202 protein-coding genes, 1 tRNA gene, 1 other RNA gene and 4 pseudogenes (2 of these 208 running past the window's edge) are annotated in these 230,686 nt (G+C 51.1%); 122 read left to right on the top strand and 86 right to left on the bottom strand.

The genetic code is table 11. The annotated features are described in order from the left end of the window. The 14 genes from JC793_RS16825 to JC793_RS19660 form a co-directional block, all read left to right on the top strand. Positions 1-218, top strand: partial view of a ShlB/FhaC/HecB family hemolysin secretion/activation protein gene (locus JC793_RS16825; RefSeq protein ID WP_247717272.1) — the 3' end only. The gene continues 1,480 nt to the left of window position 1, outside the view; 218 of the gene's 1,698 nt are visible here — the last part of the coding sequence; its start codon lies beyond the left edge, outside the window; it ends in the stop codon at positions 216-218. A 45-nt stretch (positions 219-263) separates the two neighbouring features. Next, positions 264-8,297 carry a two-partner secretion domain-containing protein gene (locus JC793_RS16820; RefSeq protein ID WP_218426758.1) on the top strand — a complete coding sequence of 2,678 codons (8,034 nt, stop codon included), beginning with the start codon at positions 264-266 and terminating at the stop codon, positions 8,295-8,297. After that, the gene (cdiI, locus tag JC793_RS16815) at positions 8,294-8,674 is read left to right on the top strand and encodes a ribonuclease toxin immunity protein CdiI (RefSeq protein WP_108655258.1); all 381 of its coding nucleotides are present in this window, start codon (positions 8,294-8,296) and stop codon (positions 8,672-8,674) included. Before JC793_RS16820 ends, cdiI begins: the two co-directional genes overlap by 4 nt. 343 nt (positions 8,675-9,017) lie before the next feature. Then, positions 9,018-9,368, top strand: coding sequence for a VENN motif pre-toxin domain-containing protein (locus JC793_RS16810; RefSeq protein WP_218428480.1), 351 nt, complete (start codon positions 9,018-9,020; stop codon positions 9,366-9,368). A gap of 8 nt (positions 9,369-9,376) precedes the next feature. Then, a complete protein-coding gene (locus tag JC793_RS19850) occupies positions 9,377-9,532 on the top strand; it encodes a CdiA C-terminal domain-containing protein (protein WP_431739766.1) in 156 nt (51 codons plus the stop codon). Positions 9,533-9,596: 64 nt separating this feature from the next. Next, the gene (locus JC793_RS19905; RefSeq protein WP_489886177.1) at positions 9,597-9,845 is read left to right on the top strand and encodes a hypothetical protein; all 249 of its coding nucleotides are present in this window, start codon (positions 9,597-9,599) and stop codon (positions 9,843-9,845) included. A 217-nt stretch (positions 9,846-10,062) separates the two neighbouring features. Continuing rightward, the gene (locus JC793_RS16800) at positions 10,063-10,365 is read left to right on the top strand and encodes a hypothetical protein (RefSeq protein WP_166708602.1); all 303 of its coding nucleotides are present in this window, start codon (positions 10,063-10,065) and stop codon (positions 10,363-10,365) included. Continuing rightward, positions 10,355-11,683 carry a VENN motif pre-toxin domain-containing protein gene (locus tag JC793_RS16795; protein WP_218426756.1) on the top strand — a complete coding sequence of 443 codons (1,329 nt, stop codon included), beginning with the start codon at positions 10,355-10,357 and terminating at the stop codon, positions 11,681-11,683. The genes JC793_RS16800 and JC793_RS16795 overlap by 11 nt, the downstream gene beginning before the upstream one ends. Beyond that, positions 11,683-12,132 carry a hypothetical protein gene (locus JC793_RS16790; RefSeq protein WP_218426754.1) on the top strand — a complete coding sequence of 150 codons (450 nt, stop codon included), beginning with the start codon at positions 11,683-11,685 and terminating at the stop codon, positions 12,130-12,132. Before JC793_RS16795 ends, JC793_RS16790 begins: the two co-directional genes overlap by 1 nt. A gap of 91 nt (positions 12,133-12,223) precedes the next feature. Next, positions 12,224-12,865, top strand: coding sequence for a hypothetical protein (locus tag JC793_RS16785; protein WP_218426752.1), 642 nt, complete (start codon positions 12,224-12,226; stop codon positions 12,863-12,865). Between the two features lie 108 nt (positions 12,866-12,973). Continuing rightward, entirely contained in the window at positions 12,974-13,666 is a 693-nt protein-coding gene (locus tag JC793_RS16780) for a hypothetical protein (RefSeq protein ID WP_247717271.1), read from the top strand. A 294-nt stretch (positions 13,667-13,960) separates the two neighbouring features. Further along, positions 13,961-14,083 (top strand): hypothetical protein, encoded by a 123-nt coding sequence (locus JC793_RS19785; RefSeq protein ID WP_282102744.1) that lies wholly within the window; start codon positions 13,961-13,963, stop codon positions 14,081-14,083. Next, on the top strand, positions 14,052-14,228 hold the full coding sequence (locus JC793_RS19665) for a hypothetical protein (RefSeq protein WP_247717270.1): 177 nt from the start codon (positions 14,052-14,054) through the stop codon (positions 14,226-14,228). The genes JC793_RS19785 and JC793_RS19665 overlap by 32 nt, the downstream gene beginning before the upstream one ends. Before the next feature lie 137 nt (positions 14,229-14,365). Further along, entirely contained in the window at positions 14,366-14,788 is a 423-nt protein-coding gene (locus JC793_RS19660; protein WP_348772304.1) for a hemagglutinin repeat-containing protein, read from the top strand. Here the strand turns inward: JC793_RS19660 and JC793_RS16770 are convergent. Continuing rightward, complete coding sequence (locus tag JC793_RS16770; RefSeq protein ID WP_218428512.1) at positions 14,686-14,958, bottom strand: hypothetical protein; 273 nt, start codon at positions 14,956-14,958, stop codon at positions 14,686-14,688. The two genes, JC793_RS19660 and JC793_RS16770, sit on opposite strands and share 103 nt — an antisense overlap. A 385-nt stretch (positions 14,959-15,343) precedes the next feature. Between JC793_RS16770 and JC793_RS16765 the strand changes: the two genes are divergently transcribed. Then, entirely contained in the window at positions 15,344-17,359 is a 2,016-nt protein-coding gene (locus JC793_RS16765; protein ID WP_218426750.1) for an ATP-binding protein, read from the top strand. A 22-nt stretch (positions 17,360-17,381) separates the two neighbouring features. Next, positions 17,382-17,813 carry a hypothetical protein gene (locus tag JC793_RS16760; protein WP_218426748.1) on the top strand — a complete coding sequence of 144 codons (432 nt, stop codon included), beginning with the start codon at positions 17,382-17,384 and terminating at the stop codon, positions 17,811-17,813. A gap of 85 nt (positions 17,814-17,898) precedes the next feature. Here the strand turns inward: JC793_RS16760 and JC793_RS16755 are convergent, their stop codons facing one another. From JC793_RS16755 to aspA, 7 genes are all read right to left on the bottom strand, one after another. Next, on the bottom strand, positions 17,899-18,240 hold the full coding sequence (locus JC793_RS16755) for a hypothetical protein (RefSeq protein ID WP_218426746.1): 342 nt from the start codon (positions 18,238-18,240) through the stop codon (positions 17,899-17,901). A 58-nt stretch (positions 18,241-18,298) separates the two neighbouring features. Next, positions 18,299-19,012, bottom strand: a complete 714-nt coding sequence (locus tag JC793_RS16750; protein WP_218426744.1) for a helix-turn-helix transcriptional regulator — start codon at positions 19,010-19,012, stop codon at positions 18,299-18,301. A gap of 102 nt (positions 19,013-19,114) precedes the next feature. Further along, positions 19,115-19,486 (bottom strand): ubiquinol-cytochrome C chaperone family protein, encoded by a 372-nt coding sequence (locus tag JC793_RS16745; RefSeq protein WP_247717269.1) that lies wholly within the window; start codon positions 19,484-19,486, stop codon positions 19,115-19,117. Between the two features lie 392 nt (positions 19,487-19,878). Continuing rightward, a tRNA-Phe gene (locus JC793_RS16740) sits at positions 19,879-19,954 on the bottom strand. 127 nt (positions 19,955-20,081) lie between these two features. After that, positions 20,082-20,654 carry a division control transcriptional repressor DicD gene (dicD, locus tag JC793_RS16735; RefSeq protein WP_046893099.1) on the bottom strand — a complete coding sequence of 191 codons (573 nt, stop codon included), beginning with the start codon at positions 20,652-20,654 and terminating at the stop codon, positions 20,082-20,084. 237 nt (positions 20,655-20,891) lie between these two features. Next, a complete protein-coding gene (locus tag JC793_RS16730) occupies positions 20,892-22,193 on the bottom strand; it encodes an anaerobic C4-dicarboxylate transporter (protein WP_046893098.1) in 1,302 nt (433 codons plus the stop codon). Between the two features lie 115 nt (positions 22,194-22,308). Continuing rightward, the gene (aspA, locus tag JC793_RS16725) at positions 22,309-23,733 is read right to left on the bottom strand and encodes an aspartate ammonia-lyase (RefSeq protein ID WP_004234963.1); all 1,425 of its coding nucleotides are present in this window, start codon (positions 23,731-23,733) and stop codon (positions 22,309-22,311) included. A gap of 378 nt (positions 23,734-24,111) precedes the next feature. On the opposite strand from aspA, the gene JC793_RS16720 reads away from it, so the two are divergent. The 8 genes from JC793_RS16720 (at position 24,112) to JC793_RS16685 (ending at position 31,880) form a co-directional block, all read left to right on the top strand. Beyond that, positions 24,112-24,618, top strand: coding sequence for an FxsA family protein (locus tag JC793_RS16720; RefSeq protein WP_046893097.1), 507 nt, complete (start codon positions 24,112-24,114; stop codon positions 24,616-24,618). 171 nt (positions 24,619-24,789) lie between these two features. Continuing rightward, positions 24,790-25,083 carry a co-chaperone GroES gene (locus JC793_RS16715; protein ID WP_004240601.1) on the top strand — a complete coding sequence of 98 codons (294 nt, stop codon included), beginning with the start codon at positions 24,790-24,792 and terminating at the stop codon, positions 25,081-25,083. 64 nt (positions 25,084-25,147) lie between these two features. After that, positions 25,148-26,794 carry a chaperonin GroEL gene (gene groL, locus JC793_RS16710; RefSeq protein WP_166708596.1) on the top strand — a complete coding sequence of 549 codons (1,647 nt, stop codon included), beginning with the start codon at positions 25,148-25,150 and terminating at the stop codon, positions 26,792-26,794. A gap of 165 nt (positions 26,795-26,959) precedes the next feature. Next, positions 26,960-27,700, top strand: coding sequence for a MurR/RpiR family transcriptional regulator (locus JC793_RS16705; RefSeq protein ID WP_046893122.1), 741 nt, complete (start codon positions 26,960-26,962; stop codon positions 27,698-27,700). A gap of 274 nt (positions 27,701-27,974) precedes the next feature. Further along, the gene (locus JC793_RS16700) at positions 27,975-29,531 is read left to right on the top strand and encodes a PTS transporter subunit EIIC (protein WP_046893095.1); all 1,557 of its coding nucleotides are present in this window, start codon (positions 27,975-27,977) and stop codon (positions 29,529-29,531) included. An 11-nt stretch (positions 29,532-29,542) separates the two neighbouring features. After that, complete coding sequence (locus JC793_RS16695; RefSeq protein WP_112550297.1) at positions 29,543-30,913, top strand: class-II fumarase/aspartase family protein; 1,371 nt, start codon at positions 29,543-29,545, stop codon at positions 30,911-30,913. A gap of 291 nt (positions 30,914-31,204) precedes the next feature. Beyond that, on the top strand, positions 31,205-31,360 hold the full coding sequence (locus JC793_RS16690) for a YegP family protein (RefSeq protein ID WP_071243222.1): 156 nt from the start codon (positions 31,205-31,207) through the stop codon (positions 31,358-31,360). Between the two features lie 172 nt (positions 31,361-31,532). Further along, the gene (locus JC793_RS16685) at positions 31,533-31,880 is read left to right on the top strand and encodes a DUF4156 domain-containing protein (RefSeq protein WP_004234982.1); all 348 of its coding nucleotides are present in this window, start codon (positions 31,533-31,535) and stop codon (positions 31,878-31,880) included. Positions 31,881-32,209: 329 nt separating this feature from the next. On the opposite strand, the gene JC793_RS16680 is transcribed toward JC793_RS16685, so the two are convergent. Then, the gene (locus JC793_RS16680; protein ID WP_218426741.1) at positions 32,210-32,992 is read right to left on the bottom strand and encodes a class I SAM-dependent methyltransferase; all 783 of its coding nucleotides are present in this window, start codon (positions 32,990-32,992) and stop codon (positions 32,210-32,212) included. 99 nt (positions 32,993-33,091) lie between these two features. Further along, entirely contained in the window at positions 33,092-34,120 is a 1,029-nt protein-coding gene (epmB, locus tag JC793_RS16675; protein WP_218426739.1) for an EF-P beta-lysylation protein EpmB, read from the bottom strand. Between the two features lie 40 nt (positions 34,121-34,160). Between epmB and efp the strand changes: the two genes are divergently transcribed. Next, entirely contained in the window at positions 34,161-34,727 is a 567-nt protein-coding gene (gene efp / locus JC793_RS16670) for an elongation factor P (RefSeq protein WP_004234989.1), read from the top strand. 69 nt (positions 34,728-34,796) lie between these two features. Here the strand turns inward: efp and JC793_RS19845 are convergent, their stop codons facing one another. The 4 genes and pseudogenes from JC793_RS19845 to eptB all read right to left on the bottom strand — a co-directional run bounded on the left by JC793_RS19845 (position 34,797) and on the right by eptB (position 38,723). After that, positions 34,797-34,886: an IS3 family transposase gene (locus JC793_RS19845; protein WP_431739830.1), complete on the bottom strand. Its 90-nt coding sequence runs from the start codon at positions 34,884-34,886 to the stop codon at positions 34,797-34,799. 336 nt (positions 34,887-35,222) lie between these two features. Continuing rightward, on the bottom strand, positions 35,223-35,864 hold the full coding sequence (locus JC793_RS16660; RefSeq protein ID WP_218426734.1) for a hypothetical protein: 642 nt from the start codon (positions 35,862-35,864) through the stop codon (positions 35,223-35,225). Beyond that, positions 35,861-36,640 carry a hypothetical protein gene (locus tag JC793_RS16655; RefSeq protein WP_218426732.1) on the bottom strand — a complete coding sequence of 260 codons (780 nt, stop codon included), beginning with the start codon at positions 36,638-36,640 and terminating at the stop codon, positions 35,861-35,863. The genes JC793_RS16660 and JC793_RS16655 overlap by 4 nt, the downstream gene beginning before the upstream one ends. A gap of 408 nt (positions 36,641-37,048) precedes the next feature. After that, positions 37,049-38,723 (bottom strand): annotated as a pseudogene (gene eptB / locus JC793_RS16650) (kdo(2)-lipid A phosphoethanolamine 7''-transferase). Positions 38,724-38,972: 249 nt separating this feature from the next. Between eptB and JC793_RS16645 the strand changes: the two are divergent. The 11 genes from JC793_RS16645 to hycI are packed head-to-tail and all read left to right on the top strand — an operon-like array spanning position 38,973 to position 50,266. Then, entirely contained in the window at positions 38,973-39,593 is a 621-nt protein-coding gene (locus JC793_RS16645) for a 4Fe-4S dicluster domain-containing protein (protein WP_112550294.1), read from the top strand. Next, entirely contained in the window at positions 39,590-41,605 is a 2,016-nt protein-coding gene (gene hyfB / locus JC793_RS16640; RefSeq protein ID WP_218426730.1) for a hydrogenase 4 subunit B, read from the top strand. The genes JC793_RS16645 and hyfB overlap by 4 nt, the downstream gene beginning before the upstream one ends. An 11-nt stretch (positions 41,606-41,616) precedes the next feature. Further along, complete coding sequence (locus tag JC793_RS16635) at positions 41,617-42,567, top strand: respiratory chain complex I subunit 1 family protein (RefSeq protein WP_046893087.1); 951 nt, start codon at positions 41,617-41,619, stop codon at positions 42,565-42,567. A 13-nt stretch (positions 42,568-42,580) separates the two neighbouring features. Continuing rightward, on the top strand, positions 42,581-44,023 hold the full coding sequence (locus JC793_RS16630; protein WP_052926659.1) for a hydrogenase 4 subunit D: 1,443 nt from the start codon (positions 42,581-42,583) through the stop codon (positions 44,021-44,023). Positions 44,024-44,035: 12 nt separating this feature from the next. After that, complete coding sequence (gene hyfE, locus JC793_RS16625; protein ID WP_004235001.1) at positions 44,036-44,686, top strand: hydrogenase 4 membrane subunit; 651 nt, start codon at positions 44,036-44,038, stop codon at positions 44,684-44,686. Positions 44,687-44,690: 4 nt separating this feature from the next. Then, positions 44,691-46,271, top strand: a complete 1,581-nt coding sequence (locus JC793_RS16620) for a hydrogenase 4 subunit F (RefSeq protein ID WP_046893085.1) — start codon at positions 44,691-44,693, stop codon at positions 46,269-46,271. 3 nt (positions 46,272-46,274) lie between these two features. After that, entirely contained in the window at positions 46,275-48,008 is a 1,734-nt protein-coding gene (locus JC793_RS16615) for a hydrogenase large subunit (protein WP_166708591.1), read from the top strand. A gap of 15 nt (positions 48,009-48,023) precedes the next feature. After that, a complete protein-coding gene (gene hyfH, locus JC793_RS16610; protein ID WP_046893083.1) occupies positions 48,024-48,575 on the top strand; it encodes a hydrogenase 4 subunit H in 552 nt (183 codons plus the stop codon). Continuing rightward, entirely contained in the window at positions 48,572-49,354 is a 783-nt protein-coding gene (locus JC793_RS16605; RefSeq protein ID WP_046893082.1) for an NADH-quinone oxidoreductase subunit B family protein, read from the top strand. The genes hyfH and JC793_RS16605 overlap by 4 nt, the downstream gene beginning before the upstream one ends. Beyond that, positions 49,347-49,781 carry a formate hydrogenlyase maturation HycH family protein gene (locus JC793_RS16600; RefSeq protein WP_166708590.1) on the top strand — a complete coding sequence of 145 codons (435 nt, stop codon included), beginning with the start codon at positions 49,347-49,349 and terminating at the stop codon, positions 49,779-49,781. Before JC793_RS16605 ends, JC793_RS16600 begins: the two co-directional genes overlap by 8 nt. Then, on the top strand, positions 49,778-50,266 hold the full coding sequence (hycI, locus tag JC793_RS16595; RefSeq protein ID WP_054425411.1) for a hydrogenase maturation peptidase HycI: 489 nt from the start codon (positions 49,778-49,780) through the stop codon (positions 50,264-50,266). Before JC793_RS16600 ends, hycI begins: the two co-directional genes overlap by 4 nt. A gap of 503 nt (positions 50,267-50,769) precedes the next feature. Here the strand turns inward: hycI and JC793_RS16590 are convergent. Together JC793_RS16590 and JC793_RS16585 are read right to left on the bottom strand one after the other, a co-directional pair. Then, a complete protein-coding gene (locus JC793_RS16590) occupies positions 50,770-51,348 on the bottom strand; it encodes a hypothetical protein (RefSeq protein WP_208323191.1) in 579 nt (192 codons plus the stop codon). 9 nt (positions 51,349-51,357) lie between these two features. After that, positions 51,358-51,837 carry an Hcp family type VI secretion system effector gene (locus tag JC793_RS16585; RefSeq protein ID WP_107680440.1) on the bottom strand — a complete coding sequence of 160 codons (480 nt, stop codon included), beginning with the start codon at positions 51,835-51,837 and terminating at the stop codon, positions 51,358-51,360. 373 nt (positions 51,838-52,210) lie between these two features. On the opposite strand from JC793_RS16585, the gene JC793_RS16580 reads away from it, so the two are divergent. Next, entirely contained in the window at positions 52,211-52,525 is a 315-nt protein-coding gene (locus JC793_RS16580; protein ID WP_166708588.1) for a hypothetical protein, read from the top strand. A gap of 59 nt (positions 52,526-52,584) precedes the next feature. Here JC793_RS16580 and JC793_RS16575 read toward each other — a convergent pair whose 3' ends face one another. From JC793_RS16575 to JC793_RS16565, 3 genes are all read right to left on the bottom strand, one after another. After that, a complete protein-coding gene (locus JC793_RS16575) occupies positions 52,585-52,782 on the bottom strand; it encodes a YbdD/YjiX family protein (RefSeq protein ID WP_004235011.1) in 198 nt (65 codons plus the stop codon). 75 nt (positions 52,783-52,857) lie between these two features. Continuing rightward, positions 52,858-54,960, bottom strand: coding sequence for a pyruvate/proton symporter CstA (gene cstA, locus JC793_RS16570; RefSeq protein ID WP_107680441.1), 2,103 nt, complete (start codon positions 54,958-54,960; stop codon positions 52,858-52,860). A gap of 289 nt (positions 54,961-55,249) precedes the next feature. Continuing rightward, positions 55,250-56,452 (bottom strand): hypothetical protein, encoded by a 1,203-nt coding sequence (locus JC793_RS16565; protein ID WP_218426728.1) that lies wholly within the window; start codon positions 56,450-56,452, stop codon positions 55,250-55,252. A gap of 203 nt (positions 56,453-56,655) precedes the next feature. Between JC793_RS16565 and JC793_RS16560 the strand changes: the two genes are divergently transcribed. The 4 genes from JC793_RS16560 (at position 56,656) to JC793_RS16545 (ending at position 59,610) form a co-directional block, all read left to right on the top strand. Further along, complete coding sequence (locus JC793_RS16560; protein WP_218426726.1) at positions 56,656-57,051, top strand: type III secretion system chaperone; 396 nt, start codon at positions 56,656-56,658, stop codon at positions 57,049-57,051. Positions 57,052-57,179: 128 nt separating this feature from the next. After that, entirely contained in the window at positions 57,180-58,262 is a 1,083-nt protein-coding gene (locus JC793_RS16555) for a protein-tyrosine phosphatase family protein (RefSeq protein ID WP_218426725.1), read from the top strand. 68 nt (positions 58,263-58,330) lie between these two features. Continuing rightward, entirely contained in the window at positions 58,331-58,897 is a 567-nt protein-coding gene (locus JC793_RS16550) for a hypothetical protein (RefSeq protein ID WP_218426722.1), read from the top strand. 41 nt (positions 58,898-58,938) lie between these two features. Then, a complete protein-coding gene (locus JC793_RS16545) occupies positions 58,939-59,610 on the top strand; it encodes a hypothetical protein (protein WP_218426720.1) in 672 nt (223 codons plus the stop codon). Positions 59,611-59,659: 49 nt separating this feature from the next. On the opposite strand, the gene JC793_RS16540 is transcribed toward JC793_RS16545, so the two are convergent. Continuing rightward, complete coding sequence (locus JC793_RS16540) at positions 59,660-60,571, bottom strand: EamA family transporter (protein ID WP_218426718.1); 912 nt, start codon at positions 60,569-60,571, stop codon at positions 59,660-59,662. Positions 60,572-61,067: 496 nt separating this feature from the next. Here JC793_RS16540 and fdhF point away from each other — a divergent pair, with 496 nt between their 5' ends. Then, entirely contained in the window at positions 61,068-63,218 is a 2,151-nt protein-coding gene (gene fdhF, locus JC793_RS16535; protein ID WP_218426716.1) for a formate dehydrogenase subunit alpha, read from the top strand. 242 nt (positions 63,219-63,460) lie between these two features. On the opposite strand, the gene JC793_RS16530 is transcribed toward fdhF, so the two are convergent. Then, positions 63,461-65,098: a sigma 54-interacting transcriptional regulator gene (locus tag JC793_RS16530; protein ID WP_282098091.1), complete on the bottom strand. Its 1,638-nt coding sequence runs from the start codon at positions 65,096-65,098 to the stop codon at positions 63,461-63,463. A gap of 410 nt (positions 65,099-65,508) precedes the next feature. Between JC793_RS16530 and hydN the strand changes: the two genes are divergently transcribed. From hydN to JC793_RS16510, 4 genes are all read left to right on the top strand, one after another. Beyond that, positions 65,509-66,057: an electron transport protein HydN gene (gene hydN, locus JC793_RS16525; RefSeq protein WP_046893118.1), complete on the top strand. Its 549-nt coding sequence runs from the start codon at positions 65,509-65,511 to the stop codon at positions 66,055-66,057. A 10-nt stretch (positions 66,058-66,067) separates the two neighbouring features. Continuing rightward, a complete protein-coding gene (gene hypA / locus JC793_RS16520; RefSeq protein ID WP_046893072.1) occupies positions 66,068-66,409 on the top strand; it encodes a hydrogenase maturation nickel metallochaperone HypA in 342 nt (113 codons plus the stop codon). Positions 66,410-66,445: 36 nt separating this feature from the next. Continuing rightward, entirely contained in the window at positions 66,446-66,718 is a 273-nt protein-coding gene (gene hybG / locus JC793_RS16515; RefSeq protein ID WP_046893071.1) for a hydrogenase maturation factor HybG, read from the top strand. 295 nt (positions 66,719-67,013) lie between these two features. After that, positions 67,014-68,426, top strand: coding sequence for a sucrose-6-phosphate hydrolase (locus JC793_RS16510; RefSeq protein ID WP_166708581.1), 1,413 nt, complete (start codon positions 67,014-67,016; stop codon positions 68,424-68,426). Positions 68,427-68,485: 59 nt separating this feature from the next. Here the strand turns inward: JC793_RS16510 and frdD are convergent, their stop codons facing one another. From frdD to frdA, 4 genes are read right to left on the bottom strand one after another with little or no spacing between them, the layout of a single operon-like run. Further along, a complete protein-coding gene (frdD, locus tag JC793_RS16505) occupies positions 68,486-68,842 on the bottom strand; it encodes a fumarate reductase subunit FrdD (RefSeq protein ID WP_107680447.1) in 357 nt (118 codons plus the stop codon). A gap of 14 nt (positions 68,843-68,856) precedes the next feature. After that, complete coding sequence (gene frdC, locus JC793_RS16500; protein WP_046893068.1) at positions 68,857-69,252, bottom strand: fumarate reductase subunit FrdC; 396 nt, start codon at positions 69,250-69,252, stop codon at positions 68,857-68,859. Positions 69,253-69,263: 11 nt separating this feature from the next. After that, entirely contained in the window at positions 69,264-69,998 is a 735-nt protein-coding gene (locus tag JC793_RS16495; RefSeq protein WP_046893067.1) for a succinate dehydrogenase/fumarate reductase iron-sulfur subunit, read from the bottom strand. After that, positions 69,991-71,793: a fumarate reductase (quinol) flavoprotein subunit gene (gene frdA / locus JC793_RS16490; protein ID WP_107680448.1), complete on the bottom strand. Its 1,803-nt coding sequence runs from the start codon at positions 71,791-71,793 to the stop codon at positions 69,991-69,993. Before frdA ends, JC793_RS16495 begins: the two co-directional genes overlap by 8 nt. Positions 71,794-72,398: 605 nt before the next feature. Between frdA and glpA the strand changes: the two genes are divergently transcribed. The 4 genes from glpA (at position 72,399) to JC793_RS16470 (ending at position 77,329) form a co-directional block, all read left to right on the top strand. Further along, on the top strand, positions 72,399-74,045 hold the full coding sequence (gene glpA, locus JC793_RS16485; RefSeq protein ID WP_218426714.1) for an anaerobic glycerol-3-phosphate dehydrogenase subunit A: 1,647 nt from the start codon (positions 72,399-72,401) through the stop codon (positions 74,043-74,045). Then, positions 74,035-75,321 carry a glycerol-3-phosphate dehydrogenase subunit GlpB gene (gene glpB / locus JC793_RS16480; RefSeq protein WP_218426712.1) on the top strand — a complete coding sequence of 429 codons (1,287 nt, stop codon included), beginning with the start codon at positions 74,035-74,037 and terminating at the stop codon, positions 75,319-75,321. Before glpA ends, glpB begins: the two co-directional genes overlap by 11 nt. Next, entirely contained in the window at positions 75,318-76,514 is a 1,197-nt protein-coding gene (gene glpC / locus JC793_RS16475) for an anaerobic glycerol-3-phosphate dehydrogenase subunit GlpC (RefSeq protein WP_166708578.1), read from the top strand. Before glpB ends, glpC begins: the two co-directional genes overlap by 4 nt. A gap of 146 nt (positions 76,515-76,660) precedes the next feature. Then, positions 76,661-77,329, top strand: coding sequence for a DUF3313 domain-containing protein (locus JC793_RS16470; RefSeq protein ID WP_218426710.1), 669 nt, complete (start codon positions 76,661-76,663; stop codon positions 77,327-77,329). A gap of 17 nt (positions 77,330-77,346) precedes the next feature. Here the strand turns inward: JC793_RS16470 and JC793_RS16465 are convergent, their stop codons facing one another. From JC793_RS16465 to JC793_RS16440, 6 genes are all read right to left on the bottom strand, one after another. Then, entirely contained in the window at positions 77,347-78,054 is a 708-nt protein-coding gene (locus tag JC793_RS16465) for a DUF2799 domain-containing protein (protein ID WP_166708576.1), read from the bottom strand. Positions 78,055-78,057: 3 nt separating this feature from the next. Continuing rightward, positions 78,058-78,699, bottom strand: coding sequence for a DUF2799 domain-containing protein (locus JC793_RS16460; protein ID WP_166708575.1), 642 nt, complete (start codon positions 78,697-78,699; stop codon positions 78,058-78,060). 12 nt (positions 78,700-78,711) lie between these two features. After that, positions 78,712-79,452 (bottom strand): hypothetical protein, encoded by a 741-nt coding sequence (locus tag JC793_RS16455; protein ID WP_166708574.1) that lies wholly within the window; start codon positions 79,450-79,452, stop codon positions 78,712-78,714. Between the two features lie 164 nt (positions 79,453-79,616). After that, positions 79,617-80,720: a glycerol dehydrogenase gene (locus JC793_RS16450; protein ID WP_107680453.1), complete on the bottom strand. Its 1,104-nt coding sequence runs from the start codon at positions 80,718-80,720 to the stop codon at positions 79,617-79,619. A 201-nt stretch (positions 80,721-80,921) separates the two neighbouring features. Further along, entirely contained in the window at positions 80,922-81,590 is a 669-nt protein-coding gene (locus JC793_RS16445; RefSeq protein ID WP_166708573.1) for a 7-cyano-7-deazaguanine/7-aminomethyl-7-deazaguanine transporter, read from the bottom strand. A 117-nt stretch (positions 81,591-81,707) separates the two neighbouring features. Next, positions 81,708-82,820: a linear amide C-N hydrolase gene (locus JC793_RS16440; RefSeq protein ID WP_166708572.1), complete on the bottom strand. Its 1,113-nt coding sequence runs from the start codon at positions 82,818-82,820 to the stop codon at positions 81,708-81,710. A 157-nt stretch (positions 82,821-82,977) separates the two neighbouring features. Here JC793_RS16440 and tusA point away from each other — a divergent pair, with 157 nt between their 5' ends. Then, positions 82,978-83,232, top strand: a complete 255-nt coding sequence (tusA, locus tag JC793_RS16435) for a sulfurtransferase TusA (protein ID WP_143972206.1) — start codon at positions 82,978-82,980, stop codon at positions 83,230-83,232. 22 nt (positions 83,233-83,254) lie between these two features. After that, on the top strand, positions 83,255-84,094 hold the full coding sequence (locus tag JC793_RS16430) for a DUF817 domain-containing protein (protein ID WP_218426708.1): 840 nt from the start codon (positions 83,255-83,257) through the stop codon (positions 84,092-84,094). A 55-nt stretch (positions 84,095-84,149) separates the two neighbouring features. Here JC793_RS16430 and JC793_RS16425 read toward each other — a convergent pair whose 3' ends face one another. After that, entirely contained in the window at positions 84,150-86,555 is a 2,406-nt protein-coding gene (locus JC793_RS16425) for a zinc/cadmium/mercury/lead-transporting ATPase (protein WP_218426706.1), read from the bottom strand. A gap of 141 nt (positions 86,556-86,696) precedes the next feature. Then, positions 86,697-87,329, bottom strand: a complete 633-nt coding sequence (locus JC793_RS16420; RefSeq protein WP_046893057.1) for a lysoplasmalogenase — start codon at positions 87,327-87,329, stop codon at positions 86,697-86,699. Between the two features lie 105 nt (positions 87,330-87,434). Between JC793_RS16420 and JC793_RS16415 the strand changes: the two genes are divergently transcribed. Further along, positions 87,435-87,788: a DUF2500 domain-containing protein gene (locus JC793_RS16415; protein ID WP_166708569.1), complete on the top strand. Its 354-nt coding sequence runs from the start codon at positions 87,435-87,437 to the stop codon at positions 87,786-87,788. Here JC793_RS16415 and JC793_RS16410 read toward each other — a convergent pair whose 3' ends face one another. Beyond that, a complete protein-coding gene (locus JC793_RS16410) occupies positions 87,789-88,094 on the bottom strand; it encodes a DUF1145 family protein (protein ID WP_046893055.1) in 306 nt (101 codons plus the stop codon). It abuts the gene before it with no gap. Further along, a complete protein-coding gene (gene rsmD / locus JC793_RS16405) occupies positions 88,085-88,693 on the bottom strand; it encodes a 16S rRNA (guanine(966)-N(2))-methyltransferase (RefSeq protein ID WP_166708568.1) in 609 nt (202 codons plus the stop codon). The genes JC793_RS16410 and rsmD overlap by 10 nt, the downstream gene beginning before the upstream one ends. 269 nt (positions 88,694-88,962) lie before the next feature. Between rsmD and ftsY the strand changes: the two genes are divergently transcribed. The 8 genes from ftsY (at position 88,963) to JC793_RS16365 (ending at position 97,823) form a co-directional block, all read left to right on the top strand. Beyond that, positions 88,963-91,167: a signal recognition particle-docking protein FtsY gene (gene ftsY, locus JC793_RS16400; protein ID WP_218426704.1), complete on the top strand. Its 2,205-nt coding sequence runs from the start codon at positions 88,963-88,965 to the stop codon at positions 91,165-91,167. A gap of 6 nt (positions 91,168-91,173) precedes the next feature. Further along, the gene (gene ftsE, locus JC793_RS16395) at positions 91,174-91,839 is read left to right on the top strand and encodes a cell division ATP-binding protein FtsE (RefSeq protein WP_046893053.1); all 666 of its coding nucleotides are present in this window, start codon (positions 91,174-91,176) and stop codon (positions 91,837-91,839) included. Then, the gene (gene ftsX, locus JC793_RS16390; protein WP_052926641.1) at positions 91,832-92,803 is read left to right on the top strand and encodes a permease-like cell division protein FtsX; all 972 of its coding nucleotides are present in this window, start codon (positions 91,832-91,834) and stop codon (positions 92,801-92,803) included. Before ftsE ends, ftsX begins: the two co-directional genes overlap by 8 nt. 170 nt (positions 92,804-92,973) lie before the next feature. Next, on the top strand, positions 92,974-93,828 hold the full coding sequence (gene rpoH / locus JC793_RS16385; RefSeq protein ID WP_046893051.1) for an RNA polymerase sigma factor RpoH: 855 nt from the start codon (positions 92,974-92,976) through the stop codon (positions 93,826-93,828). Between the two features lie 75 nt (positions 93,829-93,903). Next, complete coding sequence (locus JC793_RS16380) at positions 93,904-94,149, top strand: Pathogenicity locus (RefSeq protein ID WP_046893050.1); 246 nt, start codon at positions 93,904-93,906, stop codon at positions 94,147-94,149. A 1-nt stretch (position 94,150) separates the two neighbouring features. Next, positions 94,151-95,272 (top strand): sugar diacid recognition domain-containing protein, encoded by a 1,122-nt coding sequence (locus JC793_RS16375; RefSeq protein ID WP_218426702.1) that lies wholly within the window; start codon positions 94,151-94,153, stop codon positions 95,270-95,272. Between the two features lie 134 nt (positions 95,273-95,406). Then, positions 95,407-96,675, top strand: coding sequence for a GntP family permease (locus tag JC793_RS16370; protein WP_218426701.1), 1,269 nt, complete (start codon positions 95,407-95,409; stop codon positions 96,673-96,675). A gap of 11 nt (positions 96,676-96,686) precedes the next feature. Further along, a complete protein-coding gene (locus tag JC793_RS16365; RefSeq protein WP_166708566.1) occupies positions 96,687-97,823 on the top strand; it encodes a glycerate kinase in 1,137 nt (378 codons plus the stop codon). Between the two features lie 173 nt (positions 97,824-97,996). On the opposite strand, the gene JC793_RS16360 is transcribed toward JC793_RS16365, so the two are convergent. Beyond that, entirely contained in the window at positions 97,997-98,827 is an 831-nt protein-coding gene (locus JC793_RS16360; protein ID WP_166708565.1) for a hypothetical protein, read from the bottom strand. Positions 98,828-99,263: 436 nt separating this feature from the next. On the opposite strand from JC793_RS16360, the gene JC793_RS16355 reads away from it, so the two are divergent. The 14 genes from JC793_RS16355 to JC793_RS16290 all read left to right on the top strand — a co-directional run bounded on the left by JC793_RS16355 (position 99,264) and on the right by JC793_RS16290 (position 118,719). Beyond that, positions 99,264-100,376, top strand: a complete 1,113-nt coding sequence (locus tag JC793_RS16355) for a branched-chain amino acid ABC transporter substrate-binding protein (protein ID WP_218426698.1) — start codon at positions 99,264-99,266, stop codon at positions 100,374-100,376. 47 nt (positions 100,377-100,423) lie between these two features. After that, positions 100,424-101,350, top strand: a complete 927-nt coding sequence (gene livH, locus JC793_RS16350; RefSeq protein WP_052926638.1) for a high-affinity branched-chain amino acid ABC transporter permease LivH — start codon at positions 100,424-100,426, stop codon at positions 101,348-101,350. Continuing rightward, positions 101,347-102,630: a high-affinity branched-chain amino acid ABC transporter permease LivM gene (locus JC793_RS16345; RefSeq protein WP_218426696.1), complete on the top strand. Its 1,284-nt coding sequence runs from the start codon at positions 101,347-101,349 to the stop codon at positions 102,628-102,630. Before livH ends, JC793_RS16345 begins: the two co-directional genes overlap by 4 nt. Then, entirely contained in the window at positions 102,627-103,397 is a 771-nt protein-coding gene (livG, locus tag JC793_RS16340) for a high-affinity branched-chain amino acid ABC transporter ATP-binding protein LivG (RefSeq protein ID WP_052926636.1), read from the top strand. The genes JC793_RS16345 and livG overlap by 4 nt, the downstream gene beginning before the upstream one ends. After that, positions 103,397-104,098 (top strand): high-affinity branched-chain amino acid ABC transporter ATP-binding protein LivF, encoded by a 702-nt coding sequence (livF, locus tag JC793_RS16335; protein ID WP_046893042.1) that lies wholly within the window; start codon positions 103,397-103,399, stop codon positions 104,096-104,098. Before livG ends, livF begins: the two co-directional genes overlap by 1 nt. 28 nt (positions 104,099-104,126) lie before the next feature. After that, entirely contained in the window at positions 104,127-104,597 is a 471-nt protein-coding gene (locus JC793_RS16330) for a GNAT family N-acetyltransferase (RefSeq protein WP_046893041.1), read from the top strand. A gap of 157 nt (positions 104,598-104,754) precedes the next feature. Continuing rightward, complete coding sequence (locus tag JC793_RS16325) at positions 104,755-104,844, top strand: potassium-transporting ATPase subunit F (protein WP_071997682.1); 90 nt, start codon at positions 104,755-104,757, stop codon at positions 104,842-104,844. Next, entirely contained in the window at positions 104,844-106,526 is a 1,683-nt protein-coding gene (kdpA, locus tag JC793_RS16320; RefSeq protein WP_218426694.1) for a potassium-transporting ATPase subunit KdpA, read from the top strand. The genes JC793_RS16325 and kdpA overlap by 1 nt, the downstream gene beginning before the upstream one ends. Positions 106,527-106,542: 16 nt before the next feature. Continuing rightward, positions 106,543-108,591 carry a potassium-transporting ATPase subunit KdpB gene (gene kdpB, locus JC793_RS16315; protein WP_218426692.1) on the top strand — a complete coding sequence of 683 codons (2,049 nt, stop codon included), beginning with the start codon at positions 106,543-106,545 and terminating at the stop codon, positions 108,589-108,591. A gap of 9 nt (positions 108,592-108,600) precedes the next feature. Then, entirely contained in the window at positions 108,601-109,191 is a 591-nt protein-coding gene (gene kdpC / locus JC793_RS16310) for a potassium-transporting ATPase subunit KdpC (protein WP_218426690.1), read from the top strand. Positions 109,192-109,206: 15 nt separating this feature from the next. Then, positions 109,207-111,894 carry a two-component system sensor histidine kinase KdpD gene (gene kdpD / locus JC793_RS16305; RefSeq protein WP_218426688.1) on the top strand — a complete coding sequence of 896 codons (2,688 nt, stop codon included), beginning with the start codon at positions 109,207-109,209 and terminating at the stop codon, positions 111,892-111,894. Continuing rightward, positions 111,891-112,568: a two-component system response regulator KdpE gene (gene kdpE / locus JC793_RS16300; RefSeq protein WP_107678591.1), complete on the top strand. Its 678-nt coding sequence runs from the start codon at positions 111,891-111,893 to the stop codon at positions 112,566-112,568. Before kdpD ends, kdpE begins: the two co-directional genes overlap by 4 nt. Positions 112,569-113,513: 945 nt before the next feature. Then, on the top strand, positions 113,514-117,179 hold the full coding sequence (locus tag JC793_RS16295; RefSeq protein WP_218426686.1) for a beta strand repeat-containing protein: 3,666 nt from the start codon (positions 113,514-113,516) through the stop codon (positions 117,177-117,179). 199 nt (positions 117,180-117,378) lie between these two features. Further along, positions 117,379-118,719: an anaerobic C4-dicarboxylate transporter gene (locus JC793_RS16290; protein WP_052926632.1), complete on the top strand. Its 1,341-nt coding sequence runs from the start codon at positions 117,379-117,381 to the stop codon at positions 118,717-118,719. 64 nt (positions 118,720-118,783) lie between these two features. Here the strand turns inward: JC793_RS16290 and JC793_RS16285 are convergent, their stop codons facing one another. Further along, positions 118,784-120,343: a methyl-accepting chemotaxis protein gene (locus tag JC793_RS16285; protein WP_218426684.1), complete on the bottom strand. Its 1,560-nt coding sequence runs from the start codon at positions 120,341-120,343 to the stop codon at positions 118,784-118,786. A 459-nt stretch (positions 120,344-120,802) separates the two neighbouring features. Here JC793_RS16285 and JC793_RS16280 point away from each other — a divergent pair, with 459 nt between their 5' ends. Then, on the top strand, positions 120,803-122,275 hold the full coding sequence (locus JC793_RS16280; RefSeq protein WP_046893032.1) for an amidohydrolase family protein: 1,473 nt from the start codon (positions 120,803-120,805) through the stop codon (positions 122,273-122,275). Between the two features lie 93 nt (positions 122,276-122,368). Here the strand turns inward: JC793_RS16280 and JC793_RS16275 are convergent, their stop codons facing one another. After that, positions 122,369-124,546 carry a TonB-dependent siderophore receptor gene (locus tag JC793_RS16275; protein WP_166708556.1) on the bottom strand — a complete coding sequence of 726 codons (2,178 nt, stop codon included), beginning with the start codon at positions 124,544-124,546 and terminating at the stop codon, positions 122,369-122,371. A 139-nt stretch (positions 124,547-124,685) separates the two neighbouring features. Next, positions 124,686-126,101: a DHA2 family efflux MFS transporter permease subunit gene (locus tag JC793_RS16270; RefSeq protein WP_247717268.1), complete on the bottom strand. Its 1,416-nt coding sequence runs from the start codon at positions 126,099-126,101 to the stop codon at positions 124,686-124,688. A gap of 123 nt (positions 126,102-126,224) precedes the next feature. Here JC793_RS16270 and JC793_RS16265 point away from each other — a divergent pair, with 123 nt between their 5' ends. Both JC793_RS16265 and JC793_RS16260 read left to right on the top strand, forming a co-directional pair. After that, the gene (locus JC793_RS16265; RefSeq protein ID WP_107678584.1) at positions 126,225-126,662 is read left to right on the top strand and encodes a MarR family winged helix-turn-helix transcriptional regulator; all 438 of its coding nucleotides are present in this window, start codon (positions 126,225-126,227) and stop codon (positions 126,660-126,662) included. Between the two features lie 126 nt (positions 126,663-126,788). After that, positions 126,789-127,379, top strand: a complete 591-nt coding sequence (locus JC793_RS16260; RefSeq protein ID WP_166708555.1) for a class I SAM-dependent methyltransferase — start codon at positions 126,789-126,791, stop codon at positions 127,377-127,379. 68 nt (positions 127,380-127,447) lie between these two features. On the opposite strand, the gene JC793_RS16255 is transcribed toward JC793_RS16260, so the two are convergent. The 8 genes from JC793_RS16255 to aroQ all read right to left on the bottom strand — a co-directional run bounded on the left by JC793_RS16255 (position 127,448) and on the right by aroQ (position 134,278). Next, the gene (locus tag JC793_RS16255; RefSeq protein ID WP_166708554.1) at positions 127,448-127,798 is read right to left on the bottom strand and encodes a hypothetical protein; all 351 of its coding nucleotides are present in this window, start codon (positions 127,796-127,798) and stop codon (positions 127,448-127,450) included. Between the two features lie 170 nt (positions 127,799-127,968). Beyond that, positions 127,969-129,027, bottom strand: coding sequence for a glycosyltransferase (locus tag JC793_RS16250; protein WP_218426682.1), 1,059 nt, complete (start codon positions 129,025-129,027; stop codon positions 127,969-127,971). A gap of 395 nt (positions 129,028-129,422) precedes the next feature. After that, entirely contained in the window at positions 129,423-129,719 is a 297-nt protein-coding gene (fis, locus tag JC793_RS16245) for a DNA-binding transcriptional regulator Fis (protein WP_004240545.1), read from the bottom strand. Positions 129,720-129,739: 20 nt separating this feature from the next. Beyond that, positions 129,740-130,711, bottom strand: coding sequence for a tRNA dihydrouridine synthase DusB (gene dusB, locus JC793_RS16240; RefSeq protein WP_046893026.1), 972 nt, complete (start codon positions 130,709-130,711; stop codon positions 129,740-129,742). Positions 130,712-131,001: 290 nt separating this feature from the next. Then, positions 131,002-131,886 (bottom strand): 50S ribosomal protein L11 methyltransferase, encoded by an 885-nt coding sequence (gene prmA / locus JC793_RS16235; RefSeq protein WP_218426681.1) that lies wholly within the window; start codon positions 131,884-131,886, stop codon positions 131,002-131,004. Between the two features lie 77 nt (positions 131,887-131,963). Next, positions 131,964-133,313, bottom strand: a complete 1,350-nt coding sequence (gene accC / locus JC793_RS16230; RefSeq protein ID WP_107678579.1) for an acetyl-CoA carboxylase biotin carboxylase subunit — start codon at positions 133,311-133,313, stop codon at positions 131,964-131,966. 11 nt (positions 133,314-133,324) lie between these two features. Then, positions 133,325-133,786 carry an acetyl-CoA carboxylase biotin carboxyl carrier protein gene (accB, locus tag JC793_RS16225; protein WP_107678578.1) on the bottom strand — a complete coding sequence of 154 codons (462 nt, stop codon included), beginning with the start codon at positions 133,784-133,786 and terminating at the stop codon, positions 133,325-133,327. A gap of 33 nt (positions 133,787-133,819) precedes the next feature. After that, positions 133,820-134,278 (bottom strand): type II 3-dehydroquinate dehydratase, encoded by a 459-nt coding sequence (aroQ, locus tag JC793_RS16220; protein WP_054424141.1) that lies wholly within the window; start codon positions 134,276-134,278, stop codon positions 133,820-133,822. A 1,003-nt stretch (positions 134,279-135,281) separates the two neighbouring features. Here aroQ and mreB point away from each other — a divergent pair. The 10 genes from mreB to JC793_RS16170 all read left to right on the top strand — a co-directional run bounded on the left by mreB (position 135,282) and on the right by JC793_RS16170 (position 147,106). Next, positions 135,282-136,325: a rod shape-determining protein MreB gene (gene mreB, locus JC793_RS16215; protein WP_004236290.1), complete on the top strand. Its 1,044-nt coding sequence runs from the start codon at positions 135,282-135,284 to the stop codon at positions 136,323-136,325. Positions 136,326-136,438: 113 nt separating this feature from the next. Continuing rightward, a complete protein-coding gene (gene mreC, locus JC793_RS16210; protein ID WP_218426679.1) occupies positions 136,439-137,569 on the top strand; it encodes a rod shape-determining protein MreC in 1,131 nt (376 codons plus the stop codon). After that, on the top strand, positions 137,566-138,054 hold the full coding sequence (mreD, locus tag JC793_RS16205) for a rod shape-determining protein MreD (RefSeq protein ID WP_046893019.1): 489 nt from the start codon (positions 137,566-137,568) through the stop codon (positions 138,052-138,054). The genes mreC and mreD overlap by 4 nt, the downstream gene beginning before the upstream one ends. 47 nt (positions 138,055-138,101) lie before the next feature. Beyond that, positions 138,102-138,713, top strand: coding sequence for a Maf family protein (locus JC793_RS16200; RefSeq protein WP_046893018.1), 612 nt, complete (start codon positions 138,102-138,104; stop codon positions 138,711-138,713). Further along, positions 138,710-140,179, top strand: a complete 1,470-nt coding sequence (rng, locus tag JC793_RS16195; protein ID WP_046893017.1) for a ribonuclease G — start codon at positions 138,710-138,712, stop codon at positions 140,177-140,179. Before JC793_RS16200 ends, rng begins: the two co-directional genes overlap by 4 nt. Before the next feature lie 78 nt (positions 140,180-140,257). Beyond that, a complete protein-coding gene (gene yhdP / locus JC793_RS16190; RefSeq protein ID WP_218426677.1) occupies positions 140,258-144,037 on the top strand; it encodes an AsmA2 domain-containing protein YhdP in 3,780 nt (1,259 codons plus the stop codon). Further along, positions 144,034-144,891, top strand: a complete 858-nt coding sequence (gene nit1 / locus JC793_RS16185; protein WP_166708549.1) for a deaminated glutathione amidase — start codon at positions 144,034-144,036, stop codon at positions 144,889-144,891. Before yhdP ends, nit1 begins: the two co-directional genes overlap by 4 nt. Positions 144,892-144,893: 2 nt before the next feature. After that, positions 144,894-146,339: a metalloprotease TldD gene (gene tldD, locus JC793_RS16180; RefSeq protein WP_054424131.1), complete on the top strand. Its 1,446-nt coding sequence runs from the start codon at positions 144,894-144,896 to the stop codon at positions 146,337-146,339. Then, complete coding sequence (locus tag JC793_RS16175; RefSeq protein ID WP_046893013.1) at positions 146,339-146,806, top strand: ribonuclease domain-containing protein; 468 nt, start codon at positions 146,339-146,341, stop codon at positions 146,804-146,806. Before tldD ends, JC793_RS16175 begins: the two co-directional genes overlap by 1 nt. A 3-nt stretch (positions 146,807-146,809) precedes the next feature. Next, complete coding sequence (locus JC793_RS16170) at positions 146,810-147,106, top strand: barstar family protein (RefSeq protein ID WP_046893012.1); 297 nt, start codon at positions 146,810-146,812, stop codon at positions 147,104-147,106. On the opposite strand, the gene yjgA is transcribed toward JC793_RS16170, so the two are convergent. Then, complete coding sequence (yjgA, locus tag JC793_RS16165; protein ID WP_107678571.1) at positions 147,103-147,651, bottom strand: ribosome biogenesis factor YjgA; 549 nt, start codon at positions 147,649-147,651, stop codon at positions 147,103-147,105. The two genes, JC793_RS16170 and yjgA, sit on opposite strands and share 4 nt — an antisense overlap. A gap of 172 nt (positions 147,652-147,823) precedes the next feature. Between yjgA and pmbA the strand changes: the two genes are divergently transcribed. Then, a complete protein-coding gene (gene pmbA, locus JC793_RS16160) occupies positions 147,824-149,164 on the top strand; it encodes a metalloprotease PmbA (RefSeq protein WP_218426675.1) in 1,341 nt (446 codons plus the stop codon). Positions 149,165-149,232: 68 nt separating this feature from the next. Here pmbA and JC793_RS19780 read toward each other — a convergent pair whose 3' ends face one another. The 13 genes and pseudogenes from JC793_RS19780 to JC793_RS16100 all read right to left on the bottom strand — a co-directional run bounded on the left by JC793_RS19780 (position 149,233) and on the right by JC793_RS16100 (position 158,075). Further along, a complete protein-coding gene (locus tag JC793_RS19780; RefSeq protein ID WP_260248409.1) occupies positions 149,233-149,361 on the bottom strand; it encodes a hypothetical protein in 129 nt (42 codons plus the stop codon). A gap of 108 nt (positions 149,362-149,469) precedes the next feature. Further along, positions 149,470-149,880 (bottom strand): nucleoside diphosphate kinase regulator, encoded by a 411-nt coding sequence (gene rnk, locus JC793_RS16155; protein ID WP_045138839.1) that lies wholly within the window; start codon positions 149,878-149,880, stop codon positions 149,470-149,472. A 193-nt stretch (positions 149,881-150,073) separates the two neighbouring features. Further along, a pseudogene (npr, locus tag JC793_RS16150) lies at positions 150,074-150,345 on the bottom strand (PTS phosphocarrier protein NPr). A gap of 3 nt (positions 150,346-150,348) precedes the next feature. Further along, positions 150,349-151,200, bottom strand: a complete 852-nt coding sequence (gene rapZ / locus JC793_RS16145; protein ID WP_107678570.1) for an RNase adapter RapZ — start codon at positions 151,198-151,200, stop codon at positions 150,349-150,351. A gap of 72 nt (positions 151,201-151,272) precedes the next feature. After that, positions 151,273-151,740, bottom strand: coding sequence for a PTS IIA-like nitrogen regulatory protein PtsN (gene ptsN / locus JC793_RS16140; RefSeq protein ID WP_046893006.1), 468 nt, complete (start codon positions 151,738-151,740; stop codon positions 151,273-151,275). A 119-nt stretch (positions 151,741-151,859) separates the two neighbouring features. Beyond that, positions 151,860-152,147 (bottom strand): ribosome hibernation promoting factor, encoded by a 288-nt coding sequence (gene hpf / locus JC793_RS16135; RefSeq protein ID WP_025151846.1) that lies wholly within the window; start codon positions 152,145-152,147, stop codon positions 151,860-151,862. A 23-nt stretch (positions 152,148-152,170) separates the two neighbouring features. Further along, positions 152,171-153,607, bottom strand: coding sequence for an RNA polymerase factor sigma-54 (rpoN, locus tag JC793_RS16130; protein WP_166708546.1), 1,437 nt, complete (start codon positions 153,605-153,607; stop codon positions 152,171-152,173). Between the two features lie 24 nt (positions 153,608-153,631). Next, entirely contained in the window at positions 153,632-154,357 is a 726-nt protein-coding gene (gene lptB / locus JC793_RS16125) for an LPS export ABC transporter ATP-binding protein (protein WP_166708545.1), read from the bottom strand. 6 nt (positions 154,358-154,363) lie between these two features. After that, a complete protein-coding gene (gene lptA, locus JC793_RS16120) occupies positions 154,364-154,900 on the bottom strand; it encodes a lipopolysaccharide ABC transporter substrate-binding protein LptA (protein WP_107678566.1) in 537 nt (178 codons plus the stop codon). After that, complete coding sequence (gene lptC / locus JC793_RS16115; RefSeq protein WP_046893003.1) at positions 154,881-155,462, bottom strand: LPS export ABC transporter periplasmic protein LptC; 582 nt, start codon at positions 155,460-155,462, stop codon at positions 154,881-154,883. Before lptC ends, lptA begins: the two co-directional genes overlap by 20 nt. A 40-nt stretch (positions 155,463-155,502) precedes the next feature. Further along, the gene (kdsC, locus tag JC793_RS16110) at positions 155,503-156,066 is read right to left on the bottom strand and encodes a 3-deoxy-manno-octulosonate-8-phosphatase KdsC (protein WP_046893002.1); all 564 of its coding nucleotides are present in this window, start codon (positions 156,064-156,066) and stop codon (positions 155,503-155,505) included. Between the two features lie 9 nt (positions 156,067-156,075). Continuing rightward, positions 156,076-157,044 (bottom strand): arabinose-5-phosphate isomerase KdsD, encoded by a 969-nt coding sequence (gene kdsD / locus JC793_RS16105; RefSeq protein ID WP_046893114.1) that lies wholly within the window; start codon positions 157,042-157,044, stop codon positions 156,076-156,078. Positions 157,045-157,115: 71 nt separating this feature from the next. Further along, positions 157,116-158,075: a calcium/sodium antiporter gene (locus tag JC793_RS16100; protein ID WP_218426673.1), complete on the bottom strand. Its 960-nt coding sequence runs from the start codon at positions 158,073-158,075 to the stop codon at positions 157,116-157,118. Between the two features lie 378 nt (positions 158,076-158,453). Between JC793_RS16100 and mlaF the strand changes: the two genes are divergently transcribed. From mlaF to murA, 7 genes are all read left to right on the top strand, one after another. Continuing rightward, positions 158,454-159,257, top strand: a complete 804-nt coding sequence (gene mlaF / locus JC793_RS16095) for a phospholipid ABC transporter ATP-binding protein MlaF (RefSeq protein WP_046893000.1) — start codon at positions 158,454-158,456, stop codon at positions 159,255-159,257. A 7-nt stretch (positions 159,258-159,264) separates the two neighbouring features. Beyond that, the gene (gene mlaE, locus JC793_RS16090; protein ID WP_046892999.1) at positions 159,265-160,047 is read left to right on the top strand and encodes a lipid asymmetry maintenance ABC transporter permease subunit MlaE; all 783 of its coding nucleotides are present in this window, start codon (positions 159,265-159,267) and stop codon (positions 160,045-160,047) included. Between the two features lie 3 nt (positions 160,048-160,050). Beyond that, complete coding sequence (mlaD, locus tag JC793_RS16085; protein ID WP_166708543.1) at positions 160,051-160,575, top strand: outer membrane lipid asymmetry maintenance protein MlaD; 525 nt, start codon at positions 160,051-160,053, stop codon at positions 160,573-160,575. A 119-nt stretch (positions 160,576-160,694) separates the two neighbouring features. Further along, complete coding sequence (gene mlaC / locus JC793_RS16080; protein WP_046893113.1) at positions 160,695-161,324, top strand: phospholipid-binding protein MlaC; 630 nt, start codon at positions 160,695-160,697, stop codon at positions 161,322-161,324. Next, positions 161,324-161,614: a lipid asymmetry maintenance protein MlaB gene (gene mlaB / locus JC793_RS16075; protein WP_166708542.1), complete on the top strand. Its 291-nt coding sequence runs from the start codon at positions 161,324-161,326 to the stop codon at positions 161,612-161,614. The genes mlaC and mlaB overlap by 1 nt, the downstream gene beginning before the upstream one ends. A gap of 187 nt (positions 161,615-161,801) precedes the next feature. Then, the gene (gene ibaG / locus JC793_RS16070) at positions 161,802-162,056 is read left to right on the top strand and encodes a BolA family iron metabolism protein IbaG (protein WP_004236327.1); all 255 of its coding nucleotides are present in this window, start codon (positions 161,802-161,804) and stop codon (positions 162,054-162,056) included. Positions 162,057-162,123: 67 nt separating this feature from the next. Beyond that, entirely contained in the window at positions 162,124-163,389 is a 1,266-nt protein-coding gene (gene murA / locus JC793_RS16065; RefSeq protein ID WP_046892996.1) for a UDP-N-acetylglucosamine 1-carboxyvinyltransferase, read from the top strand. Between the two features lie 82 nt (positions 163,390-163,471). Here murA and degS read toward each other — a convergent pair whose 3' ends face one another. The 5 genes from degS to JC793_RS16040 all read right to left on the bottom strand — a co-directional run bounded on the left by degS (position 163,472) and on the right by JC793_RS16040 (position 168,230). Next, positions 163,472-164,560 (bottom strand): outer membrane-stress sensor serine endopeptidase DegS, encoded by a 1,089-nt coding sequence (degS, locus tag JC793_RS16060; RefSeq protein ID WP_046892995.1) that lies wholly within the window; start codon positions 164,558-164,560, stop codon positions 163,472-163,474. Positions 164,561-164,752: 192 nt separating this feature from the next. Continuing rightward, positions 164,753-165,580 (bottom strand): taurine dioxygenase, encoded by an 828-nt coding sequence (gene tauD, locus JC793_RS16055; RefSeq protein ID WP_218426671.1) that lies wholly within the window; start codon positions 165,578-165,580, stop codon positions 164,753-164,755. A 20-nt stretch (positions 165,581-165,600) separates the two neighbouring features. Continuing rightward, positions 165,601-166,392: a taurine ABC transporter permease TauC gene (gene tauC / locus JC793_RS16050; RefSeq protein WP_218426670.1), complete on the bottom strand. Its 792-nt coding sequence runs from the start codon at positions 166,390-166,392 to the stop codon at positions 165,601-165,603. Between the two features lie 24 nt (positions 166,393-166,416). Continuing rightward, a complete protein-coding gene (locus tag JC793_RS16045) occupies positions 166,417-167,190 on the bottom strand; it encodes a taurine ABC transporter ATP-binding protein (RefSeq protein WP_218426668.1) in 774 nt (257 codons plus the stop codon). A 2-nt stretch (positions 167,191-167,192) separates the two neighbouring features. After that, on the bottom strand, positions 167,193-168,230 hold the full coding sequence (locus tag JC793_RS16040; protein WP_218426666.1) for a taurine ABC transporter substrate-binding protein: 1,038 nt from the start codon (positions 168,228-168,230) through the stop codon (positions 167,193-167,195). A gap of 358 nt (positions 168,231-168,588) precedes the next feature. On the opposite strand from JC793_RS16040, the gene cysJ reads away from it, so the two are divergent. Continuing rightward, the gene (gene cysJ / locus JC793_RS16035) at positions 168,589-170,385 is read left to right on the top strand and encodes an NADPH-dependent assimilatory sulfite reductase flavoprotein subunit (RefSeq protein WP_218426664.1); all 1,797 of its coding nucleotides are present in this window, start codon (positions 168,589-168,591) and stop codon (positions 170,383-170,385) included. Beyond that, positions 170,385-172,113 (top strand): annotated as a pseudogene (gene cysI / locus JC793_RS16030) (assimilatory sulfite reductase (NADPH) hemoprotein subunit). The gene cysJ and the pseudogene cysI overlap by 1 nt, the downstream one beginning before the upstream one ends. A 57-nt stretch (positions 172,114-172,170) precedes the next feature. On the opposite strand, the gene degQ reads toward cysI, so the two are convergent. Together degQ and zapG are read right to left on the bottom strand one after the other, a co-directional pair. Continuing rightward, positions 172,171-173,565 carry a serine endoprotease DegQ gene (gene degQ / locus JC793_RS16025; protein ID WP_080947975.1) on the bottom strand — a complete coding sequence of 465 codons (1,395 nt, stop codon included), beginning with the start codon at positions 173,563-173,565 and terminating at the stop codon, positions 172,171-172,173. Between the two features lie 234 nt (positions 173,566-173,799). Further along, positions 173,800-174,204 (bottom strand): Z-ring associated protein ZapG, encoded by a 405-nt coding sequence (gene zapG, locus JC793_RS16020; protein WP_046892988.1) that lies wholly within the window; start codon positions 174,202-174,204, stop codon positions 173,800-173,802. A gap of 184 nt (positions 174,205-174,388) precedes the next feature. Between zapG and zapE the strand changes: the two genes are divergently transcribed. The 5 genes from zapE (at position 174,389) to sspB (ending at position 178,086) form a co-directional block, all read left to right on the top strand. Further along, positions 174,389-175,516 (top strand): cell division protein ZapE, encoded by a 1,128-nt coding sequence (gene zapE, locus JC793_RS16015; RefSeq protein ID WP_218426662.1) that lies wholly within the window; start codon positions 174,389-174,391, stop codon positions 175,514-175,516. A gap of 241 nt (positions 175,517-175,757) precedes the next feature. Next, the gene (gene rplM / locus JC793_RS16010; protein WP_004236344.1) at positions 175,758-176,186 is read left to right on the top strand and encodes a 50S ribosomal protein L13; all 429 of its coding nucleotides are present in this window, start codon (positions 175,758-175,760) and stop codon (positions 176,184-176,186) included. Positions 176,187-176,201: 15 nt separating this feature from the next. Next, positions 176,202-176,594, top strand: a complete 393-nt coding sequence (rpsI, locus tag JC793_RS16005) for a 30S ribosomal protein S9 (RefSeq protein WP_015422974.1) — start codon at positions 176,202-176,204, stop codon at positions 176,592-176,594. Positions 176,595-176,940: 346 nt separating this feature from the next. Then, on the top strand, positions 176,941-177,591 hold the full coding sequence (gene sspA / locus JC793_RS16000) for a stringent starvation protein SspA (RefSeq protein ID WP_004236347.1): 651 nt from the start codon (positions 176,941-176,943) through the stop codon (positions 177,589-177,591). A 6-nt stretch (positions 177,592-177,597) separates the two neighbouring features. Next, positions 177,598-178,086, top strand: a complete 489-nt coding sequence (sspB, locus tag JC793_RS15995; RefSeq protein WP_046892986.1) for a ClpXP protease specificity-enhancing factor — start codon at positions 177,598-177,600, stop codon at positions 178,084-178,086. A 57-nt stretch (positions 178,087-178,143) separates the two neighbouring features. Here sspB and JC793_RS15990 read toward each other — a convergent pair whose 3' ends face one another. The 4 genes from JC793_RS15990 to gltB all read right to left on the bottom strand — a co-directional run bounded on the left by JC793_RS15990 (position 178,144) and on the right by gltB (position 185,322). Next, positions 178,144-178,671 carry a hypothetical protein gene (locus tag JC793_RS15990; RefSeq protein WP_218426660.1) on the bottom strand — a complete coding sequence of 176 codons (528 nt, stop codon included), beginning with the start codon at positions 178,669-178,671 and terminating at the stop codon, positions 178,144-178,146. Further along, entirely contained in the window at positions 178,634-179,215 is a 582-nt protein-coding gene (locus JC793_RS15985; RefSeq protein ID WP_166708532.1) for a hypothetical protein, read from the bottom strand. Before JC793_RS15985 ends, JC793_RS15990 begins: the two co-directional genes overlap by 38 nt. 219 nt (positions 179,216-179,434) lie before the next feature. Beyond that, positions 179,435-180,853, bottom strand: coding sequence for an FAD-dependent oxidoreductase (locus JC793_RS15980; RefSeq protein ID WP_218426658.1), 1,419 nt, complete (start codon positions 180,851-180,853; stop codon positions 179,435-179,437). An 11-nt stretch (positions 180,854-180,864) separates the two neighbouring features. Next, positions 180,865-185,322, bottom strand: a complete 4,458-nt coding sequence (gene gltB / locus JC793_RS15975; RefSeq protein WP_218426657.1) for a glutamate synthase large subunit — start codon at positions 185,320-185,322, stop codon at positions 180,865-180,867. Between the two features lie 529 nt (positions 185,323-185,851). On the opposite strand from gltB, the gene arcB reads away from it, so the two are divergent. The 3 genes and pseudogenes from arcB to mtgA all read left to right on the top strand — a co-directional run bounded on the left by arcB (position 185,852) and on the right by mtgA (position 189,900). Continuing rightward, the gene (gene arcB / locus JC793_RS15970) at positions 185,852-188,278 is read left to right on the top strand and encodes an aerobic respiration two-component sensor histidine kinase ArcB (RefSeq protein ID WP_431739820.1); all 2,427 of its coding nucleotides are present in this window, start codon (positions 185,852-185,854) and stop codon (positions 188,276-188,278) included. A gap of 241 nt (positions 188,279-188,519) precedes the next feature. After that, positions 188,520-189,171: pseudogene (gene elbB, locus JC793_RS15965) on the top strand (isoprenoid biosynthesis glyoxalase ElbB). Positions 189,172-189,234: 63 nt separating this feature from the next. Continuing rightward, a complete protein-coding gene (gene mtgA, locus JC793_RS15960) occupies positions 189,235-189,900 on the top strand; it encodes a monofunctional biosynthetic peptidoglycan transglycosylase (protein WP_405469248.1) in 666 nt (221 codons plus the stop codon). 235 nt (positions 189,901-190,135) lie between these two features. On the opposite strand, the gene dolP is transcribed toward mtgA, so the two are convergent. The 4 genes from dolP to JC793_RS15940 all read right to left on the bottom strand — a co-directional run bounded on the left by dolP (position 190,136) and on the right by JC793_RS15940 (position 193,564). After that, positions 190,136-190,708 carry a division/outer membrane stress-associated lipid-binding lipoprotein gene (dolP, locus tag JC793_RS15955; protein ID WP_046892981.1) on the bottom strand — a complete coding sequence of 191 codons (573 nt, stop codon included), beginning with the start codon at positions 190,706-190,708 and terminating at the stop codon, positions 190,136-190,138. 9 nt (positions 190,709-190,717) lie between these two features. After that, on the bottom strand, positions 190,718-191,308 hold the full coding sequence (gene diaA, locus JC793_RS15950) for a DnaA initiator-associating protein DiaA (protein WP_025151814.1): 591 nt from the start codon (positions 191,306-191,308) through the stop codon (positions 190,718-190,720). A 33-nt stretch (positions 191,309-191,341) separates the two neighbouring features. After that, complete coding sequence (locus JC793_RS15945; protein WP_218426653.1) at positions 191,342-191,704, bottom strand: YraN family protein; 363 nt, start codon at positions 191,702-191,704, stop codon at positions 191,342-191,344. A 78-nt stretch (positions 191,705-191,782) separates the two neighbouring features. Continuing rightward, complete coding sequence (locus JC793_RS15940) at positions 191,783-193,564, bottom strand: penicillin-binding protein activator (RefSeq protein WP_218426651.1); 1,782 nt, start codon at positions 193,562-193,564, stop codon at positions 191,783-191,785. A 60-nt stretch (positions 193,565-193,624) separates the two neighbouring features. Between JC793_RS15940 and rsmI the strand changes: the two genes are divergently transcribed. After that, the gene (gene rsmI / locus JC793_RS15935; RefSeq protein WP_046892977.1) at positions 193,625-194,497 is read left to right on the top strand and encodes a 16S rRNA (cytidine(1402)-2'-O)-methyltransferase; all 873 of its coding nucleotides are present in this window, start codon (positions 193,625-193,627) and stop codon (positions 194,495-194,497) included. Positions 194,498-194,573: 76 nt separating this feature from the next. Continuing rightward, positions 194,574-194,945: RNase P RNA component class A (rnpB, locus tag JC793_RS15930), an RNA gene on the top strand. Between the two features lie 50 nt (positions 194,946-194,995). On the opposite strand, the gene JC793_RS15925 is transcribed toward rnpB, so the two are convergent. Continuing rightward, positions 194,996-195,694, bottom strand: a complete 699-nt coding sequence (locus JC793_RS15925) for a pirin family protein (RefSeq protein WP_218426649.1) — start codon at positions 195,692-195,694, stop codon at positions 194,996-194,998. A 106-nt stretch (positions 195,695-195,800) separates the two neighbouring features. Here JC793_RS15925 and JC793_RS15920 point away from each other — a divergent pair, with 106 nt between their 5' ends. Both JC793_RS15920 and JC793_RS15915 read left to right on the top strand, forming a co-directional pair. Continuing rightward, a complete protein-coding gene (locus tag JC793_RS15920) occupies positions 195,801-196,697 on the top strand; it encodes a LysR family transcriptional regulator (RefSeq protein WP_046892975.1) in 897 nt (298 codons plus the stop codon). Positions 196,698-196,899: 202 nt separating this feature from the next. Continuing rightward, complete coding sequence (locus tag JC793_RS15915; RefSeq protein ID WP_218426647.1) at positions 196,900-197,676, top strand: glycosyltransferase family 25 protein; 777 nt, start codon at positions 196,900-196,902, stop codon at positions 197,674-197,676. Between the two features lie 43 nt (positions 197,677-197,719). Here the strand turns inward: JC793_RS15915 and JC793_RS15910 are convergent, their stop codons facing one another. The 6 genes from JC793_RS15910 to JC793_RS15885 all read right to left on the bottom strand — a co-directional run bounded on the left by JC793_RS15910 (position 197,720) and on the right by JC793_RS15885 (position 201,422). Next, the gene (locus JC793_RS15910) at positions 197,720-198,106 is read right to left on the bottom strand and encodes a DoxX family protein (protein ID WP_166708524.1); all 387 of its coding nucleotides are present in this window, start codon (positions 198,104-198,106) and stop codon (positions 197,720-197,722) included. Between the two features lie 190 nt (positions 198,107-198,296). Next, a complete protein-coding gene (locus JC793_RS15905) occupies positions 198,297-198,599 on the bottom strand; it encodes a YqjK-like family protein (protein WP_166708523.1) in 303 nt (100 codons plus the stop codon). Next, the gene (locus tag JC793_RS15900; RefSeq protein WP_166708522.1) at positions 198,592-199,005 is read right to left on the bottom strand and encodes a phage holin family protein; all 414 of its coding nucleotides are present in this window, start codon (positions 199,003-199,005) and stop codon (positions 198,592-198,594) included. The genes JC793_RS15905 and JC793_RS15900 overlap by 8 nt, the downstream gene beginning before the upstream one ends. Positions 199,006-199,008: 3 nt before the next feature. Next, the gene (locus JC793_RS15895; protein ID WP_046892971.1) at positions 199,009-199,311 is read right to left on the bottom strand and encodes an ElaB/YgaM/YqjD family protein; all 303 of its coding nucleotides are present in this window, start codon (positions 199,309-199,311) and stop codon (positions 199,009-199,011) included. 216 nt (positions 199,312-199,527) lie between these two features. Continuing rightward, positions 199,528-200,208, bottom strand: coding sequence for a DedA family protein (locus JC793_RS15890; RefSeq protein ID WP_046892970.1), 681 nt, complete (start codon positions 200,206-200,208; stop codon positions 199,528-199,530). 263 nt (positions 200,209-200,471) lie between these two features. After that, complete coding sequence (locus JC793_RS15885) at positions 200,472-201,422, bottom strand: VirK/YbjX family protein (protein WP_218426645.1); 951 nt, start codon at positions 201,420-201,422, stop codon at positions 200,472-200,474. 751 nt (positions 201,423-202,173) lie between these two features. On the opposite strand from JC793_RS15885, the gene JC793_RS15880 reads away from it, so the two are divergent. Then, positions 202,174-203,883, top strand: coding sequence for a pyridoxal phosphate-dependent decarboxylase family protein (locus JC793_RS15880; protein ID WP_218426643.1), 1,710 nt, complete (start codon positions 202,174-202,176; stop codon positions 203,881-203,883). A 378-nt stretch (positions 203,884-204,261) separates the two neighbouring features. After that, positions 204,262-205,578: a sodium-dependent transporter gene (locus JC793_RS15875; protein WP_166708519.1), complete on the top strand. Its 1,317-nt coding sequence runs from the start codon at positions 204,262-204,264 to the stop codon at positions 205,576-205,578. A 51-nt stretch (positions 205,579-205,629) separates the two neighbouring features. On the opposite strand, the gene JC793_RS15870 is transcribed toward JC793_RS15875, so the two are convergent. Further along, a complete protein-coding gene (locus JC793_RS15870) occupies positions 205,630-208,425 on the bottom strand; it encodes an autotransporter outer membrane beta-barrel domain-containing protein (RefSeq protein WP_218426641.1) in 2,796 nt (931 codons plus the stop codon). 931 nt (positions 208,426-209,356) lie between these two features. Here JC793_RS15870 and hybO point away from each other — a divergent pair. From hybO to hypA (JC793_RS15835), 7 genes are read left to right on the top strand one after another with little or no spacing between them, the layout of a single operon-like run. Continuing rightward, positions 209,357-210,490: a hydrogenase 2 small subunit gene (gene hybO / locus JC793_RS15865; protein ID WP_182105284.1), complete on the top strand. Its 1,134-nt coding sequence runs from the start codon at positions 209,357-209,359 to the stop codon at positions 210,488-210,490. Positions 210,491-210,492: 2 nt separating this feature from the next. Further along, complete coding sequence (gene hybA, locus JC793_RS15860) at positions 210,493-211,476, top strand: hydrogenase 2 operon protein HybA (protein WP_218426639.1); 984 nt, start codon at positions 210,493-210,495, stop codon at positions 211,474-211,476. Further along, the gene (gene hybB / locus JC793_RS15855; RefSeq protein ID WP_166708515.1) at positions 211,466-212,647 is read left to right on the top strand and encodes a Ni/Fe-hydrogenase cytochrome b subunit; all 1,182 of its coding nucleotides are present in this window, start codon (positions 211,466-211,468) and stop codon (positions 212,645-212,647) included. Before hybA ends, hybB begins: the two co-directional genes overlap by 11 nt. Further along, positions 212,644-214,347 (top strand): hydrogenase 2 large subunit, encoded by a 1,704-nt coding sequence (hybC, locus tag JC793_RS15850; protein ID WP_218426636.1) that lies wholly within the window; start codon positions 212,644-212,646, stop codon positions 214,345-214,347. The genes hybB and hybC overlap by 4 nt, the downstream gene beginning before the upstream one ends. Continuing rightward, positions 214,347-214,841, top strand: a complete 495-nt coding sequence (locus JC793_RS15845) for a HyaD/HybD family hydrogenase maturation endopeptidase (protein ID WP_218426634.1) — start codon at positions 214,347-214,349, stop codon at positions 214,839-214,841. Before hybC ends, JC793_RS15845 begins: the two co-directional genes overlap by 1 nt. Then, positions 214,834-215,325, top strand: a complete 492-nt coding sequence (gene hybE / locus JC793_RS15840) for a hydrogenase-2 assembly chaperone (RefSeq protein ID WP_218426632.1) — start codon at positions 214,834-214,836, stop codon at positions 215,323-215,325. The genes JC793_RS15845 and hybE overlap by 8 nt, the downstream gene beginning before the upstream one ends. Next, positions 215,318-215,659, top strand: a complete 342-nt coding sequence (gene hypA, locus JC793_RS15835; protein WP_052926597.1) for a hydrogenase maturation nickel metallochaperone HypA — start codon at positions 215,318-215,320, stop codon at positions 215,657-215,659. The genes hybE and hypA (JC793_RS15835) overlap by 8 nt, the downstream gene beginning before the upstream one ends. Before the next feature lie 3 nt (positions 215,660-215,662). Here the strand turns inward: hypA (JC793_RS15835) and ampR are convergent, their stop codons facing one another. Then, on the bottom strand, positions 215,663-216,538 hold the full coding sequence (gene ampR / locus JC793_RS15830) for a LysR family transcriptional regulator AmpR (RefSeq protein ID WP_166708510.1): 876 nt from the start codon (positions 216,536-216,538) through the stop codon (positions 215,663-215,665). A 110-nt stretch (positions 216,539-216,648) separates the two neighbouring features. On the opposite strand from ampR, the gene blaDHA reads away from it, so the two are divergent. From blaDHA to pbpC, 3 genes are all read left to right on the top strand, one after another. Beyond that, positions 216,649-217,788, top strand: a complete 1,140-nt coding sequence (gene blaDHA, locus JC793_RS15825; protein WP_046892959.1) for a DHA family class C beta-lactamase — start codon at positions 216,649-216,651, stop codon at positions 217,786-217,788. A gap of 194 nt (positions 217,789-217,982) precedes the next feature. Then, positions 217,983-223,898 carry an alpha-2-macroglobulin gene (locus tag JC793_RS15820; protein WP_218426630.1) on the top strand — a complete coding sequence of 1,972 codons (5,916 nt, stop codon included), beginning with the start codon at positions 217,983-217,985 and terminating at the stop codon, positions 223,896-223,898. Positions 223,899-223,921: 23 nt separating this feature from the next. Next, positions 223,922-226,282: a penicillin-binding protein 1C gene (gene pbpC, locus JC793_RS15815; protein WP_218426628.1), complete on the top strand. Its 2,361-nt coding sequence runs from the start codon at positions 223,922-223,924 to the stop codon at positions 226,280-226,282. A 59-nt stretch (positions 226,283-226,341) separates the two neighbouring features. On the opposite strand, the gene JC793_RS15810 is transcribed toward pbpC, so the two are convergent. Beyond that, positions 226,342-230,686, bottom strand: the 3' portion of a protein-coding gene (locus JC793_RS15810; protein WP_218426626.1) for a tetratricopeptide repeat protein. The gene runs 338 nt beyond the window's last position; the window shows 4,345 of its 4,683 coding nt (coding positions 339-4,683); the start codon falls outside the window, past its right edge; its stop codon occupies positions 226,342-226,344.

Raw genomic sequence — 230,686 nt, 5'->3', positions numbered from 1 at the left:
AGCAACTGTATATCGGTGCGGACTACGGCCGTGTCGACGGGCATAACCGCGACTGGCTGATCGGCCGGACACTCGCGGGGGGCGTGCTCGGCCTGCGCGGGGCGCTGAGCCCGGCGGGGCTGTCGTATGATTTTTCTGTCGGCACACCGTTCTCGAAACCGGACGGCTTCAAAACTGACAATGCTGTCTTCAATTTTAATGTGAGCTGGCAGTACTGATGCCCGCTGTACGGATGATTACCCGATTTTCAGGGAACTGAGATTATGAACAAACACTGTTACCGGATTATTTTTAACAAAGCCCGCCAGATGATGATGGTGGTATCCGAACTGGCAAAAAATCACAGCAGCGACAAATCCCGCACACAGAACAGCGCGGACATTACCTCACTGACTGCGGTAATTTCCCCGCTGCGGCTCAGTATGATGCTGCTGCTCGGCTGGATTGCCCTGCCGGTGACGGCGGGCGGTATTGTGGCGGACGGCTCCGCTCCCGGTAATCAGCAGCCGACCGTGATCTCCTCCGCCAACGGTACGCCGCAGGTCAATATTCAGGCGCCGAACAGTGATGGTGTATCCCGTAACCAGTACAGTCAGTTTGATGTTGACCAGAAAGGCGCGATCCTCAATAACAGCGCAGTCAACACGCAGACACAACTGGGCGGGCTGGTCACTGCCAACCCGTGGGTGGCCAAAGGCGAGGCAAACATTATCCTCAATGAGGTCAACAGCGCTAATCCGAGTCAGCTTAACGGTTTTGTCGAAGTGGCCGGGAAACGGGCGGATGTGATCATCGCCAACCCGGCGGGGATCACCTGTAACGGCTGTGGTTTTATCAATGCCGGACAGACCACCATGGCTGCTGCACAAGCTTTACTGGAACAGGGCCGGGTCAAAGGCTTTGATGTCGATAAAGGGCAGATAGCCATTACCGGCAAAGGAATGAATGATGCGCAGAGCAACTATACCCGGCTGATAGGACGTGCGGTGGAAGTCAATGCCAAACTGCATGCACAGGATCTGACCATCACCACCGGGCGCAACATCACGGATGCGCAGGGTAATGTGGTGACACAAAAAGCGGCTGACGGCACTACACCTGCGTTTGCGCTGGATGTCGCGGCGGTCGGCGGTATGTATGGCAATAAAATTAAACTGGTCGGCACCGAACACGGCGTCGGTGTGCGCAATGCGGGCACTATCGGGGCGCAGGTTGGTGAACTGAGCCTGTCCGCTGACGGCAAATTACAGAACAGCGGTATTATTACTGCAGCAACGGACGTGAAAGCGACACTGACTGATAATATCACCAATACCGGTACAGTCAGTGCCGGGCGGGATATTCAGCTCAGCACCGCCGGGGATACGGATAACCAAAAACAGATCCTGGCGGGACGCAATATCACCTCAGACAGTCAGGCACTGAATAATGCCGCAGGTGCCGTGATGGCGGCCGGAGCGGATAAAGACGGGCGGCTGACACAGACCGGCAATATGACACTGACCGCCGCGAAAGGTGCCACCCTTAACGGACAGCAACTGGCACATGACCGTATGGCGGTCACCGCAGCAGACATCTCGCTGGAAAACAGCCGCACGGCAGCAAAAGACATGGCGCTGACCTCCGCCTCCGGACTGAACCTGAAAAATGCGGACGTTTCCGCTTCCGGTACGCTGACCGCAGTTGCGCCGGACGGTATTGATAACCGCAGCGGCAAACTGACCGCCGGTGCGCTGCAACTGACCGCCCGCAAACTGGATAACACACAGGGGCAGATAATTCAGATCAGTACAGATGATCTGAAACTGAACCACAAAGACGGGATCATTAATAAAGACGGCACGATCGCCGCCAACAGCAATAATATCACGCTGAATGCAGACAGAATTGATAACCAAAAAGGCCGCATTCAGCATGCCGGAACCGGTACGGTCAGTATCACCACGCCGGACTTCACCGGACAAAACGGTGTGATTGTTTCTAACGGTCATCTGATGATGAAAGGCGGAAATTATCAGATGGATAACAGTGAAACCTCAGCCCGCACTATCACCGGTGAGATGAATTCCCTGTCTCACCGTGACGGAAAAATGGTGCAGCGCGACAGCGGTGCACTGACACTGGCGGTACAGCATACCCTTGATAACACACAGGGAGTGATCGCCGGACAACATCTGACCCTCAGCGCAGAAACACTGAGCAACCAGCGCGGAAAACTTCAGGGCAGTGCTGAGGCACAACTGACCGTCACCGGAAAAACGGATAACCGCGACGGGGAACTGCGCGGCGGCAAACAGCTTACTTTCTCCGCCCGTGAACTGGATAACACGCGGGGCACGGTTGCCGGACATAAAAGCGCGGCGCTGACCACCAATACCCTCACCAACACCGGCGGCACACTGATTGCCGGTCAGAATCTGACGGTCAGCAGTGGCAGCCTCAGCGGTGACGGCGATGTGTTATCGTCAGGGGATATGTCACTGTCCCTGAATGATGCGTTCACCAACCGGAAAAAGGTACAGGCCAACGGCAGCCTGACCATGATTGTGAAAAACGGTGTGCAGAATGAGGCCCTGATTCAGGGCGGCAATGCGGTCACGATTAAAACCTCAGATCTGACCAATAACCGCGATGCGGAAATCAGTGCGGACAACACCACGCTGACGGTTAAAAACACCCTCACCAACACCGGATTGATTGACGGCGTCAATACCCGTATCAGCACCAACACGCTGGACAATACCGCCACCGGACGGATCTACGGTGATAATATCGCGCTTCAGGCTGATACCCTCAATAACTCCGCCGCCGCAGACAAATCCCGCTCGGCGGTGATTGCCGCCCGCAACAGCCTGAATATCGGTACCGGTACGCTGAACAATACCGGACAGAGCCTGATTTACAGTCAGGGACTGCTCAGTATCGGTCATACACTGGATGCGGATTACCACGCCACCGGCAGTGCTGACCTGTTTAATAACCTCGGCTCCACCCTGGAATCGCAGGGGGATATGACGCTGAATATCCGGGAAATCAATAATATCAATACCAACCTGGTCACCCGGGTTGAGGTCACCGGCAGACAGAAAATTCATGAGGGCGTACTGAAAGGTCAGACACAGCGCTTCAACTGGAAAGATATCGATACCAGCCGTAAAAATAAATACGGCGTTCATACCGCGGTGATGCCGGACGGAACCCGTAATGACGAGTTTTATGAATATAACTACACCCGGACAATTGAGGATACGCAGGTTGTAACCACAGAGCCGGGTGTTATTCAGTCCGGTGCGGATCTGACGATTAACAGCGACAAACTGCTGAACAAAGACAGTCGTGTCCTGGCGGGCGGACTGCTGACAACCACGATTGGTGATTTGCAGAATATTGCCACCAAAGGGGTGCATATCGTCACGGATATCGGGAAACAGACCCGCTGGTACGCGAAAAAGAAAAAACGGAAAATCGGCGGCACCAAAACCTCGCAGGGCAGAGATAACAGCCGTTACCGTCCCGCACCGGTGATCACCGACACTGACCTTGGCGTGCATAAATGGGAAATGAATGCACAGACCGACATTCAGGCGGTGGATACCTCCGGGCGCACAGCTCCGGCGATCATTGATGTTCCGGTGATCGGAGAAACCGGCGGCACCACAGCAGACACTGTGATCCGTACCGGTAATAACACGATAACGCTGCCAGACAACAGCCTGTTTAATGTGAAACCCGGCAGTGACAGTCAGTATCTGGTGGAAACTGACCCGCGTTTTACCAACCGCAAAAAATGGCTGGGCACTGATTATATGCAGCAGTCGCTGCTCAGTGATCACAGCCAGATGCACAAACGCCTCGGTGACGGCTATTACGAGCAGAAGCTTATTACTGACCAGATCGTGACACTCTCCGGGCAGCGTTATCTCGGCAATTACCGTAACGACGAAGAACAATTCAAAGCGCTGATGGATAACGGCATCATCTTCGGTAAAAAATATAATCTGACCCCGGGCGTGGCACTGACCGCAGAGCAGATGGCACTGCTGACCGGCGACATGGTGTGGCTGGTTGAGAAAACCATCACCCTGGCGGACGGCAGCACCGAAAAAGTCCTGGTACCGCAGGTCTATGCCCGTGTGAAACCGGGGGATTTAACCGGTGACGGCGCACTGCTGGCCGGTAAGAGCACCCAATTTACGGTAAACGGACAACTGGTTAACAGCGGCTCTATCCTCAGTAAAGACTCACTGACCATCAATGCAGGGGACATTCTCAATCAGGGGACGGTCAGCGGTAATGATGTGCTGATTAATGCACAGCGTGACCTGAATAATCTCGGAGGTACACTCATCGGAGGAGATTCCCTGACGGCGAATGCAGAGAACATCCGCAGTGAAACCACCCTGGCAGGGGATGTGGATAACCGTCACCTCAACCGCATCGCGGGCATTTATGTGCAGGGGGATAACGGCAAGCTGACCCTGAACGCGAAAGACTCGGTCACACTGACGGCAACTGATATTGCTGCTACCGGCAAAGACAGCAAAACCACTATTACTGCCGGGAATGACATCACGCTGGGTACCGTCACCACCACCCGGACTGAAAACGGCGACTGGGGTAACGATAATTATCGTCACCTCACCACGCAGACAGATACCGGATCACAACTGCACGGCGGGGATATCTCCCTGAACGCGGGGCGGGATATGAACGCCACCGCCGCAACGGTTGATGCCAAAAATGCCCTGACGGTCACTGCCGGGCGCGATATTACCATTCAGTCCGGCAAAGACGTTTCTGACCTGACTGAGCACAGTAAACAGACCAGCAAAGGTCTGCTCTCCGCCTCATCACTGGAAACCCACGACGAAGTACACCGCACCGATGCGGTCAGTAGCCAGTTCGGCGGCGATACCGTCACCCTGAAAGCCGGCAATAATCTTACCGTTGAGGGCAGTCAGGTAATTGCGGATAACGACCTGACCGCCACGGCCGGGAAAAATATCACGGTCACCACCACGGATGAAGCCCGTGAGGAAACGCATCTGCGCGAGGAGAAAAAATCCGGCCTGATGAGTTCCGGCGGTATCGGTTTTACCGTCGGCAAACAGGAAATGAAACAGACCACCGACAGCGACAGCCGTTTCGGCAAAGGCAGCACGCTGGGCAGCACCGAAGGAAATGTCAGCCTGACCGCCGGGGAAAACCTTGCCATTCACGGCAGTGATGTGGTAGCGGAAAAAGATATCCGTCTCTCCGGACAATCCGTTGCGGTCACCGCCGCTGAAAACACGCACACCGAACTGACAAAAACCGAACAGAAGCAGAGCGGATTTACGCTGGCGCTGAGTGGTGCCGCAGGCGGAGCACTTAATACCGCTGTACAGACAGCGGATGACGCAAAAGAAACGGAAAACGGCCGCGTGAAAGCCCTGCAGAATATCAAGGCGGGGCTATCCGGCGCCCAGGCGCTGGAAGCCGGTCGTCTGGCCGATGTTCAGGGAGATGCTGGCTCTGCGTTCGGCGTGAATCTGTCTTACGGCAGCAGCTCCTCATCATCCGAAACGGCCACCCGGCAGACCACCGCACAGGGCAGCAGTGTCAGTGCGGGGAATAATCTGACCATTAACGCCACCGGTAAAACCCCGGACAGCGGGAATATTGCGGTCACCGGCAGTGAGTTGCAGGCGGGCGGCAATCTCGCCCTCAATGCAGAGAATGACATCGCACTGACTTCTGCGCAGAACACACAGAGGGTGGACGGTAAAAACAGCAGCAAAGGCAGCTCGGTGGGGGTAGGTATCACCTTTGGTTCAAACGGCGCGGGTTTTAATGTCAACGCCAGCGTGAACAAAGGCAAAGGGTTCGAAAAAGGTAACAGCCAGTTTGCCACCGATACCACGGTGAACGCGGGCAAAACCCTGACGATTAACAGCGGCAACGACACCACACTGAAAGGCGCACAGGCACAGGGTGAAAAAGTTATCGTCAATACCGGCGGCAACCTGACACTGCAGAGTGAGCAGGCGGTTGATAACTACGACGCGAAACAAACCAGTCTCAGTGCCGGGGGAAGCATCGGTCTGAGCAGCGGTTCACTGAATATCTCGGCAAACCGCGATAAGATGCACAGTGAATACGAATCAGTACAGAACCAGACGGGTATTTATGCCGGGAAAGAGGGCTTTGAGGTTACTGTCGGCAAACACACGCAGCTTGACGGTGCGGTGATTGCCTCGACGGCAGATAAAGACAAAAATACCCTCGATACCGGTACGCTGGGCTTTAACAATCTGGAAAACAAAGCGGAATATCAGGTGGAGCACCAGGGCGGCAGCCTGAGCTCCGGCGGCGCAGTCGGCGGTAACCTGGTATCCAACCTCGGCAGTGCGCTGGCTGTGGCGGATAATAAAAAAGAGAGCAGCAGCAACACCACCCATGCGGCGGTCTCGGACGGCAAATGGATTATCCGCGACACTGAAAACCAGAAACAGGACGTGGCAGACCTGAGCCGTGATACGGACAACGCCCACTCCGCCCTTAATCAGATATTTGATAAAGAGAAAGAGCAGAACCGGGTGAAAGAGCAGCAACTGCTTGGTGAGATAGGTGTTCAGGTGATTGATATTGCCCGGACTGAGGCAAAAATCAAAGCCACAGAAAAAGCGAAGGAAAGCTTTGATATCAGAAAGTACAGTAAGGATGATATCGATAACGCCAGAGCGGCACTGACGGCAGACGGTCAAGAAACTGACGATGAAGCGATCAGTGCACTGTTATTTAACAAAGAGGTTGAGAAAAACTTAGCGGAATCAGGCTTCGGCACCGGCGGCAAGTACACCCGCGCCATGCAGGCAGCCACCGCAGCGGTACAGGGTCTGATGAACGGTGACCTGAATGCGGCACTGGCTAACGGCGCTGCACCGTTTATCGCCAATGAAATCAAAAACCTGATCCCGGATGATGACGCCGACGCCAATCTGAAACGCACCATCGCCCACGGCATCGCCAACGCGGCGCTGGCACTGGCCAAAGGCGAAAACGCCGCCGCACAGGCCACCGGTGCCATGACCGGCGAAGCTATCGGTATACTGGCTGAATCTGTCTACAAAAAACAGCCGGGCGAACTGACGGAACAGGAAAAAGAGAATGTCAGCGCATGGGCTACGCTGGCATCGGGTCTTGCCGGTGGGCTGGTGGGCGGAGATACGCAGAGTGCGGCCAATTCGGCGCAGGCCGGGAAGACGACGGTTGAAAATAACTCCTTGGTTATGCTGGTTCCTGATATTGATAGCTACTCAGAGGATTTTAAAAACTCAAATGACCCGTTATATAAATTAACCGATGCATATGTTCATGAGCTTGAAATAAGGGCAGAATCAGGTGACCAAGGGGCAATAATAGAGCTGCAACAACGAGAAATTGCCGAAGAGAATGCAAAAACAGCGGTTGTTTTGTATGCAACTGTTGTCGGTGGCTACTATACGGCAACTGCTGCGCCTGAAATCATCGCTGCTGCAAAAGCAGGTGCAATTACCTGTGCGGAAAATCCGGTCTTATGTGCAAACCAGGTGGGAGTCTGGATTATTGAAATGCTGGGAGCTGATGCGGCACCTGCAGGAATAGCGATAACCGGAAGTACAGCTACAGCGAAACTTACTGTTAATCAATTATCCGAATTGTCCGCGTTAAAGAGTATGCAGCAGCAGGGCGGTAAAGTTTCGCCGGAAATGGTCAGCAAATCACTATCATCAAAATCACCTTCTAACCCAGCCTCGCAGTCATCCAGCGGTGCATCATTTCCTTATGATAAGACTAATGAAATAAATAAACTAATTCCAGAAAATCTTACCAATAAAATTGCAGAGCATAACACTCAATTAGGTGTCTTAAATCGCAGACAAGGAACTATTTCAGGAGCCCATAAACAAGATGCATTCCTAGAGTCTGTTGAAATGACTGGGGCTAAAATAAATCTAACTATAACGGATAAAAAGTATCCTGGTTTAGTGGAGTATCAATATCAAATTCCAGCTGTTAATGGTAGAGGTCAGCAAATTGGATTTAAGGCAGAGCAAACAAAAACAACATATGATCCTACAGTATTGTCTGACTCAAAAATTAACGATATGTCCTATAAGGCTTCTCAAAAAGCGGAGAGTTTTTTCAAAAACAATCCAGATTATAGGCAATATTCAGCTCAAGTTGATGGTTACTGGTTTCAAGTAACTCGAGATGCAAAAACTGGAGAAATTAACAACGCATTTATAACAATGCCACCGAGAGATAAAAAATGATTATTGACAAATTAGATTGGTTAATAAATGTAAAGAAAGAGCTGTATGATAACAATGGCAGGGATTTATATGATATTATTTTTGAAACGTTAGAAAAAAATAAAATGACATACCCCACATTTTTAAGTACGGCTAGTGAAGGGCATGGTTTTTCTCCTTCAGAAGGTAATGGTTATGCATTAGACCAAGATTGGGATATACCTGATGAATTTGATGAGGTTAGTTTTATGTTTGGAGACTATGAAAGTTCGACGCTTTCACCTCAGAAATTTGTTGAGTTAATGCAGGTTATAACAGATAGTTATATAACTGAGCATCCAGAGAATAAAGAAACAATAGAGCGCTCTATGATGAGGCTTAAAGAGCGCTATACATGATATCGAAATAGTCTCACTCCCCCTCAGCCAGCCGGATAATCAACTGTCCGGCTTGGCGAGTGAGGGTATAGTGGCTTCCTACCTCAACCCCATCTCTGTTAGCCACTTACCGCTTAATACCGCTTAATGTCAGTTGCGTGGGGTTACCGCGGTTAGGGGTGGTTATCCACTGTATAGTGTCTGGTTTTGACCACTTCTTCTTTAGTCGTCGGTGTTTTTACGTTACTACGAAACATGTTCAAGAAAAGCCTCATAAAACCCAAAAGGCACGTCGGGACTTTTGAGTTAAAATGTAAAAAAGCATTGGGAAAATCGCTCTTTAACCACTGAAAATAATAGAAAAATTGGTTTTATCCGGGATGCTTACAAACTGACCGAACAGGAAAAAGAGAATGTCAGCGCATGGGCTACGCTGGCATCGGGTCTTGCCGGTGGTTTGGTCGGCGGTGATACGCAGAGTGCGGCGAATTCGGCGCAGGCGGGGAAAACGACGGTTGAGAATAATTTCTTAAGCCCGGATGATCGGGATGTAAGAGACAAAGCACTTGAAGATCAAAAGGCTGGAAGAAACCTAAAGGAAGCATCCCAAAATATTATTTATTTATCAGATAAAGATGCTTATACCGACAAATTAGTTACTCTCTATACTATGCACCTAAGTCAGGTAATGTTCGGAATATATATAGTGAAATAAAGCGTAAAGTGACAAGCGGACAAACAACCAATGTAGTGATTAACATGTCGGATACAAAAGTCTCTGTTCCTGAACTACAGCAGCAATTGACTAAATGGCCGGTAATGGGACTGGATAAAGTTATCATCGTTGATAAATCTGGTAATGTTATGAGGATGAAATGAAAAATTATGTCGATAGGAATCACTTGTTTTACAAGCTATAATACTAAGGATTTACAAAAAAAAATTGGATTTTTTCACCGTAAAATACCCTGATATTTTCCCGGGGAAGTATTATTTATCTAAGGCTGCTCTTCCGGACTCTATAGACATAGAGATATCTAATGAGTTTGGTTTAATACCAAAATCTTATTTATATATATCGGCAAATGATAAGTCGTTTTCTATATCTATAGACGATATAGCTAGTTTGCTAAAGAATGAATTAGGTAAAAATAATGTAATAGTCCTTCTCAATGGTGAAGATTTGATCTAAATAGCGAACCCTGTAAATAATTCTGTGTAATTGCTACCGCATTAAAGGTGATCGTTCAGGCAGTCACCGAATTCAATAATAAACGGTGTCATGGTCAATCGCCAACCCGGGCAATGCCTTTGCTGTGGCGGGTAACAAAAAAGAGAGCAGCAACGCGGCGGTCTCAGACGGCAAATAGATTATCCGCGACACGGAAAACCAGAACCAGAAACAGGACGTGGCAGACCTGAGCCGCGATACGGACAACGCCCACTCAGCACTTAATCAGATATTTGATAAAGAGAAAGAGCAGAACCGGGTGAAAGAGCAGCAACTGCTCGGTGAGATAGGTGTTCAGGTGATAGATATTGCCCGGACACATGCCAAAGCGAATGCAACAGAAAAAGCCAAAGCAGATTTTCAGGGTAAAAAGCCTACAGAGGCTGAATTTAATCTGCGGGTAGAGGAATATCTGACAGAGTCAGGCTTCGCGCGCCATGCAGGCAGCCACCGCAGCGGTACAGGGTCTGATGAACGGTGACCTGAATGCGGCACAGGCCAACGGCGCGGCACCGTTTATTGCCAATGAAATCAAAAACCTGATTCCGGGAGAGGGCACAGATTCACAACTGGCCCGGGTAGTGGCGCACGGCATCGCCAACGCAGCACTGGCGCTGGCCAAAGGCGAAAACGCCGCCGCACAGGCCACCGGCGCCATGACCGGCGAAGCTATCGGTATCCTGGCCGAATCTGTCTACAAAAAACAGCCGGGCGAACTGACCGAACAGGAAAAAGAGAATGTCAGCGCATGGGCTACGCTGGCATCGGGTCTTGCCGGTGGTCTGGTGGGCGGTGATACGCAGAGTGCGGCGAATTCGGCGCAGGCCGGGAAAACGACCGTTGAAAATAACTCCTTGGTTATGCTGGTTCCTGATATTGATAGCTACTCAGAGGATTTTAAAAACTCAAATGACCCGTTATATAAATTAACCGATGCATATGTTCATGAGCTTGAAATAAGGGCAGAATCAGGTGACCAAGGAGCGATAATAGAACTGCAGCAACGCGAAATTGCCGAAGAAAATACAAAAACTGCGATTAAGTTATATGCAATTGCTACAGGGGGATACTATGCGGCGACCGTTGCGCCGGAATTAGCAACAGCTGCAAAAACAGGCGCAATAGCATGCGCTGAAAACCCTGTTTTATGCGCGAACCAGATAGGCGTCTGGATTATTGAAATGCTGGGAGCTGATGCAACTCCAGCAGGGATAGCAATAACTGGTAGTACTGCAACCGGAGGTAAGCTAACATTTGATAAAATGACTGAGCTGGCAGCACTGAAGAGTATGCAGCAAAAAGGTGGAGATATTTCACCTGATATGGTCAATAAAATAATAGTTAGCAATTCGGAGATTGTTAAATTACCGGCGGGAACAAAAGGTACTGTATTGCAGAATGCATTAGAACCGCATGAATACCAACAAGCTTTAGATATTGTTAAATATAAAGGTGGCAGTTTTAAAGGTGCTGAAAAAGCAAATTTCCAGGGAATTGATGGATGGTTAGATGGCGTTCCGGTCCAACTGAAGTTGGTTGAAGGAAAAAGCATCAATGCAATTAGACGTAATATTGTTAGTGGCGCTAAAGATATGCAAAAAGCAGGCTATCAGGGAGACTTATACATAGATGCATCTAAAACTGGTGTGAGTATGAAAGAAATGATAGACCATTTTAAGCCTGGTTCGCCTGTTAGTAATGTAACAAAAGAAGGTACAGTAAATAATATATATATTAAAACCCAGGATGGTTGGCTTAATGTTACAAGTGGTTCAATTACTAAAGGTGGAGAAAGATAATGTCTAATAGTATTTTATTTCCTATTAAATTTCTTCCTCAGTTTGAAGATGTATTTAATAGCATTGCTGAAGGTTTTGTTAATCTGTCCTTACCAAATCAGCAATTGACAATTGGACTGACGGCCAAAAAAGGATTAAGTTTGGATGATAAGTTTATATATATACATGACCATATTTCTGGTTACTTTTGCTGGTTAAGTTTCAATTTTATTGAAGAGGGATTACGAGATGAAGAAGACATTGAATATTCCTATATGGGAAGTGTTTCAGCCAGGGGTGAGTTAAATTTAAAATTTTCAGTTTTAATTTTATATGTAATATCACTCACATTGAATCCGAGAGTTATTTATGATGATAGCTATTTAGTTCAATCTAAAGAACCTTATTCGTTTCATGAATTAAAGCCGTTTGTTGAAGCATATATAAAAGAAATATATCCGGTTATATAACCGAAAATGATACATTTTTTTCTAAAAAGCCAGGTCAAAATGATTTACCCTGCAATGGATTATCCGCGACACGGAAAATCAGAAACAAGACGTGGCAGACCTGAGCCGCGATACGGACAACGCCCACTCCGCCCTTAATCAGATATTTGATAAAGAGAAAGAGCAGAACCGGGTGAAAGAGCAGCAACTGTTCGGTGAGATAGGTGTTCAGGTGATAGATATTGCCCGGACTGAGGCAAAAATCAAAGCCACAGAAAAAGCGAAGGAAAGCTTTGATATCAGAAAGTATAGTAAGGATGATATCGATAACGCCAGAGCGGCACTGACGGCAGACGGTAAAGAAACGGACGATGAAGCGATCAGTGCACTGTTATTTAACAAAGAGGTTGAGAAAAACTTAGCGGAATCGGGCTTCGGTACCGGCGGCAAGTACACCCGCGCCATGCAGGCAGCCACCGCAGCGGTACAGGGTCTGATGAACGGTGACCTGAATGCGGCACTGGCCAACGGTGCGGCACCGTTTATTGCCAATGAAATCAAAAACCTGATTCCGGGAGAGGGCACAGATTCACAACTGGCCCGGGTAGTGGCGCACGGCATCGCCAACGCAGCACTGGCGCTGGCCAAAGGCGAAAACGCCGCCGCACAGGCTACCGGCGCCATGACCGGTGAAGCTATCGGTATCCTGGCCGAATCTGTCTACAAAAAACAGCCGGGCGAACTGACCGAGTAGGAAAAAGAGAATGTCAGCGCATGGGCCACGCTGGCATCCGGTCTTGCCGGTGGTCTGGTCGGCGGAGATACGCAGGGTGCGGCGAACTCGGCGCAGGCAGGGAAGATTGTGGTTGAGAATAATGCAATGAATCCCCGTGTGATGGCTGCGGCAGAAGCGCGGAAAAAAAACACAATTGAGAATTGGGAAGCAAGTAAAAAAGCGGAAATAGAAAAAGCCTGTAATGGTTCTACTCCGATATCATGCCAAACAATGACAGCAATGGAATTCAGTGTAATTGCCTGGCCTTTATTACCTGAAACGGCGGCAACAACGAGTATTATTGGCGCAACGGCGAATACGGGTATTCAATATGCATTTACACAATCTGTTGATTTAAATGATGTTATATTTGCGTATTGGACTGGTGCATTGACCGGAAACACTGGTTTTTGGGGAACTGTTAGTATCAATGCCTCGATGGGGGCAGGTTCCGCTTATGTTAAAGGGGAAGATCCATTAATGGGGGCTGGGACTGCCGGACTTGGTTCCGGATTAGGATATGGATTCGGTAGTGGTATAAAATATGGTTTAAATAAATGGGGTTACTGGAAATCTAACGGTTTTGATCCTAAATATAACCCCCGGATACAAGGTGGTGCTATTCAGGGGCAATTGGGGTTGTCGAAAGATATGGGATCTGCTCAATTGCCGGGTACTTTTGGAAACGCGGGAGGTGCGGTTGCCACTGAATATTCGAACTCCAAGATACATGATTTGATACAAAAATCAGGAAATAAAGAAAATGAATCAAAAAAATGAAAATATTAAGATGCTCTTTATTTTTGTAGGGGTGTGTTTTTTTTCTATGTTTATAATGACATGTATTATAATTTTATTTATTAATATCACAATTTGGTTTTTTTTAAGAGAGGGAGGAGTGTTCTGTTTTTCAGATTTAGAGAGTGCATTCAGAGTTGCAATAATAACTGCTCCAATTATTGGAGGCGGTACGTGGTATCTTAGTTATAAGAAAAATAAAAGGCGGCTTTAGGGGATCTGTCGGATTAAGGATCTCCGACTATTCTCAATCATGGCACGGTAAGCGGTAATTATGTGCTGCTTAATGCACAGCGTGACCTGAATAATATCGGTGGTACGCTGACTGGTGGCAATTCCCTGACGGTGAATGCAGAGGCTATCCACAGTGAAAGTACGCTGGCGGGGGGATGCGGATAACCGTCACCTCAACCGCATCGCGGGCATTTATGTGCAGGGGGATAACGGTAAGCTGACCCTGAACGCGAAAGATTCGGTCACACCGACGGCAAAGACAGCAAAACCACCATTACCGCCGGGAATGACATCACGCTGGGAACGGTGACCACCACCCGGACTGAAAACGGCGACTAGGGTAACGATAACGACCTGACCGCCACGGCCGGGAAAAATATCACGGTCACCACCACGGATGAAGCCCGTGAGGAAACGCATCTGCGCGAGGAGAAAAAATCCGGCCTGATGAGTTCCGGCGGTATCGGTTTTACCGTCGGTAAACAGGAAATGAAACAGACCACCGACAGCGACAGCCGTTATGGCAAAGGCAGCACGCTGGGCAGCACCGAAGGAAATGTCAGCCTGACCGCCGGGGAGAATCTCTCTGTTCACGGCAGTGATGTGGTGGCGGAAAAAGATATCCGTCTCTCCGGACAATCCGTTGCGGTCACCGCCGCTGAAAACACGCACACCGAGCTGACAAAAACCGAACAGAAGCAGAGCGGATTTACGCTGGCGCTGAGCGGTGCCGCTGTAAGTATCCCGGAAAAAAGTCCCATTCACTTTCAGAGATCTTCATCCATGATCTCTTCCCTTTCTTCAGCACCGGCGGAAATGAATTTTATGAATATAACTACACCCGGACGATTGAGGTCACGCAGGTTGTAACCACAGAGCCGGGTGTTATTCAGTCCGGTGCAGACCTGACGATTATCAGTGACAAGCTGCTGAACAAAGATAGCCGTATCCTGGCGGGCAGACTGCTGACAACCACGATTGGTGATTTGCAGAATATTGCCGGCAAAGAGATACTTACAGACAACATCAGTATTCAACACGCCCGGAAATCACCCGGAATGCCAAAAAGCAAAAACCCGCCTTGTGGGCGGGTTCTTTAGAATAGTGGTGCTCGGACTCGGAATCGAACCAAGGACACGGGGATTTTCAATCCCTTTAAAACTGCTGTGAAAAGCAGCAAGACAAAGTGCCAAAGTGGCTAGTTTTTATCTAAGTCCCTTGCTTCTGGGTCAAAAACGGCCACATGCTAGTATGTTTCTAAACGATTGCCCATGCTTATGTCTGAACTTCTACTGTGATGGTTCTACCAAGATGCTACCTTTTCAATGTATGAAGTGAAGGGTACTTTTTGATCGTAAGAATTATGATAAACTTTCGGGCATTAGAATTGTATGTTCTCTAAACCTTCAAGGACGGACACTACCCATGAGCAAAAGAGAGTTTGTCGGTACAACAAACATTACTCATGCTGGTATCAAGAAGCTTTTTACTCGCTGGAAGGATGAACCTTCGCAGGCGGTTGTCGAACTAGTAGCAAATGGATTCGATGCAGGAGCCAGTAAGGTTGATGTCCAAATCAAACGGAATGACCTTGGAGGGCTGGAATCTGTATCGGTGTTAGATAATGGTTCCGGCATTAATATTGATAAATGTGAAGAACATTTTTCAAGATTTAATGAGTCCCTTAAACAAGGAAATGATGATTTACAAGGTGCTCATGGTAAGGGACGCTTATCTTTTCATTTGTTTAGCCAGGAAGCAATTTGGTTTACCCGTTATCAAGGGCACGACTTTAAGATTACGATAAATAGCGAAAGCCTTCGAGATTTTAAGGTTGTAGAGCTTCTTGAATCAGAACAACATGCATCCTTAAGAAATTTGCAAAATGGAACATGTGTTGTCTTACGGCATTTTACCAAAAATTTGCCTGGTAATGATTCTATCATCAAGAAACTGCAAAATAATTTCGGCTGGCGACTGTCATTAAATAAAAATAGAAAACTTTTTCTAAATGATGTTGAAATCAGTGTTCCGCTGAATGTATCTATTGAAAAAAATATCGAATTTGACAATTTCACCTTTAATGTCTTGTTTATTCGCTGGGTAAGTAAGCCTGGTGTTGAAAAATCATATAATTATCTTGTTAATAATCAAGGTAGAATTGTTTTTCGAGAGTTAAGCAGTTTTAACCATAAGCCAAATTTTTATCTTAGTACCTATACTCGTTCTGATTGGGTGGAGCTTTTTGATATTCATGATTCTAGTTTGAACTTTAGTGACGAGAAAAAAGTCAGTATTAGTTCTGATGAATATAGAAAATTGAAATCAGAAATTCAAAAGATAGGAAAGGAAATTTATGATAATTTCTTAAAAGAGTTTGTGGATGAAAAAATATTTGAGTATGAAGAAAAAGGATATTTTCCATCTTATTCTAATCTTTTAGAAGTGGATGCTCAATGGAGAATGCAGACCATAAAAAACACAATAAGTAGTATTTATTATGCTGATCCATCGATCTTCTCAAATTTAAAATCCAAACAAGCTAAGATTCTTATACATCTTATCGATAAATTAATAGTATCTAATGAAAATAGCGAGCTTTTTGATGTATTAGAAAGCATCCTTGAATTAGATCATAAAAGCCTGTGTGAATTACAATCTCAAATAGAGAAAACATCACTTCAGAATATAGTTTCTACTATTGAAGTTTTGCAGCGTAGAGAGTCTGCTGTTCAGAAATTAAAGGAAGTTATAGTAAGTCATTATGATAAGGTAAGAGAAACACCTGACCTACAACTTGTCATCGAGAATAATACATGGTTATTCGGCAATAAATATACCATGTTAGGTGCTGAGGAAGATGATTTTCAGAGAATAGCCTATAATTTGAGAAATCACGTTAAGGGCATAGATACACTTACATCAGATGATTTTGATCAAAATGATCTTGCTGATGGACTGGATATTGAAGGAGTTCGCAGACAGGTAGATCTCTTTCTTGCAAGACGACGAGTTGAGTTTAATGGCCGTGGTGAAAGCTACTTCCAATGTACGATTATAGAAATAAAAAAACCGAGTGTTTCTTTAAATGAAAAACATCTTAAGCAATTGAAAGATTACGCAAAAATAATCCTTCAGCACCCTGGTTTTTCGATGGAAAATATGGGGTTTGAGTTGATTCTTGTTGGCAGAAAAATATCCAGCTCTGATTTTGAAATTGGTGCTGCGTTAGAAACTGCGGAAGCACGAAATGAACCTGGCTTAGTGTTTGATGTGAAAAATGGCCGTATAAAAGGATATGTTAAAACTTGGGGTACTATATTCTCAGAGTTCGAGTTGTCTAATAATTATTTGCTTAATAAACTAAAGCTTAGAAGAGAGTATTTAGATGGTTTTGATGCTGAGGAGCTAATAAAAGATCTGCATGAACCGACTGAATAATTTTAATTGGTGATGTAATTAAATGAAAATTAAAGACAGTGATTACTACAGCATTAAAAAAGAGATAAGATTTTACGCCAGAGATATGAATCAATGGTGGAAGAATCTACAGAAAGACTCTGTGGCAGAATGGTTATTGCTTACAACTATTGGTTGCTGGGGGATACCTAACCACTTATTCCAAATATTGGCATTCATTCTTACAATGTTATTTTTTACTGGTAAGCTCAAAGTTCTTCAGCGAAAGTATTCATTTGTTAAGTCAGAGAGGATGATTTTAGGAAAGATCATGAATGATAATATTCCTGAAAAAGAAAGAGAGATGCTTATTTATCGGTTAGGTAAAATAAAGAAGTTCAGGCGTAACAGAAATATCATTTTCATTCTCAAAAGGAATTGGCGTTTTATCTTTGGATATACTTTCTTGATGGTTTCTTTTGTCTATAATTTATAAGTAGATATGATAATAGAAATTTTAGATTGCAAAATAGACCAGTCAAATAGATTACATTGACTGGTCGATCTTATAATGTCATATTTTAAAACGGGTCGTTTTCTGTGTCGGTTACATTATTTATGCATCTGAAAAGCTGACGACTAGGCTTGTGTTTTTCATTCGAGTAGAATCGCATCGCAGATGCACAAAGAGATGAAACCTGTCTTGCTATGTTTTTCCCGAAGTTAACAAGAAGACCGTGTTTTATCTTCTCACCATCTGTTCTGACTTTAATGATAAAACTGAACTGATAAATGCTTATATCAGTCAGATCATTGCCAAAAGTTACGCTGGCGGCTCTGTTTATTTCTCTTTCAAAGTCACGCAGGTCAGTGTTAAGTCTTGCTGTTTTATCTACAAGTGCGTATTCCCTATCGATAATCATAATTTTCTCACTTATCATGTGAATGTGATTTAATCATCACTAATAATATGTTGTGATTTTAATTGCGATTATTCGGTTGTTTTGTCCCGTAATCCATTATCTGATGAATAATGTTCATGTGGGGTAACGCTTCCATAAAGTCAGATTGTTCAATCAGCGAAATAAGCGCACTGTCGATCTCAAACGTCGTATCCGGTAATACTTCAACCAGCCTGATTTGGGACAGGGAGATAACGAACACACCCGATAGAGCACATCCGGCAAGAAACCACTCCGCATGGCTGCAAAGCAGACGATAGGGATGAACGGTATGGCTGACGTTTTCGTCGGTTCTGATACGCACCTTGGTCTGGTTAAGTATAGCGAGCGTTAGTCTGCTGAAATCACCGAACAGCGTGGGTTTCTGGCGCGGTTCCGGAAGCATAATCCTGTAGGGCGAGGGGCGTTCCCCGTCAAGCATCAGGCTCAGCAGTTTGGCATCCATCGCGGGTAACAGACGGTTGAGATGCAGTAGTCTCGCCAGTATTTTCATATCCCGTTCTGTACGGCGACGAAAGTAATGTGAGGCAAGCTGATATACGCCGTTGCTCTGTTCAATATCAAGATACGTGAGGCGGACATTGAAATCCCTCCGCAGCGTTCGCGTTGTCACTCCGAATTCTTCTGCCAGCGTCCCGATATGCAACTTTTCACCCTGAAACAAACGGCTCAGGATGATGGAAAGGCGGGTTGCCAGTCTGTCATGTTCGTTTTCTTGTGTTATCAGCGTCATACATCGTTCCCGAATTTTGCCGGGAAATGATGCCAGCAGTAGCGGACAGGGTTTGTCCGCCCTCTGAAGTTTTTTAAAGCCTGAAAACCTTAAATGTAAGTGTTAAACGTCAGTACTCTCAGGTGAATACAGATGCTTCTGGCGCATGTAGGCAATAAAAATACAGGATGGTAACGTTACCCGGTATGCCGGACCGGCTAAATCTATCAGCAGCCAGAGAGAACTGAGCACCCAGCCCACGGAACCTGCAAAAGCGCCCATGGTACGTGTCAGCATGGCATTTCCTGCAACGGTCAGCCCTCTGCCTAACAGGGCTTTTGCCACGCCATTCGTGACAACAAGCGCTATCTGATAGGCTGCAAAATCGGATGTTTTTATCCCCGCCTGGATTGCCATGGTCAGCAGCTCCGGCGTGGGATTGCTGTAGCCTGTCTGCAATTCTTCCGCCACGGTCTTTAACTGGTCGGGCGTCATCTTCTCAAGGCTTTTCTCCAGGATACTTACAGGAGGCTTATGTTGTAAGATTTTCCCCGGTTGAAGAAGTGGGATTACCCAACATATTCCCCGCGGCACAATCTCTATTAGAGACCAGAAGATTAAGTCTAAATGCCAATTCCCACGCTTTCCCCGTATTTTCTACTCCATTATGGATAATCTGAGAGAAGGGAATCGTAGGGGACCGTAGAAAGACCGTAGCAGTGGGGTAAGGAAGAGGCACATCAGAGGGTGTTGAGGTGTTTAAAAGTAACGAACATCTACAAAGATGGCGAGAAATCCAGCAAACAAATAACGTAATGCAACGACCAGAAATCTACCGTAGCCAGAAAAGGAAAAAGCCCCGCTTTTCAGCGAGGCCTTATGAATAGTGGTGCCCGGACTCGGAATCGAACCAAGGACACGGGGATTTTCAATCCCCTGCTCTACCGACTGAGCTATCCGGGCAACGGGGCGCATTAAACCGTATTCCGTGGTTTGCGTCAATGCCTTTCTGTCAAAAAACCATAAAAAAAGTGTGAGTGTGCTCTTTTTATGCAGAATACGGGTGCAATTTATGCAAATGGTGAATAAATCAGCTGAGTGCGCCGTTTTTGCGGCAGCGGGCGATAGTCAGCACGTCTTCTGCCAGCCGGCGGGCAGTATCAATATCACTGCTGCTGCGGGAAATCAGCAGCTTGCTCAGACATCCTTCCAGAATCAGCTCCAGCTGACGGGCCACCATATCACAATCATCAATATCCAGCTCTCTGAGCAGCTCTGTGGTGAATGCAAAGGCACTTTGTTTCTGCTGGCGGGATAACTGATGGATCGGGTGATCCGTATCAGGAAATGCGCTGCTGGCAGAAATAAACAGGCATCCCGGAAAACGGTTTTCCCGGACGCGTTCCGCGAGTGCGCTGTAACGGGCAAGCAGTTTGTCTTCGCAGGACAGAGATTCATCCAGCAGAACACGTCGCTGCCAGATATCAATCTGATTGCCGTGGTGGCGCAGGCAGTCGTAAAGCAGGTCGTTACGGGTTGGCCAGAAAATCCGCAGACGTTCGGGATCAATATCCAGGTTATCGTTGAGGGTGGCTTCAGACATCAGAAGGCCGTGGTTTTCCAGCAGACTCAGTGCCTGATTGAGGACATCTTCACGTTGCACAGCAGGTTCTCCCTGATTGAGGCAATAGCGTTCAGAATAACGTGAGTGCGGATGAAAGGCGAGAGACGCAGGAAAATAAAATCCGCCCTGGAGGGCGGATTCAGGCCGTTGACAAACCCGCAGGGGTTGGCGACGACTGCCAGAGGTTGTAAAAATAAACCAGGAAAAACCACGTTTTATCCTGCTTTGTCTGCAATCTCAATCCGCCCCGCAGGGCGGATTGAGCAGAGCAGGAAATTACAGAACGATACTGCCGATCAGGAAGCCGAAGCAGACTGACAGCGCAACACCAATGGTACCCGGTATAAAGAACGGGTGGTTAAAGACCAGTTTACCGATACGGGTGGTACCGGTGTCATCCATCTGAACTGCCGCGACCAGCGTCGGATAGGTCGGCAGGATAAACAGACCGGAAACCGCAGAGAAAGAGGCAATGGCGGTCAGTGGTGTGACACCCAGCGCCAGTGCCATCGGCATCAGCGCTTTGGCAGTGGCGGCCTGTGAATAGAGCAGGGCAGAACAGAAGAAGAAAATAACCGCCAGCAGCCACGGATGCTGCGTGATTAAATCACCGGCCGTCAGTTTGATCCAGTCCAGGTTCGCCTGAACAAAGGTATCGCCCAGCCACGCCACACCCAGGATACAGATACAGGCGCTCATCCCGGCTTTGAAGGTACTGGAGTTCAGGATGATATCTGTCTCTACCTTACAAATCAGGGTGATAAGTGTCGCAACACTCAGCATAATAATCAGGATAGCGTTAGTGGTTGTCATAATCGGTTCGGACAGCAGCCCGACACTCTTACTGTTCACAACCGCAAAGACCACAACTGACAGGACGCCGAGCAGGAACAGAAGCACTGACAGTTTGGCAGCCGGTTTGATAGCGGCTTTTTCACTGCGGTTCAGTTCAACCACACCTTCGGCAAGGCGTTTTTTAAAGACCGGGTCATTGGCGAGCTTGTCATCAAACAGCCAGGAGACAATAAAGGACATCAGGATAATGGCGACAAAGGTGGATGGCAGGAGGATCATCAGCAGATGCAGATAGCTGACCCCCATCGGTTCCATCACCGAGGACATATATACGACCGCAGCTGAAATCGGTGACGCGGTGATCCCTATCTGCGCGGCCACAACCGCTGTGGAAAGCGGACGTGAAGGTTTAATGCCCTGTTCTTTGGCAACTTCGGTGATCACCGGCAGGGTTGCCAGTGAAATATTACCGGTACCGGCAAACAGTGTCAGAAAATAGGTAACGATCGGGGCGAGGATGGTGATATAGCGCGGATTACGGCGCAGCAGTTTTTCAGTCTGCTGAACCAGATAATCCAGCCCGCCCGCAACCTGCATGGCAGAGATTGCAGCGATAACAGCCATAATAATGGAGATCACGTCGAACGGGATGCTGCCCGGTTTCACGCCGATGGCTGCCAGGGCAAGAACCCCCAGTCCGCCGGCAAAACCGATGCCTATCCCCCCGAGGCGCGCCCCAAGATAAATGGCCAGCAGTACGATAATAAACTCGATGGCTAGCATAAGTGCTCCTGTAAAATCCCATAGAAAAATGTTAAATTTTTGTAGTAAGGTAATAAAAAAGCACGTTACCTTGCGATGACGTGCTTTTATGTTCTATGTATTTATTATTGTTATATTAATCATCAAAACGTTTTGCTTTATAGGCCGGATTTTTTAAGTTTTCAATCGAGAAAATGTCATCCAGCTCAGCTTCAGTCAGCAGACCGCGCTCCAGAACCACTTCGCGTACACTCTTGCCGGTTTCCGCACAGATCTTACCGACGATATCCCCGTTATGGTGGCCGATGAACGGGTTCAGATACGTTACGATACCGATAGAGTTGAACACATACGCTTCACAGATTTCTTTGTTGGCAGTAATGCCGGAAACGCATTTTTCACCCAGGTTACGGCAGGCGTTGCTCAGCAGGGAGATAGACTCAAACATAGCCTGGCCGATGGCCGGTTCCATGACGTTCAGCTGTAACTGACCCGCTTCAGCCGCCATGGTAACACATACATCGTTACCGATAACTTTGAAACAGGCCTGGTTAACCACTTCAGGAATTACCGGGTTCACTTTCGCCGGCATAATAGAAGAACCCGCCTGCATTTCCGGCAGATTGATCTCTTTCAGACCCGCACGCGGACCGGAAGAGAGCAGACGCAGGTCATTACAGATTTTGGAGAGTTTCATCGCCAGACGTTTCAGCGCACTGTGCAGCATCACGTAAGCGCCGCAGTCAGAGGTCGCTTCGATCAGATCTTCTGCCGGGACACATGGCAGACCGGTGACTTCCGCCAGTTTTTCCACTGCCAGCTTCTGGTAACCCGGTGCGGTGTTCAGCCCGGTACCAATCGCGGTGGCACCCAGGTTCACTTCCAGCACCAGTTGTGCAGAGTGGTGCAGGTTTTTAACCTCTTCTTTCATCAGGATGGCAAAGGCGTGGAATTCCTGGCCTAATGTCATCGGAACGGCATCCTGTAACTGGGTACGGCCCATTTTCAGGATGTCTTTGAATTCATTTGCTTTGGTATCAAATACGCCTTTCAGATACTCAACTGATTTAATCAGCTGGGTAATTGAATTATAAACGGCGATACGGAAGCCGGTCGGATAGGCATCGTTGGTGGACTGGGCTTTGTTCAGGTGATCATTCGGGTTGAGGAATTCATACTCCCCTTTTTTGTGGCCCATCAGTTCCAGGCCGATATTTGCCAGTACTTCGTTTGTATTCATGTTCAGTGACGTACCGGCACCGCCCTGGAAAACATCCACAGGGAACTGATCCATACATTTACCGTGGATCAGGACTTCATCGCAGGCTTTGATAATGGTATCCGCAATCGCACGCGGAATAGTATGCAGTTCTTTATTCGCCATGGCAGCGGCTTTTTTCACCATCACCATGCCACGGATAAATTCCGGGACATCATTGATCGTACGGTCGCTGATATAGAAATTTTCGATAGCCCGCAGTGTATGGACACCATAGTACACGTCGTCCGGTACTTCACGTTTACCCAGCAGGTCTTCTTCGATACGAAAATTATTTGACATGAGAACCTTCTTTGATTGAATGGTTGTCTTACTTAATAGTAAAGACAGCAATTATATTATTTTGTCCGATATTAATAGTGAGTATCACTTGGTTTATTGCATTCTTAGTGATGATATTCTGAATTTGCGTTGAATCCTTTTAGCCAGATCACTTATTAACTGAAATGTTTGCACTATTATCACTCTTATGTGCGATAAATCACAAATATCCTGTGCGATTCCGTTACGTGCCGCGCTTGAAAACGTCTGAAATGGCCCCATCATTATGTACATCTATGACTAAAAATCGAATTTACAGCGCGTCTCTTAGAAGTAGTTCACAAAGGCTGACAAAGGGGCGGTTTTTTACATCACAGTGCACCACATAAGGAAGACGTTATGCGTTGGTTACCCCTTATCCTCATTTGTCTGCTGATCTATATTGAGGCGGTCATTTTTGTTCACGTGGCATCTGCTATCGGTGTGTTTATGACACTGGTGCTGGTGGTGCTGACATCCTGTCTCGGCGTGTCTCTGGTGCGTAATCAGGGAATGCGTAATCTGAGTCTGATTCAGCAGAAAATTCAGGCAGGTGAAAGTCCTGCGGCAGAGATGATCAAAAGCGTTTCTCTGGTGCTGGCCGGGATCCTGCTGGTACTGCCGGGCTTTTTCACCGATTTCTTAGGGCTGCTGTTGCTGCTGCCGCCGGTACAGAAACTGCTGGTGTCCCGCGTACTGCCGTTTATCCGTGTGTATCAGCCGCGGACAAACCCGTTCGCCGGTACTTCTGCAAATCAGGGAAATGTTTACGAAGGGGAATTTGAGCGCCGCGGAGAGACTCCGTCACAGCGGCTTAATCAGTCACCTGTATCGCGCAATGATGATAATCCGCAGGATAAACCCTGATATCTGAACAGTTTGGACAGAGACCGTGAAATTTCGTATTTTTTTCATCTCTGCCCCCTTGAACTTGTCCGGAACTGACCCCATCTGCTCAAACATGGCAATGGTATTAGTATCCGGCCTGAACCTTTAATCCACGTTATTTGATACGGATTTTTTACAGGAGATCTATCAATGAAAATTCGTCCTTTGCACGACCGTGTTATTGTTAAGCGTAAAGAAGTTGAAGCGAAATCAGCGGGCGGGATCGTCCTGACCGGTACAGCGGCAGGTAAATCGACCCGTGGTGAAGTGCTGGCAGTAGGCAACGGTCGCATCCTGGAAAACGGCGAAATGAAACCACTCGACGTCAAAGTCGGTGATATCGTGATTTTCAATGATGGTTACGGCGTAAAAGCTGAAAAAATTGATAATGAAGAAGTGCTGATTATGTCTGAAAGCGACATCCTGGCGATTGTCGAAGCATAATTACACCGTACTGGTTGTACTCAGATCTTCTTAAACCATAAAAGCATTCGAAGGAATAGAAATAATGGCAGCTAAAGACGTAAAATTCGGTAACGACGCCCGTGTTAAAATGCTCCGTGGTGTCAATGTTCTGGCAGACGCAGTAAAAGTTACTTTAGGTCCGAAAGGCCGTAACGTTGTGTTAGACAAATCATTCGGCGCACCGGTTATCACTAAAGATGGTGTGTCTGTTGCACGTGAAATCGAGCTGGACGACAAGTTCGAGAACATGGGTGCGCAGATGGTGAAAGAAGTTGCCTCTAAAGCGAACGACGCTGCGGGTGACGGTACCACCACTGCAACCGTACTGGCACAGTCTATCATCACTGAAGGCCTGAAAGCCGTTGCAGCAGGTATGAACCCGATGGATCTGAAACGCGGTATCGATAAAGCCGTTGTTGCAGCCGTTGAAGAACTGAAAAAACTGTCTGCTCCGTGCTCTGATACCACTGCTATCGCGCAGGTAGGTACTATCTCTGCAAACTCCGATGAAACCGTCGGTAAACTGATTGCGGAAGCGATGGATAAAGTCGGCAAAGAAGGCGTTATCACTGTTGAAGAAGGTACCGGCCTGGAAGACGAACTGGATGTTGTTGAAGGTATGCAGTTCGACCGCGGTTACCTCTCCCCGTATTTCATCAACAAACCGGAAACCGGTTCTGTTGAATTAGAAAACCCGTACATCCTGCTGGTCGACAAAAAAATCTCCAACATCCGTGAACTGCTGCCGGTTCTGGAAGGCGTTGCAAAAGCAAGCAAACCTCTGATGATCATCGCAGAAGATGTTGAAGGTGAAGCGCTGGCAACACTGGTGGTTAACACCATGCGCGGTATCGTGAAAGTGGCTGCGGTGAAAGCACCGGGCTTCGGCGACCGTCGTAAAGCCATGCTGCAGGATATCGCTACCCTGACCAACGGTACTGTTATCTCTGAAGAGATCGGTATGGAGCTGGAAAAAGCGACTCTGGAAGACCTGGGTCAGGCAAAACGTATCGTTATCAACAAAGATACCACCACTATCATTGATGGTGTGGGTGACGAAGAGGCTATCGCAGCACGCGTTGGTCAGATCCGTCAGCAGATCGAAGATTCAACCTCAGATTACGACCGTGAAAAACTGCAGGAGCGCGTAGCGAAACTGGCAGGCGGTGTTGCTGTCATTAAAGTCGGTGCGGCAACTGAAGTTGAAATGAAAGAAAAACGTGCCCGTGTTGACGATGCTCTGCACGCAACCCGCGCAGCGGTTGAAGAAGGTGTTGTTGCCGGTGGCGGTACTGCATTAGTCCGCGTTGCGGCTGCTCTGACTGCCCTGACCGGCGATAACGAAGATCAGAACGTGGGTATCCGTGTAGCGCTGCGCGCAATGGAAGCACCTATGCGTCAGATCGTTGAAAACGCCGGTGAAGAGCCATCTGTTGTTGTTAACACCGTGAAAGGCGGTAAAGGCAACTACGGTTACAACGCAGCAACTGAAGAATACGGCGATATGATCGCAATGGGTATCCTGGATCCGACTAAAGTCACCCGTTCTGCTCTGCAGTTCGCCGGTTCTATCGCGGGTCTGATGATCACCACTGAAGCGATGATCACCGATCTGCCTAAAGACGACAAAATGGATTTAGGTGCAGCCGGTGGTATGGGCGGCATGGGCGGTATGGGCGGCATGATGTAATCATGTAGTCTGACTGCACTTGTTTGCTGAAAAAGCCTGTAACCTTAATTGGTTACAGGCTTTTTTTGTATGTTAATGACGGATGTGATTTATAATATCCACTGTTTATCATTATTATGAGGTATTATCGGAAGATATTGCCGCTGAAACGGGGGAGTGCCGGATATGCTGGATTTTCTGAAGAATTACGATAACTTAACCGTCAGTGAGAAGAAGGTATTAAAATATCTTACCGAAAATATTGCTGATATCCCCTGGCTGAATATTAATGAATTAGTCGCCAAAACGTTTGTTTCTAAAACGGTGATTATCAATTTATCTCAGAAGTTAGGTTTCAGCGGGTTTAAAGAACTTAAATTTCAGATTAACAATCATATCCTCTCACAAAATAAAGCAGAGAAAAAAGCACCTGCGTCTTATAAAAAACAGCTCGAAAATAATATTCATAAGACTTTTACGCTGATTAATGAAGATCAGATCCGGGATTGTGCAAAAACATTACACGGTTCGCGGAATATTTTCCTGGTAGCCCGGGGAACCAGCAAGGCGGTCGGCTATTATCTGGAGCATTTGTTATTCTCGCTCGGGCTGCACTGCTTTTTTATTAATGATTATAACCTTTCTGACTCCTTTACCCGCCTTGTCAGCAAAGACGATACGGTAATTTTTATTTCACTCTCCGGCGGAACCAAAAAGATTATCGAAACCGCTAAAATCGTCCAGCTGAAAGATGCCCACATCATCAGTATGACCGCCTTCCATACCAATGAACTGACCTCATACGCGAATAATACGCTGTTTTGTTTCTCTGACAGTTATGACACCAAACGGGATGACTCAAAGTCCAGAACGGGATTTTTTATTCTGGTGGACCTATTAATTAATGAACTGGAAAGTTTGTTATAAATAAATGAACTCATTATTTAGCTTAAGTTGAACTGAATGCTTTTTGTTCAATAATTCCTGCTGTTTTTAAAATAATTATCTGTCTGAATAATCACACCCGTATTTACATAAAAATTACTATTACTATGATTTTTAAATGATTATCGCCTTAAAATGACCCGGGTCATAATTTAAGACCTGAGATAATATTTAAAACCGTACCATCATTCCATTTAAAAAACGCAATGCTAGTATTCCGGATAATGTCAATATTCTTGGTTGCAGGGAAAAAAATATGGCTAAAAGAAAATTCGGAGAGTCAATCCAGCGCTTTGGCCGGACACTGCTCCTGCCCATCGGGGTTCTGGCTCCGATAGGTATGATTCTGGGGATCAGCGGGGCGTTGGTTCAGACCTACATGATTGCCCGCTTCCCTTTCCTCGGAAATGAAACGGTTAACGCACTGCTTGTCAGTATCCGTTCTATTGCCGGTGTTATTTTTGACAACATCCCGCTGCTTTTTGCCATGGGGGTTGCCTACGGGATGAGCCAGCGTGATAAAGGGATCGCTGTCTTCGCTTCCGTGGTGGGTTACCTGTCACTGATTATCACCATGAATATCTGGCTGGTGCTGACAGGCAAACTGGCGGATGCAGCAGTGATGGGACAGGCGGGACAAATTAAGGTGTTGGGTATCCAAACCTTAAATATCAGCGCAGCAGGGGGGATCATCACTGGTTTAATTGCCGCATGGGCAACGGATAAGTTCTATAACCTTGAGTTGCCGACAGCTTTTGCATTTTTCTCCGGTAAAAAATCCGTTTCTATCATCATGGTTGGTCTGATGATCGCTGTGGGTGCGACACTGCCGTTTATCTGGGAAGTACTGGTTCAGGGGCTGATGAAGCTTTCTTCTGTTTTCCTGAGCCCGGTCGGCCCGTTCTTTACGGCGGGTGGTGAGCGTCTGTTTATTCCGTTCGGCCTGCACCATGTCTGGAACGTACTGTTCAGATTTACCGAAGCCGGTGGTACGTATGTAATTGACGGACAAACCTTTGTCGGTGTCGTTCCTGCCTTAACAGAAGTGTTGTTCAAACAGGGACCGGGCACAGAATACTGGGCGATGATGCCGAGCCTGACGCGCTTTATGGCGCAGCAGCAAATGCTGGTGACGTTGTTCCTGTTCCCGGCCATCGCGTTAGCTATCTATAAAACATCGAAGGCAGAGAACCGTGCGGAAGTGAAGTCGATGCTGGTGACAATGGTACTGACCGCCATGCTCGGTAACGTCACGGAACCGCTCGAATTTACCTTCGTGTTTATCGCACCGCTGCTGTATTTAATTTATGCGATTATCGTCGGTATCGGCGCAGTATTACTGTCATTTGCCGGTGTGGCCATCGGTTATATCCGCGGAACAATATTCGATTTTACTATCTTTGGTTTGCTGTATGAGCGTACTAACTGGATATTCCTGGTGCTTATCGGTGCCGGTCTGGCTGTGGTGACGTTCTTTATCTTCCGCTGGGCAATTCTGCGGTTTGATATTAAAACCCCGGGCCGTGAAGAATCCAGCAACCTGAAAAACACGTTAATTAAAGAAAAACGTTATGGTGAAATCGCGGAGATCCTTATCGAAGCCCTGGGCGGAAAACAAAATATCCGTAACGTCGATAACTGTATTACCCGTATGCGTATTGATATCGAAGAAGTGAATAAGATTGATAAAGAATTAATGTCGGAATCAGGATGTACTGCATTCTTCTTTCCATCGGCAAACCACGTCCACGTTGTTTACGGACCGAAGGTTGAATTTGTCCGCAATGCTGTTGATGAAGCAATGAAGAAATAAAAGGATATATGATGAGAGCTTTATATGATTCTAAAAGTAAAACCATCGATGATCGCGGCATAAAAGCGCTGCTGTCAGATGAGGCCAAATACACTACCTGGCTGATGTTTGAATCAGTGTTAGCTCAGGCACAGGCAGAACTGGGGTTTATCCCCCGGTCTGCTGCCGATGAAATTAAAGAAAAGGCGGTTATTGAGAATATCGATTTCGAAGAGATGAGCCGTATTTATCAGAAAATCGGTCATGGCTTTGTACCGTTCTTAAAAGTATTAGTGAACGCCTGTTCTGAAGAGAGTGGTAAATATATCCATTACGGTATTACCACCCAGAATATTCAGCAGAGTTCGCAGCTGTATATGATGAAGACAGTGCATAATAAATTTATGCTGCTGTTAAGTGAGATCCTCGGAAATTTATCGGCGCTTGCAGAAAAAACCAAACACATGGTGATGCCGGGCAGGACACATGGCCGCCACGCAATTCCTATCACTTACGGCTACAAAGTGGCAGTGTGGATCAGCGATTTTATCGATTGCAGCCAGCGCATGCGGGAGTGTGAAAAGCGTGTATTCACTATCATGATGGGCGGTGCTGTCGGGGCATTTAACACCATGCCGGGTATAGGTCTGGAAGTCCAGAAGCGGGTTGCTGAACTGACCGGCATGCATGCGATGGAAGTGCCGTCCCGCAACCTGAGCACACATAAACTGGAGTACATGGCGAACCTGGCGCTGATGGCGAATATCTGCCATAAAATTGGTGAGGAAGTTTACAGCACCACGCTGGAAGAAATCGCAGAAGTCTCAGAAGGTTTTACCAAAGGTACGGTGGGCAGCAGCACGATGCCGCACAAAATTAACCCGAAACTGGCCAAAGGGATTATCGCGAACTCGCAGAAACTGTATTCACTGCCGGGTGTCGGTATGTACTCCGCCGTCAGGCCGTATGAGGGCGACAGCAGCTCTTATATGTTATTCGACGGACTGATCGAAGAAGCACTGGAACTGACCACCGAAGTGCTGCTGAGAACAGAAGAGCTCACCAGAACGATTGTGCCTCATGAAGAGAGAATGCTGCATAATGTCATGAGAAACAAAGGGCTGGATAACACCGAATACGTGATGATGAAAATGGCGGAAAAGCTGGGTAAAGATAAGGCGCATTCATTACTGTATGAGGAAGCGATCAAAACCGCCGCGGATGGTGAGGATTTCTACACAAATCTGACGAAAAACGACACCATTACCGCCGCCTTCAGCAATGAAGAGATCAAAGCGATGTTAGATCCGCGTGCGTATATTGGTTTGTCCGTTGAAATCGCCGAAAAAGAAGCGAAACGGGGCTCAGACGCCGCTCAGGAAATCAAAAAAGATTATCAGTAAATTACCGGGCTGACACAGGAAAAAATAAACCGGCACTCTGAGGAAACTCAGGTGCCGGTTTTTTTATTATTAAAATAATAAGATATATTTAATTAAAATTGGTTTATTAGGTATTGAATTTGAATTAATAATGGTATTTGATAAAAATATTTTATGTGTTTGGTTGAAAATTGAATATATAACCATAATATGATAGTCATCCCATAACAACAGGGATTCATGGTTGGAAATCTTATGAGATTAATTTCAAAGAATCCGACTTTTATCAGGAAATGATCAGGAGAAATGGGTATGAATGATAAATGGGAGTTTTACAAGGATGAAGCCGGCAAGTGGCGTTGGAGAAGAACTGCACCTAATGGCAACATCACAGGTGCATCGACACAAGGTTATGTAAATAAATCTGATTGTATTGAGAATGCTCGCAGGAATGGATTCAACGGTTAATTGAATCGGATAAACCGGTGCACTGGGGAAACTCAGGCACCGGTTTTTTTATGCATTATTTGCGGCTGATTGCGATCAGCAGGTGGTTTTCAGCGATTAGTTTTTGAAGTCGCTGCCACAAAGTGGTTAAATTAGCTGTATAAATTTTTTCCAACCGTGAATGAGGAAAACTATGCGGATTAAAATGTTACCCGGTGCTCTGGCACTGTTATTACTGGCAGGCTGTACGACCACGAACGAACTGAGCTCCGCCGGATCACAGGTCCGCTTTTCCGAAGAGCAGCCACCGGCAGAATGTCAGAAATTAGGTGAAGTTACCGGTGTACAGAGCAACTGGATGACCGGTGTCGGTAACGAAAGCAGCTCCATGCGCGGTGCGGCAAATGACCTGCGTAACAAAGCTGCGGCAATGGGCGGTAACGTGATTTATGGTCTCGGTAGCCCGGCAGAGTCAGCGATTGTGTCCAGCCTGATCCCGGTGGATAGCAAGCTGACGGGGCAGGTTTTTAAGTGCCCGTAATTTCGCGTCATCCTTCCGTCCATAGCGGCGTTGGCTGCGCTCAGCGGCCCGGGTCACATACTGATGTATGCTCCCCGTGCCTCTTCGCTTGCCGCCTTGCTCTGAACGAAATGATTTAGCGAAATGTTTTGATGGGATAAAGAAAAGCCACCGTCAGCATGAACGGTGGTTTTTTTATTCAGATGCAGAAAGCACAGGTAACAGGTAAAAAAGAACAGAAAGCATGCGCGTCATGGATGACGCGCCTGAGCGCACAGGGATGTGTTTACCGCGTCTTTCTGTTTTTGCCTGTTGCCGGTGCAGATACCGTAATCACGGTCTTAAAGTGCTCACCTTACCTTCACAGCCGCAGTGGCAATAAATGTCGGCAGATAATTATCGATAACAAAACGCGGGTTCGGTTGCCAGTCCTCATAAAAATCCGTCAGATGAAAACCGGCTTTCAGCTGCCCGCCGATCAAATCGGTCAGGGAATGGCCAAACACAAAAGCTTCCTGACGCGCCTGCTTCTCTGCCAGTTGCTCTGGTGTTAAGGCTGTCAGTTCAGAAAACGGCATTTTATACGCTGGTTTGATAATACCTTGTTCACGGTATTTCGCATCGCGATCGCCGACAAATACCACAGAGTTAAAAAAGCTGGCCAGCAGTGTGCCGCCCGTTTTCAGTACGCGGTGGCATTCCCGCCATACCGGATTCACATCCGGGATATACAGATTGGAAATCGGATGAAACACACAATCAAATGAACCGTCCGCAAATGCGCTGAGATCCCGCATATCCCCCTGTACTGCCCGCAGTGTCAGCCCGTCGCGCTGAGCAACCTGACGATCGTGCTCAAGTTGCCTATCTGATAAATCAAACACCGTCACATCAGCACCGGCGGCAGCCAGTACGGGTGCCTGCTGACCACCGGCAGAGGCCAGACAGAGGATACGTTTTCCTGTCACATCCCCCAGCCAGGCTTTCGGCAGCGGCTGCGGGGTGAGATGCACATCCCATTCCCCTTTTTTGGCGGCAGCAATCAGTTCCGCACTGACCGGTGTTGACCACGCCTGTTGTTGTTCCGCCTGTTTATCCCACGCGGCCTGGTTTGAGGTTAAAAAATCCGTCATAATTTTGTACTCCATAATACATAATGAGCGTAATTTAACCTGTCTGAAGGTACCTGTAAAATACTATTTCTTCAGATGACCATGTTTACGTGGTAATACTCAGCTCTGACGCAGACGGAGATCGATCGGTGTTTTGCTCGGTTCACCGCCGATTTCACGGGTCAGACGCGGTACCAGATACCCGGAAATACGCGGCAGCAGATCATGCATAATACGGCGTGCTTCATCATCACTGATCAGAAAATGTCCCGCACCCTGTACTTTATCCAGCACATGCAGGTAATAAGGCAGAATACCGGCGTCAAACAGCGCATTACTGAGTTGTGCCAGCACCTCTGCATTATCATTCACATCACGCAGCAGGACACTCTGATTGAGCAGGGTGACGCGGCTTTCACGCAATTGATTCATTTTTTCTTTAAATACATCGTCGATTTCATTCGCGTGATTGATATGTGTGACTAAAATTATCTGTAACCGTGAATCGCGGAAACGTGCGGTCAGTTCCGGTGTGATGCGCTCAGGGATCACAACCGGCAGACGACTGTGGATACGCAGCCGCTGAATATGAGGAATGGCTTCCAGTTGCGTCAGCAGCCAGTCCAGCTCATGGTCTTTTGCCATCAGCGGATCACCGCCGGAGAAAATGATTTCATTGAGTTCAGGATGGTTAGCGATATAATCGAGCGCCTGCTGCCAGTTATGTCTGGTGCCTTTATTGTCCTCATACGGGAAGTGACGGCGGAAACAGTAGCGGCAGTTGACCGCGCACCCGCCTTTCACTAACAGCAATGCCCGGTTGTGATATTTATGCAGTAGTCCCGGAACAACACTGTGTTGTTCATCCAGCGGATCGTCAGAGAACCCGGGTGTCAGGTCAAATTCAGCCCTGTGCGTCATGGTCTGAAGTAATAACGGATCGCGCGGATTGCCTTTTTCCATTTTGGCGATAAAAGGACGGGGGACGCGCAGTGCAAACAACCGGCGGGCATCAGTACCGGCACGCCAGTTTTCGTCCTGTTCCAGACCTAATATTTCAAGCAGTTCTGTTGGGTTAGTGACAGAATCGGTGAGTTGATGCAGCCAGACTTCTCTGGCGAGCGGTTTTCGGGTTACAATATCGACCATTTTTTTGGCTGTGCCATTTATTTAAAATTAGAGGATTTCCATGGCTACTTATAGTACCAACGAATTTCGCCAAGGTCTTAAAATTATGTTAGACGGCGAACCTTGCGTGGTTGTTGAAAGTGAGTTTGTTAAACCGGGTAAAGGTCAGGCATTCGCCCGTGTGCGTCTGCGTAAGCTGATCTCCAACAAACTGCTGGAGAAAACCTTCAAATCAACAGACTCTGCGGAAGGCGCTGATGTCATGGATCTGAACCTGACTTACCTGTACAACGATGGTGAGTTCTGGCATTTCATGAACAACGAAACGTTCGAGCAGCTGGCTGCGGATGAGAAAGCTATCGGTGATAACGCCAAATGGCTGATCGACCAGGCTGAATGTATCGTTACTCTGTGGGACGGTCGTCCTATCGCGGTTACCCCACCGAACTTTGTTGAGCTGGAAATCACGGAAACTGATCCGGGCCTGAAAGGTGATACAGCCGGTACCGGCGGTAAACCAGCGACTCTGAGCACCGGTGCTGTGGTTAAAGTACCTCTGTTCGTACAGATTGGTGAAGTAATCAAAGTTGACACCCGTTCAGGTGAATACGTTTCCCGAGTGAAATAAGATTACGTGATGAATTACAAAACCGCAGCGGAAAAGATGAAGTAACTCCATAAAGTCGGACACTTTTAGTTAAGCGGTTTGTAAGGCCTGATTTCGGTATCTAACCGGAGTCAGGCCTTTTAATTTGGTTTTAGTCCGTCTGGTGTTGTTATACTCCAAACGGCCGGTTCGGAAATCTCCGGCTACCAACGCACACAGGCCTTCAGCACCGTACAGAGTCAATATCGCGTATCTGTTGCCCGGTTTTCGGCATTAAGTGTTGTTCATTACAGGATATCGCTCCTGGTCTTATTTTGGCGCATTCCTGATTTCCTTTATTGCGTGAATATTGCCCACATTGTAACGCAAATTTTCCGAAGAACACCTTTTTTGAGTGGTCTTGACTGACGTATTAATTATGTTGGTTCCTGCGCGGAGCAATGGCGTTTCAGTCCAGTTGATTATTGGTTTATTCATACAATTTTCCTTTTGTCTGGTTGACAGGATAGTTTGTGGTTACTCTTGGTTGAGTAAAAACAGCGAATAGTCGAAGATGGCTGATTCCTGCGTTGCTATACCGTGATATGTCGGTACATAATTTTCGTCGAAGCACCAGGCTTTTTCGGTTTTTGTCTCCTGTTGAGGATGAATCATCAAACTCAACGAAGCGGACAACGTTTCAGGCGGAAGTTGCCTGTGTATCTCATACAGCGGCATCATGTGTAAAACATGTCCCCGGGCTAGTTTTGAGGTGCGCTCCTCACCTAAGGAAGGCTTTACTCCTGCTTCTAACGGCGTGTGATCAAGTATTGATCTCATGATTGTTGTATAACCGTCCCCGCTATAACCGACTGCGTAGATTTCAAAGTCATGAGTGTGATTCAAATCATAGATAAAAGTCCCTCTTTCATCCGGCGAGATAACCGGAGACCAAAATCCTAGCCGTACCGTAAATAAGTCACCGTGATGCAGTACGAATCCGTAAGGACTATAGAGGCTGTTATGAGCGCTGAATCCATCTTTCCGGAGGGTGCGGCAAAGATATTCACTCAGTAATGTACGGTTGGCCGCCAACTGTTTTAAATCATCAATAATGCTTGTTTTGTCTTGTTGTAAGTCATAACCGGCCATGCGTTTAATGAATGTGCAGAGCTTCATATGGCCTCACTGTATTGATCCAACAAATTATCCAGATGATGATTTTTCAGCTGGCGCAGCAGCGGTACATAATTTGACGCAGCCCGCGGATCTTCCTGATAAATTACCTGAAACGCCCGCCAGGCGACTGCGGGGTGATAATGATAGATCAGTTCTTTGGCTACCTTACAGGCCCCGGGATCCTGAATTGATTCAAGTAATTCAAGGCTGACGAGATAGCGGGCGGCACTGTCATCATGGGGGAACCAGGCGATTTTGCGTAATGAATCACGATTAAAAACACGAATGTCGACAGTGCGATCCGGCAAATTGATACTGCCGATAAACGTCTGATTACCACTATCTGACGGAATGAAGTCGAATAAGGTGTGCCGGCCGTCAATGACAAGAGGATTGTTCTCACTGATGGTAACGCGGTCTCTTATCGTTAGCTGTTCTTCTGTAATGCTGTATAACTGAACGGTAAAAGACTGATTGTGTATGGCAAACAAAATACTGTACCCGGGAACTGAATATAACTCTGCCGATTTCGCAGTATGCAGTGTTTTGATACTGATATTACCGAAATCCGTATAGTGCAAAGTCAGTGTATTCGTGCGTGGGTTGACAACATCAAGAATTGCGGCCCGATGTAAGGTTGTATTGGTAAGTTTTACCTGATCATGCACTGTATTGCTGATGCCTTTAACCTCTGCTGTCATATCCAAATTTTTAATTATAGAAATTATTTTTTCAGGGCTGGTTTTTCTTGAAAGACACTCAGTAATTATCGTCACGTTATCTGCCTTTTTATGCAATGAAAAATTTTTTTTTTTATTAAAAAAACTATCGATTTTTCTGTGCCAAATACTGCCGGATTAATATCATTGTTCGCTGATGATATTTGCGGGGTTATGTAATAACGACACATTATTAGTTTAAGTATTCATGTGTCTATAATAATTTTAGAGCCGAAACACCTATAAATTAATAGCTTATTTTTTGTTAGTACTCCGTGGGAATCTCTATGTATAAAGTCCGGTCAGGGTTGTACTCTAATGAGCGTATATAATGATATTGGTGGTGTAATATAAAAAGACCCTCAATAATTGGCTGTGCAACTATTGAGGGTCAGCTCAGAGATCTCAATGCATTTTTTATCGGTCAGTCATATCCATAGTGGTATCACTGAATAATTTACTGTATCACCGATAACAGAGATTATTTTTATTATTGATCCCGCCGTCCGGTGATGTCACACCGGAACAACCGAGAATACTGTCAAATAATTCATGATGGAAAAACGTCCGTGTCCGGCTGTTTTCTTTCAGATTATCAAACAGGCTCTGATTATTTTTGATGTAGGTGTCTGACATCCAGACAATAAACGGTACGCGGAACTGCTCCGGCGGGGCAATATTCCGTGGTGTGCCGTGCAGTCGCATTCCGTCTCTTTCACCCAGGGATTCACCGTGGTCGGAGGTATAAAAGACAATGGCGTTTTTGCCTTTTAATTTCTCCGTCAGTTCATTCAGCAGATGATCCGTATATAAGATTGAATTATCGTAGGCGTTAATTTCTTCCTGCACACTGCATTTGGCGCCCGCATCTGTACATTCCGGCATATATTTGCGGAACTCAGGCGGATAGCGTTTGGAATAAAGATGGTGCGAGCCTTTGGTATGCAAAATAATCAGGTTTTGTCCCTGTTTTTTGCGGGCCAGCACATCATCAACCTCATCCATCAGTAATTCATCACGGATAGCTTTGCCCGGTGTTCTGTTTTGTGCGGTGATCATTTCACGGATCAGATAGTTATCCAGGTCGAGCCGGTTATAGAACCAGACTTCACTTTGCATGGAAAACAGTTCGGAATAAAACCCGTTCTGTTTCATTACCGAGAAGACATTATTTTCAGTGACTGTCCGCTGTTCGTTATCTTTGACACCACCTTCACGCACAAACATACAGCGCAGCGATAATTTGGTGGAGGTATCACAGGATTGGCCTTTAAAGGCGATGACATTTTTATCTGCGGATAATAACGGGGTTGTTTCACGCTCATAACCGAGTAATTGCATATGATCCCAGCGCGCGGTTTCCCCGATCACGAAGACCACATATACGTCGTCATTCTGCGGGGCCGGGGTATAGGTAAATTCTTTGGCCGGATCGAATAAATCAATTTCATTAAAGGTGTCGTCATATTTGACTACGGCATATTGTACCAGCGGCACAATCCAGTTGGTCGGTAAATAAGAGTAGCTCAGTTCACCGCCGTAACTGGACACATCAATCATGCCGTTCAGCTCAATTTTTTTCTGATTGGCATCAGCCAGTTTTAAATAACCGAAAATCAACACCGGAATAACGATAAAGGTAAACAGGGACAGCATCCGGCGCCGTGATGCCGTTTGTATTTTTTGTTTTTTTGGCGGACCAGATAAGGAGCAGCGAAGGAACAGAAAGCAGAGAGAACCAGAGATAAAAATGTTCGCCGACAGCTTCCTGCGACAGTTCGACACTGTCAGTTGCCAGGGTGGAGACTAAGATACCGTAACCGATAATTACATCATAAAACATCACATAGTAACTGACAGCGATACTGACCAGAATAATAAGACTGCTGAGAATTTTAAAACTCAGCAGCCCGGTCTGAGCAATCAGTCTGAATAAGAAAAAGCTGAACAGAATATTGGCGAAAATTTCGGCAACCAGATAAACGGAACCATAGTCACCGCTCAGTAATAACTGATTTTGAGCGCGGGAAAAATAGACGGTGTAGTTCAGGAAAAAGCCCAGAAAAAGGGCAAGAATGGCAGAAACAACAAATTCATTTCTTAGTGTATTCAATAACTGACGTATAGGCATCGGGTACATCACTTCATCGCTAAAGGGAGTTAGAGAAGTTATCGGTTACTTGGTTCAATATTTATTCATTAATCATATTCATTTTACCTGATGACACCATGACATTTTTGTCGTCATTAGTGTCGAACCGACAGTTACCTCCGCCTGAAAATCATGTCAATACATTGATAAACAAACGCTTTTGTATATGGCACGAAAAATGCTTAACAAGGGTATCAAACTATATGACTCGTCTGATTTTTCTGGAGGGTGGGGCGAATGAATCGCTTTGTTATTGCCGACCCGCATCTTTGTATCGGATGTAATACCTGTATGGCGGCCTGTTCTGAGACGCATAAACAGCAGGGATTACAAACACATCCGAGATTGAATGTGGTGAAAATCGGGGAACTGACCGCGCCGATGCTTTGTCGTCAGTGTGATGATGCTCCGTGTGCCCGTGTGTGTCCGGTGAATGCCATTACACACGAAAATGACATGATCGTGCTGAATGAAAGTCTGTGCATCGGCTGTAAATTGTGCGGTCTGGTCTGTCCGTTCGGGGCTATCACCCCGTCAGGCAGTAAACCTGTTGATATGCCGGACTTCTTTGAGCAGTATGTGCCGCAGGAGATGCTGCTGGATGTGCCGGACAGCCTGCCGACCATGAATCCGTTCCTGGCATGGAATGCCGGTATCCGTAATATCGCCGTGAAATGCGATTTGTGTGATTTCAGTGAAGACGGCCCGGCGTGTGTAAAAGTGTGCCCGACCGATGCCCTCCATCTCGTTGAAGAGAATAAGCTGGAAAACGAAAGTGCGAAACGCCGTACCGCATCTGTTGATGCGATGCCGCCGGAGTTCGACATCTTCGTCTCAGGACAGGAGAGCCGCAAATGACATCTCTTGAATTACTTTTATGGTCTGTTGCTCTGTATACCGCCGGTGGTTTTATTTCGCTGCTGTTTAAACGGCAGGAGAAAATGGCGGTGTATGTTGCCGGTATCACGGCGATTGCCGGAGGGATACTCGGTTTGTTCAGTGCTGTTCCGGTGCTGATGAGCGGCGAAACACTGACGTATTTCGCACAGGGGCCTTTCCCGTTCGCCCATTTTGTTGTCCGCCTCGACAGCCTCGCTGCCTTTATGGTGATGGTGATTTCACTGCTGGTCACGGTCAGCGCGCTCTATTCCCTGAACTATGTACAGGAATATCTGGGCCGCGGCGCGTGGAGCATGGGGTTCTTCCTGAACCTGTTTATCGCCTCCATGGTTGCTCTGGTGGTGATGGACAACGCGTTCTGGTTCATCATTCTGTTTGAAATGATGTCGCTGGCCTCCTGGTTCCTGGTCATTGCGGATCAGGATGACAAGTCCATTCGTGCCGGTCTGCTTTACTTCTTTATTGCCCACGCCGGTTCTGTGCTGATTATGATCGCATTCTTCCTGATGTGGCGCGAAAGCGGCAGTCTGGATTTCGATTCCTTCCGTCAGCTCTCACTATCTCCGGCGATGGCCTCTGTGGTCTTTCTGCTGGGCTTTTTCGGCTTCGGCGCCAAAGCGGGGATGTTACCGCTGCACAGCTGGCTGCCGCAGGCTCACCCGGCCGCACCGTCTCATGCCTCTGCACTGATGTCCGGTGTGATGGTGAAAATCGGTATTTTCGGGATCATCAAAGTCGGTATCGACCTGCTGGGTGCAACCCAGGGCTGGTGGGGTATCGTGGTACTGGGCTTCGGCGCGGTCTCTTCCGTTCTTGGCGTTATGTATGCGCTGGCGGAGCACGATATCAAACGTCTGCTGGCATGGCACACCGTGGAAAACATCGGGATTATCCTGATGGGGGTTGGCGTGGCAATGGTCGGTATGGCGAATGATATGCCGGTGCTGGCAACAATTGGCCTGCTCGGTGCGATTTACCACCTGCTCAACCACGCGGTGTTTAAAGGCCTGCTGTTCCTCGGTGCCGGTGCGGTGATTTACCGTATTCATACCCGTGATATGGAAAAAATGGGCGGCCTCGCCAAACTGATGCCGCTGACCGCAACCGCGTTCTTAATCGGTTGTATGGCGATCTCCGCGTTACCGCCGCTCAACGGCTTTGTCAGTGAGTGGTACACCTATCAGTCACTGTTCTCAATGAGTCATGACGGCACATTCATCATGAAAATCAGTGGTCCTATCGCCATCGTGATGCTGGCGATCACCGGTGCACTGGCAGCGATGTGTTTCGTGAAAGTATACGGTGTCAGCTTCTGCGGCGGTGCGCGCAGTGAAGAGGCCACCCATGCCCGCGAAGTGCCGTGGACAATGACCGCCGCGATGCTGATTCTGGCGGTGGTGTGTGTGCTGCTGGGTGTGGGCGCGAGTGTGATCGCACCGGTGCTGGCGAAAGTGGCGATGTCACTGACGGCGACGACGGACGTGACTGTTGTGCAGGGCGCGATGCTGGTGCCGGATTCTGCCGCTCAGGCCATGATTTCTCCTGCGATGACATTCCTGTTACTGCTGGCGCTGCCTCTGATCCCGTTCATCATCTATCTGGTCTTCAAAGGCAAACAGATGGGCTTCCGCCGCAAAGGCGACGCCTGGGCGTGTGGTTATGCCTGGGAACGCGATATGTCCGTGTCTGCCGGAGGCTTTACCCAGCCGCTGCGCTCAATGTTTGCACCGCTCTACCGTATGCGCAAACAGCTTGATCCGTCAGCCCGTCTGGCTCACGCCTTAGACGTGACCAAAGCCGGGGCCGGAAAAGTCGAGCCATTCTGGGATGAACGCATAATTTATCCGCTGGTGCGCGGTATTAACCGTTTCGCCAAACGCATTCAGTGCCTTCAGGGCGGGGATTTCAGACTTTACTGTCTGTATGTCGTGGCCGCGCTGGTTGTTCTGCTTGTTGTGATTGCGGCGTAAGGAGAGAAACCATGTCGATTCAGGATACACCTACATTGATGACGGGGCTCTTCGCTGTAGTTCAGGCGATTTTCCTGCTGCTGCTGACGCCGCTGTTTACCGGCATCTCCCGTCAGATCCGCGCAAAAATGCACTCCCGTCAGGGGCCGGGCATTATGCAGGATTACCGTGACATCATCAAATTACTGAAACGTCAGTCTGTGGCACCGCGTGATTCCGGATTTATTTTCCGGGTGATGCCGTATGTGCTGCTCGGCAGCATGCTGCTGCTGGCGATGGCGTTGCCGGTTGTGACCACAACGTCACTGTTCAGCGGGGCAGGCGACCTCATCATCATTTTATATATTTTCGCGCTGTTCCGCTTTTTCTTCTCCCTGTCCGGTCTGGACACCGGCAGCCCGTTCGCCGGTATCGGTGCCAGCCGTGAGCTGACCCTTGGCGTGCTGGTGGAGCCGATTCTGTTCCTCGGCCTGCTGGTGGTTGCGCTGATTGCCGGTTCGACCAATATCGGCAGTATCAGTGCTGTGATGAGTCAGGGCTGGGTATCACCGACCGCGACGCTCCTGGCGATGCTGGCCTGTGGTTTCGCGACCTTTATCGAAATGGGCAAAATCCCGTTCGACGTCGCGGAAGCCGAGCAGGAACTGCAGGAAGGGCCGCTGACTGAGTACTCCGGTTCCGGTCTGGCGCTGGTGAAATGGGGGATCGGTCTGAAACAGGTGGTTGTGGCCGTGCTGTTTCTCTCGATTTTCTTCCCGTTCGGCAGTGCATCTGTTCTGACCGCCGGCAGTCTGCTGCTGGCGCTGGTACTGATGCTGGTAAAACTGCTGGTGATTTTCGTTCTGGCATCGCTGGTCGAAAACAGTCTGGCCCGTGGTCGTTTTCTGCTGACGCATCATGTGACCTGGTTAGGATTCGGCGTGGCTGCGCTCGGATTCGTGTTCTATCTCACCGGTCTGTAAGGAGCGATAAAGCATGTTAGAAAATATTGCACTGGCGACCCTGCTGATTCCGTTTGCCGGGGCGTTGCTGGTCAGTGTCCTGCCGACGCGCATGGCACCGTGGCTGAGTACCTTAGTCGCGCTGCTGGCCTCTCTCGGTACGGCGGCACTGGGCTGGCTGTATCTCGACGGCGGTAAGACTGCCGCCACACTGGAACTGGTTCAGGCCGGTGATGTCGCGCTGTTCGGCTTTACCGTTGACGGTGTCAGCACCCTGATCGCGTTTGCGGTGGTGTTCCTCGGTTTCCTGATTTGCCTGTACTCCACCGGCTATCTGACTGAAGGTAACCGCGAGCACGCACACGGGCCGACCCGCCGCTATTATGCCTTCCTGCTGATTTTTATCGGTGCGATGGCGGGCGTGGTTCTGTCATCCACCATTCTGGGTCAGTTACTGTTCTTTGAAATCACCGGCGGCTGTTCATGGGCGCTGATTGGTTACTACCAGACAGAAAAAGCCCAGCGTTCGGCGATGAAAGCGCTGCTGATCACACACGTCGGTTCCCTCGGCCTGTTTATGGCGGCGGCAACGCTGTTTATCAGCACCGGCACGTTTGCCCTGAGCGCGATTAACCAGCTGAATGAGGCACAAAGCCTGATCGTCTTCGGCGGTATCCTGTTTGCGGCATGGGGTAAATCAGCTCAGCTGCCGTTACAGGCCTGGCTGCCGGATGCGATGGAAGCGCCGACACCGGTGAGTGCGTATCTGCACGCCGCGTCCATGGTGAAAGTGGGGGTTTACATCTTTGCCCGCAGCATCATGTCGTCTGATCATGTGCCGGAAATCATCGGCTGGGTCGGTGTGGTGATGGCCGTTATCACGCTGGTGTATGGTTTTATGATGTATCTGCCGCAGAAAGATATGAAACGTCTGCTGGCCTGGTCAACCATTACCCAGCTGGCGTATATCTTCCTCGCGCTGTCTCTGTCCATCTTCGGCTCAAAAGAAGCCTTTGACGGCGGTATCGCATACATCTTTAACCATGCGTTTGCCAAGAGCCTGTTCTTCCTGGTGGCCGGTGCGCTCAGCTACAGCTGCGGAACCCGTATGCTGCCGCGTCTGCGCGGTCTGTCAAAACGCTATCCGCTGCTGGGTGTCGGTTTCTGTGTGGCTGCGCTGGCGATTGCCGGGGTACCGCCGCTTAACGGCTTCTTCAGTAAATTCCCGATCTTCGCGGCAGGTTTCGCGTTATCTGAACAGTTCTGGATCTTTGCGCCAATCATGGTGCTGGTACTGATCGAATCCGTTGCCAGCTTTGCCTGGCTGCTCTACTGGTTCGGCAAAGTCGTGCCGGGTGAACCAAGTGAAGACGTGGCAAACGGAACTCCGGTTCCGGCAGCAATGCAGTGGGTTATCGGCCTGCTGATTGTGATGTCGTTCTGTTCAAGTGTTATCGCCGTCATCTGGCTCGGTTAAGGGAGAGAAAGTATGACTGGTTCTATTATTGTGAACAATCTCGCGGGGCTGATGATGATCACCTCGCTGCTGGTTATCGGGGCGAAGCGCCCGGTGGCGTCCTGCTGGTTCTACGCACTTCAGTCTCTGGTGCTTGTGGCGATTTTTGCCACGCTGTCACAGACACTGGACGCACCGCAATTGGGCATGTGGGCGATCACCGCCTTCGCGACCAAAGTGGTGCTGGTGCCGCTGATTATGGGCTATGCCTTCCGCAAACTGTCTGATCCGACCGCCAACGGCGGCGTGATAAGCCCGGCCTGGCTGATGCTGGCCGCGGCGGTGATTGTGGTGCTGTGCTGGTTTGTGGTCGAACCGGTGAAACTGCCGATGGTGGCGGATCTGAAACCGGCGCTGGCTGTTTCTCTGGGTCACTTTATGCTGGGTTTACTCTGCATCGTGACACAGCGCAACATCCTCAAACAGGCATTCGGTTACTGCCTGATGGAAAACGGATCGCACCTGACACTGGCTCTGCTGGCGTATAAAGCGCCTGAGCTGGTGGAAATCGGTATCGCGACGGACGCCATTTTCGCTGTGATTATCATGGCGGTGCTGGCACGTAAAATCTATCGCACGCTCAACACACTGAACGTGGATCAACTGACCGCGCTGAAGGGGTGATGAGATGAGTCAAACCATGTTGTTAACGTTATTAATGGCAACGCCGCTGGTGATTTCACTGCTGGCATTTGCCTGCCGCCTGGCGGGCGGCGGTGCAAAAGGTGTGGTGACGCTGGTGCATACCATCGGTATCTCCCTGATGCTCGTCTTCTCGCTGTGGATGGTTTACACCATCGGTGAGGAAGGTGATCTGCTGATGGCAGACCGCTGGATCCACCTGGACAGCCTGGCCGGATTATTCCTGGCGATCCTCGGGATCGTCGGTTTCCTGACCGGCCTGTACTCCATCGGCTATATGAACCACGAAGTGGATGATGGTGAAGTCAGTGTGGCAACACTCTGCAACTACTACGGCTTTTTCCATCTGTTCCTGTTCACCATGCTGCTGGTGATCACCAGTAACAACCTGATCCTGATGTGGGCGGCGGTAGAAGCCACCACGCTCAGCTCTGCGTTCCTGGTGGGTATCTACGGACAGCGCTCTTCCCTCGAAGCGGCGTGGAAATACATCATTATCTGTAGTGTCGGTGTGGCGTTCGGTCTGTTCGGCACCATTCTTGTGTATGCGAATGCGGCGAGTGTGATGCCGGATCCGGAACTGGCTATCTTCTGGACTGAAGTGCTGAAACATACCGCACTGCTGGATCCGACCCTGATGCACCTGGCCTTTGTGTTTGTGCTGATTGGTTTCGGAACCAAAACCGGTCTGTTCCCGATGCATGCCTGGCTGCCGGATGCGCACAGTGAAGCGCCGAGCCCGGTCTCCGCGCTGCTGTCTGCGGTTCTGCTGAACTGTGCACTGCTGATTATCATCCGTTACTACATCATTATCACGTCTGCTATCGGCGGGGAATTCACACAGACACTGCTGCTGGTCTTCGGCCTGCTTTCTGTCGCGGTGGCGGCGTTCTTCATCCTTATCCAGCGTGATATGAAACGCCTGCTGGCTTACTCCAGTGTGGAAAACATGGGACTGATTGCGGTGGCGCTGGGTATCGGCGGCCCGTTGGGTGTGCTGGCCGCGTTACTGCACACACTGAACCACAGCCTGGGTAAAACCCTGCTGTTCTGCGGTTCCGGTAACGTGTTACTGAAGTACGGCACCCGTGATATCACGGTGGTCAAAGGAATGCTGCGTACCATGCCGTTTACGGCGGTTGTCTTTGCGGGCGGCGCGCTGGCACTCGGCGGTATGCCGCCGTTCAACGTGTTCCTGAGTGAGTTTATGACGGTGGTTGCGGGTCTGGCGGCGGATCATTTCTGGCTGACACTGCTGCTTTTGATCCTGCTCACTATCGTCCTCGGCGGGTTGGTTAGAATGGTATCGAAAACCCTGTTCGGCGCACAGCCTGACTGCGTGTCACGCGGCGAGGCAGGTATCCTGACGACATTGCCGATGGCCATCCTCATTGTACTGATGCTGGTGATGGGCACCCACATTCCGCAGCCGGTCAGCCGTCTGCTCGAAAATGCCGCCACTATTGTCCTGACGGACAGTGCATTACCAGGTACAGAATTAACCACCCCGGACTACCGCTGGCCGTGGGGTGTTGATACAACATCCACATCATCGCAGGAGAAATAAAACGTGAGCTATCAGAATTATACAGATACCCTTCAGGGCGTTCGTAAAGGCGCGGGCTATCTGGCACAGGTCCGCGAGAAATTTCCCCATGCGGTGCTGGAAGAAGAGTGGCAGACTGCCAATCAGCTGACCATCACCATCAAAACAGAGATGCTGCCGGAGGTGGTGGAGTTTCTGTACTACGGCTGCGGCGGCTGGCTGCCGGTGCTGTGGGGTAACGATGAGCGTCCGCTGAACGGACAGTTCGCGGTTTACTATGCACTCTCTATGGAAGAGGGTGAAAAATGCTGGGTCACCGTGAAGGCGTATGTCAGCCCGATCACCCAGGAATTCCCGTCTGTCACACCGCGCGTGCCTGCGGCGGTGTGGGGCGAGCGTGAGATCCGTGATATGTACGGGCTGCGTCCGGTGGGTCTGCCGGACGAACGCCGCCTGGTGCTGCCGGATGACTGGCCGGATGATCTCTACCCGCTGCGCAAAGACACCATGGATTACCGTCAGCGTCCGGCACCGACCACCGATACCGAGACTTACGAGTTTATCAACGACAGCAAAAAAGATGCGCGCGTTGTGCCAATCGGCCCGCTGCACATCACGTCGGATGAACCGGGGCATTTCCGTCTGTTCGTTGACGGGGAGCGGATTGTCGATGCGGACTACCGAATGTTCTACGTCCACCGCGGCATGGAAAAACTGGCGGAAACCCGTATGGGGTATAACGAAGTCACTTTCCTGTCTGACCGCGTGTGCGGTATCTGCGGCTTTACCCACAGCGTGGCGTACACCACATCCGTGGAAAACGCGCTGGGTATCTATGTGCCGCAGCGTGCGCATACCATCCGCAGCGTACTGCTGGAAGTGGAACGCCTGCACAGCCACCTGCTGAATATCGGGCTCGCCAGCCACTTCACCGGTTTTGATACCGGCTTTATGCAGTTCTTCCGTGTGCGTGAAAAATCCATGACCATGGCCGAACTGCTGACCGGTGCGCGTAAAACGTACGGAACCAACCTGATCGGCGGTGTGCGCCGTGATTTCCTCAAAGAGCAGCGGGTGAAAACCATTCAGCTGGTCCGCGAGATGCGCGCGGATGTCACACAACTGGTGGATATGCTGCTGAGCACACCAAATATGGAACAGCGTACGGTCGGTGTCGGTCGTCTTGATCCGCAGATTGCACGTGATTACAGCCCGGTCGGTCCGATGATCCGCGCCAGCGGCTTTAAACGCGACGTCCGTTTTGATCATCCGTTTGCTGATTACGGCAATCTGCCGAAAACATTATTTACCATGGATGGCTGTGATGTTTACTCCCGTGTCATGGTGCGTGTGAAAGAAGTGCTGGATTCACTCGCCATGATCGAATACGCGCTGGATAACATGCCGGAAGGGCCGATTCTGACCGAAGGCTTTACCTATCAGCCGCACAAATTTGCCCTGGGTTACACCGAGGCACCGCGCGGGGAAGATATCCACTGGAGCATGCTGGGAGATAACCAGAAACTGTTCCGCTGGCGCTGCCGTGCCGCCACCTACGCCAACTGGCCGGTGCTGCGCTATATGTTACAGGGCAATACCGTTTCTGATGCGCCGCTGATTATCGGCAGCCTTGACCCGTGCTACTCCTGTACTGACCGCGTCACGCTGGTGGATGTGAAAAAACGCAAAGCGAAAACTGTGGCGTACAAAGAGATCGAGCAGTACAGCATCGATCGCAAACATTCACCGCTGAAATAAGCCGGAGGGAATACCATGTTTAAACTGTTTAAGACCCTCCGCAATGCGGGGACAGCAACGGTCAAATATCCGTTCAAACCACTGGAAGTGGCACACGGGTTCCGCGGTAAGCCGGAATATGTGCCGGAGCAGTGCATCGCCTGCGGTGCCTGTATTTCTGCCTGTCCGGCAAACGCCCTGACGATGGAGACTGACCTGGAAAGTGGTGAGCGCCGCTGGCAGTTATTCCTCGGCCGCTGCATTTATTGCGCGCGCTGCGAGGAAGTGTGTCCGACCCGGGCTATCCATCTGACCGAAGAGTTTGAAACGGCGGTAATGAACAAAGCGGATCTCTATATGAAAGGGACATTCCGCTTACAGCACTGCCGTCAGTGCGGGGAAGCGTTCGCACCGAAAAAATCCGTGGAATATGCGATGGCGCTGATGGTGGCGTCAGGTATTGAAGAGAGCGGAATTGAAGCATTGCGGCCGATGTATGAAACCTGTCCGTCCTGTAAGCAGAAAAATAACCTGCTGAACAATGACCGTCAGAACTTCCGTCTGCATATTGAGGGAGAAAAATCATGAGTTTGCCTGAAATCCCGGTGAACCATCATGTCAGCGAACCGCTGAAGATGGATGAGCAGGTGGCGAAACTGAAAAGCACGCTGCTGAAAGATATCAAACGTTCAGCCTATGTTTACCGTGTGGACTGCGGCGGTTGTAACGGCTGTGAGATTGAGATCTTCTCCGCTATTACCCCGGTATTTGATGCGGAGCGTTTCGGGATCAAAGTGGTGGCATCACCGCGTCACGCGGATATTCTGCTGTTTACCGGCGCGGTGACCCGCGCTATGCGGATGCCGGCACTGCGGGCGTATGAATCCGCCCCTGATCCGAAAATCTGTATCTCTTACGGTGCCTGCGGTTGCGGCGGCGGTATCTTCCATGACCTGTATTGTGTCTGGGGCGGCAGTGAGCATATCGTGCCGATTGATGTCTGGATCCCGGGCTGCCCGCCGACACCGGCAGCAACCATCTACGGTTTTGCCGTGGCGCTGGGTCTGCTGAATCAGAAACTGAAAGGTCAGGATCATGTTGAGGCGGATGATGAGCGTGTGGAACTGCTGCTGCCGTCCGTTCCGCTGGCAACCCGTGTGATGATTGAACGAGAAGCGCGCCGTCAGGCCGGTTATTATCAGGGACGCGAAATCAGTGACCGCTTCCTGACGCTGCTGGAAAACGCCACACCGGAACAGGTGAAAGGCACGATGCAGACCTGGATGGATGAAGAGCAGGATCCGCGTTTGCGCGAAATCGTGAACCGCCTGGTGACCGTATTACAACAAGGAGGCATTCATGCCTGAACAGACACCCGATCATGCAGATACTGACGGAAAAGTGATCTTCTGGTCGCTGAGACAAAAGTTTGTCGACAGTGACGATGATGTGCCGGAAGAGGCTCAGCAGGTGATGTATTACTCACTGGCAATCGGCCACCACGTTGGCATGATCGATTGTCTGAATACGGAATTGATCTGCCCGCTCAGCGGTTATCAGTCCTGGGTGAATGCGCTTCCCGAAGGGGAGGCGCGCCGCAAGTTGCAGGGACTGATTACCTTCGGTGAAATCAATATCGATTCCACGCATACCAATATGCTGGCGCTGGCACTGGATCCGCTGACGAAGGATAACAATCCGGACTTCCGCGAATGGAGTGCCACGCTGATCCGCCTGCTCGGGGAGATTGAGCGTGAACCGGCTATTTACCTGATAGTGAAGCGCCGCCCATGAGTGAAATAACTGCAAAAAATGTGATGCTGGCTGTCGGTAACACCATGATGGGCGATGATGCTGCGGGACCGATGCTGTTTGACCTGATGGAACAAAACCCGGTTGACGGCTGGATTGCCGTTAACGGCGGCAGTGCGCCGGAAAATGTGGCGCATCAGGTGCGGGCGCTGAAACCGGAACGTCTGCTGATTGTTGATGCGGCGGATATCGGCCTGAACCCCGGTGACATCCGTATAATTGATCCGGATGATATCGCAGAGATGTTTATCATGAGCACGCATAACCTGCCGCTCAACTTTCTGATTGATCAACTGAAAGAAGATATCCCGGACGTCATTTTCCTGGGCATTCAGCCGGATCTTGTCGGTTTTTATATGCCGGTTAATGAGAAAGTCACCTGCGCGGTGCAGCAGGTTTATGATGCACTGCCGGGCTGGGACGGTTTTGGCGGATTTACCTTATTTGAAGGTGAAGACGAAGAGTGAGCCTGTTCCTCTGACTATCACTGAAACCGCCGCAGCAATCCGGCGGTTTTTTATGGATAAGGGTTCATAATATCTTCATTAATTCATCTTTACTTCTGAAAACTAAAACCCTAAGGATATAATCAACAAAATAAGACAACAGTGTTATCACAAAAACAAAGTGTATAATATATGAATTAATAAGCCAGTCACTTACCAGAAACTCACTATTTCTATTATGTGAATTTAAAATCCAGACAAAAATACAAATTAAATATGGAAATAAAAAATAGATGATAAATCTAAATTTTGGAGTGATTTTAACATCTGTTTTATATATAAAAAGAATGCTCAAAATAAATAAATAAATTAAAAAATACAAAGATAAAGTGGTTTGAGCGCCTATAACCAAATTAACATTTACAGAATGAGGGTAAAATCTGAAAAAATATTGATGGACTGTTTCAAAATAAAAAAATGCAGTGCTTAATGAAAGTGAAAAGTATAATATTAATACCTTGTATTTAGTATGCACCTGAAATTACCCCCCCACTTTTAGGATAATGCAGATCAATTAATTTTTCCCGAAAGTTCCAGGGATCCTCTCTGAAAATAATACTTTCCTCAAGTGAACTAAAAACTCCGCCACTGGATTTTAAAATTCTCAAAACTGTTCTCGAACAAGTAAGCCAATCAGCCATACCATGAGAAAAAATAAGCGATTTTATTTTTTCAGCTTGTTCTCTTGGTACTGTAAACTCAATAATTTGTACATCAGGGCCATCCCATAACTGAAATGATAAGTAATCATCCCAGTCAAACTCCGGATAATCAAAAAACTCCCCGGAACTGCGTAGTGTTCGGGGTTCATTTATATTGTCATAGCATTTTTTTGACGGGCAGCCAGAGTATCCTCCTGCGGGGTCATATAAAATAGCATCCTGCCCCTCACCTACAACTAAACCTGTATGCCCGATACCCCAATTATAATTAGAAACTACAAATATTTTCACAGGATCACTAATTAATGATTCTGAATGAACATCAGGAGAAGTAATGATTGGGATGTTGAATCTATTGAAATATACATCATTAATTTTCATTACATACCTCTACCGAATAGCTTCATCCCTGATTGAATAACCAGAGGTATTAGCAATATTATGTGAGCAAGTAATGCTCTCATAAAGGAGTGATATTTTTTCGATTGACTGTAAGTTATTGTCTGTTAATGAATTAGGCGACTCATTAGTAATGCGAATAATAGATGCTTTAGTTAGTCTTATTGTCTTATACGGCGTCATAACCCCACTTTTATCTATACGGTAATAATTAAAAATACAATCTAGTAATTCATTATTAGCAATAGAGGAAAGTAATAATGGCGATGCTTTATCATCAGCCTTAGTCATAAGAAATGGTGCATGTGAAACATTTTGTTTTCGTGCTAAATCATAGGTGGTTGAATACACAAGTATTTCATCAATATGATTTTCTTGATATTTGTTACCAATTGAATCGTAAGAGGAACAACCAGCAGATATAAGCCCTTGTTTACTACCTTTTAGTGTTAGATAGATAATGTCAGCCATGTAATATAATCCATTTACATTTAATAATTCCATGTTGTCAGGCCATTAATTGCATGAATTACGTTAATTTGCAATATAAAAAAGTATATACCTAAAAATGCGAATGAAAAGTCATAGATTGAAAATCACCATTCCCCTACGCAGTATTCAGCAGAAAATTGAAGAAAACGGGCAATCTGACGGCAAAGCAGTACCGGGATTTCCGGGATAACTTGGGTATCAGAAACGGCAGAGCATATACTAACTATTATGGGGTGCAGTTCAGAAATCCGGCGGTTTTTTTATAAATACACGGATTTAAGGTCGGTATTTGATATCCGGGCGGTGCATTTTTTCTTATGGTCTGAGCTTTATTTCTGAGAGTAAAAATACCATGAAAAAAATCGCTGTGATTATCCCGTTTGCCTTACTGCTGTCCGCCTGTGCCACCAAACAATACCCGCAGGCGGCTGCGATATCTGTTGAGGAATCCTCGTTAATGGATTGCCATGATATCAAAAAGGAAATTGCTATCACCCGCAGTATTGAGCAGGAAATTGAGAAAACCGGTGAATTTGACGGTAAAACGGTATTAGGGTTCCTGGGGGATTTTGGTATCGGAAACGGGATTGCCAAAGGGGATGCCCGCGAAAAAGTCTCTGCCCGTCTGGGGCAGCTGATGCGTTTACAGGAAAATAACTGCCGCTGATACATAAAAAAAATACCGCAAATTATTGCGGTATTTTTACATGAAGTCCGTTGTGCCGCTCAGCAGCATTTCGGGCCGCCTTTACTGCCGTAACGGGCATCCTGACGATCGCGGAAAAACTCTTCATAGGTCATCGGTGTCTGATCAGGATGGGTGTTTTTCATGTGCTGTACATAGTTATCGTAATCCGGCACGCCAATCATCATTTTGGCGGTCTGCCCGAGATAACGTCCTGCTTTTGCGAGAGTATCAAACATAATTATGACCCTGAACCTGTTGCGTACGGAGGAGCGGCATGTCTGCCGCTCCTTATTTCATCAGTATATCAGATTTTAGTGGGCAGATTTGCTGTTTGCCACTAAATCAAGATAGTTTTCCGGCATCGGTTCATACGGTGTTTCGTTATCAGTCGGTTTGTCTGATTTCAGTGCTTTCAGCGCGGTCTTCAGTGAGAAGACAGCCAGTACGACCACGACAACCATAAAGAACAGTGTCAGACCGGCATCGAGACGGTTATTAAACACCAGTTGTGACAGCTGCGACGCAGTGTACTGCGACGGGATATTACCGCTGTCAATCATCGCCTGGAACTTATTGGCTACCGCCAGGAAGCCGACACGGGCATCTTCGCTGAACACTTTTTCCCAGCCTGCGGTCATGGTACAGATTAACAGCCACGCCATCGGTACCAGTGCCACCCAGGCGTATGCCTGGCGCTTCATCTTGAACAGCACCACAGCACACAGCATCAGCGCCATACCGGCCAGCATCTGGTTGGCGATACCGAACAGCGGCCACAGGGTGTTAATACCACCGAGCGGATCGACCACGCCCTGATGCAGGAAGTAACCCCACGCCAGCACACACAATGCGGTGGCGATCAGGTTGGCGGGCAGGGAATCTGTCCGTTTCAGTGCCGGGGAAATCACACCCAGTAAATCCTGCAACATAAAGCGGGCGGAGCGTGTACCGGCATCCACAGCGGTCAGGATAAACAGCGCTTCAAACAGAATGGCGAAGTGATACCAGAAGGAGACATCCATCAGTCCGCCGAGCGCTCCGTGCAGAATATAGGCCATACCGACGGCGAGTGTCGGCGCGCCCCCTGCGCGGGAGATAATGCTCTGTTCGCCCACTTCATTGGCGATATTGGTTAAGGTTTCCGGGGTTATCTGGAAGCCCCAGCTGCTGACCACACTGGCGGCAGAAGCAACCACATCGGTGGTACCGGCCGGTGCCAGCATAGCCATCGGGCTGTTCATGGCGAAGTACACACCCGGGTCGATTACACAGGCAGCAACCAGTGCCATAATCGCGACAAAGGATTCCATCAGCATGCCGCCGTAACCGATAAAGCAGGCCTGGTTTTCGTTAGCCAGCATTTTCGGCGTGGTGCCGGAGGCAATCAGGGCGTGGAAGCCGGAGACGGCACCACAGGCAATCGTGATAAACAGGAACGGGAACAGATCCCCTGCCCAGACCGGGCCGGTGCCGTCGACAAATTTTGTCAGCGCAGGCATTTCCAGCATCGGGCGCATAATCAAAATGCCGATCGCCAGACCGACGATTGTCCCGATTTTCAGGAAGGTAGACAGATAATCACGCGGTGCCAGCAGTAACCAGACCGGAAGAACCGCCGCGACAAAGCCGTAACCGACCAGCATCCAGGTCAGCTGTACGCCATCATAATCAAAATACGGTGCCCAGGTCGGGCTTTCGGCCACCCAGCCGCCGGAGATAATGGCAAACACCAGGAAAATCAGACCGATAACAGACACTTCCCCGACACGTCCCGGACGGATGTAGCGGGTATAAATCCCCATAAAGAAAGCGAGCGGGATGGTAAAGGCGACGGTATATGTTCCCCACGGGCTGTGGGTCAGGGCTTTCACCACGATCATCGCGAGGACGGCGAGGATGATAACCATAATCATAAAACAGGCGATCAGCGCGATAACACCGGCGACATTTCCCATCTCCTCTTTGACCAGCTCACCGAGGGAGCGGCCGTTGCGGCGGGTGGAAACGAAGAGCACCATAAAGTCCTGCACCGCACCGGCTAATACCACACCGGCGAGCAGCCAGAGCATGCCCGGCAGATACCCCATCTGCGCCGCGAGCACCGGGCCGACGAGCGGACCTGCACCGGCGATGGCGGCAAAGTGGTGGCCGAACAGGACTTTTTTGTCTGTCGGCACATAATCAAGCCCGTCATTATTTTTAAAGGCGGGGGTCATACGGGTTGCATCGACTTTCAGCACTTTTTCAGCGATGTAGAGCCCGTAATAGCGGTAAGCCACCAGATAAATACAGACGGCGGCAACGACTATCCAGAGCGCATTGATCTGTTCGCCCCTGTTCAGCGCGATATACCCGAGGGCAAAGGCACCGACAATTGCGAGCAGTACGCCGGCAAGTTGTTTGAACGCTTTCATAAATTTCACCTGTCCGAATGAGTAAAGAGGAAGTAGTTTCAGTTTGTTATTATCCAATTGTACAGGAGAGGAATAACACTTATTTGACTTAGTTCCCAGCAGTAACCTGCGGATAAGATGGATTTATTTCATTATTGTTAGGTTAATCACTGTTAGCGGAATGTAGCGTGATTGTGGTTTCAGGGAGATGATAAGCGTGCGGAGTAAACCCTGACATTCAGAGGGGATATTGGCGGAATATCCCCTGCAAACCGGATTTGTTTCAGCCTGAAGCGGCCATTTTTACAGTTTATTTATTCTTTAATACAGCACGCTGATCAGATAAATCACTTGTATTATGATTATTTTCCAATATATCGAATAAATTTTTGAGTTCTTCTTCCGAAGATGAGGATGTCGATTTTATACCGGGATTAAACGTGGCACGCTGATCTGAAAGGCTTTCATTACGCAGGCTTTTATCCAGTGTCTCAAAGAGTTTCTCTCTCTCTTCTTTCAAAGAATAAGGTTCTGCTTTTATTTCAGAATAAAAATTACGGCGGATAAGGTCTTCGTAAATATCACGTTTATAATTATCCGTATTCGTATTCGTATCCGTGTCTGTATCCGTGACCCTTTCTTTATTTAATTTTTCTTTCTGTTTTTGATGTGGTTTTTGTCTTTCATTTTCATTTTCTATTTCATTTTTTATTTCTCTCTTTATCGCCTGAAAATCTGGGGCTTTCCTTGTTTCTGACTCATTGAATAGTATGCTGTAAATGTTTTCAATTATACTGTAGTAGACATCTGATATCATTTTTCCGGTTATTTCTCTTACTATAGGGATATCATGATAAATAAAGAGTTCCTCCGGTGTCATTGAGTTTTCATCTTTTATTTTTTCTTTGTTAAAATGTTCTACCAGAAATTTAAATTTCTCGGGTTCTTCTTTTTTGATGTCATTGATCAACGCTTTCTTTATTCCTAACATGTTTATTTTTTTAATCAAATCGTTATCTGATTTTAAAGGGTTCATCATGGAAATGACAGAGGCGCTTTTTTCTAATGTGCTAATATTTATGTATTTTTCGTTTATCAGGTCAATTATTTCTTTTTTTACTTTATCTGGTAGTTTCATGTTAATTTTTTCTGCTTCTTTATCTGACTCCCGGCAAATAATAGAGGGTAGTGCCGTTATTTTCTCAGATTCATACCATTCTTTTAATCGTTGATCTAATATTCTGATAATATCTTTGCCTTTATTTTTTGATTTTGCAGAAAAACCGGATTTTTCCAGGCTGCCTGATTCTGCATTAATCTGACATGCTAATATATCCTTACTTAGTCTGATTATATCTGTGGTTATATTAATATATCTCCCGTTAAATTCCATGTGTGTATTTTTTGCCTGAGATATTCTTTTCTGTAGCGTATCCATAAATGTCAATGTCGGCATACTGTTTGAGCAGGGTTTTTCTGCTGTTGGTTTTTGTGTGGTTTGAATTATTTTCATGTTTTTAATTCCAAGTTATATATGAGATTTATTATTTTATTTTAATGTTATTTTTTATTCTTTAATAAAATGAAGATGGGATTGATTTTTTTGGTGATTGTATTCTTTTCTGTGATTACATTTTTCTATGAATCAGATATGAAAGTAATATCCGGATTATTTGTCATGATGAGATCATCATTTCACTAATCAGGGAAACAGAGATGCAGGATTTATCCTCTTTTCACCGCGCGGCCATGATGCTGTTGCACCATATCGGACTGGATTCCTCTCAGCCCGCCGCAGATCAACACTCATTTATGTTAACAATTGACGGGCGATATTCATTATCTTTGATTGTAATTAATGAGACAGACTGGTATTTGTCAGCAAATATCGGGGAGTTACCACACATTACGCAAAATAATGAATTGCTGCAAAAGTTTCTGAATCTCAATTCATTAACGCAGCTTTCCGGGCAACCGGTGATTTCCCTGAATGAAAAAAATGAATGGGTGGTCTGGAGCCGTTTGTCACTTCAGGGAGCAGAAGACAGTCATATTATTGAGTTATTTGACTATATTCTGAAGTCAGCAGATTACTTGTTGGACCTTGATTAACTGATACTACCAGAGGAATAATTATGTATGGGATCCATTCTGATGTTACATCCTGCCGCACTCCGAATAATGATGTTCTGCCACCGCCCCTCCCGCCAAGGTCAGCACAGCATCAGGGGCGGATAATAGTGTTACAGGAACCATTAAGCCGACTTCCGGCAGTGCCGTTTCGTCCTGCATTTATGAAGCCGCCGCCCTATCCTGCACCGATTCCGCCGTTATTGAAGCCGCCACCTTATCCTGCACCGGTTCCTCCGTTATTGGAGCCGCCACCTTACCCTGCACCGGTTCCTCCGTTATTGCAGGCGCGCCCGCGAATGCCATTACCGGGGGAGGCGGCACATCAGTCACCGGCACAGCGAAGAGGCCGGCCTGAATTCACTCCGCCCACAGAGTATATAAAAGCAGTACGATCAGGTGATGTATTTAAGCAATTGGAGATAAAAACAGCAGCTAAAGTGGAGCAGAATAATTTTCTTACCGACGTAAATCATCAGCGCTACAGGAATATCGATACTTGCAGAGCAACTCAGTTGTTTACACCGGAAAACAAGGGGTTGCCTGCAAATCAAATGAAAGTTGACGGGGTGAACCTGGCGATGCGCAGTCAGTACCCTAAGCCGGAAGGACTTCGTGATCATCTTTGTATGCTTGCGGATCAAAAACCGGGGGTGTTGGTTGTGCTTTCTTCCCGTGTTGATATCACTAACCGGCATCTTCCGGCGTATTTCTGCCGGAATGACTGCTATGGTGATATTTCGGTGAAATACAAAGTTGATGAGAACGTTAGTGCCCGCAGTACAAAGGTTGATAATCTTGAACTGAACAATTACCGGATAGAAATAACTGCAAACGGCAAAACAACACCGATATCGGTTATGCATGTTACAAACTGGGAAGATTGTACGACCATTGCTCCTTCGGCACTGAAAAAACTGGTTGAGTGTATCAATGGAAAAATTGAGCAGCAGACCAGACTGAACTCCGGCTACAAACCGCAGCCGTTTATTCATTGCAGTGCGGGGATTGGCCGTACCGGTGTTGTCGCCGGAGCGATTGAAATACTGAAGCCGGGTAATAAAAACATGCCGGAGGAAATTGTATTGCAGTTGCGTGAAAGTGGTTGTTCAAAAATGGTACAGACAAACGAGCAGTTTAATACATTGGTACAACTGTATAACGATATAAAATCCGACACTAAAACACAATAAAGCGAATTATTATGGGACCAACACAGGGAATACAGGGAACACAGGGATATCCGGATAGTCAGACTCTGATGAATAATATTTATGATTCAGCAGACAGTAACCGCTTATCGTCATATATCAGTACATCCGGGATTAAGTCTGTTTTATTGAATGCGTGGAATACAGTTAAATCTGCCGTTTCCGGCATGTTGTCATCATTTGGTTTGCATCTCAGCGAACAGCAGGGCAGTGATAAGCCGGGCAGAGTGATAACGCTGGAGAGGTTTTCGGCCAGAGAGAATATTTATGAAGACCCGAAAGCTTACCGTGTGGTCAGCGGTGAAACCGGAACAGCAGAAGCCGATGACCTTGAAAATAATCTTTATGAAGACACGGGAGCTTACCGTGTGGTCAGCGGTGAAACCGGAACAGCAGAAGCCGATGACCCTGTAAATCATCTTTATGAAGACACGGGAGCTTACCGTGTGGTCAGCGGTGAAACCGGAACAGCAGAAGCCGATGACCCTGTAAATCATATTTATGAAGATTTGGATGTTTACCGTGTGGTCAGCGGTGAAACCGGAACAGCAGAAGCCGATGACCTTGAAAATAATCTTTATGAAGACCTGGAAAGTTTACCGTGTGGTCAGCGGTGAAACCGGAACAGCAGAAACCGATGACCCTGTAAATCATCTTTATGAAGACACGGGAAGCTTACCGTGTGGTCAGCGGTGAAACCGGAACAGCAGAAGCCGATGACCCTGCAAATCATATTTATGAAGACACGGGAGCTTACCGTGTGGTCAGCGGTGAAACCGGAACAGCAGAAGCCGATGACCCTGTAAATCATATTTATGAAGATTTGGATGTTTACCGTGTGGTCAGCGGTGAAACCGGAACAGCAGAAGCCGATGACCTTGAAAATAATCTTTATGAAGACCCGGGAGTTTACCGTGTGGTCAGCGGTGAAACCGGAACAGCAGAAACCGATGACCTTGAAAATAATCTTTATGAAGACACGGGAGCTTACCGTGTGGTCAGCGGTGAAACCGGAACAGCAGAAGCCGATGACCCTGCAAATCATATTTATGAAGATTTGGATGTTTACCGGGATACAGACAATGTAATTGACTCAGGGAACATGGTGCTGGTCTGCGACGATACTTATGCTGTGCCACGTGATAGCCTGGATGCAGGCAGCAATGTGAAATCAGAGGAGCCGGGATATGAATCATTGCATGAAAATAACTATGCTGTGCCGTATAAGCCCGGAAATACGGTCAGTATACCGGATAATGACCGGAAGCACTCATTACCGGATGTACAATTACAACAGCGTATAATGAGAGAAAGACTGTACACGCTGTAATTTTGCCGGTCAGTCAGCCCGTAAACATCCGGGCTGACTGTTATTCTCTTCAGGCTGATTGTCTGCGTGTCAGCAGTGACACCAGACGTTTGCCGAATACCGTCAGAATCAGACCCGCCATAATAAAACCGAGACCGGCAAACTGCATCATGGTGATGGTTTCACCCAGCAGCAGCGCGCTGCTGGCAATCCCGGCAAACGGCACCAGCAGGGCAAACGGCGTGACACGCCAGGTTTCGTAACGGCCCAGCAGACGGCTCCATAAGGTATAACCGACAAACGTGGAGAGATAGGCGAGATACATAATTGCCCCCACGGTCAGCAGGCTGATATGGGAAATACTGCTGACAATCGCGTCCGCACCCTCCATCCACAGTGACATCAGGATAAACGGAACAATCGGCACCAGTGCACTCCAGGCGACCAGTGACATACCGTTGCAGTCCGGTGTCTCTTTCATAATGATACGGTTGCAGATATTACCGCAGGCCCAGGAGAAGCCCCCGGCCAGCGTCATCATCAGCGCCATCAGCGGAATATCGGTCAGACTGCCGCTGTCCCCGCCTTTCGCCAGCACGGTTAACCCGACAACGGCGACAATAATGCCGATCACCTGACTGATTTTCAGTGATTCTTTCAGGATCAGACCGCCGAGAACAATGGTAAAAAAGACCTGGGACTGTAATACCACAGAGGCGATTCCGGCCGGCATCCCGGCTTTGACTGCACTGAACAGAAAGGCAAACTGGCCGAAACAGATAGTCAGGCCGTAGATAACCAGACGATTCAGGGCGATTTTCGGACGCGGAATAAAGAAGACTGCGGGCAGTGCCACAAACAGAAAACGCAGCGCCCCGAGAAACAGCGGCGGAATACCGGTGACGCCCACTTTGATCACCACGAAGTTCACCCCCCAGATCACGGCGACCAGCAGGGCGATTAAAATATCATTAATTTTCATATCAGGTTTTTATCTCTCTTTTATTATTTTGATAATACGCGGAGCCACGCGCAGTATCCGTCAGGAAGAGCCGTGAAAAATTAAGTCGTTGTTACTGTCATTGTAAAACAGTACCGGGGAACCGATATCAACAGTCAGCAGGGAAATTTTCGTAAACTGTTATGAAATACGGAAAAAAACCGGCGGTGCGGATGATTGATCACCATCATATTGTACTTCTTTAACACAGTTATAATTCATCATGCAATTGTAAAATTGTTCTGAAGGGACGTGGCTGCGTCCGTGTCGTCATCTGACACCGGACAGGCGCGTTCGACATTTTTGACGATCCCGTCAGTGCCATCGCCTGTCATGGTCATAATAAAAAAATTAAAACAAACTATATTCAGTAAGTTAAAGGGTTTTTATTTCAGATTTAAAATTGGCATAAACCCTGCATGACTGGTGGTGATAAGGCGGTATTTATCCGCTAAAAGAAGATATAGGAGCAATGTTGATGGAAAAAGTCATCACCGTCTGCCCGTATTGCGCCTCAGGCTGTAAAATTAACCTGAAGGTGGAGAACGGGAAGATCATTGGCGCGGAGGGCGCGAATGGTCACACCAATGAAGGAGAGCTCTGCCTGAAAGGGTATTATGGCTGGGACTTCATTCATGACACCAAGATTTTAACCCCCCGCTTAAAGACCCCCATGATCCGCCGTCAGCGTGGTGGCAAACTGGAACCGGTCTCCTGGGAAGAGGCGATTGAGTTTGCCAGTTCCCGCCTGTTGGCTATCAAAGAGAAGTACGGCCCGAAAGCCATTATGACAACGGGTTCATCCCGTGGTCCGGGTAACGAAGCTAACTTCGTGATGCAAAAATTTGTTCGTGCGGCAGTCGGCAGTAACAATATTGACTGCTGCGCACGTGTCTGACACGGCCCTTCGGTTGCAGGTCTGCAGCGTTCGGTCGGTAACGGCGCAATGAGTAACTCAATCGTCGAGATTGAGGATACCAAATGTATTTTTATCTTCGGTTACAATGCCGCGGATTCACACCCTATCGTCGCCCGCCGCATTGTGAAGGCGAAAGAGAAGGGTGCACAGATTATTGTCTGTGACCCGCGCTATATTGAATCAGCGCGTCTTGCTGATATTCATTTAGCACTGAAAAATGGTTCAAACATCGCGCTTATCAATGCGTTAGCGCATGTGATTATTGAAGAAAATCTGCACGATAAAGCCTTTATCGATGGCCATACCGAGCAGTTTGAGGAATACCGCAAGCTGGTTGAGCCGTATACACCAGAGTCTGTGGAAGCGACCACCGGTCTGAAAGCCGATGACATCCGCAAAACTGCCCGTATGTATGCGAAAGCAGAAAATGCGGTCATTCTGTGGGGTATGGGTGTCACGCAGTTCTATCAGGGTGTGGAAACCGTCCGCGCACTGACCAGCCTGGCGTTACTGACCGGCAACCTGGGTAAACCGCATGTCGGGGTCGGTCCTGTCCGTGGTCAGAACAACGTTCAGGGTGCCTGTGATATGGGTGCACTGCCGAATACTCTGCCGGGCTATCAGTATGTGGAAGATAAAGCCGCTCTGGAGAAATTTGCCAAATTCTGGGGCATCGAAAAAATGCCTGACGAAAATGGTATTCCGCTGAGTGAGGTTCCGCACTTTATTGACGAGGGCGTACTGAAGGCGCACTACGTGATGGGTGAAGATCCGCTTCAGACAGAACCGGATCTGGCGACTATCCGCCGCACCTTCGATAAACTGGATCTGCTGATTGTCCAGGATATCTTCATGACCAAAACCGCGTCGATTGCCGACGTGATTTTCCCTGCCACTTCCTGGGGGGAACATGAAGGGGTGTATACCGCAGCGGATCGCGGGTTCCAGCGCTTCTATAAAGCGGTTGAGCCGGTCGGCGATGTGAAACCGGACTGGGAAATTATCAGTCTGATGTCCACCGCGATGGGTTATCCGATGCATTACAACAACACCAAAGAGATTTGGGATGAGTTACGTGAACTCTGCCCTATCTATTATGGTGCGACCTACGAGAAGATGGCGGATCTGGCGTATATCCAGTGGCCGTGCCGCGATGTGGCTGACAGTGATCAGGGAACAGAATACCTGTACGACGGCGGTATCTTTGATACCCCGAACGGCAAAGGTCAGTTCTATACCTGTGAATGGCGTCCGCCGATTGATCAGGTCAGTGATGAGTATCCGATGGTGCTGGCAACCGTCCGTGAAGTGGGGCACTACTCCTGCCGCTCCATGACCGGTAACTGTAAAGCACTGGCGGCACTGGCGGATGAGCCGGGCTATGTTCAGATCAATACCGCAGATGCGAAATCGCTGGGTATTAAAGATCAGGAACTGGTCTGGGTGGCATCCCGTCAGGGGAAAGTTATCACGCGTGCCAATGTCAGTGAACGTCCGAACAAAGGGGCGGTTTATATGACATATCAGTGGTGGATTGGTGCATGTAACGAGCTGGTGGCAGAAAACCTCAGCCCGATTACCAAAACCCCGGAATATAAATACTGTGCTGTCCGTGTCGAGCCGATTGCGGATCAGAAACAGGCTGAGCATTATGTTGTCCAGGAATATACCGGTATTAAGCGCCGTCTGCGTGAAGCGGCGGAAGGGTGATCATCCGTCTGTTATAATATGATAAAAACCGGCGTTCAGAAATGACCGCCGGTTTTTTTATATTTTCATTTTTTGTTTAATTATGATGTCAGACAGATTCCGTTTTTGAATTTTGATCACATAGTATTGTCTGTAAAAGTATTGTCTGCAAAATAAATGAACATATTACGACAGCTATTTTTGAGATGTATTTTTATTTGCGATATATTCTTATTTCAGAAGCACGCTGTTTTAATATCATCTTAGTGATTATCTTCCTCAAATATATCCTGTACGGTAATACCTAACCGCTGCATACGGGATAATAATGTTGTCCGTTTCAGGCCCAGGCGGGTTGCGGCACCCCGGGCACCGGCGACCACACCGTTGGTGGCTTTCAGCGCGGCAATAATCCGGTCACGTTCTTCATCGTCACTCTCCGGTGCGGCAGTCTGCATCCGTTTTTCCAGTGAGCTTGGTGTCTCCAGCGCCGTTTTCAGGCGTGAATGCTTTGGGATATTCAGCTCATGCAGCTGAATATTAAGCGTATTTCCGCGTGTCAGGATCACCGCCCGCTCAATCACATTTTCCAGCTCGCGCACGTTGCCCGGCCACGGATAGCGGCTCAGTTGTTCCAGGGCATCACGCGGGATACAGTCGATATTGCGGTTCATCCGGCGGGCGATTTTCTGTGTGAAATAGGTCGCCAGCAGCGGAATATCTTCCGGACGCTCGCGCAGCGGCGGGATCCAGATAGGAAACACATTCAGCCGGTAGTAGAGATCTTCGCGGAATTCACGATCATCGGTCATGGATTTCAGGTTGCGGTTAGTTGCGGCAATCAGCCGGACATCCACCGGAATCACCTTATTACCGCCGATGCGTTCTATTTCCCGTTCCTGTAATACCCGCAGCAGTTTTGGCTGGAGATCCAGCGGCATATCACCGATTTCATCAAGAAACAGGGTGCTTTTATCTGCCATTTCAAAGCGGCCGATATGGGTGGTGGTCGCACCGGTGAACGCCCCTTTGTCATGGCCGAACAGGTCACTTTCCAGCAGGCCGGAGGGAATAGCCGCGCAGTTCATTTTAATCATGCTGCGGTGATGGCGCTCACTCAGGCGATGGATAGCACGGGCGATGAGCTCTTTCCCGGTACCGGTTTCACCGAGGATCAGGACAGTACTGTCACTGGCGGCAACCAGATCCACCTGCTCCAGAATGTTACGCATGGCATCACTCTGGAAAATGATTTCACTGAAACTCTCGTTATTGTGAATCTGTTCATTCAGCCACAGGTTTTCATGCTTCAGGCTGTCTTTCAGCCGGGTGATCTCTTCGTAAGCAGCCGCGTTATCCACCGCAATGGCAAACCGGGCGGCTATCTGCTTGAGAAGATTACAGTTATCGTCAGTAAAAATATGATTATTTTCATGAGACAACACCAGAACACCCAGTGGTTTGTGGTTAAATGCCAGCGGCAGCAGCAGGGTTTCTGTCATGCCCTGCGCGCAGACATGCTGATACAGCGGATCTTTTGTTGCGCTGTCGAGTGTCAGACGCATCGGCTGGTTACTGTCCAGAACCTGTGCCAGATCAGGGTGCAGTTCATCCAGATGATATAATGTCTTTTCTGTGGGTTTGCGGGGCTGATAATAACTGGAATAACAAAGATATACAGCTGAACTGTAGTTATCACACAACGCAATGCTTATCTGGCTCAGCCCGAAAAACCGGTGGATCTCACGGGAGACTTCAGCAATCAGGCCATCCATCTCCAGATGGGAAAGCACTGAGTTGGTGATATCTACCAATATCCGGTACTGGTCACGTTCATGGCGTATGTGTTCGGTCTTGTCAGTGTTGTCCACAACGTCTCCGCTCATCTTCGTCTTTCTCATTCCTGATCCGGACGGATTGCTCTTAAAATTAATTCTGCTCTGAATAGTTGTAGGTATAAATAAGTTTCAGAGAGGTAATAACCATTATTGTAATGACTCTATAAAAAAAGAATATCGCTGTCTGATTTAAGTTTGATCCAATCCCCTATTTTTTAGCAGGATGAAAACCTAATATATTATGACACCTGCTGATGATAAAAATTATCGTCAAAAATGTCGAACTGTGTGACGAATATTCTCACTATGACACACGGTACGGCAGCATTATTTATTAATACGCTGATTTCACTGAAATTAAAAAAAATGCCAGACTGGCACGATGCATGCTTATTTCCTGATTATTCTAACCAGAGGACGGCTGCACCGGAGTGCCGGATGTGAAGTCGCCGCGTATCATTCAGGAGAGTATGATGAACCGTTTCATCATTGCAGACCCAAAGAAGTGCATTGGCTGTCACACATGTGAAGTCGCTTGTGTCGTTTCGCATCAAGAGCAGGAAACCGGTATTGAAACCGTGGTGAAAGATGAATTCTTTCCCCGTATTCATGTGATGAAAGGGTACACCATCAGTACGGCGGTTGTCTGCCGTCAGTGCGAGGATGCACCGTGTGCCAATGTCTGTCCGAACGGCGCTATCAGCCGTAAAGATGATTTCGTGTATGTCGATCAGGCAAAATGTATCGGCTGCAAAACCTGTGTGATTGCCTGTCCGTACGGCACCATGGAAGTGATCAGCCGTCCTGTTGCACAACAGACCACCGCGCTGAACACGATCCCGCAGTACCGTGCGGAAGCACACAAGTGTGATTTATGCCATACCCGCGCGGGCGGACCTGCCTGTGTGGAAGTGTGTCCGACTCATGCATTAATGGTGGTTGACCGCAATAAGATGGATGAGATTGTGAAAGAACGCCGCCGCCGCGCCGCATTTGAAATGCCGGCTGACCTGATGTCCTGAGGACAGACGGATGCATGAGGTTACGTTATGCCAGAATGCGCTTGATATTATTGAGCAGCAGGCAAAACAGAGCGGGGCGCAGCGCGTCACCGCTGTCTGGCTTGAACTGAGTGCGGTATCCTGCATTGAAGAGGATGCCCTGCATTTTTGCTTTGATATCGTCTGCCGTGATTCACTGGCGGAAGGAGCCGTACTGCATGTCACCACCGTCCCGGCGCAGGCCTGGTGCCGGGATTGTCAGAAACCGGTCAGTGTGGCCGGGTTTAATACCGGATGTCCGCATTGCGGCAGCCATAACCTGCAGGTGGACAGCAGCGATGCCATGCAGGTCAGACAAATTGAAATTCAGTAGTCCGGTAAGGACATATCAGTCAATCAGGAGCCGGTTATGTGTTTAGGTATTCCCGGGCAAATCGTTGCCGTGGGTGACTCTGTAACAGACAATGCGCAGGTGGAAGTGTGCGGTGTCAGACGGGATGTGAACATCGCACTGGTGTGTGAAGGTGAGCCGTCAGACATGCTGGGAAAATGGGTGCTGGTTCATGTGGGTTTTGCGATGAGCATTATCGATGAACAGGAAGCCCGCGATACACTGGATGCACTGCTGGCCATGGAAAGTGTGGAAGAGGATGTATCGTATTTTCTGCGTGGTAATGCGTAGCCGTATGCTGTCCGGTTTCCGGATAAAAACACCTGTTCTGACAGGTGTTTAACACCGTTATTTTCTGCCGTATCCCTCCGTTCCGTTATTCCTGCACAAGACTGTTTTTTCATAAAACAGTGATACACGTGTCAGTAAGATAAAAAACCGGTTACAGAATAAGAAATTACCGGATATACCGCTGTTACCCGTCGGATTCTGAATTATCTTAGAGGGTTGGTACTCGCATTCTGTACCATATCTGTGGTTTCATAGTTTCTGAAAAACAGGACAAGGGGATACAGGGGACAGGGATATGGCACAGACAGTACTGTTGTCAGGGATTGTGCAGGCCTTAATGAAGCATCAGGGGAGAGCACAGCGTGATATGCATTATCCCGGCTGGCATACAGCACCGGTGTGCGGTCTGATGAATGATCCGGCCGGATTTATATATCACAATGACGTCTGGCACCTGTTCTATCAGTGGGAACCGTTTGGGTGTGAGCATAAACAACCGTGCTGGGGACATTGGTCTTCGGCGGATCTGGTGAGCTGGATACATGAGCCGGTGGCGCTGCTGCCGTCCGGTAATTATGATTCAGGAGGCTGTTTTTCCGGCAGTGCAGTGGTAAACGATAACACGCTGACACTTTGCTATACCGGCAGTTTGTCGTACCGGGATGGTTCCCGTGCATCGTGGCAGTGCCTGGCACGGGAAAAAGCGGACGGCATGTTTGAGAAATACGGCACTGCGCTGGGACTGCCCGAAGGATACAGTGCCGATGTGGTTAATCCCAAAGTCTGGCAGCATTGCGGGCAGTGGTTTATGGTACTGGGGGCCCGTGACGTCAATGACCGTGGTTGTGTGCTGCTGTACGACGCAACAGAGTTAGGTGAGTGGGCACTGCGGGGGGTACTGGCCGGCAGCCACTGCGGCGGGCTGCGGGATGCCGGGTATTTGTGGGAAAATCCGGATTTTTTCCGGCTCGGTGATGAATGGGTGCTGTTGTGCTGTCCCCGTGGTATGCCGCGCGAACCCACCCGTTTTCTGAATACTTCCCCCGGCGCATATCTGGTCGGGGATTTTGATTATGAAAGCAAAATTTTCCGTCATAAACCTCAGGTTTACGAAACGGATGCCGGGTTTGAATTTTATGCCCCGCAGACAACACTTGCCCCGGACGGACGACGTATTATGGTGGCGCTGATGGGTGCGCCGGGCGGCGAAGAGATGCAGCAGCCGACAATCAAAAATGGCTGGCTTCATCAGATGACCTGCCCCCGTGAACTGACGCTGCGTAACGGACAACTGTACCAGCGGCCGGTGAGAGAGCTGGAAGCCCTGCGTGGTGCGGGCGGACAGTGGTCAGGTGAGGCGGATAATGCACTGGAACTGAGTGCGGGGCGGCTGGAAGTGATTATCAGGCTCTCCGGCCCGCTTATCCTGAACTTCAGCAAATATCTGATTTTTTCCTATGACGGGCATGAAATCCGCCTGTCCCGCCGCAGTCTGGTCAGCGGTGACTGGCTGCACCGTTACTGGCAGGGTGAAGTGACGCGGCTGCATATTTTGACGGATCATTCGAGTGTGGAGATTTTTATCAATGACGGTGAGGCGGTGATGAGCAGCCGTTATTTCCCGCAGCAACCCGCAACACTCACATTTCGCGGCCTTTCTCCGGTGCAGCTCAGTTACTGGCAGCTTAACCGGGAAGAGGTAGCCTGACAGCAGATAAAAAAAGACCGGCGCACTTCAGAAGCCGGTCTTTTTGTAACGGACACCGATTACAGTGTGAACACACCAATCACGGCCATTACACTGAGGATCGTTGCCAGACCGTAAAAGACCCAGCGTCCCGCAGGTACATGGATTTTCAGGTCATGCATACAGTGGTGAAGACGGTGCAGCGCACACCACAGCGGCAGGATAATCATCAGCAGCAGAAAAACCTTCCCGATAAACCCCTGACAGAAAGCCAGGATGCGGTCATAACTGAGCATATCCGGCGCGAGGCCGAACGGCAGCAGAAAGGCCAGCAGTACAATAACTGCCGGTGAAACGATGGCACTCCACATGCCGCCTGCGCCAAACATTCCCCAGAAAACCGGTTCCTGTGAACGTTTCGGATTCGGATTAATCATATCAGTTCCCTTCCTTACCACAGTAATGCAACGGCCAGAATGACGGCGTTAACGATGAGGGTCACAATCCAGAGCAGACGGACAATCGGCTCCGGTCCCATTTTTTCGTCTTTGATAACGATATTGACGGCTTTCGGTGCCAGCTGAAACCAGGTCACGGTATGCAGCAGGGTGCCGGCCAGCGTCAGGATATTGATCAGCACCACCACCGGGTTTTGCAGTAAGTGGACATAACCGGCCCAGTCTGCGGGACCGCCCTTGAGGCAGTAAACGCCGTACATCACCAGCAGGCTGAACCAGAGCTGGACCACTGCGGTGCCTTCCCGCAGCATATAAAAACGGTAAAAACCGAGTTTATTCCACCATGTCGGTGTCATTTCACGCACATAAGGCTTACGTTTGGTCGTCATTTCTCTTTTCCTTATTGTGGTTTCAGACGGGCAATAATGTAATCTTCCGCACTGGCGGCTTTACCCTGCTGAATCGCAGCTGCCGGGTCCACATGTTTCGGACAGACTTCCGAGCAGTAACCCACGAAGGTACAGGTCCATACGCCGTTATCGCCGTTGATTTGTTTCATCCGCTCTTTTTTGCCGTGATCGCGGCTGTCGGTGTTATAGCGCTGCGCCAGTGTCAGCACACCCGGGCCGAGGAATTCCGGATTCAGACCGAACTGCGGACAGGCCGCGTAGCACAGACCGCAGTTAATGCAGCCGGAAAACTGATGGTATTTCGCCATCTGTCCCGGGGTCTGATTATTCGGGCCTTCGGACGGTTTGCGATCATTGCCGATAATGTAAGGTTTGATGGCTTCCAGGCTCTCGATAAAATGCGTCATATCCACAACCAGGTCACGCTCGATCGGGAAGTTGCCGAGTGCCTCAATCTGCATACCCTGCGGGTATTCGCGCAGAAAGGTTTTGCAGGCGAGTTTCGGCACCTTATTGACCATCATGCCGCAGGAGCCGCAGATAGCCATCCGGCATGACCAGCGATAGGAGAGATCCGGCGCCAGGTTGTCTTTGATATAGCCCAGCGCATCCAGCAGTGACGTCTGCTCATCGTAAGGCACCTGATACGTGACAGCGTGCGGCTCGTTATCCGTTTCCGGGTTATAGCGCATCACTGACATTTTCAGCATTTTCATCTCAGCCATTGACGTTTTCCTTCTCTTTTGCCGCCTGTTCAGCCGCAGCCGCTTCACCACCGTAGACACGTTTTGCCGGGGCGGATTTGGTTATCTTCACATCACTGTATTCCAGATGCGGCGAGCCGTCCGGATTGTGGAAAGCAAGGGTGTGTTTCAGGAAATTGACATCGTCGCGTTCGGTACAGCCTTCATCCAGACGCTGATGCGCGCCGCGTGATTCTTTACGGTTAAAGGCGGAGTGCGCCATACATTCCGCAACATCCAGACCAAAGCCCAGCTCAATGGTGTAGAGCAGGTCGGTATTGAAGACAGATGAGCGATCCGTGATTTCAACGCGTTTGAAACGTTCTTTCAGTTCGGCCAGTTTATCGATGGTTTTTTGCATCAGTTCCGGTGTGCGGTAAATCCCGCAGCCTTCTTCCATTGCCTCACCCATCTCGTCGCGCAGTTTGGCCCAGTTTTCTGTGCCTTTCTGGTTCATCAGCGCTTTCAGGTTGTTTTCGATATCCGCGGTACGGGCATCGATAGCATTGCTGTTGGCCGCGTGTGTTTCCTGCGCGTGCTTAGCGGCTTCTTCCCCGGCCAGACGACCGAAGACCACCAGTTCCGCCAGTGAGTTGGAGCCGAGGCGGTTCGCACCGTGCAGACCGACGGAGGAACACTCACCGACAGCAAACAGGCCTTTGATGCGGGTTTCACAGCGCTGGTCGGTTTCAATCCCGCCCATGGTGTAGTGTGCGGTCGGACGAACCGGGATCGGCTCTTTGACCGGATCCACGCCGACATAGGCTTTTGCCAGTTCGCAGATAAACGGCAGGCGTTCCAGCAGTTTTTTCTCACCCAGATGACGCAGATCCAGATAGACCACATCACCGCGGCTGGTTTTGATGGTCCGGCCTTTGCGCCATTCGTGCCAGAAAGCCTGGGACACTTTATCGCGCGGGCCGAGTTCCATGTATTTGTTTTCCGGATGACCGAGCGGGGTTTCCGGACCCATGCCGTAGTCCTGCAAATAGCGGTAGCCGTCTTTGTTGACCAGAATACCGCCTTCGCCCCGGCAGCCCTCTGTCATCAGAATACCGGAGCCCGGCAGACCGGTCGGGTGATACTGAACGAATTCCATATCCCGCAGCGGTACGCCGTGACGGAAAGCCATTCCCATTCCGTCGCCGGTGACAATCCCGCCGTTGGTGTTATAGCGGTAGACACGACCGGCACCGCCGGTCGCCATAATCACTGAATTGGCGCGGATCTGAACTTTTGTCCCTTCCATCATATTGATGGCCACCAGACCGCGCACATGGCCTTCATCCGCAATAATATCGAGGACGAAATGCTCATCGAACCGCTGGATCTGCGGGTATTTCAGTGAGGTCTGATACAGGGTGTGCAGCATATGAAAACCGGTTTTATCGGCGGCGAACCAGGTCCGCTCGATTTTCATACCACCAAAGCGGCGTACGTTGACAGAACCGTCTTCTTTACGGCTCCACGGGCAGCCCCACAGTTCCAGCTGAGTCATTTCTGCCGGACAGTGTTCGACAAAATACTCCACCACATCCTGCTCACATAACCAGTCGCCCCCGGACACCGTATCACTGAAATGATAATCATAGGAATCATGGGATTGTGTCACAGCCGCAGAGCCACCTTCTGCGGCCACTGTGTGGCTGCGCATCGGGTAAACTTTTGAGATCAGAGCAATTTTCAGGTTCGGGTTAGCTTCCGCAGCAGCAATCGCCGCCCGCAGCCCTGCACCGCCTGCTCCGATAATTGCGATATCGGCATTAAAGGTTTGCACTGTGCTTCTCCATTGTTCAGGTAAATCGAAAGTTAAAATGTAAAAACGAAATCTGAAACAGGTACTCAAAATTGTTATCAGTAACCGAATCCTTTCAGTTGATAAAAATGCTAATCATTTCCGGTTGCTGATTGGTTATAAAATCACATTCTGTTCAAAGTATAGCGAATAGCTGATCGTTTAAATTTGATATAACCAAGGGTTTTAAGCGCTAATTTTGCATTTTTGCGGATGAATAACCGGATATTTCAGGTAATCACCTAAGTAATTACTCGGGTGTAGTTATTTTGTTTTGTTTTGGTTACATAAAATATACAGGGTAAACATATAATTAGCGCTAAAAGCATAGCGCATATCTGCGGCGGGACAATAACTAAATCTCAGAGGTGTGAATCAGACAGAAAACCGGCGGAAAATCAGTCGGTTTACGGGTATTTTCTGAGAAAAATACCTGATGTTGCGAATATGTGATATCCATCACGACTATGGTTTTTTTCGCTCTTAATTATGGTTATTTAGTTTCGTTTTTGCTCATTATCAATCATGGAAAGGAAAATAACGGCTAAGCTGTAACCATAATAAAGGAAAATGACTGAGAGGAACCCATGTCTGATTCACCTGTCAATGAAGCCGATGTCATTATCATCGGCGGCGGCGCAACCGGAGCCGGGATGGCCAGGGATTGTGCCCGGCGCGGTCTGCGCCCTCTGTTGCTGGAACGGTTTGATATCGCGACCGGCGCGACCGGCCGTAATCACGGCCTGCTGCACAGCGGTGCCCGTTATGCGGTGACTGATCCGGAATCTGCCCGCGAGTGTATTTCAGAAAACCGGATTTTGCGGCACATTGCCCGTCACTGTGTTGAGGAAACAGACGGCCTGTTTATCACTCTGCCGGAAGATGAGATGGCCTATCAGGCCACTTTTATTGATGCCTGCCGCACGGCGGGAATTGATACACAGGTGATGTCCCCGGAGGAGGCGCTGCGTTTTGAGCCGTCTGTAAACCCGGCGCTGTGCGGCGCGGTAAAAGTACCGGACGGCACAGTTGACCCGTTTCGTCTGACTGCTGCCAATATGCTGGATGCGCGGGAGCACGGCGCACAGGTGCTGACTTATCACGAAGTCACGGATGTGCTGCGTCAGGGGGACCAGGTGATTGGTGTGCAGGTTTATGATCACCGTCATCACCGCAGTTATCCGTTGTATGCGCCGGTCGTGGTGAATGCGGCGGGGATCTGGAGTCAGCGTATCGCCGGTTTTACCGGGGTACATATCAGTATGCTGCCTGCCAAAGGTGCACTGCTGATCCTCGGGCACCGCCTTAATCAGCACGTGATCAACCGCTGCCGCAAACCCGGTGATGCGGATATCCTGGTGCCGGGGGATACCATTTCCCTGATCGGCACCACGTCAGTTCATATTCCTTATGATGATGTCGACAATATGATCGTCACAGCGGATGAGGTCGATACCCTGATCCGTGAAGGCTCACGACTGGCACCGGCAATGGCGCAGGCGCGTATTCTGCGGGCGTATGCCGGTGTCCGCCCGCTGGTGGCGGCGGATGATGATCCGACCGGACGCAGTATCAGCCGCGGGATTGTGCTGCTGGATCATGCGCAGCGTGACGGATTGCACGGCTTTCTCACCATCACCGGCGGCAAGCTGATGACATACCGGCTGATGGCGGAGCGGGCAACCGATATGGTGTGCGCGAAGCTCGGTATTACCGTGGCGTGCTCCACGGCAGATGTGCCGCTGCCGGGGTCGGCACATTCGGCGGAACAGACATTGCGTAAAGTGATTTCCCTGCCTGCGCCGCTGCGCGGCTCGGCGGTGTACCGCCACGGTGATCGTGCGGCGGAGCTGCCGCACACCACGCGCCTGGATAAAAGCCTGGTATGTGAATGTGAAGCGGTGACCGCCGGTGAGGTACGTTATGCAGCGGAAAGCCTGACAGTGAATAACCTGCTTGATCTGCGCCGCCGCACCCGCGTCGGCATGGGCACCTGCCAGGGTGAACTGTGCGCCTGCCGCGCGGCGGGGCTGCTGACACAGCTGAAAGTAACCACGGCGGAAAAATCGGAAGCCGGACTGATGCACTTCCTGAACGAACGCTGGAAAGGTGTGCGTCCGGTGGCGTGGGGGAATGCGCTGCGCGAAAGTGAGTTCACCGGCTGGGTGTATCAGGGATTGTGCGGACTGGAAAACAGCGGGACAGAAGAACAGGGAGAGCAGCATGAAATATGATGTGGTTATCGCGGGCGGGGGTCTTGCCGGGCTTTCCTGCGGCGTGAAACTGGCAGAAAGCGGGCTGAGCTGCGCGATTATCAGCGCCGGACAGAGTGCACTGCATTTCTCCTCCGCGTCACTGGATCTGCTCTCGGCGCTGCCGGACGGGCAGCCGGTCACGGAACCGCTTTCCGCACTGGCGGCGCTGGCACATCAGGCGCCTGCGCATCCCTACAGTGTGATCGGGGAGAGTGCGGTACGCCGGGGTGTATCGCAGGCGATGGCGTTATTGCAGCAGGATACCCTGCCGCTGCAGGGATCGGCGGAGCGTAATCACTGGCGTCTGACCCCGGCCGGGCAGTGGCGGATGAGCTGGCTGACGCCGGATGTGGTGCCGGTACTGACCGAAAAAATGACGGAAAACTGGCAACCGGCCGCCGTTGTCGGCATCACCGGGTTTCTTGATTTTCAGGCGGAAATGGCCGCCGCTGCGCTTACCCGTCAGGGGTATCCGGCGCAGGCGTATACCCTGCATCTGCCGTGCCTGGATAAATTACGCAATAACCCGAGTGAGTTTCGTTCCGTCAATATCGCCCGTGTGCTGGATTTACCGCAAAACCGGCAGGAACTGGCGGATGAGCTGGCACAGTGCGGGCTCACGGAACAGATCCTGATTTTACCGGCCTGCTTCGGGACGGAAAACAGTGACGGAGTGACTTTTTTACAGCAGCAGCTGAATAAAACGGTTTATCAGTTACCGACGCTGCCGCCGTCACTGTTGGGAATGCGTCTGCATCAGGCTCTGCTGGGCCGCTTCCGCCGTGCGGGCGGATTTGTTATGCCGGGGGACAGTGTTATTTCTGTCCGTCGTAACGGTCAGCGTATTACGCATCTGTTTACCCGCAATCACGGTGACATTCCGGTACAGGCAGAGCAGTTTGTGCTGGCCACCGGCAGCTTCTTCAGTAACGGGCTGGCGAGCGATATTGACCATATCTATGAGCCGCTGCTCAATCTGCAACTGACAGAAACGCTGCCGCGCCGGGAGTGGACATCCGCGGATCTGTTTGCCCGTCAGCGTTATCTGGAAGCCGGGGTGGCAACAGATGCGCATCTGCATCCGGCGGATGCGCAGGGCGCCATCACCAATCTCCGTGCTGTCGGTGCGGTGCTGGGCGGGTATAACCCGTTACAGGAGGGTTGCGGCGCAGGTGTTTCCCTTGTCACCGCGATGTATGCGGCTGAACAGATTCTGGCGCAGATTGGCGCGGCGGTAACGGAGGAACAGGTATGAGTACGGGACAAACTCAGTTCGAGAATTGTATCAAATGCACCGTCTGCACAACGTATTGTCCGGTGGCAAAAGTGAATCCGGATTATCCGGGACCGAAACAGGCGGGGCCGGACGGTGAACGGCTGCGCCTGAAAGACGCCATGCTGTATGATGACGCACTCACGCTCTGCACCAACTGCAAGCGCTGTGAAGTGGCGTGCCCGTCAGATGTCCGCATCGGGGATATTATTGCCCGTGCCAAACTGACGTATCACCCGTCACGGCCGAAGATCCGCGATGCGATCCTGAGTCACACTGATCTGATGGGATCACTTTCCTCGCCGTTTGCACCGGTGGTCAATACTATCACCGGTCTGAAACCGGTACGCAAATTGCTGGATACCGCCCTGAAAATTGATCACCGCCGTGAGCTGCCGAAATACTCTTTCGGTACATTCCGCCGCTGGTATAAAAAACAGCAGGAAAAACAGGCGGGCTTCGGCGAACAGGTCGCGTATTTTCATGGTTGTTATGTGAATTATAACCATCCTCAGCTCGGCAAAGATGTGATTAAGGTGTTTAACAGTATGGGGATAGGGGTTCAGCTGCTGGAACGGGAAAAATGCTGCGGTGTGGCGCTGATCGCCAACGGTTTTGCAAAGCAGGCGAAAAAACAGGCCGCAGTGAATGTAGAGTCCCTCACCAAAGCCATTGTTGAACAGAAGATGCCGGTGATTGCGACATCCTCCACCTGCGCCTTTACCCTGCGGGATGAATATCCGCATATTCTGGATGTGGATACCGCACCGCTGCGCGATAACATTGAGCTGGTGACGCGCTATCTTTACCGGCTGATGCAGGACGGGCGCAAACCGGCGCTGAAGCATATGCCGCTGAAAGTCGGTTATCACACGCCGTGTCATATGGAAAAAATGGGCTGGACGGCGTATTCCCTTGAGCTTATCCGCTCCATTCCCGGAGTGGAGCTGATTGTGCTCGATTCACAGTGCTGCGGCATCGCCGGGACTTACGGATTTAAAAAGGAAAATTACGAAACATCACAGGCGATTGGTTCCCCGCTGTTCCGTCAGATAGAAGAAAGCGGGATTGATCTGGTGATCAGTGACTGCGAAACCTGCAAATGGCAGATTGAGATGTCGACCAGCAAAAAATGCGAGCATCCGATATCTCTGCTGGCGCGGGCGCTTGCGTAAAATAAGGTATTACAGCAACCGGCTCCGGCCGGTTTTTTTATATACAGAATACAGGGTACAAACCGCATTTTCTATTCAGTCTCCTCTTCTGCCCGGTGCTAGCATTGCGGCGAATTTTAAAGAATCATTAACATGTTGAGAGAAGAATGAATAATTTCGCATCACATTCAGTCACTAACTATATTATTGCAGTGTCAATGGTATTCCTGCTTTCTGCCTGTTCAAGCCGTCTGCCGGATACGACCGAACAATCCGATTTCCTGAGTAATTATCAGCGTCTGACAGAAACTGACACCGCTTCCGGTCAGATCATTAAATCCTGGATATCTGACGATTTCACCGCAGAAAGCCCGAAAACAAAGCTGATCTTCACACCGGTTGTTTTTAAACCGCTGCATGAAGATAACAAAATGGGCAAACAGTTTATGACGGTTCTGCTCAGTTACACCAATCAGCAGATTAAAAGTGAACTGGCAAAACGGTATCAGCTGACGGAAACCGCGGCACCGGGTGTGCTGCGTTTTGAGGGCGTGGTGACTGCGGTTAAAGTGACCAATAAAGATTTCAAACCGTATGAAGTATTACCGGTGATGCTGATTGTTGCCGGAACACAACTGGCTATCGGTAACCGGGATGCGGATACTTCTATCTATTTTGAATGGAAAATAACAGATTCAGTATCGAAAAAACCGTATCTTGAAGCGATCCGGAAAAATAAAGGTGAGCAGATGAGCAATAAAGACCAGGCAATCACACTGGAAGAACTGAAAGCTGCGGTTGATACCATCGCTGCCGAAGTGCTTCCGGCAGCATAATAAGCACCGGCGGGGGACTATCTGCCGCCGGTTTGCAACAGCAGGCGTTGTGCCTCTGAGTGCATCAGCTCCAGTTCATACTGTAAATCACTGACCTCCCGCTGCCGGCTGCGGTATTCGCGGCGATCTTCACGGGTTATCTCTTCATCACGGCCATAGCGCAGTCTGCTTTCCGGTTGTGACAGATCATATTTCGCCTCTGACAGTTCCGATTTCAGTTGTGAGATAATTTGTCCTTTCTGATAAAAAATCTGCATGTTTTGCTGCTGCCGGGCTGAAAGCAACGGCGTACATTGCGCCATCATCTGGTCAAATGCGTATTCTGTTCCGATATACAGCGCAGTTTCATACACGCAATAGCGGTCTTTCAGTCCCTGCCGGTATCCGGCGTCCCATTGCGGTTTGCTGAATGTCAGATTGTGCGCCTGACACTCGCGCAGGAGAGTGTTGTAATATTGCGGATGTCCGCCGGCACTGCCGGCATTGTAGCCGGCGGCGCGCCAGTCACGCTGATAGGTCAGACAGGTTTGCTTCTCTTTTTCGCGCGCAATCCGGGCTTCTTCAGCCTGTTGCGCCTCACGAGCCTGTTTTTCTGCGATCCCCGCCGGAGAGGCAGCATACAGAGAATAGTTATAGCTGTCGCGGGCATCACCAATCGTCCCGCAGGCACTCAGCAGCAGCGGGCTGAGCAGCACAGGCAGAAGGGCGGGTAATCGGTTTATCATGGTTTATCCGTTATATTTTACGATGGCAGAAAGATTCTGATTGTCGAGTGCACTCAGCCTGCTGCGGTACTGACGCAGTGTCCGCTCCGCATCCCGCTGTTCCTGTTTCAGACGGCGCAGCAGATAGCGGGCTTCACGGGCATCTTCTTTGTCCATGCTGTCTTTGCGGTACTCCAGATTGCGGATGGTGCTGTCCAGATCGTCATAAGCCGTTTCCAGTTCGCTGATCTGACGGTTTATTTCTGCCCAGCGCAGCCCCAGTTGCCAGGCATTATTCAGTTGCGAAATCTGTGCGGGTTTCTTTTTGCAGCGGTTTGCCTGATAGGTGTAATTCTGTTTACCGGTGTTGTAGGCCTGTAACGGCTCACAGTACTGACTGCTGCCGCTTTTATAGCCGCTGTCCCACTGACTGCGGTCAATCACAAAATCATGTTTTTCACACAACGCGGTGTATTCAGCCAGCCCCGGCGCACTGTCGATACCGGCCAGTGCATAATCCCGCCCGAGGGTTATTGCGCCTTTTTTACAGATTTCCCGTTCTCCGGCGGCCTGCCGCGAGATCTGCATGGCGCGCCACTCTTCATCAGACATACAGCCGCTGAGCAGCGGAAGCAGAATAAATAAAAGAAACCCTTTCTTCATCATATCGTTATTCCCTCAAAACCACATGGTGAAAGGCAGTGCCAGATACTGTCCGAAGGTCAGTACACCGTCTGCCACGGTGGCAAACGGAGAGAGAGCGGTGGCTTTACGGTTCTGAGATTCCAGCGTTGCTTTATCTTTGGTGGTGACGGTATCAAGCAGGTACGGGAACGGACGCGGCAGTCTGGTTTTTGCCGCCCGTTTTGATTCTGCGGTGCCGGCAAAGATTTGTGCGCGGCTGTCACCCAGCGGGAAATAAAAACACGGCTCTTTCAGGTGAGGGGCAAAATAAATCCGTTTGCGTTCAAATGCTTTTTTGTATTCATCGATCTGAGACTGCGGCACTGTGCTGTTAAAGCACATTATCAGCGTGAGATCGTTAAGCACCGGCTTTTCAAGCGGGATACCGTTATCATCAACCAGAATGTAGCGCCATATTCCCCAGCCTTTTTCATCACGATACAACACGCGGATATTATCGCGGATAGCGGGGGTATCAATGATGAACTGCACTTTTTCCGCAACCGGTGCAATATAGGAATAGGTTTCACCGGCGATCAGAAACTCTTTTTTCTTCGGATCATAAGAAAAACCGATAAAACGGTCTTCGCTTCTGTTGGTGACTGTCGCTTTAAACGCGTCGGTGGATTTAAGCACTTTGTCGCTGACAATACTGCGGTTGATAGGATCATAACTGCCGCAGCCGGCCAGCAGCGTGATGATGATACCGGCGGTGAGGTAATGCATTATCCGCATTATTACGTTTCCATTGGCTGATATATTTTTTTTATTATGCCTGTATGAAGATACCTGATTTATCCCGGATGATAAGCCGGATTAATCTGCAATAAATAAAATCCCCGCACCGCGGATGCGGTACGGGGATCAGAAAAACAACAGGTCAGCAGATAATCCGGAGATTAATACAGCCAGTCGCGTCCCATACGGTCAGCAGCCATAATCGCGGCATAGACCTGGTCGGAATCAACTTCAAACGGCATGTTATAGATGGTTTCGTTGTCTGCGCAGCTCAGCTCGGCAACCGCCATGACTTTCTCTTCCAGCTCGGTGCCGATGCTGTCCACACCCAGTTCTTCCAGGGTGATCGGCAGGCCGACCTGAGCACAGAATTCCAGCACGGTTTCCAGCTCTTCCGCCGGGGCATTTTCCAGCACTAACTGTACGAGGGTACCGAACGCCACTTTTTCACCGTGATACATGTGGTGGCACTCTTCCAGGGCGGTAAAGCCGTTGTGGATAGCATGTGCAGCCGCAAGTCCGGCACTTTCAAAGCCCAGCCCGCTGAGCAGGGTGTTGGCTTCAATGATATTTTCCACGGCTTTGGTACTGACCCCGGCTTCCACCGCCAGTTTGGCTTTGATGCCGTCACTGAGCAGTGTATCAAAGCAGAGATTAGCCAGCGCCAGTGCCGCCAGTGTGGTGCTGCCGCCTGCCATGGTGGCTTTTCCGGCTGCGCTGCATGCACGCGCCTCAAAGTAAGTGGCCAGTGCATCACCCATACCGGCCACCAGCAGACGTGCCGGTGCGCGGGCGATGATATTGGTATCCATCACCACCACATTCGGGTTCTGCGGATAGAACAGGTAGCTGTCAAATGCACCGAGCTCATTATAGATAACAGACAGTGCGCTGGTCGGCGCATCCGTTGATGCGATAGTCGGGGCAATGATCACCGGCAGTTTGGCAAAGTGCGCCACGGCTTTGGCGGTATCCAGTGTTTTTCCGCCGCCGACGCCCAGTACTGCCTGGCATTTATGGTTTTTCACCAGTTTGGTCAGACGGTCGATCTCTTCATGAGTACATTCGCCGCCGAAGGTTTCAAAGACACCGCTGACTTCGTATTCGCTCAGGCTGTCATTCACAATATCGCCCACCAGCTCGCGGACAAATTTATCAGCAATCACCAACGTTTTTTCCGCTAATGGTCTGATGTATTTACCCACATGGTAAAGCGCGTCCGGACCCTGAATGTATTTGGCCGGGGATTGGATCACTTTTAACATACTCAAACTCCTGAATGCATTCGCGTTATGGTGTCAGTGAGGGATAGTATTCCGTCTGAATCAGACTAACAGTTACAGTAACGGATATGTGAGAGCTGACGCACTGTACGGGCCGGGAACACGGGGGCAGATCGGGAAAATGTGATACAGACGACAGCGCAGAGGCAGGATAGCGCCTCTGCATGTCAGAAAAATGAACAATCAGTGATGTGCGGGCAGGGAGCCGTCAGCGCGTTGCGCAAAAAAAGAGCGCAGGATCAGATTGAGCAGCACGCCGTAAGCCGGCAGGAAGAACAGCATGCAGATGATGACTTTGAAACTGTAATCCACCAGCGCAATTTCCACCCAGTTTGCTGCCATAAACGGATCGGTACTGCGCCAGAAAGCAATAAAGAAGAAGGCGAGGGTATCGATCAGATTACCGACAAACATGGCGGCAGCCGGTGCCACATACCAGCGGCGGTTCTGACGCAGACGGTTAAAGACACTCACATCCAGAATCTGCCCGAGGGCATATGCCATAAAACTGGCGGCTGCTATCCGCGCCACAAACAGGTTGAAATGCGAAAGTGCCTCAACACCGGCCCATGCCCCCTGAAAGAACAGGGCGGAAACCACATAGGAAATGGCCAGTGCCGGGATCATAACTGACGTGATAATCCGCCGTGCCAGCGGCGCGCCGTAAATACGGACGGTCAGATCGGTTGCCAGAAAAATAAACGGAAACGTGAATGCCCCCCAGGTGGTATGGAAGCCGAAAATCGTGATCGGCAACTGCACCAGGTAGTTACTGGAGGTAATGATCAGAATGTGAAAAAGTGATAACCAGACAAGCGCGGTGCGCCGCTGGCGGGCAGATAAATCAAACATATTGTACCTTTTTGGTGGTTGGGGTGAGGGAACCCAATAATCTCGGGCGCAATAATACGTCGTTTGCGCAACAAAAGCAAAGGACTCTCTCCGCGGTATACCGGGGAGAGTCTCCGGTTACCGCAGCGGATAATGCGGCACTGCTTCATCACCGGGTAAGGCGAACCTGAACGGTTCGGCTTCCCGGAAATACGGTGTCACACTGCCGCTGAACAGATGCTGCTGGTTATTCCCTAAGTTCAGCTTCCTGACTGTTCCTGTTTGCGCTGAAAAATCGATATTACTGAAATCCGCCCAAATCACCGCAGATGCCATCACGGCATCAAAGAAGTAGCGCTTGTTCCGGTGATCTGCCACTGTGCGCCAGCGGGTGGAAGAGAGAGGATCAACCTCACCGCTGACAACCGCATTCCGGGTTTGTGCTGACCGGTAAGGCGCGGAGGTATAGCGGATCACACTGAGTACGGCGGCAAGCGCCTCATCGCGGGATAAATTTTCCGGGATACGGCTGTTATAAAATTTTGCGCTGACAAAGCGGTCTTCCGAACGGCGTGAGCCGGGCAGTACTTTCAGACCATCTGCGGCTTCCCAGTAGCGGCCGAGAGCCAGCTGGTCACTGAATACCGGGGAATTGGTCATCACATCGGTATCATCACCCTGATAAATCACCAGTTTCCCGTCAGTATACTCAATAACCGCGCTGTCACCGGTGGCATCAGAAACCGATAAATGCAGTAATACCTGCCGGTCTCTGCCCGGCTCTTTATCGGTAACAACAATAAATTCTTCTCTTCTTAACGCCTCAGCAGCCTCTTTCACGGTGGCAAAGTTATCGAGGATATACTGAGCCCAGATTGAAACCGGCATGATTTTCGTGCCCGGGTGGTTCGGCGGGTAACGGGTTTCTTCCAGCCAGAGCAGATTGGCGGATAAACCTTTTTCATTCATACCGTCGACTGTTGCCATGTCATAAGCGGTTGCAATCACACTGCCGTAACGGGATGTCCATGATATGCCCTGATTGCCGGGGACGCTTTCTCTGTGCATGCCGCGCGGGAAGATCCACAGATTAGTGCCGGCAGGTTTTGACCAGTCCATTGAGCGGGCTGTCATATGCAGATCATTTTTGCCGTGATAAACAAAACGGGTACAGGCATCCGCCGTATGCGGAATGACCAGAACAGAGGCCAGCATTGCGGTCAGTAATAGAGATTTCAATGGTTTTTTCATCGGTTATTTCCTTTAGCGACGGGGATTTGAGCCTGCCGGAGAGTCACCGCGGAATAAATATCAATTTTTAACAGGCGGAAGCAAAAACAGAGAAACAGGCGTCAGATTTTTATTTCCGGTATAATTCGCAGATTCGTTACTTAACAGGACAATCATGATGTCTGATACTTTTTCCTGTGCCGATAAAACACTCGACACACTCGGGCTGCGCTGCCCGGAGCCGGTGATGCTGGTGCGCAAAACCATCCGCGGAATGAATACCGGTGAGGTCTTACTGGTGGTGGCGGATGATCCGGCAACCACACGCGACATCCCGGGATTCTGCCGTTTTATGGAGCATGAGCTGGTGGCTCAGGATGCTGAAACCGCGCCGTACCGCTACCTGATCCGCAAAAAAGAGAGCGCGCTGTAATCCTTCCTTCAGGGACTGAACCATGCTTGACCGCTTTGATACCTTTCTGCTGGCACAGAAACACTCTTCTCTGACCGGCTGGCGCCGGTTTGTTCTTGAATTCTGGTTTTTCGGCCTGAAAGAGGCGCGGGCGTGTCTGTTTGCGGCGTTCTTCTTTCTTGCTCTTTTTCTGGTACCGGCCGCCGGTGTGGCCGGAATTCCCCGCTATGATTTTCTGCTGATCCTGGCGGTACTGTTTCAGGCCGTGATGGTGTGGAAAAAACTGGAAACCACGGATGAACTGAAAGCCATCTGTATTTTCCATGTGGTGGGGTTTGTCATGGAGTTATTCAAGACATCATCCGCTATCGGTTCATGGAGTTATCCTGATGAGGCGTATACTAAATTATGGAATGTGCCGTTGTTCACCGGATTTATGTATGCGGCTGTCGGCAGCTATGTTATCCAGGCGTGGCGTTTTCTGAAGGTCAGGATCGAAAATTTCCCGCCGTACTGGCTGGCCACGCTGATTGCGCTGGCAATTTATGTCAATTTCTTTGCCCATCATTTTATCGGTGATTACCGCTGGTATCTCACCGCTTTTATTCTCGGCTTGTATGCACGGACCATGGTGTATTTCACGCCGTATGATAAAGAGCGCAAAATGCCGCTGTTGCTGAGTTTTGTGCTGATTGGCTTTTTTATCTGGCTGGCGGAAAACTTCGGTACTTTTTTCGGTGTCTGGCAGTACCCGAATCAGATTGGCGCATGGGCAACAGTGCATGCCGGGAAATGGGCATCCTGGTCGCTGCTGGTCATTGTCACCTTCACGATTGTGGCCTATCTCAAACATATCAAAGCCACGATTCTGGTGGTGAGATAAAAAAAGGGATGCCGCAGCATCCCTTTTCAGTCAGTAACCAGTCAGTAACCCATGGTTATTTTTTCATAACCCGCAGCAGGCGGACGGCGTTGGCGGTGACCAGCGCGGTTGCACCGGAGTCAGCCAGAACCGCAACCCACAGACCGGTCAGTCCCATCAGGGTGGTGACCAGGAACACCGCTTTCAGACCCAGTGCGATAGTGATGTTCTCACGGATAATCTTACGGGTAGCCCGCGACAGCGTAATCACCTCGGCAATACCGGTCAGGCGGTTGTGAGTCAGTGCGGCATCGGCGGTTTCCAGCGCCACATCGGTCCCGCTGCCCATGGCAACGCCGATACTGGCTGCTTTCATTGCCGGGGCATCATTAATACCGTCACCGACCATCATGGTGTGGTGCTCATTATTCAGCGCCATCACCGCTTTGACTTTATCTTCCGGCATCAGCCCGGCGCGGAAATCCATACCGATGGTACCGGCGATAGCGGCGGCTGCACGCGGGTTATCCCCGGTCAGCATCACGGCGCTGACACCCATCGCTTTCAGTTGTGCGATAGCCTCCACCGCATCACTGCGCAGGGTATCCTGCATGGCGATAAGTCCGGTCAGCTGGTTATCTGCAACGACGGCAACGACCGTTTTTCCTTCATTTTCCAGCCGGGTGACATCTGCCGCAGCGGCATCCGTCAGCAGGCCGTCAGCCAGTTTTCCCGGAGCACTGACCAGGATGGTCACACCGTTGAGCTCCCCGTCAACCCCTTTACCGGCATGGGCTTTGCGGTTTTCCGCTTCGGTGATGGTCAGACCCTCAGCTTCGGTACGCTCCAGAATCGCTTTGGCTAACGGGTGATGTGACCCGCTTTCCACGGCGGAGGCATAAGTCAGCACATCCGCATCGCTGTGATTATTCAGTGCCACAATATCAGTGACCTGAGGTTTACCTTCTGTCAGCGTACCGGTTTTATCCAGTGCGACAGTCGTTACCGTACCCAGCTGCTCCAGTGCGGCACCGCCTTTAATCAGCGCACCACGACGGGTGGCGGCGGCCAGCGCGGAGGTAATCGCAGCCGGAGTGGAGATTACCAGAGCACACGGACAACCAATCAGCAGCAGTGTCAGACCGCGGTAGATCCACGGATACCATTCCTGGCCCATAAACAGCGGTGGTATGACAATCACCAGGGCGGAGAACAGCATAATCATCGGCGTATAGTAGCGGCTGAAGCGGTCGATAAAGCGCTCGATTGGCGCACGGCGCTCTTCCGCTTCCTCAATCAGTGTCAGAATACGGTCGATGGCGTTCTGACCCTGCTCGGAGACTACTTTCATCTGCACTGCGCGGTCGACAGACAGTGAACCTGCCGCCACTTTTTCACCTGACGCCCGCTCAACCGGTACGGATTCCCCGGTCAGGGCACTTTCGTCAAAGCTTGCAAACTCGCTGAGCAGCTCAGCATCTGTCGGCAGACGACCGCCCGGTGCTATTTCAATAATGTCGCCGGGACGCAGCTGTGCAACCGGGACAGACACTTTTTTCCCGTCTTTAATCACTACCGCATCTTCAGGCACCAGTGCCATCAGCGCACTGACTCCCCGCCGTGCGCGGCCTGCCGCATAGGATTCCAGCATTTCGCCCAGCAGGAACAGCAGGATCACCATGGCGGCTTCTTCGGTGGCACCGATAACAATGGCACCGGCTGCCGCAACCGTCATCAGCGTTTCAATCGCAAACGGTGTGCCGGAGCGGATAAGCCGCAGCGAGCTTTTGGCGATCGGGAACAGCCCGATCAGGGTTGATGCAATAAAGGCGTATTTGCCCAGTACCGGATTTACAAACTCCAGGGCATAGCTGAGAGCAATCAGTACAGCCAGGATCAGCATCGGTGACGCCTGTTTCAGCAGACTCTGCTCTTCTTTCTTCTTCGGCGCGGCAGTGCTGCCGTTCAGATCCCAGAGCGTAAACCCGGCCTGCTGTACGGCACTGGTCACGTCTGCGCGGACGTCCCCGGCGGCATCCACCACCAGTTTTTCCGTGGCGAACAACACTTTTGCCTGGGTAACTGCCGCAATTTTCAGAACGGCGGTTTCAATTTTGCGCGCACAGCTCGGGCAGTCCATTCCTTCCACCTGCCAGTTCCAGCGCTGGCTGCCGCTTAATTCAGGCAGAGCGGTATCATCCGCGGCGGCGCTGTCGTGTGAACAGCAACTGCCGTGTGCGTGTTCATGACCGGCGTGGTCATGGTCGTGTTCAGAATGCGCATGATCGTGCGGGGCATGACCATGCGCACGGGACTCATCGTCGTCGTGTTCCGGATGCTCATGCTCACTGTGATCGTGTGCGGAATGGTCGTGTGGCTGATGAGCCTGTGACTCACTTTTCCCGCCGGTGGTGCAGGCAGATTTGCTGCTGCAGCAACTGCTGTTATGAGTGTGCTCATGAAGTTCTTTGTTCGGGTGCATAAACACCTCCCTGTTCAACGGTGAGTTGATGTTAATTTTTCTCATTAACAGGAAGTGTACACATTGGAGTCTACTCCAGAGTCAACAACAGGGGCGCATAATTATTGGCAAATTGTGCGCTCCTGTTACGGGGGAGCAGAATTACATCAGCGTGATGGCACGGACAATCAGGAAATGTCCGAGGAAATAGAAGGTGGAGTAAATCGCTTTGGCCAATTTAAACGTAAACAGGAAGCGGTTAATCATCCACAGGATCAGGTTCAGCACCAGACAGAATGCCCCGATCATCAGGGAGAAGTTGTAATCGGTTCCCAGCCCGAAGAACTGTTCTCCGGCCAGCCAGGCCATGACCAGAGCACTGAGCAGCGCCGTCATCACCGGCACTTTGTGATCGCCGAGTTTGTACCAGAGCAGCGCGAGCACTGCAACGGCAATCACCGGTACCGCAATCATCAGCGGAATATAGAAGGTGAAATTATTGAGCAGAGCGAAACTCAGGGCATAGAGCAGATAAAATACGGCGCTGGTATACAGCGACAGGTCGATTTTATTATCAGCAACCAGACGGATGGTATCGGACACAATGGCCACTAACAGCCCGACACACACCAGATACCCGGAGATATCCAGCCCGTAATCCCCGCTCCACGCCCACAGCAGTAACAGCAGCAGGGTGACGGGACGGAAAACCCAGCGCTGCCAGTTTGGTCCCCGGTAGGCGGCGTCGATATAGAGCCAGCCGGAAAAAAGTACAGCAATAAATGGCCAATTCATAGGGTGTCCTTGAGGTATGTTGATGGCGATTAACACCTGAATATCTGATAATATCCCGTATTTACAGAACACGATCAACCAGATTGCAGGAAAACAACCTTACCCATGAACAAATTCGGTTTGTTAGGTTTTATTGTGGCCGCCCTGATCATTGTGCTGGCGACCCGGCGCTTCTTCGAACAGCGCAAACAAAATGAGGTAAATGATCACGCTGCGGTGGCGACATATCAGGTCACCGTGACAGAGAAAAAGGATTATCCGTACCCGAATATGCGCTCCCGTGAGCGGGATGTGGTCTTCCCGGAAACCTTCCGTTATGAAGTGCATTTCACGCCACTGTCGGGGAAAACTATCGTGGTGTACATCAAAGAGGATGAGTATAAGGAGATAGCCCTGCATTCACGCGGAACGCTGTCAATGCAGGGGACACGGTTTATCCGTTATGAACCGCTGCGCTGATCAGGATTTATCCTGATTATCATCCGCCGGTTTGTTTTTCAGTTCTGCCTGCTGGCGGCGCAGCAGGACGAGCAGTTCAAACACGCCGAATAAAAAGACACGCACTTTACCGGCGGCGGTCAGTTTCCTGTCCTGCGGCTGACCGGCGTTAAACAGTGACATCAGCAGGCCGTGCATCACCACCATGAAAAAAGTGGCGATATGCATAAAGATATTCAGCGGTTTCGGGAACGGATGCACCAGGCTGAAAATCAGAAAACCCCAGACGGCCAGCATCAGTACCCGGCCAATATTAATCAGGAACATACGGACTCCTGTTCAGTCGTCTGCGTCTGACGCAGATAAAGACGATACGCAACCTGACCGGCCACCTTCTCCCGGTGGCACACCCAGTTACCCGGAACAACCAGTGTGTCTGATTCAGACTCGGCTTCAATGTAGATCATTGCATCCGGACTGAGCCAGTTGTTTGTCTCCAGTAAATCAACGGTTTCCTGAAGCAGACCTTTACGGAACGGCGGGTCGAGAAACACGACATCAAACGGTGTTCCCGGTTGCGCCAGAAATTGCAGGGCGCTCTGGTTAACGACAGTGGCCTGTTCACATTTGAGCAGACGGGCATTGGCGCTGATCTGAGCCGCAACGGTGCGGTTGAGCTCGGTAAATGTCACGGCGGCGGCATAGCGGGAAAGCGCCTCAAAACCGAGTGCACCGCTGCCCGCGAACGCATCAAGACAGCGCGCGCCGTTAATCACCGGCATCAGCCAGTTAAACAGGGTTTCGCGCACGCGATCAGTGGTCGGGCGCAGGCCGTCATGTGTCAGAACCGGCAGTTTTCGTCCGCGCCAGAGACCGGCGATAATGCGGATCTGCCCTTGTGGTGCGGTTTGAGCTTTTTTAACCATAACCTTCGCAACTTATTAATTCTGAAATTATTAATTCAAAAATATGAATAACAGACGGGAAAACAGCGCAATATTATACGCAGGTTTTGTAAAAATTCGTTTAAATTTAATATGAAATTACGGAAAGCCGATGCGCAACCATCCTGTGAAATGATAGACTGCGTCTGATTCGCAATTATTGATGATAAAGACGCCATATCTGCTCAGGATTTTCCGGACATACCGTGCCGGGAGGTGACGGGCGGCAGTATGCAAGGAGTATAGTGGCTGTGGCAAAAGAAAAGAAAAAAGGTTTTTTTTCCTGGCTGGGTTTTGGCCGTAAAGATGATGAACAGGCGCAGCAGGAACAGGCGGCTCAGGAAGAACAGGCGCGTTTAGCGGAAGAGCAGGCACAGGCGGCTGAACAGATCCGTCTGGCGGAAGAACAGGCCCGCCGTGATGAAGAAGCGGCTGAAGAAGCCCGTCTGGCAGAAGAGCAGGTCCGCCGTGATGCACAAGCAGCGGAAGAAGCGCGTCAGGCGGAAGAACAGGCCCGCCGTGATGCACAAGCAGCGGAAGAAGCGCGCCAGGCAGAAGAACAGGCCCGCCGTGATGCTGAAGCGGCTGAACAGATCCGTCTGGCGGAAGAACAGGCTCGTCGTGATGCTGAAGCTGCAGAACAACAGCGCTTTGCACAGGAGCAGGCGCGTCGTAACGCTGAAATTACAGAACAGCAGCGTCTGGCGGAAGAAAAACGGCTGGCGGAAGCGCAGGCAGCGGAGCAGCAGCGTGCGGAAGAAGAACAGCGCCGGTTGAAAGAACAGGCTGTCCGTGATGCGGAAGCCGCTAAACAGCAGCGCATTGCGGAAGAAAAACGTCAGGCCGAATTACAGGCAGCGGAGCAGCAGCGTGCGGAAGAAGAGCAGCGCCGGATAAAAGAGCAGGCACTGCGTGATGCGGAAACCGCAAAACAGCAGCGCATTGCGGAAGAAAAACGTCAGGCCGAATTACAGGCAGCGGAGCAGCAGCGCGCGGAAGAAGAGCAGCGCCGGATAAAAGAGCAGGCACTGCGTGATGCGGAAGCCGCTAAACAGCAGCGCATCGCGGAAGAAAAACGTCAGGCGGAAGAGCAGGCCGCAGAGCAGCGTCGTGCGGCTGAAGAACAGCGCCGCGCGGAAGAGCAGGCACTGCGTGCTGCGGAAGAAGCTAAACAGCAGCGCATCGCGGAAGAAAAACGTCAGGCGGAAGCACTGGCGGCTGAACAGCACCGTGCAGCCGAAGAACGGCGCCGGGCTGAAGAGCAGGCACTGCGTGATGCGGAAGCGGCAAAACAGCAGCGTATCGCGGAAGATAAGCGCCGTGCGGAAGAAGAAGCCGCAGAACAGCAGCGTTTAGCGGAAGAACAGAAACAGCGTGAGGCTGAAGCGGCTGAGCAGGCACGCCCGGCAGAAGAACAGCGCCTTGCGCAAGAGGAAGAAGCACGCCGTCTTGCAGAAGCGGAAGCAGAAGCACAGGATGCTGAGCTGATTGAACATGAATCGCCTGCACCGGCGGATACGCAGGAAAGACCGGCAAAAGAGGGTTTCTTTGCCCGTCTGAAACGCAGTCTGGTACGCACCCGTGAGAATATCGGCTCCGGTTTCTTCGGGATCTTCCGCGGCAAAAAGATCGATGATGATCTGTTTGAAGAACTGGAAGAACAACTGCTGGTGGCGGATGTCGGCGTGGAAACCACCCGCAAAATTATCACCAGTCTGACTCAGCATGCCAGCCGCCGTGATCTGAAAGATGCGGAAGCGTTATTTGTTAAGCTGCGCGAGGAAATGGGTGAGATCCTGGCGACAGTGGACAAACCGCTGGAAATTGAAGATAAAAAACCGTATGTGATCCTGATGGTCGGCGTCAACGGCGTCGGTAAAACCACCACTATCGGTAAAATGGCGCGTCAGTATCAGGCTCAGGGTAAATCTGTCATGCTGGCTGCCGGGGATACCTTCCGTGCGGCGGCAGTGGAACAGCTTCAGGTCTGGGGTGATCGCAATAACATTCCGGTTGTGGCACAGCACACCGGTGCGGACCCGGCCTCGGTTATTTTTGATGCCATTCAGTCCGCAAAAGCCAAAGGGGTTGATGTGCTGATTGCCGACACCGCAGGGCGTCTGCAAAACAAAGCACACCTGATGGAAGAACTGAAGAAAATCGTGCGGGTGATGAAGAAACTTGATGAAGATGCCCCGCATGAAATTATGCTGACATTAGATGCCAGCACCGGACAGAATGCCGTCAGCCAGGCACGTCTCTTTAATGAAGCGGTCGGGCTGACCGGGCTGACTCTGACCAAACTTGACGGAACGGCGAAAGGCGGTGTGATCTTTGCCATTGCTGACCAGTTCGGTATTCCTATCCGGTATATCGGGGTGGGTGAAGGTATCGAAGATCTGCGTCCTTTCAAAGCCGGTGATTTTATTGAGGCACTTTTTGCCCGGGAGGATTAATCATCCATGATTCGCTTTGAACACGTCAGTAAAGCCTATTTAGGCGGCCGCCAGGCGCTCCAGGGGGTGGATTTTCATGTCCGCCCGGGGGAGATGGTATTCCTGACCGGCCATTCCGGCGCAGGGAAGAGTACCCTGCTGAAACTGATTTGTGGGATTGAGCGACCCAGTGACGGCACCATTTTATTTGACGGCCACAATATCAGCCGTCTGAAAAACCGTGAAGTGCCTTTCCTGCGCCGCCAAATCGGCATGATTTTTCAGGATCACCATCTGTTGCTGGATCGTACGGTATATGACAATGTGGCGATGCCGCTGATCATCGCCGGTGCCAGTCAGGAAGATATCCGGCGGCGCGTCAGTGCCGCACTGGATAAAGTCGGTCTGCTGGATAAGGCCCGTAACTTCCCGGTACAGCTTTCCGGCGGTGAACAACAGCGTGTGGGGATCGCCCGTGCGGTGGTGAATAAACCGATGGTACTGCTGGCGGATGAACCGACCGGTAACCTGGACAGCGAGCTGTCAGAGGGTATTTTACGGCTGTTTGAAGAGTTTAACCGGGTGGGTGTCACCGTTCTGATGGCGACGCATGATATCATGCTGATTGAACGGCGTAATTACCGCGTTCTGACGCTGAGTCAGGGACGTATGGCGGGAGGTCATCATGGCTAAGCAACCGCGTAAACCGGCAAAAAAAATGCCGTCCAAAGCCAAAGCACTGAAAGGCGGCTGGCGGGAACAGTGGCGGCACGCATGGGTTAACACGCTGGGCGATATGCTGCGCCAGCCGCTGTCAACACTGCTGACCGTCATGGTGATTGCCATTTCCCTGACACTGCCGAGTGTATTTTATATTGTCTGGAAAAACGTCAGTCATGCCGCGGAACAATGGTATCCGACCCCGCAGCTGACCGTTTATCTGGACAAGGGCCTGGATGAACAGGGCGGACAAAAACTGGCGGATGAGCTGAAAGCGCTCGATGGCGTGGAGAGTGTCAATTATCTCTCCCGCGACCAGGCGATAACAGAATTCCGGGCCTGGTCCGGTTTCAGCACCGCGCTGGATATGCTGGAAGAGAACCCGCTGCCGGCGGTGGCGATTGTCACACCGAAAGTGGATATGCAGAGCAGCGAAACACTCTCCACCCTGCGTGATCGTGTCACTGCCCTGTCCGGGATTGATGAGGTGCGCATGGATGACAGCTGGTTTGCGCGGCTGGCGGCACTGACCGGACTGGTCGGGCAGATAGCTTCCCTGATCGGGATACTGATGGTTGTCGCGCTGTTCCTGGTGATCGGCAACAGTGTGCGGCTCAATATTTTCAGCCGCCGCGAAACCATTAATGTGATGAAACTGATCGGTGCGACAGACGGCTTTATTCTGCGTCCGTTCCTTAACGGCGGGATGCTGCTCGGGGCGTTCGGTGCTGTGCTGTCCCTGGTGCTGTCGTCATTACTTGTCTGGAAATTGGGCGATGTGGTGACTGATGTTTCCAAAATTTTTGGCACAACATTTACACTGAGCGGTCTGGACTGGGATGAAGCACTGCTGATTGTGCTGGTTTCCGGTATGATTGGCTGGATCGCCGCCTGGCTGGCGACTGTCCGCCATTTGCGCAATTTTATGCCGCAGTAACCCTGTCATTATCCGGCGGGGAAATGACCCGCCGGATATCCCGCATCACCGGTTTATACTCAACCAAATGACAACGCCGGCACTAAGTGATAGGCGTAACTCTGTCCTGTGTTGTACACTATTTACCATTACCGTCTGCCGACGTCATTTTTATTTGTACTGAGGACTGAATGACTAAAGATACGCAATTCCCTGTTTTAGTTCCGCAAGGGAGCATTGAGGCCTATATCCGGGCAGCTAACCAGTATCCGATGCTGACAGCCGAAGAAGAAAAAGAGCTGGCTGAGCGTCTGTATTACGACGGCGACCTTGAGGCCGCGAAAAAGCTGATCATGTCACACCTGCGGTTTGTTATCCATGTTGCCCGCAGCTATTCAGGTTATGGCCTGCCTCAGGCGGATCTTATCCAGGAAGGCAACATCGGGCTGATGAAAGCCGTGCGCCGCTTTAACCCGGAAATGGGTGTGCGTCTGGTGTCGTTTGCGGTTCACTGGATCAAAGCTGAAATTCACGAATATGTGCTGCGCAACTGGCGCATCGTCAAAATTGCCACCACCAAAGCACAGCGCAAACTGTTTTTTAACCTGCGCAAATCCAAAAAACGTCTGGGCTGGTTTAACCAGGACGAAGTGGAAATGGTGGCGAAAGAGCTGGGGGTAACCAGCAAAGATGTGCTGGAAATGGAATCCCGCATGGCGGCACAGGACATGGCATTTGATATGTCCGACGACGATGACGGCGACCATCCGGTTGTGGCACCCGCACTGTTCCTGGAAGATAAATCCTCTGATTTCGCCGATGAAATTGAGGAAGATAACTGGGACAGCCATGCCACGGATAAACTCACCCTGGCGATTGATTCACTGGACGAGCGCAGCCGCGATATTATCCGGGCCCGCTGGCTGGATGATGATAACAAAACAACGCTTCAGGAACTGGCGGATAAATACGGCGTTTCCGCAGAGCGCGTCCGTCAGCTGGAAAAGAATGCCATGAAAAAACTGCGTGAGGCGATTGAGGGCTGATAACAATGCTCCCGTTTCCGCCGCAATCTGCTATGGTAGCCATATTATTTTCTGATAATCACTGACGGAGATATTATGGCTTTTTCGTCTGAAGACAAAGCGGTTTTGCTGGCGGTCAAAGGTGTGGGCAGCAAAGTGATTGAACGCCTGGAACAAATGGGTTTTTCCGATCTGAATCAGCTTGCCGCCGCTGATGCGCAATCCCTGCTGAGTGCCGGTGCCGCACTTACCGGCTCCACCTGCTGGCGCAACAGTCCGCTGGCAAAAAAAGCCATTGAATCCGCGATTGCGGCCGCACAACAGGCACAGAATCAATCCTGATATGACACCGGTTCAGCTCGATCAGCGAACCGCCCGGCTGATTGTTCAGCGGGCGATGCAAATCCTCAGTTACTCCGTCAATGTGATGAACGCACAGGGGGTAATTATTGCCTCCGGTGATCCGCAGCGGGTGAATCAGCGCCACGAAGGTGCGGTGCTGGCGCTGACGGAAAACCGTATCGTGGAAATTGATGAGGCGACGGCTGCCACGCTGAAAGGCGTGAAACCGGGAATTAACCTGCCGGTGATTTTCCGCGATACCATGGTCGGTGTGGTCGGGATTTCCGGTAAACCGGATGAGGTGCGCAACTACGCCGAGCTGGTGCGCATGGCGGCGGAACTGGTGCTGGAGCAGGCGGATTTGCTGGAAAAATCCCAGTGGGATCGCCGTTATCGTGATGAGCTGGTCAGCCAGCTGATAAGTCCGGAGCAGCAGCCGCAGTCCGTAAAATCCATCGCAGCCTATCTCGGGATCTCCCCCGATAAACCCCGCATTGCCCTGATCCTCGCTTTGCCCGCGCCGGATCATGAACAGTTTCACCGTCTGGTGGAATATATTGATAATCTGAAAATGGATCTGCTGGTCAGTATCCGGGGGATCAATTCCCTCGTGGTGCTTAAACCGGTGGCCTGCGATGCGGATTTTCAGCCGCTCTCCCCGGTACAGAAGCAGTTGCAGGTACTGCGGCGTCAGCTGCCGGATTTGCTGATGTACGTCGGCGGTTTTTTTCACGGGCACAACGGCCTGCACCGCTCCTGGCAGAGCGCCTGTGCCGTGCAGCAACTGGGGCAGACACCGGCTTACAGTCGTCAGAAAACCATTTTTTACGATGAAGTCAAATTACCTGCGTTATTACAGGGATTTCAGGAGAGCTGGCAGGCGGCTGAACTGGCCTCTGCCTGGCAAAAACTGAAATCAGAGGACTCCCGCCGTGTGCTGTGCCATACCCTGAAAACGTATTTTGATCAGAATTGTGATCTGTCTCAAACCACAAAAATGCTGCATATTCACACAAATACCCTCCGTTACCGCCTTCAGCGTGTTGAATCGATTACTGGCTTAAATATCAATAGATTAGAAACGATAATTCAGCTTTATTTCGGTATTTTGACCGATCTTTGATTTGTGTGTTTGCACAAAATACGCAATTTCAGTCCGTTCTTTTTTGTCGGAACCTCTCAAGCTTAACTCACCGGCAGCCGCCATAATGCATCCTGTTCTGTTCAAATAATCATAATTACAGCAGGAGTCTGCACATGGTGACGGTTTCAGCTTTGGGCGCAATGGTTGCGCTGGTCGTGGCGATAGGATTAATACTGAAAAAAGTACCGCCGGTATACGGGATGATGGCGGGGGCGCTGGCCGGAGGATTGGTCGGCGGGGTAGATCTGGTGCAGACGGTGACACTGATGGTCACCGGGGCTCAGGGGATCACTAACGCGGTGCTGCGTATTCTGGCAGCCGGTGTGCTGGCCGGGGTACTGATTGAGTCCGGTGCGGCAAATACCATTGCGGAAACCATTGTCCGCAAAGTGGGCGAAAAGCGGGCGCTGCTGGCGCTGGCTGTGGCGACCCTGTTACTGACGGCGGTCGGTGTGTTTATCGACGTGGCTGTTATCACCGTTTCACCGATTGCACTGGCGATTGCGCACCGCGCGGATCTGTCCAAAATGGCGATTCTTCTGGCGATGATCGGCGGCGGTAAAGCGGGTAACGTGATGTCACCGAACCCGAACACCATTGCGGCGGCAGATAACTTTAACGTACCGCTGACATCGCTGATGGCGGCGGGGATTATCCCGGGAATTTTCGGGCTGATCGTGGCGTACTTCCTGGCGAAACGCCTGGTTCACCGTGGCTCGAAAGTGACACAGGAAGAGCTGATTGCGGCGCATCATGACGGCAAATTACCGGGATTCTGGGCGGCAATGAGTGCACCGCTGGTGGCTATTTTCCTGCTGTCACTGCGTCCGGTTGCCGGTATCAGCATTGATCCGCTGATCGCCCTGCCGGTGGGCGGTCTGGCCGGTGCGCTGATCATGGGACGCTTCCGCCAGTCCAATCACTTTATTACCTCCGGACTGAGCCGGATGGCGCCGGTGGCGATTATGCTGCTGGGGACAGGAACCCTGGCGGGAATTATCGCCAACTCGGGTCTGAAAGATGTGTTAATTAACGGTCTGACTGCGTCCGGACTGCCATCCTATCTGCTGGCACCGATTTCCGGTGCTCTGATGTCCATGGCAACCGCATCCACCACAGCGGGTACGGCAGTGGCGTCTGCGGTATTCAGCTCAACACTGCTTGACCTGGGTGTGAGTGCGCTGGCAGGGGCGGCGATGATCCACGCCGGTGCGGTTGTGCTCGACCAGATGCCGCACGGCAGCTTCTTCCATGCAACCGGCGGCAGTGTCAATATGCAGGTTCATGAGCGTCTGAAATTACTGCCTTACGAAACGATGGTGGGTCTGGTGATTGCGATTGTATCCACTCTGATTTTTGGTGTCTTCGGGTTTGGCGGGTAAAGGAATTAAGTATGAAAATAGTGATTGCACCGGATTCATTCAAAGAAAGTCTGACCGCCCTTCAGGTTGCGGATGCCGCTGAAGCGGGTTTCAGAACTGTTTTTCCGGATGCGCAGTACATCAAACTGCCGATGGCAGACGGCGGTGAGGGGACGGTTGTCTCCATTATTGAAGCCACACAGGGAAAATTAAAAGAAACAGACGTCACAGCCCCGCTGGGGAATAAAGTGACCGGGTTTTACGGGCTGTCCGGCGACGGAAAAACAGCCATTATTGAAATGGCGGCGGCATCCGGATTACATCTGGTGCCGCCTGCACAGCGCGATCCGCGTGTAACCACGACGTTCGGTACCGGAGAGCTTATCCTCGCGGCGCTGGATGACGGTGCGGAAAAAATTATCCTCGGAATCGGCGGCAGCGCCACCAATGACGGTGGTGCCGGTATGATGCAGGCGCTGGGGGTGGTATTCCGTGATAAACAGGGAAATTCACTGCCGTTCGGCGGCAGTGCGCTGGCAAAACTGGCTTCCGCGGATTTGTCCGGGCTGGACCCGCGCCTGGCGAAAACGGAATTTGTGGTGGCCTGTGATGTGAATAATCCGCTGTGCGGACCGAAAGGCGCATCCGCCACTTTCGGACCACAGAAAGGCGCGACACCGGCGATGGTCAGCGAACTGGATGAGGCTCTGCGTCACTACGGGGAGGTCATTGAATCACTGACCGGAAAATCACTGAGTGGTATCGCCGGTGCCGGTGCGGCAGGGGGCATGGGGGTTCCGCTGATGGCGTGGCTTGATGCCCGGATGCAGCCCGGTATTGAGATGGTGATAGAGACACTGGATCTGCACAATGTGGTGAAAGATGCCGATCTGGTGATCACCGGGGAAGGGCGGATGGACAGCCAGACGATTCAGGGGAAAACCCCGGCGGGTGTGGCGAAAGCCGCAAAAGCCCGCGGAATTCCGGTGATCGCGCTGGTTGGCGGGATGAGCGACGACTATGCCGTTGTTCATGAACACGGTATTGATGCCGTATTCTCTGTGATCCCGCGGATCTGTACTCTGGATGAGGCACTGGCACAGGCGGCGGTCAATATTGAAGTCACCGCCCGTAATATTGCTGCGGTACTGGCGATGAAAATCGTATAAAAAAAGAAAACGACTGAGAAAAATAACGGCTGGGGCTTCGCCCCGGTTCAGGCCGTTGACAAACCCGCAGGGGTTGGCGACGACCGACAGTGGTTGTAAAAATAAACCAGGAAAAACCACGTTTGATCCTGCTTTGTCAGCAATCTCAGCCGGGGCTTCGCTCCGGTTTTTTATCAGTAATATTCGTAACGGGACTCCAGCGTGATCCCGCTGCTCTGAATAGCAGAAGAACCTTCTAACTGAATCGCTTTGATCATCGTCTGCAATTCACAGTTTCCGTACTGATCCCATTTATAGCAGGTGTAGGAATAGGCACTTTTCCCCCAGAACGTCGGCAGCTTCTGAGTGACACCGGCGACCTGGTTATCTTCGTTATAGGTATATTGCTGTGTCATTACGTTCGGCTGGTCGATATCAGTCAGCAGCCCGCTATTGTCATAATGATAAACCTTGATCCGCGTTTCACCGTTTTCAGTCTCTTTCTCTGAAACCAGCTGGTTATTCTGATAACGGTAGCGGGTTTCTGACTGCCAGGATTGATTGTCCGGTGCGGTTTTATAGGATTCAGCCAGGCCGACGATCCGGTTTTCGTCATTCCGGGTGTATTGCTGGTCAATATGCGTACTCAGCATGCTGCCGCCCGGGATCACATTACTGATGATGACAGTGGCCTGATCCGGTTTTTCCGGGACGATTTGCGTGGTCTGGGTAATCGGCACCTGGCTTTCTTCCATCGACATTTCCCGGTATTCATAATCATACCGGGTCAGCGCACCGCAGGCATTGAAGTGCAGTTTTTCTTTCACCCACAGGATAAGTCCCATCGAGCGGTAAGAGGTGATCGTGATTGATTTTACCGGCCCGTTATATTTTGTGCCGGTAATAATAAATGTATTTTGCTGGTTAATATCCCGGGCTGCATCATTGCACCGGCCGGGTGCTGCTGCTGTGCCGGTCAGCGGAAACGCAAAAATGAGCAGAAACATGCCTGTTAGTTTATTCATGGCGCGGACCATTCCATCAGTCATAGTGAACAGAAAACCCGTATCCGGAGAAATCAATCAGTAAACTGAATCAGATAACGGGTTAATACTTCGCCGGTTGAATCTAATAATAAAGGGAGATAATTACTATCGGAATAGTGGGGAAAACTATTTTTCCGGTGATGAATTTCCGCATTAAGTAATACTTAACGAATCATTAACCAGTTTATAACACTGTTTTTTGCCGAAAAAACACCCGATCACAACCAGATATTATCCTGTTAATGATGCAATAATCTCCTTTTCTGATTTGCTTTCCAGAATAAAAATCCTGTTTAATGGTATGAAAATAAAGCATTAATTAATGTAATGCGACTCATTATACGGTAACTGCAAAAAAAATACCGCGCAAGCTGACCGTCCGGTCACTGCAATGCTAACCGATGGGGATTTTCCGATGAAGATAAAAATGAAAATGGCGATGATCGCCGGGGCTGTATCCTGTGCATTAAGTGCAGCGGCGTGCGCTGAAGATATTAAAGTTGCGGTGGTGGGGGCAATGTCCGGGCCGGTCGCACAATACGGTGATATGGAATTTACCGGTGCCCGTCAGGCGGTTGAGGATATCAACGCCAAAGGCGGCATTAACGGCAACAAACTGGTGATCACCGAATACGATGATGCCTGTGATCCGAAACAGGCGGTAGCGGTGGCCAACAAAGTCATCAATGACGGTATGCGCTATGTTATCGGTCATCTCTGCTCCTCCTCCACACAGCCTGCATCAGATATCTATGAAGACGAAGGGATTCTGATGATCACCCCGGCGGCAACCAATGCGGATTTAACCACGCGCGGTTACAGTCTGATTATGCGCACCACCGGACTGGATTCTGACCAGGGGCCGACCGCGGCAAAATATATCCTCGAAAAAGTGAAGCCGCAGCGCATTGCCGTGGTACATGACAAACAGCAGTACGGTGAAGGTCTGGCGCGTTCAGTGAAAGACAATCTGAACAAGGCCGGAGTGAAAGAAGTGCTGTTTGAAGGGGTGACGGCGGGTGATAAAGATTTCTCCGCGCTGGTGGCGCGTCTGAAGAAAGAGAATGTGGATTTTGTCTATTTCGGCGGTTACTACCCGGAAATGGGACAGATTTTACGTCAGGCAAAACAGGCGGGACTGAATATCCGCTTTATGGGGCCGGAAGGCGTGGGTAACTCTTCACTCTCCAATATTGCCGGTGACGCTTCCGAAGGCATGCTGGTAACGCTGCCGAAACGTTATGATCAGGTTCCTGCCAACAAACCGGTGGTGGATGCTCTGGCAGCGAAAAAACTGGATGCGACCGGGCCGTTCGTCTGGACAACCTATGCCGCATTACAGTCTCTGACCACCGCTATGCAGCGCAGCGGCAGCATGGAACCGGCTGATCTGGCCGCCGACCTGAAAGGCAAGCCGGTTGAAACCGTCATGGGCGAACTGAGCTGGACACCAAACGGGGATCTGAAAGGCTTCGAGTTCGGCGTATTTGAATGGCACAAAGACGGAACTTCATCACCGCTGAACTGATCCGCAGCGGTGACTGATGCGGGCAGTGTGTTTCAGGGGAGTGCGCTATGTCAGAACAATTATTATATTTTACGCAGCAATTGCTGAACGGATTAACGCTGGGAAGCACCTATGCCCTGATCGCCATCGGTTACACCATGGTGTACGGCATTATCGGCATGATTAACTTTGCCCACGGCGAAGTGTATATGATCGGCAGTTATGTCTCATTTATTGTGATTGCCGGGCTGATGATGCTGGGGATTGATGTCGGCTGGCTGTTAATTACTGCTGCATTTATTACAGCGATAATTATTGCCAGTGCCTATGGCTGGAGTATCGAACGGGTCGCCTACCGGCCCGTCCGCCACTCAAAACGGCTGATTGCCCTGATTTCAGCGATCGGGATGTCCATTTTTCTGCAAAACTTTGTCAGTCTTTCCCAGGGTTCCCGCGATCTCGCACTGCCCGGGCTGATTAACGGCCGCTGGACCATCGGCGAGAGCGGCGGTTTCTCTGCCACTGTTTCCGCTATGCAGATCACCATCTGGGTGGTGACGGTGCTGGCGATGCTGGCGCTGACGCTCTTTATCCGGTATTCGCGGATGGGGCGTGCCTGCCGTGCCTGTGCGGAAGATCTGAAAATGGCCGGCTTACTCGGGATCAACACCGATCGCGTGATTGCCCTGACCTTTGTGATCGGTGCGGCGATGGCGGCGGTGGCCGGGGTGCTGCTGGGGCAGTTCTACGGCGTGATCAACCCTTATATCGGCTTTATGGCCGGGATGAAAGCTTTTACCGCAGCGGTTCTCGGCGGGATCGGCAGTATTCCGGGGGCGATGATCGGCGGGGTGATCCTCGGCGTATCAGAAGCCATGACCTCTGCCTATTTCAGTACGGAATATAAAGATGTGGTGTCATTCGGCTTGCTGATTCTTGTGCTGCTGGTGATGCCGACCGGTATTCTCGGGCGTCCGGAGGTTGAAAAGGTATGACGAAATCTCACTGGATCAACGCCGTTATTGCCACGATAACCCTGTTTGTACTGGCATCTGTGATGATGGGGCTGCAATTGTCCCTCGACGGCACCCGTCTGATTGTCCGCAATGCAGATGCTATCCGCTGGGAGTGGATCGGCACCGGTTGTGTGATTGTCTTTGTTTTTCAGCTGGTGAGGCCGTCACTGAAAAAGCTGACGGCGCGTCTGCCGAAAAGCAGCGTATCACTGCCGGGTTTTGACGGCTCTACTAATACACAGAAAATTATTGCCGGGCTGATTATTGTCGCTGCCATTATCTGGCCGTTTATGGTGTCACGCGGCAGTGTGGATATCGCCACTTTAACCCTTATCTATGTGATGCTCGGCCTCGGGCTGAATGTGGTCGTCGGGTTGTCCGGCCTGCTGGTATTGGGCTACGCCGGGTTTTATGCCATCGGGGCATACACCTACGGACTGATGAACCACTATTTCGGCTGGGGATTCTGGCAGAGCCTGCCGCTGGCCGGGATTGTCGCGGCGCTGTCCGGTCTGCTGCTCGGCTTTCCGGTGCTGCGGCTGCGGGGGGATTATCTGGCGATTGTGACGCTCGGCTTCGGGGAAATTGTCCGTATTCTGCTGCTGAATAATACAGAATTTACCGGCGGGCCGAACGGCATCAGCCAGATCCCGAAACCGACGCTGTTCGGACTGGAATTCAGCCGGACCGCCAAAGAGGGCGGCTGGGATACCTTCCATAATTTCTTCGGTCTGGCGTATGACCCGGGTGATCGCGTTATCTTCCTGTATCTGGTCGCGCTGCTGCTGGTACTGGCAACGCTGTTTATTATCAGCCGGTTACTGAGAATGCCATTAGGCCGGGCCTGGGAAGCGCTGCGTGAGGATGAAATCGCCTGCCGCTCGCTGGGACTCAGCCCGACACGTATCAAACTGACGGCATTTACTATCAGTGCGGCGTTTGCCGGGGTGGCGGGCACGCTGTTTGCCGCCCGTCAGGGCTTTATCAGTCCGGAATCCTTTACCTTTACAGAGTCTGCATTTGTGCTGGCGGTGGTGGTACTGGGTGGTATGGGATCACAAACCTCGGTGATTCTGGCAGCGATCATTCTGGTGGTTTCCCGTGAAATGATGCGCGATCTGAATGCTTACAGCATGCTCCTCCTCGGGGCGCTGATGGTGCTGATGATGGTCTGGCGGCCGCAGGGATTACTGCCGGTATCGCGCCCGCATCTGAAAATCGGCACGGCGGATGCGGAAAAAACCGGAGGTGCACAATGACAGATACGTTATTGCAGGTCTCCGGCCTGACCATGCGTTTCGGCGGATTACTGGCGGTAAACAATGTATCGCTGGAGCTGAACCGGGGCGAGATTGTCTCGCTGATCGGCCCCAACGGCGCGGGAAAAACCACGATCTTCAACTGCCTGACCGGTTTCTACAAACCGGCGGACGGGCAGATCCTGCTGCGCGGAAAACCGGTGCAGGGATTATCCGGACAGGCGATCGCCCGTCTCGGTATGATCCGCACCTTCCAGCACGTGCGTTTATTCCGGGAAATGACCGTGATTGAAAACCTGCTGGTGGCGCAGCATCAGCATCATAAAAGCGGCCTGCTGGCCGGACTGCTGACGCTGCCGTCATTCCGGCGTGATCAGCGCGAAGCCACGGAACGTGCGGTGATGTGGCTGGACAGAATCGGGCTGACGGCGCTGGCGAACCGCCAGGCGGGTAACCTGGCGTATGGTCAGCAGCGGCGGCTGGAAATCGCCCGCTGTATGGTGACCCGGCCTGATATTCTGATGCTGGATGAACCGGCGGCGGGGCTGAATCCGAAAGAAACAGACGATCTGGATGCACTGATCGCGGAACTGCGGGCAGAGCACGGTGTGTCTGTCCTGCTGATCGAACATGATATGAAACTGGTGATGGGGATTTCAGACCGGATCTATGTGGTGAATCAGGGAACGCCGCTGGCAAACGGTACACCGGCGGCGATCCGCAACCATCCGGATGTGATCCGTGCGTATTTAGGGGAGGCATACTGATGCTGGAATTTAATCATGTCTCCGCGCAGTACGGCAAAATTCAGGCACTGCATGAAGTCAGCCTGTCGGTGCGCAAAGGGGAAATTGTCACCCTGATCGGCGCGAACGGCGCGGGAAAAACCACGCTGCTCAGCACACTGTGCGGGGAGCCGAGAGCGACCACCGGTGAAATCCGCTATCTCGGGGAGAACATCACCGCACTGCCGACGGCGCAGATTATGCGCAAAGACATTGCTCTGGTACCGGAGGGGCGGCGGGTATTCGGGCGGATGACGGTGGAAGAGAATCTGGCCATGGGCGGCTTTTTTGCGTCCAAAACGCAGTATCAGACGCGGATTGCACAGGTGTATGAACTCTTTCCGCGGCTTCAGGAGCGGCGTCATCAGCGGGCGGGAACCATGTCCGGCGGCGAGCAGCAGATGCTGGCTATCGGCCGCGCTCTGATGAGCAATCCTCAGTTGTTATTACTGGATGAACCGTCTCTCGGGCTGGCGCCGATTATTATCATGCAGATTTTCGACACTATCCGCGAACTGCGTGATGCCGGTATGACAATCTTCCTTGTCGAACAGAATGCCAATCAGGCGCTGAAACTGGCGGACAGAGGTTATGTGCTTGAAAACGGACGTGTGGTGCTGGAAGATACCGGTCAGGCACTGCTGGCGAATGAAGCGGTCAGAAGTGCTTATCTGGGGGGCTGATTTCTGTTTGCTGACATAAGGTGTGTTTATGGCCGGGCATGATTTTGTAATAAAAGCGGATGATTTATCCTCACCGCAAACAGGGGCGCTGATTGCCCTGCATTTACAGGGAATGGCGCAAAATACGCCGCAGGAGCATGTTTATGCCCTGGATAAAAGTGGTCTGCGGGCGGATAACATTCGTGTCTGGAGTGTGTGGGACGGTGACCGTATCGTGGCAGTCGGGGCGCTGAAACAGCTTTCTGATACGCAGGGCGAAATAAAATCGATGCGGGCCCATCCTGATTTTCGCGGTAAAGGCGCGGGTAAATTACTGCTGCTGCACATTATTGCACAGGCAAAACAGGATGGTATGACGCGTCTGAGCCTTGAAACCGGCTGCCATCCGGATTTTGAACCGGCACTGACACTTTACCGCCGCTGCGGCTTTCTGCCCGGGGCGGCATTTGGTGATTATCATGCCGGTGAGCATAATCAGTTTTTTCATCTGAATCTATAATAAACGGGCGCGCCGCCCCTGTACTTTTCCCTCCGCGGGTTGTTATAAACCCGCATTTTTATACTATTTTTATACCTTTCCCGCCGAATTTTGCGACATCTTTGCACCCGCTTTTCTAGACTCCGTAATGAATACCTCACACATGTAAGGACAAGTTATGAGTCTGGCTCTTATTGCAGGCATCGCCGGTACATTACTGCTGCTGGCATACCTCCTTTATGCCCTGATTAAGGCGGAGAAATTCTGATGGCCGCGAATGCTTTTTTACTTATCGCCGGTTTTCTGATCGTTTTGCTGATTGCGGCAAAACTGCTCAGTAACCTGCTGGTCTGCTTTATTGACGGTACACCGCTGCCGGTTCTGCGCCGGGCAGAGGGAGTGCTGTGGCGCTTTGCGGGGATTGGCCGCGACGAGATGCGCTGGCAGGGATATCTGACCTCATTACTGCTGTTTAATGCGCTGGGGCTGATTTTTCTGACGGCGATCCTGATGTTACAGGCGGATTTGCCGCTTAATCCGCGTCATTTTCCCGGAATGTCATGGGATCTGGCGCTGAACACGGCGGTCAGTTTTGTCACCAATACTAACTGGCAGTCTTACAGCGGGGAATCTTCAGTCAGCTATTTCAGCCAGATGGCCGGACTGACGGTGCAGAATTTCCTGTCTGCGGCTACCGGAATTGCTGTGGCGTTTGCCCTGATCCGCGCTCTGTGCCGCCGCTCTGTGCAGACACTCGGAAACGCATGGGTTGACCTCACCCGTATCACGCTGTGGCTGCTGCTGCCGCTCTCGGTGATTATTGCGCTGTTCTTTATCTCGCAGGGGGTTATTCAGAACTTCCATGATTATCAAACTATTATCACGCCGGAAGGTGTGCAGCAGGTATTGCCGATGGGGCCGGTTGCGTCTCAGGAAGCAATTAAACTGCTTGGTACCAACGGCGGCGGCTTCTTCGGTGCCAACTCGGCGCATCCGTTTGAAAACCCGACCGCACTGACTAACTTTGTGCAGATGCTGGCGATTTTCCTGATCCCCGCATCGCTCTGTTTTGCATTCGGACGCTGTGCCGGGAATCCGGGACAGGGACGGGCACTGCTGGCGGCGATGACGATTGTCTTTGTCGCGGCCGCAGCCGCTGTGATGTGGAGCGAAACTCACGGTAACCCGGCATTTGCGGGAATGGGAATCGACAGTACGTTCAATATGGAAGGGAAAGAGAGCCGCTTCGGCATCCTTGCCACCGGGCTGTTTGTGGCCGTGACCACCGCCGCCTCCTGCGGCGCGGTAAACAGCATGCATGACTCCCTGACTCCGCTGGGCGGCCTGGTTCCGCTGTGGCTGATGCAGATCGGCGAAGTGATCTTCGGCGGCGTGGGTGCCGGTTTCTACGGCATGATGCTGTTTGTTTTCCTCGCCGTTTTTATCGCCGGACTGATGATTGGCCGCACCCCGGAATACCTCAGCAAAAAAATTGAGGTACGGGAGATGAAGCTGACCGCACTGGCAATTCTGGTCACTCCGGCGCTGGTCCTGGGCGGCACCGCCCTGGCGATGATGACGGAAGCCGGACGCAGCGCCATGCTTAACCCGGGCGCACACGGCTTCAGTGAAGTGCTGTATGCACTGTCATCGGCTTCCAACAACAACGGCAGTGCCTTTGCCGGACTGAGCACCAACACCCCGTTCTGGAACCTGCTGCTGGCATTCTGCATGCTCGCGGGTCGTTTCGTGGTGATTGCGCTGGTGATGATGCTGGCAGGTTCACTGGTCAGCAAAACCATCCGGACAGCCGGTGCCGGGACATTACCGACAACCGGGCCGCTGTTTACCGGCCTGCTGATTGCAGCGGTATTGCTGATCGGCGCACTGACCTTTGTTCCTGCACTGGCACTGGGGCCGGTTGCGGAATTTCTTGATTTACTTAAGTGATTGACGGGAGAACACCATGAGTCGTCAGACACAGCGATTATTTGAACCTGCGCTTGTGCGCAGGGCCCTGCCGGATGCGTTCAGCAAGCTCTCGCCGGTGGTGCAGTGGCAGAATCCGGTGATGTTTATTGTCTGGTGCGGCAGCCTGCTGACCACACTGCTGGCCGCCGGGATGTTAAGCGGATTTATCAGCGGTAACGGCGGATTTACCCTCACCATCGCCCTGTGGCTGTGGTTTACCGTTCTGTTTGCCAACTTTGCCGAAGCACTGGCGGAGGGGCGCAGCAAAGCGCAGGCCGACAGCCTGAAAGGAATGAAAAAAACCAGCCGCGCACGGCGTCTGCATGCCGCACAGCGCGACAGCAGTTTTGATATGGTTTCTGCTGATACCCTGCGCAAAGGGGATGTGGTGCTGGTTGAAGCGGGGGATCTGATCCCGTGCGACGGTACGGTGCTGGAGGGCGGCGCTTCCGTGGATGAGAGCGCGATTACAGGGGAATCTGCGCCGGTGATCCGCGAATCCGGCGGTGATTTTGCCTCTGTGACAGGTGGTACCCGCATTCTGTCCGACTGGCTGATTATTGAGTGCAGTGCCAACCCGGGCGACAGTTTCCTCGATCGCATGATCAGCATGGTTGAGGGCGCAAAACGCAGCAAAACGCCGAACGAGATTGCCCTGACTATCCTGCTGGCTGCGCTGAGTATCGTATTCCTGCTGGCGGTGGCGACACTCTGGCCGTTTACCGCCTATACCGGCCATCCGGTCACTCTGACAGTGATGATCGCGCTGCTGGTCTGTCTGATCCCGACCACCATCAGCGGCCTGCTCTCCGCCATCGGTGTGGCGGGGATGAGCCGTATGCTGGCCGCTAACGTGATCGCCACCAGCGGGCGGGCGGTGGAAGCCGCCGGGGATGTGGACGTGCTGCTGCTGGACAAAACCGGGACAATTACCCTCGGTAACCGCCAGGCATCTGCTTTCCTGGCCGCACCCGGCACGGATGAAAGAACGCTGGCGGATGCGGCACAATTATCATCACTGGCGGATGAAACTCCGGAGGGGCGCAGCATCGTGGTGCTGGCAAAACAGCGTTTCAGTCTGCGGGCACGGGATCTGGAAAGCCTGAATGCGACCTTTATTCCGTTTACCGCACAGACCCGCATGAGCGGCATCAATGTGGACGGACGTACTATCCGCAAGGGATCTGTCGATGCCATCCGCCGCTATATTGAGGCCAACCACGGCCACTTCCCGGCACAGGTCGACAAACTGGTGGAAGAGGTTGCACGCAGCGGCGGTACACCGCTGGTGGTAGCGGAAGAGCACCGTGTGCTCGGGGTTATTGCGCTGAAAGACATTGTGAAAGGCGGGATACGTGAACGTTTTGCACAACTGCGCCAGATGGGGATCAAAACTGTGATGATCACGGGGGATAACCGGCTGACCGCCGCAGCGATTGCCGCAGAGGCCGGTGTGGATGATTTCCTCGCGGAAGCGACCCCGGAAGCCAAACTGGCGCTGATCCGTCAGTACCAGAAAGAAGGACGGCTGGTGGCGATGACCGGCGACGGCACCAATGATGCGCCCGCACTGGCACAGGCAGATGTGGCGGTCGCTATGAACTCGGGCACCCAGGCGGCGAAAGAGGCGGGGAATATGGTGGATCTGGACTCCAACCCGACCAAGCTGATTGAGGTGGTGCATATCGGTAAACAGATGCTGATGACACGCGGCTCGCTGACCACATTCAGTATCTCCAATGATATCGCCAAATATTTCGCGATTATCCCGGCGGCGTTTGCGGTGACCTATCCGCAGCTGGATGCACTCAATATTATGCGCCTGCATTCGCCGGACTCCGCGATGTTAAGTGCGGTGATCTTTAACGCCCTGATTATTGTCTTTCTGATCCCGCTGGCGCTGAAAGGCGTACCGTATCACGCTCTGAGTGCCGCGCAGATGTTACGCCGTAATCTGTGGATCTACGGACTGGGCGGCCTGGTTGTGCCGTTTATCGGTATTAAATTGATAGATATGTTACTGACCCTGACAGGGTTAGTATAAGGATAAACAATGAGTCAGATACGTCCTGCAATTATAATATTTCTGGTTCTGGCGCTGGTCACAGGGGTATTTTACCCTCTGCTGACTACTTCGCTCGGGGAGTGGTGGTTTGCCCGTCAGGCCAACGGATCGCTGATTGAAGTGAATAATGAAGTGAAAGGCTCGGCCCTGATCGGTCAGCCGTTCACACAGCCCGGCTATTTTCACGGACGCCCGTCAGAGACAGCAGAGCATCCGTATAACGCGCTCAGTTCCGGCGGCAGCAACCTGAGTACCGGTAACCCGGAACTGTTACAGCGGGTGGCGCAGCGGGCGGAGACATTAAGAGCGGAAAATCCGGAAGCGTCCCGTATGGTGCCGGTTGATCTGGTTACCGCCTCTGCCAGCGGGCTGGACCCGGATATCTCTCCGGAAGCTGCTTACTGGCAGGCACCGCGTGTCGCCAAAGCGCGTAATATGACACAGGCTGAAGTGGAACAACTGATCGGTCAGAATATCACCACGCCGGTACCGGCTTTTACCGGTGTGCCGGTCGTGAATGTGCTGACACTGAATCTGGCGCTGGATGCACATACCGCAGACAAAACCAGCCTGAACTAACGGAAGGACAGCATTATGTATGATGAGCCACTGCGCCCCGATCCTGACCAGTTACTGGCACAGGTCACAGAGCGCCCGCGCGGAAAACTGAAGATTTTCTTCGGTGCCTGTGCGGGTGTCGGGAAAACCTATGCCATGCTGAAGGAGGCGCAGCGGCTGCATGAACAGGGCATTGATGTGCTGGCCGGGGTGGTGGAAACCCACGGCCGCAGTGAAACCGCCGCCCTGCTGGAGGGATTGCGCATCCTGCCGCTGAAAAAGCACAACTACCGGGGACGGCAGGTTATGGGGTTCGATCTGGATCGTGCGCTGGCGATACATCCGGCGGTGATCTTAATGGATGAACTGGCTCACACTAACATCCCCGGCGCCCGTCACCCGAAACGCTGGCAGGATGTGGAAGAACTGCTCAATGCCGGGATCGATGTGCTCACCACCATCAATGTGCAGCACCTGGAAAGCCTGAATGATATCGTCGGTGGCGTGACCGGTGTTCGTGTGCGCGAAACGGTGCCGGACCCGGTATTTGATGCCGCCGATGAAATTGTGCTGGTGGATTTAACCCCGGACGATCTGCTCGGCAGGCTGCGTGAGGGGAAAGTGTATTTGCCAGCCCAGGCGGAGCGGGCGATCGAACACTTTTTCCGCAAAGGTAATCTGCTGGCGCTGCGTGAACTGGCGCTGCGGCGGACGACGGATCGGGTCGATGAACAAATGCGCGCCTGGCGGGAGCGGAAAGGACAGGAAAAAGTCTGGCACACCCGGGATGCCATTCTGGTCTGTCTGCGTCCTGACGGCGGCAATGAAAAACTGGTTCGCGCTGCGGCACGGCTGGCGGCACGGCTCGGCAGTGACTGGCATGCGATTTTTGTTGAAACTCCCGCGCGCCATAAATTACCGTCACCACAGCGGCGTACCATCCTCACCACACTATCACTGGCACAGCAGCTGGGTGCAACCACCGCAACACTGGCGGAGCCGGAAGAGAGTCGTGCGGTTATCCGTTATGCGCGGGAGAACAACCTCGGTAAAATTATGATAGCCCGCCATGAGCGGACATCCTGGTGGCGGCGTGACAAATTACAGGAACAGCTCAGCCGCAGTGCTGCTGATCTGGACGTGGTGATGATAGCCCCGCAGGACAGACAGCCGGAGAGCCGGGAAAAATTCAGTGACAACCGGCCGTTTCTGGATAAACACAAAACGGATTTGCAGGGCTGTGCTGTCGCGGCACTGATTTGTGCGGCCACCACCCTGATGGCGCATCACTGGCTGATGGCATTTGATAATGCCAACCTGGTGATGCTCTACATCCTGGGTGTGGTGGTGGTGGCGCGGTTTTACGGGCGCTGGCCTTCCGTGTTTGCCACGATCATTAACGTCATCAGCTTTGACCTCTTCCTTATCAACCCGAAAGGGACGCTGGCCGTCTCGGATATGCAGTATCTGCTCACCTTTGCCGTGATGATGACCGTCGGGCTGGTGATCGGCAGCCTGACCGCCGGTGTCCGCTATCAGGCACGGGTGGCGCGTTACCGCGAGCAGCGTACCTGGCATCTGTATGAAATGTCAAAAGCACTGGCAGTGGCGCGGGAGTCTGACGATATTGCCTCCGTCAGCTGTCATTTTATCAGCCACAGTTTGCATGCCCGTTGTGAAATGCTGTTGCCGGATGAGCAGGGGGATCTGATCCCGGCCGGCGGCGGCACGGAGGATAACAGCCGCGATGATGCGATCATCCGCTGGAGTTACGACAAAGGCCAGCCCGCCGGATTCGGCACCGGCACGCTGCCTGGCGTGCCGTATCAGATCCTGCCGGTCTGCACGACAGAAAAAGTCTACGGTGTGGTGATTGTGGAGCCGTATAACCGTCGTCAGCTGCTGATCCCCGAACAGCAGCGGCTGCTGGAAACCCTGATCCTGCTGGCAGCCGGTGCGCTGGAACGCCGCACGCTGACAGAACGCGAAGCACAGTCACGGCTGGTCAGTGAACGTGAACAGGTCCGTAACTCGCTGCTGGCGGCGCTGTCTCATGATCTGCGCACACCGCTGACGGTATTGTTTGGTCAGGCGGAGATCCTCACGCTGGATCTGACCAGTGAAGGCTCGCCGTATGCCGCACAGGCCAACGAGATTCGCCAGCACATTCTCAGCACCACGCGGCTGGTCAATAACCTGCTGGATATGGCGCGGATTCAGTCCGGCGGCTTTAATCTCAATAAAGAGTGGCTGCCGCTGGAAGAAGTGATCGGCAGCGCACTGCAAATGCTGAAACCGCGTTTTGACACGGATTCGGTACAGATTGATCTCAATGATCCGATGCAGCTTATCTGTGCGGATGGCCCTCTGTTTGAGCGGGTGTTGATCAATCTGCTGGAGAATGCGATAAAATACGCCGGTCCGCAGGCACAGATGGGGATCCGCTCACGGCTGTCGGACAATATGATTGATATTGAAGTGTGGGATAACGGCCCGGGTATCCCGTCCGGGCAGGAAGCACAGATATTTGAGAAATTCTCGCGCGGACAGAAAGAATCCGCCATCCCGGGCATCGGCCTCGGGCTGGCTATCTGCCGGGCTATTGCGGAAGTGCACGGCGGCACTATTTTGGCCGGAAACCGCGACGGGGGTGGCGCAAGCTTCCATATCCGTCTACCCTGTGAAAATCCGCCTGTGATTGATGAAGATGACAACCCGTTGTGACCACTGTACTGATTATTGAAGATGAAAAAGGTATCCGCCGCCTTCTGCGCACTGCGCTGGAGGGGGATTCCCTGCGCGTGTTTGAGGCAGAAGACCTCGCCCGCGGCCTGGTGGAAGCAGCGACCCGCAAACCGGATCTGGTTATTCTCGATCTGGGATTACCGGACGGTGACGGTATCACCTTCGTGCAGGAATTCCGTCAGTGGAGTTCTGTACCGGTGCTGGTGCTTTCCGCCCGCGACAGTGAACATGATAAAATTGCCGCCCTGGATGCCGGGGCGGATGACTATATGACCAAACCCTTTGGTGTCGGTGAATTACAGGCGCGGTTGCGGGTACTGCTGCGCCGCTATCCCGGAAATGAGAAGAATGATCCGGTGTATGAGTTCGGCGATATCCGTGTGGATATTGCCGGGCGGCAGGTCAGTAAAGCCGGGGAGGAAGTGCATCTCACGCCGATAGAGTTCCGCCTGCTGACTATTCTGATTGGTCACAGCGGCAAAGTACTGACTCAGCGGCAGCTGCTTAATGAAGTATGGGGACCGAATGCCGTCGAACATGCCCATTACCTGCGTATTTATATGGGGCATTTACGCCAGAAACTTGAAACCGATCCGGCACGTCCGCAGCATTTCATTACTGAAACCGGTATTGGTTATCGCTTTGTGGTGTAAATAGTCGTCATCGTCTTCCGGGAACGCATAACTATTTTTCTTATGACGGATGGCGATTATGGTAATCGTGATATCTGCCTCTTTTCTGTTTTTCAAATCTGCTTATTCATATCACGATATGCGATAAATACCGCTATTAAATAATGTTGGTTTTTAACTTAATAATCTAAAATATCAAATGTTACTGCGTGCTTGTTATTCACTGGTCGTTAATAGTGTTTTTTTAATTTAAAATTCCATGTGTTTAAAATAGCATTTTATTGTTTTTTAATTTGGTGTATTTAAAATTAAATGTTCATGGTGAGAGTAAAGTGTCATTCTTATGGTTGTGCAGGTTAATAATGTAAAATAAAATGAATAAACCTATCTTATGTGTTAATGTATATATAATTCTTATGTTTTTCAATAAATATCTTTTTAAAATAAAAGGATAAATAAACACGCATTCCATCAGATTATGTTAACCGGAATAATATCAATTGGTATTTAAATCAACGTCATGTTGGTTTTAATTACGCGCGCATTGAAACCTGACTATCATTTTTTTGAAAATTAAATGATAACAATCGCACATCTTGTGTCATAGGATATTACATGAGTACCTTACATATGGATAAATACATAAATTCGTCCGGAACCCTTACTTCTGCCAGAAAGGGATTTAAATTAAAAGAACCTTCTCTTATTAAAATAGCCATAGTCACATTCTTCTCATCTCTGCCAATGCTGTCTTTTGCGGTAGCAAGTGATTTAACAATTAATGTTGATAAAGCTGATTATAAAGCTCTTGTATATGATAAAGCATTATATCAATCATATTTTTCGGGGTCGATTTGGAGCGATGGTGGTGATAACCTGATATTCCCTGAGTTAATGGCTATTGGTTTCCAGTCGAAATTAGCGAATTCTCCGACAAGTTCCGCTAAAGACGCCACGGGAGGTTCCATGCTCATCGGAACCAAAGCGGAAGTCTATGGTTTTGGCAGTACGGGGATCGGAGCTGGAACCTATGCCAGAGATGGCAGTACTGCATTGGGGGCAACGGCGATTGCTAATAACTTTAGTACCAGTATCGGACGATTTGCGGTTGCTGAAAATAACGGGGTTGCACTGGGAAAAAATGCCATCTCAACAACCGCTGCAAAGGGTGGGATCGCGATTGGTAATGATAGTAAGGTTACTGCGGAGCGTGCTATTGCTTTAGGTGATGGTTCGCAAGCAACAACCGCAAATGAAGTATCATTCGGTAATGCGTCATTAAAACGTAAGCTGACCAATATTTCTGCCGGCTCTTCTGATAATGACGCTGTCAATTTTGCGCAGTTATCAGCCACTAATGAAATTGTCACTAAAAATACAGATGATATTGCCGGTCACACCACAGCAATCACCACCATCAACAATAGTCTGACAGAGGGTACACTGGGTCTGGTGCAGCTGAGTGCTGATGGTAAGAACGTTGTGCTCAGTGATAAAGCCAAAGATGCGACAGTATTTGAGTTCGGTGACAAAAAACTCAGCGGTGTCAGCAATGCTGCACTGGCAGCGGATTCCACTGAGGCGGTGAACGGCAGTCAGCTGTTTGCCACCAATGAACAGGTAAAGGTGAATACAGACGGGATCACCCAACATACTGCTGATATTGCGGGCAATAAAGCCGCCATCACTCAGAACACCACAAATATTACGAAAAATACTACTGATATTGCAGGCAACACGGCGGTAATTACTCAGAACACCGCCGATATTGCAGGCAATAAAACGGTTATTACTCAGAACACCGCTGATATTGCAGGCAATAAAGCCGATATCGCTAAAAATACTACGGATATTGCGGGCAATAAAACCGCCATCACTCAGAACACCACAAATATTACGAAAAATACGTCTGATATTGCAGGCAACACGGTGGCAATTAATCAGAACACTACTGATATCACAGGCAATAAAACAGCGATCACTCAAAACACCACAAATATCACCAAAAATACGTCTGATATTGCAGGTAATAAGGCTGATATCACCAAAAATACCACGGATATTGCGAAGAACACCGGTGATATCACCACCATCAATAACAATCTGGCGGCGGGGACTCTGGGTCTGGTGCAGCTGAGCAATGATGGTAAAAAAGTTGTGCTCAGTGATAAAGCCAAAGACGCGACAGTATTTGAGTTCGGCGGCAAAAAACTCAGCGGCGTCAGCAATGCTGCGCTGGCAGCGGATTCCACCGAGGCGGTGAACGGCAGCCAGCTGTTTGCCACCAATGAACAGGTGACGGCGAATACAGACGGGATCACCCGACATACTGCTGATATTGCGGGCAATAAAGCCGCCATCACTCAGAACACCACAGATATTACGAAAAATACGTCTGATATTGCAGGCAACACGGCAGCAATTAATCAGAACACTACTGATATCACAGGCAATAAAACCGCCATCACTCAGAACACCACAAATATTACGAAGAATACGTCTGATATTGCAGGCAACACGGCGGCAATTAATCAGAACACCACGGATATCGCAGGTAATAAAACGGTAATTACTCAGAACACTGCCGATATTGCAGGTAATAAGGCCGATATCACCAAAAATACTACGGATATTGCGAAGAATACCGGTGATATCACCACCATCAATAACAATCTGGCGGCGGGGACACTGGGTCTGGTGCAGTTGAGTGCGGACGGTAAGAAAGTTGTGCTCAGTGATAAAGCCAAAGACGCGACAGTATTTGAGTTCGGCGGTAAAAAACTCAGCGGTGTCAGCAATGCTGCACTGGCAGCGGATTCCACTGAGGCAGTGAACGGCAGCCAGCTGTTTGCAACTAATGAGCAGGTAAAGGCGAATACAGACGGGATCACCCAACATACTGCTGATATCGCTAAAAATACTACGGATATTGCGGGTAATAAGGCCGATATCACCAAAAATACCACGGATATTGCAAAGAACACCGGTGATATCACCACCATCAATAACAATCTGGCGGCGGGGACTCTGGGTCTGGTGCAGCTGAGTGCGGACGGTAAGAAAATCGTGCTCAGTGACAAAGCCAAAGACGCGACAGTATTTGAGTTCGGCGGCAAAAAACTCAGCGGTGTCAGCAGTGCTGCACTGGCAGCGGATTCCACTGAGGCGGTGAACGGCAGTCAGCTGTTTGCCACCAATGAACAGGTAAAGGTGAATACAGACGGGATCACCCAACATACTGCCGATATCACCAAAAATACCACGGATATTGCAAAGAACACCGGTGATATCACCACCATCAATAACAATCTGGCGGCGGGGACTCTGGGTCTGGTGCAGCTGAGCAATGATGGTAAAAAAGTTGTGCTCAGTGATAAAGCCAAAGACGCGATGGTGTTTGAGTTCGGTGACAAAAAACTCAGTGGTGTCAGTAATGCCGCACTGGCAGCGGATTCCACTGAGGCGGTGAACGGCAGTCAGCTGTTTGCCACCAACAGGCAGGTGACTGATAACACTAGCGCTATTGCCCAAAATACGACAGATATTACGAAGAATACCAATGAAATCACTGCCATCAGCAAAAACCTGGATTCAGGCTCGCTGGGCCTGGTACAGCTGAATGCTGACGGCAAAAGAATCGTTCTCAGTGATAAAGCGGATGGTGCGCGTGTATTTGATTTTAATAACAGAACATTGAGTGGTGTTTCAGCGGGGCGGGTAGCGGCAGATTCATCAGAAGCGGTGAATGGCAGCCAGTTACATGCAACGAATCAGAATGTTGAAAAAAATACCCAGAGCATTAAATCGAATACGGATAAGTTAGCCGTTCATGAAAGCAGTATTACTCAGAATACAAATAATATTCAGGCAAATACAAATAAACTGGCTGAACATGACGCAGCAATTACAAAAAATACGAATGATATTAAGGAAAATACTAACCGTCTGAATAACCACGACAAAGATATTGCACAGAATAAACAGGATATCAAAGCGAACACTGAAACGCTGAATAAGCATGATGTCATTATCAGCAAAAATACCAGTGATATTGAAAAAAACACCAGCACGATTGAAAAGCAGGGGGGAGATATTGCACGGCTTTCCTCTGAGATGGGAAATGCCGGTGTGGTAAAAATCAGTGATGATGGCAAACAGGTTGAATTAAGTGATAAAGCCAAAACAGCAACCTCATTTAATATCGGCAATAAGCGGGTATCAGGTGTCGCTGATGCGAAAAATGATAATGATGCGATCAATTACGCTCAGATGAAACGCAGTAATGAAACCACGCTGAAATCTGCAAATACCTATACAGACAAAAGAATTAGTCAGTTAGGTGAATACACGACTAACGGACTTAACCGGCTGAATGACAGAGTGGATGACCTGGATAACAAAGTGAACAAAGGTTTTGCGACCAATGCCGCCTTATCCGGACTCTTCCAGCCGTACGGGGTCGGAAAGATGAACCTGACTGCCGGTGTCGGTGGTTATAAGGATGAGTCTGCTGTCGCTGTCGGGGTGGGTTATCGCTTCAATGAAAGTGTGGCTGTGAAAGGTGGGGTGGCGACATCCGCCGGTAACGGCTCATCCACAATGTATAACGCATCGGTTAACTTTGAATGGTAATTACCTGCGGATAAATAACGAGGGGGATTATGTTTACATAGTCCCCTTCTTTTTTGTGCCCCGTCACTGTTATAGAAAAACTGTTTTGTTTTCCGGCAATTTTTATCGTTTACATCAAAAAATTGTTATTTTGTGCGCTTTATAGTGAAGCCAGGTGATACAGACCAACGGATTTTTAAGTATCTAAAAGGAGTTAGTTATGGATTTTGTTATCCAGCTTGTCGTGGTATTGATCTGTTTATTTTACGGGGCGCGGAAAGGGGGCATTGCCCTGGGGTTACTGGGCGGTATTGGCCTGGTACTGCTGGTTTTTGTTTTCCATCTGAAGCCGGGAAAACCACCGGTGGATGTTATGCTGGTGATTATTGCGGTCGTGGCGGCATCAGCGACCCTGCAGGCATCCGGAGGACTGGATGTGATGCTGCAGATAGCAGAGCGTCTGCTGCGGCGTAACCCGAAATATGTTTCGATAGTGGCACCGTTTGTAACCTGTCTGCTGACTATCCTGTGCGGTACAGGGCATGTCGTCTATACCATCTTACCTATCATTTATGATGTTGCGATTAAAAATAATATCCGTCCCGAAAGGCCGATGGCGGCCAGTACAATAGGCTCCCAGATGGGGATAATTGCCAGCCCGGTGTCTGTTGCGGTGGTCTCCCTGGTCGCGATGCTGGGGGATGTGACCTTAAACGGCAAGCATCTGGGATTTGTTGACCTGCTGGCGATCACCATTCCGTCCACCCTGATCGGGATACTGTGTATCGGGATATTCAGCTGGTACCGCGGAAAAGATCTGGATAAGGATACTGAGTTTCAGTCGTTTATCTCAAAACCGGAAAACCGCGAATATGTCTACGGCGATACAGCCACGCTGCTCAATAAAAAATTACCCGCCAGTAACTGGCTGGCGATGTGGATCTTTCTGGCTTCGATTGCGGTTGTGGCATCTCTGGGAGCATTTCCGTGGCTGCGGCCGGTCTTTGACGGAAAACCGCTGTCGATGGTTTTGGTGATTCAGATCTTTATGCTGCTGGCCGGTGCGCTGATTATCATCTTTACGGATACCAAACCTGCATCCATTTCGAAAAATGAAGTGTTCCGCTCGGGTATGATTGCGATAGTGGCCGTTTACGGTATCGCATGGATGGCGGAAACGATGTTCGGTGCTCACCTTGAGCAGATTGAGAGTGTGCTGGGATCACTGGTCAAAGAGTATCCGTGGGCTTATGCCGTGGTTCTGCTGCTGGTGTCCAAATTTGTCAATTCTCAGGCCGCCGCTCTGGCGGCAGTGGTTCCGCTGGCGCTGGCTATCGGGGTGAATCCGGCTTATATCGTGGCATCAGCACCGGCCTGTTACGGGTATTACATTCTGCCGACCTATCCGAGTGATCTGGCTGCGATCCAGTTTGACCGTTCAGGTACCACCAAAATCGGCCGTTTTGTGATTAACCACAGCTTTATTGCACCGGGACTGATTGGGGTCGGGGTTTCCTGCGTATTTGGCTGGGTTTTTTCCGCCATGTACGGTTTTCTCTGATACTACCGGACAGTACAGCGATAACGGGCAATTTTGCCCGTTATCTGCCGTATCCTGATGATGATCAGGAAGCAGGGCTGCCGGTCAGCTGAAAGACACCGACCATTTCATTCAGTGTGCCGGCCTGCTCATTCAGAGAGGACGCCGCAGCAACAGATTGTTCCACCAGCGTGGCATTCTGCTGGGTGGCGGAATCGATCAGTCCGATAGCGCTGTTTATCTGGGTGATACCGTCAGTCTGCTCATGGCTGGCATGGCCGATTTCATGCAGTAAATCATCCATCTGGCTGACATTGCTGATAATGCCGCGCAGTGATTCAGCGGCTTCCTCCACCAGCTGTAATCCCTCGCGGGTCTGACCGGCAGAGTTTTCAATCAGTGTGCGGATCTCACTGGCAGAATCGGCACTGCGCTGCGCCAGCAGACGGACTTCGCCGGCGACCACAGCAAAACCGCGCCCGTGCTCTCCTGCTCTGGCCGCTTCCACGGCGGCATTCAGTGCCAGAATGTTAGTCTGGAATGCGATTGAGTCAATCAGATTGATAATATCTGACATCCGGGTGGCTGTGGTGTTGATAGTGCGGATCTTATCAGTCACCTGCTCCATCATGTCGCCATTATGTTTTACCACCCCGGCAGTATCTGCCGACAGCGTGGTTGCTTTGAGGGTGTTCGCCGCCGTATTTTTCACCGTCGCGGTGATCTGCTCCATTGAGGCGGCGGTTTCTTCCACAGATGCGGCCTGCTCTTCCGTACGGGCAGCCAGATTCTGGTTACCGGCGACAATCTGTTCTGCGGTGGCAGACAGGCTTACCGCACCGTTTTTCATCTCTGTCACGATATCCTGCAAATGTCCCTGCATTTCGGCCAGCGCATTAAGCAGTACCCCGGTTTCATCATGATGCGTGATATTTATCTTCTGTGTCAGATCACCCTGTGCAATGGCACGGGCAATGCTGACAGCTTTATCCAGCGGACGGGTAATACTGAGCACAATAATCCGTGCCAGTACGGCACTGACGATAGCACTGATGATAGTCAGGGTGATCAGCAGGAGACGGTTAGTTTTAAAATTACTTTCCACCTCGTGTCCCGCTTCTTTCATATGCTCATCCTGAATGGCAATCAGTTTCATCACATTGTCGCGGTAAGCGCTCTGAATACCGGAAGTGGTATTCACCATCTCATTGATTGCAGCGGCTTCATCACCATTTTGAGAAAACTGTACCATGCGGCGCTGCGAGGTGAGGTACTGCTGACGGACAGAGCTGATTTCTTTCAGGATAGTCTGAGACGCATCATCGGTCAGCGTTTCATTAAATTCATCCAGAATGAGGGTGATTTTTTTGCTGGTTTCAGAGGCACCTGCGGCCATCTGACGAAGTTGCGGATTTTTGTCGTCCAGCAGAAGGAGCTGTTGAATACCGACAAAATCATGAAAATAATCAATCAGTAAGTTTGCTTTGACTGTAACGGGATAATCGTTGTCAAGGATATCGCGGATACCGTCATCGGCTTTGTTCAGACTGATAACAGACAGTGTGGCGCTGATAATCATCAGCAGAATAGAAAAGCTGAAAGCCATAAAAAGTTTCGTACTGATTTTAATGCTGCGCAGAAACATAATTCCCCCGGATACTCAGTAAATGACTGGTTATCGGAAATGATATGGAAAACTTTATCAATAAATGAAATTTATTTATCAGCGTTAGGTAATAACAATATAAATAACAAAGAATTATTGTAATTTTTTATACTTTTTCGTCCTTTGACAGTCATTTTTACGGTGCTTAAGACCTTTATTTTGTGTGTTATTGATGTTTTGTGCTGATTTTTTGTTTGATGAAGACATAAAAAATGAGTAAAAAACGTATGAGTTTCTCATTTTTTCTCTGTCAGAAATCATGGGATATTTTGCTGAAAAATAAGAATTATTTTCTTTTTTATGTCGCCGGAGAGAATTAACGGACTTCAGCCCCGGGAAATGACATGCATTTTATGCTGCCGATTTACAGGTTGATTTTATAATCAGATTGTAATGTACTGTTCAGTACACTTTTAAAAATCAACCAGAGAGGCCAGAATGGAAAATAATAAAAAAATTATTCGTGGCGGCACAATCATCACTATGGATGAGGCCACCGGCGATATTATCAACGGCGCGATACTGATCGAGGGCAACCGGATCAGCGCAATCAGCGCGGATATACAGGCATTTGATCATCATACCGATGCGCAGGTCATTGATGCACAAGGGGCTATTGTTACTCCCGGCATGATCGATGCTCACCGCCATAACTGGATGGCACTGTTCCGCGGTGTTTCAGCGGAAGAGTCGTTACCGGCATTTCTTATCAATACGTTCCATGCATTCGGCGCAATGATGACAGCAGATAATATGTATGCCGCTGTCCTGAACGGTAATATCAGCGCCCTGAACGCCGGTACAACCACCGTTTATGAGGTGAATGACTGTGTCAATTCACCGGAACATGCCGCTAATGCGGTTGCGGCAATGAAAGCCAGTGGTATCCGCGGTGTCTACGGTTACGGTATGCAGGTGTATGATTTTAAACCTGCCGGATTTGCGTCCATGGATGAACGGCGTGATTGCGCCCGCGAGATTTCAGAAACTCTGTTCCGCGATCAGGATCGCCTGTCTGCCGGTATGCTGATTTCTGATCCCGGTACTGTACCGTTTGCCGAATCGGCAAAACAAATCCGTCTGGCGGATAAACTCGGTCTGAAGCACGCTTCCCATACAGGTGCCGCCAAAACCTCGGTTCTGCTGCGCGGCCTGCGTGAACTGGATGATCACGGCTTATTACTGCCGGGGCATATCCACGCCCACAGTAACGGGCTGACCGGCGAAGACTGGAAACTGATCGCCAAAAGCGGCGGTCATGTGGCGAGTACGCCGTCCAGTGAGTTGCAGATGGGGATGGGTTTCCTGCCTTATCAGCCGTGTGCGGAGTTTGGTATTCCGTTTGCGCTGGGTACGGATTTCATCGGTGTGACAACGGATGACCTGTTCACTCAGATGAATATGGCACTGCAAATCGAGCGGGCACTGGCGAATGAGAAAGTACACCAGCGCGATACCATGCCGTTTGAAATTACCCCGACAATCCGTGAAGCCCTGCACTGGGCAACGCTTGGTGCGGCACAGGTACTGGGGCTGGAAAACGAGATTGGCTCCCTGGTGGCCGGGAAAAAAGCAGACATCATTATTATCCGCCACCGGGATGGTTTTGTGGCACCGGTGCATGCAGCAGGCAGCGTGGTACAGATGACGCACGCCGGTGATGTCGATACCGTATTAGCCGATGGTGTGATCCGCAAACAAAACGGTGTCTTAACCGGATTTGATCTTCCTGAGGTGACCCGCTTATCCCATAACGCTCTGGCTGAGCTGGAAACCCGTATCCGTGACCGGAAAATCCTGAATGCACAGGAAGTGGAAGCCTTCTTCCGTCTGGCTGAGCGGATGGCATCCTTCCATTTCGCACAGGCTTACAGTGATGAATTTTTTGTACAGGCAATGAAACAGTCCTGATACGCAGTACGCTGCGGCGGGCAGCGGTCTCTCTTAGTGATCCCGCCTTTTCGGGGATTCCGGTGTCATACGGAATCCCCTTTTTTATGCCTGTTACCAGTGAAGCGTCAGTGTGGTGGTTATCTGACGATCATTGCCCCAGCTGCATGCCGCATCGGTAAAGCAGGCGGAGACATAATGTTTATCGAACAGATTATTGATATTCAGCGCGATTTCCGCATCCTCAAGAGCAGGGAGGTTATCAAGCCGGTAGCTCAGCATCATATCCGCCACGGTATAAGCCGGAACGGTGAAGCTGTTGGCATCATCCCCTTGTGTTTTACCGTTATAACGCACGCCGCCGCCGATAGTCAGGCCGCTGAGCGGAGTACTGTCAAAGGTATAATCCGTCCATAATGAAGCGGTGTGCGCCGGTACCATCGCGGGGTGATGATTGGCATTCTCCTGTTGCTGACGGAAACGGGTATCGGTATAGGCATAGCCGGCAATCAGGTTCCAGTTGTAGGTCAGTGCCGCTTTGGTTTCCAGCTCAATTCCCCGTGAACGGATTTTCCCGCCCTGAACACTGAAAAACGGATTCAGAGGATCACGGTGCAGGTTATTGTCTTTGGTCAGCTCATACACGGCGAGTGTGGCAGACAGCGCAGCATTATCCGGTAAGTATTTTAGTCCGGCCTCATATTGTTTTCCGCGTGACGGTGACAGCGGTTTTCCGCTGACAGTAGCCGCAGTGCTCGGCTCAAAGGATTCACTGTAGCTGAAATACGGGGAGAAACCATAAGGCAACTGATAGTTCACACCACCGCGCCAGGTAAATTCCCTGTCTGTCTGGTGATGCGTGCTGTCTGTGCCGCTGAGGTTATCGTGGCTGCGGGATTTACTGGTATTTTCGTCATAGCGGCCGCCGAGGGTGAATGTCCAGTCATCCAGGAAAAACTGATCCTGGGCATAAATCCCGGTCTGATGATTTTTATTCACCGTGCCGCTGTCTGCCAGCGGTAACACGGTCAGATTACCGTATTGCGGGGATCGCAGATCCAGCGGTGCGGCAACACCCATCTCATTGGTCATCCGGTTGCGAAGCTGTGAGTAATCCACACCAGCCATCAGGGTATTATGCCAGCCGTGGCCGCCGGTATTGTGAATGACATGAGTGTCGGTCACCAGGCCGGACAGACGTTCGTCATTACGGATATGGCTGCGGGCAAGGGAAGAGGAGAGATTTTGCGGTGATACGCCGTAACAGGCCGCCGGATTGCTGCTGCATAATCCGCTGCCGTAAATGGTGCGCCAGTTAGTGCTGATGTGCTGATAACGCAATCCCTGATGCAGCGACCAGTTATCATTGAATGTATGATCAAACTGCCAGCCGATCAGCCGCTGCTGCCGTTCAAAGCGGTTATAGCCCGGTTCACCTTCATTAAAACCAACGGGTAATTTCCCGGTGGCACCGCTGTCAACTGTCCCCTCCCGCGGCAGCCAGCCGTAATAGCCGTTGCGCGGGGCATTCATGGCCTGAGCGGTAAGCAGCAGGGATGTTGCTTCGTCCGGCTGCCAGAGATAAGAACCCTGTAAGGCGTAATACCGTTCCCGCTCTCCCTGTTGCTGCTGATGCTGATCATGCAGTGTTCCGGTCAGGCGGTACGCCTGCGTTTCCTCATCATTCAGGGCATCGCTGAGATCAAACCCGGTCTGCCACAGATGGTGATTCCCTCCCTGTAAGCGGATTTCCCGCAGCGGGGTCATCTGCGGGCGTTTGGATGTCATGGTAACGACGCCGCCCGGGTTGGATTGTCCGTAAAGCACCGACGCCGGGCCTTTCAGCACATCAATCCGCTGCATAAATTCCGGCAGCATCCGGCTCTCCGCATACATATCCCCCTGAACTTTCAGACCATCAAGGTAAATATTCTGGCTGACATTATGGAAGCCGCGCATCATGACACTGTCGAAAACGGACGAGCTGCCGGACGTACCGGTCACCACGCCGGGGGTATATCCCAGTGCCTGTTTCAGAGTGGCGGGATTGCGGGCGGTGATTTCCTCTTCACTGACTACCGAAACAGAGGACGGGACTTTGTTCAGCGGTGTGGCGGTTTTGGTGGCGCTGTCGCTGTGTGTGGCGCGGTAAGTGCCGTTACTGCTCAGCGGGCTGATGGCAGGCGGCGCGGCGGTGACGACGATTTCATCTTCAGCGGCATGGCAGACGCCGGCAACCAGTAAAGCGGCGAGAGAGAGCCGGAACAGGGAAGTACGGTAATGTGCAGTCATAAATCAATATCTCATTGAATGATAATTATTACCGTCATGAATGGTATGTGTGCTGATGACGGCAGTTATAAACAGGTATAAATAGCGATAAATAATGAAAAAAGGCTGCCGGAGCAGCCATCAGAATGAGTTCAGGTGATTACGTCGCATCATGGTGCGGATGCGGTTTTTTCAGGAAGAAGGCGAAAACCAGTGATAACAGGCCGAGCAGAAGGATAAACCAGAACACAGCGTGGATACCGGAAGCCAGTGCAGCAGTAGCTGTCTGTTGCGCCAATGCCGCATCGCGGTAAAAAGACATCAGGGTAATGGCTGATGCTGTGCCGACCGCTCCCGCCACCTGATAAAAAGTATTCCAGACCGCAGAGCCGTCCGCATACAGCCGGGCGGGCAGAGCGCTCATCGCGGTAGTCTGCGCGGGCATGATCACACAGGTGACACCCAGGCACAGGAGCATAAAGGCGGCGACAATCTGCCATACCGGCGCATTTTCACCGACAGAATACAGAAACAACGCCGCACTCATCAGCATAAACAGGGAGCCGCAGACCACAAACGGACGCGAATCAAACCGGTTATACAGAAAGCCGATCAGCGGTGAGAACACCACATTGATAATATTGCCCGGTAACAGCAGAATCCCGGCCATTGCGGCACTCAGCATCAGCACATCTTTCAGGAAGACCGGCAGGATAATCGCAGCAGACAGCACACTCATCATGCTCAGGATCATCATGAGCAGACCAATAATAAACAGCGGATTACGGAAAACATCCGGGTGGATCATCGGCATGGACATGTGTGTCTGGCGTCGGGCGAAAAGACCCAGACAGATCACCCCGGCCAGCAGAGAGCCCCAGACGGCAGGATCGCTCAGGCTGTGTTCAGCCAGGATCGCCAGCCCGTAGATGAGACCGCTGAATCCGGCGGATGAGAGCAGGAGAGATGTAATATCAATCCGCGGCCGTGTGATTTCACCAATAGGCGCAATAGATTTCAGGGCGAGCACAATAATCGCGGCGTAGGCCAGCGCGCTGAGCCAAAAGATGGCATGCCAGCTGAACAGGGTGATAATAAAGCCGGAAATGGTCGGCCCCAGTGCGGGTGCCAGCGTGATCGCAATACCCACCATCCCCATCACCATACCGCGCTGATAGACCGGGAAAATGAGTAATGCCGCACTCATCATCACGGGCAATATCACGCCGGTACCGACAGCCTGGATAACCCGTCCGAGCAGTAACACCACAAAACCGGGTGATAGTGCGGCAATCAGGCAACCGGCGAGTGAAACGCACAGCGCCGTGAGGATCAGAACTCTGGTATTAAACCAGCGCACCAGAAAGGCTGATACCGGCACAAATACCGCCAGTGTCAGCAGATAACCGGTCACCAGCCATTGCGCCTGACCGGCGGAGAGAGAGAATTGGCTCATCAGATTGGTGAGCGCCATATTTAATGCGGTTTCCCCGAACAGACCGGTAAATGTCCCGGCCATCAGTACGCTCAGCATCATTTTCGGGTGGCGTACCTGTATTGTTGCCTCTTTTGTCACAGTCTTATCCTATATTTCATCAACCAGGTTGACGATGTGGAAAGTAACGTACTTTGCGACAATGGTCAACTAAGTTGACGATGTGTTTTTGGTATACTGCACAAAAAGGAAAGAGGTGATCACGTGAAAATTGCATTGAACGACCTTGATTTTATTGACCTTATCAGTGAGCGGCACACGCTGCTCCGCGAGCGGATTGATGCACTCTGGAATGTCCGGAGCGAAATTCACATGAGTAATTCGGAGTGGTACATTTTATCGAGGGTGTATGACCAGCCGGTATCCGTGGCGGATATTTCTGCCACGGTGACCATCTCCCGCCAGGCGATTCATAAATTCATCCGGCAGATGGAAGAGAAAGGGCTGATCACCATTTTTGATGTTCAGGGCAGCAAAAAACTCAAGGGTGTGAAAATGACGCCGCTCGGACAGCAATGCTACGACGCTTATGAAGCGATCAAAACCGGATTGTGTGATGAAGTTGCGGCCGCTGTCGGGCAGGAAAATCTTGCATTGATAGTCCGTTTATTTCAGCAGCCCTGGTTTGATGAAAAGCAGTAGATCATGAGAACAAACAGAATACTCCGCTTGTTGCTGTTTGATCGTTTAGTTATAACAAACATCTGGCTGCCGGCTGTTTTTGTATGTCGTGCGCGACCCGGAAATTGACTGAAAAGGAAGCAATAAATGTCCGGTTTTATCGTAAATTGTGGTTATGGTGAGGATGAACACCTGGGCGGGAATATCCTGGAGGGAGACCCGCATACCTATTCACCGACAGTGTGGGATTATCTGATTAAACGTTTTGCGCTGCACTCTGTGCTGGATATCGGTGCCGGTATGGGCTACGCGGCGGATTATTTTCATCGCTCCGGCTTGCAGACGCTGGCAGTGGAAGGGTTGGAATCCAATGTTGAAAACTCACTGTACCCGTCTCTGAAGGTTGATTTGACCCGTTCTTCCGTTCAGTGCCGTGTGGATCTGGTTCATTGTCAGGAAGTCGTTGAACATATTGAAGAGATGTTTATTGATCATATCCTGAACTCGTTTGCCTGCGGGCGAATCCTGGTTATGACCCATGCGTTACCGGGACAGGGCGGCTATCACCATGTGAATTTGCAGCCACCGGAATATTGGATTGAACATCTGAAAAGATACAATTTTGAATTTCTGTCAGTCGACACCAACCGGATACGTCAAATGGCAGAACAGGACGGCGCCATTTATATGGCACAAAGCGGGATGGTGTTTGTGAACCGGAATCGTCTGCCGTTATAACCCCTGCCGGACCCGGTAACTATCCGTAACTAACGCCTTTGCTGTTGCTCAGAAAAGGCGTTTTTTGTTCAGGTATGGCTGGTGGCAGAGATACGGGTGAAGAGCCAGCGGAGCACCTCATCTGTCAGCAGTCCGTCATCTGCGGGCGCTGCACTCTCCCGGAAATGCTGCCATAAAATACCGTTTTGTGCAGGGATTTGCCGGTGCAGGCGCTGCAATATTGTCAGCTTAAGGCTGATATCCTGCGGATCAGGAAAACGCGGCAGCGCCTTTCCGTACAGATATTGCAGGTCTGCCTGCAATTGCGGAATTTGTGACGGCGCAAAGTTCAGTAATTGTCCGCTTTGCGTCAGTGACGGGGAATTGTCTGTCTGAACGGTCTGTAATGACCGGTATAATACCTGTTGCAGTGTGTCCATTTCGTTTTCCTGATAATTCTGGCTGTTGTGGCGGAGATATTAGCGGACAGAAAAATCAATGCTTCGCTGTCCGGCGAAATATCCGCAGCTATCATGGAAGAGAAAATAAAACGGAACACTCCGGTTATTGCTTTTTAATGATGTCCGGCGGCGGAACCGGACACGGTAAATCAATGCGTATCAGTGAGATATTTAATACCTTTTGCCAATGCTGTTTTTGTAAAAAATCCCGTTCTCAGTTTCGCGGCGTAATGACCGACGTTTTTAACCATTTCGCTGTAGTCCTGTTCAGTCAGATTATCCAGCAGTTCATCGATGTCGTTAATATCATCAATAATTAATCCCAGATTATCGCTTTTTATCCGTTCTGCATGAGGTGAATGACTATCCACAATGACCGGAATGCCGGCCGCCAGATAAAGTGATAATTTCAGCGGATTGTTATAATGACCATAGCGTTCCGCGCCATTGAAGAATCTTTTTTCGGCCACATTATTTTTATTCTGATAAGACATCAGACCAAACCCGCCATTCAGTATTCCGGGCAGCAGATTATTATCATATGAACCGACTGCATTCAGATTTTCTTTTGCTTTTTCTGTTTCTGTCAGCCCTTCCGGATCACCGATAAGCGTGATAATCGTTTTTCCGTCATAGGATGAGAAATCTGTTTTACGTAAATTACCGATAAAAGTCACTTCCCTGCGGTATTCTTTATCCGGATTTATTGTTCCTTCAATCTGATAATCCCACAGTCCCAGGCTGATAATCGGTGTCGTCACTCCGCCGTCTTCTCTCAGCCGTGCAGACATTTTTTCATTCGGAGAAAAAATAAGATCACACCGGTTCATCAGCAAAAATTCTTCGTCATGGGTAAAATCCCGGTCCCGGTCATCCCACAGCCAGATTAAAACATCCCAGAGAACCAGCGCAACTTTCACACCGGGCATCGCCAGCAATTCCGTAATAAATAAGTGCTCAAAATCGCGGTTTACCCAGGTGGGATATTGAACAATAACGATGTCTCCGGCAGAAACAGGAGCACACAACGTGTTTATTTTTTCCCGTGTGATAATGTCAGACGTATTATCTGTATTATCAAACGTATAATAAAGCGGAGAAACACCGGCCTGTGACGCGAAAAAAGACATATCTCTGTTGGCTATCAGGCCACTGTTTTGGTTGTAGCATACAGCAGGGCAATCTGCGGTAGTGATCCATACTGTCATATGACATCCTGTTTTTTATTCACCGGGGCTATATTCTGTTATACCCTGATAATATTAAACAGACAAACAGGGTACGGAATAAATAATTAAGTATCTGATATCTCGTTTTAATCTGAAAAATAATCCAGTTAATAACGTATTCAGAAATAAGAAAATATTTCTTTGAATAAAAATGCTGCTATTATTTTTACGTTATATCCGGATGGATAATAATATCAAAAATCTTTTAAATACAGAGTGTTGGTATTTTTGCGGTGTATTACAGATTAATCTGTATAAACCGATAATGAAATGAATGATAAAAACGGCCGGCTGACGGGGTGCTGATATTAACAAAAAAGCCCTTTCAGTCATCCTGAAAGAGCTTTTCGGTTCAATGCATTGTACGGTACTACTTAGTTCATGCCGTATTTTTTCAGTTTTTTACGCAGTGTACCGCGGTTGATACCCATCATCAGGGCAGCGCGGGTTTGGTTACCACGGGTGTATTGCATAACCATGTCCAACAGTGGCTGTTCAACTTCAGCCAGTACCAGCTCATACAGTTCATTAACATCCTGACCGTTTAATTGAGCAAAATAGTTCTTCAGTGCCTGCTTAACTGAATCACGTAACGGTTTCTGTGTTACCTGATCTTGTGAATTTACAGTAGCGACGGTTAGTACGTCAGAATTTACGCGTTGTTCGAACATAGTTCTGTCAGCTCTTTTCTTTATTTACGCAAAAAATTTTCAAAATATGCTTCCAACGCCTCCAGCTGTTCGCCGGCATCCTCAATGGCGTTGAATGAGCGCCGAAACTGAACATCAGGCGCATGTTCCTGCATGTACCAGGAAACATGCTTGCGGGCTATGCGGGCTCCCTTGCCTTGACCATAAAAGTCATGCAATTCCCGCACATGCTCGCACATTATGCGTTGTACCTCTGCACCGGGCAGCGGCGGCAACAGTTTACCTGTGTCCAGATAGTGCTGGATTTCCCGGAAGATCCAGGGTCTTCCCTGGGCAGCACGACCGATCATCAGCGCGTCTGCGCCGGTGTAGTCCAGTACTGCCCTGGCTTTAAGCGGGTCAGTAATGTCGCCATTGGCAATAACCGGGATGGCAACAGTCTGCTTAACTGTCCGGATGTTGTCGTATTCGGCTTCACCATTAAACAGACAGGCACGGGTCCTGCCATGAATTGTAAGAGCCTGAATACCGCAACGCTCGGCCAATTGGGCAATCGTGACACAGTTCCGTTCTTCCGGTGACCAGCCGGTGCGAATTTTCAGTGTGACGGGCACGTCCACTGCATTAACCACGGCTTTCAGAATCTCTTCCACCAGCGCCGGATAACGCAGCAGGGCGGAGCCTGCCAGCTTACGGTTCACTTTTTTGGCAGGACACCCCATATTAATATCGATGACCTGCGCACCACCGGCAACATTAATCTTTGCCGCGGCCGCCATTTCACCGGGATCATTACCGGCTATCTGCACAGAACGGATACCTGGCTCATCACTGTGTACCATGCGTAATCTCGATTTGTCCGTCTTCCAGACCTGCGGATTGGAAGAGAGCATCTCTGAGACGGCCATACCCGCACCCATTTCATAACACAACGACCGGAAAGGCCGATCGGTGATGCCTGCCATAGGGGCCGCGATAAGGCGGTTTTTCAACTGGTATTGTCCGATACGCATAGACGAAGAAGTGTGGCCATACTGTGACTGCAAGGGCGCGTATATTACGCATTTTTTCAAAGATATGAAAGGACAAACTTTGAGCAAATCGACCTTTCAGGCGAAATTTTTTTTATTGCTTTTTTCGGATTTTATTAATTAATGTTTTGTAACAATAAGTTAGCGTAAAATAGCATACTGTGCGGTTTTCTGATTTAATTTTCAGAATAAAATGCGTTTGCGTGAAACTGCTTAAAATATATTCACTGAATCACGCAAACGCACGATTTATATACCAAAAAGTAAGAATATCAGCCGCGCTTTGTTGCGGTGATCCGGCACCATTCTTCTTTTTCGGCAATCTCATCAATCTCAAAGACGTCACGGTAAGCATCTGCCACACCCTCTGCCTGGGTTGCGAGCACACCGGATAATCCGAGTAATCCGCCTGCCTGCGGCAGTGCACCGATCACCGGTGCCAGTTCACGCAGCGGACCGGCCAGAATATTTGCCACCACAACGTCCGCAGAGAGCGTCTGCGGCTTTTTATCAGAGAGATAAAGGGTCAGCCTGTCTGATACGCCGTTGCGCTCAGCGTTGTCCCTGCTGGCCTGAATCGCCTGCGGGTCAATATCGATACCGATAGCTTCTTTTGCACCCAGTTTCAGGGCGGCGATTGCCAGGATACCGGAACCGCAGCCGAAATCGATCACCGTTTTGCCGTTCAGATCGAGGCCGTCGAGCCATTCCAGGCACAGGGACGTCGTCGGGTGAGTACCGGTACCGAATGCAAGACCGGGATCGAGCATCACATTGACCGCATCCGGGTCGGGGATCTCACGCCAGCTCGGGCAGATCCACAGGCGCTGACCGAAACGCATCGGGTGGAAGTTATCCATCCATTCACGTTCCCAGTCTTTGTCTTCGATCTGTTCGATCTTATGGATAAAGTTTTCACCCAGCAGCGGGTGCTGCTGTAATTGCGCAACAACCACCTTCATATCCGTTTCGGCGTCATACAGGCCGATAACGTCGGTATCACCCCACAGGCGGGTTTCCCCCGGCAGCGGTTCAAAAATCGGGGTGTCGTGGCTGTCCTGAAAGGTGACGGAGACGGCACCGGTTTCAGTCAGTTCATCACCGATAGCTTCGGCATCAGCACCGGTGGAATTTAAGCGTATTTGGATCCAGGGCATAGCATACTCTTTATAAAAAACTCGCTATAAAAAAGCCCCTGTATGACAGGGGCCTGAGAAAGAAAAGCGACAGAAAATCAGACCTCGTGCAGGCCGAGTTTCTTCTCCAGATAATGGATGTTGGTGCCGCCTTTGCAGAAGTTCTCATCATTCATAATCAGCTGGTGCAGCTCGATATTGGTTTTGATACCGTCGATAATCAGTTCCGCCAGCGCATTTTTCATACGGGCAATAGCAATTTCGCGGGTTTCACCATACGTGATGAGCTTACCGATCATGGAATCATAATACGGCGGAACAGTATAACCGGCGTAAATATGAGATTCCCAGCGGACACCGAAACCCCCCGGAGAGTGGAAACGGGTAATTTTGCCCGGGCTCGGTAAGAAGGTGTGCGGATCTTCGGCGTTGATACGGCATTCGATCGCATGACCTTTTACTTTGATATCTTCCTGTTTTACAGAGAGCGGCAGGCCGGATGCGACACGCAGCTGCTCTTTGATCAGGTCAACACCGGTGATCATTTCAGTGACCGGGTGCTCTACCTGAATACGGGTGTTCATTTCGATGAAATAAAACTCGCCGTTTTCAAACAGGAATTCAAACGTACCGGCACCACGGTAGCCGATATCGATACAGGCTTTGGCACAACGCTCGCCGATGCTTTTGCGCAGCGCCGGGGTGATACCCGGAGCAGGGGCTTCTTCCACCACTTTCTGGTGACGGCGCTGCATGGAGCAGTCACGTTCTGCCAGATAAACAGCATGGCCCTGACCATCCGCCATAACCTGGATTTCAACGTGACGCGGGTTTTCAAGGAATTTCTCCATGTAAACCATGTCGTTGTTGAAAGCCGCTTTGGCTTCAGCTTTGGTCATTGCAATCGCTTCTTCCAGATCTTCATCATTGCGGACAACACGCATACCGCGTCCGCCGCCGCCGCCGGAGGCTTTGATGATGACCGGGAAACCGATACGTTTGGCGATAGTGTGGTTCAGCGGCATATCGTCGCTGAGCGGGCCGTCAGAACCCGGTACACACGGAACGCCGGTTTCTTTCATCGCACGGATAGCAGAAACTTTATCGCCCATCAGGCGGATAGTGTCTGCTTTCGGGCCGATAAATGTGAAGCCGGAGCGTTCAACCTGCTCGGCAAAATCAGCGTTTTCAGATAAGAATCCGTATCCCGGATGGATTGCCTGTGCGCCGGAAATTTCAGCAGCAGAGATAATGGCAGGGATATTCAGATAACTTTTCGCAGAGGCTGCCGGACCGATACAGATGGTCTCGTCAGCCAGCAGAACGTGTTTTAAATCACGATCCGCGGAAGAGTGAACAGCAACCGCTTTGATTCCGAGCTCTTTACAGGCCCGCAGAATCCGCAGTGCAATTTCACCCCGGTTGGCAATAAGGATTTTTTCCAGCATGATTCGCCCCGTTATTCGATGACGACCAGTGGCTCGTCAAATTCGACAGCATCGCCGTCTTTTAACAGAATTGCTTTAACCACACCGGCTTTATCAGCTTCGATCTGGTTCATCATTTTCATGGCTTCGACGATGCACAGGGTGTCGCCGACATTGACCTGTTTACCGACTTCAATAAAGGCTTTCGCATCCGGGCTTGGTGAACGGTAGAACGTACCGACCATCGGAGAGCGGACAACATGACCGGCAATTTCTTTTTCCGGTACGGGATCAACCAGGCCTGCAGATGGCGCAACGGCGTTTGCTAAAGCGGGTTGCTGTGCCTGCGGCATAAATTGCTGAGGTGCAGCGAAAGTCTGTACCGGTAAGGCGCGGCTGATGCGCACTGACTCTTCGCCTTCAGAAATTTCCAGCTCAGAAATACCGGACTCTTCGACCAGCTCGATCAGTTTTTTTATTTTACGAATATCCATGAGATGATTCCGTACTCTTAGTGTTGAGTTTATTTAGTGTTGAGTTGATTGTGACAGACGGTGAACCGCTGCCTGTAAAGCATAACGGTAGCCTTCCGCACCCAGCCCGCAGATAACGCCGGTGGCGATATCAGAGAGATAAGAGTGATGACGGAACGGCTCCCGTGCGTGTACATTCGACAGATGGATCTCGATAAACGGGATGCTGACGGCCAGCAGGGCATCACGCAGAGCCACACTGGTGTGAGTGAATGCGGCCGGGTTTATCAGGATAAAATCGGTGTTGCCCCGTGCAGCATGGATTCTGTCGATAAGTTCGTGCTCGGCGTTGGATTGCAGATGGCTCAGTGTTACACCGCACTGACCGGCATCGCGGGTCAGCGTTGTCACGATATCCGCGAGAGTGAGCGTCCCGTATTTATCGGGTTCCCGCGTGCCCAGCAGGTTAAGGTTCGGGCCGTTCAGTAACAATATATGATAACTTTCGGTCATCCTGCTGCTATCTCCTGCAATCTAACGTAAACGCACAAGATAACGCGATGTTAATGCGTTGTCACCTTTTTCTCACTGCCGGCAATATTAATTTTTACAGAAGAAGGGCGACATTATAAACATTTCATCGCAGTTCGCAGCAAAATACTGGTCTGAACAGGACAGAACCGCGACAAGGCAGACCAGTTCATCATCTGTATTACCGGAATAATTTGCCGGATATTCCCCGCAAATGTTATCCGTTTGCTGATAGTAGTCTGCCTGCACGTCTTTTAACAGGTACGCCGGAATACCGGGGTGTGTTTCTGCCGGTTTGCTCACATAACCGCTGTTCAGGGAGCGGATTTTACGTAAAGAACACAGCAGATACCGGGCGGCAGTATGTATTTACCGGTTACTGCGGGGCGTTATAGTGCCTCTGTACCGTCTGATTGACAAGTCCCGTCACTATTCCGGCGATCAATACAGGCAGGACGCGGTATAGCGTATCTGTATCGGGTTAACAAATATTTATATCTGTGTTTATTTTGAGACTATTCTGAGTAAAGGATGCTGCTGATTCATCATAATCCGGTGAATAACCCGGTATTTTTGCTGTCTTATCGGTGATTAAGCAGATTGTTTTAATGCGAGGATAGAGATAACGGGCGTCAGGCTGATTGTAAGATTGCGTATATTATATAGAATCCGGTTGAACTTGATGCATAGTTACAGGTCAACTATCCGGACGTTTGCGGAGATTAATGAAAAAATACGGGCAACCGCCGGATTTTTTACATTAATTTTAATCTGCCTGTGCGTAATTCATCAATTATGTGAAAAAGTCTGCGTTTTTATGCAGCTTTATACTGCGCAGTATATAAAAATTATCTAGAATAGACCGCTCCCTGATGTGATGTGGACACGCTGTTGGCAAGGTGCAATCTGTGGCTTGTCGCAAAGAAACGTGGTTGGTAAAGTAGACGGGTTTTCCCGTCCCCGGCTTGCAGGATTATCCTTTTGTATGTTTAAAAAAATTCGTGGCATGTTTTCCAACGACTTGTCGATTGACCTGGGTACAGCCAATACCCTTATTTATGTCAAAGGACAAGGCATTGTTCTGGATGAACCGTCTGTCGTGGCTATCCGCCAGGATCGTCCGGGTTCAACCAAAAGTGTTGCTGCTGTTGGTCATGAGGCCAAACGTATGCTGGGTCGTACCCCCGGCAATATCGCAGCAATCCGTCCGATGAAAGACGGTGTTATCGCCGACTTTTTTGTGACCGAAAAAATGCTCCAGCATTTTATCAAACAGGTTCACAGTAACAGTTTTATGCGCCCGAGCCCGCGTGTTCTGGTGTGTGTGCCGGTGGGAGCAACCCAGGTTGAACGCCGTGCCATCCGTGAATCCGCGCTCAGCGCCGGTGCACGTGAAGTTTATCTGATCGAAGAGCCGGTTTCAGCGGCTATCGGTGCCGGTTTACCGGTATCAGAAGCGACCGGTTCCATGGTGGTGGATATCGGCGGCGGTACCACTGAAGTGGCCGTTATCTCCCTGAACGGCGTGGTTTATTCTTCCTCTGTCCGTATCGGTGGCGACCGTTTCGACGAAGCTATCATTAACTATGTGCGCCGTAACTATGGCTCACTGATTGGTGAAGCAACCGCAGAACGCATCAAACACGAGATCGGTTCGGCTTATCCGACAGACGAAGTGCTTGAAATTGAAGTCCGCGGCCGTAACCTGGCTGAAGGGGTTCCGCGCGGTTTCACCCTGAACTCCAACGAAATTCTGGAAGCCCTCCAGGAACCGCTGACCGGTATTGTCAGTGCAGTGATGCTGGCGCTGGAGCAGTGCCCGCCGGAGCTGGCATCTGATATCTCCGAACGCGGAATGGTACTGACCGGTGGCGGCGCACTGCTGCGTAACCTGGATCGCCTGCTGATGGAAGAAACCGGTATTCCGGTGATCGTTGCGGAAGATCCGCTGACGTGTGTCGCCCGCGGCGGCGGCAAAGCTCTTGAGATGATCGATATGCACGGCAGCGATCTTCTCAGTGAAGAATAAGCGGACTCCCGTCCGTTCAATACTGCAGGCCGGGGGAGTCCGCTCCCCCTGCTCGCCGGATACACACTCTGTCTTCCCGGACGGAATTACTGTAGTACCTGATATCGCATCTTATGAAGCCGATTTTTAGCCGGGGACCTTCCCTTCAGATTCGCATTATTATTGCGGTTATTTTTGCCATCGGACTGATTGTGGTTGATAACCGGATTGATGCTTTTACCAAAATCCGTAACTATCTGGATACGGCGGTCAGCCCGTTCTATTTTTTAGCCAACGGTCCGCGCCAGTTACTGGACGGTATTTCTGATAACTTCGCGACCCGTGAACAGCTGGAATTTGAAAACCGCGCTCTGCGGCAGGAACTGCTGGTAAAAAACAGTCAGAATCAGCTGCTTGAACAGTTCAAGCAGGAAAATTCCCGGCTGCGTGAACTGCTCGGTTCGCCGTTGCGTCAGGATGAGCACATGATGGTCACGCAGGTAATGGCGGGGGCCAACACCCCGTATCGTGACCAGGTCGTTATCGACAAAGGCAGCCGTGACAACGTGTATGACGGCCAGCCTGTGATCAGCGATAAAGGCGTGGTGGGACAGGTGGTTGCCGTGTCCCAGTTAACCAGCCGTGTTTTGCTGATCTGTGATACCAGCCACGCACTGCCGATTCAGGTGCTGCGTAACGATATTCGTGTCATTGCATCCGGTACCGGATGTACTGACGATTTACAGCTTGAACCTCTGCCGAATAATATTGATATCCGCGTGGGAGATGTGCTGGTCACATCCGGCCTCGGCGGCCGTTTCCCGGAAGGTTACCCTGTCGGGATCGTGTCTGCGGTGAAAGTGGACAGTCAGCGCGCTTATACCATTATCAGTGCCAAACCGACGGCAGATCTTCAGCGTCTGCGTTATCTGCTCTTATTATGGGGCGGAGACAGTAATCCCCGTGATCCTTCCGGCCCGTCTGAAGTGTACCGTGCAGCGAATGAACGTATCATGCAGGTTATGCCTCAGGTGATCCCGTCCGTTCCGGCACCGGAAACCGATCCTGCCGCTGTTCCGCCTGTTGCCCCGGCACAGCCATCTGCCCCGGTGCCGCCGAAACCGGCACAGCCAAAACCGGCAAACAATCCGGCAAACAACCCGGCAAACAACCCGGCAAACAACCCGGCCGCCGCGCCGGGTGCGCAGGAACCGGCTGCTGAAACCGCACCGGCACGGCCGCTGAGGATGAGGCCGCAGCAATGAATACTTACCGGGGACAAAACCGGATTATTGTCTGGCTCTCTTTTCTGATAGCACTGGTACTGCAAATCATGCCCTGGCCGGAGCAGCTTCAGTTTTACCGGCCGTCATGGGCGATGCTGTTCCTGATCTACTGGGTGATGGCGCTGCCGCACCGGGTCAGTGTCGGTTCAGCTTTCTTCCTCGGCATGATCATTGATTTGATTGAGGGCTCCACGCTCGGCGTGCATGCCCTGAGCCTCTCTATTGTCACGTATCTGGTATCATTCAGGCATCAGCTGCTGCGCAATATGGCGCTCTGGCAGCAGTCGCTGGTTATCATTGTGTTGTCAGCGCTGATGCAGTTCTTTGTTTTCTGGTCAGAATTTTTATTGTCCGATATTGTATTTCATCCGGAAGTCTTCTGGAACAGTCTGGTCAATGGTATCTTATGGCCATGGATTTTCTTATTACTGCGTAAGACCCGCCGCCATTTTTCTGTTCATTAGTCAGGGGACGGCGGCGTGATACGTTAACAAAACGTCAGGACGTCTGAATGCTGCCGATTTACCTTGCTTCAACCTCTCCCCGCCGCCGGGAACTTATCCGGCTGCTGAATGTTCAGTGTGAAACACTCTCCCCCTGTATCGATGAAATCCGCCGTGATGATGAACCCGCCGCGGATTATGTGGTGCGTCTGGCACGGGAGAAAGCACAGGCCGGGGTGGCGCTGGCAGCGGAAGACCGGCCGGTTATCGGCTCTGATACCATTGTGGTGCTCGGCGGGGATATCCTGGAAAAGCCCCGGGACGCGGCGCATGCTTTTGCTATGCTCAGCGCATTATCCGGTTCCACGCACCAGGTGATGACGGCTGTCGCGGTTTCTGACCGTTTACGGACACTCAGTACACTGATTGTGACGGATGTGACATTCCGCCGGTTATCGGACGACGAAATAAACGAGTATATTCAGACAGGTGAGCCGATGGACAAAGCCGGTGCGTACGGCATCCAGGGCTTTGGCGGGCGTTATGTCCGCAAAATTAACGGTAGCTATCATGCTGTGGTGGGATTACCGTTAGTGGAGACAGAAGAATTAATCAAACGGTACACGGATACCCTGAGCGGGGTTGTACCGGCACACATTGATGGGAAAGAAATACCATGACAGCCGAGCTTTTGGTCAACGTGACTCCGTCTGAAACACGCGTGGCTTATATTACTGGCGGGATACTTCAGGAAATTCATATTGAGCGCGAGGCTAAACGCGGTATCGTCGGCAATATCTATAAAGGGCGTGTGAGCCGGGTACTGCCCGGTATGCAGGCGGCCTTTATCGATATTGGCCTGGATAAAGCAGCCTTTCTGCATGCCTCGGATATCATTCCGCATACAGAATGTATCTCCGGGGATGAAAAAGAGAAATTCCGCACCCGGGATATTTCGGAACTGGTACATCAGGGGCAGGATATTATTGTGCAGGTGGTCAAAGATCCGCTGGGTACCAAAGGTGCGCGGCTGACCACGGATATCACACTGCCTTCCCGCTATCTGGTGTTTATGCCGGGCGCATCTCATGTAGGGGTTTCCCAGCGTATTGAGAGTGAAGAAGAGCGTGAACGCCTGAAAAATCTGGTGGCGGGTTATTGTGATGAGGATGGCGGTTTTATTATCCGCACGGCGGCGGAAGGCGTCGGGGAAGAGGAACTGACATCGGATGCTGCGTTTTTGCGCCGGTTGTGGACCAAGGTTATCCAGCGTAAAAAGCGTAATACCACCCGTACCAAAATCTACGGCGAACTGGCACTGGCACACCGTATTCTGCGGGATTTTGCAGGTGAGTCACTTGACCGCATCCGGATTGACTCCCGCCTGAGCTTTAAAGAGTTACAGGAATTTGTGGATGATTACATCCCGGAAATGACCGCCAAACTGGAACTGTACCAGGGCAGTCAGCCGATTTTTGATCTTTACGATACTGAAAATGAAATCCAGCGGGCGATGGAGCGCAAGGTCGAAATGAAATCAGGCGGCTATCTGATTATCGACCAGACCGAAGCGATGACCACCATCGACATCAACACCGGTGCGTTTGTCGGGCACCGTAATCTGGAAGAAACCATTTTCAATACCAATATCGAAGCGACTCAGGCTATCGCGCGGCAGTTACGTCTGCGCAACCTCGGTGGTATCATCATCATTGATTTCATTGATATGACCGATGAAGATCACCGCCGCCGGGTGCTGAGCTCCCTGGAACTGGCACTGGCGAAAGATCGTGTGAAGACCACGATTAACGGTTTTTCACAGCTCGGGCTGGTGGAGATGACCCGCAAACGCACGCGGGAGAGCCTGGAGCATGTGTTGTGCGAGAAATGCCCGACCTGTCAGGGACGCGGCAGTGTCCGCTCCGTGGAAACGGTCTGCTATGAGATCCTGCGCGAGATTGTCCGCGTGCACCGCCTGCTGGATGTTGATCGCTTCCTGGTCTATGCGTCACCGGCGGTGACCGAGGCATTGCAGGGGGATGAGTCTCATGCACTGGCAGAGGTGGAGATTTTTGTCGGCAAACAGGTTCAGGTCCGCGCTGAACCGCTCTACAGTCAGGAACATTTTGATGTCGTAATGATGTAATTCATTGGCGGTACACTGCCGTATATAAACGGATATACGGTTCCGCCAGCCTTGACAGCTGCAGGAGAAGGAGAGCCGGTGAGGCGACTGCCCGGGATTTTACTGACATGTGTGATTGTAATCGTGATTGCTGCGGCACTGGTGCTCGGCGGTTTGCGCTACCTGTTGCCTCAGATAAATGAGTACCGTCCTCAGATCGAACAAAAACTCTCGCAGCTGACCGGTGCCACGGTCAGAATTGGTGAAATCAGCGGCCGCTGGCAGGGATTCGGTCCGGCGCTGACACTCCGCGACCTGAGTGTTACCGCCCCGGATGCGGATATCTCAGCCGAAAAAATCGACCTCTCCCTCGATATCTGGCGGACATTATTCCGTTTTCAGGTCAGTTTCCGTGATCTGACTTTCTGGCACATGAAGCTGGATTACAAACAGCCGCTGAGCAGCGACGGCAGCAGTATTGAAACAGATGATGCCCTGTCCGGGCTCTGGCTGGAGCGTTTTGATAATTTTGATCTGCGCGACAGCGAAATCCGTTTTCTCACACCGTCCGGCGATCCCGCCACCTTACTGGTTTCCCGTCTGTCATGGCTCAATCAGAGCAAGCGCCACCGTGCCCAGGGGGAAATCAGTCTCTCCTCGGTGAATAACCCGCGCGGCTGGTTACAGGTGCGGCTGGATCTGCGCGATGTCAATGGCCTGCTGGATGAGGGAACGGTCTACCTCCAGGCTGATGAGATTGATATGACCCCGTGGTTCAGCCGCTGGCTGCGTGATAATACCGGACTGAATAAAGCCGGTTTCAGCCTGGACGGATGGATGACGGTGGAGAAGGGCGCGATAACCCGCGGTCTGGTCAGGCTGAACTCCGGTGAGGCAGACTGGCTGACCGGTAAAGAGAAACACACACTGGAAGTTCAGGATCTGATGGTACAGATGCGCCGTCAGGGGGAAGGATGGCTGTTTAATATTCCGGATCTGTTCAACCTGAAAACTGACGGTCAGCAGTGGCCGGAAGGCAGCCTGTCACTGCTTTATATCCCGCCGTCGGCCAAATACGGCGGGAATACTCATCTGCGTGTCCGGGCAAATGATATTGAACTGGCGCGCCTGAGCAGCATTGTGCCGACCTTCTCTTTCCTCACCAATGATATTGTCAAAGCCTGGCAGCAGCGCGACCCGTCAGGTCTTATCCGTGATTTTGCCCTCGATATCACTCCGGCAGCGCCGGAAAACCTTGAACTGGATATTTCCTGGCAGGATGTCAGCTGGAAAGCGCTGGACGAATTACCGTCGGTATCCGGTTTCAGCGGTGTATTACGGGGCGGGCAGGCGCGCGGCATTCTGCGTTTTGCCCTCGATGACAGTGTGCTGGACTACCGTCCGATGTTTACTGCACCGCTGGCGGTGGCAGAAAGCCGCGGACAGATTCAGTGGACGAATACAGACGGCAATCTGAATCTCTGGAGTGATAATTTAGATCTGAAATCCGGTGCGCTGCGGGCGAACGGTAATTTCCGCTATCAGCATGATAAAGACAGGCCGCCGTCACTCGGGATACTCGGCGGTGTGACGCTGACCGATGCCGGAGAAGCCTGGCGCTATTTCCCGGTTCCGCTGATGGGGGAGTTCCTGAGCGAATATCTCACACAGGCACTGATTGCCGGACAGGCAGAAAATGCCACGGTGATATTTCAGGGCAACCCGGCCGATTTCCCGTTCCGCAAAAACGAAGGACAATTTCAGATTTGGGTGCCGCTGCGTGATGCCACCTTTAAATATGATCCGGAATGGCCTGCCCTGATGGGCATGAATGCCGATCTGAATTTCCATAATCAGGGACTGTGGATCAGCGCGGAGGAAGCAAAACTGGGGGAGGCCACCGCCCGCAGTCTGAAAGCGGATATCCCGGATTTTACGGTTGAGCGTCTGTATATTCAGTCTGACATTGAAGGCAACGGTGAATCACTCGGTAAGTATTTTGATCAGACACCGATGAAAAGCTCTATCGGGAATACCCTGGAGCAACTGAAAATCGGCGGTAAGGTTAACGGTGATCTTAAACTGGAAATCCCGCTTAATTTTAATGAGATGGTGCGGGCAACCGGTCACGTCAATCTGAAAAATAATGATATTGATGTGGTGCCGATCGGCAGCACACTCAAAAATGTCAGCGGACAGTTCCGGTTTGATAACGGCGACCTGGAAAGCGACCGTATCACGGCTTCCTGGTTCGGACAGCCGCTGAATATCCGCTTTACCACCAAAGAGAATCCGTCAGATTTTGCCGTGAATATCGATCTGGATGGTAACTGGCAGATGAAAGGTATCGACGGTGTACCGGCCGTGGTCAAACAGCATGTAACCGGCTCGTTCCCGTGGACGGGGGATGTGAAAATTACCCTGCCGCAAAAAGGGGAGATGAGTTACACCGTTGATCTGGACGGTCAGACCGGAAAGCTGACCAGCAGCACCTTACCGGCGGTCCGGCGCTGGGCTGCGGAAAGCGGCTCGCTGAATGTGCATGCTGCCGGGACAGAACACACCCTGAAAGCGGGCGGAACGCTCGGCAAATCGTTCAGTTTCCTGACGGACTGGCGTCTTGGCGATATTCTGACACTCAACGGCGCAACAATCCGTCCGGGCACAAAAGTGCCGGAAAAAATCACACCGGATGTTATCAGTATCGCACTGCCGCCGGTCAGCGGCGAAGAGTGGGTCGGCGCTCTGGCAGTGGCGGGGCAGAGCCATCAGCAGCCGGCCTCACTGAAACTGCCGGGGAATATTGATCTCTCCGTGCCGTATGCGGATTTTGCCGGGCAGCGCTGGAATCAGGTGAAACTGCGTATCCATCCGCAGGAAAACGGCTGGCTGCTCAGTGCAGACGGACAGGAGCTGCGCGGTGATATCCGTATCCCGTCCTCCGGGCCGTGGCAGGCGAGTATTGATTATCTCTACTATAATCCGGAGTCTATTCAGAATGCCCTGCCGGAATCGCAGCGTAATGAAACCACCAAAACTGATTACCGGGTCAGCAGCTGGCCTGCTGTCACGCTGCGCTGTGAAGCCTGCTGGGTGGGCGGCCTGAATATCGGTACGGTGAACGCAAAAGTCTGGCCGGAAAATAACACGCTGGTGCTGGATGCGGCAACGGTCAAAAACAGTGCCAGTGAACTGACACTCAGCGGCCGCTGGGATGCCGGCCGTTCCCCTCTGTCGCATTTTAAAGGTCAGTTTAAGGGGCCGGTCTTTGATAATATGGCCGCGTATTTCGGGGTACTGGTACCTATCACCGGCTCTCCGTTTACCGTGGATTTTGACCTGAACTGGCGGGATGTTCCCTGGTCACCGGATGTGGCGACGCTGAACGGTATTATCAGCACTTCGCTCGGCAAAGGGGCGATTGAGCGGATGGGCGGCGGTAATGCCGGTAAACTGCTGCGGCTGGTCAGTTTTGATGCATTATTGCGCAAGTTACAGCTCGATTTCACGGATACCTTCAGTAATGATTTCGTTTTTGACAGCATACGCGGTAAAGGCGTGATAAAAGATGGTATTTTAAAGACTACGGATACCCGCGTGGACGGATTAATGGCGGATATCAGCTTTAGCGGTTCAATTTATCTTGTGGAGCGTCGTATTGATATGTCGGTGGTTGTCACACCGGAACTCTCTGCGACGGTCGGGGTGGCGACAGCCTTTGTTGTGAACCCGATAGCCGGAGCGGCTGTCTTTGTGGCCAGTAAGGTGCTCGGCCCGCTCTGGAGTAAAATTTCGGTGATACGGTATCACCTGAGCGGTAGTTTAGAAGAGCCGAAGGTAGATGAAGTTTTGCGTCAGTTAAAGGAGACCCGGGAATGAAAAACGCAAATGTGGCACTATTGCAGCTGTGCAGCGGCACAAATATCAAACACAATTTGGCGCAAATCGAACAACAGATCAAACAACTGCCTGATAATATCAAACTGGTGATGACACCGGAAAACGCGCTGATTTTTGCATCAGGCAATACCTATCAGAAGTATGCGGAAGTGCAGGGCGAAGGCCCGCTGCAATCAGCGGTGGCTGATATGGCACGCCGTTACGGCGTGTGGATTCTGGTCGGCTCAATGCCGATGATCAGTCGTGAAGACCCGGCGCGCATCACCAGCAGCAGCCTGCTGTTTGATGATAAAGGGGAAATCAAAGCCCGTTATGACAAAATTCACATGTTTGACGTGAATATTGATGATGAGCAGGGTTCATACAATGAATCGAAAATCTTCCAGCGCGGCGAGCACATCACCGTGGTTGATACCCCGGTGGGTCGTCTCGGTATGACCATCTGTTATGATCTGCGTTTCCCGGGCCTGTTCCAGGCACTGCGTGAGCAGGGCGCGGAGATTATCTCTGTTCCGGCGGCCTTTACCCGGCTGACCGGCAAATCCCACTGGGAGCCGCTGCTGCGCGCCCGTGCGATTGAAAACCAGTGCATTATCCTTGCTCCGGCACAGGTCGGCGTGCACGGCACCCGCCGCACATGGGGACACACCATGGCGATTGACGGCTGGGGCAAAGTGATGAAGAAAAATACGGATGCGGTGGCCGCCATCGGCGTTGATATCCGTCCGGACAGCTTAACCTCAATGCGTGAGCAGATCCGCGTGGTGAAACATAACCGTTTCCGCCCGCAACTGACCTCACTGATTGAGAAAAACACTACAGGTAAAGAGTAATTATGAGTTTTTCAACTGTCAGCAATCATCTGCTGACCGCCCATGATCTTGATGAACAGGATCTCTTTTCTGTCCTCACACAGTTAGCGGATCGCCATATTGACTATGGCGATCTGTACTTCCAGAGCAGTTTTCATGAAGCCTGGGTGCTGGAAGATAAAATTATCAAAAACGGCTCTTATAATATCGATCAGGGTGTCGGTATCCGTGCGGTCAGCGGTGAGAAAACCGGTTTTGCTTACGCTGATCAGATAAGCCTGACTGCATTACAGCAGAGCGCATCTGCGGCGCGCAGTATTGTGCGTGAGCAGGGTAACGGACAGGTACAGAGCCTTCATCGTGTTAATAACACGGCGCTGTATGCCGCACTCGATCCGCTGCGTGCAATGCCGCGTGAGGAAAAAATTGCGCTGCTGCATCGTCTTGACCGTGTGGCACGGGCTGAAGATCCGCGTGTGCAGGAAGTGAATGCCAGCCTGACCGGTGTGTATGAAGAAGTCCTGGTTGCCGCCACTGACGGTACGCTTGCGACGGATATCCGTCCGCTGGTGCGTCTGTCTGTCAGTGTGCTGGTGGAAGAGGACGGCAAACGTGAACACGGCGGCAGCGGCGGCGGCGGTCGTTTCGGCTATGAATATTTCCTGGGTACAGAAGACGGTGAGATCCGCGCTGACCATTTCGCCCGTGAAGCGGTGCGCATGGCGCTGGTGAATCTCTCTGCCGTTGCGGCACCGGCCGGTTCAATGCCGGTTGTGCTGGGCGCGGGCTGGCCGGGCGTGCTGCTGCATGAAGCGGTCGGACATGGCCTGGAAGGGGATTTCAACCGTCGTGGTGCATCTGTATTCAGCGGAAAGATCGGTCAGCAGGTCACATCGTCACTCTGTACCATTGTTGATGACGGAACCATCGGCGATCGCCGCGGTTCACTGGCGATTGATGACGAAGGGGTGCCGGGGCAATATAACGTCCTGATCGAGAACGGTATTCTGAAAGGTTATATGCAGGATAAACTCAATGCCCGTCTGATGGGGGTTGACCCGACCGGTAACGGCCGCCGTGAATCTTATGCCCATCTGCCGATGCCGCGCATGACCAACACCTATATGCTGGCGGGAGAATCATCACCGGAAGAGATTATCGCCAGTGTGAAAAACGGCCTGTATGCCCCGAATTTCGGCGGCGGTCAGGTGGATATCACCTCCGGTAAGTTTGTGTTCTCGACATCCGAAGCGTATCTCATTGAAAACGGTAAGATTACCAAACCGGTAAAAGGCGCGACACTGATTGGCTCCGGTATTGAAGCCATGCAGCAGGTGTCGATGGTCGGTAATGACCTGAAACTGGATAAAGGCGTCGGAGTGTGCGGTAAAGAAGGGCAGAGCGTGCCGGTGGGTGTCGGTCAGCCGACCCTGAAACTGGACAGCATTACAGTCGGCGGAACGGCCTGATGATGCAGAAATACGGCACACTGGTGATTGTTCTGATTGTGGCGGTCTCCGCCTGGCTGGCAGGGTTGCCGGGGAAGTTTATCGAAACCCGTCCGTCAGAGCCGGTGCCGCAGCAGACAGAACAGCCGCAGAGTATTGATGCTCTGACAGCACAGTCACGGGTGGTCAGCTACGTGCAGCAGCACCAGCGCCTGCCGGATTACTATGTGACGAAAAAAGCCGCCCGTAACGCGGGCTGGCAGCCGTCAAAAGGCAACCTCTGTGATGTGATGCCGGGTAAGGCTATCGGCGGTGATCGTTTCGGCAACCGGGAAAAAAGGCTGCCGGATGCACCGTCGCGTCAGTGGTTTGAAGCGGATATCAACTATAACTGCGGTCACCGCGGCAGTGATCGTCTGCTTTACTCCGGGGACGGACTGATTTATGTCACCACCGATCATTACCGTTCATTTCAGCAGGTAAATTAACCCATGACACCCGAAATCAGCATTGTGCATTTTGATTTCCGCACCATCCGGACAACGGACGATTTTTATCAGCAATTCAGTGATAAATTTCAGCTGACCTGCTTCGGCCGTAATACGGATGCGTTATGGGATATGCTGACAGGCGGGATTGATCTGCCGGTGATACTGGCGTTTGAACATATTACCGCACGGCAGCGGCGGCTGTTTTCAGCCATTATCAGTACCTGCCGGGATGCGGAGGAGGAGTGGCCGGGGGATATTCAGCTGGTGCTGGCCCCCCTGACCATGACGGCGGATTAAGCGCTTTCTGCCAGTTCTTTCAGATACTGGAACAGCTGGCGGTAAGCTTTTGGTGGTTTATTGCCTTCGCGCTCTTTTTTCGCATTGCGGATAAGTGTGCGCAGCTGCTGGCGATCAAGGTGCGGGAACAGTGCAACTGCTTCTTCCGCTACCGCGTCATCGCCGGTGACCAGGCGTTCGCGCAGATCTTCGAGTTTATGCAGCAGGACAACCTGCTGATTATGGCGGTTTTTCAGTTTGTCGAGTGCTGTGGTAATCGGCTCCGGGTCACGGGCCCGCAGCATTTTACCGATGAGCTGTAACTGACGGCGCAGGCCTTCACGCTTGATTTTTTGTGCAAGCAGGATGGCGTCGAGCAACTGTTCATCCAGCGGAATACGTTCCAGCTGGGTCTTGCTCAGTGCAACCAGTTCAGCGCCGAGTTTTTTCAGGGCTTCCGCATCGCGTTTAATTTCGCTTTTGCTGACCCAGATTATCTCGTCATCCTCTTCCTCCTGAGGAAGTGCATCGGGTTCTTCAAACCAGTCTTCAGGCTGCTTTGCCATAATAGTATTTCCTGTGGCGAAACACAGAGCGGCGGGTGCCGGATGATCTCTGTGTTTGTGAGTGTTAACATTTGATTATTGCGTATTGTAACCGGGGAAAAGGCCGGATAACACCTATTCAGCTGTCTGATTAGCTGACGGCCCCTTAATTTATTGAATTGGAACCTGATTGATGAATATCACTTCTCAGATTATGGCGCAGCGTACGCGCCTGGAACAAGCGGTTTCGCAGGCACTGAGTATTGCACAGAAAGGGTGTGACAGCGCCGAAGTTGCTGTCAGCCGGACCACCGGGATGAGTGTGAGCACCCGGATGGGTGAGGTGGAGAACGTTGAGTTTAACAGTGACGGCGCGCTGGGGATCACGGTGTATCATAACCAGCGCAAAGGCAGTGCATCTTCCACCGATTTAAGCGACGAGGCGATTGCCCGTACCGTACAGGCCGCGATCGACATTGCGAAATATACATCTGAAGATCCGTGTTCCGGCCCGGCAGATCGCGATTTGCTGGCCTTTGAGGCACCGGATCTGCAACTGTTTTATCCGTCTGAAGTGAGCGCAGACCAGGCGATCGACTACGCCGCCAATGCGGAAAAAGCGGCACTGAGCGCCGATCCGCGTATCACCAATACGGAAGGCGGCAGCTTTAACAGCCATTACGGCATCCGTGTCTTCGGTAACACACTCGGTATGCTGCAAAGCTACTGCAGCAGCCGTCACTCGATGTCCGCCTGTGTGATCGCGGAAGAAAACGGCGATATGGAGCGTGACTACGCGTATACCATCGCACGTAAGCTGGATGACCTGAAATCTGCACAGTGGGTGGGGGAAGAGTGTGCCCGCCGGACATTGTCCCGCCTCGCACCGCGTAAACTGGCGACACAGAAAGCACCGGTGATTTTTGCCCCGGAAGTGGCAACCGGTTTGTTCGGGCATCTGGTCGGCGCGATCAGCGGCACGTCTGTATACCGTAAATCCACTTTTCTGCTCGACAGCCTGGGTAAACAGATCCTGCCGGACTGGCTGACCATCTGTGAGCTGCCGCATGTGATCGGCGGCCTGGCCTCGACGCCGTTTGACAGTGAAGGCGTCCGCACAGAGGATCGCCTGATTATCGAAAATGGTGTCCTGAATAACTGGCTGATGACCACCTATGCCGCCCGCAAACTGGGGCTGAAAAGCACCGGTCACGCAGGCGGTATTCACAACTGGCACATTGCCGGTCAGGGGCTGGGTTTTGATGACATGCTCAGAGAGATGGGCACCGGTCTGGTGGTTACAGAACTGATGGGACAGGGTGTCAGCGGTATTACCGGCGATTACTCACGCGGTGCATCCGGTTTCTGGGTGGAAAACGGCGAGATTCAGTATCCGGTCAGTGAAATCACGATTGCCGGCAACCTGAAAGACATGTGGGCCAATATAATCGCCACCGGCGACGATATTGAAACCCGCAGCAATATTCAGTGCGGCTCTGTCTGGCTGCCGGAAATGAGTATTGCGGGGCAGTAATCGTTTTGCTGCATAAAAAACCCTGACTTTTATGCCGGGGTTTTTTTATGCCGGACAAAAACACAGCACTACATCATCAGCATTATCAGGCCCTTTGTGAGCATAAATAACTGATTTTCGAAATTAAGCACTAATGGCAGCGGGGAGTCAGTTAACGGGGAAAAAGCAAGAATGTGCAGCAGACTGAATGTTGACATAGTGGCTCCGGAAAGAGAAAAGATAAGCCATCATGCAGAAAAAGAAGGGAAAATGGAAGCTGCGCCCGCAGATTACCTGAAACGGACGCAGAGCCGGCTTAAAGCTGATTAGCGGTGTAATTCACCGGCAGCTTCAGGCTGATAGATAATTTCTGATACTTTTACGCGCGTTGCTTCACCGTTCGGCAGTTCCCATGAGATCTCATCACCGACAGAAAGCCCGAGTAACGCAGCTCCCAGCGGTGCCATGACAGACAACTGCTCTGCGCTGTCTTTCAGCGACGCCGGGTACACCAGGGTACGGATACTCTCTTTCCCGCTCGATAAATCTTCAAAGCGCACGCGGCTGTTCATCGTGACGACCGTGGCAGGCATTTCTGCCGGCGGCAGGATTTCAGCGCGATCTAACTCGTCATTCAGGGCTTCGGCAACCGGACTGTCAGCATAAGCCGGCTGTTCCAGCAGCATATCCAGACGCTCTGCGTCCAGTTCATTAATAATTATATTGGGCTTTTTCATACCACACTCCAAATCATTTCCAATACAAAAGAACACCCCCACACCAGAAGGAGGGGGGTGCTCATTTTGATAATTAATCTGATAGTAGGCTGTTCTCCTCCGAAAGGAAAGAGATCAGGATCACGAACCGCCGGGCTGCGTGAACGAAACAGCGTATCAGTTTTCTTTAAGTAAAATATTTCGTTTAGTATAACTAATCTTCATCAAAACCTGAATCAAAAAGGGAAATAATTGCCTCAATGGCGGTATTTTCATCAGGCCCTGTTGCTTCTACTTCAATAAAACTGCCCTGTTCGGAATCCAGCATCAGCATGGCAAGCACACTGTCAGCCGGGCTTCTTCATTCTGCTTATTACGAAATACCACCGTTGACCGGAAGGTCTGGATCAGTTCAAACAGTTTCATCGCCGGCCGGGCATGCAGCCCGAGCCGGTTTTTGATTTCTACCTGACAACGGATTGTCATGGGTTATTTCCGTTTTTCCAGCGTCCGGTGACGTGACTGCACGTTTTTACCGCGTGAACGGAAGTAATCCGCCAGCTGTTCCGCCACATAGACAGAACGGTGTTTCCCGCCGGTACAGCCGATAGCGACTGTCAGGTAGCTGCGGTTGTTGGTTTCCAGCATCGGCAGCCACAGTTCCAGATAACTGCGGGTCTGGTAAATAAAGTTATGCACTTCGGTATGACGATCAAGGAACGCGGCCACCGGCTTATCCAGACCGGTCATCGGACGCAGTTTCGGGTCCCAGTGCGGGTTCGGCAGGAAACGGACATCAAAGACATAATCCGCATCAATAGGAATGCCGTGTTTAAACCCGAAAGACTCGAATACCATGGTCAGTTCGCGTTCGCGTTTACCGAGCAAACGGGTTCTCAGCATTTCGGCCAGTTCGTGCACCGACATTTCAGAGGTATCGATGATCAGATCAGCGCGGGAACGCAGGGGTTCCAGCAGATCGCTCTCCTCATCAATGGCGCTTTCCAGTGAGAGATTTTTGCTGGAAAGAGGGTGCAGACGGCGGGTATCACTGTAACGGCGGATCAGGGTGTTGCGATCCGCATCCAGGAACAGCAGCTGCGGCGAGAAACCGGCCGGTAATCTGCTCAGGGCGTCTTCAAAGACCTCCGGGGACTCCGGCATATTCCGGACGTCAATACTCACTGCGGCAGAGATATCGCGTGTTGCCAGCGTGGCAGCAAGCTCCGGCAGAAGAGTGACCGGCAGGTTATCAACGCAGTAGAAACCCATATCTTCCAGCGCCCGCAGGGCAACAGATTTACCCGAACCAGAGCGGCCGCTGACTATCATCAGCACCATGAGGGGACTCCCTATCGTTTCTCTTTCAATGGCAATACGCCATTATCCGTTGTCGTCAGCCGGTTATTATCATCATTCAGTGATGATACTGTACAGCTCTTCATCGCTTTGCGCCTGGCGCAACCGGCGGCAGAGCGCTTTGTCAGCCAGTTTTTTGGCCACTAACGACAGTGTGTGTAAATGCGTCTGACACTGATCAGACGGAACAAATAACGCAAACAGAATATCCACATTCTGATTGTCGATCGCATCGAACGCGATAGGTTGTTCCAGATGTAAAAATACACCGCAGGCAGTTTGCGCCTCATTTTTGTCCAGTTTTCCGTGGGGGATGGCAATCCCGCCACCGATACCGGTTGTCCCGACTTTTTCCCGTGTAAGGAGTGCCTCAAACAACGTGTTTTCCGGCAGCGCCAGCGCGGTGGCAGCCAGTTCACTGATAATCTCCAGCGCGCGCTTCTTGCTGGTACAGTGAATATTATTGCGTGTACAGCTGATACTCAGTACATCGCTCAGGGACAAATTTGCTTCGTTATTCATTTCATTGTTCACTTAGGATCAGAATCCCGGCAACCACCATGGTAACCGGGATCAGAGCACTGCTTTTTCCTGAGAAAATTCAGACTGTTAATTCAGTCATGCACCCGGGTGCAGAAAATTTACCGGTTTCTCAGTTTTTCTTTGTGTTTGGACAGCTGGCGGCCGAGTCTTTCTGCCATCTCATCAATTGCCGCGTACATATCCTCTTTTTCCGCTGAGGCGTGAAGATCCGCACCGTTTACCTGAGCCGTTGCCTCCGCAATTTTACTGACTTTCTCAACCTTAAGGATCACCTGAACGCTGTTGATTTTATCGAAAAACTGCTCCAGCTTTTTACACTTGGCTGTCACAGTCTCACGTAAAGCATCTGTAATTTCAACGTTGTGGCCGGTAATTTGTAATTCCATAGTGTCTTCCTTCTCAATGTGTATCAAATCAGCTGTTTACGCTGATTTGAGGGCGGGATGGATAACGACTCGCGATATTTTGCGACAGTGCGTCTGGCCACCTGAATGCCCTGTTCGGCAAGCATGTCGGTCAGTTTACTGTCGCTGAGCGGTTTCGCCGGATTCTCGGCGGCAACCAGTTTTTTCACCAGTGCACGGATAGCGGTAGAGGACGCTTCGCCCCCGCTGTCGGTACTGACGTGGCTGGAGAAAAAGTACTTCAGTTCAAAGATCCCCCGCGGACTGTGCAGGAATTTCTGCGTCGTAACACGGGAAATCGTTGATTCATGCATCTCGACCCGCAGTGCGATATCAGCCAGCACCATGGGCTTCATATATTCTTCGCCCTGTTCAAAGAAGGCCTGCTGTTCTTCCACAATACAGGTCGCGACTCTGAGCAGCGTATCGTTCCGGCTTTCCAGACTTTTAATGAGCCACTTTGCTTCCTGCAAATTATTGCGGATAAACTGACTGTCGCTCTCACTGCGGGTCCGCGATCCCATCGCGGCATAATGATTATTGACCCGCAGGCGGGGAATGCTGTCGGAATTCAGTTCCACTGTCCAGCGCTCGCCGTGTTTTCTCACGAGGACGTCAGGAATAACATACTCTGATTCTCCGGTGTTGACTACCAGGCCCGGACGCGGTTCCAGCGACTGAATCAGATCAATGGCAGATTTCAGCGCCTCTTCTTTCAGTTTGGTCACCCGTCCCAGCGTACGGAAATCCCGGTTCCCCAACAATGCCAGATGCTGATCCGTGATAGCAAGGGCTTCTTTCAGACTCGGGGTTTCCGGCGGCAGAATTTTCAGCTGCACCATCAGACATTCGCGCAGGTCACGGGCGCCCACACCCACCGGATCAAAACGCTGAATACGCTTGAGTACCGCTTCCACATCTTCGGTGGTGACTTCATCGTCACCGATACTCAGGCGGATATCATCGACAGAGACGGTCAGATAGCCGGTTTCATCAATCGCATCAATGATTGAGAAGGCAATCGCGGCATCGGTTTCGGTAAAGGGGGTGAGGCGGGCCTGCCAGATCAGATAATCCTGCAAAGTTTCAGTGGTTTCGCCCTGATAGAGCGGCAGTTCATCGTCGCCGTAATCATTGCCGGTGCCGGACGGTGTACCGGCGGTGTAGATTTCTTCCCACTGCGCATCCAGCGGCAGATCATCCGGCATGGCGGTCTGTTCGAGAGCCTCGGCGCTGTCCATCTCTTTCTGTGTTTCAGATTCAGCAGGTGTGTCAATTTCCTGATGGTTATCATCAAGTTCCAGCAACGGATTAGATTCCAGCGCCTCGCGGATCTCCTGCTGGAGTTCCAGCGTGGAAAGCTGCAACAAACGGATAGCCTGCTGAAGTTGTGGCGTCATCGCCAGTTGCTGGCTGAGTTTAAGCTGCAGACTCTGCTTCATTACGGACACGGGCTCCTTACGGCTTTACAGGCGGAAACCTTCGCCTAAATAAACACGTTTAACCTGCTCATTATTCAGAATGGATTCCGGGCTGCCGTGGGCAATCATATGGCCCTGGCTGACAATATAAGCCCGTTCACAGACATCCAGTGTTTCGCGAACGTTGTGGTCAGTGATCAGGACGCCGAGCCCGTAATCACGGAGGTGCTGAATAATCTTTTTAATATCAATAACGGAAATCGGATCAACACCGGCAAACGGTTCATCCAGCAGGATGAATTTCGGGTTGGCGGCCAGTGCGCGGGCGATTTCCACACGGCGGCGTTCCCCGCCGGACAGTGACTGCCCCAGGTTATCGCGCAGATGACTGATATGGAACTCTTCCATCAGTTCTTCCGCCCGCACCCGGCGTTCGTCATTGTTCAGATCTTTACGGATTTCAAGCACTGCCATCAGGTTCTGCCATACCGTCAGACGACGGAAAATGGAAGCCTCCTGCGGCAGGTAGCCGATACCTTTACGGGCACGTTCGTGCAGCGGCAGCAGAGAAATATCTTCATCATCAATGCTGATCGCACCGGCATCACGAGGAACAATACCCACCACCATATAGAACGTCGTGGTTTTCCCGGCACCGTTCGGACCAAGCAGCCCGACGATTTCGCCGGAACTGACTTCAAGTGTCACATCTTCGACGACTTTGCGGCCTTTGTAGGCTTTGGCTAATTTGCTTGCAATTAATTTTGCCATAAATCGTTACTTACCTTTCTGGCCGGTTGCCGCCGGGCCTTTTTCCTGAATCTGTGACGGCAGCAGTACGGTAGTCACCTGTTTGCCTTTGTCACTGAATGCCTGCATCTGCTGTGTCGGCACCACATAGGTAATCTTGTCACCGGTGATATTGCTGTCCAGCTGTTCCAGATAGGCATTACCGGTCAGCGTGACCAGCTCATTGGCCATTTCGTAACGCAGTTTGCTGCCGCGTCCTTTGATTGGCTTGCCGTTATCCTGCATCTGGTAGAAGGTCACCGGATTACCGAATGCTTCGATCACCATTTTGCCGGAATCGCCGCCCGGACGGGTGACAACCACTTTGTCAGCGCGGACATCAATCGTTCCCTGTTTTACCACGACATTATCCGTAAATGTGGTGATATTTTTTTCTAAATCAAGCGCTTGTTTTAATGATGTTACCGTCACCGGCTGCTGGGTATCTTCCTTTAACGCCAAAGCAGGGACACTGACTGCCAGAATGGCTGTTGCAATCAGAGTATTAAGGATGTTTGCTTTCATTTGGGATCTCATAGTAAGTCTGCACATCTTTGATCAGTTCCGCATTACGATTGCGAAAATTACCCCGCATCTGCAATCCGACGGAACGCAGTCCTGTTCCCAGAATGGTGACTTTATCGTCAGAACTCACATCCTGGGTTATCAGATTGACTTCGGCGTTATCCGTGGTGATCTGCCTGAGCTGCGTATCGGTGGTCAGGCTGTCAACCTGCACATCACCATATAAATACAACATTCTGTCATTGGTTAATTTGGCCCGCTTTGAACGAATCGTCCAGGTGGCGGTTTTATCAGGGTCGTAGGTGGTCAGCACCGGATTAGTAAACCATGTTACTTTTTCCTGAGCAAAGTTCTGCACATCATCCGCATTCAGCTTATACGTCAGCAGCCCTGTCGGCTCGTAGGCCAGGGTTGAGGACGTTTTAGTTTTATACGTCGGCGTACCGTCTTCCACGATCTTGCCGTCGGTGTCACCTGAACGGGAAACCGACAGGTTCCAGCCGAGCAGACCGAGGGCGATAAGCGCCAGGATAATGATCAGCCAAAGCTTAAATTTACTCATGAGATCCCTGATAAAGCCACTATAACCAATGAAATTCTTTTCAGACGGACAGGCCTTTCGCCTCATCCAGCTTATTTTGTGCCAGCAGAATCAGATCGCACAATTCGCGGACCGCGCCCCGGCCGCCTGCAATTTGTGTAACATAATCCGCTTTGGGTAACAATAACGGGTGGGCATCCGCTACTGCAGCGGATAAACCGACCTCTGCCATAACCGGCCAGTCAATCAGATCATCGCCGATATAGGCGACGTCACCGGGGTGGACTGCCAGTTTATCTAATAGTTCGCGATACGCCAAAAGCTTATCGCTCTGTCCCTGGTAAAGATGTGTAATTCCGAGTGTATTGGCACGATCTTCCAGTAATTTCGCTTTACGACCAGTAATTATCGCCACCTCAATCCCCGAGGTCAGCAGGCAGCGGATTCCGTAACCGTCACGGACATTGAATGCCTTCAGCTCTTCTCCGCTGTTGCCCTGATAAATCAGGCCGTCAGACATCACGCCGTCCACATCACAGATAAGAAGCCGTATTTTAGCGGCTTTTTCCATAACTGTTTGCGCTATCGGGCCATAGCAGGTGTCAATGGTGGTAATTTGTGTCATCGTCAGTCCTTATACCACCCCGGCCTGGAGCAGATCATGCATATGCAGTACGCCCAGCAGTTTATCACCTTCTGTGACTAATAAAGAGGTGATATGCCGTGACTGCATTAAATTCAGTGCCTCAACCGCCAGAGTATTGGCTTTGATACGAATTCCGCCCGGTGTCATCACATCAGCAATCTGACAGTTATTGAGATCAGTGCCCGCATCGAAAATCCGGCGCAAATCACCGTCGGTGAAGATCCCCTGAATGATCATGTCGTCATCACAGATAACCGTCATTCCCAGTTTTTTACGGGTGATTTCAACCAGAGCCTCGCGCAGTGATGCTGTTTTCGGCACGCGCGGAATATCATCACCGGTATTCATCAGGTCAGAAACCAGTAACAGCAGTTTCCGGCCGAGTGCGCCGCCCGGATGAGAGAGGGCAAAATCTTCTGCGGTAAAACCGCGGGCCTGTAATAACGCGATTGCCAGCGCATCACCCATCACCAGTGTGGCGGTGGTGCTGGTGGTCGGTGCAAGGCCGAGCGGACAGGCTTCCTGCGGGACTTTAATACACAGATGGATATCCGCCGCTTTCCCCATGGTACTGTCCGGGTTACCGGTCATGCAGATAAGCGGGATGTTCTGACGTTTGATAACAGGAATAAGTGCCTGAATTTCAGAGGATTCACCGGAGTTTGAAATCGCGATCACCACATCTTTCTTTGTGACCATTCCCAGGTCGCCGTGTGCGGCTTCACCAGGATGCACAAAGAAAGACGGGGTGCCGGTGCTGGCAAATGTTGCGGCCATTTTGTGACCGATGTGACCGGATTTTCCCATCCCCATAATGATCACTTTGCCTTCACAGCGGAATATCAGCTCACAGGCTTTGTCGAAATCATCATTAATATACTGTTCGAGTGACGCGAGACCTTCACGTTCAATCCGGAGGACTTGTTTACCTGTTAGTTGAAAATCAGTTCGGGACATCTGTTTGTTCTCACTTTCAGTGTATGTCTGTGTATTAATGGCTGACATTTATCAGTCGGTAAAAAGACGTATCAGCCGGTAAAAAGACTTATCAGCCAGGCGGTGAATGCACTGAGCAGAATAATGCCTTTCAGCCGGTTCAGCCGCTGGTTCCGGCCGGCCGCAAAGAAAATAAATAACACACCGGCCGCGATCATGACGGCAAAATCGGTCATAAAACGGTCTGCTGCCATCGGGGAGGCGGCTAACAGCGCCGGGATACCCGCAACGACAGTGGTATTAAACAGTGTTGCGCCGATAAGATTACCCAGCGCGATATCTTTTTCACCTTTGACAGCTGCCGCAATCGTGGTGCACAGTTCCGGCAGACTGGTGCCGACAGCCAGAATCGTCAGTCCGGTGATACGCCCGCTGATATCCGCATAGCGGGTGAATGCCGAGGCATTATCAATCACAATCCGGACCGCCACCGGCATAATCAGTAATCCGGCGACCAGCCACAATAAAGCAACCGGCAAATTATTTTCCTGCGGCAGTTCATGATTTTGTTCAGTTGTGAAGCCGTCATACTGATCCCGCCGGGCCATTGCGGCAATTTTCACCACCAGCCAGAGGCTGGCCAGTCCCGCGAATACCAGAAATCCGCCCTGAAGCCGGGTGATACCGCCGGACCAGATAAACAGTCCGAACAGTGCCATCATGGCCAGCATCAGCGGAAGCTCACGGCGCAGCACCGCAGACTGTACACTCAGCGGGCGGATAAGGGCGGCAAGCCCGGCGATCAGCAGTAAATTGGTAATATTGGAGCCGATAATGGTGCCGAGCGCCAGATCCGGCTGCCCTTCAAGCACCGCACCGGCCGAGGTCAGCAGTTCCGGCAGCGATGTGCCGGGGCCGGCCACCAGAATACCGGTAATAAAGGGGGAGATGCCGAGCGCACGGGAAAAAACAGCCGCACCGTACACAATACGGTCAGACGCATAAACCAGCAGAATCAACCCGGTAAGTAAAAGGATGCTGGTGAGTAACATGGCTCTCCTCCGGGCTGCAAAAACAGTCAGAAATAATGAGGTACGGGAAGTTGGAGGTTATTGTACGGGCTGAGGCGCAAAAGTAAAACAGCTGTGTTAGCTTCGTTAAGGCTGCGGGTAATATACTGACGCATGTTCCCGGAATATCCTCAATTTTCTGCCGGTGGTACGTTTTATGCCCGGCGGAGGCGTTAATGTTATATGCTGATATACTGGCGTATCGCCGTATTTATGCCCTGTTACTCAGAGGGGATAAATAATTCAGACAGCAGCACCCGCATTTAAAGGCGAAAACCGCCGGATTTTTTTATATTATGATGGGTCAGTCCTGTATGTGTTGTAATAACACGAAAAACATAACGTTAAGGTTGTGAGGTCATGAACCGACAGACGGAAAATATTATTGAGATCCGGAACATGTGCTTCCGGCGCGGTTCGCGCATGCTGTTTAATGATATCAGCCTGGATGTGCCGCGCGGTAAAGTGACCGCGATTATGGGGCCGTCCGGGATCGGGAAAACCACGCTGTTACGCCTGATCGGCGGACAGCTGCGGCCGGACAGTGGTGAGATCTGGTTTGACGGTGACAATATCCCGGCACTCTCCCGCAGCAAACTGTATCAGTCCCGCCGTAAAATGAGCATGTTATTTCAGTCAGGTGCGTTATTTACCGATATGACCGTGTACGACAACGTCGCCTTTCCGCTGCGTGAACATACCCGGCTGCCGGAATCCCTGATCCGGACAACGGTGATGATGAAGCTGGAAGCGGTTGGTTTACGCGGTGCGGCAAACCTGATGCCGTCGGAACTCTCCGGCGGGATGGCCCGCCGTGCGGCTCTTGCGCGTGCAATTGCACTGGACCCGGATCTTATCCTGTTTGATGAACCGTTTGTCGGACAGGACCCGATCACCATGGGGGTGCTGGTAAAGCTGATTGATGAACTCAATCAGGCGCTGGGTGTGACCTGCATCGTGGTATCTCACGACGTGCCGGAAGTGCTCAGTATTGCGGATAAAGCCTATATCGTCGCGGAGCAGTCCGTGATTGCGCAGGGAACGGCAGAAGAGTTGCAGGAAAACACCGAACCGCGTGTGCGCCAGTTCCTGGATGGTATCGCTGACGGACCGGTTCCTTTCCGCTATCCGGCGGGTGATTACCAATCAGATTTATTAGGATAAACGAGACATGTTGACACAGGCACTTGCTGCTTTGGGACGCCGCGCGTTAGCGACATGCGCGTCTTTCGGGCGGTCAGGATATATGCTGTTCCGTGCGCTGTTCGGTAAACCACAGTTTGCCCGGCAGTGGCCGCTGCTGCGCAAGCAGCTGTACAGCGTCGGTGTGCAGTCCCTGCTGATTATTTCAGTATCCGGGCTGTTTATCGGGATGGTTCTGGCTTTACAGGGATATCTGGTTCTGAAAACCTTCAGTGCGGAAGCCAGCCTTGGCATGATGGTGGCGTTGTCGCTGCTGCGTGAACTGGGGCCGGTGGTCACCGCTCTGCTGTTTGCCGGCCGCGCCGGTTCGGCACTGACGGCGGAAATCGGTCTGATGAAAGCGACCGAGCAGCTATCCAGTCTGGAAATGATGGCGGTCGATCCGCTGCGTCGTGTGGTTGCACCGCGCTTCTGGGCCGGTTTTATCAGTATGCCGTTGTTATCCATGATTTTTGTTGCCGTCGGTATTCTGGGCGGGGTCATGGTCGGGGTGGACTGGAAAGGGATCGATGAAGGCTTCTACTGGGCATCCATGCAGGGCAATGTGGACTGGCAGAAAGATGTCATGAACTGCATTTACAAGAGTGTGGTTTTCGCCTTCACCGTTACCTGGATTGCCCTGTACAACGGGTATGACGCTATTCCGACGTCTGAAGGGATTAGTCGGGCAACAACACGCACGGTCGTTCATTCATCGCTTGCCGTGTTAGGGTTAGATTTTGTGCTTACGGCACTGATGTTCGGGAATTAAACAATGCAAAGCAAGAAAAATGAAGTTTGGGTCGGGCTTTTCGTCTTAATTGCCATTGCGGCGATTATCTTCCTGGCACTGAAAGTGGCGGATATCCGCTCTGTCGGCAGCGAAAAAACCTACCGGGTCTCTGCCACCTTTGATGATATCGGCGGCCTCCAGGCCCGTTCTCCGGTAAAAATCGGCGGGGTGGTGATAGGGCGTGTTAATGATATCCGCCTGGATAAAAGCTATAAACCGGAAGTAACGCTGGATATCTACAGTCAGTATGATCAGATTCCGGACACCAGTTCATTATCAATCCGCACATCCGGTCTGCTGGGTGAGCAGTATCTCGCGCTCAGTAAAGGGTTTGAGAATACAACTGACCCGGATTTGCCGATGACCGAAATGCTGAAAGACGGCAGCCGTATTCAGGACACCAAACCGGCAATGGTACTGGAAGATTTAATCGGTCAGTTCCTGTATAAGAGCGGTGACGGCGAAGGCGAAAAAACGCCGGCAGCGGCACCTGCTGCACAGAACTGATACGAAAAGTAATGTAAAAGCAGATGTTTTTGCCCGCAGGGGCGGACATCCTGCATAATACTGTTTACAGAATGACACCTTCACGGCGGAAAGTGCCGGTGATAAATCAGGAGTTGATTATGTTTAAGCGTTTACTGATAGCGGCGATGCTGGTGGTGATTGCCCCGTTTGCCGGAGCCGTTGACCAGACGAACCCGTACACACTGATGAATGATGCGGCGGCAAAAACCTTCAGCCGTCTGAAATCAGAACAGGCACAGATCCGGCAGAATCCGGACTATCTGCGTACCGTGGTTAAAGAAGAATTACTGCCGTATGTGCAGATAAAATACGCCGGCGCACTGGTATTAGGCTCTTACTACAAAGATGCCACCCCGGCGCAGCGTGATGCGTATTTCAAAGCCTTTGAAGCGTATCTGGCGCAGGCTTACGGCCAGGCTCTGGCCATGTACACCAACCAGACTTACCAGATTGATCCGGCTCAGCCGCTGGGTGATAAAAACATCGTGGCTATCCGCGTGACACTGACCGAACCGGCAGGGCGTCCGCCAATCCGTCTGGATTTTCAGTGGCGTAAAAATACCAAAACCGGTAACTGGCAGGCGTATGACATGATTGCCGAAGGCGTGAGTATGATCACCACCAAACAAAATGAGTGGGCATCCATTCTGCGTCAGAAAGGTGTTGATGGTCTGACTGCTGAGCTGGAACGCAGCGCGAAAACCCCGATTACCCTGGATCAGAAATAATGACGGCTGCGCTGACGTGGGAAAAACAGGGTGAAACCCTCTCCCTGAAAGGGGAACTGGATCGCGATACACTGCTGTCGTTCTGGAATGCACGTCAGCAGCAGATGAACGCCGTACAGACGGTGGACGTCGCCGGGCTCAGTCATGTGGATTCCGCCGGGCTGGCCATGCTGGTTCGTCTGCGGGGTGAGCGTCCGGATGCACCGTTTGTGTTATCCGGAGTGAGCGCTAACTTGCAGATGCTGATGTCACTCTATGGTGTTGAGTTCGAATTCAGTCAGAACGCGTGAATTAAAAATAATGTAAATAACGGCAGGACAGATACTTATTTGCCGTTATTTTCCGTAAGGTAACTGCCTCCGGTTGTGTCACTCAGGTGACCACACAGCCGGAGGCATTTTTAATGGTTTAAGAGCGGGGCATATTCGATTACGATAGTGCCTATAACACACAATCTGATAACCAATTTGAGAAATTATGGATACGAATGAAATCAAACAGGTGCTGATGGATAAGTTAGCACTTACTGACGCAATTGTGACCGGTGACGGCAGCCACTTTCAGGTAATCGCTGTCGGTGACCTTTTTGACGGTATGAGCCGTGTTAAACAGCAGCAGGCCGTGTATGCGCCACTGATGGAATATATTGCGGATAACCGTATCCACGCGTTGTCAATCAAAGCCTATACCCCGGCTCAGTGGGAACGGGATCGCAAACTGAGCGGGCTGTAACAGCGGCGGGTAACAATGCGGTGACAAGTCACGCGGCAGCAATTAATGATAATGAGAGTGTCTACAGATGGATAAATTTCGGGTAAAAGGTCCTTCCGTTCTTCAGGGCGAAGTGACTATCTCAGGGGCAAAAAATGCGGCATTGCCTATTCTGTTCGCGGCAATTCTGGCGGAAGAGCCGGTTGAATTACACAATGTGCCGGAACTGCGGGATATCGACACCTCTGTGAAGCTGTTAACGCGGCTGGGTGCCAAAATTGAGCGTAAAGGAACCACTCTGCGTGTGGATTCCTCGGAAATTAACGAATATTGTGCACCTTATGATCTGGTCAAAACCATGCGCGCCTCTATCTGGGCGCTGGGTCCGCTGGTGGCCCGCTTTGGTCACGGTCAGGTTTCCCTGCCGGGCGGCTGTGCTATCGGTGCCCGTCCGGTTGATTTGCATATCACCGGATTAGAGCAGTTAGGGGCAAAAATCACCCTGGATGAGGGGTATGTCAAAGCGGAAGTCGACGGTCGTCTGACCGGCAATACTATCGTGATGGACAAAGTCAGTGTGGGCGCTACGATCACGATTATGTGTGCGGCGGCACTGGCAAAAGGCAAAACGGTTATCGAAAACGCCGCCCGTGAACCGGAAATTGAAGATACTGCCGTATTCCTGAATGCGCTGGGGGCCAAAATTACCGGTGCAGGGACTGACCATGTGGTGATTGAAGGTGTTGAACGCCTCGGCGGCGGTTCTCACACCGTTGTACCGGATCGTATCGAAACCGGGACATTCCTGATCGCTGCGGCGGTTTCACGCGGTAAAATTCTGTGCCGCAACGCCAAGCCGGATACGCTGGATGCCGTGCTGGCCAAGCTGCGCGAAGCCGGAGCAGAAATTGAAACCGGAGATGACTGGATAAGCCTGGATATGAAAGGGCAGCGTGCGAAAGCCGTCACATTCCGTACCGCACCGCATCCGGGGTTCCCGACAGATATGCAGGCGCAGTTCAGTCTGCTGAATCTGGTGGCGGAAGGCTCCGGTATGATCACCGAAACTATCTTTGAAAACCGCTTTATGCACATTCCGGAACTGATCCGTATGGGCGCACATGCGGAAATCGAGAGCAATTCTGTGCTGTGTCACGGCGTGGAAAAACTGTCCGGTGCTCAGGTGATGGCGACCGATCTGCGTGCATCCGCAAGCCTGGTACTGGCGGGCTGTATCGCGGAAGGGACAACGATTGTTGACCGTATTTATCATATCGACCGCGGTTATGAGCATATCGAAGAGAAACTGCGTGCACTGGGTGCGGATATTGAGCGCATTCACTCAGCAGAGTAATTCACGGCGATAAGCGATAAACAGTATGCTGTAAACAGAAAGAGCGGATATCCGCTCTTTTTTTACACCTTATTTTTACACCTTATTCCTGCCCGCCGGGGGATGGCGTGAATTCTTCGATGGTCACATCGGCAGAAAGCATCTGGCCATTACGCAGCAGCGTGACAGGTACAACACTGCCCGGGCTCAGCTCCGCGACCTGGTCCATCATTTCCAGTGGTGATGTGCTCGGCTTGTTATTGACGCTGGTAATGATATCCCCGACCTGAATCCCGCCTTTATCCGCCGGACTGCCGCGTTCAACCTGAAAGACCCGCAGGCCGGTTATCTGATTAATATCGCTGTTGTTGGTCCGGATCGGTGGTAATTCTTTGGAGGTGATGCCGATATAACCCCGGATCACACGGCCGTCTTTTATCAGCTTATTCATAATCCGCACGGCAAGCTCTGCGGGGATCGCCAGCCCGATGCTGTCACTCATCCGTGACGGATCATTGCTGTCGTAAGACATGGTATTGATACCGACCAGTTCGCCCTCAGTATTGACGAGGGCACCGCCGGAGTTACCGGCCATAATTGAGGCGTCTGTCTGGAGGAAGTTCTGACGGCGGGTCGGACTCAGCCCGACACGGCCCATTGCGCTGATGATGCCCTGATTGACGGTCTGTCCGACATTAAACGGGTTACCGATTGCCAGCACCACATCACCCACATGTGACTGCCGCTTCGGATTGATCGGGATCACCGGCAGTTTGTCGGTGGTATTGATTTTCAGTACCGCCAGATCGGTCAGATCATCCGCACCAATCAGCATTCCTTCATACAGGCGGCCGTAATTGCCGTATTGCAGTGCGATCAGGATCTGATCGGCGTTTTTAATCACATGCTGATTCGTCAGAATATAACCCTGATCATTCATGATCACGCCGGAGCCGAGCGAGGTCATTTCGGGACCCTGCTGGGAGAGACTGCCCATGTTGCTGCTGTAAACATTCACCACGGCAGGCGCGGCGCGGCGTACCGCCTTGTTATAACTGACCGGTTCATCATTATTAAACAGATGTGTAAACCATTGGGTCACAAATTGCGGACGAATAGACGGGACACTGACCAGAAGAAGGGCAGCCACGATAAGTCCCATAAAGACGGAGCGCAATAATTTAAACCACATAGTCCTTAACCGGTGTTGTGAGTACGGGAAGCAGATACTTCCGGCAGAATAGCATAATCCGGGTGAATTATATGTGTGTAATTGCGGTATTTTATGACGGGGTACAAATAAACAGGTGTGGTATCAGTCGTTTATTTATGACTTCCGGCCATGACGCGCCGGGCCGCCGGCAGCGTCATGTTATACAGGCGTTTAAACCGGCTTATCACCGATCACGGTTGCTCTGTGCATAATGCGGTGAAAATCGCCGTAATCAAAGCTGGCGAGATGCTGGGTGCAGCGGTTATCCCAGACCGCCACATCGCCGTTTTGCCAGTGCCAGCGGACAAAATATTTCGGCTGCGTACTGTGCTTAAATAAAAATGACAGCAGCGCATCACTCTCTTCCGTACTTAATTCACTGATACGGCTGGTGAAACCCTCGGTCACAAACAGCCCTTTCTTTCCGGTGACCGGATGGGTTCTGACCAGCGGGTGACGTATCGGCGGGAAATCACTGCGGGCTTTTTCCAGCGCGTCTTTTGCTTCACCGGTCTGCGCAAAGCGGCTGTCCGGAAACGATCGGCTGATATCATGCTCTGCCGTCAGTCCGGATAAAAAATCCTGTAAAGGCGGTGATAAGTCATCATAAGCACGGGTCAGGCTGGCCCACAGGGTATCGCCGCCGAAAGAGGGAACCTGCACAGCGGATAACACACATCCCATGGCCGGTTTTTCGAGAAATGTCACGTCGGTGTGCCACAATTCGTTATCTTTCAGATCCAGAAGATGGCTGTCGAGCACAATCAGTTCCCGCACGTCTTTATGGGAAGGAAAAACCGGATGGATATGCAGCTCACCCAGCGCGGCGGCAAAGTCCCGCTGGGCCTCAGGCTCAATATACTGCTGACGGAAAAACAGCACCTGATATTCCAGTAACGCATCCTGTAATGCGGCCAGTGTGGCGGCATCCGGGGTTTTATTCAGGTTAATCCCTCCGACCTGTGCGCCGATAGCGGGTGTTAACTGTTGGATTTCCATATGCATGACCTCTCTGTCGGTTAAGATTCTTTGCCGTACCACGGCACTAATACCTGCTGTAAATGGCGTAATGCCAGTTCAATGGTGAGAGCCACCACGGCAATCACCGCGATACCGGTGATAACAATACCGGTGTTGAGAAACTGTGCCGCGGACTGCACCATAAACCCCAGCCCCTGTTGTGCCGCAACCAGTTCAGCCGCCACCAGGGTTGACCAGCCCACGCCGAGGCCAATCCGGATACCGGTCAGCATCTGCGGCAGCGCTGACGGCAGAATCACATATCTCAGTACCTGAAACCGGTTCGCGCCAAGCGACTGCACTGCGCGGACCCGGTTTCCCGGCGCGGCCATAATGCCCTGCATCGTCGAAATCAGAACCGGGGCAAGAATTGCCAGCCAGATCAGGAGGATCTTGGTGGTTTCCCCGATCCCGAACCAGATAACAATCAGCGGCAGATAGGCGAGCGGGGGAACCGGCCGGTACAATTCAACCACCGGGTCCAGTATTCCGCGTATCCGGGCACTCAGTCCCATCAGCACACCCAGCGGTATCCCGGTGATAACAGCCAGAAGCAGTGCTTTGAGCATGCGATCAAGACTGGCCGCCAGGTGCTGCCACAGGGTGGCATTCATATAGCCGGACTCGGTCAGCGCCAGAAACTGCTGCCCTATCTGAGCCGGGGCGGGTAAATAGAGCGGATTCACCCACTGTAATGCGGTGATCAGCCACCAGCCGGCTATCAGTACGGATAAACTGACAATGCTGAGAAATAAACGGCTGTAGCGGGTCTGCTTATTTATAGTGATCATTTGAGGTGACTCCGTATCTGATAATTAACCGTGCTGGTACGCCATTATTTTGTCTGACAGTAAATCGCGGTGATGAATAAATGCCGGGTCTGATTTAATCTGCCGGATTGGCCGGCCCTCTGACCACTGTTTATAAAACGGGGGTTCTTCTTCCGATATTATCCGCCCGGGAGACGGCGCCATTAATATCAGCTTCGTCGCCATTAACAGCGCTTCTTCAATGTCATGCGTGATAATAAAAAAAGCACTCTGCTGCTTTTGCCATAAGGTCAGAATTAAGGTTTGCATCTGTTCCCGGTTGGCGGCATCGAGTGCGCCGAAAGGTTCGTCCATCAGGATAAAATCAGATTTTACGGCCAGCGCGCGGGCAATACCGACCCGCTGACGCATGCCGCCGGACAGTGACCAGATATCATCGGTAATAGCGTGAAGTAATCCGACTTTTTGCAGATTTTCTTCGACAATCCGGGTTTCTTCCTGTTTGCCGAGTTTTTTTATTTTCAGTCCCAGTGCGACATTTTCATAGACATTCAGCCAGGGCATCAGCGCGTCATTCTGAAATACCACGGCTCTGTCTGAATCAGGATGCAGAACAGGATTTCCGCCCCGGGTTATCTGCCCGCCGGAGGGCGTTAAAAAACCGGCGACAATATTCAGCAGTGATGTTTTTCCGCAGCCGGATGCACCGAGAATAACGGTAATGCCATTATCCGTGATTGTTAAATTAATACCGGATAACGTTATTTGCGGCTGGCCGTGATAATGCAGGCCGATATTTTCCAGCGCGATATCTGCCATTATTATTTCCCCGCTGCCGCGGTGACGGCTTTCGTATTAATATTTCCGGCATACGAATCCTTAACAGTATCAATACTGCCCTGCTGCTGTAAGAACAGGGCGGTATTACGGAGATCATCCGCCAGGGTTGTTGTCAGAATCTGAACCTGCTCCGCCGATGCGGGATAATCATTGCCGGCCATCACACCGGCCACATCTTCCGGACGGGCACCGGTCAGGTGCGCAATTTTGCCCGTGATGTCAGGAAAGTCTGCGATATTATTTTTATTCTGCTGATACCACAGAACGTCACGGTCGGTCACTGCGGCAAATTGTGCGAGCACATCAGGATGCTGCGCGGCAAAGGTGCTGTCCGCAACCCACAGATCATAAGTCGGTTTTCCCCATGACCGCACATCACGGCCGGAAACCCGGATTTGCCCGTTTGCTTTCAGCTGACTCAGCGCCGGCTCCCAGACATAGGCGGCATCAATATCGCCTCTTTCCCATGCCGCGACAATTTCCGCAGGCCGCAGATTAACCAGCTGTACGGATTTTTCATCAATATTCAGATGTTCCAGTGTCGCAAGCAGGCTGTAGTGGGCGGTTGATGTAAAGGGCACCGCAATTTTCTTACCGGCCAGGCCGCCGGACGGATTGCGGTCATTGCGGACAATCAGGGCTTCGGCTGTATCCGGAATGCCGGAGATATAGAAAACCTCCACCGGCAGTCCGCGGCTGGCTGCAACCGTAAAAGGTGCGGAGCCCATATTGGCGATATCGGCTTCTCCGGCGGCGAGTGCGGTCAGGACATCCGCACCGCTGTCAAACTTCTTCCAGATGATCGGCTTGCCGGTGGCAGTCTCATAGGCACGATTTGCCTGCGCAATTTTGCCGGGATCGATAATTGCCTGATAGGCGATAACTACCGGTTTTTCTGTTGTTGTCTGTGGTGATGGTGTTTTCTGGCTGTAAATAAAGCCGCTGATAATGACCAGTACTGCCAGCAGCAACACAATCACTTTTAATTTATTTTTTTTCTGAGGCTGATATAACGACATTGTTCTCTTCCGTTGTAAAGTCACGAATAGTTATCTATTTAGTGACAGGGAATATATTCCGGGAAAGAATTACTTTTTATATTTAAATGCTTTTTTGTTATACATGAATAATATTGGTGATAATAACGGGGTTTTAATAAAAAAGAAGGGTGTTAACCGGTGTTTTTTTACGTGTAATTCATTGTTTATCTGAGTTTAGATTCGGGGGATATACGGTTTGTGAATAATCATCATGATGTATCAGATTATTTTGTTATGAGTTATGGCTTTATTTTCTTATTCTCAATGCACCGTAATACGATAACCTGGCAAATAACGGAATAATAATCACAATGAGCAATGCGGGAGTAACAGAACTATGGCAACACAGGAGTCGTCGGAGCCGGTATTTCCGGTTTCTGCGGAACAGCTTGCGGCTTTACAGTCAGTAACAGCAGGTTTTACCTCTCAGCAACTGGCCTGGTTATCCGGTTATTTATGGGGACGGGGAAATACCTCTGTGCAGACTGCTATTTCCCCTGCGGTAAACACAACAGAACGCGATATTATTACGATTATTTCTGCCTCGCAAACCGGTAATGCACGACGTTTATGTGAAGAATTAAAAACACGGTTTCTCAGTGAAAAATTCTCTGTGAATTTAGTTAATGCCGGAGAATATAAATATAAACACCTTTCCCGGGAGAAGATTGTCATTATTGTGACATCAACTCAGGGTGATGGTGAACCGCCGGAAGAAGCGGTGGCATTTTATAAATATCTGCATTCGGCAAAAAGGCCGGATCTCAGCGGAACAGCCTATGCGGTTTTTTCTCTGGGGGATTCGTCGTATGAAAAATTCTGTCAGGCGGGAATTGATTTTGATGCTCAGCTGACAAAGGCCGGCGCGACGGCACTTCTGCCGAGGGTTGATGCGGATGTGGATTATCAGTCTGCGGCAGCGGCGTGGACAGAATCACTGACGCAGGTACTGAAAAGCAGAGGCATTGACGCGGGAGCGCCGCCGCAAACCGTTGTTCAAACGGTCACGGCGGCAGAAAACCGCTACAGCAAAACGTCACCGCTGACGGCCTCTCTTTCTGTTAATCAGAAAATTACCGGCCGTAACTCCCTGAAAGATGTACGGCATATTGAAATTTCCATGGAGGATTCCGGTCTGCGTTATCAGCCGGGTGATTCCCTCGGCGTCTGGTTTGAAAATGATCCTGCGCTGGCTGATGAGATTATCAGCCTGCTGCATGCGGATGCGGCAACGGAAATCACGGTGTCCGGCAAAACATACACATTGCGTGAGGCGCTGATCCGGCATCTGGAGCTCACACAAAATAACGGGGTGACGGTCAGCAAATACGCGCAGTTATCACAGCATGAAGCCTTATCCGCACTGATCAGCGATAAACAGGCGGCGCTGCATTACGCACAAACCACACCTGTCGCGGAAATGCTGCGTCAGGCACCTTCCCGGCCGGATGCACAGGCTTTCGCTGATATTCTCCGCCCGCTGACCCCGAGGCTGTATTCCGTCTCATCATCACAAGCGGAAGCGGAGGATGAAATCCATCTGACGGTCGGCGTGGTGCGTTATGACACGGATGGCCGGGCCCGGACCGGCGGAGCTTCCGGGTTTCTCGCCGACCACATACAGGAGGGCGGGGATGTGCGGGTTTTCATTGAACACAATGATAACTTCCGGCTGCCCGCTGACCCGGATGTGCCTGTGATTATGATTGGTGCGGGGACCGGGATTGCGCCGTTCCGCGCCTTTATGCAGCAGCGGGAAAATGACGGTGCATCCGGTAAAAACTGGCTTTTTTACGGCAATCAGCATTTTACCGAAGATTTTTTGTATCAGACCGAATGGCAGCGTTATGCCCGCGAAGGTGTGCTGACCAATATCTCGCTGGCCTGGTCGCGGGATAAACCGGTGAAAGCCTATGTGCAGGACAAACTGCGGGAGCAGGGCGCGGAAGTTTGGCGCTGGATTGAGGACGGGGCACATATTTATGTTTGCGGGAATGCGGGTCTGATGGCCCGTGATACCGAAGATGCGTTACTGGAGATCATCGGCCGGTACGGTAACCGGGATCATGAGTCGGCGGATGAGTTTTTAAGTGAGCTGCGCACGGCGCGCCGTTATCAGAGGGATGTTTATTAATGAGCAATCAATACAACGGGCCTTTAATTGTGGAAGGTAAGCTGAGCGACAGCGAAAGAATGAAGCGCGACAGCAACTATCTGCGCGGAACCATCAAAGAGGATTTGAGCAACGGCCTGACCGGCGGATTTGAGGGGGATAACTTCCTGCTGATCCGCTTTCACGGCATGTATCAGCAGGACGACCGGGATATCCGGTCAGAACGCTCAGAGCAGAAACTGGAACCGCGTCATGCCATGATGCTGCGCTGCCGCCTGCCGGGTGGTGTGATCACACCGGAGCAGTGGCTGAAAATAGATAAATTCGCCGCAGAGCAGACGCTGTACGGCAGTATCCGTATCACCAACCGGCAGACGTTTCAGTTTCACGGCATTCTGAAAGGGGATGTTAAACCGGCACATCAGATGCTGCATGAAGCGGGGCTGGATTCACTGGCAACCGCCAATGATGTGAACCGTAATGTGCTGTGCACCTCGAATCCGGTTCAGTCCGGTCTTCACCGGGAAGCGTATGAGTGGGCGAAAAAAAATTTCCGAGCACCTGCTGCCCCGTACCCGTGCGTATGCCGAAATCTGGCTGGATAAAGAAAAAGTGGCGGCAACCGATGAAGAACCGATCTTAGGCGAAACCTATCTGCCGCGTAAGTTCAAAACCTCCGTGGTGATCCCGCCGCTGAATGATGTCGATTTGCATGCCAATGATATGAATTTTGTGGCGATTGAGGAAAACGGCAAACTGATTGGTTTTAATGTGCTGGTGGGCGGCGGTCTGGCGATGACTCACGGTGATACGGCGACGTTTCCCCGTCTCGCCAGTGAATTCGGTTTTATTGCGCTGAAAGATACGCTGGCGGTGGCAGAAGCGATTGTCACCACCCAGCGCGACTGGGGCAACCGGACCGAGCGCAAAAATGCCAAAACCAAATACACGCTGGAACGGGTGGGCGTTGACCGGTTCAGACAGGAAACCGAGCGGCGCGCCGGTGTCACTTTTTCTCCGGTCCGGCCTTATGAATTTACCCTGCGCGGTGATCAGATCGGCTGGTTAAAAGGGATTGATGATCACTGGCATCTGACGCTGTTTGTTGAAAACGGGCGTCTGATCGATTTACCGGGTAAGCCGTTAAAAACCGGTGTGGCTGAAATCGCTAAAATCCATCGCGGGGACTTCCGGTTAACCGCCAATCAGAACCTGATTATCGCCGGTATTCCGGAGGCGGAAAAATCCCGTATTGAATCTATTGCGCGGGCACACGGTCTTATCAGCGATAATGTCACGCCGCTGCGGGAAAATTCCATGGCCTGTGTGTCGTTCCCGACCTGTCCGCTGGCGATGGCCGAAGCAGAGCGCTTTCTGCCGGAATTTGTCACTGAGGTTGAAAAAATCATGACATCCCACGGTGTGGGGAATGAGCAGATTGTCCTGCGGGTCACCGGCTGCCCGAATGGCTGCGGACGCGCAATGTTGTCGGAAGTGGGGTTAGTGGGCAAAGCGCCTGATCGCTATAACCTGCATCTCGGCGGCAACCGTACCGGCACCCGTATTCCGCGGATGTATCGCGAAAATATCAGTTCAGCGGTGATTTTATCGGTACTTGATGAACTTATCGGTCGCTGGTCACAGGAGCGGACAGCAGGGGAGGATTTTGGTGATTATCTGATCCGTGCCGGTGTGGTGAAACCGGTACTGGATTCTGCGGTGGATTTTTATGAGGCAGGTGCTGCCTGAAATAAAACACCGCGCCGTTTTACGCGGCGCGGTGTTTATATTTACGGCGGAAATGTATCAGCGGCCGGCATTATTCAGCAGCAGATAGATATTGTCATCGCCGCGTAAAATATTCAGCGCCAGTACGCTTGGCTTGCTGTCGATAATTTTGCGCAGTTCAACAATGGTCATTACGCGCTGGTTATTGACACCGATAATCAGGTCGCCCGGCTGAAGTCCTGACATGGCTGCCGGAGAATCTTTCTGTACCGCATCAATATTCACGCCTTTATTACCCTCTTTATTGCTGCCGTTGCTCAGGGTTGCGCCCTGCAGCAGGGTAGTCAGGTTTTCGGCTTTGGTGGTCTGGCCTTCGCTGTCATCCAGGATCACGCTGACTTCCAGCGGTTTACCCTTGCGCAGCAGACCGATTTTCACTTCTTTACCCGGTGCGGTGGTACCGATTTTGGCTCTCAGTTCAGCAAAGCTGCTGACGCGTTTACCGTCAACGGATACCAGAACGTCACCGGATTTAATCCCCGCTTTGGCGGCGGCGGATTTCGGAATCACTTCGCTGACAAATGCCCCGCGCTGGGCTTCCACACTCATCGCTTTGGCGATATCTGCGTTCATTTCTGTACCACGGATACCGAGAGAGCCGCGTTTGACTTCGCCGGTGGCAATCAGTTGTGAGGTCAGGTCTTTGGCCATATTACTCGGGATAGCAAAGCCGATCCCGATATTACCGCCGCCCGGTGCCAGAATCGCGGTGTTGATACCGATCAGTTCACCGTTGAGGTTGACCAGCGCACCACCGGAGTTCCCCCGGTTGATGGAGGCATCGGTCTGGATAAAGTTTTCCAGTCCTTCCACATTCAGGCCGCTGCGGCCTAATGCTGATATAATCCCGGATGTCGCGGTCTGACCCAGACCAAACGGGTTACCGACAGCCACGGTGAAATCACCGACGCGCAGTTTATCGGAATCCGCCAGTGTGATAGCGGTCAGATTCGGAGCATTTTTCACCTGTAACAGCGCAATGTCAGTTTGCGGATCGCGGCCGATTAAGGTCGCGTCATATTTACGGCCGTCGTTGAGCTGGATCTGAATTTTGTCCGCATTCTGAATAACGTGGTTGTTGGTCAGAATATAGCCTTTCTGTGCATCAATAATCACACCGGAACCCTGTCCCTGGAACGGACGGACACTTTCCTGCTGTGACGGCATATTCGGACCAAAGAAGAATTTAAACTCTTCCGGCACCTGCTGACGGGCAACCGCAGTACCGGAGACTTCCACGCTGACCACGGCCGGCAGCACTTTTTCCAGCATCGGTGCCAGGCTCGGCAGAGATTCACCGGTGGCCATTTTGGCCGGTAAAGCCGCATTTGATACCGCAGGCAGCGCCGCGAGGGATAACCCGAGGCTGATGGCAACAGCACTGAGCAGGTTTTTTTTCTTTTTATTCATCATTCGTTTTGTGTCTCATCAATTAATAAGCAGAACCCGCGGCAGGTCAGCCGCAGCATACGCAGATACTCATATGACGTTATATCGGTGCAAAAGTTCCGCATTCAACGGAAATAAAACAACCTTTACAAGGCTTTACGTGAATTGAAGATTAGTGCGGGGAATGATTCGGAAGACCGTATTAAGCGGCTGAATTCAGGTGAAAAAAAACCGCGGGAGACCGCGGTTTTGTACAGATTAGTTTTCTTTTGTTTCGACGGGACGGAACAGGCCGGATGAGCCGTCTGAATAATCACGCGGCGGCATTTTTACCGGTGCCTGATCATTATCGGCCTCTGCTTCCGTCAGGCGGTAGCTGAACGGATTATCCTGTGCGGACAGTTCCGGCATCAGCTCTGAGGAACTTTTCGCCATGTGCTGATATAACTGGCGGTAATCTTTTGCCATATTATCCAGCAGTTCTGCACTGCGGGCAAAGTGACTGACCAGCTCTTTGCGGTACTCTTCCAGTTCGGCCTTGTTCTTTTCCAGGTCACGTTTCATTGCTTCCTGCTCTCTGAACTTAGAACTGCCCAGACGAACGGCCAGCGCACCAATGATTAAACCAACTGCTAATCCGATGAGTGCATATACCCAAATCATGGCTACTCCTTTATGTGCATCATGCGCGTTAGAATCTGTTGTCACTATAACCGGATTTGCCGTCCGGGGGGAATAGTGAAGGTAAGGCTTTCCGGCATTATCCCGGATTTCCGGGTATAATACCTGCCGCTATATCATAAAAATCTCAATAAAAACCTCTGTTAATATTAAGGGATTACTGTTTATGAGCACAACACCGCGTGAGTTGTATCAGCAGGCACTGAACGGCAGCGGATTTGCGCCGGACGAGGTGCAGCGGCGTACTGTTGACCAGCTGACTGAGATGCATCAGGCGCTCCTGATGCGCATTCCCTGTCTTCCTGAACCGGAAAAAGGGCTGCGCGGCACCCTGAGCCGCTGGCTGAAAAAAGCGCCGGAACCGGTGAGTTGTCCGCCGGTGCAGGGGATTTATATGTGGGGCGGGGTCGGGCGCGGTAAAACCTGGCTGATGGATCTGTTTTATGACAGCCTTCCCGGCCCACGTAAACTGCGGCTGCATTTCCACCGCTTTATGCTGCGGGTGCATGAGGAGCTGACGGCGCTTCAGGGACATGAAAATCCGCTGGAGAGTATCGCTGACGGCTTTGCTCAGGAAACTGATGTGCTTTGTTTTGATGAGTTTTTTGTCTCCGATATCACCGATGCCATGATCCTCGGCACACTGCTGGAAGCGCTGTTCCGCCGTGGTATCGCGCTGGTGGCGACCTCCAACATTCCGCCGGATGATCTGTACCGTAACGGGTTGCAGCGTGCCCGGTTCCTGCCGGCGATTGAGCAGATCAAAAAATATTGTGATGTGCTGAATGTGGATGCGGGGATCGATTACCGTCTGCGTACCCTGACACAGGCGCATCTGTGGCTGACGCCTGCGGATGCGGAAACATCAGCGGCAATGGACAGCATGTTCTCCCGGCTGACCGGCGGGCAGAAAGCCGGACAGGCGGCGCTGACCATCAATCATCGTCCGCTGGCGGTCGTCCGGGAAACGGATGGTGTGCTGGCGGTGACATTCCGGACACTGTGTGAGGATGCGCGCAGCCAGCTCGACTATATTGCGCTGTCAAAAATCTATCACACCGTACTTTTATATGATGTTCCGGTGCTGACCACGGAAAATGAGAATGCCGCACGGCGTTTTCTGGCGCTGGTTGATGAGTTTTATGAGCGGAAAGTAAAACTGGTTATTCAGGCGCAGAACGCGATGGATTCTCTCTATCAGGGGCAATTATTGTCCTTTGAGTTCGCCAGATGCCTCTCCCGGTTGCAGGAAATGCAAAGTGAGGAGTACCTGAAACTGCCGCATCTGGTATAATGCGCGCCCCTGAAAAGGGTTTCGGGGAATTATTTTTAATTTGGGGTCGATTTTTTGCAGGGACTTCTCTATAATCTTGCGACCCCACGTTACAGCGGTTTTCTTTATTTCCCAAAGAAGACTGCAACTAGCGCCAGATGATTCTGCTCGAAGGGGTAGGTTTACTGGACAAGCGTCGTGTGAGCCTCAGTTTCTGAACATTGGTTCACCAACATGTAACTTATTTATTGGGTAAGCTTTAATGAAAACTTTTACAGCTAAACCAGAAAGCGTACAACGCGACTGGTTCGTTGTTGATGCAACCGGCAAAACTTTAGGCCGTCTTGCAACTGAATTAGCCCGCCGTCTGCGCGGTAAGCACAAAGCGGAATATACTCCTCACGTTGACACTGGTGATTACATCATTGTTCTGAACGCAGAAAAAGTTGCTGTAACCGGCAACAAGCGTACAGACAAAGTGTACTATCGCCATACTGGCTACGTTGGTGGTATTAAGCAAGCGACCTTCGAAGAGATGATCGCACGCCATCCTGAGCGCGTTATTGAAATCGCTGTGAAAGGCATGTTGCCGAAAGGCCCTCTGGGTCGTGCAATGTACCGTAAACTGAAAGTTTACGCAGGTAACGAGCACAATCACGCGGCACAGCAACCGCAAGTTCTGGACATTTAATCGGGATTATAGGCAATGGCTGAAAATCAATACTACGGCACTGGTCGCCGCAAAAGTTCATCCGCTCGTGTCTTTATTAAGCCGGGTAGTGGTAACATCGTCATCAACCAACGCAGCCTCGAAAACTATTTCGGCCGCGAAACAGCACGCATGGTAGTTCGCCAGCCGCTGGAACTGGTTGAAATGTTAGAAAAACTGGATCTGTACATCACTGTTAAAGGTGGTGGTATTTCTGGTCAGGCAGGCGCAATCCGTCACGGTATCACCCGTGCTCTGATGGCGTACGACGAATCTCTGCGTTCTGAGCTGCGTAAAGCAGGCTTCGTAACGCGTGATGCACGTGAAGTTGAACGTAAAAAAGTGGGTCTGCGCAAAGCACGTCGCCGTCCACAGTTCTCCAAACGTTAATCACTGGTTTCGTTGGAATACAAAAAACCCGCCACCGGCGGGTTTTTTTATAACCGCATAACTGCCGTCAATTATCCCGTCATAACCTGTAATTTCGTATTTATTTTACGAATCTCTCCCGATTAAACTTCATTTTTAGTGTTTTTGAATGATTTTTTGTCCGGACTCACCCTAAGTTGAGCAAAATCTGGTAAACTGGCACAAACATTTTCTCGCCTCTGAACACACTGCCGCGCGCCCGGATTGGTTCGCTGTGGTTTTCTTTCCCGGATTCAGTGAGAGATTACAGGTAGGAATGGCGTATTGCGCTGTTCATTCCTTTATTTTGATAAACTTGGAGGTTTTCATGGCTGTCGCTGCCAACAAACGTTCGGTAATGACTCTGTTCTCCGGCCCGACCGATATTTTCAGCCATCAGGTACGGATTGTACTGGCGGAAAAAGGGGTAAGTTTTGAAATTGAGCATGTCGAAGCAGGCAACCTGCCACAAGACCTGATCGATCTGAACCCATACCAGACGGTACCGACACTCGTGGATCGCGAGCTGACCTTATATGATTCACGTATTATCATGGAATACCTTGATGAGCGTTTCCCGCATCCGCCACTGATGCCTGTTTATCCGGTGATGCGTGCGCAGAGCCGTGTGATGATGCACCGCATCGAGCAGGACTGGTACTCGCTGATGAATAAAATTGAAAAGGGTTCAGCCCAGGAAGCGAATCAGGCCCGCAAACAGTTAACTGAAGAGCTGGTTGCTGTATCGCCGGTATTCAAAGAATATGCGTATTTCATGAATGAAGAATTCAGCCTGGTGGACTGCTATCTGTCCCCGCTGTTATGGCGTCTGCCGGTACTGGGTATCGACCTGTCCGCACGTCCGTCTTCTGATACCAAACACCTGCAGTTCTATATGCAGCGTGTGTTTGAACGTGACTCTTTCCTGGCTTCACTGACAGAAGCTGAGCGTGAGATGCGTTTACAGTCACGGGGTTAATCACGGATGGATATTCAGGAATTAACACCACGCCGGCCTTATCTGTTACGGGCACACTATGAGTGGTTACTGGATAATGAACTGACACCTCATCTGGTGGTGGATGTGAATATCCCCGGTGTGAATGTACCGATGGAGTATGCTCAGGATGGTCAGATTGTCCTGAATATTGCGCCACGTGCTGTGGGTAATCTGGAAATGACCAACGAGTGGGTCGGCTTTAATGCCCGTTTCGGTGGTGTTCCGCGTCAGGTGGATGTACCGATGGCCGCGATCATCGCTGTCTACGCCCGTGAAAACGGGGCGGGCATGATGTTTGAGCCGGAAGCCGCGTATGAAGCTACGGAAGAAGACGAAATTCTGACACCGGCGGCGGATAACATCACCCTGATCCACGACGAACCGGAAAAACCGGCGGAAGAAGGCACTGACGGGGATGACCCGGAACCGCCGAAACCACCGCGGGGCCGTCCGAACCTGCGTGTCGTGAAGTAACAGACCGATAAATAAAAAGACCGCGAAAGCGGTCTTTTTACTGAAATTCTGCCGGGATTACCGGAGTATCGGGCAGGTAAATGTTTTTGCTTCTTTGTCTGCAATAAACGTCTCAATGCAGGCTATTTTCGTGCGAAGGTGTTGTTTTTCATCTGCGGATAATTGATTAATCTGATTATCCACGGTTTCAGCCGAGCGATAATAGAGAAGTGTATCCGGTACAACCACCGTATTAAACTCAGTTAAGGCATTGTGCCTGATTTTTACTTCTTTAAGCATTAATAACCGGGCATCAGCATAGTGTACGATAGTGTCGGGTGAAGGATAACGCAGCATCTTTTCGCCATACATTTTTCCGGCAGCTGACCAGTTTTTCTTTGCCATTGCGTTGACAGCCGGCGTATTAAATTGTGAAAGCACGGTATCATCAGGTGATATTGCCGCATTTTTCAGGCCATCAAGAACCAGGCCGGGCTGCCGGGCATCAGCCGTATTTTTTAAAACAAGCGTATCAATACCGGCACTGGCAGGTGCAATAAAAAGACTATTAACGAGTAACAGTAACACGACCGACAGTTTTTCCATCTCCGCTCCTGCAACGAATAAGATATTCGTATAATTCTGTCCATTTGGTAGGGTCAACAGTAATACAGCCTAAAGTACCTCTTCCGGGATGTAAATACCGGTCATTATTACCCGGGACTGCATTTCCTGTTCCCAAATAAAACCAATTTTTGGCAAACGGTGATTGTACGGTATATCCTAAACCGCCATCATGCGGAAAATCAGGTATTTGAATATTGTGAATACCAACAGGGATTGGGTTGATATCATCGGTGAAAGCATGTATTTTCCCGTAAGGATATTCCAGTATTTCATTTGAAACAGAAAAACTGAGTGACGCTGCTGATCGGTAATTCGGGCTGACTCTTGATAAATACCCCTCTTTAACAGAAAAGTTTTTCCCTTTTTCCACACCTTCTGACGCTGTAAAATAGTCGCGACCATTCTTATTACTGGTTACATCAACTTTTAATGTTCCGGGGAGTGCGATAATGTTTTGTGCGGGTTCTCTTTTGACATTAAGCCAGCCATCTGCACCGCCTGTAATATAGCGTAAATCTGCCATTGGATATTTCCTTATGATCCGAAATTCAGATAATACTAACAGCCGGTAATTAAAAATATATGAGTAGTAATAATTAGATATCTGATATTTGTCTGACAGACAATAAAACGGTGTCGTCAAATCTGAAGCACAAAACCGGATTTCAGGGGACAGACAATAACGGGAAGGGGAATTTTCAGCCTTCCCGTTACCGGGTTTTATATAAGTGTGAATCCGTTTTTATACATGCAGATAATCCAGAATACTTTCTGCCGCCCGGCGGCCTTCGGCAATGGCGGTAACCACCAGATCTGAGCCGCGTACCACATCACCCCCGGCAAAAATACCGCTGACAGACGTTTCAAACGGATAAGTTGCCTGTGCCGGGGCGCTGATCCGGCCTTGCTGATCCCGTGTGACACTGAGGGCATCCAGCCACGGCATGGCGTGCGGCCGGAAACCGAAAGCGATAATGACCGCATCAGCATCAATAACAAAAGCGGAGTCATCATCCGTTTCAATCTGACGGCGGCCGCTGCTGTCTGCATCACCTAACCGTGTGGTGAATACGCGGACACCACATGCAGTGCCGGATGCATCGGTTTCAATGGCGGATGGCTGACAGTTAAAACGGAAATTCACGCCTTCTTCTTTCGCATTTTTCACCTCACGGCGCGAGCCCGGCATATTTTCCTCATCACGGCGGTACACACAGGTCACTTCCGAAGCGCCCTGGCGAACAGCGGTCCGCAGACAGTCCATTGCGGTATCTCCGCCGCCGAGCACCACAACGCGTTTATTCTTCAGATCAATAAACGGAGCTGAATCATCATCGGGCAGTTCCATGACCTTGCGGGTATTACCGATCAGATACGGCAGGGCGCTGTATACGCCCGCAGCGTCTTCATTTTTCAGTCCGCCGCTCATCGGCTGATAAGTGCCCGCACCAATAAATATGGCGTCGTATTGCTGCTGTAATTCACTGAGGGTGATATTTTTTCCGACCTCGGTATTCAGCTGAAATTCCACGCCCATTTCAGTGAACAGTTCACGGCGGCGCTGCATAATGGATTTTTCCAGCTTAAACGACGGAATACCAAAGGTGAGAAGCCCGCCGATTTCCGGATGTTTATCAAACACCACCGGGGTTACGCCGTTACGGATCAGGACATCGGCACAGGCCAGACCGGCAGGGCCGGCACCGATCACGGCAACTTTTTTTCCTGTCGGGCGGACAGCAGAGAGATCCGGTCTCCAGCCCATTTCAAAGGCTTTATCCGTGATGTAACGCTCAATATTGCCGATAGTGACGGCGCCGAACTCATCATGCAGCGTACAGGCACCTTCACATAACCGGTCCTGCGGACACACCCGGCCGCACACTTCCGGCAGGCTGTTGGTCTGGTGTGACAGCTCTGCGGCCTCAATAATCCGGCCTTCCTCCGCCAGCCGCAGCCAGTTGGGAATGTAGTTATGTACCGGGCATTTCCATTCACAGTACGGATTACCGCAGCCGAGACAGCGGGTGGCCTGCTCTTTCACCTGAGGTGGTGAAAAAGGCTCATAAATCTCGATAAATTCGGTTTTACGGAGTGCCAGCGGCAGCTTTTGCGGATCTGTACGTTGTAATTCAATAAACTGATAAACATTGCGGCTCATCTTGATTCCCCTTACTGTGCCCGGACCCGTAATTCACTGTCTGACCGGTTGTTTATCCCGGCAAGTGCATGAATATCCGCAGATTTCGGCTTGACGAGGATAAACCGCCCGGCCTGTTCTGTCCATTCTCTGAGAAGTGCGTCTGCTCTGGCGGAACCGGTCAGGCGGCGGTGATCTTCCAGCATGCCGCGCAGATGTTCCTGCAAAACCGGCAGCCCGCTGATATCACGGGTTTCCGCCATTTCCGGGTTGACACGTCCGGCGGCGGTACCATCCTCATCATAGAGATAAGCGAATCCGCCGGTCATACCGGCGGCGAAGTTGATACCGGTTTTGCCGAGCACACAGACAATCCCGCCGGTCATATATTCACAGCCGTTATCACCGACACCTTCGGCAACGGCCAGTGCACCGGAGTTACGGACAGCAAAGCGCTCTCCGGCGCGGCCTGCGGCATAGAACTTACCACCGGTGGCACCATACAGACAGGTATTGCCCGCAATGGTGGTGTCGTGAGCGGCAAACGCAGAACCCGGATGCGGATGCAGAACAATCTGCCCGCCCGCCATACCTTTACCGACGTAGTCATTGGCATCTCCCGTCAGGGTCAGTTCAATCCCGGCGGCATTCCAGACGCCGAAACTCTGCCCGGCGGTGCCGGTGAAATGCAGTTTCAGCGGAGAGGCGGCGATCCCGCTGTTGCCGTACAGTTCCGCCACAAACCCTGACAGGGCGGCACCCACCGAACGGTCGGTATTGCGGATATCATAATAAAATGCGCGGGATTGCTGTGTCTGCACGCAGGTGCGGGTATCATCCAGAATGCGGCGGTTCAGTTCCCCCTTATCAAACGGCGGGTTGGTTTGAGAGCAGAACAGCGCCGCACCTTCATGGGGCACCGGTGATACCAGAAGATCGGACAGATCCAGTTTCTGCTGTCGTGCGGTAGTGCCTTCAATTCTGACCAGTAAATCCGTGCGGCCGATAAGATCGGTCAGTTTCCGCACCCCGAGCTGTGCCATCAGCTCACGCGTTTCCTGCGCAATAAAGCGGAAATAATTCATCACCCGCTCCGGCAGGCCGTGATAGTGATCGCGGCGCAGCGTTTCATCCTGGGTTGCCACACCGGTGGCGCAGTTATTCAGGTGGCAGATGCGCAGATATTTACAGCCGAGCGCAACCATCGGTCCGGTGCCGAAACCAAAGCTTTCCGCCCCGAGGATCGCGGCTTTAATGATATCCAGCCCGGTTTTCAGCCCGCCGTCTGTCTGTAAGCGGATTTTATGACGCAGACCATTGCTGACCAGTGCCTGCTGAGCTTCTGCCAGCCCCAGTTCCCACGGTGTACCTGCATATTTGACCGAGGTAAGCGGACTGGCACCGGTACCGCCGTCATACCCTGAAATGGTGATAAAGTCGGCGTAGGCCTTGGCCACCCCGGTGGCAATCGTGCCGACGCCCGGCTCAGAAACCAGTTTGACGGAAATCAGTGCGTCCGGATTTACCTGTTTGAGATCGAAAATCAGCTGAGCCAGATCTTCGATAGAGTAAATATCGTGGTGCGGAGGCGGGGAGATCAGGGTGACGCCGGGCACGGAATAGCGCAGTGAGGCGATATACGGCGTGACTTTATCCCCCGGCAGCTGGCCGCCTTCACCGGGTTTCGCGCCTTGTGCCACTTTAATCTGGATAACCCGCGCACTGCGCAGATAACCAGGCGTGACACCAAAACGCCCGGAGGCGACCTGTTTGATTTTGGAGTTTTTTTCTGTGCCGAAGCGTGCCGGATCTTCGCCGCCTTCGCCGGAATTAGAACTGCCGCCGAGCCGGTTCATGGCGATAGCCAGTGCTTCATGGGCTTCCGGGCTGAGTGCGCCGATCGACATGGCGGCGGTATCAAAGCGTGAAAACAGGGATTCGGCAGATTCTGTCTCATCAATACTGATTGCCTGTGTGTCTGTGCGCAGGGCCAGCAAATCGCGCAGCATGGCGGCCGGGCGGCCGTTTACCAGCGCAGCATAGTGCTGATAATCCGCATAATTGCCGCTGTGAACCGCTTTTTGCAATGTGGCGATCACATCCGGGTTATAAGCGTGATATTCACTGTTATGGATGTATTTCAGCAGACCGCCGGGGTCGAGCGGTTTGCGCGGCAGCCAGGCGAGGCGTGACAGGTTATGCAGATCCTGCTGGAAATCACTGAAATCCGCGCCGCCGATCCGGTTCGGCACACCCCGGAAACAGAGCTCGGCCACAGAATCACTCAGGCCGACCGCTTCAAACAGTTTGGCGCAGCGGTATGAGGAAACGGCGGAGATCCCCATTTTGGACATGATTTTATACAGTCCCTTGTTGATGCCGTTGCGATAGTTGAGTAACACCTGTGCCGGTGAATGGGTGAGGACGTTATCGCTGCACAGTTTCAGCAGGGATTCACAGGCGAGATAAGGATAGATGGCGGTAGCACCGAACCCGAGCAGCACGGCAAAATGGTGCGGATCACGGGCACCGGCGGTTTCGGCAATAATATTGGCGTCACAGCGCAGGCTGCGGCTGACCAGGCGCTGCTGTACCGCACCCACTGCCATTGGCGCCGGGATCGGCAGTGTGTCAGGGGAAATCTGCCGGTCACTCAGTACCACCAGAACCGCGCCGCCGCGGACGGCAGCTTCTGCGTTATCGCACAGAGTGCGGATCGCCTGTTCCAGCGTGGTTTCCCGCGGATCAAAACAGAGTGACAGATGTTCCGCACGGTAATAATCCGGATCGCGGCTCAGCAGTTGTTCAAAATCCGTGTGCATCAGCACCGGGGAAGCCATACTCAGCCGGTGCGCCTGACCTTCCGCTTCGCAGAAGACATTCATCTCCCGGCCGATACTGGTGGCGAGCGACATGACATGGGCTTCACGCAGCGGATCGACAGGCGGGTTGGTTACCTGGGCAAACTGCTGACGGAAATAATCATAAATCAGACGCGGGCGGGCGGAGAGTACCGCAAACGGGGTATCATCTCCCATCGATCCCACCGCTTCCTGGCCGTTTTCTCCCAGCACCCGCAATACCTGCTCCAGCTCTTCGAGGGTATAACCGAATTGTTTCTGATACACCGCCAGTTGTGCATCATCCAGCGCACGCTGCGGCGGTGTTTCATTCATCAGATCCTGATACGGCGTGAGCCGTACAACATTTTTTTCCAGCCAGGCTTTATAGGGATGACGGGTTTTGAGATCGTTATCTGTCTCGCGGGTATGAAGAATGCGGCCTTCCTGTGTATCAATCACCAGCAGCTCACCCGGGCCGACACGGCCTTTTTCTGTGACCTCATCCGGCTGATAATCCCAGATACCGATTTCGGAGGCACAGGTGATCAGTTTATCCGTGGTGATAACATAGCGGGCAGGGCGCAGGCCGTTGCGGTCAAGGTTACAGGCGGCATAGCGGCCGTCAGAGATAACAATCCCGGCCGGACCGTCCCACGGCTCCATATGCATAGAGTTAAAATCAAAAAAGGCACGCAGATCGTCATCCATATCCGGATGATTCTGCCAGGCAGGCGGCACCAGCAGACGCATGGCACGCACCAGATCCATCCCGCCGTTGAGGAACAGTTCCAGCATATTATCCAGCGAACTGGAGTCAGAGCCGGTTTCATTAACAAACGGGGCGGCGGTGATAAGATCCGGGATCAGCGGCGTGCGGAATTTATAAGCGCGTGCACGAGCCCATTCGCGGTTACCGGTGATGGTATTGATTTCGCCGTTGTGGGCGAGATAGCGAAACGGCTGTGCCAGCGGCCAGCGCGGAACGGTGTTGGTGGAAAAACGCTGGTGGAACAGACAAATGGCGGATTCCATTCTTAAATCGGCCAGGTCCGGATAAAAACGCGGCAGATCGGCGGCCATACACAGACCTTTATAAATCGTCACCAGGTTGGACAGACTGCAGACATAAAAATCCGGGTCACTGATGCGTTTTTCAATGCGGCGGCGTGCCATAAACAGACGGCGTTCCAGATCCCGTGCCCGCCACCCGGCCGGTGCATTGATAAAAACCTGTTCAATCTGCGGCATACCGGCGAGGGCGATTTCACCGAGAATTTCCGGTCTGACCGGCACTTTGCGCCATCCGGCGATAAACAGCGTTTCGTCAGCCAGCTCTTCTTCAATGATAGCGCGGCAGCTTTGTGCAATTGCCGGGTCCTGACTGAGAAACAGCATGCCGACCGCATAATTGCGCGCAAGCCGCCATTCATTCTCTTCAGCTATCATCTGAAAGAAACGATCGGGTTTTTGTAATAATAAACCGCAGCCGTCGCCGGTTTTGCCGTCGGCGAGAATCGCACCGCGATGCTGCATCCGCGCCAGTCCGCTGATAGCGGTACGCACGACTTTATGGCTGGGTTGTCCTTCGAGGTGGGCAATCAGGCCGAAACCGCAGTTGTCCTTATCCTGTGACGGGTTATAAAGCATATGTGGCCCCTTTTGCATGTCTCACATTACGCCGCATTTCTGCGGCAAAGCTGTTTCCGGGCCTCAGTCAGCCCTGCTGACGACAGATATCTCAGCAAAGGGTATTGTGATGTTGTGGGTATAATTATTATATCGGTGCTGACCACAGGTGCTCCGGAACGTCATTTTTCAACTTACCGGGAAATACTATGGCGGTCAAATATCAGGGATTGGCAGTATGCGGGCGGGTTTTTTGCGATAATTTAATGAAAAAAAACTATTTTCAGGATTTTAAACCGCTGTTTGCGCAGCGGGACAGTCAATTTTTTGTGTGATGTACATCACTGTTTTTTGCGGGTTATTACCGCGCAGTGCGGGCATTTTTATTTATAACCTGATTTTATCTGCTTTGTTTCTGCTAATTTGCAGATAAATGTCGTGTTTTAAATTTTATTCAGATAAAAAAACAGCAACGGGGTGTTATCCGGCCATATTATCCGGCAGAGGATACATATAGCTCCGGTTAATTTGATTTTTTAATTAATCCGCTATGATGAGTGCAGGAAACAATCATCGCCGGAAACGCGGTGATCCGCCAAATTTACGTTATGATACTAACCCTTATTCAGCGGGTGGAGCAGGTATGAAATTGCTACGCGGTTTAGCACAATATTATGTTGATTTACTGATGAAACTGGGACTGGTCCGGTTTTCGTTATTACTGGCATCGGGACTGGTGGTGCTGGCGATGGTGGTACAGATTGCTGTCACCATGCTGCTTCAGGGGGAAGTGCAGAGTATCGACCTGGTCCGTTCCGTTTTCTTCGGTCTGCTGATCACGCCGTGGGCGGTCTATTTTATGTCTGTTGTGGTTGAGCAGCTGGAAGAATCCCGCCAGCGTCTGTCCGGACTGGTCAGTAAACTGGAAGTGATGCGTAAACGGGACCTGGAGCTCAACGAACAGCTGAAAGAGAATATTACCCAGCTGAATCAGGAAATCAGCGAGCGCGAGAAAGTGGAGGGTGAGCAGGTCATTCTGCTGGAAAAACTGAAGAAAGAGATCAGCCGCCGCGAACAAACCCAGCTTGAATTTGAGCAGCAATCTGTCCTGCTGCGCTCCTTCCTCGATGCATCACCGGATCTGGTCTATTACCGCAATGAAAAAAATGAATTTTCCGGTTGTAACCGCGCGATGGAGCTGCTCACCGGCCGCAGTGAAAAACTGCTGCGCGGCCTGACCCCGCGTGATATTTATGAGCCGGAAATTGCCGATAAGGTAATGGAAACCGACGAAAAAGTATTCCGCCATAATGTCTCTCTCACCTATGAGCAGTGGCTGGTATACCCGGACGGGCGCAAAGCCTGCTTTGAACTGCGTAAAGTGCCGTTTTATGACAGTGTCGGCAAACGTCACGGTCTGATGGGCTTCGGCCGGGATATCACCGAGCGTAAGCGCTATCAGGAGGCGATTGAAAACGCCAGCCGTGAGAAAACCACCTTTATCTCCACCATCAGCCATGAACTGCGCACGCCGCTGAACGGAATTGTCGGGCTGAGTCGTATTCTGCTGGATACCGATCTCAATCCGGAACAGGAAAATTACCTGAAAACCATTCACGTCAGCGCCGTAACGCTCGGCAATATCTTCAACGACGTCATTGAGATGGATAAACTGGAGCGGCGCAATGTCCGCCTCGATACCCAGCCGGTTAATTTCACCGAATTTATCTCTGATCTGGAAAACCTGTCCGGCCTGCTGGTGCAGCCGAAGGGACTGCAATTTACCCTCGATCTGATCCAGCCGGTACCGTCGGTGATTATGACTGACGGCACCCGCCTGCGCCAGATTCTGTGGAATCTTATCGGCAACGGCGTGAAATTTACCCGTGAAGGCGGTATTACGGTGAAAGTGTGGCGTGAAGCCAACGATATGCTCTGCTTTGAGGTACGGGACTCCGGTATCGGAATTCCGAAAGATGAGCTGGAGAAAATCTTTGCCATGTATTACCAGGTGACAGACAGTGCGGGCGGGCGCCCGGCCACCGGCACCGGTATCGGTCTGGCGGTCTCCCGCCGTCTGGCACAGGCGATGGGCGGCGATATTGTTGTAACCAGTGAGCCGGGTAAAGGCTCCTGCTTCACGCTGTCGGTCTGCGCGCCTGCGCAGGATGCACCGGAAGAGGAAGAAGATGACGGCCTGCTGCTGCCTGCCCTGAATATCCTGCTGGTGGAGGATATTGAGCTGAATGTGGTGGTGGCGCGTTCTGTTCTGGAAAAACTGGGTAATACGGTGGATGTCGCGATGAACGGCCGTGATGCGCTTGCGATGTTCTCGCCGGAAGAATACGACCTTGTGCTGCTGGATATTCAGCTGCCGGATATGAGCGGGCTGGATATCGCCCGTGAGCTGCATCAGCGCTATCAGCCGGATGATTTGCCGCCGCTGGTGGCACTGACCGCCAACGTACTGAAGGATAAAAAAGAGTATCTGGACGCCGGCATGAATGATGTGCTGAGCAAACCGCTCGCTGTGGGCGCTCTGACGCAGATGATAGCGAAATTCTGGGGTGATGGCAGTGAGTCATTGCCTGCGGAGGAAAACAGCAGAGCGGCGTCTGAGGACGTGTATACGCAGTCACTGGATCTGGAGATGCTGAATCAGTATATCGAACTGGTGGGACCGAAACTGATTGAAGACAGCCTGGATGTGTTTGAAAAAATGATGCCGGGCTATCTGGCGATCCTGAATTCCAATATGGTGGCAAAAGATCGCAAAGGTATCGCGGAAGAAGGACACAAAATCAAAGGTGCGGCCGGGTCTGTCGGGCTTATCCATCTGCGGCAGGTTGCGCAGCAGATTCAGTCACCGGATTTACCGGCATGGGATGACAACGTGCAGGAATGGGTCGATGAACTGAATCACGATTGGGAAAGTCAGGTGGGGATTTTAAGAAACTGGCTGGCAAACCGCAGGTAAAAAATAACCCCAACCGAGGTTGGGGTGCGCGAATACTGCGCCAACACCAGGGAAACTGGTTCACCCGCGACAACTATTTATCGTTATTTAGGCGAGTGATGAAATAGGCTCTTACATCATACAGGCTTCAACATAGCAAAGATAAGTATTTTTGTTACAAGATTCATTAAAAACTGTGATGAAGATTGGTGTTTGCACCTCTAAAGGGTTAAGCATTAACCTACTACAAAAGGAGTCAGATATGAAATCTGTTGGTATCGTTTTAAGCGGATGCGGTGTTTTCGACGGCAGTGAAATCCATGAATCCGTTCTTTCGCTGCTCAGTTTAACCCAATCCGGTGCACAGGTGTATTTTTTTTGCGCCTGATGAACCTCAACGCACTGTTATCAATCACCTTTCCGGTGAGGAAAAATCAGAGAAACGCAATATACTGGAAGAGTCGGCGCGGATTTCCCGCGGGCAAATCCGTCCGCTGTCAGAAGCGGATGCATCACAGCTGGATGCGCTGATTGTTCCGGGCGGTTTTGGTGCGGCAAAAAATCTGTGTGATTTTGCAGAGAAAGGTGCTGCTTGTGAGATCAATAAGTATTTTTTATCATTATCACGTGAAATGTTGTCTCAGGGCAAACCGATGGGATTTATATGCATTGCACCGGTAATGATCCCGAAAATCGTTAATTCATCAGTTCAGCTTACGATTGGTAATGATTCTGATACGGCGGCAGCAATTGCGGAAATGGGCGGGGTGCATGTCAACTGCACAGTGGATAATATCGTCGTAGATGAAACGCATAAAATCGTGACGACCCCTGCTTATATGCTGGCTGAGAATATTGCACAGGCGCAGATCGGAATTGATAAACTGGTGAAGAAAGTACTTGAAATGGCCTGATAAAGAATGAGGGAAATGATGGGGAGGATATTGCGATTTCTGCGGAAAATAGTTGTTTTTGTTATGTTGTTATGGGTAACAATGATAATTTTGTTCGCATTCCTCCCTGTTCCTTATTCCATGGTAATGCTGGAAAGACAGCTTTCGGCATGGTCAACATTCAATTTTTCTTATGTCGCCCGCAGTACATGGGTCAGCGGAGACGATATTTCACCGCGGATGAAGCTGGCGGTGATTGCGTCCGAGGATCAGAATTTCCCTGTTCATCATGGTTTTGATTTCGGCGCTATCTCCGATGCGCTCTCAAAAAGCAGTAAGAAAGGCCGTACCGCACGCGGGGCCTCCACACTGACCCAGCAGACGGTTAAGAATCTGTTCCTGTGGGACGGGCGCAGCTGGGTGCGTAAAGGGCTGGAAACGCTGCTGACGCCCGGTGTTGAGCTGGTCTGGTCAAAGTCACGTATTCTGACGGTCTATCTTAATATTGCGGAATTCGGGCCGGGCATTTTCGGTGCGGAAGCGGCGGCACAGCACTTTTTCGGTAAAAGCGCCAAAAATCTGACGGCTGCGGAAGCTGCATTACTGGCTGCTGTGCTGCCGAATCCTCACCGCCTGCATGCGGATAAACCCTCGGCGTATCTTCGTCAGCGCCAGCAATGGATACTGCATCAGATGCAGTTACTGGGGGGGACAGAGTTCCTGAAGAAAAATAACCTGGATGATAATTAATCCGGGTATAATGAATTTATCTTATTGATTTGTTTTTATAAAAATCATAAGTAATTATGATTATGAGTATCGCCCGTGTTTTTCGCTATATTATACTGATGATTTATTATTTATTGATATATACTGAATTTTATCCACTATCCGGGCGGATGAGCGGATACCGGGCTGCCTGAAAGGCCATAAAAAAACCTGACATTAAGTCAGGTTTCTTATCGGTTTCCGAAAGCAGGCGGAATTAATTCAGCCAGGTAAAGGCTGTGGTGACTTTTTTGGCACCATCCGTTTCACTGGCAACTTTTGCCGCCGCTGCCCCTTCCTGGCGGGTAACCACCCCTAACAGGAAAATCTCGCCGTTTTCAGTGATCACTTTGATATTGGCGGATTTTACCGCATCACTGGTCAGCAGTTTGGAACGGACTTTGGTGGTGATCCAGGCATCTTTCGATGCGGTACCCAAATCAATCGGCTCGCCCTGACGTACTTCGTTATACACCAGTTCAGTACCATCCACTTTAGCGGCAATCTCTTTTGCCCGCCGTGCCAGAGAGAGATCCGCTGACTGACCAATCAGCAGAACTTTTCCCTGATAAGCCACCGGAACAATCCGCTGCTGTTTGATATCTTTATCCTTATTGAGCTGGCCGCTGACACGTGCTTCGAGTGTACCGTCATCGACCTGTGTGCCGACAGAACGGGGGTCTGTGGCGGCTTTGGTTGCCACAGCCGCAGACCCGACAAGTGCTGCACCGATACATCCCTGTAACAGTAGTGCGCTGCAGATAAGTGCTGCCACTGGCACAATTCTCATAATATCTCCTTAGTCTTCCTGGTGGGGGAAAAGGGTATTGTCGATTAAATCACATAAACAATTCACCGTCAGCATATGTACTTCCTGTATGCGGACACTGTGCTGCGACGGTACGCGGATTTCCGCATCACGCGGACCCAGCAGACCGGCCAGCTCCCCGCCGTCGTAGCCGGTCAGGGCCACAATGGTCATATCGCGGGTTACCGCTGCCTCAACCGCTTTGATGATATTGCGGCTGTTGCCGTGGGTGGATATTGCCAGCAGCACATCACCGGTCTGGCCGATGGCGCGGACCTGCTTGGCATAAATTTCATCCTGCTGCCGGTTGGCGGCGATAGCGGTCATCACCACATTATCGGTGTTCAGTGCCAGTGCCGGCAGGCTCGGGCGTTCGGTTTCAAACCGGTGGATCATACTGGTGGCGAAGCGCGAGGCTGTTGCCGCTGATCCTCCGTTCCCGCAGCAGAGGATTTTATTGCCGTTAAGTAACGACTGAACCATCATCAGAGCTGCCCGGGAAATGGCATCCGGCAGTGCTTCTGCGGCTGCAATCTGCGTCTGAATACTTTCAGTAAAACACTGTTTAATTCTGTCTAACACGTTAAGTCCTGCTATCAGCAACGGATGGCTGTATTAACAAAAATCGGTGTGACCAAAGGCATTTTTCAGCCAGTCGATATGGTCACCGGTTATTGCACAAATGTCAAAACGGCAGTCACAGGTCAGCATACTCAGTTGCTGCTGAGATAACCAGCAGGAAGCCGCATAAAGTAAGCGGCGCTGCTTGGCTCTGGTGACGCTTTCTGCTGCGCTGCCATAGTGTGCATTACGGCGGTAACGGACTTCGGTAAATACCCAGGTACCGTGATCCCGCATAATTAAATCGATTTCGCCCCGGCGGAAACGGACATTCCGTGCAACAAATGTCAGTCCCTGCTGTTCCAGCCAGCGCCGGGCAAACTGTTCATGACGGCGGCCTGTCAGCCATGTAAGCATAAATACATGTCCCTGTATGTTAATTATGCCAAAGGAAACAAAGGTGACATCCTGTCACCTTTAAAAATCAGACAAAGCTTAGTTCGCGGCATTCAGCGGGGTGAGATTCCCCTGCTTAAAGACCAGCCACGGCAGATGACGGTAAACGGTGCAGTTATCAGTGACAGTGATATCACCGCTGGCACCATTCATACGCAGAGTATGCCGCTGCATATCGCCGAACTGATTCGCCAGACGCCATGCGTCCATCCCCATCGCATAGAGGCGGACACGGGTATAGTCATTGCCGAATTTTCCGGCGGCCTGATTCAGTAACTGCGGATTTCCGCCCGCAATCAGCGGAATGTCCGTCAGTTTCAGTCCTTCCATCTCAAACTGAAAATCTTTGCCTGTGCCTGCCTTATTGCTGCGTGAGCTGGCATAAAACGCCGGGCGTCCGCGGGCACTGGTGGCGAACTCCAGCGTCGGTTTAATATAAATCAGCTGATCAGAGGTCGCGATAATATAGACGGAATCCACACCGCCGCTGACTGGCTGCGGCTGCGTTACAGAACCTTCCGGTTGTATCAGCGCATTTTCAGGCTGCGATACCTGCGGAGCAGATGGCTGCACCGGTACGCCGGTCAGTGACAGTGAGCTGCCCGGATTGCCGGAGAAAGTCTGGTGAAGCACCACACCGCCGCCGTTTTTCTGCCACTCATCGGCAAAGCTTTGTGCGATCCGGCGGCCGAAGTTGTTGTCCGGTGTCAGTACCAGCGGCGCGGTTTTATTATCCTGACGGATAAACTGCGCAGCGTTGCGGGCTTCATCTTCCGGTGAAAGCGAGAAGTAGCACACATTAGGACGGGCAATTGGTGTATCTAATTCATTGAGCGCCAGAATGTTCAGCGGCGTATTGGCAGCGGCCAGCGTCGCCACATCCCCTTTGAGCAGCGGTCCGACAATCAGATCCATACCGTCAGCCTGTGCCTGTGCCAGCAGAGTTGCCAGCGGCTTGCTGTCGGTATCGTAGACTTTCACATCGGTGACTGTGCGGGATTCAGCGCTGTACGGCCGTGCCTGAGGGGCTGTGACCGGGCTTGCGGCGGTCATGCCGTCAGTGCTGCTGTCATTTGACGGTGCGCCGTTGACCGTATCCGGGGTGGTGATGTCTTTATCCGGATCTGCCGGGCTGAGGGTGGTCTGTACCGGAACCGGGCCGGTATCGTCCTGCGGTGAGGCGGAAATATCAGCCGCCGGGTAACCGGTGCTGTATACCGCGCCGTTCTGTGCATCGGTAAAGCCCTGACGGATAGCATCACCCATCAGTTTCGCCTGACCACTCAGCGGCAGGAACAGCGCCACACGGGCGTTTTTACCGGTCTGACCATAGGTACTGCTCAGGGTCTGGACAAGATCCTGGGGCAGGGATTTGGCCGCCGGGTTATCCGGATAGCGGATTTGCCAGTCGCCGAGGGCGGCGGAAAGTGCTTTCAGATCCTGCTGGTTGTTCTGATACAGAATCAGCAGGTCAATCCAGCCCTGTAATACGCTCTCATCAGCGTTAACCTGAATGTTATTGCGCTCTTCAGGGGTAAAACGTGTTAGCATCAGCCAGGTTTCATCAATATTCTGCTGATGTGCATCCGGATCAGAGAGCAGCGGCTCCTGAGCGATGTAAGCACGGATAGCGTCCGCAGACGGTTTTCCGGCGGCCGCATCAATCACCTTCTGATATTGCTGAACCAGTGTTTCCGGCTGGCCTTTGCCGGCTGTGCCCGCATGCTGATTATTGAGTGTACATCCTGAGATCATCAGTGCGGAAAAGAGTGCGGCACAAAGTAATTGTCTGCGGTAACGCGATAAAGTTAAGGAAAACATACTGTACCCGGTTATAGTTTTCTGAAAGCTCAATTCTAATGTGATCATCTGGACGAAACAATGAATCAACCTAATCAAGCTGTGGTTGCGGCAGCGACACTTTATGTTGTGCCGACACCGATCGGTAATCTGAATGACATCACAGCACGCGCTCTCGACGTGCTGACGAATGTCGATCTGATTGCAGCGGAAGATACCCGGCATACCGGCTTGTTACTTTCTCACTTCGGTATTAATAACCGGCTGTTTGCGCTGCATGATCATAATGAACAGTATAAAGCAGATCAATTAATTACCAAATTACAGTCCGGGGTCAGTATCGCATTAGTGTCCGATGCAGGTACACCTTTAATTAACGATCCCGGCTACCATCTGGTCCGGCGTGCCCGTGATGCGGGGATTACCGTGATCCCGCTGCCCGGTGCCTGTGCCGCCGTCACGGCGCTCAGTGCGGCCGGTCTGCCGTCTGACCGTTTTTGTTACGAAGGGTTTCTGCCGGCCAAAAGCAAAAGCCGTCAGGATACACTGCGGGCGCTGGCCGATGAGCCGCGGACCCTGATTTTCTATGAATCCACGCACCGGGTTCTGGATACACTGGCCGATATGGTCACCGTCTGGGGTGAAGATCGCTATGTGGTTCTGGCGCGGGAACTGACCAAAACCTGGGAGTCGATTCAGGGGAAACCGGTCGGGGAACTGCTGGCCTGGGTTCTGGAAGACGAAAACCGCCGCAAAGGGGAGATGGTGCTGATTGCGGAGGGTGCAAAACCGGTTCAGGATGAGGAATTCAGCCCGGAAATTCTGCGTGCGCTGGCGATTGTGCAGAAAGAACTGCCGCCGAAAAAAGCGGCTGCGGTAGTGGCCGAGTTATACGGCGTGAAGAAAAACGCCCTTTACCGTTACACTCTGGACGGGAATTCCGCCGCAGAGTGATGCATTTCCCGCCATCCGGTCTTCCGGGGCGGAGTTATTCTGTACATCCGCGGGAAAGCTGCTTATAATCCGCAGCGGAGTCAGCCAGGCAATCGCTGCTTTATCGTTGTCCCTTCGGGAGACGGGTAAAGGGGAGGAAAGTCCGGGCTCCGCAGGGCAGGGTGCCAGATAACGTCTGGGAGGCGCGAGCCTACGACCAGTGCAACAGAGAGCAAACCGCCGATGGCCCGCAAGGGCACAGGTAAGGGTGAAAGGGTGCGGTAAGAGCGCACCGCGCGGCTGGTAACAGTCCGTGGCACGGTAAACTCCACCCGGAGCAAGGCCAAATAGGGGTTCACATGGTGCGGCCCGCACTGAACCCGGGTAGGCTGCTTGAGCCAGTGCGTGAGTGCTGGCCCAGAGGAATGATTGTCCACGACAGAACCCGGCTTAACGGCTGACTCCTCACTATCACAACCCCGCGTCTGACGCGGGGTTGTTTCATTTCAGAGCGGTATATCAGGTCAGAATATCGATAAGCAGTGCCCGGCACGGCGTTTTTGCCTGAAAGGTCACTTCCCGGCTTTCCTGAATAAACGCGCCGTCCCCGCACTCAATTACCCCCTGTTTTTGCCCGTCATCCGCCGTCACGGTGCCGTGAACCGACTGATAAAAAGCCCGCTTGCCGTACAGCGGCAGTGTCAGGGATTCTCCGGCGGAGAGCATCAGATGAGAAATTCTCACGCCCTGCTGCAAATCAATACTGCCGTTTTCACCGTCCGGTGAGGCAATCAGCTGCGCCGGTTGTTGTGTCAGCACCAGTTTTTGTGAACTGCCGCGCAGGCTGCCGCGTGCGGCTTTCAGCCAGATCTGAATCCGGGTCAGCGGTGACTGCTCACAGGGATTGGTTTCCGTGTAGCTGATATCTTTACGCGGCGAGAAAAACAGACATTCATCCTGCCTGCTCTCCAGATAAAGTCCGTCATTATCATGAATATCGTGCTTCCCTCTGAGGATCAGGTTTACAATATCCACATCGGGATAGGATTTGGGCTGGAAACCGGCACCGGGAGCCAGCACTTCCTGATTCAGTGCTTTCAGCGGGCCGTACCCCAGAAATGCAGGGTCAAAGTAATGCCCGAAAGAGAATGCGTATTTCGCCTGTAACCAGCCATAGTCGGCGGACCCGGCCTGTCCGGCGGTTCTGTGTATAATCATAATGGTCTGCCTGTTGTTAAACATAGTGAAATAATAAAGGGCTGGACGCTGAATTGTTAGCCAGTTAATCTGGTGGCGACATTCAAAATTTCTGACTGAGATAATGATGAGTAAAGACAAAGCGTTAACGCTGGAATCATTGCGCGTGATGGATGCCATCGACCGCCGCGGGAGCTTCGCGGCGGCGGCGGAAGAACTGGGACGTGTACCGTCCGCACTGAGCTATACCATGCAGAAACTGGAAGAAGAGCTGGATGTTGTTCTGTTTGACCGCTCGGGTCACCGGACAAAATTCACCAATGTCGGGCGGATGCTGCTGGAACGCGGCCGCTTGCTGCTGGAAGCGGCGGATAAACTGACCAGTGATGCGGAAGCGCTGGCAAGAGGCTGGGAGCCGCATCTGACGATTGTCTGTGAAGCACTGATCCCGACGGCCTCTCTGTTCCCGCTGGTGGATAAACTGGCGCAGAAATCCACCACTCAGCTGACACTGGCCACTGAAGTGCTTGCCGGTGCCTGGGAACGGCTGGAAACCGGACGTGCTGATATTGTGATTGCGCCGGATATGCATTTCCGTACCTCCTCTGAAATCAACTCCCGCCCGCTTTATTCCGTGGTGAACGTATACGTGGCAGCGCCTGATCATCCGATCCACAAAGAGCCTGAACCATTATCCGATACCACCCGTGTGAAATACCGCGGAATTGCCGTGGCGGATACCGCCCGTGAACGGCCGGTACTCACGGTATTACTGCTGGATAAACAGCAGCGCCTGACGGTCAGTTCCATTGATGATAAACGGCGTGCTCTGCTGGCGGGGCTGGGAGTGGCGAGTATGCCGTACCCGCTGGTGGAAAAAGATATCCTGGAAGGCCGCCTGAAAGTGATCGGCTCTGAATACAGTCACGAAACCAATGTTATTATGGCGTGGCGCCGCGACAGCATGGGGGAAGCCAAAGCCTGGTGTCTGCGGGAAATTCCGAAATTATTCAGCGGAAAATAAAACGCTGATATCCCTGAATTATTATCTGATACCCGCTCTGTTATCTATGGCGGGTATTTTTTTGTGCCGGAGGCTTGTTGCGGTATTTGCCGTAAAATACGTATATTGATAATAGGAACAACAGCGATTGACGGAAACTATTCATCCGTTACCCTTTACCGGATATTAACCGGCGTTTATCAGTGTATTTGCAGGAGGCAACGTGGATCTGAAGCGGTTTATGTCGGATGCGGATTTTGCATTCGATCATGGCTTTATTGAAAAAGTGATTTATATTAACCTGAAATCCAGACCTGACCGTGATGACGATATTCTCGGTGTTCTGGAGAAAATAGAAATTCCTTACCGCAAAATTATCCGCTTCGATGCTATTGAAAAGACTCCGGGATTTCTGGGATGTGCGCTTTCTCATGCAGCGGTGATGAAGATGATCGCTGAAAATGGCTGGGGGCCGGTATTGGTTATCGAGGATGACAGTGATTTTTATTGTGATGATGAACATATCCGGCAGGCTAATCTCTTTTTATCCGCGCTTCATAAAAGAGAGTGGGATGTCGCATTATTGGGCGGAAATTATTTCAGTGCTTTTGAACACGAACCGGAAAACTGTTTACTCAGTCTGAAATATGCCTTTTGTGCCAACACTTATATTGTTAATCGTGGTTATGCGGAAAAAATGATGCATGTCTTTGAGAAATCAGTTCACCTGATTACTGCAAACGGCGAACCGGATGAATCAAAAAGTATTGATGTTATCTGGCATGACCTGATGGAAAAAGATAACTGGTTTGGTTTGTATCCGTGTATCGCTTATCAGACAAAAGGATTTTCTGATATTCGTGGCGGGCCGATGGATTATGAATTCTTATTTAATAAACCGCTGTCAGACCTGACATTTTTTACCCGCGACGGCAGGATGAAACCCAGAGTAACAGAACAGGAAACACAAAAAGAAACATCCGCCGGAGCGGATGTTTAATAAAATTATTATTATATTGCTGTGTGGCTTTGCCTGAATGATATTACCATTTCTTTTTCAGTAAATAATCGATACTGAATTTACCCGGGCCGGTTACAGCCAGCAGCAGATAACCGCCTGCAATGGTAAAGTTTTTCATAAACATTAACTGGTTGGCACCTTCCGCAAAATTACTGTGGAACAGCAGGGCGGTCAGTGCGGTAAAACCAAAGGTGAAAATTGCGGTTGTCCGGGTTAAGAAACCGAACAGGACAGCCAGACCGCCACCCAGTTCCAGCAGAATGGTTAACGGCAGTAATGCCCCCGGAACACCCATTGCCAGCATATATTGCTGAGTTCCTGCATAAGCATCTCCCAGTTTGCCGTATCCGGCCACAATAAATAAGACAGGCATCATGATACGTGCGACTAAAATAGCGTAGTTGTTCATTGTGAGATCCTTATTAGCTCAACAATACTGAGTAGTAAATATGAAGACTGAGTCACATATTCTTTTGTCTGAATGGCACGATATGCCAATCTGTTTCGTTGAGATAATAGTAAAGGCGAATGAGAAAGATTGTTAGCAAGAATTCTTCATAAACAACGTCAAAAATTTTGAATTCGGGTACCCGGCGGGATCAATGCTGCTTATTACGGGGAAAACTATTCTGAAGTGTGCGGAAAACGCCCCACAGCCCAAGGGCGCGCTGCCCCCAGCGTACGAGCTTTTTCGGGTGACGGACAGATAAAACAGAAATCAGACTGACGCCGGCAACAACCAGCGGGCGCAACTGTGATAATGTCTGCCATGTGCGATCGAACGATTCGGTTTTTTTCAGCCACTGATCAGCGGCCTGTGATAAATCGCTGCGCTGGGCAGCGATGGTGTCAATCAGCGTTTGTTTGTTGCGGGCGCGCTCAGCACGGCGGTGTTTATTCATGATCCTGTTCCTGCTTTTTTCTTTCCAGCTGCTGCCTGTCGATAGCCAGCTGTTCGCGGGTCGCCCCGAGCAGTGATGAACGGCGGGCTTTACGGACGGCCCACAGCGCAAAAATCAGCGCTCCGCCGAGCAGAACAGCGGTCATGATAATCATCGCAGTCAGACGGTACACAGGATCAACCGCCCACATGACCAGAATCATCAGGCTCATCAGCCCGAACGCGGTCAGCAGAAGGGCCGTACCGGCCAGCAGAATCAATTGGATCAGAGTAGACTTCTCTTCTTCCAGCTCGGTGGCAACAAGCCTGAGCCGGGTTTCAGCCATACTGATCACAATGGCGGCGATACGTGTCAGTGTATCGAGGAGCCCTTTACCGGGCCCCTGCGGACGCTCCTGATCTGCCATAACTCAGCGGCGGGCCAGTAAAACGCCTAACACCACACCGACAGCCGCACCGATACCGATACCGGTCCACGGATTTTCCCGTACATAATTATCGGCTTTTCCGGCGATTTCTTTTGTCTGCTGCACAACCTGCTCTTTACCTTCCGCCAGGCGGGAACGGGAGTTTTCCAGCGCGGCCTGTGCTTTTTTCTTCAGCGAATCCACTTCTTCTTTGGATTTGCTTTCTGCTGTGTTCAGCACAGATTCCAGGGTGTCAGCTAATGATTTCAGTTCTGCACGTAAATCTTCATTTGTATGATGTGACATAGGAACTCCTCGTGGTGGTTATACCGTAACAAGTTAAAGTAACTGCTTTTTACCGGTGATTAAAGGTAAATTATAGTTTATTTTCCGGTATCTTTCCGCACATTACGGGTGCAGGTGGCGGAATTCAGAGGAAATGACGCTGAAATGGCGGGCAGGAAGAGAAAGTGTCCCGGCCGGCTGCTGTAATTGCACCGGCCGGAAAAATAGTCTGAGAAGTTATTGTGCGTGAGTATCGTCAGCCGGTTTTGTCCGCTTGCGTTTCCACACCACCCACAGGCTGGCGATCAGACCGCAGACCAGCAGAACGACCGGGATAAGCATCAGAATATTCATCAGATGATGCTCATATTTGCGGAAAATCGGGCTGATACCGAGGCAGTAACCAAGGGAGGTTAAAATACCGACCCACAGGAAGCCGCTCAGCCAGTTGAAAAACTGAAAACGGCGGGAATTCAGGCCGGCTATCCCTGCCAGCATCGGCAGCAGAGTACGGACAAAGGCCAGAAAACGGCCGACTAACAGTGCCGCAAGGCCGTGGCGGTGAAATAAACTGTGCGCCCGCTGATGATAATGCGGCGGCAGATGAGACAGCCAGCCCTTTACAACTTTGGTATTACTGAGCCAGCGCCCCTGAAGATACCCCACCCAGCAGCCGAGACTGGCACCGGCGGTGAGAACAATCAGGGTTGTCGGGAAATCCAGCGTATCTTTGGCAATCAGAACCCCGACAAGAATCAGGAGACTGTCACCGGGTAAAAATGCAGCAGGAAGCAGGCCGTTTTCCAGGAAGAGAATGGCAAACAGCATAATGTAAATCGCCCACAGCAGGGACGGGTTTGACAGGGTTTCATAGTCCTGGTGCCAGAGGGCAAAAAAAAGTTGCTGCATTGTTTCCATCAATTATTCCCGGATCTGAAGTAAGCTTATTTCATGTTATGGGGCATTTTTGCGGATATAGCCGGAACCCCTGATATATACATCGGTAAATCCGGCCACTTTAGCAAATTAGAGGTAGCGGAGACAGTGAATTTTTTCCGGTTCCCTGAAACAATATTAAGATTAAATTCAGTCTTTTGCAGATTATATTTTACGGAAAATCAATAAGTTCTGTAATGAAATGTCAATTACCGGTCAAACCTGCTGTAAATGAACGACTTTTCTTAAATAATATGATGTTGAACATCTGTTTTATTTTCCGTCTGCGGCAGTTGCAGGCGTTCACTGACGCTTTGTGCCACATCATCCAGTAACTGATAACGGCGCCGGTATTCGGCGCGTTTTTTACTGGCTATTTCATCAACAGGCTTACGCGGCAGAGTCAGCGGTAATATATATTCCTGCTGCGGATTGGCGGTGCCGCCGACAGATTCCCAGAACGCATTATAATCGGCCACCCATTGTGTCAGTTTTTTATGGCGGTAGCGGCGGCTGCGGTAAATATGCGTCTCGTTGCTGGAAGCAATAATTTGCTGACACTGAAACAGTGACGCGATAAGACACATTACTTCCGTCAGAATACGTTTGGGGAATACGCCGTGGCAGTTTTTGGTGGCCGCGCGGATAGCACCGTGAGCCTGCTCACTGACACCGCCCTGGAGTGCGCCGATAAACAGCGTCCGCTTTTCATCCAGGTTCAGCAGGGTAAATGCACTGCGGGCCAGGATCTCACCGGCGTCATCCCGCATCTCCAGCGTTAGTTCACCCTCTTTGTTAAAAGCATCCTGCACATCCAGCCAGAGGTGGCAAAGACCCTCTTTTCCTTCAACCGGGCAGAGATAAAAACGCTCATTACTGTAGATTTGGCTGAATATTTCCGGCGGCAGAACGGCTTTGGTGATCCGGTAGTGGTCACAAATCGCCGCTGATTTGTTTTTCCGGTGAAAATTAATACTCAGATACGGACGCTGTAATTTGGTCGGCAGCAGTGGCTGCTTTTTCAGAATCGCGTCACAGCAGGCAGTATCTGTCAGGCCGGACAGGTATTTCACGGTGGACAGCGGCATAAACAGGCTGCGTGCCGCGAATTTAAAGCGGTTACGGGCGGAATCCCAGTGCATACCGGGACAGCATTCTTTGGTGAGTAGTTGTTTAAATAATTGGAGGCCGGACATAGTGGTGCCTTTGATAAATGAAATTATTACACATTGAAACAATCCACTCAGTTTAACGGCAGAATAAAGATAAAAATTAAAGAAAGCTTATCGCCTGACCGCGGGCTTAGCTAAATGTAAGGATTTCAGGGAGAAAACCAGCAGTCACAAAATCACAACAACCGGCGAAACAATAGCCAATTAATTATATGAAAATAATATTAATATTTAAAATCAATCTGTTATCGATGTATTTCATGCCACGGACAGAAAACCGTTCGTCAGCATTCATTAGTTATATTCAGGGTGTTTTTATTATCCGGCAGTATTTTATTTGGCGGGAGAAGTGAACGACTACGGAAAACGCAAAAAACAGCAAAATAGCCGTAATTTTTCAGCAGAAGGAAAATAACAGCAGAATCTGATTGAGTAATAAAATTAAACAATTAGTCATTTGCTATTACCTCGGCGTTGTTAATAAATTGTATTTTGCATTATTTTCCGGAATAAAAAACTGGATATTTGCATATTGAGTAAATTTAAAAACTGGTTTTTATTTGTTTTATAGAGTAAAAATTTGTGATCGCTGCGTCATTTTTCAAAAAAATTTAGTGATTCAAAAATGATGGTTATTTTTATAATTAATTGATTTTGTTTATTTTATCATGTATTTGTTACTACGATTTATAGTTAGGCAATCATTTAAATAGCAATGATTTTAGCGCAAAATAATGACATTACCTCAGTGTAATTTACTATTTTGGAGCTCATTGTGAATCAGTCAGAACTTATCACGCTCGCGTCCGCGAATGCGTTAAATAAAGATTTCGACGTTAAATACCAAAACGTCATCAGTGATTTCTTCAGCCGGGACCCCGGTAAATGGCCGATTTTTAATCATCCGCAAATTCAGGCGATTACTCAGTTTCGTCAGACTACCGAAGCCGATATACAGCAGATAAACCGCTACCCGCAGGGTAAGGATCTTTTTGCTCAGCTGGCCGGTGAATCTCATGTGCGTCAGAACGTGATCCGTCCGGGGGAAGGGCAGGATAATTTGCTGGTGTTTGCTTCCGCGCTGTGTAAAAACTGGGAAAACCCGCTGGCGGTGGAAAACGTTATCGCTATGCCGTCAGACCCGGCGGTTTATGGTTCGATGCTGGGATTACTGGGTAACCCGAATATGGTGTACTGCGAGTACTCCGGTGTGGCGGATAACATGGAAAAAACCGTTATCCGGAAAGTCGCCAATCTGATTGGTTATGATGCGGACAAAGCCTCAGGCCTGTTCACCCAGGGCGGGACAATGTGCAACCTGTACGGCTATCTGTTCGGGATACGAAAATCACTGAAGCAGTCAAAACACCTTGGTATGTCCGTTGATCAGGATTTCCGGATCATCAACTCGCAGGGCGGTCACTACTCCAATATGACTAACCTGTCCCTGTTAGGGGTGGATATTACCAATAAAACAATCCGTATCCGTGTTGCATCGGATAATACTATTGATCTTGCAGATCTGGAGCAGCAAATCCGCGCCTGCTATACCGTTCACTGTAAGATTCCGGTGATCCTGCTGACTGCGGGGACAACAGATACCTTTGGTGTGGATGAAATCAAACAGGTTTATGATCTGCGCAACCGTCTGTGCGAAGAATTTGAAATCACCGAAAAACCGCATATTCATGTGGATGCGGCGGTCGGCTGGCCGATTATTTTCTTTATTGATTATGATTTTGCCGCTAACCCGCTGGCGATTAACGATGCCACCCTGGCCGGTCTGCGCCATAATGTGGCTAAATTCAAACAGCTGAAATATGCGGATTCCATTACTATCGATTTCCACAAATGGGGTTATGTACCGTATACCTCCAGCCTTGTGATGGTGCGTGACGGTGATGATTTCAAAGCACTGGAAAATGATCCCGAAAACTTCACCTATTTTGAGCATGCGCTGGAAGGGCAGACTCACCTGCAATCCACCATTGAATGCAGCCGCAGTGGTGTCGGCGTATTCGGTGCGTATGCAGGGTTACATTATCTGGGGATTGAAGGTTATCAGACCATCATTGCGCACTGTCTGCAAAATGCGAACTACATGCGCAACCAGCTGTTGTCTATGGGAAATGCCTGTGTGATGGCGCCGGAAAATCAGGGGCCGAGTGTTGGTTTCCGTCTCTATTCACCAAAACTGGTGAATGATCCGCAGGCCATGTTTGAGCATGAACTGACCTGTGCCGGGGATAAAACAGCCTATGACATGATGGTGCGTAACAGCCGCTGGCACCGCGAATTATTCCTGAAACGCGGCAAAGCGGGTCTGTTTACCAACTGGGTGGACTCTATCGCCTGTTCGGCCTACGCAGAACATAACCGGTTTGCCTATATCCCCGGGGAAAAAGCGGTCTTTATGAACCCGGTTACGCAGCGTCACCACATCGATGCATTTGCAAAAATGCTTAAAACCATGAGTGCAGAATAAAAAAAAGGATGTTTTTTTCTTTTCTGTTTGTGGTATAAGAGAAAAAGAGCGTCACGGCAGTGTCTTGTACCGGCACTGTCAGTGAGGCAAAAATTAACGATTTTCAGAGAAGAGTAAACCGATGAACTGCATGATGAACCGTCAGCTAAGCCTAAACCTACTACTCAGTTAGGTGGCTTCGTTTATCTGTTTTTCTTCATAAGCCACCAGTAAGGTGGCTTTTTTGTGTGTATAAACCTGCTGGTGGAACTGTTTTATTTTCGGGAGAGTTCCTATGATGTCAGGTTTTACCGCAAGGATTAATATCAGCGTAATTTCACGATCGGTCTGCTGTTCTGCCGCCGCTTCTGTCTCTCAGATGACACCGCAGGAGGCCGTATGAGTCAGCAATGGACATCCCGCTTCGGTCATATCCTGGCAGCAGCCGGATCGGCTATCGGTATCGGCGCTATCTGGAAATTTTCGTATGTTGCCGCCAATAACGGCGGTGGTGCCTTCCTGGTGGTTTTCCTCTTATTCAGCTTTATTATCGGTCTCGCGGTATTACTGGCTGAAAATATCCTCGGCAGCAGCACCCGTTCCGAAGCCGTCAGTGCCTTCAAAAAAATGATGGGACGTCACTGGGCGTGGATCGGGGTGATCGGTGTATTCAGTTCCTGGTGTATTTACAGTTTTTACAGCGTGGTCGGCGGCTGGACTATCGGTTATACGGTGATGGCCGCTGCCGGTGAGCTGAATATTACCGACAGCAGCCAGCTGACCGGCATTTTCACCCGCTTTATCAGTAACCCGTGGTGGCCGGTGATTGCTCATCTGGTGTTTGCCGGGATAACCTGTTTTGTGGTCCTGGCCGGGGTTCAGCGCGGGCTGGAAAAATCCGTGAAAGTGATGATGCCGTTACTGTTTATTATTATGATCGTGCTGATTATCGTCGGGATAAGTTTACCGGGATCATCAGCGGGACTGAAAATGTTCCTGTATCCGGATTTCAGTAAACTGACCGGCAAAGGCGTGCTGGATGCGCTGGGTCTGGCGTTCTTCTCCCTCTCTATCGGGCTGGGTATCCACATTACGTACAGTGCGTATTTAACCGATAACAAAAGTATTGCCAATTCCAGTATGTGGGTGGTGATCCTCTCCTGTATGGTGTGTGTGCTGGCCGGTCTGATGATTTTCCCGGCATTATCGGCTGCGGGTCTGGAAGCGAATGCGGGTCCGGGTCTGACCTTTATGACCATGCCGGTGTATTTTGCCCATTTGCCGGGCGGCGCGGTGCTGGCGGTGACGTTCTTTGTGCTGTTGCTGATGGCGGCTCTGACATCCGCTATCTCCCTGCTGGAGCATATTGTGGCTTATGTTCAGATGCGTTTTCAGTGGACACGCCGCAGGGCGGGTCTGGTGGTGACCGCGTCAATTATGCTGATGGGTATTCCGGTGTCCTTATCTTTCGGGCCGTTAAGTGATGTGACGTTCGGCGGAAAAACGATTTTTGATATCCTCGATTACCTGACATCCAATATCCTGATGCCGTTGTTCGGTATTGCGGTCTGCCTGATTTTCGGCTGGTCGCGCAAAGCGAACGCCCTGATTCCGGAAAATATTACCGGACTGAAGCGTCAGAGTTTATTGCTGGTCTGGCGTTATGTGGGACCTATCTGTATCGGTGTGATTCTGGTACACGGACTGATCAGTTAATAACAGATAAAAACCGGCCTGCATATGCAGGCCGTTTTGCTTTCCGTTTTATCAGAACCGGTAATTTACACCCAGGAAGCCGCTGTACGGTGTTTCCTGTTTACTGCCGTTGGCGTAGTTGAATTCACCGTAGACAGCCCAGTTATTATTCAGTTTTGCATCAACACCAATACCGTACTTCCCGGTCGTGCCGGACATATCATTGGTCCGTTTTCCCTGCTTGTTCAGCTCCACATCCCCGTTTTTCAGGAATTCATGATTCACTGCCACACGGAGATACGGTTTGATTTGTGCACCGTTTTCCAGAACAAAATTTTTCCCGAAAGTGGCACCCAGCTCACCGCTGAATGACCGGGCGGCATCGGCTTTAATGCTCATCTCATTACTGTAGCGGTAATCCGCGCCCTGGCCGCGGAAGGCGGCAACCATGGCATACGGCTCAATAAAGTAATTCTCTTTTTCGAAATACTTACCGGTTTCAACCGAGAAGCCGATACCGTTGGTGTTACTGCTGGCGGAAGTTTTTCCTTCATTAAAGCTGGCGTCATAATCACTGCGGAAATGGTTGGCTTTCACCACGCCATCCACATAGATGCCGGATTTGTGCTGCCAGGTGGTGTAAACCCCGAGGCTGTAACTGTTAATGGTACCGTCGTTTTTATCCATCTTCAGAGAGGAGTGAGAATATCCCGCGACAATCCCGCTCCAGAGATCGCCGTTTTCCAGCTCCGTCATTTTGTCACCACCGGCAACAATCCCGCTGATATCATGACGGTAAGCGACTTCATTGTTACTGATATTGTGACGTCCGCCGGTGACTTTTGACCAGACACCGAGGTTCACCTGCGGGTTATTGCGCAGCTCACCGAGACGGGCGCGCAGTGTGCTCAGTTCACTCCGCCAGATCTGCGGCAGGGCGTTGGCAATCATCATTGCGGTTTTACTTGGCTCAGAGAGGTCCGGCAGTTCAGGTTCTGGTTTGGGCTCAGGTTTTGGATCCACGGGATTAACGGGGTCAACCGGATCCACCGGGTCTACAGGGTCAACGGGGTCAACCGGATCTACAGGGTCTACCGGCGGAGTCTCTTTGGTGGGTGACAGATACCATTCATCAGCTGAATCTTTATCCTGTACCAGATAATATTTATACGCCCCGAGATCCACACCCTTATTGGTCATGGTAAAGGTATCGTTCTGACTGCCTGCGGCGTGGATCAGATGATAGCGATCCGGGTCGGTGGTATTACTGACCAGCGCTTTACCGGAATCCATCACACGGACACCAAACTTACCGTCTGTTTTATCCGAGACACTGAGGAAATCCCCGCTGCCGTCCGCCAGGCTGGTATTCATCACAAACAGGCCGTTACCGGAGAGTTCTTTGATACTGAGCTGGCTGTTACGGCCGGTATTGCTGCTGCCGGGCTCATCGAAGACGGCGACACCGTTGTTCACCAGGTTATCGATAGTGACAACGGATTCACTGGTATCACCGTTATGGCGGATATAGAGATACGCATTATCACCGGCCAGATTCACGTTCTGAGCATACGAGCCTTTGCCGAAGTTGCCGAGCCACGGATGCTGATCCCCGCCTTCCATCACCAGAGAGCCGTCTTCCACATCCAGGTTATAGAAGGAGTAAGCACCGTAATCGAGGATGGTTTGTCCGCCGTTGCGGATGGTGGTGCCTTCTGTGCCGCCGTAAGCCAGAACATGCTGGATACCGCCGTCAACCAGAGTGGTGGCCGCTTCTGCATATTTGCCGGTAAGCTGAAGCCCGTCTTTATAAATCGTGGTATCAGAGGCTTTACCGTTCAGTCCGACATTCTGAACGCCGCCTGCCATAACCCGTGTATTAACAGCGGTCGGATCATCACCCCATTTTGCATCAGGATTGCTGCTCTCAACCCACTGACCGTTTTCCCAGTCCCCGCTGTGGTTTGTCACCAGTTGCTGACCATACACCACGGTATCCTCAACCGTCCCGGAGCGTACCCGCTGTGTACCGCCTGCATAGATTGTGGTGTTTTTGGCGCCGGTACGGTCATTGACATAGACAGACTGATAGCCGCCGTCATAGATATAGTTATTCAGTGCCAGCCCGGAAACCGCGTGATAGCTTCCTGTACCGGTAATATAGTTATTGGTGGCGGTGCCGCTGTCCTGTGTATAGGTACCGCCATTCTGAATAATGGTACTTTGGGTTTCTGCATCCGGATTACTGACAGGAATGTACAGCTCACCGCCATCGATCAGGGTATTTTCAGCATAAGCGTTATAGCCGATAGTCAGCTTACCGTCTTTATTTACACGGGTATTATAAGCCGATACCCGCTGTTTGGTGTCAGAGGCTGTGCGTAACTCCATCACACCAAAGGCATCCACGGTGGTGTTGTAGGATGTTGTACCGTTAGACATTTGCAGGTTAGCGATGTGTTTCGCATCAATGCCTTTCAGCGTAATACCGATAACACTGCTGTTATCAAAAGGGGTTTGTCTGAATGAATCGCCCAGATGAGTCGTTGAGTGCCCGATAGTTGTGCCGATCAGGTGGGTGTCATCCTTAAATATAACATTCGGCTTTTGAGCTGCTGAGTAATTGATATCTATTCCGGTCAGGTATTTATAACCTGCAATAGTGAATCCGGATCCTGCACTGACGTCCGCCAGTACATCAGCATCCGCATTGGTATAGTTACCACTTTTTTTAATGTCATTAATACGCGTTGATTCATCGCTGAAGGTAAATTCAGGAATCGGCTCAGGTGTTACAGCATAACCGGCAGAGGTATACGATATCCCCATTGCGGAAAGTATCAGAAAGGAGAGTTTATTGAGTTTCATTTTTTTGCCCGTGGTGATTTTGTAATAAGACGTCAAAATTCGTGTTATTTATTTAATAAATAAAAGAAAAAAAATTTATGCGGGGGCGGAAAGAGAATAACGTGATCCTAGAATTTTAGATAAGGTGAGTCAATGCAGGGGATTTCGGGAAATTTAAGAATGTCTGCGATGCTGCTTTTTTGCACAAAAAAGAGTAAGAAGGATGAAAATGAAATGATTGTTTCAGGTGATCATCACTATTAAAACGAATAATAAACAGAATATAAATTGTCCGCCTACGTATAAATAGTTGACTGTTTTACAGGGATAATCGTCTTATTATGAATTTTCTGGTGTTATTCACTATTTTAACTCCTTTATGTGGTGATAGCAGCTGGTTCGTTGGATTTGATTTATTCCGGAAGGAAAATAAGAAACTTAATGTTAATTGATTTAAATCAAAATGAATAATTTACCATATTATAGTAATTGATTTTTATGTGACAAATAGGCAGGTAATTTTATTAAAAACGGTATTTATTTGTGCTTAACCGATTAAATAATACCGGATGAGAATGTATTTCATTTTTGTTTTTAACAACAAGGGGGTGTGAAATTTATTATTTTTGTTGGCTCAGTTAATTCTGAAAACACCCGGGGTTGTATCTGATAAGCCAGTAAAATGCAGATGGTAAATGTTGTCTTTTTTCCTGACCGCAGTGGAAAATTCCGGTATTCTTATTGCAGGTTGTCGGTGAGTTATATTTTAAATTGATATAAATTAATAAAACCGATAAATAGATTAAATGTTAAAAATAGAAAAAATTCTCATTATCTGTAAAATAATATTTTTGTTATTATCTTTTTGTTTATTAATTATGTTCCGTGTCTCAGTAATTTAATAATAATCGTATTATGTTAATATTAAATTAACACAACGGAATTACAGAGAATGATCGACGATAATACGTTAATTACTTCTGATATGACTTCTGAGGGTATTGACCGGCGAAGCTTTCTGAAACTCTGCGCGGCCTTAGCGGCCACCATGGGTCTCAGTGCAAATGCATCTGCCGAAATCGCGGCGTCCGTCAGCCGTAAGGATTGTCCCCCCGTTATCTGGATATCTGCACAGGAGTGTACCGGTTGCACTGAGTCCCTGCTCCGGGCGACGCACCCGACCATCGAAAATCTCATCCTTGATATGATCTCACTGGAGTACCACGAGGTACTCTCGGCGGCATTCGGTCATCAGGCGGAAGCCAACAAGCACAATGCGATTGAGAAATACAAAGGCAAATATGTGCTGGTGGTGGACGGCTCTGTACCGCTGAAGGATGACGGTATTTACTGCATGATCGCCGGTGAGCCGATTGCGGATCATATCCGTCGTGCGGCGGAGGGTGCCGCCGCGATTATTGCTATCGGTTCCTGCGCCGCATGGGGCGGAGTGGCGGCTGCCGGTGATAACCCGACCGGTGCGGCATCGCTGGAAACGGTTCTGCCGGGCAAGACCGTGATTAATATTCCGGGCTGCCCGCCTAACCCGCATAACTTTCTGGCCACCGTGGCGCATATCATTACTTACGGCAAAGCGCCGGGACTGGATAACAAAAACCGGCCGCTGTTTGCGTACGGTCGTCTGATCCACGAACACTGTGAACGCCGCGCTCACTTTGACGCAGGACGTTTTGCCAAAGCGTTTGGTGATCACGGACACCGTGAGGGCTGGTGCCTCTATCATCTCGGCTGCAAAGGACCGGAAACGTACGGTAACTGCTCCACATTGCAGTTCTGTGATGTCGGCGGTGTGTGGCCGGTGGCGATCGGGCATCCCTGCTATGGCTGTAATGAGGCCGGTGTCGGCTTTCATAAAGGCATTCATCAGCTTGCGGGCGTGCAGAACCAGACACCACGCGCCGAAAAACCGGATGTGGATCTGAAAGAGGGCGGTTCGGTATCGGGCGGCGCTATCGGTCTGCTTGGCGGCGTGGTTGGTCTGGTGGCCGGTGTCAGTGTGATGGCTGTCCGTGAGCTGGGGCGTCAGCAGAAGAAAAACCGGAACGGCGATCCGCGGGGAGAGTAACTGTGAACAGGCGTGACTTTATTAAAGCGGCGTCCGGCGGGGCACTGCTGTTAGGTAATACATCTGTGAGCCGGGCGGCGGCGGAAAACCGTCCGCCGATCCCCGGTGCATCGGGCATGCTGTATGACTCCACTCTGTGTATCGGCTGTCAGGCGTGTGTGACCAAATGTCAGGATATCAACTTCCCCGTCCGTAATCCGGAGGGCGCGCAGACCTGGTCCAACAATGACAAATTATCCCCGTACACCAATAACATTATCCAGGTGTGGACGAGCGGCAGCGGTGAACACAAAGATCAGGAAAAAGACGGCTACGCCTATATCAAAAAGCAATGTATGCATTGTGTTGATCCGAACTGTGTCTCTGTCTGCCCGGTCGGCGCGCTGAAAAAGCATCCGGTGACCGGTATTGTGCATTATGACAAGGATATCTGTACCGGCTGCCGTTACTGCATGGTGGGCTGCCCGTATGACGTGCCGAAATATGACTATAACAACCCGTTCGGTGCGATCAGCAAATGCGAACTCTGTAACCAGAAAGGCGTTGAACTGCTCGATAAAGGCGGTTTGCCCGGCTGTGTGGAGGTTTGTCCGACCGGCGCTATCATCTTCGGCTCCCGTGAAGATCTGATGAGTGAGGCAAAAAAACGCCTCGGGCTGAAAGCCGGCGAAGAATATGCCTATCCGCGCCAGACACTGAAAACCGGTGATAACTATAAACATCCCGTACCGTCTTATTACCCGCATCTGTATGGTGAAAAAGAGGGCGGCGGAACGCAGGTGATGGTGCTGACCGGCGTGCCGTACCAAAATCTGCAACTGCCGGAACTGGCTGAACTCTCCACCGGGGCCCGCTCTGAAAACATCCAGCACACCTTGTACAAAGGGATGATCCTGCCGCTGGCAGTACTGGCCGGGCTTACCGTGCTGGTGCGCCGCAACAGTAAAAATGACACTCACGACGGAGGTGATGATCATGAATCATGATCCCAAACCCCTCGGCGGAAAATTATTCAGTAAGCCGATCATCATTTTCGGACCGCTTGTTATCCTCTGTGTGCTGCTTATCGTCAAACGTCTGATTTTCGGACTGGGGTCTGTCTCTGATCTGAACGGCGGCTACCCCTGGGGGATCTGGATTGCCTTTGACCTGCTGATCGGCACCGGTTTTGCCTGTGGCGGCTGGGCACTGGCGTGGGCGGTGTATGTATTTAACAAAGGGGAATACCACCCGCTGGTACGTCCGGCACTGCTGGCGAGCCTGCTGGGATATTCACTGGGCGGATTATCTATCACCATCGACCTCGGCCGTTACTGGAATATGCCGAACTTTTTTATTCCGGGGATTTTTAACGTCAACTCTGTTCTGCTGGAAACGGCGGTCTGTATGACGATTTATATCGGCGTGATGGCGCTGGAACTGGCACCGGCATTCTGTGAGCGTATGGGCTGGAAAGTCTCGCTTAAACGGCTGAACAAAATCATGTTTTTTGTGATAGCGCTCGGTGCGCTGTTACCGGCGATGCATCAGTCCTCGATGGGGTCACTGATGATTGCAGCCGGTCACAAGGTCTATCCGCTGTGGCAAAGCTATGAAATGCTGCCGCTGTTCTCCCTGCTCACCGCCTTTATTATGGGATTCTCCATTGTGGTCTTTGAGGGCTCGCTGGTACAGAGCGGCCTGAAAGGCAACGGTCCGGATGAAAAACGCCTGTTTGGTAAACTGGCACTGACCGTCAGTGTGCTGATGGCGCTGTTTCTGATCCTGCGCTTCGGGGAACTGATTTACCGCGGTAAGCTCGGGCTTGCTTTCGCCGGGGATTACTACGCCGTCCTGTTCTGGTGTGAGATCCTGCTGATGGTGTTTGCACTGGCGGTCTTCAGTATCCCGGCGTTCCGCCGCGATTCCCGTCTGCTCTACACTGGTGCGGTGAGTATGCTGCTCGGCTGTGCGGCCTGGCGTCTCGCCTATTCATTGCTGGCGTTTGATCCGGGCAATGGCTATCACTACTTCCCGTCAGCAGAAGAACTGTTAATTTCCATTGGTTTCGTGGCTGTTGAGATCTGCGCTTACCTTTTCCTGATCCGCCTGTTACCGATACTCCCTGCAGTCAATAAAACCGCAGCTCACCCTTATCATGAGGCAAGCAAGTCATGAGCCAGAGAATTACGATTGATCCGGTTACCCGTATCGAAGGACATTTACGCATCGACTGTGAAATTGATGATGGTGTGGTGACCAAAGCCTGGGCGTCAGGCACGATGTGGCGCGGAATGGAAAAAATTGTCAAAGGTAAGGACCCGCGCGATGCGTGGATGATCCTCCAGCGTATCTGCGGCGTCTGTACCACCACACATGCCCTGGCATCAGTACGCGCCGTGGAAAACGCCCTGAATCTGGATGTGCCGGTGAATGCGCAGTATATCCGCAATATCATTCTGGCGGCGCACACCACCCATGACCATATCGTCCATTTTTATCAGCTTTCCGCGCTGGACTGGGTGGATATTACCTCCGCGCTGAACGCGGACCCGGCAAAAGCCTCTGCCATGCTGAACGGTGTGTCTGACTGGCCGCTGAACAGCACGCAGGAATTCATCAAGGTACAGGATAAAATCAAAGCACTGGTGGAGAGCGGCCAGCTGGGGATTTTTGCCAACGGCTACTGGGGACATCCGGCGATGCAGTTGCCGCCGGAAGTGAACCTGATTGCGGTCGCGCACTATTTGCAGGCGCTTGAATGCCAGCGCGATGCCAACCGTATCGTGGCGCTGCTGGGCGGAAAAACGCCGCATATCCAAAACCTGGCGGTCGGTGGGGTTGCGAACCCGATTAATCTCGACGGTATCGGTGTGCTGAACCTGGAACGTCTGATGTATATCAAATCATTTATCGACAAGCTGAATGATTTTGTTGAACAGGTTTATAAGATTGATACCGCGGTGATTGCTGCGTTTTACCCGCAGTGGTTTGAAACCGGGCAGGGCGCGGTGAACTACCTGAGTACCCCGGAGTTTCCGACGGACGGCAAAAACGGCAGTTTCCTGTTCCCGGGCGGCTACATTGAGGATTCCGATTTAACGACGTTCCGCCCGATAGATTCTCAGACCGATCCTTTCCTGCTGGACGGTATTCAGGAAAGCTCTCCGCACTCCTGGTATCAGGACGAAGCGCCGCAGAAACCTTGGGAAGGCACAACCGAGCCGAAATACACCGGCTGGGACCCGGACGGCAAATACTCGTGGGTGAAATCGCCGACGTTGTACGGCAAAACCGTGGAGGTCGGGCCGCTGGCCAATATGTTCTGCAAACTGGCGGCGAAACACCCCGGTACAGCTGAAAAACTGAATGAAATTATTGCGGTTTATCAGACGCTGACCGGTAATCCGCTGGAAGTCAGACAGCTGCATTCCACGCTCGGCCGGATTATCGGCCGTACGGTGCACTGCTGTGAGTTACAGGCGGTGTTGCAGCATCAGTATGCTGCGCTGATCGCCAATATCGGCACCGGCGATCACATCACGTATGTGAAGCCGGAATTCCCGGCCACCGGCGTGATAAAAGGCGTGGGTTTCCTGGAAGCACCGCGCGGTATGTTATCGCACTGGGTGGTTATCAAAGACGGTGTGATTGAAAACTATCAGGCGGTGGTACCGTCCACCTGGAACTGCGGGCCGCGCAATCACGATAATGTGGCGGGGCCGTATGAGCAGTCGCTGGTCGGGCTGAAAATTGCCGATCCGGAAAAACCGCTGGAAGTAGTGCGCACTATCCATTCATTCGACCCGTGTATGGCATGTGCGGTTCATATTGTTGATATTGATGGCCGTGAAACGGTATCAGTGAAGGTGCTGTGATGCGGATACTGGTATTAGGTACCGGCAATATTCTGCTGACTGACGAGGCCATCGGCGTGCATATCGCGCAAGCGCTGGCGGATCGCTATATCCTGCCGGACTATGTGGATGTGATGGACGGCGGCACGGCGGGGATGGAACTGCTCGGCAGCATGGCCGGGCGGGATCATCTGATTATCACCGATGCGATTGTGACAACGAAAAGTGCGCCGGGCACGATCCGGATTCTGCGGGATGAAGAGGTTCCGGCGTTGTTCACCAATAAAATCTCCCCGCATCAGCTGGGATTGTCTGATGTCCTGTCCGCACTGCGTTTTACCGGGGAATTTCCCGCTAAACTGACGCTGGTGGGCGTGGTTCCGGCGTCGCTGGAGCCGGGGATCGGCATGACCCCGCTGCTGGAAACGGTGGTTGAACCGGCATTACAGCAGGTGCTGGCGATACTCCGCGAATCGGGTGTTGAGGCCGTGAAAAAGGAGGCCGCGCATGTCTGAGGAGATTCAGGGGTTTATGCACAGTCCGGCAGAGCAGATCCGCGCTGCGTTTGAACGGATTGCTGCAGATACCATGCACGACCTTCCTTTTCTGCATCCGTCGGTGCCGGTGTATGTGACGGAACTGACATTGTTTGAAGGGCAGTGGACGGGCTGTGTGATCACGCCGTGGATGTGCAGCGCGGTGATTTTTCCGGGGCCGGATCAGCTCTGGCCGCAGCGCAAAGTCAGTGAAAAAATCGGCCTGCGGCTGCCGTACGGCACCATGACATTCACTGTCGGTGAGCTGGAGGGCGTATCTCAGTATCTGGCGTGTTCGCTGTTGTCGCCGCTGCCGCATACGCTCTTACCGCAGGAGGGATTACGGCTGGCGGATGACTGCGCGCGGATGCTGCTCTCGCTGCCGGTCACGGACCCGGATGTACCGGCAATGGCCGGGCGGAGAGCACTGTTCACCGGTAAACGGGTGCCCCGGTATGCATGAGTTGTCCCTGTGTATGAGTGCGGCGGATATTATCCGCGAACAGGCCGCGCGGCACGGTATCACGCGGGTGACGGATGTCTGGCTGGAAGTCGGTGCTCTGGCGGATGTGGAAGAGAGCGCACTGCATTTCAGTTTTGATATCGCCTGCCGCGATACCGTAGCTCAGGGCTGCACACTGCATATTGATGTTATCCCGGCGCAGGCCTGGTGCTGGGATTGCAGCCGTGAGGCCGAAATCATGCAGCACGCCGGGTGCTGTCCGCACTGCGGCAGCGAACGGCTGCGCATCAGTGAGGGGGACGCTCTGCGGGTAAAAAGCCTGGAAGGTGAGTGAGTATCACTCTGCCGCTGCATTCAGCAGCCAGCGGGCAAACTGCTGCATGGCCGGGGTTTCCGTGCGGGACTGTAACCGGGTCAGCCAGTAGCCGCCGAGGGTGATCTCCGCAGTAAACGGCTGAATCAGGGCGCCCGACTGCAACAGGCGGCTGAACATGCTTACCGGTGCAATCGCGACCCCGACCCCCAGCTGCGCGGCTTCCGCCATCGCCAGTGAGGTATCAAACACCATCACCGGTTGTGACGGGGAGGGCGGAGTACCGCCCGCACAGGCCAGCCAGCGGCTCCATTCATCCCGGCGGAACGAGCGCAGCAGCGTAAAACGATGGACATCATCCGGCTGCTGTAACTGTTCTGCCACAGCCGGTGAGCACATAGGAGAGTGCGGTGCACTGAAAATCAGTTCCGCATCCGATTCATGCCACGCACCGTTACCGAAGCGGATAGTATAATCATGCCCCTCGGCTGCCGGGTCCACATGGTTATTATGTGTCGAGATATGCAGATCAATATGCGGATGGCTGTCATAAAATCCGGCCAGACGCGGCAGCAGCCAGCCTGCGGCAAATGTCCCGACCACCCCCACGTTTACCCGCTCACGGAACTGTCCGTGAGAGAAACACTCCAGGGTATCCGCAATCCGGTCAAATGCCTCATTGAGCACCGGCAGTAATCCCTCGCCCTCATGAGTCAGCACCAGCCCGCGGGATACGCGGGTAAACAGTGCGCAACCCAGCTGCTCCTCCAGCACTTTAACCTGCTGGCTGACCGCGGCATGGGTGACGTTCAGCTCAATGGCCGCACGGGTAAAGCTGAGATGACGGGCGGCGGCCTCAAAGGCACGCAGCGGGTTAAGGGGGAGATAGCGTCTGACCATAATTCACCTGTAAGTTTTTCTTTAGGCTCTTGTTATAATTAACCGTTTGTTCTGCTCCGCGAATCTGACGATACTTGCCGCCGTTACCCACACACGGAAGGTTAATTCTGATGACAAAATCTTTATCTGCAACACTGGTTTCCGCCCTGCTGGCCTTTTCTGCCCCGGGGTTCTCTGCCGCTGATAATGTCGCGGCAGTCGTCGACAGCACCATTAAACCGCTGATGGCACAGCAGGATATCCCCGGGATGGCAGTTGCTGTCTCCGTAAAGGGAAAACCGTATTACTTCAACTATGGTTTTGCGGATGTGCAGGCAAAACAGCCGGTCACTGAAAATACACTATTTGAACTCGGATCTGTAAGTAAAACTTTCACAGGTGTGCTGGGTGCGGTTTCCGTGGCGAAAAAAGAGACGTCGCTGAATGACCCGGCAGTCAAATACCAGCCTGAACTGACACAGCCGCAGTGGAAAGGGATCACCTTACTGGATCTGGCCACCTATACCGCAGGCGGGCTGCCGTTACAGGTGCCGGAAGCGGTGAAAAGCAGTGAGGATCTGCTGCATTTCTATCAGCAGTGGCAGCCGTCATGGCAACCGGGAAAGATGCGTCTGTATGCGAACAGCAGTATCGGCCTGTTCGGCGCGCTGACCGCGACAGCGGCGGGAATGCCTTATGAGCAGCTGCTGACCGCACGTATCCTGGCGCCGCTGGGGTTATCACATACCTTTATTACTGTACCGGAAAGTGCACAAAGTCAGTATGCATACGGTTATAAAAACAATCAGCCGGTACGGGTGACAGGGGGACCGCTCGATGCGGAGTCTTACGGGGTAAAATCCGCCTCAAAAGATATGCTGCGCTGGGCAGAAATCAATATGTCGCCGTCACGGGCGGGCAATGCGGATCTGGAAATGGCGATGTATCTCGCACAGACCCGTTACTATAAAACGGCGGCAATCAACCAGGGACTGGGCTGGGAGATGTATGACTGGCCGCAGCAGAAAGACATGATCATTAACGGCGTGACCAATGAAGTGGCATTGCAGCCGCATCCGGTAACGGATAATCAGGTTCAGCCGTATAACCGCGCTTCCTGGGTACATAAAACAGGGGCAACAACCGGTTTCGGTGCTTATGTGGCCTTTATTCCGGAAAAACAGGTGGCGATTGTGATTCTGGCAAATAAAAACTACCCGAATACCGAAAGAGTCAAAGCCGCACAGGCTATTTTGAGTGCGCTGGAATAATTTTTCCGGTGCTGCGGCCTCAGCGGACACGCAGGGGCCGTACTTTAAGATTATTCCTTATGCAATAATTTGCTTTATGGGCTGTTTTATGGAGGATGAGAGTATCGGGCACTGACAGCTTCCGGCCGGACCGGATTTCACTGTGTGCTGCGTCAAACTGATGTCAGGTTCAACACACAGAGGAAAATGTTGTCATGGACGTTTTGCGTTTTATCCTCCGCTTACCTTTTATCGTGCTGCGTCTGGCGGCACGTGTTCTTGTTTCTCTCTTTACACTGCTGGGTTTTCTGCTGCGCCCGTTTACCGGACGTATCCGCTGGGCGGTGCCGGGCTGGGTGACGTTTGCAGGGAATCAGCTTACCCGGCTGGAGCAGGGGGCAAACCGCTATCCGAAAACCATTTTTGCGTTATTACTGCTGATCGCCGCAGCGGCTGCCGGCAGCTATTACACCTGGCACTGGTATCAGAATAAGCCAAAGCCGGTGGATGTCGCACCGCTGGTGGTACAGGATATTTCCGCCTCGGTGACACGTCCTTCGGCGGTCAATTATAACCGTGATGATAATTCACCGCAGATTGTGACGGTGAGATTCTCCCGCTCTGCCGCGCCGGTAACGCTGATCGGCAAGCCGGTGACGACGGGGATTACCCTCACACCGGCAATGGACGGAGAATGGCGCTGGCGCAATGATCGTACTCTGGTATTCACGGCGAAAAAAATCTTCCCGATGGGCAAAACCTACACCGTCGATATGGATACCAAAACCCTGCTGGCACCGCAGGTGGCGTTAACAGAGAAACAAAAAACCTTTACCACACCTGAATTCTATTATCGCGGCGGTCAGGCGGAATTTTATCAGGACCCGCAGGATCCGATGAAAAAACACGCCATTATCGGCCTGACATTTAATGCGCCGGCAGATGTCAAAAATATGGAATCGCGCCTGTCCCTGACCCGTGACGGAAAGCCGGTGCCATACACCGTCAGTTATGATGATAAAAAACTCAAAGCCTGGATTCACTCCGGGCAGCTGGCTCTCAATGATACTGACAGTGAAGTGCTGCTGACAGTCAGAGCCGGTGTTGGTGCGGCGGTTCCGGCCAATACTACGGCGAAAGATGAAACTTTCCGGGTGATCGTACCAAACCGCTACAGCCTGGATGTTACCGGTATTGAAAGTCAGCTGGCGGAATCAGAGGACGGAAAAGATCGCCGTGTTCTGATTGTGTCATTCTCTGACCCTGTAAATGAAAAACAGGCCGGAAAAGCGGTCCGCGCCCGGTTGCTGCCGGAAAAACACCCTGATTATCATTCTGAGGGGATTTACGACGACTGGAAATCAGATGATATCAGCGACAAAGTCCTGGCATTATCACAGCCGGTGTCACTGATCCCGGATGATAATGAGCAGGAAAACCAGGCGGCATTCAGCTTCAGTTATCAGGCACCGGCCAACCGCTGGCTTCTGGTTGAAATCACCGGCGGCATGAGTTCGGCAGGCGGCTATTACCTGAAAACATCACGTTATCTGCCGGTGCGTGTCCCGGATTACCCGAAAACACTGCGTTTTATGTCAGATGGGGCGCTGTTGTCGATGAAAGGTGAAAAACAGATCACCGTCGCGGCACGTAACTTCCCGGGCCTGCAACTGGATGTGAAGCGGGTGATCCCCGGCCAGTTACAGCATATCGTCTCCTTTAAGGATAAAAACTTTACCTCAACGGATTTTAACCGCCTGAGTGATGAATATTTCACGGAGCACTTTACTTATCAGACGGCGCTGTCTGCCGCCGCTCCCGGCGATATTCAGTACAAAGGTATCGACCTGAGCAAATACCTCTCTGCTGATCCGTCCGCAAAACGCGGTATATTCCTGCTGAGCCTGCGGGCGTGGGACCCGGCTAAACCGGCGGAAACCCCGGAGACGGAAGGGTATGACGAGGGGGATGAAGAGTACGAAGGGGATACGGTTCTCGACTCGCGCTTTGTGGTGGTCACCGATATGGGGATTATCGCAAAATCATCCCGTGACGGCTCGCGTGATGTCTTTGTACAGTCCGTGTATACCGGCGAACCGGTGAGCGGAGCGAAAATCTCGGTGGTGGCCAAAAACGGCACCACACTGCTGAGCCGTGTCACCGGCAGTGACGGTCACGCCGCGTTCCCGCCCCTGCATGATTTCCGTAATGAGCAGATGGCGGTGATGTTCCTGGCCGAAAAAGAGGGGGATGTCTCCTTCCTGCCGGTCAATGCCTGGTATGACCGCCAGCCGGACTTCTCGCGCTTTGATGTGTACGGCGATGAAACACCGGAAGATCCGCGCACTCTCAGCAGCTATCTCTTCTCAGATCGCGGTATTTACCGGCCGGGGGAAACCTTTCATACCGGGCTTATCACCCGTACCTATGACTGGAAAACCCCGCTGACCGGTATCCCGCTGCGGGCGGAGATCCGCGACCCGCGCGACACGCTGATGCATTCACAGAAGATCACGCTGGATACCACCGGTTTCAGTGAACTGAGCTATACCACACCGGAAAACGCCCCGACCGGCGACTGGAATATCTATCTCTACCTGGAGGGCAAAGATGAGAATGATCTGCGCCTGCTCGGCACTACGACAGTCGTGGTGAAAGAGTTTGAACCGGACACCATGAAAGTGGCACTGAAACTGGCACCGGATCGTCAGCAGGGTTGGGTAAAACCGGATGAATTGCAGGCAGCGGTTGATGTGCAGAACCTGTTCGGCACCCCGGCACAGAACCGCCGTATCGCCACAAAAATGACCATGCGGCCGGTTTATCCGTCCTTCACGCAGTATCCGGATTACCGTTTCTATGAAGACAGCCGCAGTACGGATAACTTCGAAACGCAGCTTGAAGAGCGTACCAGCGATGAAAATGGCGCTGCACCGCTGGCATTAGGGCTGGAAAACTACGCGGAAGCGACCTATCAGTTACAGTTGTTCACTGAAGCCTTTGAACCGGGAAGCGGGCGTTCGGTCACCGCAGCGGCGCGGGTGCTGGTTTCTCCGCATGATTCACTGGTGGGCGTCAAAGCGGATGGTGATACCGGTTACATCAGTAAAGATGCACTCCGGATGCTGAATCTGATTGCGGTGGATCCGTCATTGACCCGGATTGAGAAAACCAATCTGAAACAGGTGCTTCTGGAGCGGAAGTACATTTCGGTGCTGATGCGCCAGCCGTCAGGTATCTTTAAATATCAGTCAAAACTGAAAGAAACCCGGATTGATGAGCAGCCGCTGACTATCAGCAGTACCGGAACGGATCTCACGCTGAATACCTCGAAACCCGGTCATTTTATCTTACAGGTGGAAGACGCGGACGGTGTTGTGCTGAACAGAACAGACTATACCGTGGCCGGTAACGCAAATATTACCCGCTCGCTGGATCGCAATGCAGAATTGCAGCTGACACTGGATAAAGAAGAATACAAACCGGGCGAAGAGATTGAAATTGCTGTCAATGCGCCATACACCGGCAGCGGCATTATCACTATTGAGCGCGACAAAGTGTATCAGTGGGTGTGGTTCCGTGCGGATACCACCAACTCGGTGCAGAAAATCCGCGTACCGGCAGAACTGACCGGCAACGGCTATGTGAATGTGCAGTTTGTCCGTGATATCAACTCCGATGAAATCTTTATGAGCCCGCTGAGTTTCGGCGTGCAGCCGTTCCGCGTCAGCCATGAGGCATTTAACGCGGGGATCTCGCTGACATCACCGGATGTCATGAAACCGGGCGAAAACCTGGCGGTTCATGTAAAAACTGCCTCACCGCAGAATGTGGTCGTCTTTGCGGTCGATGAGGGCATCCTGCAGGTGGCGCGTTACCGCCTGAAAGATCCGCTGGATTATTTCTTCCGCAAACGGGCGCTGGAAGTGAAAAGCACCCAGATCCTCGATCTGATCCTGCCGGAGTTCAGCAAGATGATGGCGCTGACCGCCGCACCGGGCGGGGATGCCGGAGAGGGAATCGATCTGCATCTTAATCCGTTCAAACGCAAGCGGGATGAGCCGGTGGCGTACTGGTCGGGGATCACCGCCGTTGATGGTGACGCGGTCTTTAATTATCAGGTGCCGGATTATTTCAACGGTAAGATCCGCGTGATGGCAGTATCGGTTTCACCTGACCGCATCGGCCACACGCAGAGCAGCACAACCGTGCGGGATGACTTTGTACTGACACCGAATATTCCGGCTATGGTTTCGCCGGGAGATGAGTTTGATGTCTCACTCGGTATCGCCAATAACCTGACCGGACTGAACGGTGAAGCGATGCCGCTGGATGTCACTGTCAGCGCTGGCCCGGCACTGGAAATTACCGGCAGCAACCGTGAGCAGATTACGCTTGGTGAGAAGAAAGAGACGGTGCTGTCGTTCCGTCTGAAAGCCAATGCGCTGCCGGGCACGGCGGATATCACTTTCCGTGTCACCTCGGGGGATAAATCGGCTGTCCGCACGCAGAATCTGTCGGTTCGTCCGGCGTCAGCTTACCGTACCCGCTCATCCCTCGGACGGATGGACGGTAAACAGCAGCGCGTAACTGCCCTGCGGCAGATGTTTGATAACTATGCCAAACGGGATGCCCGTGTCTCTTACTCTCCGATGGTGATGAGTGACGCACTGTCGCAGTATCTGGATAACTATCCGTACAACTGCTCGGAACAGATCACCAGCCGCGCCGTTCCGCTGCTGTTCCGCCAGCGTCATCCTGAACTCAGCGCATTGCAGTCACAGGCGGAGATCCGTCAGCAACTGCAACAAACCATGACCACACTACTGACACGGCAGAACGGGCAGGGTGGCATCGGTGCATGGCAGGCCGGGCCGGAAACCGACCCGTTTGTCACACTGTATGTGGTGCAGTTCCTGCTGGAAGCACAGGAGGCCGGTTATCCGGTACAGGAATCACTGCTCGCATCTGCCAATATTTACCTGAAAAAACTGGCGGCGAACCCGATGCTGAATACGCAGGATGACCTGAGGATGCGTGCCTTTGCTGTCTACCTGCTGACCCGTCAGGGAGAAGTCACCACCGGGCTGCTGGCTGAAGTACAGACACGGATGCAGAGCAGTTATCCGGATTCCTGGCAGGATGATCCGGGCGCGCTGTATCTTGCGGCATCCTACAAAATGCTGAAGATGGATAAACAGGCGGATATGATGCTGGCGCCAACGTGGAAAGCCCTGAACACGGCTTACAACAAAGCATGGTGGACACGGAGCTATCTCGATCCGCTGGTGCAGGACAGCACACGGCTCTACCTGATTGTCCGTCATTTCCCGGAAAAAGTGTCTGCTATCCCGCCGCAACTGCTGGAAAACATGGTGCTGCGCTTTAAAGAGGAACGTTACACCACCTATTCAGCAGCCATGAGTATTCTGGCAATGGAACATTACAGCCGCTATATGCAGCAAAGCGGGGCGGATGCCGGTGAGCTTTCTGTCAGTGTTCTGAAAGGCAAAGAAGCGCCTGAAGTGATTTCGGTGATGAAAAATGCCACTGCCACCGGACAATTCAGTGACGGTGTCAGTGAAATCCGCTTTGATAATCCGTCGGATAACCCAGCCTGGTATGTGGTGACAGAATCCGGTTTTGACCGCACACCGCCGGAAGCCGCGGTGGCGAAAGGGCTGGAAATCAGCCGCGATTACCTGAATGAAAAAGGTGAGGTGATAAACAGTGCCGCACAGGGCGAAAAAGTCTATGTCCGCCTGCATATCCGCGCCAATGCAAAACAGGGGCTGAATAATATTGTGGTGGCGGATCTGCTGCCGGGCGGGTTTGAAGTGGTGCGTCAGGACCCGGAAGCGGCGGACAGTCTGCAACTGTCACAACTTCCGTTCAGCACCGGCCGCCGCTGGGTGCCGGACTTCAGTGATGCCCGCGAGGACAGAGTGCTGATCTACGGCAGTGCCGCGGCGGAGATACAGGAATTTATCTATCAGATAAAACCGGTGAATACAGGGCGCTTTATCATTCCTCCGGCCTTTGGCGAAGCTATGTATGACCGGGAGATTCAGGCGCAGTCTGCGGCAGCCGGGGTATTTACGGTTCTGCCGCCTGCCGGTGACAAACCCTGAATGCACAGGCGGTACAGGTCAGAATGAGCGGTATCCGGCGTGTTATACAGAACCTGGCGGCAGTGGTTATCCTGCTGGCACTGTTTCTTATCGGATTCCGCCTCTGGCCGCATCCGCCGCTCTCGGAGGGACTGCCGTTGTCGGTCGCTTATTATGACCGCAACGGCACACTGCTGCGCCTGACACTGGCAAATGACGACCGTTACCGGTTGTGGACGCCGCTGGAAGAGATGTCACCGCTGCTGACACAAGGCACGCTGCGTTATGAGGATCGCTGGTTTTATCTGCATCCCGGGTTTAATCCGTACAGTCTCACGCGCGGTTTTTTTGTCAGTTATATCAGCGGGGAGCGGCTTCAGGGCGGTTCGACCATCACCATGCAACTGGCGCGGATGCGCTGGCATCTCAACACCCGCACCCTGCGGGGAAAAACAGAACAGATCCTGCGGGCGGTACAGCTGGAACTGAGCTACTCCAAACACGATATTCTGGAAGCCTATCTCAACTATGCCCCCTATGGCCGGAATATTGAAAGTGCCGGGGCGGCCTCGCTTATCTATTTCAATAAAAAACCGGCGGATTTAACGCTGCCGGAAGCGCTGACGCTGGCGGTACTGCCGCAATCGCCGGGATATCGTGTGTCACCCGGAGCGGCGGATATCAGCCAGCCGCTGATGCAGGCGCGTAACCGGCTCTGGCAGCGCTGGCGGGAAGAACATCCTGATGATGAGAACATGGCCGCGCTGTTTGAACTGCCGCTGATGCTGCGCCAGCCGGAGCAGATGCCTTACATCGCTCCGCATCTGATTGAACAGATCGCGCGGCAGAACCGGTTCAGTGCTGAAAAATCACAAACGGTGATCACCACACTGGATCTGAATCTTCAGCGTATTGCCGAAAAACAGGTCGCTGCGTTTATTTCCCGCCGTCAGCAGGCGGGATTACATAATGCGGCAGTGCTCCTCGTCGATACCCGTGATATGGGCGTGCGGGCGCTGGTGGGATCGGCGGATTATTACAATACGGAGATCCACGGACAGGTGAACGGCACCAACGCCAAACGCTCTCCCGGCTCGGCGCTGAAACCCTTTATTTACGCCCTCGGGCTGGAGCAGGGCGTGCTGCATCCGCTGACTATTCTTAAAGATGTGCCGTCTTCGTTCGGCAGCTATGCGCCGGAGAACTTTGATCTGCGTTTTATGGGGCCGCTGCCGGCGACACAGGCACTGAATTACAGCCGCAATATTCCGGCAGTGGATATTGCGGCAAAACTCAGCAAACCGAACCTCTATCAGTTTCTCCGTCTGGCCGGGCTTTCCGGGATGGCGGGGGAAAAACACTACGGGTTGTCGCTGGTTCTGGGCGGCGGTGAAGTGACGGCGCAGGAGCTGGCAAAACTCTATGCGATCCTCGCAAACCGGGGCATTCTGCGCCCGCTGCGGATGACTGAGTCTGAGCCGCCTGCCGCACCGGTCCGCCTGCTGAGTGATGAAGCGGCATTCATCACCCTGGATATGCTGGGGCAGCACCGCCGTCCCGGTAACACCCTCGCACAAAAACCGATGACACTGCCGGTGTACTGGAAAACCGGCACGTCCTGGGGATTCCGTGATGCGTGGAGCAGCGGCATTACCGGACCGTATGTGCTGGTGGTCTGGCTCGGCAATTTTGACGGCACGGGTAACAGTGCGCTGATTGGCGCGGAAGCTGCCGCACCGCTGTTTTTTAATATTATCGATAATATTATGGCGGAGTACCCGGCGCTCAGGGAGCCGGACTTTCCGCAACCGGAAAATCTCCGTCAGGTGGAGGTTTGTCTGGCCAGCGGTAACCTGCCGACGCAGTGGTGTCAGCGGCGGGGCAAAACCTGGTTTATTCCCGGTAAATCCCCGATTGCGGTTGATACCATTTACCGGCCGGTGGCGACGGATAAAATCACCGGTGACGTGGTGTGTCCGCCTTATGATCCCGCGCGGGTCAACATTGATATCTATGAATACTGGCCGTCTGACCTGGCACGGGTATTTGCCATGGCCGGGCTGCCGAAGAAAACCCCGCCGTCTGCCGCACACTGCAAGGGCGGCAACAGCCTGATCGGCGGTACGCCACCGCGTATTACCGCACCGCTGCGCAACACCACCTACACCCTGCGGCGGACGGAAAACCAGTCCTCCTCCCTATTTTTCACCGCCACCGCCGATAATGACAGCAGTGTGATTTACTGGTTTGCCGGTGATGTTTATCTCGGCAACAGTACCAGCCGCCGTCAGCTGGAATGGAAACCGGAAGCCGCAGGGCGTTACCGCATCCGCGCCGTGGATGACCACGGCCGGGCAGATTCACGGATGATTCAGGTGGATATTCTGGGCGTGAGGGAGAAGTGAGTTGTAATTTCCCTCCCGGAACAGGCCACATTCCGGGAGGGCGCTGATAATAAAACCGCTTATTTCTTTTTATCGCTGATACGCGAGAAATCCCACTCTTTTAACGCTTTCGTGGCATCTTTATTACCGTATTTTTCTGAGAGAATCAGGTTGTCCCGCGCTTTGCGCAGATCATCATCACTGCCGGTGCCGGCCAGTTTGTGATAATAAATCCATGCGACTTTGTATTTCGCCAGTTCATGATGACTGCCCTGTTCGAGTGACGTCATTTCATAATAACGGGCTGCCTGCGGGTAATCTTTTTCCAGCCCGGCCTGACCGAAATAGAGCATATCACCGGCGAGATGAGCGGTATTACTGTCCCCCAGTTTTGCACCCGCATCAAAATAGGCGAGGGCTTTTTTGCCGTCCACCGGAATACCGCGCTCATTTGGTCTGCGGTGGAGATTACCCAGTACGTTATACGCTCTGGCGTAGCCGTTTTTACCGGCCAGTTCATAGTAATAGAGCATTTTTTTCGTATCTTCCGGAACGCGTTCACCACGGGCATAATTGACGCCCAGTGAGAATGCGGCCAGCGCATCGCCACTTTCCGCTTTCTGCCGGTTTGCTTCCATTTCCTGTTCATAGCGACCGTATTGTTCATACTCCTGCTTTTTCTTAATCCGCTGCAATACCGCTTCACGTTCTACATCCGTCAGTGTCCCGGTCAGTTTGTCACCCTCATGGGTGCTGGTACCGGCAAGCGAGCCGTAGTAATAAACTTCTGCGGCATCTTTTTTTCTGATATAAGCGTTATACATTCCTTTCAGGGCGTGAGTGTCGTTATATTCCAGCGAACGGGTATACCATGCGATGGCTTTATCCGGGTCCGGTGCTTTGTTGCAGAAGCCTTCAAGCCATGCATCGCCCATGTCTTTGGTCCCGGCTTCCGGCAGCATCACTGTGTGGTTGTTTGTATTTTCCGGGAGTGCCGATTTTTGCAGCCATTCGTTCAGATACTGTTCCGCTTTAGCGGGATCCGCATCGTCACGACGGCAGTATTCTGACGATATATAATATCCGGCGAGTATTTCTGTAGCGGAAAAATCACCGCTGTCATGTGCTTTTTGCAGATAAGACAGGGCCTTATCCATGTCATTATTCTGCCGGTAATAATAGAACAGTGCTCTCTGCGCATCAGCCCGTTTCTCTGCTGCCGGTTCCGCTAACGCGAGATATTTTTTGTTATCCGCGTGATACCGGTAGTGACCTTCGTTATCACGGAGCGTGCCGTTATACAGATCAGCCAGTGTGGCAAAGGCAATACCGGAAACGGCAGCGTCGCTGTTGTCCAGCCCGTTTTCCAGCCGGGTGATAATGCCGGACCACTCTGGTGAATCCGGTGTCAGGCTGCTCTCTCTGAGCTGCATGACAGCCAGCTGTATATCCGAACAACTGTCACCTTTTTCAGCTCCGCGGCGTAATACCGCCATTTTATCGCCGGGGGTGTCCGTGATATCTGCCAGAACACAGAATGCCGGAAGGTGGCCGCTCTCCGCGCTTTTTGTAAACCAGTAACGGGCAGTATCATAATTACCGCGATTTTTATAGTGCATACCGGTGGCAAGCATGGCCTGGCTGTCTCCGGCCTGTGCCGGTTTTATCGTTTCTTCGTAGAATGCGATATCATCAGATACATCACGCCGCCCTTTGTAGGCCCGCATCGGCATAATGGCTTTATCCCAGTCTGGTTCGATAATCCAGCGCTGTGTATTTTTATCGAATTCACCTTTGGCATACGTATCTGCCAGCAGGATAGTGGCACGTTCATGGCCGGTATCTGACGCTTTTTGCAGATATAAAATTGCTTTTTGCGGATCTGCCCGGGTACCGTTGCCGTACAAATAGGCATAACCGGTTTCATAGGCCGCATTCGGGCTTTCATCCGTCAGTTTCACGTTTATTTCAAACTTATCCATCGCCTTCAGCTCATTTTCAGCGTAATCACCGGCTTTGATAAAATATTCACGGGCTTTCTGACGATCCGGACTGACCAGTCTGCTGCCTTTCAGGTACTGTGTACCCAGGTTGCGCAGATAGCTGTTATTACCGGTTCCCGGGAGTTTGTCATACAGCGACAGAAGCCGTTTTTTATCTTCCGGACTGAGCGGGTCAGCGTTTTTGTAGTCATCAATCAGTGTGGTAATTGCGTTGCCATTACCACCATCGGCCGCAATTTTCAGATAATAGCGCCATTTTTCACGGTCCTGTACCAGGCCGTAATCGCCGCTCTTCCATGCGTAAGCTAATTCGTAAGCGGCGTCAGCATCCCCTTTCTGTACAAGGGCATTCAGATCAATAAGCGTTTTTTTGCTGTTTTCCGCTTTTTTCAGGCGTGATTCTGTAAAACGGTAATCGCGATCGGGGATCTTTTTATACCAGGCAATGGAGGTATCCATATTGGCTTTTTCGCCATATTTACCTTCGTAATAGATCTCACCCAGTTCATACATACAGGCCTGGCTTCCGGTGTCAGCACATTGCTTCAGGCGCGGCACTATATCGCGCTCCGTCAGTCCGGTGATCCGCAAAAAGGCCTGATTCCGGTTGCTCTGCGTTCCGGAACCCGCTGCGCTCTGCAGGCGGTTCACGATGTATTCACCGGCGTGCTGATTACCCGCTTCCGCCGCTTTCTGCATCAGTTCAATATCCGGGCGCAGCATATCATCAGTGAAATCCGGTTTTTTCTCTGTTTCTTCCAGTTTCAGCAGCGCGTAGTAATAGGTAACATCGGGGTCGTGACCAATCAGCGGCTCAATCTGTTTTTGCGCCTCAGCATTATTATCATGCAATGCGAACTGTACCCAATACTGTCTGGCAAGGACGTTTTCTTTTCCGGTCGTGAGTAAAACCTGCATCACATCATTCCACTCTTCCGGCGAAAGCTGAGTACGGGGATCGCTGTTTTTCAGCATATCCATCATCAGCTTCAGTGCCAGCTGATTATCGCCGCTGTTAAGGGAAATAAGTGTTTTGGCCAGATGAACATCGGAACTCAGGGTATATTCGCGGGCCTGTTTATACAGCGCCATTGCCTGTTCACGGTTTTTTACCGGATCTTCCCGCAGCAGATAACCGGCGTAAAAATGTGCCTGTCGGTAGTTTTCATTCTCTTCAATGTCTTTTTTCAGGAATGCGATAATCTCTTTTTCATCAATCTCACCGCCGGTATCAAAAGAAAAATAGAGAGCGGTTAACCGGCGGTAAGCCTGATCCTGATAAGCGGTATTTTTCAGCAGAGATTTATAGATCCCGACTGCCTTTTTCATATCCTGCTCAACACCAAATCCCATGGCGTATTTATAGGCCAGTTCATCCCGGTAATCTGCCAGCGCTGATAATTCAGCTGCTTTTTTATTTAACTCAAAGGCACGAACCGGATCATAAATATTCCCGTCCTTGTCACTGTAACGCTGTGAAGCCAGCATCAGCACTTCGGCGTCATTCGGATATTTTTCCAGTAATACCGTTAAATAAGCGGATACTATCGCGTTAGTTTCATTATCCGGAAATTGGTAACTATTTGTAATATTGCGGATTATGTCGATTAATGCATCCCGGTGACCGGCATCCGCTGCCCGTTTCAGGTATTCATCCGAGAGATCCCGGTCATAATTGAATGCATCGTCATAACGGATATTGCGGTGGATTTGATAAAGCAGATAAAGCGCATCAGGATATCCGGCTTCAGCAGAAGCTTTCAGATAATCCGGCTCTGTTTTGGTATCAAGATACCAGGTGTAAAGGGCTTTCGGATCTTTTTTATCAATCAGCGGCAGCAAATAGGAGAGAGCTTTTTCTTTATTTTTGATGACTCCCATACCCTGCATATAGACATCATAAAGAGCGTAACGGGCATGAATATTGCCGTTTTCTGCCATTTTTTCCAGTTTCGCCAGACGGGCAGTTATTTTATCCGGCGTTTCCGAGCCGTAGAGTGATAACGCTTTTGGCATAAAATCTTCTTCACTGAGCGAGCTTATTTGTGAAAAGGCCATATAGCGGTATTTTTTTGCCTGTCCGGGGTCAGCTTCTATTCCGTAACCGCCGGTCTCGTATATCCGGGAAAGCAGCATAGCCGGAAAGATAAATTGCTCACTGAGTAACGGCGTCAGGATACTGACAGCTTTTTTATAATCTTTATCATATTCGTAAGCGATATAACCCAGGGCGAATTTTGCAAAAAACGATCCCTGGTCTGCGGCAGACGTCATATATTTCCGTGCCTGTTCTGTATCTGACGGCGTATTTTCATATTTATCGAGCATATAAATGCTGCCCAGTAATTCCTGAGCCTCACGCACACCGGCCTGTGCCGCCGCTTTCAGTGACGTAATACCATGCGGATCCTGTCCGGTATAA

The organism is Morganella morganii, from assembly GCF_019242955.1.
Lineage (GTDB): Bacteria > Pseudomonadota > Gammaproteobacteria > Enterobacterales > Enterobacteriaceae > Morganella > Morganella sibonii.
This window is presented reverse-complemented; position numbering and strand designations above follow the sequence as displayed.

What these genes read in the sequence shown, in the direction of transcription:
- glpC (WP_166708578.1), top strand. Translation starts at nt 75,318, where the DNA reads ATGAGTACGGGACAAACTCAGTTCGAGAATTGTATCAAATGCACCGTC.
- cysJ (WP_218426664.1), top strand. Translation starts at nt 168,589, where the DNA reads ATGGCAACACAGGAGTCGTCGGAGCCGGTATTTCCGGTTTCTGCGGAA.
- murA (WP_046892996.1), top strand. Translation starts at nt 162,124, where the DNA reads ATGGATAAATTTCGGGTAAAAGGTCCTTCCGTTCTTCAGGGCGAAGTG.
- JC793_RS16260 (WP_166708555.1), top strand. Translation starts at nt 126,789, where the DNA reads ATGTCCGGTTTTATCGTAAATTGTGGTTATGGTGAGGATGAACACCTG.
- JC793_RS16175 (WP_046893013.1), top strand. Translation starts at nt 146,339, where the DNA reads ATGATGCAGAAATACGGCACACTGGTGATTGTTCTGATTGTGGCGGTC.
- livF (WP_046893042.1), top strand. Translation starts at nt 103,397, where the DNA reads ATGCTGGAATTTAATCATGTCTCCGCGCAGTACGGCAAAATTCAGGCA.
- tauD (WP_218426671.1), bottom strand. Translation starts at nt 165,580, where the DNA reads ATGGAAATCCAACAGTTAACACCCGCTATCGGCGCACAGGTCGGAGGG.
- JC793_RS16200 (WP_046893018.1), top strand. Translation starts at nt 138,102, where the DNA reads ATGCTGCCGATTTACCTTGCTTCAACCTCTCCCCGCCGCCGGGAACTT.
- mreD (WP_046893019.1), top strand. Translation starts at nt 137,566, where the DNA reads ATGAATACTTACCGGGGACAAAACCGGATTATTGTCTGGCTCTCTTTT.
- JC793_RS16600 (WP_166708590.1), top strand. Translation starts at nt 49,347, where the DNA reads ATGCCTGAACAGACACCCGATCATGCAGATACTGACGGAAAAGTGATC.
- rnk (WP_045138839.1), bottom strand. Translation starts at nt 149,880, where the DNA reads ATGAAAAAGCCCAATATAATTATTAATGAACTGGACGCAGAGCGTCTG.
- frdD (WP_107680447.1), bottom strand. Translation starts at nt 68,842, where the DNA reads ATGATTAATCCGAATCCGAAACGTTCACAGGAACCGGTTTTCTGGGGA.
- JC793_RS15905 (WP_166708523.1), bottom strand. Translation starts at nt 198,599, where the DNA reads ATGAATAAACACCGCCGTGCTGAGCGCGCCCGCAACAAACAAACGCTG.
- JC793_RS16715 (WP_004240601.1), top strand. Translation starts at nt 24,790, where the DNA reads ATGAAAATTCGTCCTTTGCACGACCGTGTTATTGTTAAGCGTAAAGAA.
- JC793_RS16545 (WP_218426720.1), top strand. Translation starts at nt 58,939, where the DNA reads ATGAAGACACGGGAAGCTTACCGTGTGGTCAGCGGTGAAACCGGAACA.
- JC793_RS16360 (WP_166708565.1), bottom strand. Translation starts at nt 98,827, where the DNA reads ATGAATAAACTAACAGGCATGTTTCTGCTCATTTTTGCGTTTCCGCTG.
- JC793_RS16445 (WP_166708573.1), bottom strand. Translation starts at nt 81,590, where the DNA reads ATGTTTGATTTATCTGCCCGCCAGCGGCGCACCGCGCTTGTCTGGTTA.
- JC793_RS16040 (WP_218426666.1), bottom strand. Translation starts at nt 168,230, where the DNA reads ATGTCGTTATATCAGCCTCAGAAAAAAAATAAATTAAAAGTGATTGTG.
- JC793_RS16285 (WP_218426684.1), bottom strand. Translation starts at nt 120,343, where the DNA reads ATGTTTCTGCGCAGCATTAAAATCAGTACGAAACTTTTTATGGCTTTC.
- JC793_RS16275 (WP_166708556.1), bottom strand. Translation starts at nt 124,546, where the DNA reads ATGACTGCACATTACCGTACTTCCCTGTTCCGGCTCTCTCTCGCCGCT.
- JC793_RS15870 (WP_218426641.1), bottom strand. Translation starts at nt 208,425, where the DNA reads ATGAAACTCAATAAACTCTCCTTTCTGATACTTTCCGCAATGGGGATA.
- JC793_RS15940 (WP_218426651.1), bottom strand. Translation starts at nt 193,564, where the DNA reads ATGTTTTCCTTAACTTTATCGCGTTACCGCAGACAATTACTTTGTGCC.
- mlaD (WP_166708543.1), top strand. Translation starts at nt 160,051, where the DNA reads ATGCAAAGCAAGAAAAATGAAGTTTGGGTCGGGCTTTTCGTCTTAATT.
- hyfE (WP_004235001.1), top strand. Translation starts at nt 44,036, where the DNA reads ATGACTGGTTCTATTATTGTGAACAATCTCGCGGGGCTGATGATGATC.
- JC793_RS16565 (WP_218426728.1), bottom strand. Translation starts at nt 56,452, where the DNA reads ATGAAAATAATTCAAACCACACAAAAACCAACAGCAGAAAAACCCTGC.
- ftsE (WP_046893053.1), top strand. Translation starts at nt 91,174, where the DNA reads ATGATTCGCTTTGAACACGTCAGTAAAGCCTATTTAGGCGGCCGCCAG.
- JC793_RS16560 (WP_218426726.1), top strand. Translation starts at nt 56,656, where the DNA reads ATGCAGGATTTATCCTCTTTTCACCGCGCGGCCATGATGCTGTTGCAC.
- rplM (WP_004236344.1), top strand. Translation starts at nt 175,758, where the DNA reads ATGAAAACTTTTACAGCTAAACCAGAAAGCGTACAACGCGACTGGTTC.
- tauC (WP_218426670.1), bottom strand. Translation starts at nt 166,392, where the DNA reads ATGATCACTATAAATAAGCAGACCCGCTACAGCCGTTTATTTCTCAGC.
- mlaB (WP_166708542.1), top strand. Translation starts at nt 161,324, where the DNA reads ATGACGGCTGCGCTGACGTGGGAAAAACAGGGTGAAACCCTCTCCCTG.
- hybC (WP_218426636.1), top strand. Translation starts at nt 212,644, where the DNA reads ATGAGCCAGAGAATTACGATTGATCCGGTTACCCGTATCGAAGGACAT.
- JC793_RS16585 (WP_107680440.1), bottom strand. Translation starts at nt 51,837, where the DNA reads ATGGCTGACATTATCTATCTAACACTAAAAGGTAGTAAACAAGGGCTT.
- JC793_RS16820 (WP_218426758.1), top strand. Translation starts at nt 264, where the DNA reads ATGAACAAACACTGTTACCGGATTATTTTTAACAAAGCCCGCCAGATG.
- JC793_RS16705 (WP_046893122.1), top strand. Translation starts at nt 26,960, where the DNA reads ATGCTGGATTTTCTGAAGAATTACGATAACTTAACCGTCAGTGAGAAG.
- JC793_RS16540 (WP_218426718.1), bottom strand. Translation starts at nt 60,571, where the DNA reads ATGAAAATTAATGATATTTTAATCGCCCTGCTGGTCGCCGTGATCTGG.
- aspA (WP_004234963.1), bottom strand. Translation starts at nt 23,733, where the DNA reads ATGTCAAATAATTTTCGTATCGAAGAAGACCTGCTGGGTAAACGTGAA.
- hybE (WP_218426632.1), top strand. Translation starts at nt 214,834, where the DNA reads ATGTCTGAGGAGATTCAGGGGTTTATGCACAGTCCGGCAGAGCAGATC.
- JC793_RS15875 (WP_166708519.1), top strand. Translation starts at nt 204,262, where the DNA reads ATGAGTCAGCAATGGACATCCCGCTTCGGTCATATCCTGGCAGCAGCC.
- rng (WP_046893017.1), top strand. Translation starts at nt 138,710, where the DNA reads ATGACAGCCGAGCTTTTGGTCAACGTGACTCCGTCTGAAACACGCGTG.
- ibaG (WP_004236327.1), top strand. Translation starts at nt 161,802, where the DNA reads ATGGATACGAATGAAATCAAACAGGTGCTGATGGATAAGTTAGCACTT.
- kdsC (WP_046893002.1), bottom strand. Translation starts at nt 156,066, where the DNA reads ATGACACAAATTACCACCATTGACACCTGCTATGGCCCGATAGCGCAA.
- tusA (WP_143972206.1), top strand. Translation starts at nt 82,978, where the DNA reads ATGTCTGATACTTTTTCCTGTGCCGATAAAACACTCGACACACTCGGG.
- rsmI (WP_046892977.1), top strand. Translation starts at nt 193,625, where the DNA reads ATGAATCAACCTAATCAAGCTGTGGTTGCGGCAGCGACACTTTATGTT.
- hyfH (WP_046893083.1), top strand. Translation starts at nt 48,024, where the DNA reads ATGTTTAAACTGTTTAAGACCCTCCGCAATGCGGGGACAGCAACGGTC.
- JC793_RS16375 (WP_218426702.1), top strand. Translation starts at nt 94,151, where the DNA reads ATGACACCGGTTCAGCTCGATCAGCGAACCGCCCGGCTGATTGTTCAG.
- rpsI (WP_015422974.1), top strand. Translation starts at nt 176,202, where the DNA reads ATGGCTGAAAATCAATACTACGGCACTGGTCGCCGCAAAAGTTCATCC.
- cstA (WP_107680441.1), bottom strand. Translation starts at nt 54,960, where the DNA reads ATGAAAGCGTTCAAACAACTTGCCGGCGTACTGCTCGCAATTGTCGGT.
- hybG (WP_046893071.1), top strand. Translation starts at nt 66,446, where the DNA reads ATGTGTTTAGGTATTCCCGGGCAAATCGTTGCCGTGGGTGACTCTGTA.
- JC793_RS16425 (WP_218426706.1), bottom strand. Translation starts at nt 86,555, where the DNA reads ATGCACCCGAACAAAGAACTTCATGAGCACACTCATAACAGCAGTTGC.
- glpA (WP_218426714.1), top strand. Translation starts at nt 72,399, where the DNA reads ATGTCTGATTCACCTGTCAATGAAGCCGATGTCATTATCATCGGCGGC.
- ptsN (WP_046893006.1), bottom strand. Translation starts at nt 151,740, where the DNA reads ATGAATAACGAAGCAAATTTGTCCCTGAGCGATGTACTGAGTATCAGC.
- JC793_RS15945 (WP_218426653.1), bottom strand. Translation starts at nt 191,704, where the DNA reads ATGCTTACATGGCTGACAGGCCGCCGTCATGAACAGTTTGCCCGGCGC.
- JC793_RS16045 (WP_218426668.1), bottom strand. Translation starts at nt 167,190, where the DNA reads ATGGCAGATATCGCGCTGGAAAATATCGGCCTGCATTATCACGGCCAG.
- JC793_RS16325 (WP_071997682.1), top strand. Translation starts at nt 104,755, where the DNA reads ATGAGTCTGGCTCTTATTGCAGGCATCGCCGGTACATTACTGCTGCTG.
- JC793_RS16295 (WP_218426686.1), top strand. Translation starts at nt 113,514, where the DNA reads ATGCTCATCGGAACCAAAGCGGAAGTCTATGGTTTTGGCAGTACGGGG.
- glpB (WP_218426712.1), top strand. Translation starts at nt 74,035, where the DNA reads ATGAAATATGATGTGGTTATCGCGGGCGGGGGTCTTGCCGGGCTTTCC.
- zapE (WP_218426662.1), top strand. Translation starts at nt 174,389, where the DNA reads ATGAGCACAACACCGCGTGAGTTGTATCAGCAGGCACTGAACGGCAGC.
- JC793_RS16415 (WP_166708569.1), top strand. Translation starts at nt 87,435, where the DNA reads ATGAACAAATTCGGTTTGTTAGGTTTTATTGTGGCCGCCCTGATCATT.
- JC793_RS16685 (WP_004234982.1), top strand. Translation starts at nt 31,533, where the DNA reads ATGCGGATTAAAATGTTACCCGGTGCTCTGGCACTGTTATTACTGGCA.
- pbpC (WP_218426628.1), top strand. Translation starts at nt 223,922, where the DNA reads ATGAGCGGTATCCGGCGTGTTATACAGAACCTGGCGGCAGTGGTTATC.
- JC793_RS16695 (WP_112550297.1), top strand. Translation starts at nt 29,543, where the DNA reads ATGAGAGCTTTATATGATTCTAAAAGTAAAACCATCGATGATCGCGGC.
- zapG (WP_046892988.1), bottom strand. Translation starts at nt 174,204, where the DNA reads ATGATTTGGGTATATGCACTCATCGGATTAGCAGTTGGTTTAATCATT.
- JC793_RS16100 (WP_218426673.1), bottom strand. Translation starts at nt 158,075, where the DNA reads ATGTTACTCACCAGCATCCTTTTACTTACCGGGTTGATTCTGCTGGTT.
- JC793_RS16460 (WP_166708575.1), bottom strand. Translation starts at nt 78,699, where the DNA reads ATGATGAAGAAAGGGTTTCTTTTATTTATTCTGCTTCCGCTGCTCAGC.
- JC793_RS15920 (WP_046892975.1), top strand. Translation starts at nt 195,801, where the DNA reads ATGAGTAAAGACAAAGCGTTAACGCTGGAATCATTGCGCGTGATGGAT.
- JC793_RS16790 (WP_218426754.1), top strand. Translation starts at nt 11,683, where the DNA reads ATGTCTAATAGTATTTTATTTCCTATTAAATTTCTTCCTCAGTTTGAA.
- kdpD (WP_218426688.1), top strand. Translation starts at nt 109,207, where the DNA reads ATGTATGATGAGCCACTGCGCCCCGATCCTGACCAGTTACTGGCACAG.
- efp (WP_004234989.1), top strand. Translation starts at nt 34,161, where the DNA reads ATGGCTACTTATAGTACCAACGAATTTCGCCAAGGTCTTAAAATTATG.
- JC793_RS16530 (WP_282098091.1), bottom strand. Translation starts at nt 65,098, where the DNA reads ATGAGAAAGACGAAGATGAGCGGAGACGTTGTGGACAACACTGACAAG.
- degS (WP_046892995.1), bottom strand. Translation starts at nt 164,560, where the DNA reads ATGTGGTTTAAATTATTGCGCTCCGTCTTTATGGGACTTATCGTGGCT.
- JC793_RS16330 (WP_046893041.1), top strand. Translation starts at nt 104,127, where the DNA reads ATGGCCGGGCATGATTTTGTAATAAAAGCGGATGATTTATCCTCACCG.
- degQ (WP_080947975.1), bottom strand. Translation starts at nt 173,565, where the DNA reads ATGATGAATAAAAAGAAAAAAAACCTGCTCAGTGCTGTTGCCATCAGC.
- hypA (WP_046893072.1), top strand. Translation starts at nt 66,068, where the DNA reads ATGCATGAGGTTACGTTATGCCAGAATGCGCTTGATATTATTGAGCAG.
- epmB (WP_218426739.1), bottom strand. Translation starts at nt 34,120, where the DNA reads ATGGTCGATATTGTAACCCGAAAACCGCTCGCCAGAGAAGTCTGGCTG.
- JC793_RS16720 (WP_046893097.1), top strand. Translation starts at nt 24,112, where the DNA reads ATGCGTTGGTTACCCCTTATCCTCATTTGTCTGCTGATCTATATTGAG.
- JC793_RS15980 (WP_218426658.1), bottom strand. Translation starts at nt 180,853, where the DNA reads ATGAGCCGCAATGTTTATCAGTTTATTGAATTACAACGTACAGATCCG.
- JC793_RS16410 (WP_046893055.1), bottom strand. Translation starts at nt 88,094, where the DNA reads ATGTTCCTGATTAATATTGGCCGGGTACTGATGCTGGCCGTCTGGGGT.
- JC793_RS16440 (WP_166708572.1), bottom strand. Translation starts at nt 82,820, where the DNA reads ATGAAAAAACCATTGAAATCTCTATTACTGACCGCAATGCTGGCCTCT.
- JC793_RS15885 (WP_218426645.1), bottom strand. Translation starts at nt 201,422, where the DNA reads ATGTCCGGCCTCCAATTATTTAAACAACTACTCACCAAAGAATGCTGT.
- rsmD (WP_166708568.1), bottom strand. Translation starts at nt 88,693, where the DNA reads ATGGTTAAAAAAGCTCAAACCGCACCACAAGGGCAGATCCGCATTATC.
- kdpC (WP_218426690.1), top strand. Translation starts at nt 108,601, where the DNA reads ATGAGTCAGATACGTCCTGCAATTATAATATTTCTGGTTCTGGCGCTG.
- yjgA (WP_107678571.1), bottom strand. Translation starts at nt 147,651, where the DNA reads ATGGCAAAGCAGCCTGAAGACTGGTTTGAAGAACCCGATGCACTTCCT.
- JC793_RS16660 (WP_218426734.1), bottom strand. Translation starts at nt 35,864, where the DNA reads ATGAAGCTCTGCACATTCATTAAACGCATGGCCGGTTATGACTTACAA.
- hybO (WP_182105284.1), top strand. Translation starts at nt 209,357, where the DNA reads ATGATCGACGATAATACGTTAATTACTTCTGATATGACTTCTGAGGGT.
- JC793_RS15990 (WP_218426660.1), bottom strand. Translation starts at nt 178,671, where the DNA reads ATGGAAAAACTGTCGGTCGTGTTACTGTTACTCGTTAATAGTCTTTTT.
- mlaF (WP_046893000.1), top strand. Translation starts at nt 158,454, where the DNA reads ATGAACCGACAGACGGAAAATATTATTGAGATCCGGAACATGTGCTTC.
- JC793_RS16470 (WP_218426710.1), top strand. Translation starts at nt 76,661, where the DNA reads ATGAATAATTTCGCATCACATTCAGTCACTAACTATATTATTGCAGTG.
- lptC (WP_046893003.1), bottom strand. Translation starts at nt 155,462, where the DNA reads ATGAGTAAATTTAAGCTTTGGCTGATCATTATCCTGGCGCTTATCGCC.
- JC793_RS16250 (WP_218426682.1), bottom strand. Translation starts at nt 129,027, where the DNA reads ATGACAGTATGGATCACTACCGCAGATTGCCCTGCTGTATGCTACAAC.
- arcB (WP_431739820.1), top strand. Translation starts at nt 185,852, where the DNA reads ATGATGAGTGCAGGAAACAATCATCGCCGGAAACGCGGTGATCCGCCA.
- JC793_RS15900 (WP_166708522.1), bottom strand. Translation starts at nt 199,005, where the DNA reads ATGGCAGATCAGGAGCGTCCGCAGGGGCCCGGTAAAGGGCTCCTCGAT.
- JC793_RS16420 (WP_046893057.1), bottom strand. Translation starts at nt 87,329, where the DNA reads ATGAATTGGCCATTTATTGCTGTACTTTTTTCCGGCTGGCTCTATATC.
- hycI (WP_054425411.1), top strand. Translation starts at nt 49,778, where the DNA reads ATGAGTGAAATAACTGCAAAAAATGTGATGCTGGCTGTCGGTAACACC.
- kdpA (WP_218426694.1), top strand. Translation starts at nt 104,844, where the DNA reads ATGGCCGCGAATGCTTTTTTACTTATCGCCGGTTTTCTGATCGTTTTG.
- mlaC (WP_046893113.1), top strand. Translation starts at nt 160,695, where the DNA reads ATGTTTAAGCGTTTACTGATAGCGGCGATGCTGGTGGTGATTGCCCCG.
- hypA (WP_052926597.1), top strand. Translation starts at nt 215,318, where the DNA reads ATGCATGAGTTGTCCCTGTGTATGAGTGCGGCGGATATTATCCGCGAA.
- lptB (WP_166708545.1), bottom strand. Translation starts at nt 154,357, where the DNA reads ATGGCAAAATTAATTGCAAGCAAATTAGCCAAAGCCTACAAAGGCCGC.
- kdsD (WP_046893114.1), bottom strand. Translation starts at nt 157,044, where the DNA reads ATGTCCCGAACTGATTTTCAACTAACAGGTAAACAAGTCCTCCGGATT.
- accB (WP_107678578.1), bottom strand. Translation starts at nt 133,786, where the DNA reads ATGGATATTCGTAAAATAAAAAAACTGATCGAGCTGGTCGAAGAGTCC.
- dolP (WP_046892981.1), bottom strand. Translation starts at nt 190,708, where the DNA reads ATGAGAATTGTGCCAGTGGCAGCACTTATCTGCAGCGCACTACTGTTA.
- JC793_RS16580 (WP_166708588.1), top strand. Translation starts at nt 52,211, where the DNA reads ATGAAAAAAATCGCTGTGATTATCCCGTTTGCCTTACTGCTGTCCGCC.
- JC793_RS19780 (WP_260248409.1), bottom strand. Translation starts at nt 149,361, where the DNA reads ATGTCAACATTCAGTCTGCTGCACATTCTTGCTTTTTCCCCGTTAACT.
- JC793_RS16510 (WP_166708581.1), top strand. Translation starts at nt 67,014, where the DNA reads ATGGCACAGACAGTACTGTTGTCAGGGATTGTGCAGGCCTTAATGAAG.
- JC793_RS16255 (WP_166708554.1), bottom strand. Translation starts at nt 127,798, where the DNA reads ATGGACACACTGCAACAGGTATTATACCGGTCATTACAGACCGTTCAG.
- ampR (WP_166708510.1), bottom strand. Translation starts at nt 216,538, where the DNA reads ATGGTCAGACGCTATCTCCCCCTTAACCCGCTGCGTGCCTTTGAGGCC.
- JC793_RS15820 (WP_218426630.1), top strand. Translation starts at nt 217,983, where the DNA reads ATGGACGTTTTGCGTTTTATCCTCCGCTTACCTTTTATCGTGCTGCGT.
- hpf (WP_025151846.1), bottom strand. Translation starts at nt 152,147, where the DNA reads ATGGAATTACAAATTACCGGCCACAACGTTGAAATTACAGATGCTTTA.
- JC793_RS16745 (WP_247717269.1), bottom strand. Translation starts at nt 19,486, where the DNA reads ATGACGCCCGACCAGTTAAAGACCGTGGCGGAAGAATTGCAGACAGGC.
- accC (WP_107678579.1), bottom strand. Translation starts at nt 133,313, where the DNA reads ATGCTGGAAAAAATCCTTATTGCCAACCGGGGTGAAATTGCACTGCGG.
- JC793_RS16755 (WP_218426746.1), bottom strand. Translation starts at nt 18,240, where the DNA reads ATGATTATCGATAGGGAATACGCACTTGTAGATAAAACAGCAAGACTT.
- JC793_RS16730 (WP_046893098.1), bottom strand. Translation starts at nt 22,193, where the DNA reads ATGCTAGCCATCGAGTTTATTATCGTACTGCTGGCCATTTATCTTGGG.
- livH (WP_052926638.1), top strand. Translation starts at nt 100,424, where the DNA reads ATGTCAGAACAATTATTATATTTTACGCAGCAATTGCTGAACGGATTA.
- JC793_RS16365 (WP_166708566.1), top strand. Translation starts at nt 96,687, where the DNA reads ATGAAAATAGTGATTGCACCGGATTCATTCAAAGAAAGTCTGACCGCC.
- JC793_RS15985 (WP_166708532.1), bottom strand. Translation starts at nt 179,215, where the DNA reads ATGGCAGATTTACGCTATATTACAGGCGGTGCAGATGGCTGGCTTAAT.
- pmbA (WP_218426675.1), top strand. Translation starts at nt 147,824, where the DNA reads ATGAATATCACTTCTCAGATTATGGCGCAGCGTACGCGCCTGGAACAA.
- JC793_RS16620 (WP_046893085.1), top strand. Translation starts at nt 44,691, where the DNA reads ATGAGTCAAACCATGTTGTTAACGTTATTAATGGCAACGCCGCTGGTG.
- JC793_RS15925 (WP_218426649.1), bottom strand. Translation starts at nt 195,694, where the DNA reads ATGATTATACACAGAACCGCCGGACAGGCCGGGTCCGCCGACTATGGC.
- sspB (WP_046892986.1), top strand. Translation starts at nt 177,598, where the DNA reads ATGGATATTCAGGAATTAACACCACGCCGGCCTTATCTGTTACGGGCA.
- mlaE (WP_046892999.1), top strand. Translation starts at nt 159,265, where the DNA reads ATGTTGACACAGGCACTTGCTGCTTTGGGACGCCGCGCGTTAGCGACA.
- JC793_RS19660 (WP_348772304.1), top strand. Translation starts at nt 14,366, where the DNA reads ATGAGTTCCGGCGGTATCGGTTTTACCGTCGGTAAACAGGAAATGAAA.
- hybB (WP_166708515.1), top strand. Translation starts at nt 211,466, where the DNA reads ATGAATCATGATCCCAAACCCCTCGGCGGAAAATTATTCAGTAAGCCG.
- JC793_RS16750 (WP_218426744.1), bottom strand. Translation starts at nt 19,012, where the DNA reads ATGACGCTGATAACACAAGAAAACGAACATGACAGACTGGCAACCCGC.
- rpoH (WP_046893051.1), top strand. Translation starts at nt 92,974, where the DNA reads ATGACTAAAGATACGCAATTCCCTGTTTTAGTTCCGCAAGGGAGCATT.
- rapZ (WP_107678570.1), bottom strand. Translation starts at nt 151,200, where the DNA reads ATGGTGCTGATGATAGTCAGCGGCCGCTCTGGTTCGGGTAAATCTGTT.
- tldD (WP_054424131.1), top strand. Translation starts at nt 144,894, where the DNA reads ATGAGTTTTTCAACTGTCAGCAATCATCTGCTGACCGCCCATGATCTT.
- JC793_RS16450 (WP_107680453.1), bottom strand. Translation starts at nt 80,720, where the DNA reads ATGTTAAAAGTGATCCAATCCCCGGCCAAATACATTCAGGGTCCGGAC.
- JC793_RS15845 (WP_218426634.1), top strand. Translation starts at nt 214,347, where the DNA reads ATGCGGATACTGGTATTAGGTACCGGCAATATTCTGCTGACTGACGAG.
- nit1 (WP_166708549.1), top strand. Translation starts at nt 144,034, where the DNA reads ATGAAAAACGCAAATGTGGCACTATTGCAGCTGTGCAGCGGCACAAAT.
- rpoN (WP_166708546.1), bottom strand. Translation starts at nt 153,607, where the DNA reads ATGAAGCAGAGTCTGCAGCTTAAACTCAGCCAGCAACTGGCGATGACG.
- JC793_RS16355 (WP_218426698.1), top strand. Translation starts at nt 99,264, where the DNA reads ATGAAGATAAAAATGAAAATGGCGATGATCGCCGGGGCTGTATCCTGT.
- JC793_RS16345 (WP_218426696.1), top strand. Translation starts at nt 101,347, where the DNA reads ATGACGAAATCTCACTGGATCAACGCCGTTATTGCCACGATAACCCTG.
- ftsX (WP_052926641.1), top strand. Translation starts at nt 91,832, where the DNA reads ATGGCTAAGCAACCGCGTAAACCGGCAAAAAAAATGCCGTCCAAAGCC.
- JC793_RS15910 (WP_166708524.1), bottom strand. Translation starts at nt 198,106, where the DNA reads ATGAACAACTACGCTATTTTAGTCGCACGTATCATGATGCCTGTCTTA.
- prmA (WP_218426681.1), bottom strand. Translation starts at nt 131,886, where the DNA reads ATGCCCTGGATCCAAATACGCTTAAATTCCACCGGTGCTGATGCCGAA.
- JC793_RS16645 (WP_112550294.1), top strand. Translation starts at nt 38,973, where the DNA reads ATGAATCGCTTTGTTATTGCCGACCCGCATCTTTGTATCGGATGTAAT.
- JC793_RS16430 (WP_218426708.1), top strand. Translation starts at nt 83,255, where the DNA reads ATGCTTGACCGCTTTGATACCTTTCTGCTGGCACAGAAACACTCTTCT.
- JC793_RS16590 (WP_208323191.1), bottom strand. Translation starts at nt 51,348, where the DNA reads ATGAAAATTAATGATGTATATTTCAATAGATTCAACATCCCAATCATT.
- JC793_RS15895 (WP_046892971.1), bottom strand. Translation starts at nt 199,311, where the DNA reads ATGTCACATCATACAAATGAAGATTTACGTGCAGAACTGAAATCATTA.
- frdC (WP_046893068.1), bottom strand. Translation starts at nt 69,252, where the DNA reads ATGACGACCAAACGTAAGCCTTATGTGCGTGAAATGACACCGACATGG.
- hydN (WP_046893118.1), top strand. Translation starts at nt 65,509, where the DNA reads ATGAACCGTTTCATCATTGCAGACCCAAAGAAGTGCATTGGCTGTCAC.
- hyfB (WP_218426730.1), top strand. Translation starts at nt 39,590, where the DNA reads ATGACATCTCTTGAATTACTTTTATGGTCTGTTGCTCTGTATACCGCC.
- JC793_RS16795 (WP_218426756.1), top strand. Translation starts at nt 10,355, where the DNA reads ATGAACGGTGACCTGAATGCGGCACAGGCCAACGGCGCGGCACCGTTT.
- JC793_RS16605 (WP_046893082.1), top strand. Translation starts at nt 48,572, where the DNA reads ATGAGTTTGCCTGAAATCCCGGTGAACCATCATGTCAGCGAACCGCTG.
- mreB (WP_004236290.1), top strand. Translation starts at nt 135,282, where the DNA reads ATGTTTAAAAAAATTCGTGGCATGTTTTCCAACGACTTGTCGATTGAC.
- groL (WP_166708596.1), top strand. Translation starts at nt 25,148, where the DNA reads ATGGCAGCTAAAGACGTAAAATTCGGTAACGACGCCCGTGTTAAAATG.
- JC793_RS16760 (WP_218426748.1), top strand. Translation starts at nt 17,382, where the DNA reads ATGAAAATTAAAGACAGTGATTACTACAGCATTAAAAAAGAGATAAGA.
- JC793_RS15890 (WP_046892970.1), bottom strand. Translation starts at nt 200,208, where the DNA reads ATGGAAACAATGCAGCAACTTTTTTTTGCCCTCTGGCACCAGGACTAT.
- mreC (WP_218426679.1), top strand. Translation starts at nt 136,439, where the DNA reads ATGAAGCCGATTTTTAGCCGGGGACCTTCCCTTCAGATTCGCATTATT.
- dusB (WP_046893026.1), bottom strand. Translation starts at nt 130,711, where the DNA reads ATGCGTATCGGACAATACCAGTTGAAAAACCGCCTTATCGCGGCCCCT.
- JC793_RS16765 (WP_218426750.1), top strand. Translation starts at nt 15,344, where the DNA reads ATGAGCAAAAGAGAGTTTGTCGGTACAACAAACATTACTCATGCTGGT.
- gltB (WP_218426657.1), bottom strand. Translation starts at nt 185,322, where the DNA reads ATGCTTTATAACCCGTCACAGGATAAGGACAACTGCGGTTTCGGCCTG.
- JC793_RS16290 (WP_052926632.1), top strand. Translation starts at nt 117,379, where the DNA reads ATGGATTTTGTTATCCAGCTTGTCGTGGTATTGATCTGTTTATTTTAC.
- JC793_RS16630 (WP_052926659.1), top strand. Translation starts at nt 42,581, where the DNA reads ATGTTAGAAAATATTGCACTGGCGACCCTGCTGATTCCGTTTGCCGGG.
- kdpB (WP_218426692.1), top strand. Translation starts at nt 106,543, where the DNA reads ATGAGTCGTCAGACACAGCGATTATTTGAACCTGCGCTTGTGCGCAGG.
- aroQ (WP_054424141.1), bottom strand. Translation starts at nt 134,278, where the DNA reads ATGACCGAAAGTTATCATATATTGTTACTGAACGGCCCGAACCTTAAC.
- JC793_RS16455 (WP_166708574.1), bottom strand. Translation starts at nt 79,452, where the DNA reads ATGCGGATAATGCATTACCTCACCGCCGGTATCATCATCACGCTGCTG.
- JC793_RS16550 (WP_218426722.1), top strand. Translation starts at nt 58,331, where the DNA reads ATGAATAATATTTATGATTCAGCAGACAGTAACCGCTTATCGTCATAT.
- livG (WP_052926636.1), top strand. Translation starts at nt 102,627, where the DNA reads ATGACAGATACGTTATTGCAGGTCTCCGGCCTGACCATGCGTTTCGGC.
- lptA (WP_107678566.1), bottom strand. Translation starts at nt 154,900, where the DNA reads ATGAAAGCAAACATCCTTAATACTCTGATTGCAACAGCCATTCTGGCA.
- JC793_RS16370 (WP_218426701.1), top strand. Translation starts at nt 95,407, where the DNA reads ATGGTGACGGTTTCAGCTTTGGGCGCAATGGTTGCGCTGGTCGTGGCG.
- sspA (WP_004236347.1), top strand. Translation starts at nt 176,941, where the DNA reads ATGGCTGTCGCTGCCAACAAACGTTCGGTAATGACTCTGTTCTCCGGC.
- JC793_RS16495 (WP_046893067.1), bottom strand. Translation starts at nt 69,998, where the DNA reads ATGGCTGAGATGAAAATGCTGAAAATGTCAGTGATGCGCTATAACCCG.
- JC793_RS16700 (WP_046893095.1), top strand. Translation starts at nt 27,975, where the DNA reads ATGGCTAAAAGAAAATTCGGAGAGTCAATCCAGCGCTTTGGCCGGACA.
- JC793_RS16635 (WP_046893087.1), top strand. Translation starts at nt 41,617, where the DNA reads ATGTCGATTCAGGATACACCTACATTGATGACGGGGCTCTTCGCTGTA.
- blaDHA (WP_046892959.1), top strand. Translation starts at nt 216,649, where the DNA reads ATGACAAAATCTTTATCTGCAACACTGGTTTCCGCCCTGCTGGCCTTT.
- JC793_RS16575 (WP_004235011.1), bottom strand. Translation starts at nt 52,782, where the DNA reads ATGTTTGATACTCTCGCAAAAGCAGGACGTTATCTCGGGCAGACCGCC.
- JC793_RS16380 (WP_046893050.1), top strand. Translation starts at nt 93,904, where the DNA reads ATGGCTTTTTCGTCTGAAGACAAAGCGGTTTTGCTGGCGGTCAAAGGT.
- mtgA (WP_405469248.1), top strand. Translation starts at nt 189,235, where the DNA reads ATGTTGTTATGGGTAACAATGATAATTTTGTTCGCATTCCTCCCTGTT.
- cdiI (WP_108655258.1), top strand. Translation starts at nt 8,294, where the DNA reads ATGATTATTGACAAATTAGATTGGTTAATAAATGTAAAGAAAGAGCTG.
- JC793_RS16280 (WP_046893032.1), top strand. Translation starts at nt 120,803, where the DNA reads ATGGAAAATAATAAAAAAATTATTCGTGGCGGCACAATCATCACTATG.
- fis (WP_004240545.1), bottom strand. Translation starts at nt 129,719, where the DNA reads ATGTTCGAACAACGCGTAAATTCTGACGTACTAACCGTCGCTACTGTA.
- JC793_RS16680 (WP_218426741.1), bottom strand. Translation starts at nt 32,992, where the DNA reads ATGACGGATTTTTTAACCTCAAACCAGGCCGCGTGGGATAAACAGGCG.
- JC793_RS16465 (WP_166708576.1), bottom strand. Translation starts at nt 78,054, where the DNA reads ATGATAAACCGATTACCCGCCCTTCTGCCTGTGCTGCTCAGCCCGCTG.
- JC793_RS16690 (WP_071243222.1), top strand. Translation starts at nt 31,205, where the DNA reads ATGAATGATAAATGGGAGTTTTACAAGGATGAAGCCGGCAAGTGGCGT.
- JC793_RS16170 (WP_046893012.1), top strand. Translation starts at nt 146,810, where the DNA reads ATGACACCCGAAATCAGCATTGTGCATTTTGATTTCCGCACCATCCGG.